Origin of the sequence: Allobosea sp. Tri-44 (assembly GCF_004123845.1) — a bacterium.
Taxonomy (GTDB): Bacteria; Pseudomonadota; Alphaproteobacteria; order Rhizobiales; family Beijerinckiaceae; genus Allobosea.
Genome location: NZ_NBDP01000003.1, coordinates 504789 through 733738 on the forward strand (window position 1 = coordinate 504789; position 228950 = coordinate 733738).

The 228950-nt window shown below is 66.0% G+C and carries 203 protein-coding genes and 5 pseudogenes (1 of these 208 only partly in view); 115 read left to right on the forward strand and 93 right to left on the reverse strand.

All coding sequences use genetic code 11. From position 1 onward, the window contains the following. Window positions 1-196 precede the first annotated feature (196 nt). Window positions 197-3193, forward strand: a complete 2997-nt coding sequence (locus tag B6S44_RS02555; protein WP_129155181.1) for a thiol-disulfide oxidoreductase DCC family protein — start codon at window positions 197-199, stop codon at window positions 3191-3193. 449 nt (window positions 3194-3642) lie between these two features. On the opposite strand, the gene rpmG is transcribed toward B6S44_RS02555, so the two are convergent. The 4 genes from rpmG to rnr all read right to left on the reverse strand — a co-directional run bounded on the left by rpmG (window position 3643) and on the right by rnr (window position 7519). Continuing rightward, a complete protein-coding gene (rpmG, locus tag B6S44_RS02560) occupies window positions 3643-3810 on the reverse strand; it encodes a 50S ribosomal protein L33 (protein WP_091828458.1) in 168 nt (55 codons plus the stop codon). A gap of 157 nt (window positions 3811-3967) precedes the next feature. Then, a complete protein-coding gene (locus B6S44_RS02565) occupies window positions 3968-4702 on the reverse strand; it encodes an NUDIX hydrolase (RefSeq protein ID WP_129155182.1) in 735 nt (244 codons plus the stop codon). Beyond that, on the reverse strand, window positions 4699-5142 hold the full coding sequence (locus B6S44_RS02570; RefSeq protein ID WP_110489348.1) for a DUF983 domain-containing protein: 444 nt from the start codon (window positions 5140-5142) through the stop codon (window positions 4699-4701). The genes B6S44_RS02565 and B6S44_RS02570 overlap by 4 nt, the downstream gene beginning before the upstream one ends. Window positions 5143-5167: 25 nt before the next feature. After that, on the reverse strand, window positions 5168-7519 hold the full coding sequence (rnr, locus tag B6S44_RS02575) for a ribonuclease R (RefSeq protein WP_129155183.1): 2352 nt from the start codon (window positions 7517-7519) through the stop codon (window positions 5168-5170). Window positions 7520-8135: 616 nt separating this feature from the next. On the opposite strand from rnr, the gene urtA reads away from it, so the two are divergent. The 5 genes from urtA (at window position 8136) to urtE (ending at window position 13778) form a co-directional block, all read left to right on the forward strand. After that, a complete protein-coding gene (gene urtA / locus B6S44_RS02580; RefSeq protein ID WP_465246083.1) occupies window positions 8136-9392 on the forward strand; it encodes an urea ABC transporter substrate-binding protein in 1257 nt (418 codons plus the stop codon). A gap of 118 nt (window positions 9393-9510) precedes the next feature. Further along, window positions 9511-11115 (forward strand): urea ABC transporter permease subunit UrtB, encoded by a 1605-nt coding sequence (urtB, locus tag B6S44_RS02585; protein WP_129155185.1) that lies wholly within the window; start codon window positions 9511-9513, stop codon window positions 11113-11115. Next, the gene (gene urtC / locus B6S44_RS02590) at window positions 11112-12251 is read left to right on the forward strand and encodes an urea ABC transporter permease subunit UrtC (RefSeq protein WP_129155186.1); all 1140 of its coding nucleotides are present in this window, start codon (window positions 11112-11114) and stop codon (window positions 12249-12251) included. Before urtB ends, urtC begins: the two co-directional genes overlap by 4 nt. 5 nt (window positions 12252-12256) lie before the next feature. Then, window positions 12257-13021 (forward strand): urea ABC transporter ATP-binding protein UrtD, encoded by a 765-nt coding sequence (urtD, locus tag B6S44_RS02595; RefSeq protein WP_129155187.1) that lies wholly within the window; start codon window positions 12257-12259, stop codon window positions 13019-13021. 61 nt (window positions 13022-13082) lie between these two features. Continuing rightward, window positions 13083-13778 (forward strand): urea ABC transporter ATP-binding subunit UrtE, encoded by a 696-nt coding sequence (gene urtE, locus B6S44_RS02600; RefSeq protein ID WP_110489354.1) that lies wholly within the window; start codon window positions 13083-13085, stop codon window positions 13776-13778. Between the two features lie 165 nt (window positions 13779-13943). On the opposite strand, the gene B6S44_RS02605 is transcribed toward urtE, so the two are convergent. Next, window positions 13944-14408 (reverse strand): Lrp/AsnC family transcriptional regulator, encoded by a 465-nt coding sequence (locus B6S44_RS02605; RefSeq protein WP_129155188.1) that lies wholly within the window; start codon window positions 14406-14408, stop codon window positions 13944-13946. Between the two features lie 156 nt (window positions 14409-14564). Here B6S44_RS02605 and B6S44_RS02610 point away from each other — a divergent pair, with 156 nt between their 5' ends. The 6 genes from B6S44_RS02610 to B6S44_RS02635 all read left to right on the forward strand — a co-directional run bounded on the left by B6S44_RS02610 (window position 14565) and on the right by B6S44_RS02635 (window position 23531). After that, on the forward strand, window positions 14565-15575 hold the full coding sequence (locus B6S44_RS02610) for a 1-aminocyclopropane-1-carboxylate deaminase (RefSeq protein ID WP_129155189.1): 1011 nt from the start codon (window positions 14565-14567) through the stop codon (window positions 15573-15575). A 5-nt stretch (window positions 15576-15580) separates the two neighbouring features. Beyond that, the gene (locus B6S44_RS02615) at window positions 15581-15871 is read left to right on the forward strand and encodes a hypothetical protein (RefSeq protein ID WP_129155190.1); all 291 of its coding nucleotides are present in this window, start codon (window positions 15581-15583) and stop codon (window positions 15869-15871) included. Between the two features lie 104 nt (window positions 15872-15975). Beyond that, on the forward strand, window positions 15976-16962 hold the full coding sequence (gene gnd / locus B6S44_RS02620) for a phosphogluconate dehydrogenase (NAD(+)-dependent, decarboxylating) (RefSeq protein ID WP_129155191.1): 987 nt from the start codon (window positions 15976-15978) through the stop codon (window positions 16960-16962). Window positions 16963-16967: 5 nt separating this feature from the next. Next, window positions 16968-17495, forward strand: coding sequence for a gluconokinase (locus B6S44_RS02625; RefSeq protein WP_248309401.1), 528 nt, complete (start codon window positions 16968-16970; stop codon window positions 17493-17495). Window positions 17496-17605: 110 nt separating this feature from the next. After that, window positions 17606-19135 (forward strand): UxaA family hydrolase, encoded by a 1530-nt coding sequence (locus B6S44_RS02630; RefSeq protein ID WP_129155192.1) that lies wholly within the window; start codon window positions 17606-17608, stop codon window positions 19133-19135. Between the two features lie 598 nt (window positions 19136-19733). After that, a complete protein-coding gene (locus tag B6S44_RS02635) occupies window positions 19734-23531 on the forward strand; it encodes a beta strand repeat-containing protein (RefSeq protein ID WP_129155193.1) in 3798 nt (1265 codons plus the stop codon). Between the two features lie 291 nt (window positions 23532-23822). On the opposite strand, the pseudogene B6S44_RS02640 reads toward B6S44_RS02635, so the two are convergent. After that, window positions 23823-23930: pseudogene (locus tag B6S44_RS02640) on the reverse strand (ClpX C4-type zinc finger protein); the annotation flags it as partial. Window positions 23931-24119: 189 nt separating this feature from the next. Continuing rightward, window positions 24120-24629, reverse strand: a complete 510-nt coding sequence (locus B6S44_RS02645; RefSeq protein ID WP_248309402.1) for a MarR family winged helix-turn-helix transcriptional regulator — start codon at window positions 24627-24629, stop codon at window positions 24120-24122. An 87-nt stretch (window positions 24630-24716) separates the two neighbouring features. Between B6S44_RS02645 and B6S44_RS02650 the strand changes: the two genes are divergently transcribed. Together B6S44_RS02650 and B6S44_RS02655 are read left to right on the forward strand one after the other, a co-directional pair. Beyond that, window positions 24717-25649 carry an alpha/beta fold hydrolase gene (locus tag B6S44_RS02650; RefSeq protein WP_129155196.1) on the forward strand — a complete coding sequence of 311 codons (933 nt, stop codon included), beginning with the start codon at window positions 24717-24719 and terminating at the stop codon, window positions 25647-25649. A gap of 46 nt (window positions 25650-25695) precedes the next feature. Further along, window positions 25696-26898, forward strand: coding sequence for an ABC transporter substrate-binding protein (locus B6S44_RS02655; RefSeq protein WP_129155197.1), 1203 nt, complete (start codon window positions 25696-25698; stop codon window positions 26896-26898). A 169-nt stretch (window positions 26899-27067) separates the two neighbouring features. On the opposite strand, the gene B6S44_RS02660 is transcribed toward B6S44_RS02655, so the two are convergent. Then, the gene (locus tag B6S44_RS02660; RefSeq protein ID WP_129155198.1) at window positions 27068-28252 is read right to left on the reverse strand and encodes an aminotransferase; all 1185 of its coding nucleotides are present in this window, start codon (window positions 28250-28252) and stop codon (window positions 27068-27070) included. A gap of 110 nt (window positions 28253-28362) precedes the next feature. Between B6S44_RS02660 and B6S44_RS02665 the strand changes: the two genes are divergently transcribed. Beyond that, on the forward strand, window positions 28363-29118 hold the full coding sequence (locus tag B6S44_RS02665) for an SIR2 family NAD-dependent protein deacylase (RefSeq protein WP_248309403.1): 756 nt from the start codon (window positions 28363-28365) through the stop codon (window positions 29116-29118). Here the strand turns inward: B6S44_RS02665 and B6S44_RS02670 are convergent, their stop codons facing one another. Together B6S44_RS02670 and B6S44_RS02675 are read right to left on the reverse strand one after the other, a co-directional pair. Further along, a complete protein-coding gene (locus B6S44_RS02670; protein WP_129155199.1) occupies window positions 29119-29751 on the reverse strand; it encodes a LysE family translocator in 633 nt (210 codons plus the stop codon). Window positions 29752-29765: 14 nt separating this feature from the next. Then, the gene (locus B6S44_RS02675) at window positions 29766-30884 is read right to left on the reverse strand and encodes a mandelate racemase/muconate lactonizing enzyme family protein (RefSeq protein ID WP_129155200.1); all 1119 of its coding nucleotides are present in this window, start codon (window positions 30882-30884) and stop codon (window positions 29766-29768) included. 191 nt (window positions 30885-31075) lie between these two features. Here B6S44_RS02675 and B6S44_RS02680 point away from each other — a divergent pair, with 191 nt between their 5' ends. After that, window positions 31076-31687, forward strand: coding sequence for a cold-shock protein (locus tag B6S44_RS02680; RefSeq protein WP_129155201.1), 612 nt, complete (start codon window positions 31076-31078; stop codon window positions 31685-31687). Window positions 31688-31867: 180 nt separating this feature from the next. Then, window positions 31868-32914 (forward strand): HD-GYP domain-containing protein, encoded by a 1047-nt coding sequence (locus tag B6S44_RS02685; RefSeq protein WP_164985694.1) that lies wholly within the window; start codon window positions 31868-31870, stop codon window positions 32912-32914. Between the two features lie 8 nt (window positions 32915-32922). Here the strand turns inward: B6S44_RS02685 and B6S44_RS02690 are convergent, their stop codons facing one another. Next, a complete protein-coding gene (locus B6S44_RS02690) occupies window positions 32923-33273 on the reverse strand; it encodes a HesB/IscA family protein (RefSeq protein WP_248309404.1) in 351 nt (116 codons plus the stop codon). Between the two features lie 86 nt (window positions 33274-33359). On the opposite strand from B6S44_RS02690, the gene B6S44_RS02695 reads away from it, so the two are divergent. From B6S44_RS02695 to B6S44_RS02765, 15 genes are all read left to right on the forward strand, one after another. Beyond that, on the forward strand, window positions 33360-34601 hold the full coding sequence (locus B6S44_RS02695; RefSeq protein ID WP_129155203.1) for a deoxyguanosinetriphosphate triphosphohydrolase: 1242 nt from the start codon (window positions 33360-33362) through the stop codon (window positions 34599-34601). 35 nt (window positions 34602-34636) lie between these two features. Then, a complete protein-coding gene (gene argS, locus B6S44_RS02700) occupies window positions 34637-36403 on the forward strand; it encodes an arginine--tRNA ligase (RefSeq protein WP_129155204.1) in 1767 nt (588 codons plus the stop codon). Between the two features lie 187 nt (window positions 36404-36590). Further along, window positions 36591-38180 carry an SPOR domain-containing protein gene (locus tag B6S44_RS02705; RefSeq protein WP_164985695.1) on the forward strand — a complete coding sequence of 530 codons (1590 nt, stop codon included), beginning with the start codon at window positions 36591-36593 and terminating at the stop codon, window positions 38178-38180. A 180-nt stretch (window positions 38181-38360) separates the two neighbouring features. Further along, the gene (locus B6S44_RS02710; protein ID WP_129155206.1) at window positions 38361-39278 is read left to right on the forward strand and encodes an arginase family protein; all 918 of its coding nucleotides are present in this window, start codon (window positions 38361-38363) and stop codon (window positions 39276-39278) included. A 173-nt stretch (window positions 39279-39451) separates the two neighbouring features. Further along, window positions 39452-40543 (forward strand): TRAP transporter substrate-binding protein, encoded by a 1092-nt coding sequence (locus B6S44_RS02715; RefSeq protein ID WP_129155207.1) that lies wholly within the window; start codon window positions 39452-39454, stop codon window positions 40541-40543. 137 nt (window positions 40544-40680) lie between these two features. Further along, entirely contained in the window at window positions 40681-41694 is a 1014-nt protein-coding gene (gene nagZ, locus B6S44_RS02720; RefSeq protein ID WP_129155208.1) for a beta-N-acetylhexosaminidase, read from the forward strand. Window positions 41695-41762: 68 nt separating this feature from the next. Continuing rightward, complete coding sequence (locus B6S44_RS02725) at window positions 41763-42581, forward strand: segregation and condensation protein A (protein ID WP_129155209.1); 819 nt, start codon at window positions 41763-41765, stop codon at window positions 42579-42581. A 7-nt stretch (window positions 42582-42588) separates the two neighbouring features. Continuing rightward, window positions 42589-43275, forward strand: a complete 687-nt coding sequence (scpB, locus tag B6S44_RS02730; protein WP_129155210.1) for an SMC-Scp complex subunit ScpB — start codon at window positions 42589-42591, stop codon at window positions 43273-43275. A 65-nt stretch (window positions 43276-43340) separates the two neighbouring features. Continuing rightward, window positions 43341-44432 carry an ABC transporter ATP-binding protein gene (locus B6S44_RS02735; protein ID WP_206735076.1) on the forward strand — a complete coding sequence of 364 codons (1092 nt, stop codon included), beginning with the start codon at window positions 43341-43343 and terminating at the stop codon, window positions 44430-44432. 68 nt (window positions 44433-44500) lie between these two features. Continuing rightward, window positions 44501-44743, forward strand: coding sequence for a twin-arginine translocase TatA/TatE family subunit (locus tag B6S44_RS02740; protein ID WP_129155211.1), 243 nt, complete (start codon window positions 44501-44503; stop codon window positions 44741-44743). A 50-nt stretch (window positions 44744-44793) separates the two neighbouring features. Then, window positions 44794-45339, forward strand: coding sequence for a Sec-independent protein translocase protein TatB (gene tatB, locus B6S44_RS02745; RefSeq protein WP_129155212.1), 546 nt, complete (start codon window positions 44794-44796; stop codon window positions 45337-45339). Next, window positions 45336-46157: a twin-arginine translocase subunit TatC gene (gene tatC / locus B6S44_RS02750; protein ID WP_129155213.1), complete on the forward strand. Its 822-nt coding sequence runs from the start codon at window positions 45336-45338 to the stop codon at window positions 46155-46157. The genes tatB and tatC overlap by 4 nt, the downstream gene beginning before the upstream one ends. A gap of 149 nt (window positions 46158-46306) precedes the next feature. Next, complete coding sequence (locus B6S44_RS02755) at window positions 46307-46591, forward strand: GIY-YIG nuclease family protein (protein WP_465246077.1); 285 nt, start codon at window positions 46307-46309, stop codon at window positions 46589-46591. A gap of 313 nt (window positions 46592-46904) precedes the next feature. Beyond that, complete coding sequence (locus tag B6S44_RS02760) at window positions 46905-48089, forward strand: OpgC family protein (RefSeq protein ID WP_129155215.1); 1185 nt, start codon at window positions 46905-46907, stop codon at window positions 48087-48089. After that, complete coding sequence (locus tag B6S44_RS02765; RefSeq protein WP_164985696.1) at window positions 48026-48856, forward strand: SGNH/GDSL hydrolase family protein; 831 nt, start codon at window positions 48026-48028, stop codon at window positions 48854-48856. The genes B6S44_RS02760 and B6S44_RS02765 overlap by 64 nt, the downstream gene beginning before the upstream one ends. A 186-nt stretch (window positions 48857-49042) precedes the next feature. Here B6S44_RS02765 and B6S44_RS02770 read toward each other — a convergent pair whose 3' ends face one another. Next, the gene (locus tag B6S44_RS02770) at window positions 49043-49936 is read right to left on the reverse strand and encodes a hypothetical protein (protein ID WP_465246084.1); all 894 of its coding nucleotides are present in this window, start codon (window positions 49934-49936) and stop codon (window positions 49043-49045) included. 150 nt (window positions 49937-50086) lie between these two features. Between B6S44_RS02770 and B6S44_RS02775 the strand changes: the two genes are divergently transcribed. The 3 genes from B6S44_RS02775 to B6S44_RS02785 are packed head-to-tail and all read left to right on the forward strand — an operon-like array spanning window position 50087 to window position 51462. After that, complete coding sequence (locus tag B6S44_RS02775; RefSeq protein WP_129155218.1) at window positions 50087-50656, forward strand: nitroreductase family protein; 570 nt, start codon at window positions 50087-50089, stop codon at window positions 50654-50656. Between the two features lie 5 nt (window positions 50657-50661). Next, window positions 50662-51270: a flavin reductase family protein gene (locus B6S44_RS02780; RefSeq protein ID WP_129155219.1), complete on the forward strand. Its 609-nt coding sequence runs from the start codon at window positions 50662-50664 to the stop codon at window positions 51268-51270. A gap of 6 nt (window positions 51271-51276) precedes the next feature. Next, entirely contained in the window at window positions 51277-51462 is a 186-nt protein-coding gene (locus tag B6S44_RS02785; RefSeq protein ID WP_129155220.1) for a hypothetical protein, read from the forward strand. Between the two features lie 180 nt (window positions 51463-51642). Here B6S44_RS02785 and B6S44_RS02790 read toward each other — a convergent pair whose 3' ends face one another. Both B6S44_RS02790 and B6S44_RS02795 read right to left on the reverse strand, forming a co-directional pair. Beyond that, window positions 51643-52521 carry an HpcH/HpaI aldolase/citrate lyase family protein gene (locus B6S44_RS02790; RefSeq protein ID WP_129155221.1) on the reverse strand — a complete coding sequence of 293 codons (879 nt, stop codon included), beginning with the start codon at window positions 52519-52521 and terminating at the stop codon, window positions 51643-51645. Next, entirely contained in the window at window positions 52521-53012 is a 492-nt protein-coding gene (locus tag B6S44_RS02795; RefSeq protein WP_129155222.1) for a MaoC family dehydratase, read from the reverse strand. Before B6S44_RS02795 ends, B6S44_RS02790 begins: the two co-directional genes overlap by 1 nt. Before the next feature lie 137 nt (window positions 53013-53149). Between B6S44_RS02795 and B6S44_RS02800 the strand changes: the two genes are divergently transcribed. The 3 genes from B6S44_RS02800 (at window position 53150) to B6S44_RS02810 (ending at window position 57317) form a co-directional block, all read left to right on the forward strand. Further along, window positions 53150-54286 (forward strand): lytic transglycosylase domain-containing protein, encoded by a 1137-nt coding sequence (locus B6S44_RS02800; protein WP_206735063.1) that lies wholly within the window; start codon window positions 53150-53152, stop codon window positions 54284-54286. Then, the gene (locus tag B6S44_RS02805) at window positions 54283-55494 is read left to right on the forward strand and encodes a DUF2336 domain-containing protein (protein WP_129155223.1); all 1212 of its coding nucleotides are present in this window, start codon (window positions 54283-54285) and stop codon (window positions 55492-55494) included. Before B6S44_RS02800 ends, B6S44_RS02805 begins: the two co-directional genes overlap by 4 nt. Window positions 55495-55730: 236 nt before the next feature. Continuing rightward, window positions 55731-57317 (forward strand): ABC transporter substrate-binding protein, encoded by a 1587-nt coding sequence (locus tag B6S44_RS02810; RefSeq protein WP_129155224.1) that lies wholly within the window; start codon window positions 55731-55733, stop codon window positions 57315-57317. On the opposite strand, the gene B6S44_RS02815 is transcribed toward B6S44_RS02810, so the two are convergent. Next, window positions 57304-57567, reverse strand: coding sequence for a hypothetical protein (locus B6S44_RS02815; RefSeq protein ID WP_129155225.1), 264 nt, complete (start codon window positions 57565-57567; stop codon window positions 57304-57306). The two genes, B6S44_RS02810 and B6S44_RS02815, sit on opposite strands and share 14 nt — an antisense overlap. Before the next feature lie 182 nt (window positions 57568-57749). Between B6S44_RS02815 and B6S44_RS02820 the strand changes: the two genes are divergently transcribed. The 3 genes from B6S44_RS02820 (at window position 57750) to B6S44_RS02830 (ending at window position 60704) form a co-directional block, all read left to right on the forward strand. After that, on the forward strand, window positions 57750-58865 hold the full coding sequence (locus tag B6S44_RS02820; protein WP_129155226.1) for a M20 family metallopeptidase: 1116 nt from the start codon (window positions 57750-57752) through the stop codon (window positions 58863-58865). Between the two features lie 203 nt (window positions 58866-59068). Next, window positions 59069-60247 (forward strand): E22 family MetX-like putative esterase, encoded by a 1179-nt coding sequence (locus B6S44_RS02825; RefSeq protein WP_129155227.1) that lies wholly within the window; start codon window positions 59069-59071, stop codon window positions 60245-60247. A gap of 16 nt (window positions 60248-60263) precedes the next feature. Then, window positions 60264-60704 (forward strand): GNAT family N-acetyltransferase, encoded by a 441-nt coding sequence (locus tag B6S44_RS02830; protein ID WP_248309436.1) that lies wholly within the window; start codon window positions 60264-60266, stop codon window positions 60702-60704. 14 nt (window positions 60705-60718) lie between these two features. On the opposite strand, the gene B6S44_RS02835 is transcribed toward B6S44_RS02830, so the two are convergent. After that, window positions 60719-61681, reverse strand: coding sequence for a GlxA family transcriptional regulator (locus B6S44_RS02835; protein WP_129155229.1), 963 nt, complete (start codon window positions 61679-61681; stop codon window positions 60719-60721). Between the two features lie 74 nt (window positions 61682-61755). On the opposite strand from B6S44_RS02835, the gene B6S44_RS02840 reads away from it, so the two are divergent. The 4 genes from B6S44_RS02840 (at window position 61756) to B6S44_RS02855 (ending at window position 64840) form a co-directional block, all read left to right on the forward strand. Further along, the gene (locus B6S44_RS02840; RefSeq protein ID WP_129155230.1) at window positions 61756-62421 is read left to right on the forward strand and encodes a DJ-1/PfpI family protein; all 666 of its coding nucleotides are present in this window, start codon (window positions 61756-61758) and stop codon (window positions 62419-62421) included. A gap of 23 nt (window positions 62422-62444) precedes the next feature. Then, window positions 62445-62792: a gamma-glutamylcyclotransferase family protein gene (locus tag B6S44_RS02845; protein WP_129155231.1), complete on the forward strand. Its 348-nt coding sequence runs from the start codon at window positions 62445-62447 to the stop codon at window positions 62790-62792. Window positions 62793-62964: 172 nt separating this feature from the next. Further along, window positions 62965-63354: a hypothetical protein gene (locus B6S44_RS02850; protein ID WP_129155232.1), complete on the forward strand. Its 390-nt coding sequence runs from the start codon at window positions 62965-62967 to the stop codon at window positions 63352-63354. Between the two features lie 100 nt (window positions 63355-63454). After that, a complete protein-coding gene (locus B6S44_RS02855; protein ID WP_129155233.1) occupies window positions 63455-64840 on the forward strand; it encodes a PepSY-associated TM helix domain-containing protein in 1386 nt (461 codons plus the stop codon). Window positions 64841-64863: 23 nt separating this feature from the next. On the opposite strand, the gene B6S44_RS02860 is transcribed toward B6S44_RS02855, so the two are convergent. Then, window positions 64864-65496, reverse strand: a complete 633-nt coding sequence (locus B6S44_RS02860; protein ID WP_129155234.1) for a MarC family protein — start codon at window positions 65494-65496, stop codon at window positions 64864-64866. A 41-nt stretch (window positions 65497-65537) separates the two neighbouring features. Between B6S44_RS02860 and B6S44_RS02865 the strand changes: the two genes are divergently transcribed. Together B6S44_RS02865 and gyrA are read left to right on the forward strand one after the other, a co-directional pair. Continuing rightward, entirely contained in the window at window positions 65538-66050 is a 513-nt protein-coding gene (locus tag B6S44_RS02865; RefSeq protein ID WP_129155235.1) for a hypothetical protein, read from the forward strand. Window positions 66051-66273: 223 nt separating this feature from the next. Then, window positions 66274-69078 carry a DNA gyrase subunit A gene (gene gyrA, locus B6S44_RS02870; protein ID WP_282568163.1) on the forward strand — a complete coding sequence of 935 codons (2805 nt, stop codon included), beginning with the start codon at window positions 66274-66276 and terminating at the stop codon, window positions 69076-69078. Between the two features lie 142 nt (window positions 69079-69220). Here gyrA and B6S44_RS02875 read toward each other — a convergent pair whose 3' ends face one another. From B6S44_RS02875 to B6S44_RS02885, 3 genes are all read right to left on the reverse strand, one after another. Further along, window positions 69221-71023, reverse strand: coding sequence for an AsmA family protein (locus B6S44_RS02875; protein ID WP_129155236.1), 1803 nt, complete (start codon window positions 71021-71023; stop codon window positions 69221-69223). Between the two features lie 125 nt (window positions 71024-71148). Then, window positions 71149-72846, reverse strand: a complete 1698-nt coding sequence (locus B6S44_RS02880; protein WP_248309405.1) for an ABC transporter permease — start codon at window positions 72844-72846, stop codon at window positions 71149-71151. After that, entirely contained in the window at window positions 72843-73856 is a 1014-nt protein-coding gene (locus B6S44_RS02885) for an extracellular solute-binding protein (RefSeq protein WP_129155237.1), read from the reverse strand. The genes B6S44_RS02880 and B6S44_RS02885 overlap by 4 nt, the downstream gene beginning before the upstream one ends. A gap of 670 nt (window positions 73857-74526) precedes the next feature. Between B6S44_RS02885 and ilvD the strand changes: the two genes are divergently transcribed. From ilvD to B6S44_RS02900, 3 genes are all read left to right on the forward strand, one after another. Next, window positions 74527-76257 (forward strand): dihydroxy-acid dehydratase, encoded by a 1731-nt coding sequence (ilvD, locus tag B6S44_RS02890; protein WP_129155238.1) that lies wholly within the window; start codon window positions 74527-74529, stop codon window positions 76255-76257. Then, window positions 76244-77197 carry a tetratricopeptide repeat protein gene (locus B6S44_RS02895; protein ID WP_248309406.1) on the forward strand — a complete coding sequence of 318 codons (954 nt, stop codon included), beginning with the start codon at window positions 76244-76246 and terminating at the stop codon, window positions 77195-77197. The genes ilvD and B6S44_RS02895 overlap by 14 nt, the downstream gene beginning before the upstream one ends. A gap of 163 nt (window positions 77198-77360) precedes the next feature. Next, a complete protein-coding gene (locus B6S44_RS02900) occupies window positions 77361-77726 on the forward strand; it encodes a hypothetical protein (protein WP_129155239.1) in 366 nt (121 codons plus the stop codon). 28 nt (window positions 77727-77754) lie between these two features. Here the strand turns inward: B6S44_RS02900 and B6S44_RS02905 are convergent, their stop codons facing one another. The 3 genes from B6S44_RS02905 to B6S44_RS02915 form a co-directional block, all read right to left on the reverse strand. Next, window positions 77755-78045: a putative quinol monooxygenase gene (locus tag B6S44_RS02905; protein ID WP_129155240.1), complete on the reverse strand. Its 291-nt coding sequence runs from the start codon at window positions 78043-78045 to the stop codon at window positions 77755-77757. 2 nt (window positions 78046-78047) lie between these two features. Beyond that, entirely contained in the window at window positions 78048-78827 is a 780-nt protein-coding gene (xth, locus tag B6S44_RS02910; protein ID WP_129155241.1) for an exodeoxyribonuclease III, read from the reverse strand. Window positions 78828-78961: 134 nt separating this feature from the next. Further along, a complete protein-coding gene (locus tag B6S44_RS02915; RefSeq protein ID WP_129155242.1) occupies window positions 78962-79432 on the reverse strand; it encodes a BA14K family protein in 471 nt (156 codons plus the stop codon). Window positions 79433-79645: 213 nt separating this feature from the next. On the opposite strand from B6S44_RS02915, the gene B6S44_RS02920 reads away from it, so the two are divergent. Further along, window positions 79646-80215 carry a TIGR00645 family protein gene (locus B6S44_RS02920; RefSeq protein WP_129155243.1) on the forward strand — a complete coding sequence of 190 codons (570 nt, stop codon included), beginning with the start codon at window positions 79646-79648 and terminating at the stop codon, window positions 80213-80215. A 158-nt stretch (window positions 80216-80373) separates the two neighbouring features. Here B6S44_RS02920 and B6S44_RS02925 read toward each other — a convergent pair whose 3' ends face one another. The 4 genes from B6S44_RS02925 to B6S44_RS02940 form a co-directional block, all read right to left on the reverse strand. Then, the gene (locus B6S44_RS02925) at window positions 80374-81879 is read right to left on the reverse strand and encodes a helicase HerA domain-containing protein (RefSeq protein WP_129155244.1); all 1506 of its coding nucleotides are present in this window, start codon (window positions 81877-81879) and stop codon (window positions 80374-80376) included. A gap of 145 nt (window positions 81880-82024) precedes the next feature. Then, window positions 82025-82387, reverse strand: a complete 363-nt coding sequence (locus tag B6S44_RS02930; protein ID WP_164985697.1) for an Atu4866 domain-containing protein — start codon at window positions 82385-82387, stop codon at window positions 82025-82027. 11 nt (window positions 82388-82398) lie between these two features. Continuing rightward, window positions 82399-82800: a carboxymuconolactone decarboxylase family protein gene (locus B6S44_RS02935; protein WP_248309437.1), complete on the reverse strand. Its 402-nt coding sequence runs from the start codon at window positions 82798-82800 to the stop codon at window positions 82399-82401. 70 nt (window positions 82801-82870) lie between these two features. Continuing rightward, the gene (locus tag B6S44_RS02940) at window positions 82871-83596 is read right to left on the reverse strand and encodes an SDR family oxidoreductase (RefSeq protein ID WP_129155246.1); all 726 of its coding nucleotides are present in this window, start codon (window positions 83594-83596) and stop codon (window positions 82871-82873) included. 120 nt (window positions 83597-83716) lie between these two features. Between B6S44_RS02940 and B6S44_RS02945 the strand changes: the two genes are divergently transcribed. Both B6S44_RS02945 and B6S44_RS02950 read left to right on the forward strand, forming a co-directional pair. Next, window positions 83717-84652 (forward strand): LysR family transcriptional regulator, encoded by a 936-nt coding sequence (locus B6S44_RS02945; protein WP_129155247.1) that lies wholly within the window; start codon window positions 83717-83719, stop codon window positions 84650-84652. Between the two features lie 138 nt (window positions 84653-84790). Continuing rightward, on the forward strand, window positions 84791-85504 hold the full coding sequence (locus B6S44_RS02950) for a DNA helicase (protein WP_129155248.1): 714 nt from the start codon (window positions 84791-84793) through the stop codon (window positions 85502-85504). 137 nt (window positions 85505-85641) lie between these two features. Here the strand turns inward: B6S44_RS02950 and B6S44_RS02955 are convergent, their stop codons facing one another. Next, complete coding sequence (locus tag B6S44_RS02955; protein WP_129155249.1) at window positions 85642-85923, reverse strand: YARHG domain-containing protein; 282 nt, start codon at window positions 85921-85923, stop codon at window positions 85642-85644. 367 nt (window positions 85924-86290) lie between these two features. On the opposite strand from B6S44_RS02955, the gene B6S44_RS02960 reads away from it, so the two are divergent. From B6S44_RS02960 to B6S44_RS02985, 6 genes are all read left to right on the forward strand, one after another. Continuing rightward, window positions 86291-87073, forward strand: coding sequence for a DsbA family protein (locus tag B6S44_RS02960; RefSeq protein WP_129155250.1), 783 nt, complete (start codon window positions 86291-86293; stop codon window positions 87071-87073). A gap of 288 nt (window positions 87074-87361) precedes the next feature. After that, on the forward strand, window positions 87362-87826 hold the full coding sequence (accB, locus tag B6S44_RS02965; protein WP_129155251.1) for an acetyl-CoA carboxylase biotin carboxyl carrier protein: 465 nt from the start codon (window positions 87362-87364) through the stop codon (window positions 87824-87826). 29 nt (window positions 87827-87855) lie between these two features. Continuing rightward, window positions 87856-89220 carry an acetyl-CoA carboxylase biotin carboxylase subunit gene (gene accC, locus B6S44_RS02970; RefSeq protein ID WP_129155252.1) on the forward strand — a complete coding sequence of 455 codons (1365 nt, stop codon included), beginning with the start codon at window positions 87856-87858 and terminating at the stop codon, window positions 89218-89220. 162 nt (window positions 89221-89382) lie between these two features. Then, entirely contained in the window at window positions 89383-90060 is a 678-nt protein-coding gene (aat, locus tag B6S44_RS02975) for a leucyl/phenylalanyl-tRNA--protein transferase (RefSeq protein ID WP_129155253.1), read from the forward strand. Between the two features lie 53 nt (window positions 90061-90113). After that, window positions 90114-90608: an Rrf2 family transcriptional regulator gene (locus B6S44_RS02980; protein ID WP_129155254.1), complete on the forward strand. Its 495-nt coding sequence runs from the start codon at window positions 90114-90116 to the stop codon at window positions 90606-90608. A 75-nt stretch (window positions 90609-90683) separates the two neighbouring features. Further along, window positions 90684-91295, forward strand: coding sequence for a class I SAM-dependent methyltransferase (locus tag B6S44_RS02985; RefSeq protein ID WP_248309407.1), 612 nt, complete (start codon window positions 90684-90686; stop codon window positions 91293-91295). Window positions 91296-91313: 18 nt separating this feature from the next. Here the strand turns inward: B6S44_RS02985 and B6S44_RS02990 are convergent. Continuing rightward, window positions 91314-91689, reverse strand: a pseudogene (locus B6S44_RS02990) (VOC family protein). Window positions 91690-91691: 2 nt separating this feature from the next. Continuing rightward, the gene (locus tag B6S44_RS02995; protein ID WP_129155255.1) at window positions 91692-92303 is read right to left on the reverse strand and encodes a DUF2155 domain-containing protein; all 612 of its coding nucleotides are present in this window, start codon (window positions 92301-92303) and stop codon (window positions 91692-91694) included. A 238-nt stretch (window positions 92304-92541) separates the two neighbouring features. On the opposite strand from B6S44_RS02995, the gene B6S44_RS03000 reads away from it, so the two are divergent. Continuing rightward, a complete protein-coding gene (locus B6S44_RS03000; protein WP_129155256.1) occupies window positions 92542-93888 on the forward strand; it encodes an Nramp family divalent metal transporter in 1347 nt (448 codons plus the stop codon). Window positions 93889-93974: 86 nt separating this feature from the next. On the opposite strand, the gene B6S44_RS03005 is transcribed toward B6S44_RS03000, so the two are convergent. Then, window positions 93975-94385 carry an NADH:ubiquinone oxidoreductase subunit NDUFA12 gene (locus tag B6S44_RS03005; protein WP_129155257.1) on the reverse strand — a complete coding sequence of 137 codons (411 nt, stop codon included), beginning with the start codon at window positions 94383-94385 and terminating at the stop codon, window positions 93975-93977. A 73-nt stretch (window positions 94386-94458) separates the two neighbouring features. After that, complete coding sequence (locus B6S44_RS03010) at window positions 94459-95154, reverse strand: NIPSNAP family protein (protein WP_129155258.1); 696 nt, start codon at window positions 95152-95154, stop codon at window positions 94459-94461. Between the two features lie 704 nt (window positions 95155-95858). On the opposite strand from B6S44_RS03010, the gene B6S44_RS03015 reads away from it, so the two are divergent. Then, window positions 95859-99590, forward strand: coding sequence for a vitamin B12-dependent ribonucleotide reductase (locus tag B6S44_RS03015; protein WP_129155259.1), 3732 nt, complete (start codon window positions 95859-95861; stop codon window positions 99588-99590). Window positions 99591-99672: 82 nt separating this feature from the next. Here the strand turns inward: B6S44_RS03015 and B6S44_RS03020 are convergent, their stop codons facing one another. Both B6S44_RS03020 and B6S44_RS03025 read right to left on the reverse strand, forming a co-directional pair. Beyond that, entirely contained in the window at window positions 99673-99984 is a 312-nt protein-coding gene (locus B6S44_RS03020; RefSeq protein WP_164985698.1) for a CcdB family protein, read from the reverse strand. A 4-nt stretch (window positions 99985-99988) separates the two neighbouring features. Beyond that, complete coding sequence (locus tag B6S44_RS03025; protein WP_206735065.1) at window positions 99989-100219, reverse strand: type II toxin-antitoxin system CcdA family antitoxin; 231 nt, start codon at window positions 100217-100219, stop codon at window positions 99989-99991. Window positions 100220-100320: 101 nt separating this feature from the next. Between B6S44_RS03025 and B6S44_RS29235 the strand changes: the two genes are divergently transcribed. Next, window positions 100321-100497, forward strand: a complete 177-nt coding sequence (locus tag B6S44_RS29235) for a RidA family protein (protein WP_164985699.1) — start codon at window positions 100321-100323, stop codon at window positions 100495-100497. 204 nt (window positions 100498-100701) lie between these two features. Here the strand turns inward: B6S44_RS29235 and B6S44_RS03030 are convergent, their stop codons facing one another. Together B6S44_RS03030 and B6S44_RS03035 are read right to left on the reverse strand one after the other, a co-directional pair. Next, window positions 100702-103809, reverse strand: coding sequence for an efflux RND transporter permease subunit (locus B6S44_RS03030; protein WP_129155262.1), 3108 nt, complete (start codon window positions 103807-103809; stop codon window positions 100702-100704). Continuing rightward, window positions 103806-104927 (reverse strand): efflux RND transporter periplasmic adaptor subunit, encoded by a 1122-nt coding sequence (locus B6S44_RS03035; RefSeq protein ID WP_248309408.1) that lies wholly within the window; start codon window positions 104925-104927, stop codon window positions 103806-103808. Before B6S44_RS03035 ends, B6S44_RS03030 begins: the two co-directional genes overlap by 4 nt. 77 nt (window positions 104928-105004) lie before the next feature. Here B6S44_RS03035 and B6S44_RS03040 point away from each other — a divergent pair, with 77 nt between their 5' ends. Continuing rightward, entirely contained in the window at window positions 105005-105610 is a 606-nt protein-coding gene (locus B6S44_RS03040; protein ID WP_129155263.1) for a TetR/AcrR family transcriptional regulator, read from the forward strand. A 163-nt stretch (window positions 105611-105773) separates the two neighbouring features. Then, on the forward strand, window positions 105774-105968 hold the full coding sequence (locus tag B6S44_RS03045) for a hypothetical protein (RefSeq protein ID WP_129155264.1): 195 nt from the start codon (window positions 105774-105776) through the stop codon (window positions 105966-105968). A 54-nt stretch (window positions 105969-106022) separates the two neighbouring features. Here the strand turns inward: B6S44_RS03045 and B6S44_RS03050 are convergent, their stop codons facing one another. Genes B6S44_RS03050 through B6S44_RS03080 form a run of 7 tightly spaced genes read right to left on the reverse strand, consistent with a single transcriptional unit; the run spans window position 106023 to window position 114713 of the window. Continuing rightward, complete coding sequence (locus tag B6S44_RS03050; RefSeq protein ID WP_248309409.1) at window positions 106023-107159, reverse strand: M24 family metallopeptidase; 1137 nt, start codon at window positions 107157-107159, stop codon at window positions 106023-106025. Further along, window positions 107156-108376, reverse strand: a complete 1221-nt coding sequence (locus B6S44_RS03055; protein WP_129155265.1) for a M20 family metallopeptidase — start codon at window positions 108374-108376, stop codon at window positions 107156-107158. The genes B6S44_RS03050 and B6S44_RS03055 overlap by 4 nt, the downstream gene beginning before the upstream one ends. Window positions 108377-108395: 19 nt before the next feature. Then, window positions 108396-110024: a dipeptide ABC transporter ATP-binding protein gene (locus B6S44_RS03060; RefSeq protein ID WP_164985700.1), complete on the reverse strand. Its 1629-nt coding sequence runs from the start codon at window positions 110022-110024 to the stop codon at window positions 108396-108398. A 5-nt stretch (window positions 110025-110029) separates the two neighbouring features. Further along, the gene (locus B6S44_RS03065; protein ID WP_129155266.1) at window positions 110030-110854 is read right to left on the reverse strand and encodes an ABC transporter permease; all 825 of its coding nucleotides are present in this window, start codon (window positions 110852-110854) and stop codon (window positions 110030-110032) included. Further along, complete coding sequence (locus B6S44_RS03070) at window positions 110847-111794, reverse strand: ABC transporter permease (protein WP_129155267.1); 948 nt, start codon at window positions 111792-111794, stop codon at window positions 110847-110849. Before B6S44_RS03070 ends, B6S44_RS03065 begins: the two co-directional genes overlap by 8 nt. 25 nt (window positions 111795-111819) lie before the next feature. Next, window positions 111820-113373, reverse strand: a complete 1554-nt coding sequence (locus tag B6S44_RS03075) for an ABC transporter substrate-binding protein (protein ID WP_129155268.1) — start codon at window positions 113371-113373, stop codon at window positions 111820-111822. An 11-nt stretch (window positions 113374-113384) separates the two neighbouring features. Continuing rightward, on the reverse strand, window positions 113385-114713 hold the full coding sequence (locus B6S44_RS03080) for a M20 family metallopeptidase (RefSeq protein WP_465246078.1): 1329 nt from the start codon (window positions 114711-114713) through the stop codon (window positions 113385-113387). 128 nt (window positions 114714-114841) lie between these two features. Here B6S44_RS03080 and B6S44_RS03085 point away from each other — a divergent pair, with 128 nt between their 5' ends. Continuing rightward, window positions 114842-115651, forward strand: coding sequence for a GntR family transcriptional regulator (locus B6S44_RS03085; protein WP_129155269.1), 810 nt, complete (start codon window positions 114842-114844; stop codon window positions 115649-115651). 389 nt (window positions 115652-116040) lie between these two features. Here the strand turns inward: B6S44_RS03085 and B6S44_RS03090 are convergent, their stop codons facing one another. The 3 genes from B6S44_RS03090 to B6S44_RS03100 form a co-directional block, all read right to left on the reverse strand. Continuing rightward, window positions 116041-117711 carry a tannase/feruloyl esterase family alpha/beta hydrolase gene (locus tag B6S44_RS03090; RefSeq protein ID WP_164985701.1) on the reverse strand — a complete coding sequence of 557 codons (1671 nt, stop codon included), beginning with the start codon at window positions 117709-117711 and terminating at the stop codon, window positions 116041-116043. A gap of 138 nt (window positions 117712-117849) precedes the next feature. Next, on the reverse strand, window positions 117850-118797 hold the full coding sequence (locus tag B6S44_RS03095) for a Bug family tripartite tricarboxylate transporter substrate binding protein (RefSeq protein ID WP_164985702.1): 948 nt from the start codon (window positions 118795-118797) through the stop codon (window positions 117850-117852). 72 nt (window positions 118798-118869) lie between these two features. Beyond that, window positions 118870-120012, reverse strand: a complete 1143-nt coding sequence (locus B6S44_RS03100; protein ID WP_129155272.1) for a mandelate racemase/muconate lactonizing enzyme family protein — start codon at window positions 120010-120012, stop codon at window positions 118870-118872. Window positions 120013-120110: 98 nt separating this feature from the next. On the opposite strand from B6S44_RS03100, the gene B6S44_RS03105 reads away from it, so the two are divergent. Together B6S44_RS03105 and B6S44_RS03110 are read left to right on the forward strand one after the other, a co-directional pair. After that, entirely contained in the window at window positions 120111-121046 is a 936-nt protein-coding gene (locus tag B6S44_RS03105; protein ID WP_129155273.1) for a LysR family transcriptional regulator, read from the forward strand. 541 nt (window positions 121047-121587) lie between these two features. Then, window positions 121588-121920 carry a hypothetical protein gene (locus B6S44_RS03110; RefSeq protein WP_129155274.1) on the forward strand — a complete coding sequence of 111 codons (333 nt, stop codon included), beginning with the start codon at window positions 121588-121590 and terminating at the stop codon, window positions 121918-121920. Window positions 121921-122223: 303 nt separating this feature from the next. Here the strand turns inward: B6S44_RS03110 and B6S44_RS03115 are convergent, their stop codons facing one another. Next, the gene (locus B6S44_RS03115; RefSeq protein ID WP_129155275.1) at window positions 122224-123240 is read right to left on the reverse strand and encodes a SphA family protein; all 1017 of its coding nucleotides are present in this window, start codon (window positions 123238-123240) and stop codon (window positions 122224-122226) included. A 580-nt stretch (window positions 123241-123820) separates the two neighbouring features. Between B6S44_RS03115 and B6S44_RS03120 the strand changes: the two genes are divergently transcribed. The 18 genes and pseudogenes from B6S44_RS03120 (at window position 123821) to B6S44_RS03205 (ending at window position 141689) form a co-directional block, all read left to right on the forward strand. Further along, window positions 123821-124252, forward strand: a complete 432-nt coding sequence (locus B6S44_RS03120; protein WP_129155276.1) for a hypothetical protein — start codon at window positions 123821-123823, stop codon at window positions 124250-124252. Window positions 124253-124445: 193 nt separating this feature from the next. After that, complete coding sequence (locus B6S44_RS03125; RefSeq protein ID WP_129155277.1) at window positions 124446-124706, forward strand: DUF3302 domain-containing protein; 261 nt, start codon at window positions 124446-124448, stop codon at window positions 124704-124706. Then, on the forward strand, window positions 124703-125635 hold the full coding sequence (locus tag B6S44_RS03130; RefSeq protein WP_129155278.1) for an HlyD family secretion protein: 933 nt from the start codon (window positions 124703-124705) through the stop codon (window positions 125633-125635). The genes B6S44_RS03125 and B6S44_RS03130 overlap by 4 nt, the downstream gene beginning before the upstream one ends. Before the next feature lie 375 nt (window positions 125636-126010). Beyond that, window positions 126011-127600, forward strand: coding sequence for an arylsulfatase (locus B6S44_RS03135; RefSeq protein ID WP_129155279.1), 1590 nt, complete (start codon window positions 126011-126013; stop codon window positions 127598-127600). 85 nt (window positions 127601-127685) lie between these two features. Continuing rightward, a complete protein-coding gene (locus tag B6S44_RS03140; protein ID WP_129155280.1) occupies window positions 127686-129128 on the forward strand; it encodes a DUF1254 domain-containing protein in 1443 nt (480 codons plus the stop codon). 17 nt (window positions 129129-129145) lie between these two features. Beyond that, window positions 129146-130177: a DUF1254 domain-containing protein gene (locus tag B6S44_RS03145; RefSeq protein ID WP_129155281.1), complete on the forward strand. Its 1032-nt coding sequence runs from the start codon at window positions 129146-129148 to the stop codon at window positions 130175-130177. Window positions 130178-130262: 85 nt separating this feature from the next. Then, window positions 130263-131216 (forward strand): HAD family hydrolase, encoded by a 954-nt coding sequence (locus B6S44_RS03150; RefSeq protein WP_248309439.1) that lies wholly within the window; start codon window positions 130263-130265, stop codon window positions 131214-131216. A 42-nt stretch (window positions 131217-131258) separates the two neighbouring features. Then, on the forward strand, window positions 131259-132215 hold the full coding sequence (locus B6S44_RS03155) for a formylglycine-generating enzyme family protein (protein WP_248309410.1): 957 nt from the start codon (window positions 131259-131261) through the stop codon (window positions 132213-132215). Between the two features lie 109 nt (window positions 132216-132324). Continuing rightward, window positions 132325-133302: an AAA family ATPase gene (locus B6S44_RS03160; protein WP_129155283.1), complete on the forward strand. Its 978-nt coding sequence runs from the start codon at window positions 132325-132327 to the stop codon at window positions 133300-133302. 12 nt (window positions 133303-133314) lie between these two features. After that, window positions 133315-134319: a DUF58 domain-containing protein gene (locus B6S44_RS03165; RefSeq protein WP_206735066.1), complete on the forward strand. Its 1005-nt coding sequence runs from the start codon at window positions 133315-133317 to the stop codon at window positions 134317-134319. After that, entirely contained in the window at window positions 134316-134807 is a 492-nt protein-coding gene (locus B6S44_RS03170; protein ID WP_129155284.1) for a DUF4381 domain-containing protein, read from the forward strand. Before B6S44_RS03165 ends, B6S44_RS03170 begins: the two co-directional genes overlap by 4 nt. A 2-nt stretch (window positions 134808-134809) precedes the next feature. Next, window positions 134810-135826 (forward strand): VWA domain-containing protein, encoded by a 1017-nt coding sequence (locus B6S44_RS03175; protein WP_129155285.1) that lies wholly within the window; start codon window positions 134810-134812, stop codon window positions 135824-135826. Further along, window positions 135823-136740 (forward strand): VWA domain-containing protein, encoded by a 918-nt coding sequence (locus B6S44_RS03180; RefSeq protein ID WP_248309411.1) that lies wholly within the window; start codon window positions 135823-135825, stop codon window positions 136738-136740. The genes B6S44_RS03175 and B6S44_RS03180 overlap by 4 nt, the downstream gene beginning before the upstream one ends. After that, a complete protein-coding gene (locus tag B6S44_RS03185; RefSeq protein WP_248309412.1) occupies window positions 136737-137378 on the forward strand; it encodes a tetratricopeptide repeat protein in 642 nt (213 codons plus the stop codon). The genes B6S44_RS03180 and B6S44_RS03185 overlap by 4 nt, the downstream gene beginning before the upstream one ends. Then, on the forward strand, window positions 137375-138652 hold the full coding sequence (locus tag B6S44_RS03190) for a BatD family protein (RefSeq protein WP_129155287.1): 1278 nt from the start codon (window positions 137375-137377) through the stop codon (window positions 138650-138652). Before B6S44_RS03185 ends, B6S44_RS03190 begins: the two co-directional genes overlap by 4 nt. Before the next feature lie 108 nt (window positions 138653-138760). Then, the gene (locus B6S44_RS03195; RefSeq protein WP_206735067.1) at window positions 138761-139102 is read left to right on the forward strand and encodes a Rid family hydrolase; all 342 of its coding nucleotides are present in this window, start codon (window positions 138761-138763) and stop codon (window positions 139100-139102) included. Between the two features lie 170 nt (window positions 139103-139272). Then, window positions 139273-140763, forward strand: a pseudogene (locus B6S44_RS03200) (amidohydrolase family protein); the annotation flags it as partial. Then, a complete protein-coding gene (locus B6S44_RS03205; RefSeq protein WP_129155290.1) occupies window positions 140763-141689 on the forward strand; it encodes a CobW family GTP-binding protein in 927 nt (308 codons plus the stop codon). The pseudogene B6S44_RS03200 and the gene B6S44_RS03205, both read left to right, overlap by 1 nt. Window positions 141690-141711: 22 nt before the next feature. Here B6S44_RS03205 and B6S44_RS03210 read toward each other — a convergent pair whose 3' ends face one another. Beyond that, window positions 141712-142650, reverse strand: coding sequence for a GlxA family transcriptional regulator (locus B6S44_RS03210; RefSeq protein ID WP_129155291.1), 939 nt, complete (start codon window positions 142648-142650; stop codon window positions 141712-141714). Between the two features lie 92 nt (window positions 142651-142742). Here B6S44_RS03210 and B6S44_RS03215 point away from each other — a divergent pair, with 92 nt between their 5' ends. The 3 genes and pseudogenes from B6S44_RS03215 to B6S44_RS03225 all read left to right on the forward strand — a co-directional run. Beyond that, the gene (locus B6S44_RS03215; protein ID WP_129155292.1) at window positions 142743-143429 is read left to right on the forward strand and encodes a DJ-1/PfpI family protein; all 687 of its coding nucleotides are present in this window, start codon (window positions 142743-142745) and stop codon (window positions 143427-143429) included. Window positions 143430-143678: 249 nt separating this feature from the next. Further along, window positions 143679-144917 (forward strand): ABC transporter substrate-binding protein, encoded by a 1239-nt coding sequence (locus tag B6S44_RS03220; protein ID WP_129155293.1) that lies wholly within the window; start codon window positions 143679-143681, stop codon window positions 144915-144917. Window positions 144918-145062: 145 nt separating this feature from the next. Continuing rightward, window positions 145063-145305, forward strand: a pseudogene (locus B6S44_RS03225) (sulfite exporter TauE/SafE family protein); the annotation flags it as partial. Between the two features lie 86 nt (window positions 145306-145391). Here the strand turns inward: B6S44_RS03225 and B6S44_RS03230 are convergent. The 14 genes from B6S44_RS03230 to psrA all read right to left on the reverse strand — a co-directional run bounded on the left by B6S44_RS03230 (window position 145392) and on the right by psrA (window position 158156). Next, window positions 145392-146624 (reverse strand): MFS transporter, encoded by a 1233-nt coding sequence (locus tag B6S44_RS03230; RefSeq protein ID WP_164985703.1) that lies wholly within the window; start codon window positions 146622-146624, stop codon window positions 145392-145394. Beyond that, window positions 146621-148021 (reverse strand): FAD-dependent oxidoreductase, encoded by a 1401-nt coding sequence (locus B6S44_RS03235; protein WP_129155295.1) that lies wholly within the window; start codon window positions 148019-148021, stop codon window positions 146621-146623. The genes B6S44_RS03230 and B6S44_RS03235 overlap by 4 nt, the downstream gene beginning before the upstream one ends. Before the next feature lie 53 nt (window positions 148022-148074). After that, complete coding sequence (locus B6S44_RS03240) at window positions 148075-148392, reverse strand: ArsR/SmtB family transcription factor (protein WP_129155296.1); 318 nt, start codon at window positions 148390-148392, stop codon at window positions 148075-148077. Between the two features lie 58 nt (window positions 148393-148450). Next, window positions 148451-149503, reverse strand: a complete 1053-nt coding sequence (arsB, locus tag B6S44_RS03245) for an ACR3 family arsenite efflux transporter (protein WP_129155297.1) — start codon at window positions 149501-149503, stop codon at window positions 148451-148453. Between the two features lie 7 nt (window positions 149504-149510). Further along, complete coding sequence (arsC, locus tag B6S44_RS03250; RefSeq protein ID WP_129155298.1) at window positions 149511-149936, reverse strand: arsenate reductase (glutaredoxin); 426 nt, start codon at window positions 149934-149936, stop codon at window positions 149511-149513. Then, window positions 149936-150463 (reverse strand): arsenate reductase ArsC, encoded by a 528-nt coding sequence (locus tag B6S44_RS03255; protein ID WP_129155299.1) that lies wholly within the window; start codon window positions 150461-150463, stop codon window positions 149936-149938. Before B6S44_RS03255 ends, arsC begins: the two co-directional genes overlap by 1 nt. After that, window positions 150456-150812 carry an ArsR/SmtB family transcription factor gene (locus B6S44_RS03260; RefSeq protein ID WP_129155587.1) on the reverse strand — a complete coding sequence of 119 codons (357 nt, stop codon included), beginning with the start codon at window positions 150810-150812 and terminating at the stop codon, window positions 150456-150458. The genes B6S44_RS03255 and B6S44_RS03260 overlap by 8 nt, the downstream gene beginning before the upstream one ends. A 46-nt stretch (window positions 150813-150858) precedes the next feature. Beyond that, on the reverse strand, window positions 150859-151599 hold the full coding sequence (locus B6S44_RS03265) for a metallophosphoesterase family protein (protein WP_129155300.1): 741 nt from the start codon (window positions 151597-151599) through the stop codon (window positions 150859-150861). 123 nt (window positions 151600-151722) lie between these two features. After that, window positions 151723-153174: a phosphonoacetaldehyde dehydrogenase gene (gene phnY, locus B6S44_RS03270; protein ID WP_129155301.1), complete on the reverse strand. Its 1452-nt coding sequence runs from the start codon at window positions 153172-153174 to the stop codon at window positions 151723-151725. A 2-nt stretch (window positions 153175-153176) separates the two neighbouring features. Then, window positions 153177-154430, reverse strand: coding sequence for a phosphonoacetate hydrolase (phnA, locus tag B6S44_RS03275; protein ID WP_164985704.1), 1254 nt, complete (start codon window positions 154428-154430; stop codon window positions 153177-153179). A gap of 25 nt (window positions 154431-154455) precedes the next feature. Further along, window positions 154456-155259 (reverse strand): phosphonate ABC transporter, permease protein PhnE, encoded by an 804-nt coding sequence (phnE, locus tag B6S44_RS03280; protein ID WP_129155302.1) that lies wholly within the window; start codon window positions 155257-155259, stop codon window positions 154456-154458. 15 nt (window positions 155260-155274) lie between these two features. After that, entirely contained in the window at window positions 155275-156084 is an 810-nt protein-coding gene (phnC, locus tag B6S44_RS03285) for a phosphonate ABC transporter ATP-binding protein (protein WP_129155303.1), read from the reverse strand. Between the two features lie 29 nt (window positions 156085-156113). Then, window positions 156114-156989 carry a phosphonate ABC transporter substrate-binding protein gene (phnD, locus tag B6S44_RS03290; protein ID WP_129155304.1) on the reverse strand — a complete coding sequence of 292 codons (876 nt, stop codon included), beginning with the start codon at window positions 156987-156989 and terminating at the stop codon, window positions 156114-156116. Window positions 156990-157067: 78 nt separating this feature from the next. Next, window positions 157068-158156, reverse strand: coding sequence for an iron-containing alcohol dehydrogenase PsrA (psrA, locus tag B6S44_RS03295; protein ID WP_129155305.1), 1089 nt, complete (start codon window positions 158154-158156; stop codon window positions 157068-157070). 107 nt (window positions 158157-158263) lie between these two features. Between psrA and B6S44_RS03300 the strand changes: the two genes are divergently transcribed. Then, window positions 158264-159157 carry a LysR substrate-binding domain-containing protein gene (locus B6S44_RS03300; RefSeq protein ID WP_129155306.1) on the forward strand — a complete coding sequence of 298 codons (894 nt, stop codon included), beginning with the start codon at window positions 158264-158266 and terminating at the stop codon, window positions 159155-159157. Between the two features lie 106 nt (window positions 159158-159263). Here B6S44_RS03300 and B6S44_RS03305 read toward each other — a convergent pair whose 3' ends face one another. After that, the gene (locus B6S44_RS03305; RefSeq protein ID WP_129155307.1) at window positions 159264-160706 is read right to left on the reverse strand and encodes a short-chain fatty acid transporter; all 1443 of its coding nucleotides are present in this window, start codon (window positions 160704-160706) and stop codon (window positions 159264-159266) included. 39 nt (window positions 160707-160745) lie between these two features. Further along, window positions 160746-164156: a molybdopterin-dependent oxidoreductase gene (locus tag B6S44_RS03310; RefSeq protein WP_129155308.1), complete on the reverse strand. Its 3411-nt coding sequence runs from the start codon at window positions 164154-164156 to the stop codon at window positions 160746-160748. An 86-nt stretch (window positions 164157-164242) separates the two neighbouring features. On the opposite strand from B6S44_RS03310, the gene B6S44_RS03315 reads away from it, so the two are divergent. The 3 genes and pseudogenes from B6S44_RS03315 to B6S44_RS29775 all read left to right on the forward strand — a co-directional run bounded on the left by B6S44_RS03315 (window position 164243) and on the right by B6S44_RS29775 (window position 165474). Continuing rightward, complete coding sequence (locus B6S44_RS03315) at window positions 164243-164935, forward strand: GntR family transcriptional regulator (RefSeq protein ID WP_248309414.1); 693 nt, start codon at window positions 164243-164245, stop codon at window positions 164933-164935. A 227-nt stretch (window positions 164936-165162) separates the two neighbouring features. After that, window positions 165163-165225, forward strand: a pseudogene (locus tag B6S44_RS30165) (hypothetical protein); the annotation flags it as partial. 51 nt (window positions 165226-165276) lie between these two features. Next, window positions 165277-165474 (forward strand): hypothetical protein, encoded by a 198-nt coding sequence (locus tag B6S44_RS29775; protein WP_248309415.1) that lies wholly within the window; start codon window positions 165277-165279, stop codon window positions 165472-165474. A 100-nt stretch (window positions 165475-165574) separates the two neighbouring features. Here B6S44_RS29775 and B6S44_RS03325 read toward each other — a convergent pair whose 3' ends face one another. The 21 genes from B6S44_RS03325 to B6S44_RS03425 form a co-directional block, all read right to left on the reverse strand. Then, a complete protein-coding gene (locus B6S44_RS03325) occupies window positions 165575-167188 on the reverse strand; it encodes an isochorismatase family protein (RefSeq protein ID WP_129155310.1) in 1614 nt (537 codons plus the stop codon). A 14-nt stretch (window positions 167189-167202) separates the two neighbouring features. After that, window positions 167203-168051 carry an N-acyl homoserine lactonase family protein gene (locus B6S44_RS03330; RefSeq protein ID WP_129155311.1) on the reverse strand — a complete coding sequence of 283 codons (849 nt, stop codon included), beginning with the start codon at window positions 168049-168051 and terminating at the stop codon, window positions 167203-167205. Window positions 168052-168069: 18 nt separating this feature from the next. After that, window positions 168070-168951 carry an amidohydrolase family protein gene (locus B6S44_RS03335; RefSeq protein ID WP_129155312.1) on the reverse strand — a complete coding sequence of 294 codons (882 nt, stop codon included), beginning with the start codon at window positions 168949-168951 and terminating at the stop codon, window positions 168070-168072. After that, on the reverse strand, window positions 168948-170063 hold the full coding sequence (locus B6S44_RS03340) for a vWA domain-containing protein (protein WP_129155313.1): 1116 nt from the start codon (window positions 170061-170063) through the stop codon (window positions 168948-168950). The genes B6S44_RS03335 and B6S44_RS03340 overlap by 4 nt, the downstream gene beginning before the upstream one ends. Next, window positions 170060-170944, reverse strand: a complete 885-nt coding sequence (locus tag B6S44_RS03345) for an AAA family ATPase (RefSeq protein WP_129155314.1) — start codon at window positions 170942-170944, stop codon at window positions 170060-170062. Before B6S44_RS03345 ends, B6S44_RS03340 begins: the two co-directional genes overlap by 4 nt. Before the next feature lie 4 nt (window positions 170945-170948). Further along, a complete protein-coding gene (locus tag B6S44_RS03350) occupies window positions 170949-171992 on the reverse strand; it encodes a xanthine dehydrogenase family protein molybdopterin-binding subunit (RefSeq protein WP_129155315.1) in 1044 nt (347 codons plus the stop codon). A 1-nt stretch (window position 171993) separates the two neighbouring features. Next, window positions 171994-173757, reverse strand: coding sequence for a xanthine dehydrogenase family protein molybdopterin-binding subunit (locus B6S44_RS03355; protein WP_129155316.1), 1764 nt, complete (start codon window positions 173755-173757; stop codon window positions 171994-171996). Window positions 173758-173771: 14 nt separating this feature from the next. Then, window positions 173772-174254, reverse strand: coding sequence for a (2Fe-2S)-binding protein (locus B6S44_RS03360; RefSeq protein ID WP_129155317.1), 483 nt, complete (start codon window positions 174252-174254; stop codon window positions 173772-173774). 11 nt (window positions 174255-174265) lie between these two features. Beyond that, window positions 174266-175087, reverse strand: coding sequence for an FAD binding domain-containing protein (locus tag B6S44_RS03365; RefSeq protein WP_129155318.1), 822 nt, complete (start codon window positions 175085-175087; stop codon window positions 174266-174268). Window position 175088: 1 nt separating this feature from the next. After that, window positions 175089-175541 carry an SRPBCC family protein gene (locus B6S44_RS03370; RefSeq protein ID WP_057191440.1) on the reverse strand — a complete coding sequence of 151 codons (453 nt, stop codon included), beginning with the start codon at window positions 175539-175541 and terminating at the stop codon, window positions 175089-175091. A 2-nt stretch (window positions 175542-175543) separates the two neighbouring features. Further along, window positions 175544-175981: an SRPBCC family protein gene (locus B6S44_RS03375; RefSeq protein ID WP_129155319.1), complete on the reverse strand. Its 438-nt coding sequence runs from the start codon at window positions 175979-175981 to the stop codon at window positions 175544-175546. An 11-nt stretch (window positions 175982-175992) separates the two neighbouring features. Next, complete coding sequence (locus B6S44_RS03380; RefSeq protein ID WP_129155320.1) at window positions 175993-178755, reverse strand: flotillin family protein; 2763 nt, start codon at window positions 178753-178755, stop codon at window positions 175993-175995. A 27-nt stretch (window positions 178756-178782) separates the two neighbouring features. Beyond that, on the reverse strand, window positions 178783-179658 hold the full coding sequence (locus tag B6S44_RS03385; RefSeq protein ID WP_129155321.1) for a phosphoenolpyruvate hydrolase family protein: 876 nt from the start codon (window positions 179656-179658) through the stop codon (window positions 178783-178785). A gap of 205 nt (window positions 179659-179863) precedes the next feature. Further along, on the reverse strand, window positions 179864-182107 hold the full coding sequence (locus B6S44_RS03390) for an ABC transporter permease (protein WP_129155322.1): 2244 nt from the start codon (window positions 182105-182107) through the stop codon (window positions 179864-179866). Further along, on the reverse strand, window positions 182100-182888 hold the full coding sequence (locus B6S44_RS03395; RefSeq protein ID WP_129155323.1) for an ABC transporter ATP-binding protein: 789 nt from the start codon (window positions 182886-182888) through the stop codon (window positions 182100-182102). Before B6S44_RS03395 ends, B6S44_RS03390 begins: the two co-directional genes overlap by 8 nt. Continuing rightward, the gene (locus B6S44_RS03400) at window positions 182885-183973 is read right to left on the reverse strand and encodes a branched-chain amino acid ABC transporter permease (RefSeq protein ID WP_129155324.1); all 1089 of its coding nucleotides are present in this window, start codon (window positions 183971-183973) and stop codon (window positions 182885-182887) included. Before B6S44_RS03400 ends, B6S44_RS03395 begins: the two co-directional genes overlap by 4 nt. A 1-nt stretch (window position 183974) precedes the next feature. Continuing rightward, window positions 183975-184988: a branched-chain amino acid ABC transporter permease gene (locus B6S44_RS03405; RefSeq protein ID WP_129155325.1), complete on the reverse strand. Its 1014-nt coding sequence runs from the start codon at window positions 184986-184988 to the stop codon at window positions 183975-183977. Beyond that, entirely contained in the window at window positions 184981-185835 is an 855-nt protein-coding gene (locus B6S44_RS03410; RefSeq protein ID WP_129155326.1) for a helix-turn-helix transcriptional regulator, read from the reverse strand. The genes B6S44_RS03405 and B6S44_RS03410 overlap by 8 nt, the downstream gene beginning before the upstream one ends. 166 nt (window positions 185836-186001) lie before the next feature. Further along, window positions 186002-187237 (reverse strand): ABC transporter substrate-binding protein, encoded by a 1236-nt coding sequence (locus B6S44_RS03415; protein ID WP_248309416.1) that lies wholly within the window; start codon window positions 187235-187237, stop codon window positions 186002-186004. Window positions 187238-187486: 249 nt separating this feature from the next. Next, window positions 187487-188659 (reverse strand): MFS transporter, encoded by a 1173-nt coding sequence (locus B6S44_RS03420; RefSeq protein ID WP_282568166.1) that lies wholly within the window; start codon window positions 188657-188659, stop codon window positions 187487-187489. Between the two features lie 279 nt (window positions 188660-188938). After that, complete coding sequence (locus tag B6S44_RS03425; RefSeq protein ID WP_206735068.1) at window positions 188939-189616, reverse strand: TenA family protein; 678 nt, start codon at window positions 189614-189616, stop codon at window positions 188939-188941. A 161-nt stretch (window positions 189617-189777) separates the two neighbouring features. On the opposite strand from B6S44_RS03425, the gene B6S44_RS03430 reads away from it, so the two are divergent. The 7 genes from B6S44_RS03430 to B6S44_RS03460 all read left to right on the forward strand — a co-directional run bounded on the left by B6S44_RS03430 (window position 189778) and on the right by B6S44_RS03460 (window position 197498). Next, a complete protein-coding gene (locus tag B6S44_RS03430; RefSeq protein ID WP_129155330.1) occupies window positions 189778-190167 on the forward strand; it encodes a DUF6152 family protein in 390 nt (129 codons plus the stop codon). Window positions 190168-190172: 5 nt separating this feature from the next. Further along, window positions 190173-190640 carry a DUF2214 domain-containing protein gene (locus tag B6S44_RS03435; RefSeq protein ID WP_129155331.1) on the forward strand — a complete coding sequence of 156 codons (468 nt, stop codon included), beginning with the start codon at window positions 190173-190175 and terminating at the stop codon, window positions 190638-190640. 372 nt (window positions 190641-191012) lie between these two features. Then, a complete protein-coding gene (locus tag B6S44_RS03440) occupies window positions 191013-192104 on the forward strand; it encodes a GGDEF domain-containing protein (RefSeq protein ID WP_129155332.1) in 1092 nt (363 codons plus the stop codon). A gap of 172 nt (window positions 192105-192276) precedes the next feature. After that, window positions 192277-193245, forward strand: coding sequence for a Gfo/Idh/MocA family protein (locus tag B6S44_RS03445; protein ID WP_248309417.1), 969 nt, complete (start codon window positions 192277-192279; stop codon window positions 193243-193245). 120 nt (window positions 193246-193365) lie between these two features. Next, window positions 193366-193932: an ImmA/IrrE family metallo-endopeptidase gene (locus B6S44_RS03450; RefSeq protein WP_129155333.1), complete on the forward strand. Its 567-nt coding sequence runs from the start codon at window positions 193366-193368 to the stop codon at window positions 193930-193932. A gap of 63 nt (window positions 193933-193995) precedes the next feature. Further along, the gene (locus B6S44_RS03455; RefSeq protein ID WP_129155334.1) at window positions 193996-195186 is read left to right on the forward strand and encodes a pyridoxal phosphate-dependent aminotransferase; all 1191 of its coding nucleotides are present in this window, start codon (window positions 193996-193998) and stop codon (window positions 195184-195186) included. Window positions 195187-195254: 68 nt separating this feature from the next. Further along, window positions 195255-197498 carry a mechanosensitive ion channel family protein gene (locus B6S44_RS03460; protein ID WP_164985706.1) on the forward strand — a complete coding sequence of 748 codons (2244 nt, stop codon included), beginning with the start codon at window positions 195255-195257 and terminating at the stop codon, window positions 197496-197498. A 19-nt stretch (window positions 197499-197517) separates the two neighbouring features. On the opposite strand, the gene B6S44_RS03465 is transcribed toward B6S44_RS03460, so the two are convergent. Beyond that, a complete protein-coding gene (locus tag B6S44_RS03465) occupies window positions 197518-197892 on the reverse strand; it encodes a hypothetical protein (protein ID WP_129155336.1) in 375 nt (124 codons plus the stop codon). 55 nt (window positions 197893-197947) lie between these two features. Further along, window positions 197948-200734, reverse strand: coding sequence for an Rne/Rng family ribonuclease (locus B6S44_RS03470; protein WP_129155337.1), 2787 nt, complete (start codon window positions 200732-200734; stop codon window positions 197948-197950). Between the two features lie 710 nt (window positions 200735-201444). Here B6S44_RS03470 and B6S44_RS03475 point away from each other — a divergent pair. The 5 genes from B6S44_RS03475 to B6S44_RS03495 all read left to right on the forward strand — a co-directional run bounded on the left by B6S44_RS03475 (window position 201445) and on the right by B6S44_RS03495 (window position 207838). Next, entirely contained in the window at window positions 201445-202641 is a 1197-nt protein-coding gene (locus tag B6S44_RS03475) for an N-acetylmuramoyl-L-alanine amidase (protein WP_248309418.1), read from the forward strand. 156 nt (window positions 202642-202797) lie between these two features. Continuing rightward, the gene (locus tag B6S44_RS03480) at window positions 202798-205245 is read left to right on the forward strand and encodes a penicillin-binding protein 1A (protein ID WP_129155339.1); all 2448 of its coding nucleotides are present in this window, start codon (window positions 202798-202800) and stop codon (window positions 205243-205245) included. 41 nt (window positions 205246-205286) lie between these two features. Beyond that, window positions 205287-205508: a hypothetical protein gene (locus B6S44_RS03485; RefSeq protein WP_206735069.1), complete on the forward strand. Its 222-nt coding sequence runs from the start codon at window positions 205287-205289 to the stop codon at window positions 205506-205508. A 95-nt stretch (window positions 205509-205603) separates the two neighbouring features. After that, window positions 205604-206732 (forward strand): peptide chain release factor 2 gene (gene prfB, locus B6S44_RS03490; protein WP_129155341.1). Its coding sequence is split into 2 segments (ribosomal slippage): window positions 205604-205672 and window positions 205674-206732, totalling 1128 coding nucleotides; the frame shifts between segments, so codons are not numbered across the junction. Beyond that, complete coding sequence (locus B6S44_RS03495; protein ID WP_129155342.1) at window positions 206729-207838, forward strand: SGNH/GDSL hydrolase family protein; 1110 nt, start codon at window positions 206729-206731, stop codon at window positions 207836-207838. The genes prfB and B6S44_RS03495 overlap by 4 nt, the downstream gene beginning before the upstream one ends. Window positions 207839-207932: 94 nt before the next feature. Here B6S44_RS03495 and B6S44_RS03500 read toward each other — a convergent pair whose 3' ends face one another. Continuing rightward, on the reverse strand, window positions 207933-209210 hold the full coding sequence (locus B6S44_RS03500) for a M23 family metallopeptidase (RefSeq protein ID WP_164985707.1): 1278 nt from the start codon (window positions 209208-209210) through the stop codon (window positions 207933-207935). 149 nt (window positions 209211-209359) lie between these two features. Further along, window positions 209360-209824: a peroxiredoxin gene (locus tag B6S44_RS03505; protein WP_129155344.1), complete on the reverse strand. Its 465-nt coding sequence runs from the start codon at window positions 209822-209824 to the stop codon at window positions 209360-209362. A 224-nt stretch (window positions 209825-210048) separates the two neighbouring features. Between B6S44_RS03505 and B6S44_RS03510 the strand changes: the two genes are divergently transcribed. Continuing rightward, entirely contained in the window at window positions 210049-213525 is a 3477-nt protein-coding gene (locus tag B6S44_RS03510) for a hypothetical protein (protein ID WP_129155345.1), read from the forward strand. Window positions 213526-213595: 70 nt separating this feature from the next. On the opposite strand, the gene tyrS is transcribed toward B6S44_RS03510, so the two are convergent. After that, complete coding sequence (gene tyrS / locus B6S44_RS03515) at window positions 213596-214846, reverse strand: tyrosine--tRNA ligase (protein ID WP_129155346.1); 1251 nt, start codon at window positions 214844-214846, stop codon at window positions 213596-213598. Window positions 214847-214941: 95 nt separating this feature from the next. After that, a complete protein-coding gene (locus B6S44_RS30170) occupies window positions 214942-215400 on the reverse strand; it encodes a DUF1127 domain-containing protein (protein ID WP_465246079.1) in 459 nt (152 codons plus the stop codon). On the opposite strand from B6S44_RS30170, the gene gcvA reads away from it, so the two are divergent. Continuing rightward, window positions 215291-216241 (forward strand): transcriptional regulator GcvA, encoded by a 951-nt coding sequence (gene gcvA, locus B6S44_RS03525; protein ID WP_129155348.1) that lies wholly within the window; start codon window positions 215291-215293, stop codon window positions 216239-216241. The genes B6S44_RS30170 and gcvA overlap by 110 nt on opposite strands. Window positions 216242-216249: 8 nt before the next feature. Here gcvA and B6S44_RS03530 read toward each other — a convergent pair whose 3' ends face one another. Beyond that, on the reverse strand, window positions 216250-216921 hold the full coding sequence (locus B6S44_RS03530; protein ID WP_110489485.1) for an alpha/beta hydrolase: 672 nt from the start codon (window positions 216919-216921) through the stop codon (window positions 216250-216252). A 290-nt stretch (window positions 216922-217211) separates the two neighbouring features. Between B6S44_RS03530 and B6S44_RS03535 the strand changes: the two genes are divergently transcribed. From B6S44_RS03535 to B6S44_RS03565, 7 genes are all read left to right on the forward strand, one after another. Beyond that, window positions 217212-218417, forward strand: coding sequence for a cysteine desulfurase family protein (locus B6S44_RS03535; protein ID WP_129155349.1), 1206 nt, complete (start codon window positions 217212-217214; stop codon window positions 218415-218417). 61 nt (window positions 218418-218478) lie between these two features. Next, a complete protein-coding gene (gene sufB / locus B6S44_RS03540) occupies window positions 218479-219951 on the forward strand; it encodes a Fe-S cluster assembly protein SufB (protein ID WP_129155350.1) in 1473 nt (490 codons plus the stop codon). 114 nt (window positions 219952-220065) lie between these two features. After that, a complete protein-coding gene (gene sufC, locus B6S44_RS03545) occupies window positions 220066-220818 on the forward strand; it encodes a Fe-S cluster assembly ATPase SufC (RefSeq protein WP_129155351.1) in 753 nt (250 codons plus the stop codon). Continuing rightward, window positions 220818-222167, forward strand: coding sequence for a SufB/SufD family protein (locus B6S44_RS03550; RefSeq protein ID WP_129155352.1), 1350 nt, complete (start codon window positions 220818-220820; stop codon window positions 222165-222167). Before sufC ends, B6S44_RS03550 begins: the two co-directional genes overlap by 1 nt. After that, window positions 222167-222376, forward strand: a complete 210-nt coding sequence (locus B6S44_RS03555) for a tautomerase family protein (RefSeq protein WP_129155353.1) — start codon at window positions 222167-222169, stop codon at window positions 222374-222376. The genes B6S44_RS03550 and B6S44_RS03555 overlap by 1 nt, the downstream gene beginning before the upstream one ends. A 1-nt stretch (window position 222377) precedes the next feature. Continuing rightward, a complete protein-coding gene (locus B6S44_RS03560) occupies window positions 222378-223616 on the forward strand; it encodes a cysteine desulfurase (RefSeq protein WP_129155354.1) in 1239 nt (412 codons plus the stop codon). A gap of 77 nt (window positions 223617-223693) precedes the next feature. Continuing rightward, entirely contained in the window at window positions 223694-224032 is a 339-nt protein-coding gene (locus tag B6S44_RS03565; RefSeq protein WP_248309441.1) for an SUF system Fe-S cluster assembly protein, read from the forward strand. 77 nt (window positions 224033-224109) lie between these two features. On the opposite strand, the gene B6S44_RS03570 is transcribed toward B6S44_RS03565, so the two are convergent. Then, the gene (locus B6S44_RS03570) at window positions 224110-226275 is read right to left on the reverse strand and encodes a caspase family protein (RefSeq protein ID WP_164985708.1); all 2166 of its coding nucleotides are present in this window, start codon (window positions 226273-226275) and stop codon (window positions 224110-224112) included. A gap of 473 nt (window positions 226276-226748) precedes the next feature. Here B6S44_RS03570 and B6S44_RS03575 point away from each other — a divergent pair, with 473 nt between their 5' ends. Then, window positions 226749-228257, forward strand: coding sequence for a caspase family protein (locus tag B6S44_RS03575; RefSeq protein WP_129155357.1), 1509 nt, complete (start codon window positions 226749-226751; stop codon window positions 228255-228257). 146 nt (window positions 228258-228403) lie between these two features. Then, on the forward strand, window positions 228404-228950 hold the 5' portion of the coding sequence (locus tag B6S44_RS03580) for a methyltransferase domain-containing protein (RefSeq protein WP_164985709.1). Its footprint extends 995 nt past the window's final position; 547 of the gene's 1542 nt are visible here — the first part of the coding sequence; it begins with the start codon at window positions 228404-228406; its stop codon lies off the right edge, out of view.

The following is a 228950-nucleotide window of genomic DNA, read 5'->3' on the forward strand; positions in this document are numbered from 1 at the left end:
AGCGCCGGTTCTGCCGAAAACAGCGCTCCACGGGGCTCAGTTGGCCGATCCTGCACTGCTGCCTGGCGCGCCTCCAAACGCGCTGGCGAAATTTGAGGGCTGTAGACTGGTCGGCAATCAGCATGATTTATGGACCAGTCAACTTGGTATAGCTAGATATCGTTAAGCTGGTGCTGGCCGACAGGATGGCTGTGTTTTGAGCTACGCATTCTCAGATGGTAACCCGGTTCAAGAGCTGATCGTATTCCTAGCGGTGGTTATGCTGGGTATCTGCTTTATCAAACTTCTGCGCCGAAGTGGTGCGCCTGACGTGCGCCCGCTGATGGCTCTTGCCAGCTTTCTGCGAAGAAAGCGGGCGTTCCCAGAGCATGATTTTACTTCAGATTTTGCGATGGTGGATCTCGCTCGAATCGCGGTCGGGCTCTTGGCTACGATACGGTATGGCGAAATCTTCATCAGCGGCTGGATGGTTGGGAGCGCTTCAACCTTGGCGCTGGCCGGCATGATGGTGCTGATGGCGCTATGGGTGCTGTTCGGGTTCATGACGCCGCTTGCAGTCTTCCTGCTCATGTCGACGTCAAACATTCTCGTCGATAACCTGCTCGGTGCATCCACGCTCGGCACGATGGTCATGTCGATTGTCTTGCTCCTACTCCTGCTTGCACCGGCTGGACGGCGTATATCCGCGGATAGCTTACTCGTAACGAGGTACGGATTGCTTGCCAAGACTATCTCATTGCAATGGCGGATTACGGGTGATCCAAGCAATGAGCGTCTCCTCATTACAAAATTTGCTTCTCTTTTTGCGTATTACTGTGTGTGCATCTATTCGGTCACATGGCACCTGCACGACGAAGCCTGGCTCTCAGGCATGGTCATTGCCTGGGTTATGCTCTCCCCCTTTTCAAACCCGGATCTCTACGAGCAAGTATGGAGCCTGTATCAATTCAGCCCGTGGCTTGTCGTCAGCCTGAGCCGAATTTCGATCTATGGCATGTTTGCGTGGTACATCTTGGTCCTGCCGGGTTTGTTGATGGGCAGGCTGTTCCGCGCATTCGTGATCGGGTGGGGGCTCGCCTTTTTTCTGATCAGCACATTCGTGCTGCCGCTCAGATTCTTGGGCTGGTATGAGCTCGTTTTCTGGTTTGTGCTCTTCTTCCCTGCTCGATGGCTTGTCGGACGCAAACCGCTTTCGCTGGCTATTCTGTTCGACGACCGGTGTAATCTCTGCGACCGCACGGTGCGCTTCCTTGCGTGGATCGATATTTTTGGGCAATGCGAGTTTCGTCCCATCAGGCGCAATACGTCCTTTGCGGCTGAACACGGCGTGACTCTCGCCGAGGGTTTGACCGACCTTGTCGGCATCGATCTTCACAACGGCCGCCGCTACGACGGGTACGAACTTTATCTCACGCTGGTTTGGCGCCTGCCGCTGTTGTGGCCGGCCCTGATCCCATTTGAGCTTGGTCGGCGGCTGTGGATCGGTCCGTGGCTCTATCGCCTTGTTGCTGATCGCCGCATTGCCATGTTTGGCGTTTGCACCACATCGACAATCCCTGACCGCTTCACCGTTGCTCGCCAGTCACTTTCGACAGCTGATCAAGCCCGAACATGGCCCATTATGGTGTCGAGCATGCTGCTGGCATTGGCAGTGCTGTCGCTTGCTTTTCTTGTGCGGCTTCCGTTGACCGGGGCCGACGACAATCCGAGCTCTTTGTCGCGGCTCGCCCGAATGGCGATCGGTTCGGCCCCGTTGGGGTTTGGTGTCGGGAAGATTAACGTCTTCAACGAGGGTGATTTACGCCTGTTTCGTACAAGCATGTCGTTTCAATTCACAGATTCTGACAATCGAACTATCGATGTTCCAGACGATATAACCTCGATACACGCCTGGACTGACAGAGAATACTATCAGTCGGTCGCGTATTTGAGGGCGATGTCGAGAACAAATATCGGTTGTGATGCTTCGTATATTGCCAAATTGGGCGCCATATACAAAGAAACTGTATTTGCTGACGTAGCCGGATTCAACGCCGAGTTCGCGATTGTGTCGTTCACGCTCGATTCGTGGCCCAGTAAAGATGACCTTGCCAATTATAGGCCTGTAGCTGCTGACAAGAAATTGTTGTGCCGAAGCGTGTTAGAACTGCCGGAAGGTAACCTGCTGTCTCTCGAATTCGCTCAAGCGGGTTTGGACGAGGCATTGAAGAGGGCCAATCTACCGCGTGTCTTTTCCGCCTCCGGGATGCCGTTGGCGTTATCCTATCCGTGCCGGGCTGATACCGCCTGGATCAATACGGTGGTCGAGACGGATCGGCGCTTCGTTAGAAATCGGGCGCTGGTGGCTGCGGCGCTTGATCTCATACCGGAACGCTATGGCGAGTTCGAACTCGCTTGTGCTGCGCGCGTCCATGCCGTGGTGGAACGCGAGCCGCGCCTTGCTGACCTCACCGCATTACGTGGCAACCCTGCGAGCTGCAAAGCTGGTCTTGCGCTCCTGCGGGAGTTCCAACGCATCGATGCTGGACTGGGCAGTCTTAAGCCCGAGATCGACGCAACCCTCACTGCAGCGGAGGGAGCAGAGGCCGCAGGGAATTGGGCAACCTGCGTTGCGGCTGCCGCCACCGGACGCGCGCGCATGTGGGCAGCGATGCTGACCACGCAATTACCGACGGGTAATCTGTCACCTCCCGAAATGGCTCGGGCGGATTTAGACGAAGCATTGAAGAGGGCCAATCTCCCTCGTGTCTTTTCCGCTTCCGGGATGTCGTTGGCGTTATCCTATCCGTGCCGGGCTGATACCGCCTGGATCAACACAGTGGTCGAGACGGATCAGCGTTTCGTTACAAATCAGGCGCTGGTGGCTGCGGCGCTTGATCTCATACCGGAACGCTATGGCGAGTTCGAACTCGCTTGTGCTGCACGCGTCCTTGCCGTGGCGGAACGTGAGCCGCGGCTGACCGACCCAGCCGTATTGCTTGGCAACCCTGCGAGCTGCAAAGCTGGCCTTGCACTCCTGCGGGAGTTCCAAAGCATCGATGCTGGATTAGGCAAGCTTAAGCCTGAGATCGATGCAACCCTCACTGCAGCGGAGGGCGCCGAGGCCGCAGGAAACTGGTCGACATGCGTCGGAGCTGCCGCCACCGGACGCGCGCGCATGTGGGCAGCGATGCTGACCACACATTCGAACTGAACTCAGTTCTTGATCATACGCAACTTCGGCTGAACGCCAGGAGCTGCGTAGCGGGTCAACGCCGAGCCTGCGTAACGCCTGATCCGTTACATTGGCGCGCGAGCCTGCTGACCGGCTGCTCCTTCAAATGCTCAAGTATCGCCCGGCGCTTACGGCTACGAAAATCGCTCGGGTAGCCGTCTCTTTCGGGAGGGCGTGAAAGGGGGACAAGCGAATCGTCTCTATCTTGGCGGAAGCCAAGTGGGCGCCCGTCAGCGTGCGCCGCCCTGTCGGAGGAATTCGGGGACGCAATGGTGGCGCTTGTTACCGCTCATCCCAGGTGCCTCGCAAGGGGGCTATGTTTTGGCGATCGTCGCCAGACAGCCTTTATTCCCGGTGTGGCCCAAACGAAAAGGCCGCCCAGAGGGCGGCCTTTCGTCAACAAAGATCGAAAGTGAGGGGCGGAGCCCTTACTTGATCTTGGTTTCCTTGAACTCGACGTGCTTGCGCGCGACCGGGTCGTACTTCTTCTTCGACATCTTCTCGGTCATGGTGCGCGAGTTCTTCTTGGTCACGTAGAAGTACCCGGTGTCCGCGGTCGAGATGAGCTTGATCTTGATGGTCACGGCCTTGGCCATGGCGGAGCCCTCGATACAGATGGGGCCGCCGTCGGCCCGCGCAAAAAACAAAATGGCCGGGCGAGCCCGGCAATCCGATGGGCGGGGAATGCCGTATCGGCGGTGGCAAGTCAAGGAATATCGGGCGGGGGACCAGTTTTTCCGCCGCCCGGTGGTGTCAGAGCAACTCGCGTACGAAGCTGCCACGCTTCTCCCAATAGAACGGAACCGGCAGATGCTGGCCGAAACCAGCCTTCAGCCGCTCCTCGACCTCGGCGATGATCACCTTGGTGATGGTCGGCAGGTCGAGTTCGCGGGCTTCGTCGAAGGTGACGGAGACGAGGTCGACCAGCTCCGAATCGGGGCCGATCACGCCCTCGACCTTGCCGGCGACGGCGCGGGCATCGACGGCGAAGAAGCGGGTGTCGAAGCGCTTGGGCCGGCGCGGCGGGGTGATGGCGCGGGCGACGAAGGTGATGGCGCCGAGATCGGGGAAGACGCCCCTGGCGGCGAAGTCGGCCCAGACGCCGTCGGGTGGGTTCTCGGGTGCGCCGTAATCGGCGCTGCCGAAGAGCAGGCCGGTCTCCTCGAAGGTCTCGCGGATCGCAGCCAGAGCCAGCGCGCGGCCGCGTTGGACGCTCGGGCGCACGCAGCGGGCGAGCAGACGCTGCTCGCAGGGGCCGGCGAGGGCGCCGCTTGCGGCCATGCGGCGGTCGCCCGCCTCGATGCGCCCGCCCGGGAAGACGTATTTGCCCGGCATGAACTTGTGGCCGGCATGGCGCTTGCCCATCAGCACCCTGGGCTTTTTCCCCGAATGGTCGAGGATCAGCATGGTCGCGGCATCGCGCGGGCGCAGGTTGACTGCGGTGCGGGCCCGCTCGGCCTGGGTCAGGGTGATGGTGTGGTCGCTCATCGGCCGCCCACGGCCTTCATCGCCGGCTGGCGCTCGGGCTTGGGCATGGCGCCGCCGAAGCCGTGCATGCGCATCGCCCATTGCAGGCCGATGACCGCGCCTTTCGCCGGCTGCATCAGCGCCAGGCTGAGCAGCACGGTCAGCGGCAGCCAGACCCAGAGATGCAGCGCGATCGACCAGTTGCTGTACTTTTCAGCGAGCAGGATGCCGCCGACGACGACATGGCCGACGATGGTGATGACGATATAGGGCGGCAAATCGTCAGCACGCTGGTGGTGCAGGGTCTCGCCGCAGGCCTCGCAGGAATCGACCGGCTTCAGGAAGGCGCGGAAGAGCCGGCCCTCGCCGCAGTGCGGGCAGCGACCGAAGAGGCCGCGACGCATAGCCTGACGCCAGTCGCGAGCCTGGACCGGCTTGGGTTGGTGACAATGTATGGACATGGGATGTCTTCGTTAATGCAGGGCGTCAGCGCTTGCGGCCCGATCGTTTGGGCGGGGGGCGGCCCTGCTTTCGCCCCATAGGTAAAGGAGGCCGGGACTTTTTGCCAGAGCGGTCGGATGTCGCGGGTCTGCCCTCTGTGAGCAACTCGAATCGAAGCGCCCCTGCGACCGGCGCCGCCTCGACCAGTTTGACATGGACGCGGTCGCCGAGACGCCAGCTTTCGCCGGTGCGATCGCCGACCAGCGCATGGGCGCGCTCGTCATGGCGGTAATAGTCGGCGCCGAGCGTGGAGGCCGGGATGAAGCCGTCGGCGCCGGTGCCATCGAGCTTGACGAAGAGGCCGGCGCGGTTGAGGCCGGCGATGCGGCCGTCGAAGCTCGAGCCGATCTGATCGGCGAGGAAATGCGCGATCAAGCGATCGGTGGTCTCGCGCTCGGCCGCCATGGCGCGCCGCTCCGCTGCCGAGATCCGGGTCGCGACCTCGCGCAGCTCGCTAAGCGTCGTTGCTTTCGGCAGGCCGTCATTGCCGAGCTTGAGGGCTGCGACCAAGGCGCGATGCACGATCAGATCGGCGTAGCGGCGGATCGGCGAGGTGAAATGGGCATAGCGGCGCAGGTTCAGGCCGAAATGCCCGTAATTCTCGGCGACGTATTCGGCCTGTGCCTGGGTGCGCAGCACGACCTCGTTGAGCAGCAGCTCGTTCTCCGAGCCCTTGATCATGGCGAGGATGCGGTTGAACAGCACTGGCCGCAGCGCCGCGTCCTTCGGCAGCTTGATGCCGATCGAGGCCAGGACCTCGCCGAGCGCCCGCATCTTCTCGAGCGAGGGCTCGTCATGGCAGCGATAGATCAGATGGCTGCCCGCTTTCTCCAGCGTCTCGGCGGCGGCGACGTTGGCGAGGATCATGAACTCCTCGATCAGCCGATGCGCGGCCAGCCGCTCGGGCACGATCACGCGGGTGACCTTGCCATTGGCGTCGAGGACGAGCTTGCGCTCGGGCAGATCGAGATCGAGCGGCTGGCGGGCGTCGCGGGCGCGGGCGGCCGAGCCATAGGCGGCCCAGAGCGGCATCAGGATGCTGTCGCGGATCGGGGCGGCGGCGTCGTCCGGCTTGCCGTCGATCGCGGCTTGCGCCTGCTGGTAGGAAAGCTTGGCCGCCGAGCGCATCATGATGCGGTGGAAGCTGTGGCTCTTCTTAGAACCGTCGGCCTTGAGGATCAGGCGGACGGCAAGGGCAGGGCGGTCTTCGCCGCCGCGCAATGAGCAGAGATCGTTCGAGATGCGTTCGGGCAGCATCGGCACGACGCGATCGGGGAAATAGACCGAGTTGCCACGCTCCAGCGCCTCGCGATCGAGTGCCGAGCCGGGGCGCACGTAAGAGGCGACGTCGGCGATGGCGACGGTGACGATGTGGCCGCGGGGATTGTCGGGATCGTCGTCCGGCGCGGCATGGACCGCGTCGTCATGGTCCTTGGCGTCAGCCGGATCGATGGTGATCAGCGGCAAGGCGCGCCAGTCCTCGCGGCCGGCGAGGGTAGCTGGCTTGGCGGCTTCCGCCTCGGCGATCGTCGCCGGCTGGAATTCGTTCGGGATGCCGTGGGCGTGGATCGAGATCAGCGAGACCGCGCGCTCGGATTTCAGCGAGCCGAGCCGCTCGCGCACCCTGGCCTGCGGCGGGCCGAAACGGCTCTCCCGAGCGAAGGAGACCGAGACGAGATCGCCGTCCTCGGCGTTGCCGGTCTGGCCCTTCGGAATAATCGCCTCGCGCCCCTGCGCCTTCTTGTCGACGGGGATGAGCCGGCCGGAGCCATCGGGGAGGGCGCGGAAGATGCCGAGCACCTGCGCCTTGGCCTTGCCCATCACCTTGAGGGTGCGGCCGGACCATTGATAGCCCTCGACACCGCGCAGCTTCGTCAGCTTGAGCAGGACATGATCGCCCACGCCCGGGGCAGCCGCGGTCGCAGTCTTCGGCTGGCGGCGGGTGTCGCGCTGGCGTTCGAGCAGGATCTTCGGTGCCTCGCCCTGGTCGGCCTCGTTCCATTCGAGCGGAACGGCGATGAGATCGCCCTCGCGGTCGCGCGTCTTGATCTCGCAGAGCAGCACGGCGGGCAGGGCCGCATGCGGTTTGACCGGGCCGGCTCCGCCGTTCTCCTCCAGCTCGAGATCGCGCAGCAGGCGCTTCAGCCAGATCTTGCCGCCACCATCGAGCTGGAAGGCCTTGGCGATGTCGCGTCGGCCGGGCTCGCGGCCGGCGGAGCGTTCCTCCTCGATGAAGGCGAGGATGGCGTCGCGGGAGAGGTCGGAGTCAGGACGGGGCAAAGGCTCAGGCCTCGTCAGCAGCGGCTGGGCGCGAAGGACATCCACGAGTTCTGCCATGCCGCGACCGGGCGCGCCAGAACGGCCTGTGCAGAACTTCCGTCCGAAACGGAGAAGGGCCGCCCTTTCGGGCAGCCCTTCCATTGCCGAACCGCAGCCCCGGTAACAGGGCTAGGCGTCACGGAAACTCACGCGCAACCGAACCCCTCATGGGACGAGTCCAGGCCACGCGCCCCCCGCGACAGCGGTTGATGACAATGAGACACTGGATCACCTCCTTTCAGTTGTTACCGACAAGGAGGAGGCTAAGGTGATTCCAAGCATTGCGTAAACGGCAAAGATTCAGCTGCTCACAGGCCGCGTCACTGCAACAAAATCAGGCGCTAGGCTGGCTTCGGATGCGGTTGCCTATTTTGTAGGCGACCGATCTGCCCATTGGCTGGTCACTAATTGCCGCGACGCATGATCCTTGCGTGAGATCGGCCCCTCCCGGCAGGAAATCGCTCGCGAAACTGCCCTGAACACGCCTTGTTGCGGTGCCCCGATGGCTTTGAGCCAGGGTTGGCACGTCGCTTGCGAACTTCCCTGCCAGCTGGAACGGCAGCTGGCGCCGGCAACGGCGCGGTCAACAGGGACCTCAGGGGATATCGCAGTGAAACTCACTCGTCGCACGGTCATCGGCGCCGCCTTCGCAGGCGCCACGGTTCTCTCCTCGCTGCTGCCGGCGGCGGCGCAAGAGACCATCAAGGTCGGCATCCTGCACTCGCTCTCCGGCACGATGGCGATCTCGGAGACGACGTTGAAAGACGTCATGCTCATGCTCATCGAGGAGCAGAACAAGAAGGGCGGCGTGCTCGGCAAGAAGCTCGAGGCGGTCGTGGTCGATCCGGCTTCGAACTGGCCGCTCTTCGCCGAGAAGGCGCGCGAGCTGATCGTCAAGGACAAGGTCTCGGCCGTGTTCGGCTGCTGGACCTCGGTCTCGCGCAAGTCGGTGCTCCCGGTGTTCAAGGAGCTGAACTCGATCCTGTTCTACCCCGTCCAGTACGAGGGCGAGGAGAGCGAGCGCAACGTGTTCTATACCGGCGCCGCGCCGAACCAGCAGGCGATTCCCGCTGTCGACTACCTCGCCAAGGAGGAGAAGGTCGAGCGCTGGGTCCTGGCCGGCACCGACTACGTCTATCCGCGCACGACCAACAAGATCCTGGAGGCCTATCTTCTCGCCAAGGGCGTGAAGAAGGAGGACATCCTGATCAACTACACGCCGTTCGGCCATTCCGACTGGCAGACCATCGTTTCCGACATCAAGAAGTTCGGCACGGCCGGCAAGAAGACCGCCGTGGTCTCGACCATCAACGGCGACGCCAACGTGCCGTTCTACAAGGAGCTCGGCAACCAGGGCATCAAGGCGACCGACATCCCGGTCGTCGCCTTCTCGGTCGGCGAAGAAGAGCTCGCAGGCATCGACACCAAGCCGCTGCTCGGCCACCTCGCTGCCTGGAACTACTTCCAGTCGGTCAAGACGCCGGAGAACGAGGCCTTCATCAAGCAGTGGAAGGCCTACAAGAAGAACGAAAAGGCCGTCACCAATGACCCGATGGAAGCCCATGTCATCGGCTTCGCCATGTGGGTGAAGGCGGTCGAGAAGGCCAAGAGCTTCGATCCCGACAAGGTCATCGACGCGCTGCCCGGCATCGAGGCGCCGAACCTGACCGGCGGGGTCTCGAAGATGCTGCCGAACCACCATATCACCAAGCCGGTGCTGATCGGCGAGATCAAGGCCGATGGCCAGTTCGACGTCGTGTCGAAGACCGGCCTCGTCGCCGGCGACGCCTGGTCGAAGGAGCTCGACGGCTCCAAGGACCTGGTCGGCGACTGGGTCGAGAAGAAGTGCGGCAACTTCAACGTCAAGACCGGCAAGTGCGGCGGCGCCTGAGTTAAGAGGGGGAAGGGCGGCACGGTCGGAAAGCCCGGCCGCCCTTCGAATTGCCTGAGCATGCCGCCGGATCAGCCGGCGGCATGCAGGATTGCCGACCAGCCAATCGAAGCGAGCCATGCGGATCCTCTCCAGCCTCTTGCGCACGCTTGCGCTCGCGATGACGCTTGCGCTCATGCCGGCTCTCGCTTTTGCGCAGCAAGCCGCCGAAGACGCCTTCGCGCGCCTCAGCGCCGACAGCTTCTCGGACACGGCACGCGCCATCGACATCCTCGTCCAGAGCGCGCATCCGAACGCTGCGGTGATCATCGAGGCGCTCGCCGATGGCCGGCTGCTCGCCGGCGGCGGCGCGGTCGCGGTGAAGACGAAGGAAGGCGGCTTCCTTGACGCGCGGACCGGGCAGGCGCTTGCCGCCCAGCCGGCGGGCGCGAGCCCGGTCAGACTCAACAACAATGTGCGGCGCGTGATCCAGGGTGCGCTCGGCGGGCTCGGACTGATCAATCCCGATCCCGGCAAGCGCGTCGCGGCCGCCGAGGCGGTGTTCCGGGCGCGCGACGTCTCGGTGCTGCCGGTCCTGGAGGCCGCCATCGCCAAGGAAACCAATGACCGGGCGCGGCGCGCCCTGCGCGAGGCGCAGGCCGCCATCCTGATCGCCAAGACTGATGCCCCGCCCTTCGACCGGATCGCCGCCGTCGACGTACTGCGCGAGCGCGGCGACCAGGATGCGCTGGCGACGCTGCGCGCCTTGCCGGGCGACGCCTCGCCGGGTTTGAGAGAGGCCCAGGCGCGCGCCATTTCCGAGATCGAGGGCAAGCTCGCTCTGTGGCGGGCCGGCCAAAACCTCTGGTACGGGCTCTCGCTCGGCTCGGTGCTGCTGCTGGCCGCGATCGGTCTCGCCATCACCTTCGGCGTGATGGGCGTGATCAACATGGCCCATGGCGAGATGGTCATGCTCGGCGCCTACACCACCTTCATCGTCCAGGAGGTGATCCGGTCGCGCTTCCCCGGGCTGTTCGACTGGTCGCTGGCGATCGCGATTCCGGCCGCCTTCATCGTCGCCGGCGCGGTCGGCATCGCGATCGAGCGCGGCGTCATCCGCTTCCTCTATGGCCGGCCGCTGGAGACGCTGCTGGCCACCTGGGGCATCAGCCTGATCCTGCAACAGGCGGTGCGCACCGCGTTTGGCCCCACCAATCGCGAGGTCGGCGCGCCAGCCTTCATGTCCGGCGCCTTCGAGCTCGGCGGTCTCGCCATCACCTGGAACCGGCTCTGGATCATCGTCTTCGCGGCCCTCGTCTTCGCGGCGCTGCTGGCGATCCTCAAGCTGACGCCGATGGGCCTGCAGATGCGGGCCGTCACCCAGAACCGGCGCATGGCTTCGGCGATGGGCATCCGCACCGGCCGGATCGACGCGCTGACCTTCGGGCTCGGCTCGGGCGTCGCGGGGCTTGCCGGTGTCGCGCTCTCGCAGATCGACAATGTCAGCCCCAATCTCGGCCAGAGCTACATCATCGATAGCTTCATGGTCGTGGTCTTCGGCGGCGTCGGCAATCTCTGGGGCACGCTGATCAGCGCGATGAGCCTCGGCGTCGCTAACAAGCTGCTCGAACCCTATGCCGGCGCCGTGCTCGGCAAGATCGCGCTGCTGGTCTTCATCATCCTGTTCATCCAGAAGCGCCCGCGCGGACTGTTCGCGCTGAAGGGCCGGGCGGTGGAAGCATGATCACCCGCTTCCTGCTCTCGAACATGGACCGGCGCGGCTTCGTCTTCCTCGCGCTCATCGCCGCGATCGGCCTTTTGGTGCCGCTGGCGAACCTCTTGCTGCCGGCCGGCTCGCCCTTCCACGTCTCGACCGCGACCATGTCGCTCTGGGGCAAGTATCTTTGCTACGCGCTGCTCGCGATCTCGCTCGACCTGGTCTGGGGCTATTGCGGCATCCTCTCGCTCGGCCACGGCGCCTTCTTTGCGCTCGGCGGCTATGCGATGGGCATGTACCTGATGCGCCAGATCGGCTCGCGCGGCGTCTACGGCAATCCGGTGCTGCCCGATTTCATGGTCTTCCTGAACTGGGGGGAATTGCCCTGGTACTGGTACGGCTTCTCGTCGTTTCCGTTCGCGATGCTGATGGTGCTGGTGGTCCCTGGCCTGCTCGCCTTCGTCTTCGGCTGGTTCGCCTTCCGCTCGCGCGTCACCGGCGTCTATCTCTCGATCATCACCCAGGCGCTGACCTATGCGCTGCTGCTCGCCTTCTTCCGCAACGATATGGGTTTCGGCGGCAATAACGGCCTGACCGACTTCAAGGACATTCTCGGCTTCAATGTGCAGGCGCAGGGCACGCGCGCCGCGCTGTTCGCCATGACCTGCGTGATGCTGATCTCCGGCTTCCTGATCGCCCGCGGCATCGTCTCGTCGAAGCTCGGCAAGGTGGTGATCGCCATCCGTGACGCTGAATCGCGCACGCGCTTCCTCGGCTACCGGGTCGACCGCTTCAAGCTCTTCGTCTTCACCGTCTCGGCCTGCATGGCGGGCGTTGCCGGCGCGCTCTATGTGCCGCAGGTCGGCATCATCAATCCCAGCGAATTTGCCCCGGCGAACTCGATCGAGACCGTGATCTGGGTCGCGGTTGGCGGGCGCGGCTCGCTGGTCGGCGCGGCGCTCGGCGCCGTCGTGGTCAACTGGGCCAAGACGGTGTTCACCTCCGGCTTCATGGCGCCGTACTGGCTGTTCGCGCTCGGTGCGCTCTTCGTCTTCGTCACCCTGTTCATGCCCAAGGGCATTTTGGGCACTGCGCAGGGCTGGTGGGAGAGCCGCAAGCGGCCCGCGCCCGTGCCGGCGCCCGAACCGGCTCCGGCGGAGTAACTGATATGAATGCTCCTACACCCGGCGCGCTGACCTCCTCTCTCCTCTATCTCGACGGCGTCAGTGTTTCCTTCGACGGCTTCAAGGCGATCCGCGGCCTGTCGCTGACCATCGAGCCCGGCGAGATGCGCGCCATCATCGGCCCCAACGGCGCCGGCAAGACGACGATGATGGACATCATCACCGGCAAAACCCGGCCGGATGAGGGCACGGTGATGTTCGGCGGCTCGGTCGACCTGACGCGGCTCGACGAGGCGGCGATCGCCAATCTCGGCATCGGCCGCAAGTTCCAGAAGCCGACCGTGTTCGACTTCCACACGATCGAGGACAACATCCTGCTGGCGCTGAAATCGAAGCGGAGCGTGCTGAAGACGCTGTTCTGGCAGACCGAAAGCCAGCAGCAGAAGCGCATCGACGAGATCCTCGGCATCATCAAGCTCGCCGACAAGCGCGAGCGGCTCGCCGGCTCGCTCTCGCATGGCCAGAAGCAATGGCTCGAGATCGGCATGCTGCTGGCGCAGGATCCCAAGCTTCTCCTCGTCGACGAGCCGGCGGCCGGCATGACCGACGGCGAGACGGCGCAGACGGCGGTGCTGCTCAAGGAGATCGCAAGGGATCATTCCGTGATCGTTGTCGAGCACGACATGGGCTTCATCCGCGAACTCGGCGTGAAGGTGACGGTACTCCACGAGGGCTCGGTATTGGCCGAGGGGCCCCTCGATCAGGTTAGTGCCAATGAGCGAGTCGTCGAAGTCTATCTGGGGCGCTAAGCATGATGCGGAAACGTAAAAGCCGGTTTTCCGATCAGATCATGCGGCGGGACAACTGCTCATGCTGACTGTGGACGCCATCGATCTGCATTACGGCGCGGCGCAGGCACTGCGCCGTGTCTCGGTCAGCGCCGAGATCGGCAAGGTCACCTGTGTCATGGGCCGCAACGGCGTCGGCAAGACCTCGCTGATGCGCGCCATCGTCGGCCAGCAGCCGATCAGCGGCGGCAGAATCAGTTTTGGCGGGCAGGACATCTCTACCTTGCGCACCGAGGACAGGGCGCGCGCCGGCATCGGCTTCGTGCCGCAGGGCCGCGAGGTCTTCCCGCTGCTCAGCGTCAAGGAGAACCTGGAGACCGGCTTCGCGCCTTTGCCGCGCAAGGAGCGCTACATCCAGGACGAGCTCTTCAACCTATTCCCCGTGCTGAAGTCCATGCTGGGCCGGCGCGGCGGAGACCTCTCGGGCGGTCAGCAACAGCAACTCGCCATAGCGCGAGCGCTGGTCACCCGACCCAAATTGCTGGTTCTCGACGAGCCGACCGAGGGCATCCAGCCCTCGATCATCAAGGATATCGGCCGCGCCATCGACTATCTGCGCCAGCGCGGCGACATGGCGATCGTGCTGGTCGAGCAGTATTTCGACTTCGCCCGCGATCTCGCCGACACGATGTTCGTGATGGACCGCGGCGAGGTGGTACTGGCCGGGCCGATGGCGGAGCTCGACGGGGCGCAGGTTCAGAGGTTGATTCAGGTGTGAGAGCAGCTGCGCCGTCATGCTCGGGCTTGACCCGAGCATCTCAGGCCAGAGGGGACGCCTGATGGCGCCTTCTGGTCCTGAGATTCTCGGGTCTGCGCTTCGCTTCGCCCGAGAATGACGGTGCTGGCCCCGTTGATTAAGAGTCAGCTGCTCGCCAACTCCCCCTCAAAACTCCAGCGGCGCGTTGTCGATGACCTCCTTCATCACGAAGAAGGTGCGGGTCTGGCGCACGCCGGGCAGCGCCAGCAGCGTCTTGGCGTGCAGCTTGTTGAAGTCGGCGAGGTCGCGCACGCGGATCTTGAGGAAATAGTCGAAATCGCCGGCGACGATGTGGCAGTCGAGCACCACGGGCAACTGCTTCACCGCCTCCTCGAAGGTGCCGAAGCTCTCCGGCGTCGAGCGGTCGAGCACCACGCCGACAATGGCGAGCGTACCCTTCTCGACCTTGTGCGGATCGATCTGCGCCCGCACGCCGGTGACATAGCCCTCGGCGAACAGGCGCTGGATGCGGCGATGGCAGGTGGCGGCACTGGTGTTCACCCGCTTGGCGATCTCGGCATTGCCCATGCGCCCATCGGCCTGCAGCAAACGCAGGATTCTGAGGTCGGTTTTGTCAAGCTCGGCCTCCATGAAGGATTCTTCCGTTTTTTGTGCATCTGATGTCGCTCAAAGCTAGCAGATCGCGAGTTATGTGGAAGCGGAAGAAAAAACCAAGTCGAAATTCGGGAGCACCTTTCAACGGCATTTTGCTAGCGTTTGCGGGTCATTTCGTGAGGAAAATCCGCCATGCTCGCCAAGTTCGAACGCTATCCGCTGACCTTCGGGCCGTCGCCGATCGAGAAGCTGCCGCGCCTCTCGGCGCATCTCGGCGGCGCTGTTGAGCTCTATGCCAAGCGCGAGGACTGCAATTCCGGCCTCGCCTTCGGCGGCAACAAGCTGCGCAAGCTCGAATACATCGTCCCGGACGCGATCGCGTCGGGCGCCGACACGCTGGTCTCGATCGGCGGCGTGCAGTCGAACCACACCCGCATGGTCGCGGCGACCGCCGCCAAGATCGGCATGAAGTGCCGCCTCGTGCAGGAAAGCTGGGTGCCGCATGAGGACGCGGTCTATGACCGGGTCGGCAATATCCTGATGTCGCGGGTGATGGGCGCCCATGTCGAACTGGTCGACGAGGGGTTCGACATCGGCATCCGGGCGAGCTGGGAAAACGCGCTGGCGGACGTCAAGGCCAAGGGCGGCAAGCCCTATGCGATCCCGGCCGGCGCCTCCGTGCACAAATTCGGCGGGCTCGGCTATGTCGGCTTCGCCGAGGAGGTGAGGGCGCAGGAGGAAGAGCTCGGCTTCACGTTCGACTACATCGTCGTCTGCACCGTCACCGGCTCGACCCATGCCGGCATGGTCGTCGGCTTCGCCAAGGACGGCCGCCAGCGCAACGTCATCGGCATCGACGCCTCGTTCACCCCGGCGCAGACCAGGGCGCAGGTGCTGGACATCGCCCAAAAGACCTCCGAGCTCGTCGGCGGCAAGCAGATCACGGCCGATGATATCGTGCTGAACGAGGACTACGCCTATCCGGTCTATGGCGTGCCTTCCAAGGAGACGATCGAGGCGATCCGCCTGTCGGCCCGGCTCGAGGGCATGATGACCGACCCCGTCTATGAGGGGAAATCGATGCAAGGCATGATCGACCTGGTGAAGAAGGGCTTCTTCCCGGCCGGGTCGAAGGTGCTCTACGCCCATCTTGGCGGCGTGCCGGCGATCAACGGCTACAGCTACACCTTCCGCAACGGTTGAGCGCCATGGAGGCGCTCGTCCTTTGTGAGATCGCGGCGGGCCGCGACGATCTGCGCGAGGCCCTGCTCGCGCGCATCGGCCGGCTCGGCTTTGGCGGGCGAGCGAAGCTGAGCTTCGTCGCCCGCGACCGGAATGCGCCCGGCAACACGCTCCTGGCTGCCGGCTTTCCGACCTGGTCCGGAGCCGAGCGCTTCGCCGCCGATGCCGTCGGCGACGGGCTTGCACCGGCCGCCGTCAGGCTGCTCGCGCTCGACGCCACCTGGCAGGCCGAACCGCTGCCGCTGATGTTCCCGTGATAGGGCATGGCCGCGCCGACATCGGCGCGGCTTGCCCCTTGGGCTCCAGCGGGGCATGTAGCGTCGCCAAAGCCGGCTTCCCGCCGGCCGGCAGGAGCGTTGCGATGCAGCTTGGAGTGGTCGGCCTCGGCCGCATGGGAGCCAATATCGTCCGCCGGCTGCACCGCGCCGGGCACCAATGCGTGGTCTATGACCGCGACCCGAAGCCGGGCGAGGCATTGGCCAAGGACGGCGCCGTCAATGTCGGCGATCTCAAGGAGATGGTGGCGAAGCTTCAGGCGCCGCGCGCGATCTGGATCATGCTGCCGGCCGGCGAGATCACCGAGACAACGCTCGCCGATCTCGCGGCGATGATGAGCCCTGGCGACACGCTGATCGATGGCGGCAACGCCTTCTGGAAGGACGATGTCCGGCGCGGGCGCGAGCTTGAGGCCAAGGGCCTGCATTATCTCGACATCGGCACCTCCGGCGGCGTGCACGGGCTGGAGCGTGGTTATTGCCTGATGATCGGCGGCGACAAGGGCGTGTTCGATCGCCTGGAGCCGATCTTCCGGGCGCTGGCGCCGGGCAAGGGCGGGATCGAGCCGACCAAGCATCGCGACGGCCGCAATCCGACGGCCGAGCAGGGCTATCTGCATTGCGGCCCGGCCGGCGCCGGCCATTTCGTCAAGATGATCCATAACGGCATCGAATACGGGATGATGCAGGCCTTCGCCGAAGGTTTCGACCTCTTGCGCAACGCCTCAGCCAAGGACGGTCTGCCGGAGGAATACGGTTTCGACTTCGACGTCGCCGAGATCGCCGAGGTCTGGCGGCGTGGCTCGGTCGTGACCTCCTGGCTGCTCGACCTCACCGCCGAGGCGCTGGCCGCCGACGAGGAGCTCGGCGCCTATTCCGGCCATGTCTCGGATTCGGGCGAAGGGCGCTGGACGGTGCAGGCCGCGATCGAGACCGCGACGCCGGCCGAGGTTCTGACCTCCTCGCTCTACACCCGCTTCCGCTCGCGCAAGGACCACACCTTCGCCGAAAAGATCCTCTCCGCCATGCGCGCCGGCTTCGGCGGCCATGTCGAGCCGAAGAAGCAGGGCTGACGCGGATGGTTTTCGCCAAGGACGCCGGGAAACCGGCGGTGATCGTCGTCATGGGCGTGGCAAGCTCGGGCAAGACCTCGCTCGGCGAGCGGCTGGCGGAGCGGCTCGGCTGGCCGTTCCGTGATGCCGACTCGTTCCATCCGCCTGCGAACGTCGCGAAGATGTCTGGCGGCATTCCGCTGACCGACGAGGACCGCAAGCCCTGGCTGGCGGCGATCGCGGCCTGGGTCGACGAGCTGCGCACCACCGGTGGCAATGGCATCGTCACCTGCTCGGCGCTGAAGAAGGCGTATCGCGATGTGATCGTCGGGACCCGGCCCGATGTCGCACTCGTCTATCTCAAGGGCTCGCGCGAACTGATCGGCCAGCGCATGGCGGCGCGCCAGCACCATTTCATGCCGCCGGCGCTGCTCGACAGCCAGTTCGCAACGCTGGAGGAGCCGGGCGCGGACGAGAACCCGCTCGTCGTCCAGGTCGAGGCGAGCAAGGAGGCGATCGTCGAGCAGGTGGTCAAGGAACTGCGGCTCGGCTAGCCGCCCGGCGCCGGCTGCAAGCCCGCTCCTAGTTTCAACCGATTGAAAAAAGGCCGCAATCGGAGCATTGCTTAGGGGAGGCGGGGGAGCCGCCGTTCCAAGGTATCATCATGCTCGACAAAGCCGCCCCACCGCGCACGCTGAAGCTCAATGCCGCCGACAATGTCGCGGTCGCGGTCGATCCGATCGATGTCGGTGTCAGCGCTGCCGGGGTCACCGCGCTGAAGCGGATTCCGCGCGGCCACAAGATCGCGCTGACCCGGATCGCCAAGGACGAGCCGATCCGCAAATTCGGACAGATCATCGGTTTCGCTACGCTCGACATCCCGCCGGGCGAATGGGTGCACGAGCACAATACCGGCTTCCACGCCTTCGAGCGCGACTATGCCTATGCCGCCGAGGCCAAGACGGAGTTCGTGCTGCCGGTCGAGCAGCAGGCGACCTTCGAGGGCTTTCGCCGCAAGAGCGGCAATGCCGGCACGCGCAACTATGTCGGCATCCTCACCTCGGTGAACTGCTCGGCCTCGGCCGCGCGCTTCATGGCCGAGGAGGTCAAGCGCTCCGGGCTGCTCGCCGACTACCCCAATGTCGACGGCGTGATCGCGCTGACGCACGGCACCGGCTGCGGCATCGACTACAATGGCGAGAGCTTCGAGGTGCTGAAGCGCACGACCTGGGGCTATGCCTGCAACCCGAACATGGCGGCGGTGCTGGTCGTCGGTCTCGGCTGCGAGGGCTTCCAGATCAAGCGGATGAAGGAAGCCTATGGCGTCGAGGAAAGCGACGTCTTCCGCACGCTGACGATCCAGGAAACCGGCGGCACCAGGAAGGCCGTCGCGGCCGGGATCGAGGCGCTGAAGGTGATGCTGCCGATCGCCAACCAGGCCAAGCGCGAGACCGTGCCGGCGTCCGAGCTGATGCTCGCTTTGCAGTGCGGCGGCTCGGACGGCTATTCCGGCATCACCGCCAATCCGGCGCTGGGCAAGGCAGTCGACCTGCTGGTCGAGCATGGCGGCACCGCGATCCTCTCCGAGACGCCGGAGATCTACGGCGCCGAACACCTGCTCACCCGTCGCGCCGCCACCCGCGAGGTCGGCGAGAAGCTCGTCGGCATCATCAAATGGTGGGAGGACTATACGGCGCGCGCCCGGATGGACATGAACAACAACCCGTCGCCCGGCAACAAGGCCGGCGGGCTGACGACCATCCTGGAGAAGTCGCTCGGCGCCGCCGCCAAGGGCGGCACCAAGACGCTGGCCGCGGTCTACCACTATGCCGAGCCGGTCCGAAGCAAGGGCTTCGTCTACATGGACACGCCCGGCTACGACCCGGTTTCGGCGACGGGGCAGGTCGCCGGCGGCGCCAACATCCTCGCCTTCACGACGGGACGCGGCTCGGCCTATGGCTGCAAGCCGACGCCCTCGGTCAAGCTCGCGACCAACACGCCGATGTATCTGAAGCAGACCGACGACATGGACCTCAATTGCGGCGATGTCCTCGACGGCGTGACGCTGGAGGAGAAGGGCAAGGAGATCTTCGACTATCTGCTGAAGATCGCCTCGGGCGAGAAGTCGAAGTCCGAGGAAATGGGCTATGGCGACGCCGAATTCGTGCCCTGGCAGATCGGCGCGACGATGTGAGAGCGCGATGGTCGTCATAGACCGGATGTGCCGGGGTTACCCCGTCGGATTTAAGGTGTTTGATGAGCATTTAGAGCCGGGTTCAGATTTCGGATTGAGACGCAGAGCGTTTCCATCCGAGCATGATCTTGCCAGAAAGCCGGTTCCTACTATCCGCTAGCACGAAACTTCGGTTCGGAACCATGCTCTGGCCTATAGAGCCATCCGCCAGCAGCGAGCTCAAGTGTAGTCCATTCAAATGACCCTGGATGCATGCGGGCAGAATATAGGTATAATCGCCTACATTTCTCGCGAATACTTCAGTTTTTAGTTCGCGTCGGCTGGCTGAATTCAAAGCGGGGGGAATGGGCGGTGGTGACCAAGCGAAGCCAGGCCAGGTAGCTTGCTTTTCATAGTAGCCGGCTTGGCCAATTCGAAATTCCGCTTGCAGATCCTGTATAAGCAATATCGCTTGACGCCCAGAGCGTGATGCTCTCCTTATGATATTGGTTAAATTTCCCTAAAGGAATGAACAGGGGGCGATGACTGCGGTCATCTTTCCGCTGCATGTCTAACTGTCTGATGCCGCGATTCATTTCATGCGTGAAAGGGACATTCGATGCCTGTCTTCAATGGCACTGCAGGAGACGATACGCTAACCGGCAGCGGCAGCGACGACACCCTAAATGGGCTGGCGGGCAACGATCTTCTGATTGGCGGGGGCGGCGCGGATATACTTGACGGCGGATCTGGTTTCGATACCGCGAGCTATCAGAATGCCGTAGCCGGGGTTGTCGTGGATCTGACCACCCCGGGCAACAACACCGGCGAAGCCGCGGGCGACACCTATATCTCGATTGAGAACGTACGGGGCAGCGCCTTCAGCGACACGTTGACGGGCAATGCCGGCGACAACGTGCTGCGCGGCGGCCTCGGGGCCGACTTGCTGAATGGCGGCGGCGGTTTCGATTTTGCCGATTATCGCAATTCCACGACGGGCATAACGGCCAGTCTGACCAATCCGGCTTCCAACACCGGCGAAGCTGCCGGGGATTTTTACGCCTCGATTGAAGGTCTGCGCGGTGGCGACTTCAATGACCTTCTGATTGGCGACGCAGGCGACAACTTTCTCCGTGGCGGACTTGGCGCCGATGCCTTGAACGGTGGCGACGGCTTTGATTTTGCCGACTATTCGGGCGCGACGGCCGGTGTCACCGTTAGTCTGACCAATCCCGCAATCAATACCGGTGAAGCTGCGGGCGACACCTATTTTTCGATCGAAGGCGTGCGCGGGAGCGATTTCAATGACACGCTGATCGGCGATGCGAACTTGAATTTTCTGCGTGGTGGCCTCGGGGCGGATACGCTCAACGGCGCTGGCGGCTTCGACTACGCCGACTATCGCTACGCCAGCACAGGCATAACGGCCAGCCTGGCCAATGCCGCGATCAATACCGGCGAAGCTGCCGGCGACATCTTCATCTCGATCGAAGGTCTGCGCGGCAGCGATTTCGGCGACACTCTGATAGGTGACGGCAATGACAACTTCCTGCGCGGCGGTCTCGGGGCGGACGCACTGAACGGCGGTGGCGGCTCCGATTATGCCGACTATTTCAATGCCACCACAGGCATAACGGCCAGCCTTGCCAACCCCAATGCCAATACCGGCGAGGCCGCGGGCGATACCTATGTCTCGATCGAAAACCTGGACGGCAGCGTTTTCAATGACACGCTGATTGGCGATGCCGGCGACAACGTCCTGCGCGGCGGTCTCGGAGCGGATTCGCTGGCTGGTGGCGACGGCGACGACTCTGCCGACTACTCCAATGCCGCGACAGGCATAACGGTCAGCCTTGCCAACCCCAATGCCAATACCGGCGAGGCCGCTGGCGATACCTACAGTTCGATTGAAAATCTGCGCGGGAGCGATTTCAATGACACGCTGACGGGCGACGCCGGTGACAACGCTCTCAGGGGCGGTCTCGGATCGGATGCGCTGAACGGCGGCGACGGCTTCGATTTCGCCGACTATCGCAACGCCGCAGCGGGCGTAACGGTCAGCCTGACCAATCCTGCGATCAATACCGGCGAGGCCGCCGGCGATACCTATGTTTCGATCGAAGGCCTGCGCGGCAGCCAGTTCAACGACATTCTGATCGGCGATGCCGGCGACAATTTTCTCCGTGGCCGAAATGGCGCCGACGTGCTGAATGGCGCCGGCGGCTTTGACTACGCCGACTATTCGGGCGCGACGGCCGGTGTCGTAGCGAGCCTGACCAATCCTGCGCTCAATACCGGTGAGGCTGCGGGCGACACCTATATCTCAATCGAAGGCCTGCGCGGCTCCGACTTCAACGACACGCTGATCGGCGATGCGGGCGACAATTATCTGCGCGGTCGTCTGGGCGCGGATTTACTGAACGGTGCGGACGGCTTCGACTACGCCGATTATCGCAACGCGGCGACAGGCGTATTGGCCAGCCTGACCAATCCAGCTTCCAACACCGGCGATGCTGCCGGCGATACCTATATCTCAATCGAAGGCCTGCGCGGCACCGACTTCAACGACATTCTGATCGGCGATGCCAACGACAATTTTCTTCGGGGCCGAATTGGCGCTGACGTGTTGGATGGCGCTGGCGGCTTTGACTACGCCGACTACGTGAATTCGGCGACTGCTGTCGTAGCGAGCCTCGCCAATCCCGGCATCAATACCGGCGATGCTGCCGGCGACACTTATGTCTCGATAGAAGGCCTGCGCGGCGGAGACTTCAACGACACGTTGATTGGCGACGCAGGCGCCAACGTCTTACGCGGCGGTCTCGGTGCGGATGCGCTGAATGGTGGCGACGGCATCGACTATGCCGACTATCGCAACGCCTCCGCAGGCGTAACCGTTAGTCTCGTCAACCCGGGCGCGAATACCGGCGAGGCCGCGGGCGACACTTATGTTTCGATTGAAGGCCTGCGCGGTGGCGACTTCAATGACATTTTGACGGGCGACGCCGGTGACAATTTCCTGCGTGGCGGCCAGGGCGCGGACGTGCTCGACGGCGGCGGCGGGTTCGATCTTGCCGAATACAGCAACGCTACGGCCGGCGTAACCGTCAGCCTGCTGACGCCTGCCGGCAACAGCGGGGAAGCCGCCGGCGACACTTTCACGTCTATCGAGGGCGTTCGCGGCTCGGGCTTCGCCGACATGCTCTTGGGCGACGGCGCCTTCAATCAGCTTTTCGGGCTGAACGGCAACGACACGCTGTATGGTTTTGGCGGAAATGACATGATCGACGCAGGCGCTGGCGTCGACATGCTCACCGGCGGCGCTGGCGGAGATCTGCTGGTCGGCGGCCTGGATTTCGACTTCGCCCGCTACGATGAGAGCGCCGCAGGAGTGACGGTGCGGCTCGATCTCGTCGGGACGGGAGTGGGCGGAGATGCGCAGGGCGATCAACTCGTCGGGATCGAGGCGCTCATAGGCTCGGCCTTCAGTGATCTTCTGATTGGCGATGCCGGCGGCAATGCGCTGCTCGGACTTGGTGGAAACGACACGCTCTATGGTTTTGCCGGCAACGACGAACTTTACGGCTTCGATGGCAGCGATATGTTGAGCGGAGGTGCGGCGGGCGACCGGCTGGATGGCGGCGAAGGCTACGATTTCGTGCGCTACGACGATGCCGCGGCAGCCGTGAGTGCAAACCTCGCCAATACCACGCTCAATGCGGGCGATGCGGCGGGGGACAGTTACTTCGCCATCGAGGCTCTCATAGGTTCGGCATTTGGCGATACGCTGACTGGCGACGCCAATGCGAACGCCTTGCTCGGCCTTGCCGGCGATGACGCTCTGGTCGGTTTGGCCGGGAATGATGAGATTTATGGGTTCGCGGGCAACGACGACCTCTATGGCGGCGCTGGAGCGGATCGACTCGACGGCGGTGACGACTTCGACGCGGCGCGGTACGACGATGCCGCCAGTGGCGTAACGGCACGGCTGTCCAATGCCGCCGCCAATGCAGGCGAGGCCGCGGGCGATAGCTATTTCTCGATCGAGGGTCTGGCCGGCTCGCGTTTCGCCGATATCCTGATTGGCGATGCGTTCAACAACACGCTCTTCGGCAATGGCGGCGATGACGTCCTGTCCGGCTTTGGCGGTGCGGATGGACTAGTCGGAGGCCAGGGCAACGACACATTCGTCTTTCGGTTGCAGGATCTGTCTTCCGGCACTTATGCGGTCATCGCCGACTTCAATGAGGTTCTGGGCGATTTCGATACGTTGTTCCTGGAAGGTTTCAGCAACGTCATCACGGCACAAGACGGCGCGGACGTGCTGGTCTCGACCTCGGAACTCGGTTTTGCCGGGGGCATCCGCATCAGCAACTTCACCGTTGGCCAGCTTTCGGACCAGTTTCTCATCGGCTGAATGGGACATGTCACAAGCGCGCGGGCCCGCTCAGGCGATGCGCTACGAGAAACGATCCCAGGCCGCCTGGCGGGAAATCCCGAGCGCTTCGCCGATCGCGGCCCAGGAAATCTTGCGTTTGCGCAGGACGTCGACCTTCCTGCCCAGCCCGACGGCGGTGTGCTCGTAAAGGGCAGCCGCGACCTTGAGCCAGTGCAGGAGGCGCTCGGTCGGGAACGTCTCGAGCTGCTGGATGCTCCTTATCTCCGTGTCCGGCTACGGCGCATCGATCGGCAGCGCCATGAATGCGTTACATTTGGCGACGCACTCATTGCAGATGAAGACCGCCGGCCCGGCGACGAGGTTCTCGACGTCGTGCTGGCTCTTGCCGCAGAACGAACAGTGCAGGAGCGTTTTCAAGGCCTTGCTTAGACGCTTTCCCCATCTGCGGGAGCAGCCTCGCCTGGAGCCTGATCCGAAGTCGTCATGGCCATCTTCTGTCAAGGTGAGCTTGACAGAAGATTTTCGCGCTCATCGCGCCTTGTCAAGCTCGACTTGACAACCGCAAGGCGGCCGAGGCCAAGGCCGCCGCGCTGACGCTTCGGGGCCTCAAAGCTCGGAGGCGAAGCCCCATTGCGGGACATGGGCGGCGAGCTTGTCGAGCAGCCGCCCGAGCTGGGTCCGCTCCTCGCCGGAAAGGCAATCGAGCATCGCCGCCTCCCTGGCTTTGAGTGCCGGGATGTAGCGTTCGTAGAGCGCGCGGCCCTCCATCGTCAGGAAGAGGAGCTGGCGGCGGCTGTCGGCCTTGTCGGGCTCGCGGCGGATCAGCTTCTTCTTTTCGAGCAGGATCACGGCGCGGCTGACGCTGGCCTTGAGGTGGCCGGAGAATTCGCAGAACTCGCTGGCGCTGGCGCCGTCGCGCACGGTCAGGAAGATCAGGATGACGATCTCCGGCCGGGTCAGCCCGAATTCCATCTCGATCGCCCGGAAGGAGGGCTCGCGATAGAAGTTCAGGATGTAGCCGATCTTGTAGGCGGTCGGGATCGCGGTGCCGTCGAGGATGGCGCGCCGCTGCCCGGCATCGAGCTCGCCGGCCCCGTCCTGCGGAATTAGTCTCACATTAGACTTTTTTGTTGCGCGCGCCATGAGCCGGTCCTAGCATCCCGGACAAGGAATGGCACGGTTTTGCCGTGCCGGGAGGAGGCGATGGATCAGGCTGGTGCCACAAGGTGGCAGGCGCTTTCGCGCGCGCCGGAGTGCTTCTATTCGGGCGCCGACGCCCATCCGATCTATGTCGACCGGCTCGGAGCGTCCCTGCCGGGGCGGTTGCCGATCGTCCTCGTCCATGGCGGCGGCCATACCGGCGCCTGCTATCTGACGACTCCCGACGGCCGGCCGGGCTGGGCTGCAGCCTTCGCGGCGTCTGGCCGCGAGGTCTTCGTGCCCGACTGGCCGGGCCATGGCCGCTCGCCGATGCGGCCGGATTTCGCGACCCTGTCGAGCATCGAGATCGCGACCAGTCTGCAGCGTTTGCTGGAGGAGATAGGGCCGGCGGTACTCTTGGTGCACTCCGCGAGCGGGCCGATGGCCTGGTGGATCGCCGAGCAGAGCCCGCAGGCCGTCGCCGCCATCGTCGGCATCGCGCCGGGCGGGCCGGCGAACCTGCTGCCGGTGCTGCCCGACGATGCCGAGGCGGTGGCGAAGCTCAAGGACGATGAGAGCCTGGGCTGCCCGGTCCGGGTCGAGGAAGACAGACCGCTCTTCATCTCACCCGAGTTCATGCGGGCCTATTGGGCCAATTCCGGGCGCTTCCCGCAGCAGGCCTTCGAGGCTTATCGGCGCTCGATCGTGCCCGAGAGCGCGCGCCTGATGAACGAGCGCTTCAACATCGGCGGCAAGGGTCTGCGCATCGCCGACCCGGCGAACCTTGCCGCGCTGCCGATCCTGATCGTCACCGGCGACAGCGACCCGCGCCATCCGCGCGCGGTCGATGAGGCGACGGCGCGCTATCTCGGCGCCGACTTCGTCTGGCTGCCGGAGCGCGGCATCAGCGGCAACGGCCATATGCCGATGTGCGAGGACAACAGCGACGAGATCGCGGCCCTGATCGTCGCCTGGCTGGAAGCCAAGGGCCTTTGAGATCGAACCGGCGGCACTGCCGGACGATAGCTCGGGAGGGAATCTGATGCGGTCGCTTCTAGCAGGCGGCGCCCTGATGGCGCTCGCCAGCCTGCCGGCGCTGGCCCAGGTCAGCGACGATGTCGTCAAGATCGGCGTTCTGACCGATATGAGCGGCGTCACCGCCGATATCGGCGGCAAGGGCTCGGTGATCGCGGCCGAGCTGGCGGTGAAGGAATTTGGCGCGAGCGTGCTCGGCAAGCCGATCCAGATCGTCGCCGCCGATCACCAGCACAAGGCCGATGTCGGCACCTCTGTGGCCCGGCAATGGTTCGACATCGACAAGGTCGACGCCGTGGTCGACGTGCCGAATTCCGCGGTGGCGCTGGCGCTGCAGTCGCTCGCCCGCGAGAAGAAGCGCATCGTGATGTATTCCGGCGCCGGCACCACGGCGCTAACCAACGAGCAGTGCTCGCCCTATGGCTTCCACTGGACCTACGACACCTATGGCGTCGCCCGCGGCACCGCTTCGGCGGTGGTCAAGGCCGGCGGCACTTCCTGGTTCATGCTGGCCTCCGACTACGCCTTCGGCCATCAGTTGCAGAAGGACGCGACCGATGTGGTCGAGGCCAATGGCGGCAAGGTCGTCGGCGCGGTGCGCCATCCGCTGAACAATGCCGACTTCTCCTCCTTCCTGCTCAGGGCACAGTCGTCCGGCGCCAAGGTGATCGGCATCGCCAATGCCGGCAACGACACGGTCAACGCGATCAAGCAGGCCGGCGAGTTCGGGCTGGCCGAGCAGGGGCAGAACCTGGCGGCGCTGATCTTCTTCCTGCAGGACGTGCACAGCCTCGGCCTCAAGGCGACGCAAGGCACTTACCTGACCACCGCGTCCTATTGGGATCTCGACGAGCCCTCGCGCGCCTGGTCGAAGCAATTCCTGGAGAAGGCCGGGATGATGCCCTCCATGCTGCATGCCGGCGTCTATGGCTCGGTGCTGCATTATCTCAAGGCGGTGAAGCAGGCCGGCACCGACGATCCCGACAAGGTCGCCGCGGCGATGCGCGCCATGCCGATCAACGACGCCTTCACCAAGGATGCCAAAATCCGGGCCGATGGCAGGGTGCTGCGCGAGATGTATCTCGCGCGGGTCAAGAAACCGGCGGATTCGAAGGGGCCGTGGGATTATTTCGAGATCGTGCGCAAGATCGCGCCCGAGGAAACGGTCTGGCCGCTGTCGGAGAGCAAGTGCCCGGCGGCGAAGGGTTGAGCCGCGCCCGCTTCAACACGCGCGTGTCGTCCCGGGCGTAGCGAAGCGAAGACCCGGGACCCATTCCGGAACCTTCATCGGATTGGCTCAGGAATGGATCCCGGATCGGCGCCGCTACGCGGCTTGTCCGGGATGACAGCGTGGTGGTGTCGAAGCCTAGCTTCCGTGCTTAGAGCGCAAAACCCTGCAGTCGCTCGCCGAGCGCGGCGATGCGTTCGGCCGCGACATTGGCGATGGCGATGCGCAGATGCTGCTCCTGGCCGGGGCCGAAATAGGGGCCGGGCAGAGCGAGCACGCCGCGCTCCTGCACCAGCCGGCGAACCACTTCGGCGGCCGGGACGCCCTCGAAGGGATGGGCGACATAGGCGAAGTAGGCGCCCGCCGCGAGCACCTGCCAGCCGTTCAGCGGCGCTATCGCCTGGCGGAAGAGCGCGGCGCGGGCGTTCATCTCGGCGCGGTTGGCTTGCCGCCAGGCGCGGATGCCGTCGATGCCCCAGGCGACGGCGCTCTGGCCGGCACGGACCGGGCTGATCTGGACGCAGTCGAGCACCTTGCCGATCTGGGCGAGCGCTGCCTCACCGGCGGTGATGGCGCCCAAGCGCCAGCCGGGAACGGCATAGGCCTTGGAGAAGCTGTAGAGGCCGATCAGCGAATCCTGCCAATCGCTTGCGGCGAAGAGCTCATGCGGGCGGTCGGCGCCCTCGGGCAGGAAGTCGCGATAAGTTTCGTCGAGTACCAGCCAGATCCTGCGCCGACGGCAGAGCTCGGCGAAGGCGGCGATGGTGGCGGGCGGATAGACCGCGCCGGTCGGGTTGTTCGGCGTCACCAGCACGATGGCGCGGGTGCGGTCGTCGATCAGCGTCTCGGCCATCGCCGCATCAGGGACGAAGGCTTGTGCCGGATTGCAAGGGAGCGGGCGCGGCTCGACGCCGAGCATGTTCAGCGTCATCTCGTGGTTGAAGTACCAGGGCGTCGGCAGCAGCACATTGTCGCCGGCGCGGGCCAGCGCCATCATCACCGTGACATAGGCCTGGTTGCAGCCGGCGGTGATCGCGACCTCCTGCGGCCGGATCGCCGCGCCATAGAAGGCGCTGCTCTCCGCAGCATAGGCCTCGCGCAGAATGTCGTCGCCGGCGATCGGTCCGTAGCGCGTGCTCTCGGGCAGCGCCGCAGCCTCGGCGAGGCGTTCGAGCAGGGCGGCCGGCGGCGGGGCGCCCGGCACAGCCTGCGACAGGTCGATCAGCGGGCCACTGCCACCGGCATAGCCGCGCGCCCAGGCCTTGGCCTCGGGGATCGGCGGGGTCGCGGTGTCGATGAGGTCGGGATTGAGTGGGGCGGGAGAGGGCGCAGGCATGGCTGAGCTTTGCGGCGCGTTTCTTTCGGCGTCAACGGCTTCGCCGGTAGGGCTGGAGCGCGGCGCCAGCAAGTCCCATATTCGAACCGGAGCAATGCGAGGCTGACGGAATGGACGAGGCGACGCAGGACGCGATCGAGGAATTGCACGCCATGCTCGATCGTGCCCGGGTGATCGTGCCGTTCACCGGGGCGGGGATCTCGACCGAATCGGGCGTGCCGGATTTCCGTTCGCCCGGCTCGCCCTGGATGCAGAACAAGCCGATCCCCTTCGACGCCTTCCTCGCCAGCCGCGAGGCGCGGATCGAAGCCTGGCGGCGCAAATTCGCGATGGACGACCATTATCGCGACGCCAGGCCCAATCGCGGCCATCGGGCGCTGGCGACATTGGTGGCGGAAGGGCGCTCGCCCGGCGTGATCACCCAGAATATCGACGGTCTGCATCAGGCCTCGGGCATCGCCGAGGATGGCGTGATCGAGCTGCACGGCAACGGTACCTACGCGACCTGCCTGACCTGCGGCTGGCGCCATGAGCTTTCGGCGATCCGGGCCGCGTTCGAGGCGAGTGGCGAGCCGGCCGCCTGCACGATGTGCGCCGGCGTGGTGAAGACGGCGACGATCTCCTTCGGCCAGCAAATGCCGCAGCAGCCGATGCTGCGGGCGCATGAGCTGACGATGTCGGCCGACCTCTATCTCGTCGCCGGCTCCTCGCTTGTCGTCTTCCCGGCCGCGACCTTTCCGGTGATCGCCAAACGCAACGGGGCGAAGCTCGTCATTCTCAATCGCGAGCCGACCGATCTCGACCCGATCGCCGATCTTGTCGTGCGCAGCGAGATCGGCCCGGTGCTGTCGCGATTGGCGAACTGATCAGTCGCGCGAGGCGAAGGCGAGGCGCAGCGCCAGCCCGCCGAAGACGACGCCGAGGATGCGCTGGGGCCAGAGCGCGAGGTGCGGGCGGCTCGCAATGGCGCGGCCGAGCCGGCTCGCGGTCATGACGACGATGCCGTTGGCGATCAGACCCATCAGGTTGAGGATCGAGGCCAGCACCACGACCTGGAGCAGGAGCGAGCCGGCCTCGGGCTTCAGGAACTGCGGCAGCAGCGCCAGCATGAACAGCGCCATCTTCGGGTTGAGCAGGTTGGTCAGCAGGCCCTGCAGGAAGATCTGGCGCAGCGGGAAACGCGCCGCATCCGCCGTCGGCGCGAACAGCGTCGCGGGCGATCTGAAGGTCTTCCAGGCGAGCCAGGCCAGATAGGCCGCGCCGGCCCAGCGCAGCGCGTCATAAGCCGCCGGCACCAGCAGGAAGAGCTGCGACAAGCCGTAGGCGGCTGCGAGTGCCTGGAGGTAGCTGCCGGTGGCGATGCCGGCATAGGTCGTGAAGCCGGCGGCGCGGCCCTGGCTCATGCTGCGCGAGGCGATCAGCAGCATGTCGGGACCGGGCGTCGCGGTCAGCACGGCGCAAGCGGCGGTGAACACGGCGAGCGTGGTGAAATCGAGCATGCGGGTTCCCCTGATCAGGACAAAGGCTTGGCGAAGCGCACGAAAGCATCCTTCGTCGGCGTGGTGCCGGCGCCCGGCTGCTGCGGGCGCAGGAAGCAGCCATCGGCGACATTGGCCGGTTCCACGAAGGCATCCTTGATCCAGGGGATGTATTCGAGGACTGGTGTCGCCGGATGCCAGTAGGCGAGGTGGACATGGACCTGGCTCATCTCGCCGGCATGGGGCGCGACCGGCAGGCGATGAGCCAGCGCCAGCTCCGCCACCTGGATGTATTCGGTGATGCCGCCGAGGCGGGTGACGTCGGGCTGGACATAGTGGATCGCGCCGGCCTGCACGAAGGCACGGAAGGCATCAAGCGTGTAGAGCTGCTCGCCAAGTGCGACCGGGATCGCGGTCGAGTGTGCCAGCTCGGCATGCGACCCGATATCGTCGTACCAGAGCGGCTCCTCGAACCAGAAGATGTCGAGCGCCTCGGCGCGGGCGCAGAAGCGCTTGCAAGTCGGCAGGTCCCATTTGCCGTTGCCGTCGATCGCCATGGTGACATGGTCGCCGATGGCGCGGCGTACCGCTTCGAGCCGGCCGATATCGGTCATCGGATCGGCATGGCCGACCTTGATCTTGATGCGATGGAAGCCGTCGCGCTCGACCGCCATGCGTGCGCCCTCGACGAGTTCGTCCTTGGGGATTGAGAGCCAGCCGATATCGGTGTTGTAGGCTTCGAGCTTGGTCTTGCTGGCGCCGCCGAGCAGATGCCAGAGCGGCATACCGGCCTTCTTCGCCTTGAGATCCCAGAGCGCGACGTCGACGGCGGCGAGCGCGAGCTGGGTGATGCCGGCGCGGCCGACCCATTGCAGCGCCGGATGACGGGCGAGCTTCAGCCAGAGCCGCGAATGCTCGGAGGCGTCCTCGCCGGCGAGCAGCGGGGCATAGCAGTCGCGGATGCAGGAGGTGATCAGCCGGTCGGACGCAAGGTCGGCATGGGTGCCGGTGAAGCCGTAGCCGACGAGGCCGTCCTCGGTGGTGATCGTCGTGCCGACCACGCCCCAATGGCTGATCTTGTGGGTCGAATCGGCGATCGAGCCGCCGGTCACCGGGATGTGCAGGATGAAGGGCTCGATGCGGACGATGCGCATGACTGGTCTCCGAAGCGCTCTCCGAACATCATCGGCGCGATGCATGAAAGCGACAAGGCGCAGCTTTTGCGACCTCTCAGGCGCTTTACGCATGCTGATGATGTGGATGAGCCGGAAGCGACTGTTTCGCGACTCCGCCGGGGTGCTATCGTCACGTCACGAATCACGTTCGCGGCGGAGATGAGCGGGACATGTCCGACGAATACGGCGACGGAGGCAGGCCACCGGTCGGCCCGCTGCAATCGCTCAACCGGATCGTGCGGCTGGACGGGCCTGACGACGTTGGCGAGCAGACGGTCGAGATCACCGGTCATGTCAAATGGTTCGACGTCAGCAAGGGCTATGGCTTCGTCGTGCCACAGGATGGCGGCAGCGACGTCCTGGTCCATGTCACCACTCTGAAACGCGACGGCTTCCACGCCATCGCCGAAGGCGCGCGCATCGTCCTTGAGGCGGTCGCCAAGGCCCGTGGCCGCCAGGCTGTCCGCGTGCTCTCGATCGACACTTCTGCCGCGCGCCACCCGGCCGAGATGCCGATGCCGCGGACCAATGCGACGATCACGCCGACCAGCGGGCTGGAGCGCATGGTGGTGAAGTGGTTCAACCGGCTGCGTGGCTTCGGCTTCGTCTCCGCCGGCGAAGGCGCGCCCGACATCTTTGTCCATATGGAGACGTTGCGCCGCTACGGCATCGTCGAGCTGATCCCCGGGCAGACCGTGCTGGTGCGCTACGGGCCTGGGCCGAAGGGGCTGATGGCGGCCGAGATCCGGATGGAGCAGGGCGGGGCTCTAAGCTCGCACTGAGAAAAGCTTTCTCCAAAAGGGCGCCTCCGGGCGCTTTTTTTGGTGTGCGCTCCCCGCGATGGTCAGCGCCCCGATATCGGCGAGGTTTTCGTCGTTTCTGAACGGAAACGGCGAATTTGAACGATTCAGTTTCACGGGACCTCAATGGACCCGCGGCTAGGGTATCCTCGTTATGAGGACATGCCGATCGCCGTGCTGCTGATCACCGACCGCCCGGAACAGAGCGTCAAGCTCGAGCGGCTCCTGTCGCTTTGGGGACCTTGCGACGTCATCGACGTGCATCGCCCGACGCAGGGCGGGATGGCGCCGAAGCGCCTGCTCGTCAGCGATGTCGATCTGTCGAAGCGCGCGGCGGTCGAAGCTGTGCGCAACCAGCTCGCGGAGCGCAGGCGGAACGGAATACCCTATCTCTGCCTGCTGCGCGAGCGGTCGCCGCGCCTGACCACCCAGGCCAACGCGATCGGCGCCAGCGCGATCCTGCCGGCCGACATGCCCGCGAAGACCCTGCTCGACGAGATCGGCCGCATCCTCAATCCGGATGGGCAGGCGCCGATTCAGCGGCACTTCCTCGCCGCGTCCGCCGCCATGGCCGATATCCTCGCGGCTGCCACCGACGGCGCGGCGCTGCCGGTTGCCGCCATCGAGGGCGGCGTCGAGGCGATCAACCGCGCCGCCGACGACCGTGATATCGGCGCCTGGCTCGACATGGTCTGGAACCACGACGACGCGACCTATCAGCACTGCCTGCTGGTCGCCGGGCTCGCCGCCGCGTTTGCCCGCGAACTCGGCTTTCCCGAGGCGGCGCGCAAGCTGGTGACCAGCGCCGCCGTGCTGCACGACATCGGCAAGGCGCGCGTTCCTCTCGCGATCCTGCATAAGCCCGGCAAGCTGACGGTGGAGGAGTTCGCGATTGTGCGCGAGCATCCGCAGATCGGCTACGAGATGCTGATGCGGCAGGGCGCCTTCGCCCGCGAGGTCGTCGAGGCGACGCGCAGCCATCATGAATATCTCGATGGTTCGGGCTATCCGCAGGGGCTGAAGGCCAACGAGATCTCCGACGTGGTCCGGATGATCACGATCTGCGACATCTACGCCGCCCTGATCGAGCGGCGTTCCTACAAGGAGCCAATGGCGCCCGAAGAAGCTTATTCCGTGCTGGTCGGGATGGGCGCCAAGCTCGACGCCGACCTGCTCCGCGCCTTCAGGCCGATGGTGCTGCCGGGCTGACGCGGTTTTTAGAGCGCGAAGGAGGTGCCGCAGCCGCAGGAACTCGTCGCGTTCGGGTTGATGATCTTGAAGGACTGACCGACAAGGTCGTCGACGAAGTCGATGGTCGAACCTCCGAGAAGCTCGACCGAGGTCTCGTCGATCAGCACGGTCGCACCATCGCGCTCCAGCACGAGGTCCCCCTCGGCCTTCTCGCGGTCGATGTCGAAGACATACTGGAATCCCGAGCAGCCGCCACCGGCGACGCTGACACGCAGCATCGCGCCGGGAGCTTCGCTTGCCATCACCGCGACGATGCGGCTCGCCGCCTTGTCGGTCAGCGAGATCGCGTGCGGATTGGCCTCGATCGCCATGGTCATGCGCAGAACATCCTTGCTCCTGCCTCGATTGCAAAGGTAATGGCGCAGGCGCATCGCTTCAAGCCGCGCCTCCTGACGGGGCTGCCATGCCGCACGCACACGAGAACGCCACCGCCCAGACGCGCGAGCCCGGCGATCGCTGGCGTGCGGTCTACGCCTGCCGCACGGCAACGAGCCGCGGCCGGCTGGTCGAGGAGCCGGGCTCGGCGACGCGCAATCCGTTCCAGCGCGACCGCGACCGCATCATCCATTCCACCGCCTTCCGCCGGCTGAAGCACAAGACCCAGGTCTTCGTCTCGCATGAGGGCGACCATTTCCGCACACGCCTGACCCATACGATCGAGGTGGCGCAGATCGCGCGTGCCCTGGCACGTGCGCTCGGGCTCGACGAGGATCTGGCCGAGGCACTGGCGCTGGCGCATGACCTCGGTCACACGCCCTTCGGCCATACCGGCGAGGACGCGCTCGACGAATGCATGGTGGGCTTCGGCGGCTTCGACCACAATGCACAGACGCTTCGGATCGTCACCCGGCTGGAGCGGCGCTATGCCGATTTCGACGGGCTCAACCTGACCTGGGAGACACTGGAGGGGCTCGTCAAGCACAACGGGCCGCTGCTGACCGCGGACGGGAAGCCGACCGAGCGCTACGCCAAGACCGGCATTCCGGTCGCGATCCTCGAATATCAGGAGAAGCAGGACCTCTGGCTGGACAGCCATGCCTCGGCCGAGGCGCAGGTCGCCGCGCTCGCCGACGACATCGCCTATAACGCCCATGACATTGATGACGGCCTGCGCGCCGGGCTGTTCGATCTTCCGGAGCTGCGCGTCGTGCCGTTCCTCGCCGGGCTTCTGGACGAGATCGATCGCCTGCACCCCGGCCTGGAGCGGTCGCGTGCCACCAACGAGCTGGTGCGCCGGGTGATCACCCGCTTCGTCGAGGACGTGATCGCTGAATCCGAGGCGCGGATCGCGGCGCTGGCGCCTACTGATGCCGACGCGATCAGACGGGCCGGCGCCCCGGTCGTCGCGTTCTCGCCGGCGATCGTCGAAGCCGACAAGGCGATCAAGGGCTTTCTCTATCCGAACATGTACCGCCACCCGCGCATCGGCGTGATCCGCAAGGAGGCGGCCGACATCGTCCGCGACCTGTTCGTGCGCTTCAAGGCGCAGCCGCAGGCCATGTCCTCGGAGTGGGCGGCAGGGTGCGAGAAGCTCGACGAAGCGCGCCTTTCGCGCCGAATCGCCGACTACATCGCCGGCATGACCGATTCCTACGCACTCGACGAGCACCGGCGCCTGTTTGACGCCACCCCGTCGCTACGATAGGCGCTGGCCCGCTTCCCGATGCATCTTTGGTCGCCATGAACATTTTCGAGACTTTCTCCGCACGCCTCGCCGCCGTCCTGTCCGGGCTGGCCGAGGCCGGCCGTATGCCGGCCGGCCTGTCGCTGGTGCGCGTCGTGGTCGAGCCGACGAAGGACCCGGCGCATGGCGATCTTGCGATCAACGCCGCGATGGTGCTGGCCAAGGAGGCCGGCATGGCGCCGCGCGCGCTCGCCGAGCTGATCGTCGCCGAACTGGCCAAGGACAGCGATGTCCTCAAGGCCGAGATCGCCGGCCCCGGTTTCATCAACCTGACACTGCAACCTGCTGTATTCACTCAGATTCTGAAAACGGCTGTGCTGGCCGGCACGGAGCATGGCCGCGGCGCGCCCAAGCCTGCGCCGAAGGTCAATGTCGAATACGTCTCGGCCAATCCGACCGGGCCGATGCATGTCGGCCATGGTCGTGGCGCGGTCTTTGGCGACGCGCTGGCAAGCCTGCTCGCCTTCGCCGGGCACGATGTCACCCGCGAATACTACATCAACGATGCCGGCGCTCAGGTCGACGTGCTCGCCCGTTCCGCCTTCTTGCGCTATCGCGAGGCGCTGGGCGAGGAGATCGGCGCAATCCCGGAAGGGCTCTATCCCGGCGATTATCTCGTTTCGGTCGGCGAGACGCTGGCGCGCGAGCATGGGCCGGCGCTGCGCGACAAGGCCGAATGGGACTGGCTGCCTCTGGTGCGCCAGGTCGCGATCGAGGGGATGATGGCGATGATCCGCGACGATCTCGCCGCGCTCGGCGTGGTCCACCAGGTCTTCTTCTCGGAGCGCTCGTTGCAGGGCAGGGACGGGAATTCCAATGCGGTGCACCAGACGATCGAGGATCTGCGCGCGCGTGATCTGATCTATGAGGGCCGCCTGCCGCCGCCCAAGGGCCAGAAGGACGAGGACTGGGAGGATCGCGAGCAGACGCTGTTCCGCGCCACGCAGTTCGGCGACGACGTCGACCGGCCGCTGCTGAAATCGGATGGCAGCTACACCTATTTCGCCAACGACATCGCCTATCACCGCTCGAAGTTCACGCGCGGCTTCGCCGAGATGATCGACGTCTGGGGCGCCGACCATGGCGGCTACGTCAAGCGCATGCAGGCCGCCGTGAAGGCGGTGACGAACGGGCAGGGCGCGCTCGACGTCAAGCTCTGCCAGCTGGTGCGACTGCTGCGCAATGGCGAGCAGGTCCGGATGTCGAAGCGCTCGGGCGATTTCGTCACCCTGCGCGAGGTCATCGACGAGGTCGGCCGTGATGCCGTCCGCTTCATGATGATCTTCCGCAAGAACGATGCGACGCTCGACTTCGATCTTGCCAAGGTGGTCGAGCAGTCGAAGGACAATCCCGTCTTCTACGTCCAGTACGCGCATGCGCGCTGCGCCTCGATCTTCCGCCAGGCAGCCGAGGTCTTCCCGGATCTCGACCTGTCACCGCAGTCGCTGGCGCAGGCCGACCTCGGCCTGCTGACCGACGAGTCGGAGATCGGCATCGTCAAGATGATTGCCGCTTATCCGAGGATGATCGACGCCGCGTCTGCGTCACACGAGCCCCATCGTGTCGCCTTCTTCGTGCACGAATTGGCGAGTGCCTTCCACTCGCTGTGGAACAAGGGCAAAGACTCGCCGCAATTACGGTTCGTTAATCAAACTGATCGAAAGTCGACATCGGCAAGATTGGCGTTCGTGCATGCCGTGCGCAGCGTCCTTGCTTCCGGTCTGGCGGTCGTTGGGGTGACGGCGCCGGAGGAGATGCGCTGACGGGATCCATCCCGGCGCATCGGACGCTTTGCGGATCAGGATGATCCGGTCGGCGTCCGCCGGGTCCGACACGGAAGTGGTGTTGGCCGATCTGCCGAAAGGCGATCGGCTAAGGCTTTCGTCAGATTGACCGCGCTGTGGCGACGTCCTTTGATGGGTGACGGCACGCGCTGGAATGGATCAAGTCATGAGCGAGCCAGCTAGAAACCGTTTCGCCCTCGATCTCGACGATCTCGAGCGCCAGCTGCGCGGAGCGGCCCAGCCTCAGAAGCCGGGCGCCGCGAGCGACCCGCTGATGGAGCTGACGCGCCTCGTCGGCCAGGACGATCCGTTGAAGGAACTCTTCGCCGGTCGCCCCGAGCCGGTGCGCCCAGCTGCGCCGCAGCCCGCCTCCTGGGCTCGGACCGAGCCGAGCTTCCAGCCGACATTGGTCACGCCGCCGCAGGCGCCGTCGGCTTCGCCGCCGCCGGATGTGCGCGGCACGCTCGACGAATTCGAGGCGCTGCTGCGCCGGACCGAGCCCGTGCGGGCCGCGCCGGCTCAGCCGGTCGCGAAGGCGCCCGTCGCACCGGCATACGACTACGACCAGCCGGACCCGCTGCCGGTACCGTCACAGGCACAGCCCTATGCGATGCAGCATGACGCGCATCACGCCTATGTCCCCGAGCAGCCGCGCGATCTCGATGACGCTGCCGGCCAGCCGCAGGCGCAAGCCCAAGCTTACGATCACGACTATCATGCCGCCCCAAACTATGACGCCCAGTCGCAGATCGCCGAGGACGAGTCTCGCGACTTCCAGCGGCCACGCTCGCGCAAGGGGCTGCTGACGGCCGCCGCCTTGGCCGTCGTCGCGATCGGCGGTGTCGGTGCCGCCATGGTCTTTCGCGACACGCGCCCAGCGGGCGTCAACGGCCAACCGCCGGTGATCACGGCCGATACCGGCCCGTCCAAGGTCGCGCCGGTCAATCCGGGCGGCGCCGAGATCCCGAACCAGAACAAGCAGATCTACGAGCGTAGCGGCGACGCCTCGACCGACAAGACCAAGGTCGTCAGTCGCGAGGAACAGCCGGTCGATGTCCAGCAGGCGGCGCGCTCGATGGCGGCGCAGCGCCCGACGCAGACGTCGAATGGCAGCATCACGCCGACCGATACGGCGGCTGCCGCTCTGGCTCCGACCGAACCCGGCCTGATCCCGATCCCGGCCGTGCCCGGCCTTGGTGAGCCGCGCAAGGTGCGCACCGTCGCGATCCGTCCGGACGGTACCCCGGCGACCAGCAATGCAGCCGCCACGAACGGAGCAGGGCAGGGCATTGTGACCGGCTCGGCGCCGTCGAACCGCCCGGCTGCGACGCCTTCGGCGACGCCCACCCCGGCTGCACAAGCGCCCAAATCGCAGGAACGCGCGGCTGCTCCGGCGACCCCGCCGGCCTCGCAGACGCCGCCCGCCAACACGACCCGGACCGCGGCGCTGGCGCCGCAGCCGGTGCAGCCTGCTGCGCCCGCAGCGACGGCGCCGCGCACCGACCCGGCAGGCGGCTTCGTCGTGCAGCTCGGCGCGCCGGGCAGCGAGGCCGAGGCGCGCGCCACTTTCGCGGCGCTGCAGCGCAAATATTCCGATCAGCTCGGCGGCCAGAACCCGATCGTGCGCAAGACCGAGCTCGCCGGCGGCAAGACGGTCTATCGCCTGCGCGTCGGCCCGTATTCCCGCGAGGATGCGAGCTCGATGTGCTCGGCGCTGCAGGCCGCCGGCGGCCAGTGCTTCATCGCGAAGAACTGACGCACAGCCGACTTTCTCATAGACACCTGACACCGGCCGCGATCGTCGCGGCCGGTGTTTTCGTTTGGCGTAAGCACGCCTGTCGCTAGGCGATATCTCGGGCTTATCGAGGCGCTCGGTGGTAGGCAGGCTGGAGAACTCATTCATCAGCCGCGTTCACTCGATATGCCTCTCGACCCGATGTCCCGCGCCAGCGAGACCTTCCTCGGCTGCGACGCCGTCGCCTTCGACGCAGTGCCGCGCGGCGCGGTCGCCGTGATCGGCATTCCCGGCGCGACACGCTATCCGTCAGGCAGTCTGCATAGCGCCTCCGCACCGGCCGCCATTCGCCGTATGAGTGCGAAACAGGCCACGCGGCGCGGGCACTATGATTTCGATCTCGGCCGGGCGTCGGTCTGGTCGGACCAGAACCTGGTGGATTGCGGCGATATCGCTTTCGATCCGGGCGACTTCGCCGGTAATCGCGCGCGGATCGAGGCCATTTATGCGGCGTTACTGGCGCGCGGTGCTGCGCCCTTGCTGCTCGGCGGCGATGACAGCGTGCAGATTCCGGCCCTGAGAGCCTTCGCTGCACACAGCGAGATCAGCATCCTGCAGATCGATGCGCATATCGACTGGCGCGAGGAGGTCGAGGGCGAGCGCTTCGGGCTGTCCAGCACAATGCGGCGCGCCTCCGAATTCGCCGGCGTCAAGGCGATGGTGCAGGTCGGCGCCCGCGGTATCGGCAGCGCGCGCGAAAGCGATGTGAGCGAGGCGCGCGCCGCCGGGGCGCAACTCATCGATATGCGCACGCTCAGGGAGAAGGGGACCGGCTATGCGGTCCAATGCTTGCCGGCGGGCCGGCCGGTCGTGGTCTGCCTGGATGTCGACGGCCTCGATCCGTCGGTGGTGCCGGGCGTGCTCGGCCGGGCGCCCGGCGGCCTCGGCTATGGTGATCTCGTCGACCTCCTGAACGGCGTCGCGGCGCGCGCGCCGATCATCGGCTTCAACATCGTCGAGTTCGTCCCCGAGGAGGACCTCGGCGGCCTCGGTGCGCGGACGGTCTGCCGACTGGCCATGCTCGGGGCCGGCCTGCTTGCTGGCGGCGCAGGCGGCTGAACCGCATCCTCCTGCCGCTGTGCAGGAATCCCGGATTGCTCCCGCTATCCGGACATGCACGCGTTGCGGGGCCGTGACTGGAGCCCGGTCAGCGCGTGGTTTAGCTTCGCCCCCGAGTCAGCGGCCTAGTCCCGTCAAAAAAAGCCGAAGGCCTGCACATGAGAGGAAACACCATGGACCGCCGCAAGCTTCTCAAGACCTCGGCCGTCGGAGCCGCTGCCGCGACCATCGCCGCGCCGGCGATCGCGCAGACCAATCCGAAGATCAATTGGCGCCTGACCTCGAGCTATCCGAAGAGCCTGGACACGCTGTTCGGCATCTCGACCCAGGTCGCCAAGCGCGTGGCCGAGGCGACCGACGGCCAGTTCCAGATCCAGACCTTCGCCGCCGGCGAGATCGTGCCGGCGCTGCAGGCGCTCGATGCGGTGCAGAACGGCACGGTCGAATGCAGCCACACGCTGTCGAGCTTCTATATCGGCAAGGACACCGCCTTTGCCTTCGAGACCTCGCTGCCCTTCGGCCTCAACACGCGCCAGCAGAACGCCTGGCTCTATCAGGGGGGCGGCCTCGAGCTCTGCCGCGACCTGATGAAGAAGTTCGGCGTGCACACGATTCCCTCGGGCAACACTGGCGCCCAGATGGGCGGCTGGTTCCGGAAGGAAATCAAGAGCGTCGCCGACCTCCAGGGCCTGAAATTCCGCATCGCGGGCCTCGGCGGCCAGATCATGGCCAAGCTCGGCGTGGTGCCGCAGACGCTCGGCGGCGGCGACATTTACCCGGCGCTGGAGCGTGGCACGATCGACGCGGCCGAGTTCTCCGGCCCCTATGATGACGAGAAGCTCGGCTTCGTGAAGGTGGCGAAGTACTATTACTACCCCGGCTTCTGGGAAGGCTGCGCCAATGTCAGCTTCATCGCCAACAGCGAGAAGTGGGCCGGCCTGCCGGCGCATTACCGCGCCATTGTCGAGGCGGCCTGCGCCGAGGCGAACGCGCTTTGCATGGCGAAATACGACCATGGCAATCCCGATGCGCTGCTGCGCCTGATCGCCGGTGGCGCGGAGCTGCGCGCCTTCCCGCAGGACGTGATGCAGGCGGCATTCAAGGAAGCCTTCGCTCTCTACGCCGACCAGGCGGCGAAGAACCCGGCCTTCAAGACGCTGTGGGATTCCTTCCTGCCATACTGGAAGAAGGAACAGCTCTGGTTCCGCGTCGCCGAATTGCCCTTCGACGCCTTCAACGCGCAGGCGTCGCAGTCGCTGCGATAGGCTTTCCCGTCATTGCGAGCGAAGCGAAGCAATCCAGATCGTAGAGCTCTGCGGCCCCTGGATTGCTTCGTCGGCTTCGCCTCCTCGCAGTGACGGGAAACAATGCTCATCATCGCCGAATCGGCGATAACCGCTCCATGATCTCGCGCGCCTTCATCGCCGGCTGCCTCGGCACGAGCCTTACTGCCGACGAGCGGGCGTTCTTCCGCGACGCCCGGCCCTGGGGCTTCATCCTGTTCAAGCGCAATACGCAGGACCCGGCGCAAGTGGCTGCGCTGACAGCTCAGATGCATGACTGCGTCGGCTGGCAGGCGCCGATCCTGATCGACCAGGAAGGCGGCCGGGTCCAGCGCATGGGGCCGCCGCATTGGCCGCCCTATCCGCCGGCGCTGGCCTTCCTCGCGATCAACGACCCCATCCAGCAGCGCGAGATCGTCAGGCTCTCGGCGCGCTTGATGGCGCATGACCTGAAGAGCGTCGGCATCGATGTCGACTGCCTGCCGGTGCTCGACGTGCCGATCGCCGGCAGCCACGACGTGATCGGCAACCGCGCCTATGCACGGGATCCGGCCATGGTGGCGACGCTTGGCCGGGCCGCCGCGGAGGGGCTTCTGGCCGGCGGCGTGCTGCCGGTGATCAAGCACATGCCTGGCCATGGCCGGGCCAAGGCGGACAGTCATCACGACTTGCCGGTGGTCGAGGCTGGTATCGACGAGTTGCGCGCCCATGATTTCCGGCCGTTCCGCCATCTCGCCGACATGCCGCTGGCGATGACGGCCCACGTCGTCTTCACCGCGCTCGATAAGCGTCGTCCGGCGACGGTCTCGCGCAAGATCGTGCGCGAGATCATGCGTGGCGAGCTCGGCTATGACGGGTTGATCATGACCGACGACATCTCGATGAAGGCGCTCTCCGGCTCGTTCGAGGACAAGGCGAGGGCGGCGATCCGGGCCGGCGTCGATGTGGTACTGCACTGCCATGGCATCATGGAGGAGATGGTCGCGGTCGCTGGCGCCGTCCCGGAGATGAACGGCCAGCGGGCGCGCCGCGCCGCGATGGCGCTGGCGCGCATAAGGCACGAGCCCGAGCCGCTCGACATCGAGGCTACGCGGGCACAACTCGCGAGCGCTCTTGCCATGGGCGGCAGATAAGCTGATTCTATCCTCGGGGTTGCGGCCTCGCCAAAAGGGCGGGGCAGGACATGGGGATAAGGCCATCGATGGCCGCTGAGCTGCCATTCCAGGAGGACGGCACGTCGGAGCGCGCGAGCGGGGAACCGGCGTTCGTGATCGATGTCGACGGCTATGAAGGGCCGCTCGACCTGCTCCTCGATCTCGCCCGCCGTCAGAAGGTCGATCTCGCCCGCATCTCGATCCTGGCGCTGGCGGAGCAATATCTCGTCTTCGTCGAGAAGGCGCGGGAGCTGCGGCTCGAACTCGCCGCCGACTATCTCGTCATGGCGGCCTGGCTCGCCTATCTGAAGTCGCGCCTGCTGCTGCCCGAACCGCCCAAGGGCGAGGAGCCGAGCGCGGCCGATCTCGCCACCGCGCTGGCGCTGCGCCTGAAGCGGCTGGAGACGATCCGCGCCGCGGCGCAGCGGCTCGCCACCCGCGAGCGGCTCGGCCGCGATGTTTTCGCCCGCGGCGCGCCGGAGGTGATCGCCTTCGAGGGGCGGCCGGTCTGGGAGGCCGAGCTCTACGACCTGCTGGCTGCTTATGCGCAGCAGCGCCAGAAGCGCATCCGCCAGCCGATGAGCGTCGGCCAGCGCCAGGTTCTTTCGTTGGCCGAGGCGCGCGAGGCACTGGCGCGGCTGGTCGGCGAAGCCGGCGAATGGACCGCGATCGACGGCTATCTCACCCGCTATATGAGCAGCCACGGGCTACCGACAGAGACGATGGCGGCGACGGTGAGGGCGTCATCGCTCTCGGCCATGCTGGAAATGGTGCGCGAGGGCGTGCTCGATTTGCGTCAGGATGGCGCTTTCGCGCCGCTCTACGTCCGCCGCCGCTCGGCGCGGCCGCCGACGCTCGACCTGTGAGGCGCTGATGGCCGTGGCCGAAGCCGAGCGCGAGGACGAGGAAGCATGGGATGCTGACGAGGCGCTGGCGCGCGCCTGCCGCATCGTCGAGGCGCTGTTGTTCGCCTCGGTGCAGCCACTCTCGGCCGAAGATCTGGCGAAATCGCTGCCGGCGAACGTGCCGATCGAGCGGGTGATCGCCGAGCTGGAGCAGAGCTACGCCATGCGCGGCGTCACGCTGCATCGCGTCGCCGGCGGCTATGCCTTCCGCACTGCGCCCGATCTCGCCTATCTGCTGGCACCCGAAGCCGAGCCGCCGCGCAAGCTCTCGCGCGCCGCATTGGAGACGCTCGCCATCATCGCCTACCACCAACCGGTGACGCGGGCCGAGATCGAGGAGATCCGCGGCGTCGCCACCGCCAAGGGCACGCTCGACATCCTGCTCGAAGCAGGCTGGGTGCGCCTGCGCGGCCGCAGGCGCTCGCCGGGGCGACCGGTGACCTTCGGCACGACGCCGGCCTTCCTCGACCATTTCGGACTCGACCGGATCGACGACCTACCGGGGCTGGAGGAATTGAAGGGCGCCGGCTTCATCGAAGGGCGCCTGGCCAAGGACCTCACCGTGCCGGTGCCGGACGACGATCCCAGCCTGCATGACGACGAGGACCCGCTCGGCGACCTGTTCACGCCGCTTGACGATGGCGACGCCAGCTAGCACAGCGCAGGCGATCGAGCCCGTCGGGCCGGCAGGAGAACGACTTGGCTCGAACCGAAAGCAAGATGCGTTGGCTGGGATGGGGACGGCGCGGCACGGCCGGCGCCGCCATCCCGATGGCGCTCGGCTTCGACGGCGTCACGCAGCGATTCGGCGCGGTGACGGCGCTGGACGAGGTCTCGCTCAGTGTCGCGCCCGGCGAAATCGTCGCGCTGCTCGGCCATTCCGGCTGCGGCAAGACGACGCTGCTGCGGCTCGCCGCCGGGGTCGAGCGGCCGAGTTCGGGCCGTGTCTTGCTCGAAGGGCGAGACGTGTCCTCGCCTGGCAGCTTCGTCGAGCCGGAGGCGAGGGGGGTCGGCTTGGTCTTCCAGGACTACGCGCTCTTCCCGCATCTTTCGGTGCGCGAGAACGTCCGCTTCGGCCTGCGTGGCTATGGCAATGCCGAGGCCGACGCGACGGCCCTGCGTGCCATCGCCCGCGTCGGCCTCGCCGACCTCGCCGAAGCCTATCCGCACATGCTCTCCGGCGGCGAGCAGCAGCGCGTCGCCCTGGCAAGGGCGGTGGCGCCGCGCCCCGGCGTGCTCCTGATGGACGAGCCCTTTTCCAATCTCGACCGACGCCTGCGCGATGCGGTGCGGGACGAGACGATGGCGCTGCTCCAGGAGATCGGCGCGACCTCGATCATCGTGACGCACGATCCCGAGGATGCGATGCGTGTCGCCGACCGGATCGTGCTGATGCAGCAGGGCCGCATCGTCCAGTCCGGCACGGGCGAGGAGCTCTACCGCCGCCCCGCCAGCCTCTTTGCCGCCCGATTTTTCTGCGATCTTACCGAAATCGAGGCGATCGTCCGCAACGGCGCCGTCGACACGCCGCTGGGGCGCTTTCCCGCGCCAGGGCTCGCCGACGGGGCGGCTGCGGTGCTCGCGATCCGGCCGCAGGCGATCAGGCTGGTGCCGAAGGGGTTCTGCCTGCCTGCGCGGGTGGTGACGCGGCGCTTCCTCGGCGAGATCGACCATCTCGAACTGGCGGTCGAAGGCTTGGACAAGCCCTTGATGGCACGTCTGGCCTTGCGCGGCGCGGTCGTCGAGGGCGAGGACATCGGTATCGATATTACGATGGACGAAGTCCTTGTGTTCCCTGTAGGGGACACCTAGTTTCCGGCACAAGCATCTGGCCCTTCGGGACAAGTCGGGCCGCGCGTTCAATTCGGAGGAGTACCGCCATGGGTGGCGTCAGTATCTGGCACTGGATCGTCGTCGGCGTCATCGTCATGCTGCTGTTCGGCCGTGGCAAGGTGTCCGAACTGATGGGCGACGTCGCCAAGGGCATCAAGTCGTTCAAGAAGGGCATGGCCGAGGACGAGACCCCGCCGGCGGCCGCGCAGCAGCCGGCCGATCCCAAGGTGATCGACCAGACGGCCCAGACTGCGAGCCCGCAGCCGGCCAAGGCCGAGACCAAGGCCTGAGTCCGCGCCGCTCTGGCGGCGCATGAGGTTTCCTGAAGGACCGGCCGTCGATGTTCGACATCGCCTGGAGCGAAATGCTGCTGATCGGGGGCGTTGCGCTCGTCGTTATCGGCCCCAAGGATCTGCCTGGGGCGCTGCGCGCCGCCGGGCAGGCGATCGGCAAGATTCGGCGCATGGCCGCCGAATTCCAGGGGCAGTTCAACGACGCGATGCGCGAGGCCGAGCTGACAGACCTGAAGAAGCAGGTCGAGGATATCGGCAATTCGGTGCAGGCTTCGACCAATTTCGATCCGATCGAGCCGATGAAGGACTTCGGCGCCGCCGACGCCTCGAAGCCGGCGGCGGCCGACGACAAGGCCGTGAAGGACGCCGAGGCGATGCTGGCCGCGCTGCCTGCGCCCGATCTGCCGGGCCCTGTCAGCATCGAGCCGGCGCCCGTTGCCGAGCCCGAACCGGAGGAAAAGCCGAAGCGCCGACGCAAGGCTGCCACGACCGAAGAGCCGGCTGAGGTGGCTGTGGTCGAGGAAGCCCCGGTCAAGCCCGTCCGCAAACGCAAGGCCAAGGCGGCCGAGGTCGAGGGCGGAGAGACGGCATGAGCGTCGTCGAGGCCAATACCGATCCGAAGCGTGCGGGCGAGGATGAGATCGAGGCGTCGCGCGCGCCGCTGATCGACCATCTGATCGAGTTGCGCTCGCGGCTGATCAAATCGCTGATCGCCTTCCTGATCATGTTCTTCATCTGCTTCGCCTTCGCGACGCAGATCTATAACATCCTCGTCCAGCCCTATATCTGGGCGGCGGGGCCGGGCGCGAACGTGCAGCTGATCTACACCGCGCCGCTCGAATATCTTTTCACCCAGATCAAGATCGCGGCTTTCGGCGCCGGCTTCTTCGCCTTCCCGGTGATCGCGACGCAGATCTACAAATTCGTGGCGCCTGGGCTCTACAAGAACGAGCGTCAAGCCTTCGCGCCCTATCTGGCGGCGACGCCGATCTTCTTCCTGCTCGGCGCGGCGATGGTGTTCTTCTTCGCCATGCCGGTGCTGATGAAGTTCTCGATCGGCATGCAACAGGCGGCGACCGACGGGCAGGCCGGCATCGCGCTGCTGCCCAAGGTCAGCGAGTACCTCTCGCTGATCATGACGCTGATCTTCGCCTTCGGCATCTCCTTCCAGCTGCCGGTCGTGCTGACCCTGCTCGGCCAGGCGGGAATCATCGACGCGCAGTTCCTGAAGGACAAGCGCCGCTACGCCATCGTCTTCGTCTTCGTCATCGCCGCGGTGCTGACCCCGCCTGACGTGATCTCGCAGCTGATGCTCGCGATCCCGATGCTGCTGCTCTACGAGCTCTCGGTGTTCTCGGTGCGCCATGTCGAGAAGAAGCGCGATGCGGCGAAGGCGGCCGAAGAGGCCTGAGCTTTGGGCGCTGTCAGCTAAATCTGCGCCGTCATTCCGGCCGAAGCGAAGCGGAGCGCCGGAATCCATCGTAGGGCCTAGCTGCTCTATGATGGATTCAGGAGCTGCGCTGCTCCGCAGCTTGTCCGGAATGACGGTGGAGAGGCTTGGTGTGGATCTACATCATGGCCAGCGGTTGGAATGGGACGCTCTATGTCGGCGTGACGAACAGCCTGTCTCGTCGTGTCGCCGAACACCGCGAGGGGCGAGGTTCCGGATTCGCGCGAAAGTATGGGGTGACGCATCTGGTCTATGCCGAGCGTTTTGAACGCGCGGACGAGGTGATCGCGCAGGAAAAGCGCATGAAGAAATGGGCTCGCGAACGGAAGATCGCCTTGATCGAGGCCGCCAATCCAACGTGGCGCGACCTCCACGACACGATCCATCTGGATTGAGCCGCATCCTCCTGCCCGTCATTCCGGATGAAAGCGGCGAAGATGCAGGCGCCTAGCGCAGCTCCGCCGCTCGCTCAGCTCATGCCATCACTCGTTCAATAGCGATGCAATCCGTCACAGGCCGTTGAAGCCAATGACGGATCGCCGGGTCGCGCACGCAACGGCGTCGGCGAACCGCAGCCTCTCCATACGGCAGTGCACAGGCTTGTGATCCGCATCTGCGGAGCCTTGCTGGCAACACAATGTTAAGATGAACCGCAGATGAACAAATGTGCAGCTACCTCTTCCGGGCTGCGCATGAGGAGCGGTTCGAGTGAGCGGATTCTGGCGCCTGGTGCTGTTCGGAAAAGGGCCCCGCGACGCGGCCTCGCCCGGCCGCGACCTGCGCATCGACGTGATCCGCGGCCTGATCCTGCTCGTCATCTTCGTCAATCACATGCCGGGCAACATCGTCTCCTCGGCGATGCCGCATAATTACGGCTTCTCCGACGCGGCCGACGTCTTCGTGCTGCTCGCCGGCGTCTCTGCCGCTTTCGCCTATGGCAGGCTGATCGACCAGCGCGGGCTCCTCGTCGGCTCGCTCAAGGTGGGGGCGCGGATCTGGACGCTCTACATCGCGCATCTGGCGCTGTTCGTGCTGGTCTGCGGCATCGTCGCGACGGCGGTGGTGCGCACCCAGAACGCGCTCTATGTCGAGGCGATCAACATCCAACCCTTCTTCAGCGACACGCAGGCGGCAATCGTCAACGCGCTCGGCCTCGTCTACCAGCCCTACTATCTCGACATCCTGCCGCTTTATATCGTGCTGCTGGCGCTGTTTCCGCTGATCTACATCGCAGCCCGCACCAGCCCGCTCGCGACGCTGCTCGTCTCCTTCGCAATCTGGCAAGGCGCTACCCATGCCGGGCTTAACCTGCCGAACCATCCGGGCGAGGGCGGCTGGTTCTTCAACCCGTTCGCCTGGCAGATGCTCTTCACGCTCGGTGTGGTGATCGGCCGCCTCGGCATCGTCGGCGCCGCCCTGCCGAAGCTGGTCCTCGTCGATCTTGCGGCTGCGGCCGTCATCCTTTTCGCGGTGGTGGTGAAGCTGTCCTCCGGCAACCCGTTCGGCATCGCGCTCTTGAACGACTGGATCGAGAGCCTGCAGATCGGCACCGACAAGACCAATCTCGCCTGGCCCCGCGTCGCGCATCTGGCTGCGCTGGCCTGGCTCGTGCTGCGCTTCCTAAAGCCCGATGCGAGCCTGCTCAAGGGGATGGTTGGCAGGAGACTGGCCTCGCTCGGGCGGCATTCGCTCGAGGTCTTCTGCGCCGGAATCGTTCTGGCGATCATCGGCCAGATCATCCTTGCGGAGACGTCTTTCGCTCTTTTGATGCAATTGATCGTGAACCTGAGCGGGATTACCATCCTGATCGGGCTAGGAACATTTCTCTCGTGGTACAAGTCGCTTACGGCACGCGCCGCCAGCGCCCCTCGCGAGCAGGCCGCTACGGCCTGAGCGCCTTTCTTCTGATCCTGGCGTCGGCCCTGCCGGCATTTGCCGGGCCCAAGCCGCTTGCCCAAGCAGTGGATGGGCGCTGTCGGGCCGGCGCAGCCCAGCATCCTTTCAAGCCGTCGCTATCGGCGGCGAAGCGCGCCCTTACCGAAACCAATAGGCTCACCATCGTCGCGCTCGGCTCGTCCAGCACCGCCGGGACGGGTGCGAGCGATGCCGATCGCAGCTACCCTGCCGTGCTGGAGGCCGAGTTGCGCCGGCGCCTGCCGGGGCGCGAGATCAAGGTCGTGAACCTCGGCGTCGGCGGCCAGTCGGCCTATGAGATGTACCTGCGACTCGAAGGCGAGGTCATTCCCGAGAAGCCGGCGCTGGTGATCTGGCAGACGGCGGTGAACGACGCCATTCGCGATATCGGCGAGGAGAAGCTGGCGAAGATCCTGCGCAAGGGCGCCCACAGGCTGCAGGAGGCCGGGATCGACCTCGTGCTGATGGACATGCCCTGGCTCCTGCGCGAGGGCCGCTATCCCAAATATGACGACTACCGGGCCGTGCTGGCGAAGACGGCGAGCGAGAGCGGCGTTTCGGTCTTTCCGCGCTATGCCATGATGAAGAGCTGGTCGGGCTCGAAGCAGTTCAGCGAGGAGGAGATCGTCGGCATGGACGGGCTCCAGGTGGTCGAGGCCGGTTATCGCTGCTTCGGAATTCGTCTGGCCGACGGCATCGTCAGTGAGCTCACCGGCGGGCGCGAGCCCGGCAAGCCGATAAATTGAGCTGTGGTGAGGTAAACCCTGTCATTCCGGGGCAAGCCGAAGGCCTGAGCCCGGAACCCATGAACACGACGATGCCGGACGAAACGCCGTCGCCGAATAAATGAACTCTTCCGGAAACGACGGGGCGCGTCGTGATCATGGATTCTGGGCTCGCTGCTGCGCAGCGCCCCGGAGAGACGGTATTGCTCAGCGTGCGATCACCTCGATATCGCGATCGCGTCCGGCCTCGACCTTGAAGTCGCGCGAGAAGACCTGGCCTTCCTGCCGGGCGATCAGCACATAGTCGCCCTCGGACAGGATCACCTGCGGGAAAGCGCCGATCGCCTCGCGGATGACGTCGCCGCCGGGCGTGAGCACGCTGAAGGCGGTGCCGGCGAAGGCCTCGCCACCGGGGCCGGCGACCAGCTTGAGCGTCACCTGCGCCGCGCGGTGGTGCAGCGTCGCCTGGGTGACCTGGCCGGATTCGACCCGGACATCGGAGCGCTGGATGGCGTTCGAGTCACCATAGGTCGAGACGATGTGATAGGTGCCCTCCGGCAGGCGGATCAGCTCGCCGGACTTGACGTTGGAAGCGACGAGGCGGCCCTCGGAGTTGCCCTGCAGCGGCACGAACACCGAGAAATTGAGCTGGGCCGGCGCGATTGGGGTCTCACCGATCGAGCCGGCGAGCGAGAGCGCTCCGGCGCTGATGCTGAGCTTGTCGCTCAGCCCCTGCGCGCCGAGCGTGATGCGCTTTGTGGCGCTGGCAAAACCATAGGCGGCGTGCAGCAGATAGATGCCGGGATCGAGCGCGAAGCTGGGCTCGGCCTCGTTCGAACGGGCGACGATCCGCGGCGGCGAGCCGTCGAAGGACTCCGACAGCACGCGCCAGACCAGGCCCGAGCGGATCGGCTTGCGGTTTCCGGCGAACTGGGCGCTGAGGGCAAGCATCGCCTGGCCGGCGCGTGGGCCGAGGGCGGGGGGCGGCGGCGAGCCTGGCGTGGTGGCGGATGTCGCGGCGCCCGGCGTCTGGGCAAGGGCGGGCGACGCGGCGAGCACGGCGGCGAGCAGCGTGATGCTGACCTTGGCCATGGTCATCATCTGAATTTGAAACTTGTCGTGTTGAAACATGCGCTGTGCCGTCATCGTCCCTGCGCCAGGGAAGGAGCAGGTTCGCTTGTCCTCATCATGGCGAAACCTTAACTGGGAGACCATCACCCGCCGCCGCTGCGCCAGCTCTTCGGAATGTTCATGACCGACACGCTCTCCCTGCTCAAGCTCCGCCGCTCGGTGCCGCCGCAATTTCTCACCAGCCCCGGGCCGGATGACGCTCAGCTGAGCGAGATCCTGACGGTGGCGGCGCGCGTGCCGGATCATGGCAAGCTCGCGCCCTGGCGCTTCATCGTCTTCGCCGGCGCCGCCAAGGAGAAAGCGGCGGAGGTCGTCGCCAGCGTCTTCAAGGAGCGCAATCCGCAGGCCGACGAGGACAAGGTGGCGTTCGAGCGCAAGCGCCTGCTCCATGCCCCGGTCGTCATCGCCGTCGTCTCGCGGGCCCGCAAGCACGAAAAGATCCCGGAATGGGAGCAGGAGCTCTCGGCCGGCGCGGTCTGCATGAACATGCTGATCGCCGGCGAGGCGCTCGGCTTCAACGGCTCCTGGCTGACCAACTGGTTCGCCTTCGACCGCAAGGTGCTGGATGCCTTCGGGCTCGAAGCGGACGAGCGCATCGCCGGCTTCGTTCATCTCGGCAAGGCCGACGGCCGCCCGGCCGATCGCGAGCGGCCTGACCTTGCCGCGATCGTCAGCCGGTTCGGAGCGTGAACGCCATGTATTATACCGATGGCGGTCGCGACCTCGACTTCAAGCACGACCCGTTCAAGGCGATCGTGGCGCCGCGGCCGATCGGCTGGATCAGCGCGGTCAACGCGAAGGGCGAGGTCAATCTCTCGCCCTACAGCTTCTTCAACGCGGTCTCAGCGCGGCCGAACATCGTGATGTTCTCCTCCGAGAACAAGAAGGATGCGGTCGCCTTCATCGAGGAGACCGGCGAGTTCACCTGCAGCCTGGTCACCAGGGCGCTTGACCAGCAGATGAACCTGACCTCGGCGCCGTTGCCGCGCGGGGAAAGCGAATACGGCCATGCCGGTCTCGAGATGGCACCATCGCGCGTCGTCAGGCCGCCACGGGTCGCGGCGAGCCCGGCCGCGCTCGAATGCAAGCTCCTGTCGATCCAGCAGGTCAGGGACATAGAAGGCAATGACGTGCCGCACTGGATCGTGTTCGGCCAGGTCGTCGCGGGTTATATCGACAGGGCCTTCATCCGCGACGGGCGCTTCGATACGGCCGGCGCCAACCCGATCGCTCGATGTGGTTACAGCGACTATGCCGAGGTCAGCGAGCTGTTCTCGATCATTCGGCCGCCGGGGGGCGGCTAACCTGGCATGGCAACGCCGCCGGACGACGAGCCGGACGAACAATGGCGGATGACCGTGAACCTGCTGGCCGTCATCGCCGTGCTGGTGATGATCGGCGCCGGCTTCTGGCTCCTGCGCGAACTCAACGCCGCCAAGAAAGCGCAGGAGTGCCTCGCCACCGCGGCGCGGCATCAATGCCGGCAGCTCAAATAGCTGGGGCCGCTTCCCCGTCATGGTCGGGCTTGTCCCGACCATTCACGTCTTCGCTTCGCCGATCGTCTGCGGTGGTCGAGACGTGGATGCTCGCCACAAGGGCGAGCATGACGAGCTGGAAGAACGTCGCGGTCGGGGCGGTGTCAAAAAACCCGAATCAGCCGAATCGCTTGCGTCCAATCATTGACGCAATCTGTCAGCCCTCGCTTTCAGCCGGCGGGCGCGCATCAGATGCGGCCGGTCGAGCATCTCGCCGTCGAGCCCGATGACGCCGAGATTGGGATTGGCGTCGAACAGCTTGATGATCGCCTCGGCCCGGGCCAGCGCTTCGGGCGAAGGCGAGAAGACCTCGTTGATCACCGGCACCTGTGCCGGGTGGATCGCCATCTTGCCTGTGAAGCCATCGCGCCGTCCTGCGATACATTCGGCACGCAGGGCCGCTTCGTCGCGAAAGGCGGTGAAGACGGTGTCGATCGCGTCGACCTGCGCTGCCGCGGCAGCAAAGAGCAGGAGTGAGCGGGCCATACGATAGGGATCGGCATAGGAACCGTCCTCGAGCCGATTGGTTTCGGCGGCGAGATCGGCCGATAGATCTTCCGCACCCCAGGTCAGGCCGGAGAGTCGGTGGCTGGCGCCGGCATAGCTGCCGAGGCCGAAGATGCCCTTTCCGGTCTCGGTCGCAATCGCGATGATCTTGGTCGCACCGTCGGGCAGATCGTACTCGGCCTCGCGCACGGCGATATGCGCGGCGAGATGGCTGAGATCGGAGCCGCCCTCGGATTTGGGCAGCATGATCGCGTCGGGCCCGCTTTGCATGACGACGTCGAGGTCAGCCGCGGTCATGCCCGTGATCAGCGCGTTGACGCGGACGATCAGGCGTGGGCGCCGCGGCAAGGCCGCGACCTCCTTCAGGAAATCACGGGCGAGTTCGCGCGCTGCCGGCTTGGCGTCGAGCGAGACGGAATCCTCTAGATCGAGGATCAGCGCGTCGGCGCCGCTTTCGAGACCCTTTTGCAACTTCTTCTGGTTGTCGGCGGGGACGAAGAGAAGCGAGCGCATCAGGCCTGTCCTCCGGTCGGGCGCTTTTTCATGAAGGCCTGGCGGCGGCACTGGGCCACCAGCGTGCCGTCCTGCTTATAGGCGCGGTGGTGGAAGTCGACGATGCCGGCATCCGGCCGGGACTTCGATTCGCGCTTGGCGACGATCTCGGTGACGCAGTTCACCGTGTCGCCCTCGAAAAGCGGGGCCGGGAAGGTGACGTCGGTCATGCCGAGATTGCCGATGGTGGTGCCGACGGTGGTGTCGTTGACCGAGATGCCGATCATCAGGCCGAGCGTGAACAGCGAGTTCATCAGCGGCTTGCCCCATTCGGTCTCGGTCGCGCAGAAATGCGCGTCGATGTGCAGTGGCTGCGGATTCAGCGTCATGTTGGAGAACAGCATGTTGTCCATCTGCGTGACCGTGCGGGTCAGCCGATGCTCGATCGAGGCGCCGATCTCGAAATCCTCGAAATAGAGCCCGCCTCGCTTATGCCGCATCGCTTCCGCCATCGTCTTGCTCCTGTGGCACTTTTTCGGTTCCGAGCCGGGTCCGGCGAGCACCCGTTTTAACGGTTCGCTTACCATAACCGGTCCAGTCTCTTCAGGTGCTCCGGTCCGCTTGGAACGGCAGCGGCCCGAGTGACCTCATGTTCCTTTTCAGCACGCCGACCGCCCGCGAGACAACGCCTGCCAATCCGGTCGTCAATGCGATCAAGGAAGGCGCCGACAAGACCGGCGTCGGCTTCGACTATCTCCTCAAGACGGCGCAACGGGAATCGGCGCTCGCCCCGGATGCGAAGGCGCGCACCTCGAGCGCGACCGGCCTGTTCCAGTTCATCGAGCAGACCTGGCTGTCGATGATGCGCCAGGAAGGTCCGAAGCAGGGAATGGCCAACTATGCCGGTGCGATCAGCGAGGATGGCAGCGGCCGCCTGACGGTCGCCGACCCGGCTTTGCGCGAGAAGATCCTGCAATTGCGTACCGATCCGCATGTCGCGACCGTGATGGCCGGCGCGCTGACGCAGAAGAATGCCGAGCAGCTCGGCCAGGCGCTCGGGCGCCAGCCGCAGGCGGGCGAGCTCTACATGGCCCATGTGCTGGGTGCGCGCGGCGCCGCCGACCTGATCCGAACCGTCGGGAGCGATCCGACGCGCGCCGCGTCCCGCGACTTCCCGGACGCAGCGGCGGCGAATCGCTCGATCTTCTTCGACAAGGGCGGCAGGGCGCGTAGCGCACAAGAAGTCTACGGCCTGCTCGCCGCGAGCCACGCCAATACCCAGGTCGCGGCCACCACCGGCGCGATGCTGGCGCAGGCCCGGCCGACCGGCGCGGCCACGACGGCAACAGCCTATGCTGCGGAGCCCCCGGTCGCGCCGATCGCCGCCGCTCTCGCGCCGGGCCGGGCAAAAGGGCTGATCGGCCTGTTCTCGACCGAGGGGCCGCGCACGCCTGTCTCGAAGGCTGTCGCCAATCTCTGGACCACGCCACGTAGCGGCAACACGTCCCGCACCACCGATGACGATCCGGCGACCCGCTATTTCCCGCGCGTTAGCTCGGCGGCGAGCGAGGGCAGTCCCTCATCCGCCGGTAAGGTCGCCAAAGTGGAGAGCACAGTCAGTTCGACCGCTCCGGCCAGCGCCATGTCTCCGTTGCCACCATCGCGACCGCGTGATCTTGCCGTGGCGGATACGCAGACCGCTTCTAGCGAAGCGCTCACGCCCCGCAAACCACGGCGCGGCCCGCTCGATCTCAGCCAGTTCATGCTCCATGGGAGGCGCGGATGATCGTCCGCCGCTTCCTGCTCTGGGCCCGCACCGCTCCGGCCGAGGCGCGAGCGAAAGGCGCTGCCGCTCTGGCCGGTGCCTATCTGCGCTCGGCAATGTCGGCCGAGGACAGGCGCGAGGCCGAGACGGCGCTGATTTCGCTTGTCGACGATCCTTCGCCGCTGGTGCGACGCGCACTCGCCGAGGAACTCGCGGCCGCGCCGCAGGCGCCGCGCAATGTGGTGCTCGGCCTGATCGCCGAGCAGAGCGATATCGCCGCTCTGCTGCTGGCGCAGTCGCCGGTGCTGACCGAGGCCGACCTGGTCGATGCCGCCGCGATCGGCAACGGGCTGGCGCAGCGCGCGATCGCGCAGCGGCCGTGGTTGTCGGCCGGCATCTGTGCTGCGCTCGGCGAGGTTGGGGTCGAGGAAGCGCTGGTCGCGCTGCTCGCCAATCCGACGGCCGAGATCCCGGATTTCTCGCTGGAACGCATCTTCGAGCGCGCAGGCGAGGTTGGCGCCGTGCGCGAGGCCATGCTGGCGCGCGACGATCTTCCGGCAGGCCTACGTCAGGCGATCGCGGCCAAGGTCTCCGATGCACTTGCCGCCTTCGTCTCCGGCTGCGGTTGGCTCACCGAGGAACGCAGCGCGCGCCTCGCCCGCGAATCGACCGAGCGTGTTGCCGTCGCACTCGCTGCCGGCGGCGAGGCGAGCGACGCCCCGGCTATCGTCGATTGCCTGCGCGAGAATGGCCGGCTGACTGCCGGCGTGATCCTGCGCTCGCTTCTGAGCAATGAACCGGCTTTGGCAGAAGCTGCCTTCGCCGCGCTCTCCGGCCTGCCGCTCAACCGCGTCCGCGCGCTGCTCTGGGACCGGCGCGGGGCCGGCCTCAAGGCGCTCTATCGCAAGGCGGCAATGCCGGAGGCCCTGCTGCCGGCCTTTGCCGCCACCGTGGATGCACTCAAGCAGGCTGGTCCAGGCCAGCGGGGCGCGGGCGGTATCGATCGCGATCTGCTGGTGCACGTCCTGATCGCCTGCGAGGGCCTGGAAGGCCCGCAGGCCAATGCGCTGATGGCGCTGCTGCGCCGGCTCGATGCGGAAGCCGCGCGCGACGAAGCGCGGATGCTGGCCGATTCGCTCGCCGACGACGCGGCGCTGGCGCTGCTGATCGAGGCTGATCCGGACTTTCTGGTCGAACTCGACCTGGACGACTTGCGCGACGCGGCCTGAACGAGCCGCAGGTTCGTGCGCGGCCGGCTTGACCGGCCGCTGGCATGCTGATTGCCTGAGCGCTGCCGTATCGCCAGGGCTTCACCATCCCGGATCGACGCCCTGTTGCCAGAGCCGGATCCGATCAGGTTGTTCCAACCTGATCGGTGAATCCGTCTCTTCCTTTTGGTTTGGAGACCGTTTTGCCGATCGGCTTGCGGTGCAAGCTGATCGGAACGGGCTCCAGGGAGCCTGAAATGCCGACACGTCGCGCTTTCATCGCAGGCACGGCTGCCGCCTTTGCGGTCAGCAAACCCAATATCGGCCGTGGCGCCGACAAGAACGTGATCAAGTTCGTGCCGCAGGGCGATCTTGCCGTGGTTGACCCGATCTGGACGACGGCGACCGTCACCCGCAACCACGCCTTCCTCGCCTATGACACGCTGTTCGGCCAGGACGAGAGCTACAAGGCCCAGCCGCAAATGGCGGAGGGTGCGCTTGCCGAGGCCGACGGCAAGACGTGGACGATCAAGCTGCGCGAGGGCCTGACATTTCATGACGGCACGCCGGTTCTGGCGAAGGATTGCGTCGCCAGCCTGAGCCGCTGGGGCAAGCGCGATTCCTTCGGCCAGACGCTGATGGCGCAGACCGACGAGCTCGTCGCTGTCGACGACAAGACCCTGCGCTTCCGGCTGAAGAAGTCGTTCCCGCTGCTGCCGGATGCGCTCGCCAAGATGACAGCCTCGGTGCCGGTGATCATGCCGGAGCGCCTGGCCAGGACCGAGGCGACGACGCAGGTCACCGAGGTGATCGGCAGCGGGCCGTTCCGCTTCATCGCGAGCGAGCGGCAGTCGGGCAGCCGGGCGGTCTACGAGAAATTCGCCGGTTACGTGCCGCGGAGCGACGGCAGACCCGGCCGCACCGCCGGGCCGAAGATCGTCCATGTCGAGCGGATCGAGTGGCACACGCTGCCGGACCCGGCGACAGCGGCGGCGGCGCTGCAGAGCGGCGAGATCGATTGGGTCGAACAGCCCTTGCCCGACATCCTGCCGCTGCTGGCGAAGGATCCCAGGCTGGAGGTCGCGATCAAGGAGACGACCGGTTCGATCGCGATCATGCGGATGAACCATCTGCATCCGCCCTTCGACAATCCGGCGATCCGCCGCGCCGTGCTGATGGCGATCGACCAGGCCGAGTTCATGGAGGCGGTCGGTGGCCCCGACAAGGAGCTCTGGCGCACCGGCGTCGGCCTGTTCCCGCCCGGCACTCCGATGGCGAACGATGCCGGCATGGAGGTGCTGAACGGCCCGCGCGACATCGGCAAGGTCAAGCAGGCGCTGGCGGCGGCCGGCTACAAGGGCGAGAAGGTCGTGCTGCTCGGCGTCACCGATCTCGCCAATCTCAAGGCCGAATGCGAAGTCGGCGCCGAGATGCTGAAGCGCATCGGCATGAACGTCGACTACCAGGTGATGGACTGGGGCGCGGTGGTGACGCGTCGGGCCAACAAGGAGCCGCCGGGCAATGGCGGCTGGAATTGCTTCTTCACCGGCTGGAACGGCATCGACATCCTTGATCCGGTCGGCCACATCTCGCTGCGTGGCAATGGCGCCGCGGCCTGGCCGGGCTGGCCGGTGGCGCCTAAGATCGAGGCGCTGCGCGAGGCCTGGATGGAGGCTGCCGACCTTCCGGCCAAGCAAAAGATTGCCGCCGAGCTGCAGAAGCAGGCCTTCGAGGACGTGCCTTACGCCCCGCTCGGCCAGTATTTCCAGCCGACGGCCTTCAGCCGCAAGCTCACGGGCGTGCTGCCGAGCTTCCCGACCTTCTGGAACGTCAAACGCGTCTAGCGACGGCGGCCCTCGCGAGGAGGGCGCCGAGCAGCAGGCAGCCCGCCCGCAGCCAGGCCGCCAGGGCCTGGCGGCCGAGTTCCGGCATGGGCTGGGCCGCCGGAGGCGGCAGGCCGAGCGAACGCAGGAGCTGGTCGGCGAGGAGCGCGAGCACGAGGACCGCGGCGAAGCCGGCGAACGCCGCCACGAGGCTGCGCAGCCAATACAGGGCCGGCAGTATGGCAATGGCGGGGGCGGCGGGCGGGCGCATCGTCTGGTCCTCGGCGGGTTCGCTTCGAGGACGGACGAGGATCGGCGCTGCCGACAGCAGGCTGAAACTTTTTTAAGGCGCCGGGCCTGCAGGGCAGCTAGGCGCCTTTCGACATGGACAAAGCCGGCGAATTGACCAATGTCCTGTTATCGCCACGCTTTCCTGCGAAAACCCTCCCCATCATGACCATTCACGATCCTGCCGTCCCCGCGCTCTCCGTCTGGGTTGCGCTGGAGAGCCCCACCCATCACGTGCCCGGCGTCAACGGCATGATGGACCTCGTCGCCCGGGAGGTCGAAGGCCTGCCGATTGCTGTCGAGCGCGTTCCCGGCCGCGATGGGCTCGGCGACAATCTGATCCTGCGCGCCGGCGTCCGGAACGGCGAGAAGGCACTGGCACTGATGTCGCATCTCGACACGGTCCACCCGGTCGGCACCAGCGCCAGGGATTTGCCGGTGCGGGTCGAGGGCGACCGGCTCTATGGTCCCGGCGTCTACGACATGAAGGGCGGTGCCTGGCTGGCACTGCAGGCCTTCAAGGATGCCGCCAAGTCCGGCACAGTGCAGCGGCCGCTGGTCTTCCTGTTCACGCCGGACGAGGAGATCGGCTCGCCGACCTCGCGCGCCCTGATCGAGGATATCGGCCGCGAAGCGATGGCGGTGCTGGTGACCGAGCCGGCGCGCGAGGGTGGCAAGATCGTCACCGCGCGCAAGGGCGTCGGCCGCTTCGAGGTCAAGCTCGAGGGGCGGCCGGCACATTCCGGCTCGCGCCATGCCGATGGGCGCAACGCCATCCGCGAGGCGGCGCACCAGATCCTCGCCATCGAGGGCATGACCGACTATTCGCGCGGCATCACCACCACGGTCGCGCTGGTCGGCGGCGGCACGGCCGCCAATGTCATCCCGCAGCACGCCTGGTTCAGCGTCGACTGCCGCGTCACCTCGGTGGCCGACGGCGTCGCCATGCAAGAGCGCATCCTCGGTCTGAAGGCCCATGATCCGGATGTGAAGCTCAGCATCACCGGCGGGATGAACCGGCCGCCCTACGAGAAATCGCCGGAGGTCGCGGCACTCTATGAGCAGGCGCGGGCTGTGGCGGCCGGGCTCGGCTTCGATCTGCAGGACTGTCCGATGACCGGCGGCGGCTCGGACGGCAACTTCACCGCGGCGCTCGGCATTCCGACGCTGGACGGGCTCGGCATCGACGGCGACGGCGCCCACACCTTGCAGGAATATGCGCTGATCTCCTCGATCGCGCCGCGCCGGGCGCTGATCAAGGGGTTGTTGGAGACGCTGTGAGAAAAACTTGGCGTCATGCTCGGGCTTGACCCACGCATCTCAGGCCGGGTGAGGCTCCAACCGGTGCTTCCTCGTCATGAGGTTCTCGGGTCTGCGCTCCGCTCCGCCCGAGAATGACGGCAAGCTGCCTCTTCCGTTAGCCGGACAAATCCGCTCTGATCCGTTCCCAAGGCCGTGCGACGGCCGGAGCGGAGGAGTGCGGCATGAAGGCTTGGATCGCGGGAGTGCTCGGTGTCGTTGGCGTGATGGTGACGGGAATGGCGCAGGCGCAGGATCTGATCGTCGAGAAGAAGGTCTTCGACCTGCCGAGTTACACCACGCAAAGCGGGCGGACGCTGAAGAACGTCAAGGTCGGCTGGGAGAGCTACGGCACGCTCAATGCCGACAAATCCAATGCGATCCTGATCTGTCATTTCTTCTCGGGCAATTCGCACGCCGCCGGCAAATACGCGGTTGCCGATGCCGCGCCGGGCTATTGGGATGCGATCATCGGCCCCGGCAAGGCGATCGACACCAACAAGTATTTCGTCATCGCCTCCGACACGCTGGTCAATCTCAACACCGGCGACCCGAAGACCACCACGACCGGCCCGGCCTCAATCGATCCCGATACCAGCAAGCCGTATGCCCTCGATTTCCCGGTCGTAACAATCGGCGATTTCGTCAATGTCCAGAAGGCCTTGGTCGAGAGTCTTGGAATCAAGAAGCTGGTCATGGTCGCCGGCCCCTCGATGGGGGCGCTGCAGACCTATGAATGGGCAGCGAGCCATCCCGAGATGGTCGGCAAGGCGATGGCGGTGATCGGCGCGGCGGAAGCGGACGCGCAGCTCATCGCCTGGCTCGACGTCTGGGCAGCGCCGATCCTGGTCGATCCGAACTGGAACAAGGGCGATTATTACGGCAAGACGCCGCCCAATGCCGGTCTCGCCAAGGCGCTGACGGTGGTGACGCTGCAGGCCAACCATGGCGACTGGACCAACGGCACCTTCGGTCGCCGCCCGGCCAAGGAGGGTGAGGAGCCGGCCAAGGCGCTCGGCAACAAGTTCCAGGTCCAGAGCATTTTGGACAATGCCGGCGAGGCGCGCGCCAAGGTCTCGGATGCCAATCACTTCCTCTATCTGGTCAAGGCGAACCAGCTCTACGCCGCCGGCGGCAAGTCGCTCGCCGATGCGATGAGCCGGATCAAGGCGCCGCTGTTGATCGTCAATCAGCCCAAGGACCTGGTCTTCCCGGACGAGATGATCCAGCGCACCGTCGCCGAGGCGAAGAAGGCGGGCCGCGATGTGACCCATGTCACGATCCAGGGCACGCGCGGCCATCTCGACGGGGTGATCTCGATGAAGCAGGCCGAAGGGGCGGTGAAGGCGTTCGTGGAGAAGTGAGGAGCATCGCTTGAGCGTGCCGGTCGTCTCGCTGCGGGAGATCACAGCCGAGACCGTGCGCGCGATTTGCGAGCTCGAGCCGCATCGGGCGCAAGACGGCTTCGTCGCGCCCAATGCGGTCTCGATCGCGCAGGCTCATTTCAACTCGGCAGCTGTGTTTCGGGCGGTTTATGCCGACGAGGCGCCGGTCGGCTTCATCATGTGGCGGCCCGGGGACGACGGCGCGAGCTGCTTCCTCTGGCGCTTCATGATCGACAAGCATCACCAGGGCAAAGGCTATGGGCGAGAGACAATCGCGCTCTGGTTGAAAAGCCTTCCGTCGCAAGGGTACGAGCTCGCGCGGCTAAGTTATCTGCCCGGTGATGGCGGGCCGCACGGCTTCTATCTGGCGCAGGGTTTCCGCGATACGGGCGAGACCCGCGCCAATGGCGAAAGGCTGATGGAACTGGCGCTGTAGAAGGTGGACCGCCGCTACCCCGCAAAGCGTTCTCGATAGGCTTGCGGGTTGGCTCCGAGCCGACGCAGGAAGGCGCGGCGCAGTGTCTCCTCGGAACCGAAGCCGCAGCGGCGGCCGGCCTGGGCGACCGAGAGACCCTGTTCGAGCAGGCGCCGCGCCGTCTCGATCCGGATTTCCTCTACGGCGCGGGCGGGCGTGCGGCCCGTCGCCTGGCGATAATGCCGGGCAAAGCTGCGCAGACTCATATTGGCCTGCCCGGCGAGGGTTTCCAGCGAGAGATTGCCGCGCAGGTTCTCGACGATCCAGCCATGCAGGCGGTCGAAGCGCTCGTCCTTTTCCTGCAGCGTCAGTGCGGCGCTGAACTGGGCCTGCCCGCCGGGACGCTTCAGGAACACGACGAGCTGGCGGGCGATGGCGAGCGCCGGCTCGCGGCCGAGATCGACCTCGACCAGCGCCAGAGCTAGGTCGATCCCGGCGGTGACGCCGGCCGAGGTCCAGACATCACCGTCGCGGATATAGATCGGGTCGGGATCGAGCCGAACTGACGGGAACATCGCCGCAAATTCGGCGCAGCGGCCCCAATGCGTCACGGCGCGGCGGCCGTCGAGCAATCCGGCTGCGGCCAGCAGGAAGGCGCCGCTGCAGACCGAGGCGACGCGCTGCGCCGCCGCGGCACGCTGCCGGACCCAGGCGACCAGAGATGCATCGCGGCAGGCGGCGTTGACGCCATAGCCGCCGGCGACGACCAGCGTGTGCAGCGGTGCAGTTGGCTCAGGCAGCGGGGCTGCGCCGAGTTCGAGTTTCGAGCTGGTGACGACGCGGCCCTCAGCCGCGACGACCGCGGTTTCATAGGGCAGGGGCCGGCCGGCGAGGTGTGCCAGATCGTTGGCGGTGGCGAAGACCTGCAGAGGTCCGGCGACGTCGAGCAATTGCCCGCCGGGGAAAGTCAGGATTTCGATGCGGCACTGGTTTGGCATGAAGCGAGGGATGCTTGGCAGTTCGGCCAGAGCTTCGCCCGCTAGACTGCGTCAGTCAACCAGGAGCTCGCACCATGCCTCTCAGCTTCGGCATCCTCGCCTTCCCGCAAGTCCAGCAGCTCGACCTGACCGGCCCTTATGAGGTTTTCGCCTCGGCACGGGGTGCAGAGGTGCACCTGATCTGGAAGGATACGGCGCCGCTCAAGGCCGCGACCGGGCTCGTGCTGACGCCGACCACGACCTTCGCCGACTGCCCGCCGCTCGACGTGCTCTGCGTGCCGGGCGGGAGCGGGGTCAATGCCTTGCTGCAGGACGAGACCGTTCTCGCCTTCCTGCGCGAGCGGGCCGGGCAGGTGCGCTATCTCACCTCGGTCTGCACGGGATCGCTGGTGCTGGGGATGGCCGGTTTGCTGAAGGGCAAGCGCGCGACCAGCCACTGGAACGCCCATGACCTGCTGGCGCGGTTCGGCGCGACCCCCACAGAGGGGCGCGTGGTGCGCGACGGCAATCTGATCACCGCCGGCGGCGTCACCTCCGGCATCGATTTCGGGCTGACGGTGATCGCCGAACTGCTCGGCGAGGAGGAAGCGCAATTGATCCAGCTCTCGCTCGAATATGCGCCGCAGCCGCCCTTCCGAGCGGGTACGCCGCAGGAGGCGCCGGCCGCGATCCTGGCTGCGGCAAGGCAGCGCCTTGCCGGCTCGCGCGCGGCGCGCGAAAAGCTGCTGGCGGCGCTCTAGCCGTATGAGGCAGGAGCCGCAGCATGGCCGACGAGCGCAGCATCCTTCTGTTCTCCTATGGCACGCTGCAGCAGGAGAATGTCCAGCTTGCCTCCTTCGGCCGCCGGCTCGACGGCCATGACGACGCCATGCCGGGCTTTGCCCAGACCATGCTGGAGATCACCGATCCCGAGGTGATCCGCACCAGTGGCAAGCGCTTCCATCCGGTGGTCGCACCGAGCGCCGACCCGACCGACAGCGTGCTGGGCAAGGTCTTCAGCATCAGCGCGGAGGAACTCGCGGCGGCCGATCGCTACGAGGTCGCCGACTACAAGCGCGTCAGCGTCCGGCTGACCTCGGGCAAGGAGGCGTTCGTCTACATCAAGGCGTAGCTGTGCCGGACCGATCCCAGCAGCGCCGCTCTCGCAGGCGCTGCACATCGGTTTGCTCCGCCAAGCCGGCTGAACGGAAAAATTCTTCACGCGGGATCAGTAACTTGAGCATGTTCTCGCGCTGCGAAAATGATACCTGTTTCTGCAGGGCATGCTCAAAGGGGCCGCGGTCTTGATCGCAAGCAGGAACAGCCGGGCGAGACACTGGGTCGCGATCATCGCGGCCTATGTGCTCGTGCTGCAGGGGCTGTTCGGCGCCGCGGTTTCAGGGCAGAGCCTCGCGCGGGCGCTGCTCGACCGAACCATCCACCTCACCTTGTGCGCACCGGGCGCCGAAAGCGTTCCGTTGCCGGGCGAGGAGCCGGCGCCGCATCTGCCGGCGTGTTGCCTGCTCGGTTGCGCCTGGCTCGGCGCGGCCTATGCGCCGCCAGACCGGACGGCTTCCTTCGAGGAATCGGCGCTTCGCACCACGCTCGTCCGCTTCGACGATCTGACGACGCTGCCATTGCCGGGACGAGAGCGGCTGGCAGCCCGTCCCAGAGGACCACCTTTCCAGACCTGACGCCGCAGCGGCCTTCGGGCCGCTTTCCATTGCAGCGACCGAATGCCCGCCGGCCCCGAGCGGCGGCGGCATCCCGGCAGGTCTATCGAGGAACCCAACCATGACCGCTCACGCGGATGCCCAGACGCGCGCCGATGCCGGCCGCGGCTTCGCAATATCGTCCGAATTCAAGGCCTTTATCGCGAGGCTCCATTTCTATGCCGGGCTGTTCGTCGGCCCGTTCATCCTGATCGCGGCGCTGACCGGCACGCTCTATGTGCTGACGCCGCAGGTCGAGAATTTTCTCTATCGCGAGCAGCTGACCGCGACGACGGCGGGCGAGCCCGCTTCGCTCGCCGCGCAGACCGAGGCCGCGCGCAAGCATATCGGCGAGGGGCCGCGCTTCTTCGCCATCCGCCCCGCGCCCAGACCGGGGGAGACGACGCGCGTGATGTTCGCGCACCCCGGCCTCGGCGATTCCGAAAGCCGGGCGATCTTCGTCGATCCGGTCTCGCTGGCGATCAAGGGTGATCTCACCGTCTACGGCACCAGCGGCATCCTGCCGTTCCGGACCCAGCTCGACTATCTCCATCGCAATCTGCTGCTCGGCGAGTTCGGGCGTCATTACAGCGAGCTGGCGGCGTCCTGGCTCTGGGCCGTGGTGCTGGGCGGCGTCGCGATGTGGTTCTGGCGGCGCCATCCCAAGGCGGCGGAGCGCGCGAGGGCGAATCCGGCGCTGCGCGACCGGCGCTGGCATGGGCTGATCGGGCTGACGCTCTCGCTCGGCCTCGTCTTCCTGTCGGTGACCGGACTGACCTGGTCGAAATACGCCGGCGACCGGATCGACGCGCTGCGGGCCAATCTCGGCTGGGTGACACCCTCGGTCTCGCTCAAGCTCGGCGCCACGCCCACTGTCGACGCGCATGCCCATCATGGCGACCATGGCCCGGCTGTTGGTGGAGCCGCACCCGGCAGCATCGCGCAGCTCGACGCCGTATTCACCGCGGCGAAGGCGGCCGGCATCGATTCCCCGCATGTCGAGATGCGGCCGCCGCGCGGCGAGGGCCAGGCCTGGCTGGTGCGGGAGTATGACCGGAGCTGGCCGACGCAGGTCGACACGATGGCGCTCGATCCGCGCGATCTCTCGGTGGTCAGCCGGGCCGACTTCGAGACCTTCCCGCTGATCGCCAAGCTGATCCGCTGGGGGATCGACGCCCATATGGGCATCCTGTTCGGCTTGCCGAACCAGCTCTTGATGGCGGGGCTCGGCATCGCGCTGATGCTGACGACGCTGCTCGGCTACCGGATCTGGTGGCGCCAGCGGCCGGCGCCAGGCTCGCTGCCGCGCACGCTGGTGCAGGCCTGGCTGCGGCTCGGCCGGCCGGGTAGGGCGCTGGCGGTTCTCGTCGCCGCGGGATTGGGCTGGGCGCTGCCGCTGGTCGGCGTCAGCCTCGCGCTGGTCGTGCTGGTCGACATCGCCCGCTGGCAGCTTGCCAGAGCCGCCTGAGCCGGCGCTCGATCCGGGGCGGCTCAGCCGCTCCGGATCACGGCGCGCACGCCGTCGATAACGAACTGCACCGCCAGCGCGGCGAGGATCACGCCGAGCAGGCGGGTCAGCACGACATTCCCGGTGACGCCGAGCAGGCGCGCGATGGGCACCGCCAGGAAGAAGACGACGAGGCAGGACAGGATCACCAGCCCGCAGATCACGGCGAGTGAGGACAGCATGGCGATGTCGCCATTGGCGCGGCCGGCGAGCAGCATCATCGCGGTCAGGGCGCCGGGGCCCGCCATCAGCGGGATCGCCAGCGGGAAGGCTGCGACGTTGCGAATATGGTCCTGGGTGATCGCGGTCTCGGCCGTCTGCTGCTTGCGCTCGTTGCGACGCTCGAACACCATCTCGAACGAAATCCAGAACAGCAGGAAGCCGCCGGCGATGCGGAAGGCCGGCAGCGAGACGCCGAGCGCCTTAAGCACGACGTCGCCGGCCAGGCCGAAGAAGGCCATGATGCAGAAGGCGATGATGCAGGCGCGGACCGCGACCTGCCGCCGCTCGCTTTCCGACATGCCACGCGTCAGCGACAGGAAGATCGGCGCCAGCCCGGGCGGATCGAGCGTGACCAGCAGGGTGACGAGCGCGGAGGAGAGATATTCGGCGAACATTCCGCGACGATATGCTAGCTTGCCGCAGCGAACCAGACGACGTGAGCGTCTTCGACGTGCAGGCCGAGACCAATGCGCCGAACCGCATCGAGTTTCACGGCAATGAGAGCCGCTGGGAAGCGCTTTTCTATCTTGGCTTCGGCGGATTTCTGGTGGCCCTTCTCGTGTCAAAAGGGGGATGGACCGCCATCATAGGTGGAACGATTTTCGGCTCCCTGTTCCTGCTTCTCGCCTTTGGAAAGGCATTCGGCGATCTCGATCACTCGGTCCATTTGGCTTTCGACGAGGAAGGGCTGACGGCACCCTACGCCTTCGCGAAAAAGGTGCCGTGGGACGCAGTGCAAAGTTATTCCTTCGATACTGCTGGGGATGCCCCGGCTGTCCTGATTCATCTGGTCGAGCCTGCGCGGTTCGAGCCTAAGGTCTCCAATCCTCTGAAGACGTGGCTTGTCACCTGGTACGGCTGCAACCTCCCGCTCCAGGGGGTTGCCTGCAGCTACGAGGCGATCGAAGACGCCTTTCGGCGCTTCGCCCCGCAGGTTCGGAAGGTCTAGCTCGCACCTTCGCGGATGGCGGATCTCGCAATTTCCATATGCGACCATGGCCAAACATGGCGAGATTGCGGAAGGCACGCGAAAGCGAATCAAGAATCACCCGCAACTTGCTGCGATCAAACGGTTTTATTTTCTCTGAATAGATTCGCGTTTTGCTGGCTTCGTGCGCCGGAATCGGCTAGCCAGAGCATTGAAAAAACAGCGGTAAACGGGACTTTTTCCCTTGAGCGAAGACAACGACGACAAGCGCGACGACGGCCCGCAGTTCGGCGGCGACATCAAGCCGATCGCGATCACCGACGAGATGAAGAAGAGCTATCTCGATTACGCCATGAGCGTGATCGTGAGCCGCGCTCTTCCCGACGTCCGCGACGGCCTGAAGCCCGTGCACCGGCGCATCCTGTTCTCGATGCACGAGAACAAGAACCTGCCCGACCGGCCCTATACCAAGTGCGCCCGCATCGTCGGCGACACGATGGGTAAGTACCATCCGCACGGTAATCTCGCGGTCTATGACGCGCTGGTGCGCATGGCGCAGGACTTCTCGCTGCGCCTGCCTTTGATCGACGGCCAGGGCAATTTCGGCTCGATGGACGGCGACAGCCCGGCGGCCGATCGCTACACCGAGGCTCGCCTCGACAAGGCGGCGATGCCGCTGCTGGAAGACCTCGACCTCGACACGGTCGAGTTCCAGCCCAACTATGACGGCAAGGAGCACGAGCCGAAGGTCCTGCCGGCGCGCTACCCGAACCTGCTCGTCAACGGCGCCGGCGGCATCGCGGTCGGCATGGCGACCAATATCCCGCCGCATAATCTCGGCGAGGTCATCGACGCCTGCATCGCGCTGATCGAGAATCCGGAGATCACGATCGACGAGCTGATCGAGATCGTTCCCGGCCCCGACTTCCCGACCGGCGCCCAGATCATGGGCCGCAGCGGCATCCATTCGGCCTATCACACCGGGCGCGGCTCGATCGTGATGCGCTCGAAGACGCATATCGAGGAACTGCGCAAGGAACGCGAGGCGATCATCGTCACCGAGGTGCCCTACCAGGTGAACAAGGCGACGATGGTCGAGAAGATCGCCGACCTCGTCCGCGAGAAGCGGATCGAGGGCATCTCCGACCTGCGCGATGAATCGAACCGCGAGGGCGTGCGCGTCGTCATCGAGATCAAGCGCGACGCCGTCGCCGATGTGGTGCTGAACCAGCTCTACCGCTTCACGCCGCTGCAGACCTCCTTCGGCGCCAACATGGTGGCGCTGACCGGCGGCCGGCCCGAGATCCTGAATCTCAAGGACTTCATCTCCGCCTTCGTCGAGTTCCGTGAGGAAGTCGTTTCGCGGCGCACCCGCTATCTGCTCAACAAGGCGCGCGAGCGGGCCCATGTGCTGTGTGGCCTGGCCACCGCCGTCGCGAATATCGACGAGGTCATCCGCCTGATCCGCACGGCGCCGACACCGGCCGCAGCGCATGAATCCTTGATGGCGCGAGATTGGCCGGCCGAGGATATCGCGCCGCTGATCGCGCTGGTCGACGATCCGCGCCACCCGATGAATGCCGACGGCACTTACCGGCTCTCGGACGCGCAGGCCAAGGCGATCCTCGAATTGCGCCTGGCACGCCTGACCGCTCTCGGCCGCGACGAGATCGGCGACGAGCTGGAGAAGCTCGCCAAGGAGATCGCCAATTATCTCGATATCCTGCGTTCGCGGGTGCGCATCCAGGAGATCATCAAGACCGAGCTTGCCGAGGTGAAGGCCGCCTTCGCCACGCCGCGCCGCACCGTGATCCAGGATTGGGGTTCCGATCTCGACGACGAAGACCTGATCGCCCGCGAGGACATGGTCGTCACCGTCTCCCATGCCGGCTACATCAAGCGCGTGCCGCTCTCGACCTATCGGGCGCAGAAGCGCGGCGGCAAGGGTCGCTCCGGCATGTCGACGCGCGAGGAGGATTTCGTCACCCGCCTCTTCGTCGCCGACACGCACACGCCGATCATCTTCTTCTCCTCGCTGGGCCAGGCCTACAAGGAGAAGGTCTGGCGGCTGCCGCTTTCGGCGCCCAATGCGCGCGGCAAATTCCTCAACAACATGCTGCCGCTGGACAAGGACGAGCGCATCACCACGGTGATGCCGCTGCCGGAGGATGAGGAGAGCTGGGAGCGGCTCGACGTGATGTTCGCGACGAGGACGGGCAATGTCCGGCGCAACAAGCTGTCCGACTTCGTCCAGGTCAACCGCAACGGCAAGATCGCGATGAAGCTCGACGAGGGCGATGCCATCGTCGACGTGCAGATCTGCTCCGAGCATGACGACGTGCTGTTGACGACTGCCGAGGGCCAGAGCATTCGCTTTGCCGTGCCGGAGGTGCGCGTCTTCAAGGGCCGCGACTCGACCGGCGTGCGCGGCATCAACCTCGCCAAGGGCGACGAGGTGATCTCGCTCGCGATCCTGCACCATCTCGATGCGACGCCGGACGAGCGCGCTGCTTACCTGAAGCTCGCCTCGGCGGCGCGGCGCGCCGTGACCGGCGACGGCGACGAGGCGGCCGCGCCGGTCGCCGACGCGGAAGAGGCCGCTGGTGACATCGAACTCGGCCAGGACAAATACGCCGAGATGGGCGCGTCCGAGCAGTTCATCCTGACGGTGTCGGAAAAGGGCTATGGCAAGCGCACCTCGTCGTTCGAGTACCGGGTCACCGGGCGGGGTGGCAAGGGCATCACCGCCATGGTCGTCAACGAGCGCAACGGCAAGCTGATCGCCTCGTTCCCGGTGACCGATACCGACCAGATCATGCTGGTCACCGATGGCGGCCAGGTCATCCGTATCCCGGTGGAGGGCCCCAAGCCGATCCGCATCGCCGGACGTTCGACGCAAGGCGTCACCATCTTCGACACGGCCGAGGGCGAGAAGGTCGTCTCGGTCGAGCGGATCGGCGAGGAAGCCGACGAAGAGGGTGAGACCGGCGAGGCCGAGAACGGCGGCGGCGAGAACGGTGGGGGCGAGGAGCCGGCCGGGGAGGCGTGAGCCTCCTTCCCGGGGACAACCGGATTGGCGTCATTCTCGGGCGGAGCGAAGCGTAGACCCGAGAATTTCAGGATGAGAAGACGCCGACCGGAACCTCATCCGGCCTGAGATGCTCGGGTCAAGCCCGAGCATGACGGAGTTGTCAGCGCAGCAGCGGGATCGCCGGTCCCAGCGTCCGTAAGGCCGCATCGATCTCGGGGGTGAAGGCGGCGCCGAAGAAGGGGCCGCGGACCTCGAACGGCACGCGCGTCGAGGTCGTGGTCGAGCTCAGGGCACCATTGAGATCGAGCCAGCGCCGACTGAGATCGGCAGTGCCGTTGAGGACGACGCCATAGCCCGAGCCGGATAGCTGGGTGTCGGTGAGGTAGACCACGCCGAGATTGGCGAGCGCGGAAAGCTGCAGGGTTTCGAAGGCGCTCTTGCCCTGGCGCCAGTCGCGCGCGGAGGCCGGAGGCTTCTCGGCCTTGCGCAGCAAATCGGGGAAGGCGATGCCGCGGAACTCGCCCTGCCGGATCGTCAGATTGGCCCGGCCGGTCAGCGAACTCACCACCTGGTCCAGGCTGCTTCCGACGCCGTCGAAGGCGAGCTGGCCGGTGGCCGTGCCGCTGAGGCGGGCGAGTTCCGGCAGGTCGTCGGCCACCAGCGCCAGGTTCACCTTGTCCAGCCCGAGCTGCAGCTTGACGTCCGAGCCGGCTGCAACCGGTGTGGCGAGGATGCGGGCGCGGGCCGAGCCGCCATAGGCCGCGGCGCGCAGGAGCGAGGCTTCGAACCGGCCTCTGCGGATCAGCAGCTGCGCCGCGAGGTCGCGGACATGGGCGCTGCCGATCCGGGCGGAATCGAGCGACAGGCGCAGGTCGATATCATTGGTGGTCCAGCCGTCGAATTCGAGCGGTACGCTACCGGCATCATTACCTCCGGGAGGTGCCGGCAGCCCGGCCTGCTGGAGCAGCCGGCCGAGATCGAACTCGGCTCCGGCGAGCGTCCCGGAGAGCGCCCAGTTCGGCATCGAGCCGTCGAGCTTGAGCGCGCCTTCGAGCTGGTCGCCATCGACCATGGCGACGACGGAGTCGAGCGAGGCGCTGTCCTGATTGAGCTGGGCCTGCGCGGTCAGCTCGACCTGCCGAACCAGAGAGGCGATGCGCGGGCGCGGGCCGACCCAGGCCAGGGCGTCCGAGAGCGATTTCGTGCTGAACTCGATCTGGCCGTTGGTGACGCCCTGCGCTGCCGAACGCGTGCCGTTGAACCGCAGGCTCATCAGCCGCGAGCCGAGGGAGAAGGCTGTGCGCGCCCGCTCCCCCGCCACCGGCCAGAGCAGATCGACCTTGGTGGCTTCGCCGCGCCAGGTGAACGAGCCGGCGAGGGTGACCGGCGCCTGGGCAGTCCGCTCGTCGATCATCACATTGACGTCGCGCAGCGTGGTCAGGACCGTCTCACCAGCACGGACCATGACGCTACCGGAGGTCAGGACGAGCCGGGTCTGGCTCTCGAGACGGGTAAGATATCCAAGGGCTCGGTTCTGCCACTCGGCATAGCTGCCGCCGGTGTCCGCGACAGCAAGATCGAGCTCGGGGGCGACGAGGTCGATGCGGTCGAAATCGAGCTGGCCGCCGATCAGCGAGAGCAGCCGGGCGCGGGCTCGCAGGCGCGCCGCCTTGCCGGACAGCACGCCCTGCGGATCGACGAAACTCACATCCGACAGGCTGATCCGGGGCAGGGGCAGGAAGGCGATCTCGGCGCGGCGCAGCGCCGTCACCTTGAGGCCGGTCCGGGCCTCGATGCCGGCGACGACGGAACGCTCGACATGCGACAACGCCAGATTCCACGGCCGCAGCCCGAGGACGAGCAGCAGCGCAGCGGCGGCGAGGCCGAGGAAGAGTGTGCGTCGTGACATGGCCTGGCGTTTGGCCTTCATCGGCCCGACGGCGGAGGTGTCGTCGTCAGGCAACCTGATATCGCGGCCGAATCGGCTTGAGGCGGCCGATATATGTCGCGCGGCAAGGGTTTAGCCCCCCGGTTTACGAATGTCGAGTTCAGCGCCCCGGGAGAAGGTCGCAAAGCCGGGGAAACAGTTCAATTTTCCCGCGAGACTGGCAGCTGTTCGCCGGCGCGGGCGAGCCTGAGCGCCGGATAGATGCCGATCGCGACGATCAGCAGGGCTGCCAGTGCACCATCCTCGAACACGCCGCGAGCGGCATGTCCGTAAACCAGCGTGGCGAGCGTATCGAAGTTGAGCGGCCGCAGCAGCAGTGTCGCCGGCAGCTCCTTCATGCAGTCGACGAAGACGAGCAGGGCGGCAGCTGCGATGGCGGGGCGCATGAGTGGCCAATGCAGCCGGTGCAGGAGCTCGTGCCTGTTCGCGCCGAGCGAGCGCGCCGCGTCGTCGATGCGCGGCGAGATGCGGGCATAGCCGCTTTCGACGCCGTTCACCGCGATGGTCAGGAAGCGCACCAGATAGGCGATGACCAGCGCCGCGCCGGAACCGAGCAGCAGCAGGCCAGGGCTCGCGCCAAAAAGTGCGCGGCTCGCATCGGCGACGAGGTTGTCGAAGGCTGCGAGCGGCACCAGCAGTCCGAGGGCCAGCACTGTCCCCGGCAATGCGTAGCCGAGCGAGGCGATGCGGGCGAGGGCCGGCAGGGCGCGCTCGCGCCCGAGCCGCAGCGCTGCGGCGATGCCGAGCCCGATGGCGACGATCAGCACGGCCGAGAGCGCCGAGATCGAGACGGTGTTGGCGAGCGCGCGCCAGAGCGCCGCATCGGCCTGGGCGAAGAGGTCGCGGCGCCACAATTCGCCGAGCAGATAGGTGAGCGGCAGCACCGCGCCGAACAGTGCGGGCAGGAAGCAGGCGACTGCCGCCGCCCAGGCAGGGGCGCCCGAAAGCCGGATGCGCCCGACCGGCCGCGGCCGCTTCACCGGCAAAGTGAAGCGCCGCGCCCCGCGCGTGCGCGCCTCGGTGACCATCAGCCCGACCACGACGAGCAGCATCACGCAGGCGATCTGGGTTGCGCCCGCCAGCGAGCCGCGGTTGATCCAGGTTGTGTAGACCGAGATGGTCAGCGAGCGGACGCCGAGATACTCGCTGGCGCCGATGTCGTTCAGCGTCTCGAGCAAGGCCAGCGTCAGCCCGGCGGCGAGGGCGGGGCGGGCCATCGGCAGGCCGATGCGCCAGAACAGCGGCCAGCGCCTGGTTCCGAGCGTGCGGGCGGATTCGATCAGCGCGGCGCTCTGCATCGCAAAGAGCGCGCGCACGCTGAGATAGACGTAAGGGTAGAGCACGAGCCCGAGGATCAGGATCGCGCCCGGCAGGTTGCGCGGATCGGGGAACCAGTAGTCGCGTAGCGAGCGCCAGCCGGTGAGTGCCCTGAGCGCGCTCTGGAACGGCCCCTGGAAGCCGAGGATTTCGACGTAGACGTAAGCCGTGATGTAGGTCGGCAGCGCCAGCGGCAGCACGAGCAGCCATTCCAGGCTGCGGCGGCCGGGGAATTCGTACTGCGTCACCAGCCAGGCAGCGCCGGTTCCGACGGCGCCGCAGAACAGGGCGATGCCGGCGAGCAGCAGGGCCGTGTTCCAGAGCGCGATCGGCAAGACGTTGGCGGTCAGATGCGGCCAGACCGTCAGCGCCTCGCGCGACAAAGCGGTGAAGGCCAGCGCCAGCACCGGCAGCGCGACCAGGCCCGCGGCTGCCACCGCGACGTAGAGCAGACGCGTCGACGGCCGCCAGCGGGTTGCCGGCGGCCGTTCTGCAGGTGTCGCGGATGCGTTCAGGCTCAATTGTCGAAGCCGACCTTGTCGACGAGCTCGGAAGCGGCCTTGCGGTTCTTGGCGACGTCGCCGAGCGGGGTCGTGTCGGGCGTCAGCGCGCCGAGTAGCTTGACCGCCTCGGCTTCCTTGACGTCGGCATTGACCGGGTACTCGAAATTGCCGTCGGCGTAGAGGTGCTGCGCCTTCTCACCGAGCATGTACTCGATCAGCTTGACGGCGTTGTCCTTGTTCGGCGCGTTCTTGGCGATCGCCGCGGCCGAGATGTTCACATGGGTGCCGCCGCCGGTGAAGGTGGTCTTCAGCGGCTTGATCGCGTCGTACCAGCCCTTCTGCTCGTTGGTCGCCTTGCTCATCAGCCCGATATAGTAGGTGTTGATGATGGCGATGTCGCATTGGCCCGAGAGGATGTCGCGGGCGACGTCGCGGTCGCCGCCGCCGGGCTTGCGGGCAGTGTTGGCCTTGATCGCCTTCAGGAAGGTCTCGGTCTTCTCAGCGCCGTTGCGGGCGAGATAGGCGGCGAAGAAGGCATTGTTGTAGGGGTGCTGGCCGGCGCGGATGCAGAACTTGCCCTTCCACTTCGGGTCGGCGAGCTCGTCATAGCTGATCGCGTCCTGCTTCACCCGGTCCTTGGAGACGACAACGATCCGGGCGCGCTGGGTCAGCGAAACCCAGTTGTTGCCGGCGCCACGCAAAGCGGCGGGAACCGTCTTGTCGACGAGCGCCGACTGCACGGGCTGCGTAATCCCCGCGTCGGCGACAGCCTGGATCTCGCCGACGTCGACCACCAGCATCACGTCCGCCGGGCTGTTGGCGCCCTCGGCCTGGACGCGCTGCTGCAGGCCGTCCTTCAGGAAGACCGCATTGACCTTGATGCCGGTGTCCTTGGTGAAGGCTTCGATGACCGGATTGAGCAAAGCCGGCTCGCGCGTCGTGTAGAGGTTGACGCTCTGCGCAAGGGCAGGGGCGGCCAGCAGACAGGAGGCCAGGGCTGTCGCGGCAAGCGCGGTCTTGATGGTCATGTTTCGCTCCTTCGTGCGGGGGCTATGAAATCGGCCATGTCGGACGGAGCGGTAGAGCGGCATGTAAGGACGGTCAAGAAATTTTCCCTTTTGTTTCAATGAGTTATAGGAATTCTAAACTATATCTTGATTATACAAATTCTAAACTAATGAATACCGAGCGCGTCGCGCGACTGCTGGGAGCCACCAGCCGGGCGCTTCAAAAGTCGTAAGACTCCAAAGAGTTGGAAGAGACCGTGCGCTGCCCGCGGTGAGCTGAGACGAGCGCTCAGCCTGGGCGAGACAAACCTGTCCATTCCGAATGCTCCGTCGGGTATCTCTATGGTGCCGGGATCGTGAACCAAAGGCGCCCTGCCCAATGCGCGCCGGGGTTGCGGCAAGCGGTGGCACATCTCGCGCTGCGATCCCTAAAATTCGTGACATTTCTACAACATCGGCAGCTATTGCAGTGCTGGCCCGGCGAGCCGCCACGATTGCCGCGAAGCCGCCACAAAGCGGCCCCAGCTGCAAACTTCAGTAACTATCTGAGATACGGAAGAATTAAGCCCCGTCGGGCAGGGTGCGGAGCAGAAAAATGCTTCGCATACCGCCTCGGGGCAGATGATTGCACCGGCGGGCAACGGCGTGCACATCTGGCGCCCGCCAGGTGGGGTGGCGGGACAGAGTTTGAATGGACGCGCGCGTTTTCGATAAGTCGAAGTTGCCCAGCCGGCATGTCAGCGTCGGGCCGGCTCGCGCGCCGCATCGGTCCTACTATTATGCGATGGGCATGACCGCGAAGCAGATCGCGCAGCCCTTTGTCGGCGTCGCTTCCTGCTGGAACGAAGCCGCCCCCTGCAACATCTCGTTGATGCGCCAGGCCCAGGCCGTGAAAAAGGGCGTCGCCTCGGCCGCCGGCACGCCGCGCGAGTTCTGCACGATCACTGTCACCGACGGCATCGCCATGGGCCACCAGGGCATGAAGTCGTCGCTGGCTTCGCGCGAGGTCATCGCCGACTCGGTCGAGCTCACCATGCGCGGCCATTGCTATGATGCGCTGGTCGGCCTCGCCGGCTGCGATAAGTCGCTGCCCGGCATGATGATGGCGATGGTGCGCCTCAACGTGCCGTCGATCTTCATCTATGGCGGCTCGATCCTGCCCGGCACCTTCAAGGGCAAGCCGGTCACGGTCCAGGACGTGTTCGAGGCGGTCGGCAAGCATTCGGTCGGCGCGATGTCGGACGAGGACCTGAAGGAGCTCGAGGAGGCGGCCTGCCCGTCCGCGGGCTCCTGCGGCGCCCAGTTCACCGCCAACACCATGGCGACGGTCGCCGAGGCGATCGGCCTGGCCTTGCCCTATAGCTGCGGCGCGCCGGCGCCCTACGATGTCCGCGACGCCTTCTGCTACACCGCCGGCGAGATGGTGATGGAGCTGATCGCCCGGAACATCCGGCCGCGCGACATCGTCACCCGCAAGGCGCTGGAGAATGCCGCCATGGTCGTCGCCGCTTCCGGCGGCTCGACCAATGGCGCGCTGCACCTGCCGGCGATCGCGCATGAATGCGGCATCGACTTCGACCTCTTCGCCGTCGCCGAGATCTTCAAGAAGACGCCCTATATCGCCGATCTGAAGCCAGGCGGGAAATACGTCGCCAAGGACATGTTCGAGGTCGGCGGCATTCCGCTGCTGATGAAGACCCTGCTCGACCACGGCTTCCTGCACGGCGACTGCATGACGGTCACCGGCCGCACCATCGCCGAGAACCTCGCCTCGGTGAAATGGAACGACGAGCAGGACGTGATCCGTCCGGCGAACAAGCCGCTCTCCGACAATGGCGGCGTCGTCGGCCTCGTCGGCAATCTGGCGCCCGAGGGCGCGATTGTGAAGATCGCCGGGATGACGCCCGAGCAACTGGTCTTCACCGGGCCGGCGCGCTGCTTCGATTGCGAGGAAGACGCCTTCGCCTGCGTCAGCAAACGCGAATACGAGGTCGGCGACGTCCTGGTCATCCGCTATGAGGGACCGAAGGGCGGCCCCGGCATGCGCGAGATGCTGTCGACCACGGCGGCGCTCTATGGCCAGGGCATGGGCGACAAGGTGGCGCTCATCACCGATGGCCGCTTCTCGGGCGCGACGCGCGGCTTCTGCGTCGGCCATGTCGGTCCCGAGGCCGCCGTTGGAGGGCCGATCGGCCTGATCCGCGACGGCGACATCATCGAGCTCGACGCGATCACAGGAAAGCTCGCAGTCCGCCTTTCTGATGCCGAACTTCAGGAGCGTCTTAAGGCCTGGACGCCGCGCAAGACGGATTACACGTCGGGCGCACTCTGGAAATACGCGCAGACGGTCGGTTCCGCCAAGGGCGGCGCCGTCACCCATCCGGGAGGCGCAGCCGAGATACAGTGCTATGCGGATATCTGACGCCATCATTGCAGGAGCGTTGCTCGCTCTGGGCTGCCAGCAGGCAGTCTGGGCGCAGGACGCATCCGCTGGGCGCATGCCGGTGCCGCCGCGCCCGATTCCGGGTATCGCCCTGCCGGAGCCGGAGTCGCAGGATCTCGCTGCGCCGATACCGCTCGCTCCCGGTCGTGGCGCGATCGCACCCGCTCCGAGCGGTCCTGCTGCACATACTGCACTGCCGATCGCCCCGTTCAGCAGCGCCCGCGACGCGCTGAAGGCCTGGATGCGCGATTCGACGGCCGGCGATCAGGCCGGCGCGGTCAAGGCGCTCGAATATGCTGCCGCCCAGGGCCATCTGGCGGCGCAGTTCAAGCTCGGCCGGGTCTATGCCAGCGGCGATGGCGTACCCACCAATGATCTCAAGGCTTTCGAGTATTTCTCGAAGATCGCGGACGAGAATGCCGACGAGGTGCCCGGCACCTCTGACGGGCGCATCGTCGCGGCCGCCTTCGTCGCGCTCGGCGGCTATTTCCTCGACGGGATCAAGGGCACCTATGTGAAGCCCAATCCCGATCGCGCCTTCGACATGTTCCACTACGCCGCCTCCTATTTCGGCGACCCCGACGGCCAGTACAATCTCGCCCGGCTCTATCTCAACGGCACCGGCGTCTCGCGCGATCCGCGCCAGGCGGCGCGCTGGATGAAGCTCGCGGCCGAGAAGGGCCATGCTCCGGCGCGTGCCGTCTTCGGCGACATGTTGCTGCGCGGGGGAGACGGGGTGCCGCGGCACCCGATCATCGGGCTGATGTGGCTGGCGCTCGCTCGCGAGGGCGCCGACGCCACGCGTGAGACCTGGATCGTCGAGCGCTACGATGCCGCCTTCGCCAGCGCGAGCGCAAACGACAGGACGGCTGCACTGGCACTGGTCGAGCGCCAGCAAGGCCGCGCCGAGCGGCGCTAGATCATCGCGCGCCCGAATGGGCGCGATCACGATGATCTATCACATCGTTTTAGCATCGGATTCTTCCGAAAAGTGGATTCCACTTTTCGGTCCGATGCGTGCGCGACTGCATCCAAGTTCTGCAGGGCGACGTAGCCGAGGTATCGGACCTCGGAGCTTTGCCATGCGCGACGCCGCATTCTTCAGCTTCATCGCAGCCTGCGCTGCGCTCGCCATCCATGGCGCGGCCGCGCAGGAGCGCTTTGACGACTGGCCCCCGCTGACGAATCCGTTCCCGAGCACAGGTGGCGGCGGCATCATGATCCACGACTACGACCCGGTGGTCGCCGACGGCAAATGCACGACGAAGTTCCGCGCCGTCGAGCCGAACGGCACGACCTATCACAACCTGATCGCATTCGAGGCGACGCAGACTCAGGGCGGCGTGCTCTGCAGCAATGGCCAGTGGCGCTCGGCCGATGGCAGTGCCAGCGGCACGACGCCATTCCGCGTGTTCATCAAGGACGGAATCAAGCGCGGCTCGCCGTAATAGCGCGGCGCCCGAAGCCAGCCTTTGCCTAGCCCTTGAATACATCCATCAGCGTGACGATGCAGTCCTGCCTCTGGTGCTGGTTGATCAGCGGTACCAGCCGCCTGAAGTGCTCGCTCCTGCAATGGGCATCCAGTGCCGCCTGGTCCGGCCATTGCTCGACGAAGACGAAGTGGCCGGGATCCTTCTGGTCGATGAAGAGATCATAGGCGAGGCAGAGCGGCTCAGCCCGCGTCTTCTCGACCAGTTCCCGGTAGAGTGGCTTCACCAGCTCGACGCTCTCGAGCTCGATGAAGTCCTGGGCGATGACCTTCAGCATGCTCAGTTCAGCTCGATCAGCACCGGTACATGGTCCGACGCCTTGTCCCAGCCGCGGACATGCTTGGCGATCGAGACGGCGCCGAGCTTGTCGGCGGCCTGCGGCGAGAGCAGGAGATGGTCGATGCGGATGCCGTTGTTCCGCTGCCAGGCGCCGGCCTGATAGTCCCAGAAGGTGTAAAGCCCGGGCGCGTCGGTGGTGGCGCGCAGCGCCTCGGTGAAACCGAGGCTCTGCAGCTTGCGGAAGGCGGTGCGGGTCGGCGGCAGGAACAGCGCATCGCCGGCCCAGGCTGCAGGATCGCGGGCGTCGCGCGGCTCGGGAATGACGTTGTAGTCGCCAGCGAGCACCAGCGGCTCCTCATGCGCCAGCAGGCCCTTGGCGTGCACCGCGAGCCGCTCCATCCAGGCGAGCTTGTAAGGGTATTTCTCGGTGTTCGGCGGATTGCCGTTCGGCAGATAGATCGAGGCCAGCCGCACCACGCCGCCGCCATGCGGCAGCACGCCTTCGAGATAGCGCGCCTGCTCGTCGCCGTCGTCACCGGGGAGGCCGCGGCGGACATCCTCGAGCTTGCTGCGCGAGATGATGGCGACGCCGTTGAAGCCCTTCTGGCCGTGGATTGCGACCTGCCAGCCGGCTTCCTCGATTTCCGCACGCGGGAAATCGGCATCGACGCATTTTAGCTCCTGCAGGCAGAGCGCGTCGGGCTCGGCTTCCTTGAGAAAAGCGAGGACATGGGTCAGCCGCTGGCGGATCGAATTGACGTTCCAGGTGGCGATGCGCACGGGCCGGCTCCGATTCAGACGAGCGGAGACTAAGAGACGGCGGGGCCGTCAATGCAAGTCAGCAGCGGCCACAAAAAAACCTCCCGGCCAGGGCCGGGAGGTTCGAAGAATTCAGCCTGCGACAGTGCCCGGGATTACGGGCAGGCGCGGACCACGCCGCCCGAGCCGATATAGGTGCCGGTCTCGGGGTCGTAGGTGCGGAAGCGGCGCGAGCAATAGGCGATGGCGTCTCCATCCGGTGCGGCATAGACCGGGGCCGGCGCTGCGTAGACGGGCGGCGGCGCGGCATAGACCGGGCCGGGCGCCAGCAGGGCGCCGGCGGCGAGAGCGCCGAGCGCACCGGCCGCGATGCCGGCGCCGACGGCCGCGCCGCGGTTATAGCGATAGCCGCCGCGGTAGCCGTAGCCGCCGCGATAGGCATAGCCGCCGCGGTAACCGTAGCCGCCACGATAGCCGTAGCGGCGGTACTGCACCTGCTCGACGAGATTGGTCGTGCCGGCGGTGGCAACTGCGGCCGCAGCGGGCGCAAGCGGCGCGGCGGCCGCCGGCGTGGCGAGGGCGAAACCACCCGCAAGCGCGGCGGCGATCATCGTCGTCCTGATCATCTCGAACTCCTTTTCCCTCCCGGATGGGAGGATTTGCCGGGCGCGCTCACCAATAACGCCCGAAGCTGTGACCTCAGCGTCGGAAGTAGACGCAAAACACGGCGAAATTTCAACAAATTCCTCGGGCAGGAGGCGCGAACCTAGTTGCATGGCGCCGGTTTCGGTCCCATCTGGCTAACCCTCGACGCACGTACCAACCCGACTGGGAGCCCTATGGCCGCCGCTGATCCATCCGACCTTCCCGCCAACGCGCCGCTGCGACCGCTGCCGATGGTGATCTTCGCCTCGCGCTGGCTGCAGGTGCCGCTCTATCTCGGCCTGATCGTGGCGCAGTGCGTCTACGTCTTCCTGTTCCTCAAGGAGCTCTGGCACCTCGTCACCCACGCCTTCAATTTCAGCGAGCAGCAGATCATGCTGGTCGTGCTCGGCCTGATCGACGTGGTGATGATCTCGAACCTGCTGATCATGGTGATCGTCGGCGGCTACGAGACCTTCGTCTCGCGCCTTCGGCTGCAGAACCATCCCGACCAGCCGGAATGGCTCAGCCACGTCAACGCCTCGGTGCTCAAGATCAAGCTCGCCATGGCGATCATCGGCATCTCGTCGATTCACCTGCTGCGGACCTTCATCGAGGCCGGCAATATCGGCGGGCCGACGGCGACGAACTACACAACCACGGGCGTGCTGCTGCAGACGCTGATCCACACCATCTTCATCGTCTCGGCGCTCGGCATCGCCTGGGTCGACAAGATGACCCTCAGCGGCACCAGCAAGGGGCATTGAGTCTTGCCGTCATTCCGGGGCGCCGCGTAAGCGGCGAGCCCGGAACCCATGAACACTGAGCCTCAAGAAGACGCTCTGGACTGTACCCCTCTGTCGCGACCTGCGGATATGGGTTCCGGGCTCGGCCTTTCAGGCCGCCCCGGAAAGACGGCTGAGTTTCACCCCCGCGCGCGCCGAGGCGGCAGGCCCTTGACCAATGGCGAGGCAAGGCCGGGAGCGGTCTCGACGCCGAGTGTGGGCAAAGCCAGCGTGCGCTGGCCGCGGAAATCGACATGGCAGACGAGGAGGCCGCGCTCCTCGATATAGCCGATCAGGCGGCGCGCCCGGCTCGGCGAATGGCTGCCATAGGCCTCGGCCAGCTCGGCGTCGGACGGGCAGGGCGCCCCCTCGATCGCGCTGCGGGCGATGAACAGGAAGAGCCCGTGCAGGTCTTCCGGCAAGGTCTCGGCCGCCGTCAGCGCCTTTTCCCAGGCCTCAGACGACAACACCGCTTCGCTCGCTCCGGCGCGGGCGACGGCGAGGCGCTTGCGGAAAGCGTCCAGCCCGGTCTCCGGACCGCTGACGCGGCGCATCCGGCAGCGCACGGTGAAGTCCTGGTAGAGCACGGCGACCGGCCGGTCGCGCGCCTCGGGATCGTCGAGCAGTTCGTTCAGGATCTCGACCAGCGCCGCCGCGCGCTCGGCCGGGTCCATCTCGATCTCGGGCTCGGGCGGCAGCACCGGCTGGTGCGTCTCGATACGGCGGATGATCTCGGGCGCCACCGCCGGACGCGGGCGCGGCTGACGCGGCCAGGGCGCGGGCGCGACCTCGTCTTCGCCGGCGGTGAAGATCAGCTTGCTGGCATCTTCCGGCGCCTGGTCGGGCAGTGGCAGCAGGCTCGGCGCGCCGCCGCGATCGACCGAGGCGACCGGGCCGATGCGCACCGGCAGCGGCTTCTTCGACAGGGCAGGGCCGAGCGCGACGAACTGGCCCCGTTCGAGATCGCGGAACATCTCGGCCTGACGCCGGTCCATGCCGAGCAGATCGGCGGCGCGCTGCATGTCGATGTCGAGGAAGGTGCGGCCCATCAGGAAGTTCGAGGCTTCGGCCGCGACGTTCTTGGCGAGCTTGGCGAGGCGCTGCGTCGCGATCACGCCAGCGAGCCCGCGCTTGCGGCCACGGCACATCAGATTGGTCATCGCCCCGAGCGATTGGCGCCGCGCTTCGTCCGAGGCCTCGCCCGCCATCACCGGCGCGAAGAGCTGGGCTTCGTCGACCACGACCAGCATCGGGTACCAGTGGGCGCGGTCGATATCGAAGAGCCCGCCGAGGAAGGCGGCAGTGGCGCGCAATTGCTCGTCGGCGTCGAGCTCCTCGAGGTTGAGCACCACCGAGACGCGGTGCTGGCGCACGCGCAGGGCGATCTTCTGCAATTCGACCGGGCTCGCGGTACCGTCGACCACGACATGGCCGAACTGGTCTGCGAGCGAGACGAAGTCGCCTTCGGGGTCGATGATGGCCTGCTGGACCAGCGGCGCGCTCTGCTCCAGCAGGCGGCGCAGCAGATGCGACTTGCCCGAGCCGGAATTGCCCTGCACCAGCAGCCGCGTCGCCAGCAGTTCGGCGAGGTCGAGCTCGGCGGGCTCGCCGCCACGCGTCGACCCCATATCGATGCCAGTCTTCATGCCTGCCAGCGTGTCGCCTTCGTCCGCGCTCGCTCGACCCGGAGCAGGGCGAGCGAGCGGGGTGGTCTAGCATGCGGGCGCGAGAGCGCAGGTGCTGCCGGTTGCCGCATCCACAGCAAATGCGCGATGGCTCTGACACCTCGCGTCAGGGGCGGCGGCGCAGGATCATGCCGCCATGATGCAGCGTATCGGCATCGACGAAGGTGCCATCGGCAGTGAAGCCGGTGTCGTCCCAGTACTCGATATAATTGCCGGTGACCTCGTAGCGGCCGCGATAGGCGCTCTCGCGATTGCCGCGTGCCTCATCATAGCGGTCGTTCGGCAGGAGGTTGTGCCGGACATGGTTGTCGGCTGTGACCCACATGCCGACATAGGGGTGGCTCTCGGCAGCGGCTGCCTTGGCAATCATCATGCGGGTCGGTCCTTCAGGTTCGTTCGGGATGGTCGTGGTGGCAAGGCCGACGCCGGCGGCCAGCACCAGCAGGGCGTTCACGAGCAAGGGGGTCATGATCGTTACCTTCACTGCCTGCGCCGCTCGGCGAAGAGTTCCGACAGCGCCTGCGAGGCCGCGATCGCCCGCGAGATCCCGGCCGGTACGGTGATCAGGTAGACGATCTCCTTCAGCTCTCCCTCGGACACGCCGATATTGAGGGCGTAGCCGGCATGGAGTTTCATGAAGGCGGTCTGGCCGGTGGCCGCGAAGGCCGCCACCGCAGCGAGCTGGCGCGTCCGGCTGTCGAGGCCGGGCCGCGACCAGACATCGCCGAGCGCGTAGGCCTCGGTCGCCTCGGCGAGGAAGGGGAACTCCTGCCGCATGCGTTCCAGCGCCTGCTGCGGCGCGCCGTTGTTCAGGCTCCGGACGACGGCCTCGCCGCGCTTGCGGCGCTCCTCGCTCGACTCGGCGATGGCAGGCGCGGGCATCACCGCGATGGCGAAGGCTGCGGCGGCGGCGCGCAGCGGGGATTGCATCGACATGGTCATGGCTTTCTCCTCAGCGGGTGGCGGTGGGGCGGATGACGATCTCGTTGACGTCGACATCACCCGGCTGCTCGATCGCGAAACGCACCGCGCGGCCGATCGCATCGGGCTTGAGCGCGATGGCGCGATAGCTGCGCATCAGCTCGGCCGCAGCCGGATCGGTGATGGTGCCGGCGAGCTCGCTCTCGACCACGCCGGGATGGATGCAGGTGACGCGCAGGTCGCTGTGCTCCTGCCGCAACCCATCAGAGATCGCGCGCACGGCATACTTAGTTGCGCAGTAGACGGCCGCTGTCGGCGAAACGCTGAGCGCGCCGATAGAGGCGATGTTGATGACATGGCCGGAGCCGCGCGCCAGCATCTGCGGCAGCACGGCGGCGATGCCGTAGAGCACGCCCTTGATGTTGACGTCGATCATCCGGTCCCATTCGTCGACCTTGAGGGAGGCCATCGGCGAGAGCGGCATGACGCCGGCATTGTTGACGATGACATCGACGCGGCCGAAGGCGTCGCGCGCTGCGTCGGCGAAGCCCGCGACATCGGCGCGATCGGTGACGTCGAGCCGGCGGATGCGGACCTCGCCGCCTGTCGCCGCGATCTCTTTGGCGAGCGCATCCAGCCGATCGGTGCGCCGTGCGCCGAGCATCAGCTTGGCTCCGGCGGCCGCGAGCTCGCGGGCGATGCCGGCGCCGATCCCGCTGGAGGCGCCGGTGATGAGGACGACCTTGTCGAGGGGCATGTCGATCTCCGTCTGGATGTTCCGTGGAACCGCGTCGTTGCGGTTGCCCGAAAGCTAGGAGCAGGCCATTGTCGCGATAAGCCGCCCATTCCTTTCCAGTCTGGAGAGTTCTGCTAACCAATGGAGATGGACCTCAACGCGCTCGCCGTGTTCGCGCTCGTGGCCGAGGAGCGGAGCTTTCGCGGCGCGGCCGATCGTGCCGGCGTCACGCGCTCGGCCGTGAGCCAGACGATCAGAAAGCTGGAGGAGCGGCTCGGCATCGCGCTCGTGCAGCGCACGACGCGTAGCGTCAGCCTGACCGAGGCGGGCGAGCGTCTTCTTGCCGATCTTGGTCCGGCGCTGTCCGACGTACGCGCTGCCGTCGAGGCGACGCGGGACCTGCGCATCGGTGCGCGCGGGCGCTTGCGCCTCGCGGTATCGTCGATCGCGGAGCGCTTTCTATCAGGACCATTCCTCGCAGGCTTCGCTGCGGCCAATCCGGAGGTCGAGCTCGACATCACCGTGACCGACGAGGAGTTCGACATCGTCGCCGCGGGTTACGATGCCGGGGTCAGGCTCGGCGAGGTCATCGAGCAGGACATGATCGCCGTCGTGATCGGCGGCGAGGAGCGCCAGCTAGCCGTCTGCTCCCCCAGCTATCGCCGGCGCTTCGGTGTGCCCGCCCATCCGCGCGAGCTGGCGGCGCATCGCTGCGTCGGCTGGCGGCCGGGGCCGAAGCTGCCGCCCTATCGCTGGGAGTTCGCCGAGGATGGCAAGGAGTTCAGCGTCGCCGTCGCGCCAGAGATCACCACCAGCGACATGGCGTTGATGATCAGGCTCGCGGTCGCGGGTGCCGGGATCACCTTCGGCATGGAAGAGAGCTTCCGCCCGGCGATCGCGCGCGGCGAGCTCGTGCCGTTGCTGCAGGAGTTCTGCCCGTATTTCGCGGGCTTCTACCTCTATTATCCGAGCCGGCGCGCCGCCGCGCCGAAGCTGCGCGCCCTGGTCGACCATCTGCGCAGATTCAATTGGGATCGGCACGAGGCGACGGCGCGGGCAGCATCGGTTATGATCTGATTCTAGGCGCTGCCCGCGCCTCCTCCCTCCAACCGGGAAGCACGCTGCCGTGCAGGGCCTATCCGATCGTCGAACCGACTGTTCGAGCGCTGCGCATAAGGAGGGGTTGCGGAAACGGCTCGCATCAGGAGGTCATCGATGAAGCTCACCGCACCTGTCTATCGACTGAAGCGCCAGGCCAGGGTTCTGGCGCGCAAGGAAAGCATCCCGCTCCATCTCGCGCTCGACCGCGTCGCCATCGGCGAAGGTTTTGGAGCCTGGAGCCTGCTCGCGGCCAGATCGGCCGATTTTCTTTCGGCCGAAGAGCTGTTCGCTCGTCTGGTGCCCGGAGACCTGCTGCTCATCGGCGCGCGGCCGGGGCACGGCAAGACGCTGCTCAGTCTCCAGCTCGCCATGGAAGCGATGAAGTCCGGCCGCCGGGCGGTGTTCTTCACATTGGAGTACACGACCAGGGACGTGCTGGATCGCTTCCGGGCTCTCGGTGCCGACCCGGCGCAGTTCGAGGCGTTGTTCGGCTTCGACGATTCGGATGCGATCAGCGCCGATCACATCATGCGTTCGCTGGCCGAGGCACCGCGGGGCACGCTGGCGATCGTCGACTACCTGCAACTGCTCGACCAGAAGCGCGGCAATCCCGAGCTGATGGTCCAGATCCGTGATCTGAAGGTGTTCGCGCAGGAGAGGGGCGTGATCCTGGCCTTCATCTCGCAGATCGACCGGTCCTATGATCCGGCGATCAAGCCCTGCCCGGACCTCCGCGACATCCGCCTGCCGAATCCGCTGGATCTGTCGCTGTTCAGCAAGACCTGCTTCCTGAACGAGGGCGAGGTGCGGTTTCAGGCGGCGGGGTAGCGGCCTCGAAACACTCCGTCATTCCGGACAAGCCGCGACAGCGGCGCAGATCCGGAATCCATCGTAAGGCTCTGAGCTCTACGATGGATTCCGGCACTCCGCTTCGCTACGGCCGGAATGACGAGGGGGGATGACGATCAGCGCGGGCAGCGGCTCGTGCGTTCCGCGCGCTGGATGTCGGCGACGACGCGGCGCTGGGTCGCCGAGAGCGGGACGTCCTCGACATTGTCGTACTGGCAGCCGGCATTGCCGAAGGCGCTGATGCCGCGCTGGGTGCGGAAGCAGTAACCCTGCGCCTTGTAGATCTCGTTGCGCTGATACCAGAGGTCCTCGCAGCTCTGGGCCGCCGCGGGGGTCGCGGTCGCAAAGAGCGGCAGGGCTAGCCCGAGGGCGAGGACAGGGATCAGCAGCTTCGACATGGCAGCCTCTTGCAGTTGCGCGTTATCTGTTGCCCTGCCTTGCGGGCGCGACAAGCCTTTTCGCGCTTTGCCATGGCAGGATCACGATCCTGTTGCAGGAACGCCGGGTCATTGCTGGCAAAGCTGTGAATTGACGCTGCTGCGCCCGCGGAGGAGAAGCGCTAGGTCATGCAAGCCCTTTCGTCTTCAACACCTACGCTTTGCCAAGGACTACTGGATCATCGCCATACGCAAGCGAGCCGAGCCTTTGCCAAATTGCCGCAGGGGTTACCTGGGGCACTGCGCGCTCGCGGCATCGTCGCGTATGTTCCATCCGACAAACAACAACGATAGTGCGCTCGAATCGCGCCCTGAAAGGACTGTCGCCATGATCTTCTCTTCGCTGCGCCGCCTGGCTCTCGCCGGCATCGCCGCCTGTGCGCTCGGTGCCGCCGCCGTGCCGGCGCAGGCCCAGGCGCTGTCGCCCGACCAGCGCAAGGCGGTGGTCGAGCTGATCCGCGAGACCCTGCTGAAGAATCCCGAGCTGATCCAGGAAGCGATGGTCGAGCTCGAGAAGCGCAATCAGGTCGCGCAGGTCGAGGCGCAGCGCAATGCGCTCGCGGCCGAGAAGGCCAGCCTGACCGATCCCGCCACCTCGGTGATCGCCGGCAATCCGCAGGGCGACGTCACCCTCGTCGAGTTCATGGATTACAATTGCGGCTTCTGCAAAAGGGCGATGGAAGACGTCCGCGTGCTCGCCAAGGACGATCCCAAGCTCAAGGTCGTGGTCAAGGACTTCCCGATCCTCGGACCGGACTCGGTCGAGGCGAGCCGGGTCGCTATCGCGGTCAAGAACCAGCTCCAGGGCCAGAAGTACTGGGACTTCCATCTCAAGCTGATGGCGACGAAGGGCCGGATCAACGGCGCCAAGGCGCTGGAGATCGCCAAGGACGCCGGTGCCGACATCGAGCGCGTCAAGAAGGAGATGGACGCTCCGGCGACGCGCGCCGTGATCGAGCAGACGGTCGCTCTCGGCGACCGGCTCGGCCTGACCGGCACCCCGGCCTTCATCATCGGCGACGAGGTGGTGTTCGGCGCTGTCGGCGCCCCGGCGCTGAAGCAGAAGATCGACGCCGTCCGCAAATGCGGCAAGACGAACTGCAGTGGCTGAGTGGATCGGAGCGGGTCCATCTCGACGATGGCGCTGCGGCCGCTAGAGCCTCTGGAGACATGCTTCGCCACGTCGTTCCTGTGGATCAGCTTCTGGAATGGCGGCGATTTGCATAGGCAAGGCGCCCGCCCGGCGCCTTCGCCCTTTTCCTGACCCACCAATCCGGGTAAAGACGCGCGACATCGCGAGGCCGTCGGCTTGATCCGGCGCCGTTCCTTCGCATATGCGCATTTCCTTTGGGACCCTGCCGTCCCGCCCATCGAGCTCACGAAGACGGTGAAATCCGCCATGGCGACCAAGAGCCCCATCGATCCCGAACTCGTGCGCGAGATGGCGCAACTGATCAACGAGACCGATCTGACCGAGATCGAGGTGCAGAAGGGCGATCTGCGCATCCGCGTGGCCCGTACCATCACCGCGACGGTGATGGCGCCGGTCGCGGCCGCACCGGCCTTCGCCGCGGCGCCGGTGGCGGCTCCGGTCGCCGCCCCGCTCGAAGCCAAGGCCGCTGCCGCCCATCCCGGCACGGTCAACTCGCCGATGGTCGGTACCGCCTATCGCCGGCCGTCGCCCGAGGCCAAGCCCTTCATCGAGATCGGCCAGGAGGTGAAGGCGGGCGAGCGCGTGCTTCTCGTCGAGGCGATGAAAACCTTCAACGACATCGTCGCGCCACGCGCCGGCAAGGTCGTCGCGATCTTCGTCGAGGACGGCCAGCCGGTCGAATACGGCGAGCCCCTGCTGGTGATCGAGTGAGGATCCATCCGGGCGGGAGCGGGCTGAAGATGTTCGACAAGATCCTGATCGCCAATCGCGGCGAGATCGCCTTGCGGGTTTTGCGCGCCGCCAAGGAGCTCGGTATCGCGACCGTCGCGGTCCACTCCACCGCCGACGCCAACGCCATGCATGTGCGCCTCGCCGACGAGAGCGTCTGCATCGGCCCGCCGCCGGCGCGCGAGAGCTATCTCAACATCCCGGCCCTGATCGCGGCCTGCGAGATTACCGGGGCCGATGCGGTCCATCCCGGCTACGGCTTCCTCTCCGAGAATGCCCGCTTCGCCGAGATCCTCGAGCGGCACAACATCGCCTTCATCGGCCCCAAGGCCGAGCATATCCGCAGCATGGGCGACAAGATCGAGGCCAAGCGCACCGCCAAGCGCCTTGGCATCCCGTGCGTGCCGGGCTCCGAAGGCGGCGTTGCCGATGACGAGGAGGCGCTGCGTATCATTCGCGAGATCGGCCTGCCCGTCATCATCAAGGCGGCCTCCGGCGGCGGCGGCAAGGGCATGAAGGTGGTCCGCAGCGAGGACGAGGTCTCCGTCGCGCTCTCCACGGCCCGCACCGAGGCCAAGGCCAATTTCGGCGACGACGCCGTCTACATCGAGAAGTACCTGGAGAAGCCGCGCCATATCGAGATCCAGGTGCTCGGCGACGGCAAGGGCCGGGCGATTCATCTCGGCGAGCGCGACTGCTCGCTGCAGCGCCGCCACCAGAAGGTTTGGGAGGAGGGGCCATCCCCGGCTCTCAATGCCGGCGAGCGCGACCGGATCGGCAATGTCTGCGCCAAGGCGATGGCCGATATGGGCTATCTCGGCGCTGGCACGATCGAGTTCCTCTACGAGGATGGCGAGTTCTATTTCATCGAGATGAACACCCGCATCCAGGTCGAGCATCCGGTCACCGAGATGATCACCGGGATCGACCTGGTCAACGAGCAGATCAGGATCGCTGCCGGCGCGCCGCTCTCGATCAGCCAGAAGGACGTCGTCATCGAGGGCCATGCCATCGAATGCCGCGTCAATGCCGAGCATCACGCGACCTTCCGGCCCTCGCCTGGCAAGATCGCCTCGTTCCATACGCCGGGCGGGCTCGGGGTGCGCGTCGATTCGGCCGCCTATCAGGGCTATGTCATCCCGCCGCACTACGACTCGCTGGTCGGCAAGCTGATCGTCCATGGCCGCAACCGGGACGAATGCCTGATGCGTCTGCGTCGTTCGCTCGACGAATTCGTCGTCGACGGCGTCGACACCACGCTGCCGCTGTTCCGCACGCTGGTACGCAACCAGGACATCCTGAACGGCGACTACAACATCCATTGGCTGGAGAAATTCCTCGCCAATGGCGGCATGGAAGAGCCGGGCGAGGGGTGAGGGTCGCACGCCGTCATGCTCGGGCTTGACCCGAGCATCTCCGGCAGGATGAGGCTCTGATCGACATCTTCTCGTAACGAGATTCTCGGGTCTGCGCTTTGCTTCGCCCGAGAATGACGGAAGCTGTTTGACACGCCCGCCGACCCGCGCTCCCATAATCTCATGAAGGCCCGCTCCACACCTGCGCGCGCGCCGGCGATCACGCCGGAAATCCTGCTGCGCGCCTATGCGGCCGGCGTCTTCCCGATGGCGGAGAGCGCCGACGATCCCGCCCTGTTCTGGGTCGAGCCTGAAATTCGCGGCATCATTCCGCTCGACGGCTTTCATCTACCGGGCCGGCTGGCGCGCACCGTCTGCTCCGATCGGTTCGAAATCCGGGTCGATCATGATTTTGCGGGGGTTATCGCAGCCTGCGCCGAAAGCCGGCCGGATCGGGCCGAGACCTGGATCAACGGCCGCATCCGGGGGCTCTACGGCGAACTCTTCCATCTCGGCTATGTTCACACCGTCGAATGCTGGCGTGACGGCAGGCTCGCCGGAGGGCTCTACGGCTTGTCGCTCGGCGGCGCCTTCTTCGGCGAGAGCATGTTCCACCGCGAGACCGACGCCTCGAAGGTGGCGCTGGTGCATCTCGTCGCCCGGCTGCGGCGCGGCCGCTATCGCCTGCTCGACACCCAGTTCCAGACGGCGCATCTCGCCCAGTTCGGCACGCGCGAAATCCCGCGCGAGGCCTATCGCAACCTGCTCGACGCGGCGGTGGCGGCCGAGGGAGACTGGTGGAGCTGGCCCCGGGAGCGGTCTGTCGGCGGCCGGGAGGCACTGGCAGAGCTGACGGGCTAGCCTTCCATCGCATTCCGCTTGACCCGCGACCTTCATGTAACATATGAAGTTTCATGAATAGAGATAGCCGATTGTCCGGCGTGCTGCACGTCCTGCTGCACATGGCGGAGCAGGATCGTCCGGTCACCTCCGAGGTTCTCGCCAGAGCTATGGCGACCAATCCGGTGGTGATCCGGCGGACGATGGCCGGCCTGCGGAAGCAGGGCTATCTCCGCTCGGAGAAGGGGCATGGCGGCGGCTGGACCCTGGCCTGCGACCTGTCCCGGGTGACGCTGCGCGACATCTACGACGCGCTCGGCAGCCCTGCGCTTCTCGCCATCGGCAACCGCACGGAAGCGCCCGGATGCCTCGTGGAGCAGGCGGTGAATGCCGCGCTCAACCAGGCGTTCCGGGATGCCGAGACGCTGTTGCTGGAGCGTTTCGGCAAGGTGACACTCGCCATGCTGAGCGCCGATTTCAACCAGCGCCTCGCCATCCGCGGCGGCCTTTACGACCTGGAGTCGGCGCATGCCTCACAAGAGGACCATTCAGTCTCGCGGCGGAGCTGAGCAGACCGGGCCCAGCGCCGTGAGCGCGCTCTTGGTGCCCTTCTCCGATCCCGCTGCCGTGGCCCGCCGCGCTTCGTGCCCGGCTTCGCCGATCTGCACCGCATGGCCGCAATCCTGCATGGGGAGCATGCGCCGGCCAAGGCCCGGCTGCTTGTTCTCGGCGCCGGCGGAGGGCTGGAACTGAAGGCCTTCGCCGAAGCAAATCCGGGCTGGATCTTCGACGGCGTCGACCCTGCGCCCGAAATGCTGAAGCTCGCGGAGCGTACGCTCGGACGGCACGTCGCGCGCGTGCGGCTGCATGAAGGCTATATCGACGATGCGCCGGACGGGCCGTTCGACGGGGCCGCATGCCTGTTGACCCTGCACTTTCTGGCGCCCGACGAGCGGGCGCGCACCGTGGCTGCGATCCAGCGCCGGCTCAAACCCGGCGCGCCCTTCGTGGTCGCCCATTCCAGCTTTCCGCAGGGCGAGGCGGAGCGTCCGCTCCGGCTGTGGCGCTACTCGGCCTTCGCGGTGGCATCGGGAGCCGATCCCGCCAAGGCCGAGGCCGGCCGCGTGGCGGTTCAGACCCATCTCAGCCTGCTCAGCCCGGAGGAGGACGAAGCTGTCCTGCGTGATGCCGGGTTCTCGGATGTCAGCCGGTTCTATACCGACTTCACTTTTCGCGGCTGGGTCGCCTATGCCTGAGCGCTTTTCCGTCGCCACTCAGGCTGCAGGAAAAGCCTGCGGTGAGGGCTGCCGGAGCTCGATCGGGTTACCTTCCGGATCGTGGATGCGGCGGAAGTGGCCGACTCCCTAATCCCATTCGGGTCGGGTCTCGACGGCGATGCCAGCGGCCTTGAGCGCCGCCATCCTCGCGTCGAGGTGATCGACGCGGAAATTGACCATCCACTGCTGCTCAGGACGGCCGAAATAGTCGGTCGTCGCGGCGAAGGGGCCAAAAAAAATCGTCGGCTCGGCGTCCTGGCCCAGACGACCTTGGCGACGCCGCCGATGCCGAGATGGCGCTCATACCAGGCGGCCAGGGCTTGCGGATCGCGGCCGCGGAAGACAATCCGCCGATGCCGGTGACCCGCGCCATGCTCAGTTGCCGCCGGTGGGATCGCGGCCCGGGGCGGGGTTGGTCGGGAAGAAGCGCTGTGTGGGCGCACGTGGCTGCACCGGAACACCCTGCGGTGGGGCGACGTCGACGCGCTGGCCGCCGGGGAGCGGCGGCGGCGTCTGCTGTGCCGGCCGGGCAGGACGTTCGGGGCGCTGGCCTGCATTCGGAGGCGGCGCCTCCGGCTCCTTCGGATCGACCACCAGCTCGGTACCGCCTTTGCAGTCGGTCAGCCAGACATCGTAGATCGCGTGCTCGACGCCGTGCAGGCCGGGGCTGGAAGCATACATCCAGCCGGTGAAGATGCGGCGGTACTCGTTGTTGAAGGTGACCTCGTCGACCTCGGTGAAGGAGGTCGTCTGCGGCGCCTCGGTCGGCGGGCGCGTCCAGCAGATGCGCGGCGTGATCTGCAGCGCGCCGAACTGCACCGTCTCGTCGATCGCCACCTCGAAGGAGATGATCCGGCCGGTGATCTTGTCGAGGCCGGCAAAGACCGCGGTGGGATTGCGGATGCGATCGGCCTGGGCGGGGGCGGCCAGCGCGAGCACTGCGCCGGAGACGGCGGCGAGGGCGAGGATCCTGCGGAGCGAAGGCATGCTGGCTTGTGATTCTCTTCGAGCGGAGCCGAGGCGCGACGGGGCGCAGTAGCACGGCAATCGCAGCGGAAAAAGGGCGGGTGGTGAGGTTCGACGCGCGCAGGCTGTGACCGAAGTGCCAGCTGCGCCCCGCCTGTGTGCATACCAGGCATGCCCGCGCCAGTGGATCATGCAGTTGCAATCCATTTGCAAATCCATACCCTGCCAATGCCTTGCAAGTGCAAAATCGAGGGTTCGCATGGAAGCGCGCGTCGACGGGACGCCATCCGGCTGGCGGAATGATCGCGGCGAGGCTTCGCTGGCCGATGTCCATCGCTCGATCGCGGTGCGCAATTCCGGGCCCGGCTGGCGCCGCGCCGCCGCCTTCGCCGGCCCGGGCTATCTCGTTGCCGTCGGCTACATGGATCCCGGCAACTGGGCGACCTCGATCGCCGGCGGCTCGAAATTCGGCTACACGCTGCTCGTCGTCGCGCTCGTCTCCAACATCATGGCGATCGTGCTGCAGTCGCTGTGCGCGCGCCTTGCCATCGCCTCGGGGCGCGACCTTGCCCAGGCCTGTCGCGACGCCTTTCCACTGCCGGTTGCCTATGGTCTCTGGCTGCTGGCCGAGATCGCGATCATCGCCACCGATATTGCCGAGGTGATCGGCACCGCGATCGGCCTCAACCTGATCTTCGGCATCCCGCTCGAACTCGGCGTCGTCATCACCGCTCTCGACGTGTTCCTGATCCTCTATTTGCAGCGGCTCGGCTTCCGCTGGGTCGAGGCGCTGATCATCACCCTGCTCGGCGTGATCGCGATCTGCTTTGCCATCCAGATCGCGCTCGCCGATCCGGACTGGGGGCAGGTCATCCGCGGCTTTGCGCCGACGACGCAGATCATCACCAATCCCGAGATGCTCTATCTCGCGCTCGGCATCCTCGGCGCGACAGTGATGCCGCATAACCTCTATCTGCACTCCGGCATCGTGCAGACGCGCGCCTATGGCGAGACCCTGCCGGAGAAGCGCCAGGCGCTGACCTACGCCACGATCGATTCGACGGTGGCGCTGATGTTCGCGCTGCTGATCAACGCTTCGATCCTGATCCTGGCGGCCGCGACCTTCCACAAGACCGGCCAGACGGGAATCGCGGAGCTCGGCGAGGCACACAAGCTGCTCGGCCCGCTGCTCGGGCTTGCGATCGCGCCGACGCTGTTCGGCATCGCGCTGCTCTGCTGCGGCATCAATTCGACGGTGACGGCGACGCTGGCCGGCCAGATCGTGATGGAGGGCTTCCTCAAGATCAAACTGCCGCCCTGGCTGCGCCGGCTGATCACCCGCGGCATCGCCATCATCCCGGCGGCGGCGGTGACGATCTGGTATGGCGATGCCGGCACGGCGAAACTGCTGATCCTGACCCAGGTCGTGCTCTCGCTGCAGCTCTCCTTCGCCGTCTTCCCGCTGGTGATGTTCACTGCCGACAAGACGAAGATGGGCGAACTCGTCGCGCCGCGCTGGCTCGTCGCCTTCGCCTGTCTGATCGCGGTGGTGATCGCGGCGCTCAACGTCAAGCTGCTGGTCGACTTTGTCGGCGGAGCGAGCTGATTTTTCGAGCCGGCTCCGAGATCAAAAAAAACGCGGCCCTTTCGGCCGCGTTTTCGTCATAGCTCAACTTGGCCGATCGGATTGGTTCAGCGCCCCGGCGTCCAGGCCTGGTAATCGCCGGTTGCGGCCGGAGTCTCATTGTCGCCAAGCGTCGAGCCCTTCGGGCGGTAGGCCAGCGCCGTGCCGGTATGGTTCGGCTGGTGCGGCTTCTGCCATTCGCGGGCGACGTATTTTTCCTCGGACGGGGCGATGTCGACGGTGTGATGCAGCCAGCCGTTCCAGCCGGGCGGGATCATCGAGGCTTCGGCGGGGCCGTTATAGACGACCCAGCGGCGCTGGATGCCGAGCGCCTTGTCCTTCTTGCCGCCCTTGGTGCGGTAGTAGACGTTGCCGAACTCGTCCTCGCCGACCTTCTCGCCGAAGCGCCAGGTGTGGAAGCGCGTGCCCATGGTCTGGCCGTTCCACCAGGTGAAGATCTGGAGCAGGGTCTGGTTCATCGCTTCGCGTCCGCGCAGGCCTCAGGCCGTCGCGCGACTTATGAAGATGCGGGCCGGCGATGTCCAGTGTGGCTCAGCGCAGCAGCGAGCGTGCGGTCGGGACGAGGCGGGCGATATCGGGAGCGCGGTCGGCTCCGATCTGTACTGCGCGCAAGACCGCCTCGAGCGCCGGTATCGCCTGCGCTACCGCAGGCCGGACGAGCGTGACGGCGACGCGCTCGCCCTCGCGCACGGGCAGGCGCACGAAGCCGTTCTCGCTGCGATCGCTGATCAGGCTGGCGATCACAGCGCCGCCAGTCGAGCGTACCGCATCGATGATCGCCTTGGCCGCAAGCGCGGCCTCCTCGTCGGCCGCCTCCGGCGAGAGATGATGGATGGCGACGATATGATTGCGCCCGTCTTCGAGATCGCTCGTTCCCGGCGGCAGTCGCTCGAGACCCTGCGTATCGAAGCCCGAGTTGGGCGCCGCCGGCTTCAGCATCAGCACGTCGTGCCAGGCGAGCATGGTCTCGTTCGCGGCCGGACCATGCTCTGCCCAGACCGGGCCGCCATAGAAGGCGGGGAGGGCGCGGGTCCGCGCCTCCTGGTCGGCGAAGCCGCGGAACCAGACGAACTGGTCGGGCGCTGCAGGATCGCGGAACTGGCAGACCACGTTCATGCCCACCGCCTCCTGCGTCTCGACGAGATGGGTGTCGAAGACGCGGATCAGGGCTTCGCGCGTACCAGGCTTCAAGGTGTAGCGGCGCAGTTCGAAGACGGTGTCGGTCATGGCGGCTCTCCAACTGGCTTTGCAGCTAGGGGGCGGGAGCGCCCAAACCCGTCAGCAGCGTCATGTGGAGCCTCGCCACGATTCGGTCATGATTCGAGATGCGCCGCGACCCGTCCCGAGATCGCGTCAGCCTGCCAAGCATCGCGCGGATTCAAGCACTTGTGGCTACTGGCGCAGAGAGCGCTTTCGCTGGTAGGTCGCGACAGTCCTGTTGACGCCCGGTTAACCATGGTCCAGCGGATTTTAGTGGTTTCACAAGGGCAAGGATCGTTGCAAGCTGGCAACGCCGCTGCGATTCCCCATGCGATTCCTTGGGCTTAGCCGGTGCCTTGAAACTTATCCCCATGATCCACATCTTCCTACAAGATGTCGTATCCACACCTATCGATGCGCACTAATCCTTGACGTCGCGGCCCATTCGGGACTAAATTTTGACGGTCGCGTGACGGTTGGCGGAGACGCCTTTTTCGACCCGCGAAACGAGTTCCCAGATGGGTCGGGCGATCACCGCGGCGCGCCAGCAATGGCGACGGCGAACGGCGACGTATGCTCCGCCTGGTCGCAACCGGACGCTCGACGGCGGGATCACACCGCCGCGGGATCCAGGGGCATCAAACCGAGTTGGATTGACATCAGGAGCCGGTGAGCAACCGGCCGCGCGGGGCGCCAGGATGCGTCCGCGGCAAGCATTGGGGACGAAGCTTATGCGCATCGAGCGCCGCCATACCACCGCCGGCCAGTCGCCTTACTCGGCGATCCCCTTCCGCTCGGCTGTGAGCGAAATCCGCAATCCCGATGGTTCGATCGTCTTCCGGCTCGAGGGCATCGAGGTGCCGGAGGCCTGGTCGCAGGTCGCGAGCGACGTGCTCGCCCAGAAGTATTTCCGCAAGGCCGGCGTTCCCGCCGCCATGAAGAAGGTGGAAGAGAACGACGTTCCCTCCTTCCTCTGGCGTTCGGTTCCCGACGAGGCTGCACTCGCCAAGCTGCCTGAGGCTGAGCGCTACGGCTCCGAGATCTCGTCCAAGCAGGTCTTCGACCGGCTCGCCGGCTGCTGGACCTATTGGGGCTGGAAGGGCGGCTATTTCTCCTCGGAGGAGGATGCTCACGCCTTCCATGACGAATTGCGCTTCATGCTGGCGTCCCAGATGGTCGCGCCGAACTCGCCGCAATGGTTCAACACCGGCCTGCACTGGGCCTATGGCATCGATGGGCCGAGCCAGGGCCATTTCTACGTCGACTTCAAGACCGGCAAGCTGGTGAAGTCGAAGTCGAGCTACGAGCATCCGCAGCCGCATGCCTGCTTCATCCAGGGCGTGCAGGACGACCTCGTCAACGAGGGCGGCATCATGGATCTGTGGGTGCGCGAGGCGCGCCTGTTCAAGTACGGCTCGGGCACCGGCTCGAACTTCTCGATGCTGCGCGGCGAGGGCGAAAAGCTCGCCGGCGGCGGCCGCTCCTCCGGCCTGATGTCCTTCCTCAAGATCGGCGACCGCGCTGCCGGCGCGATCAAGTCGGGCGGCACCACCCGCCGCGCCGCCAAGATGGTCGTGGTCGACGTCGATCATCCCGACATCGAGACCTATATCGACTGGAAGGTGAAGGAGGAGCAGAAGGTCGCGGCTTTGGTCGCCGGCTCCAAGATCGTCCAGAAGGCGATGAAGGCGGTGATGAAGGCCTGCGTGAACTGCGAGGCTGCCGACGATGCCTGCTTCGATCCCGAGAAGAACCCGGCGCTGAAGCGCGAGATCAAGCTCGCCCGCAAGGCACTGGTCCCGGACAACTACATCAAGCGGGTCATCCAGTTCGCCAAGCAGGGCTATACCGAGATCCAGTTCGACACCTACGACACCGACTGGGATTCGGAAGCCTATCTCACCGTTTCCGGCCAGAACTCGAACAACTCGGTCTCGCTGACCGACGACTTCCTGCGCGCCGTGGAAACCGACGGCGACTGGAACCTGATCGGCCGCACCACCGGCAAGGTCACCAAGACCCTGAAGGCGCGCGACCTCTGGGAGAAGATCGGCTACGCCGCCTGGGCCTCGGCCGATCCCGGCCTGCACTTCAACACCACGATGAACGACTGGCACACCAGCCCGGCCTCGGGACGCATCCGCGCCTCGAACCCGTGCTCGGAGTACATGTTCCTCGACGACACCGCCTGCAACCTGGCCTCGGCCAACCTGCTGCAGTTCTATGATCGCGAGATCAAGGCCTTCGACGTCGCCGGTTACGAGCATCTCTGCCGGCTCTGGACCATCGTGCTCGAGATTTCGGTGACGATGGCGCAGTTCCCCTCGAAGGAAATCGCTGAACTCTCCTATGAGTACCGCACGCTCGGCCTCGGCTACGCCAATATCGGCGGCCTGCTGATGACCATGGGCCTCGGCTACGACTCGGACGAGGGCAGGGCGCTTGCCGGCGGCCTGACCGCGATCATGACCGGCGTCGCCTATGCGACCTCGGCCGAGATGGCGGGCGAGCTCGGCCCGTTCCCGGGCTACAAGAAGAACGCCCGGCACATGCTGCGCGTCATCCGCAACCACCGCGTCGCGGCCCATGGCCAGGATGCCGGCTATGAGTCCTTACAGGTCACGCCGGTGCCGCTCGACCATGCCACGCTGGAGCGCCTCGGCGGCTCCTCGGTGACGCTGTCGGAGCGGGCCAAGGCGAGCTGGGACGAGGCGCTGGCGCTCGGCGAGAAGCACGGCTACCGCAACGCCCAGTCGACCGTGATCGCGCCGACCGGCACGATCGGCCTGGTCATGGACTGCGACACCACCGGCATCGAGCCCGATTTCGCGCTGGTGAAGTTCAAGAAGCTCGCCGGCGGCGGCTATTTCAAGATCATCAACGGCGCGGTTCCGGACGCGCTGCGGGCGCTCGGCTATCGCGAGGCCGATATCGCCGAGATCGAGGCCTATGCCGTCGGCCATGGCTCGATGAAGCAGGCGCCTGCCGTCAATCCCGGCTCGCTGCGGGCCAAGGGCTTCAGCGACGAGAAGATCGAGGCGGTCGAGAAGGGGCTGAAGAGCGCCTTCGACATCAAGTTCGTCTTCAACAAGTGGACGCTGGGCGAGGACTTCCTCACCGGTACGCTGGGCGTCCCGGCCGAGAAGCTCAACGACATGTCGTTCGAGCTCCTGCCCTTCCTCGGCTTCAGCAAGGCCGAGATCGAGGCCGCCAACGTCCATGTCTGCGGGGCGATGACGCTGGAAGGCGCGCCGCACCTGAAGAAGGAACACTACAACGTCTTCGATTGCGCCAATCCCTGCGGGCGCATCGGCAAGCGCTATCTCTCGGTCGAGAGCCATATCCGCATGATGGCGGCGGCGCAGCCCTTCATCTCGGGCGCGATCTCCAAGACCATCAACATGCCGAACGACGCCACCGTCGAGGACTGCAAGAGCGCTTATCTGCTCTCCTGGAAGCTGGCGCTGAAGGCCAACGCGCTCTACCGCGACGGCTCCAAGCTGTCGCAGCCGCTGAACTCGGCCCTGATCGCCGACGAGGACGACGACGCCGACGATGCGACCGAGGCGCTCTACCAGCAGCCGCTGGCGGCGCGCGCCACGCAGATCGCCGAGAAGATCGTCGAGCGCATCGTCGAGCGGGTCGAGCGGGTGCGCGACCGCGAGAAGATGCCGTCGCGCCGCACCGGCTACATCCAGAAGGCCGTGGTCGGCGGCCACAAGGTCTATGTCCACACCGGCGAGTATTCCGACGGGCGCCTCGGCGAGATCTTCATCGACATGCACAAGGAGGGCGCGGCCTTCCGGGCGATGATGAACAACTTCGCCATCGCGGTCTCGCTCGGCCTGCAATACGGCGTGCCGCTGGAGGAGTATGTCGAGGCCTTCACCTTCACCCGCTTCGAGCCCTCGGGCTTCGTGCAGGGCAACCAGTCGATCAAGAACGCGACCTCGATCCTCGACTACGTCTTCCGCGAGCTGGCGATCTCCTATCTCGGCCGGCACGACCTCGCCCATGTCGATCCCAGCGAGATCGGCCATGACGTGATGGGCAGCGGTGTGGAGCAGGGCAAGGCGCCGGATGCGGCCGGGCCGATCACCTCGACCCCGCTGGCTTCCTCGGGCTTCCGCCGCGGCAAGCCGATCAACCTGCTCGCCATCCAGGGCGGCCAGGGTGGTGCTGCCAACGACGCGGTCGCCCGTGGTGGCGCCCACCTCACCGGCCTCTCGACCGTCGGCGCGACCGCGCTGAAGGAAGAGCCGGAGGCTTATGGCGAAGCCGAGATGAGCAAGCTCGGCTTCGCCGCGCCGGCCGCCCAGCCGAGCGCCTCCGAGCGCCGGGCCGAGGCGATCATGAAGGGCTATGTCGGCGACAGCTGCGGCGAATGCGGCAACTTCACGCTGGTGCGGAACGGCACGTGTTTGAAGTGCAACACGTGTGGCTCGACGACTGGGTGTTCTTGAACTCAGTTTAAGCTGAAAGATACAGTGACGGCCGGAGCTTGCTCCGGCCGTTCTTGTTTGGATGATCGGCTCGTTCGCCGGATCAAATCCCGGCCAGCATCAGATCGAGCGCCGCGGTGATGGCGAAGTGCTCCTTCGCCAATGATGCGATCGGCGGCCCCAGCAGGCTGCGGCGGATCGCAACGATCTCCGTCGGCACCAACACGACGCCGATGCCATTGATGGTGAAGCCGGGGTTCAGTCGCCTGATCGTCGGTACCAGCTCCGCCCGGCGCAGCGGCGCGATCACGCGGGTGTCGAGCGAGGAGAGCAGGTCAGCCTGAAGGTCGATGACGAACGGGTATTCGGCGCGAAGGCGCTCGCCGGGGTGTTCATAGACGTCGTATTGCGCCACGCTTTCACCAGCCTCGGAACTCGTCCGAGAACAGGCCGTGCTCGGCCGTCCAAGCATTCTGGGCGGCGATGGCGGTGGCGTTCTCCTCGAGCCAGCGCCGGGCATTCTCCTGCGCGATCCGCACTCGCAGAGCATCTTCGGTGATCGCCGAGAGATTGAGGCCGTGAGCGCGAGCGGCCTCGACCAGGCTGGCGTCGAGCGAGAGGTTGATCGGTCTCTTGGCAGTACGATTCATGCGCATGATTTATGCACATTAGAAGGGTGCTGTCACGCGGGGCGGTCTTGCGCAACGAGACTCGCGGCCTTCTGCTTGTCGTCAGCTTTCTAGAGACGCCCATGCCCAAACGCGCCGTCACCCCGTCCGAGTTCCGCGCTGCCGCTGAGCAACTCAGGATGTCGCCGGCGATCCTGTCCGGCGGGTTCGCCTTCCTGACCGGCGTCACCGGCGGCGATGCGCAGGGACAGATCCCGGAGGAGGCATGCCCGACCAGGGCGCGGCCTTCCGGGCGATGATGAACAACTTCGCCATCGCGGTCTGCCTCGGCCAGCAATACGGCGTGCCGCTCGAGGAGTATGTCGAGGCCTTCACCTTTTGCGCTCGGAACGCTTTCCCCAGCGCACCGAGCGACAATTCAAAGCGAACGGTCGGGCAAAGCAGACCCATCGTGGGAAGGAGGTCGCAGCTACTCGACAGCCTGGGAGATCCTGAGGCAGCCGCTACTCGGCAGCCCTTGCTGGTCGCAGATCTGACGCCGTCGGAATCTCAGGAATTTGATCAGCAGTCGGCTTGATCCGGAACCATGCCGTATAGAGCGCGGGAAGGAACAGCAGGATCAATACGGTTCCGACTGCCGTGCCTCCGATCAGCGTGTACGCCATCGATCCCCAGAAAACAGAGTGCGTCAGGGGAATGAAGGCGAGCACCGCGGCGAATGCCGTCAGCATCACGGGCCTCGTGCGCTGCACCGTCGCTTCGATGACGGCGTGATAGTCGTCGAGGCCAGCAGCGCGGTTTTCCTCGATCTGCTCGGTGAGGATCAAAGTGTTGCGCATCAGGATGCCGGCGAGCCCGATCAGGCCGAGAATGGCGTTGAAGCCAAACGGCTGGTTGAAGATGAGCAATGTCGGGACGACGCCGATCACGCCCAGCGGCGCGGTGAGCAGCACCATCGCCATCATCGAGAACGACCGCACCTGGAGCATGATGACGATGAGTGTGGCAGCAATCATCACCGGGAAGACCTTGCCCAAGGCGGCGTTGGCCTTCGTAGCTTCCTCGATCGATCCCCCCATCTCGATGCGATAGCCGGCCGGAAGGGATGCGATCAGCGGCTGCAGTGCCGTCATGATCTGCTTGGATACCTCCGGGGGCTGGGTGGCCTCGTTGATATCTGCGCGGATCGTGATGACGGGCGTGCGGTCGCGGCGCTTCAGGATCGGCTCCTCCAGGCGGATCTCGGAATGGCCGATCTGGTCGAGTGGAATCTGGCGGCCGTCGCGGCTCATCAGCGAGAAATCCGCAAGACGGGCCGGATCCAGCCTTTCGCCGCCGGCGCTGCGCGCCACCACGGGCACATTACGGATATCCTCGCGAACCTGCGTGACGGCGACGCCGGTCAGCAGGAATTGAAGCTGCTGACCAACTGCAGCCGGCGACAGCCCGATGAGGTTCAATCGGTCCTGGTCTGGGACGAAGCGGAGCACAGGCGTGCGATTGCCCCAGTCCCGATTGGCCTGCCGGACGTCTGCGACGCCCCGCATCACCTCCAGAGCTTGTCCGGAGATCGCATATAATTGCGCCGGATCTGGACCCATCACCCGAAACTCGACGGGAAACGGTGTGTACGGCCCGAACACGAGCTGCGTGACGCGCACGAACGCTTCGGGCGCAAGGCCCTCTGCAATGGCGTCTCGAAGCCGATGCTTCAGAACTTCGCGCTTCTCCGCGTCGGGCGTCAGCACGACGATCTTGGCGAAGGCGGGATCGGGCAGTTCCGGCGCCATAGCGAAGAAGAAGCGGGGCGCGCCCTGGCCGACATAGCTCGTGACGATCTTGGCCTCGGGCTGGCCGTCCAGCCAGCGTTCGAGCTTATCGACCGCGGCGGTCGTCGTTTCGATGCTGGTGCCCTCCGGCAGGCGCACCTCGACCAGCACTTCGGGCCGGTCCGATGTCGGAAAGAACTGCTGTTTAACGCCGGCCATGCCGATGCCCGACAGCGCGAACGCGATGACGACGATGCCGCATGTCATGAATTTGTGGCGCACGGCGAAGGTGATGATCCCGCGCAGGCGCCGATAATTCGGCGTGTCGTAGATTGCGTGCGTACCGCCGGGGATCGGCTTGATGTCGGGCAGCATCTTGACGCCGAGATAGGGTGTGAAGACGACCGCGACGATCCAGGAGACGATCAGCGCGAAGCCGACGACCCAGAAGATGTTCCCGGCATATTCGCCGGCTGTAGAACGAGCAAAGCCGACAGGCAGGAACCCGGCGATCGTCACGAGCGTGCCCGACAACATCGGCGCCGCGGTGTGGCTCCACGCATACGCGGCCGCCTTGATGCGGTCCATGCCCTCTTCCATCTTCACCACCATCACCTCGATGGCGATGATGGCGTCGTCCACCAGAAGGCCGAGCGCCAGGATGAGGGCGCCGAGCGTGATGCGGTCGAAGAACCGACCGGTTTCCAACATGATGAGGAAGACGACGGCGAGCGTCAGGGGGACAGCCGCCGCCACCACGATGCCGACGCGCCAGCCCAGGCTGAGCAGGCTCACCAGCAGCACGACGCCGAGCGCCATTGCGAACTTCATCATGAATTCGTCGACAGCCGAAGCGATGTTGACGGCCTGGTCGGTCACCTTGTCGAGCGTCATGCCGAGCGGCAGCGTCTGCGCGATGCCCGCCGTCCTCTGCTCCAGCGCCTTGCCGAGCGCGAGGCCATCCCAGCCCTCCTGCATGACGGCCGCAACCAGAATCGTGGCCTCTCCCTGACGCCGGATCAGGTATGTCGGAGGATCCTGATAGCCGCGGCGGACATCGGCGATGTCGGAGAGCTTGAGCGTGCGCCCCGCGGCAACGATCGGCGTGTCGGCGATCGTCTTCGAGCCCGCATAGGCGCCGTCGATTCGGATGAACATCTGCGGCCCGCTCGTGTCGATCGAGCCGGCCGGGGTGACGGTGTTTTGGCGCTGAAGGGCCGTGATGATGTCCTGTGGCGATACGCCCAAGGTCGCGAGCCTGGCATAGGAGAACTCGACGAAGATCTGCTCGGGCCGCTCGCCGAGGATGTTGATCTTCTTGACGCCGGGGACGTGCAGGAGATCCTGACGGATGACCTCGGCCTGCCTGGCCAGTTCACGCATCGGCATGCCCTTGGCCTTCAGCGCATAGAGGGCAAAACTCACATCCGAATATTCGTCGTTGACGAAGGGGCCGAGAACGCCGGGCGGCAGGTTGCGGGCCTCATCCCCGAGCTTCTTGCGGGCCTGGTAGAACTCTTCCTGCACGGCAGCGGGCGGCGTGCTGTCCTTGAGCGTCACCGTCAGATAGGCGTAGCCCGGTCGGGTCGTCGTCTCGACGCGGTCGTACCAGGTCAGTTCCTGGATCCGCTTCTCCAGAGGTTCGGCGACGAGATCCTGCATCTCGCGCGCGGTCGCGCCCGGCCATACGGTCGTGACCGTCAGCGTCTTGATGGTGAAGCTCGGGTCCTCCGCACGTCCCAGCATGAAGAAGGCATAGGCGCCGGCGGCGACGAGCAGGATGATCGAGAACAGGGTGACGGCCCGTTCGCGAACGGCGATGGCCGAGAGATTGAGGCTCATTTGCTACCCCTGCTTTGGGGATCAATCCGGACGCGAACGCCGTCTTGCAGAAGATGCGCTCCGAGCGCGACAACCGGCTGGCCGACGCTCAGTCCGGAGATCACGGCCGTCTCGCTCGTGACCCGCACAAGCTTGATAGGGCGAAATTGAACCGTCGAGGTCGCTCCATTCAGGAGCCAGACACCCGTTTTTTGACCATCGTCCAGCACTGCACCGAGCGGCACCTCCATTTCCGGCTGGCTTGCCTGGTTCGCCAACCTGATGGTGACGGTCGCTCCGAGCGGGGCTGTCGCGGCCTCTCCTGCGAGAACGTAGCGCGCTTCATAGGTGCGGGTCTGGGAATCCGCAGAATCGGAGAGCTGCCGGAGGGTGGCTCCATAGCGGCGCAGGTCTGTGCCGTAGAGGCTCGCTTCGGCGTTCGAGCCGATCGTCGGCCTGATTGTCTCGGGGAGCGAAACGACCGCTTCACGGGGGCCGGCCTGGGCTAGCCGAATAACCGTCTGGCCGGCGGAGACAACCTGTCCCGGCTCGCCCAGCGTTTCGACGACAATGCCATCGGCGTCGGCGACCAGAAGGGAATAGCCTGACCCGTTTTCAGCGACCTTCTCGTCCGCTTCTGCGGCGGCGAGCTGGGCCACGGCGGTATCCAGCGCAGCCTTTGCCTGCTCGTAGCGCTGCGGGCTCGCAGCAAAACCGTCCTTGACCAGAACGGCATAGCGCTTCTCGTCAGCTCGCGCCTGAACCAGAACGGCGCGAGCCGCCGCTGTAGCGTTGCGCTTTGCGGTGAGCGCGAGCTGGAGATCAGTCTCGTCGATCCGCATGAGCGCCTGACCGGCTGAAACGGCCTGCCCGACATTCACACGCCGTTCGACGATCTTGCCGGCAACGCGGAAGCCCAGATTGCTTTGGACACGGGCTGCGATGACACCCGTGAAGCGGCGTTCGGCGTCGACGACCGGCGCGGGAGTCGCCAACCTGACGATCGGAGCATTCTGCCTCGGGTCGCTCACGGCAGAAGCCTTCTGCGAGCGCGCCGAGAGCATGACGAACGCCGCGACCGCGGACGCTGCGAACACAACGCTCCCTGCGACGATTACCGATCTCATTTTCTTGCCCATCGCCTCGAACCAATTAGATTGCGTATGACATCTATAAGTTATATAGATTACAAACGCAATCTAATTTGGAGATCCCCATGCGTGTGACGCGGCAGCAGGCCGAGGAAAATCGGCAAACGGTCATTGACGTGGCCAGCCGTCTGTTCCGGCAGCACGGCTTCGACGGCATTGGCCTGAAGGATCTGATGGCCGGTGCCGGGTTGACGCAGGGCGCCTTCTACAAGCAGTTCGAATCCAAGGATGACCTGGCCGCGCAGGCCTCAAGGCGCGCCCTGGAGAGCGCCTCGGGCCGGTGGTCGGCTGCGGCCCGGTCCAATCCCGAAGACCCGCTGTCGGCCGTGGTCGATTTCTATCTCAGCATGGGTCACTGCGCCGAGAAATCGGATGGCTGCCCCATCGTTGCGCTGGGTTCGGATGCCGCCAGGCAAGGTCCGGACGTGAAGGCGGCGTTCCAGGCCGGGATCGAAGACCATCTCGAGATGCTGGGTGGCTGGGTCGGCAACGCCGAAGACGCCGCGGCTGATGGCCGGGCTATGGCCGTCCTCTCGACGATGGTTGGCGCAGTGCTCCTTTCACGCGCCGTCAACGACGAGCATATGTCGAAACGGCTCCTGCAGGCGGCCGCCGAGAGCGTGCTGGCACAGTTGCCTGCGGGCGAGGCACGGTCGGGACCGCGCCAATGACGAAGTTCGGGGCTGCACCTCTTCCCGCCGACATGGCCTCGCGCCCGTTCGACACGGCCCGCGACGGCTTCGTCATGGGCGAGATCGCCGCGGTCAAGACGCTGTTCGGCTCTGAGGGCGGGATGAGCCCCACCACGGCTCAGCGATCAACGGGGACCATGCAATGCTGGACAAGCTTTACGCGCGCATCGCCGCGAAGGTGGGGTCGATCTCCAAGAGCATCGTTCGAAATATTGCTTTCTTCGAGAACGACACCGGAGACGCGATCGAAGCGCGGCTGCAAAAGATCGAACGCGAGATCATCGGGATCAATGCGCAAATTGACGCTCAACCAACGGACAGAAAGTCCCGGCCGTAAGCTGGACGGGATACATAAAGAAGGAGGGCCGTGGGCTGTGCGGGAGCGTAAGCTTCAATGGACAGTGGTTGAGAGCAGTTTCCGAGGCAGCGAGCTCAAGCGCCTGCAGCCTTCGGTTTCGAGCACGATCGTTTCGCTGAACCCCAAGCCACCTGCTGTCGTATACATGTGAAATACCATGCTCTCTTCAAGTCTCCAGCGGGCGTTCGGCAGGAACACGCGAGAGAAGTCGCTCGGGCGCGGCGTGCGGCCATAGAGGCCGAGCGTGTATCCGGTGACGTTGTCATATACTGGGCGCAAGCCCTCGCGAAGTACGGCTTCGCGCAGCACAGCATCGACGTCGCATGCTAAGGCGCCAGGCCGCATCGCTGCGAACTGGCGATCCTGGAGCGCGACGAGACGCTCGGCGAGTGGCAAAAGCTCCCGCTGGTCCCCGCCAATCAAGACCGGACGCATCAGTCGTGCGCCGTAATTGCGCACTTTCGGGATCAGTTCGACATGCAGCACACCGCCTTCAGCCAGAGGCTGATCGGTCATGACGCCATGCAGGAATTCATGGCCGCCGATACCCGGCACGATCGGCCCGGTTTCACCTGTATCAGCGCCGTTCTCCAGGAAGCAGGCGGCGGCGATCGCGGCAGCGGCGCGCGGCGAAATCCCGGGCCGCGCCAGCGCGGCGATGGCCATCATCGCCTTGTCGGCGATGCCGGCGGCGCGGGCGATCAGATCCACCTCGGCCGGCGACTTTACCGCACGCAGCAGGTCGCTCGCTTGCGGCAGGTCGACGAAGCGCGTGCCCGGCAGCAACGCTGCGAGCCGGTCGCGCGTTGCGGCGGTGAAGCCGTAAGAGGCGTGATCGGAGCCGATCGTGCAGCTGGCGAAGCCGCGGCGCCGAAGTTCCTCCGCCATCACCACATGCGGCTCATCGGTATCGGCGAAGCCTACGATGTCGGTAAACCAGCAGGCGTCGCGGCACGGCGCGGCGTCGAGTTCGCGCAACACGAACCAGGGCTCGCCCTCGCGCGGCAGGAAGGCGGCGCGGTACATCGTCTCCGAGACCGTGTAGCCGGTCAGCCAGGCGAGGAACTCCGCGTGGTCGACCAGCAAAAGGTCGGCGCCGGCCTCGGCCATCGCCGAGCGGGTTCTTGCGACCCGCGCCGCGAACTCCTCGCGCGGAAAAGGAGCGCTCACGCCACCTCGCAGATGTCCAGGATCGTCAGCATGTAAATGCGGACCATGTCGAGGAAGTCGCGGATCTCGACGCGCTCGTCGGGCATGGTGTTGTAGCGCCCCCCCGGACCGCAGACGACGCCCTCCATGCCGGGCTGGGCGTAGAGATGGCCGGCATCGGTGCCGAAAAAGCCCGGCGGCCTGATCGCGCCTGTCGGCTGTTTCTCGCCGCGCACGACCTCATAGGCGGCGTTGATCGCCTTGACGATGCGGGCGTCCTTGGCGACCTCGAAGGCCGGCATGGAACGGTGCCCTTCCTTCTTCTCAATCCGGATCGAGGTTTTCAGGCCGGGAAAGCGCTGCTCGAGCGCTGTCAGCTCGCGCTGCATATCTGCAAGCGCGCCGTCCTGCGTCTGTCCCGGCGCGAAACGACCCGAGCCCTTCAGCTTGCAGTAGTCGGCGACCTGTGGCGCCCGCCATTCGTGCAGCTCCTTGCCGAGCGCGCCATGCATCACACCGACATGGACGCGGTTGATCGATTCGTGCTCGGGGGAGGGGGCGCCGGAAAAGGTCATGGCGTTGAGGCGCGGGACGAGATCGCAGGCTGCCATGATGGCGTCGACGGCATGCTCGCGCTTGGAGAGATGGCGCGTATTGCCGACGAGCTCGATGACGAAGGAAAAGGCGCAGGCGTGCATGGTCACGGCCTGCACGTCGGTCGGCTCGCTGTTGACGAAGTAGTCGGCGCGGATGCCGCTCTCGATCGCCGCGACCGTGCCGACACCGCCCTGCAACTCGCCGACGACATAGGTCAGGATCACGTCGCCCTTCAGCTTCACATCGGCGCCGAGCAGCGTCTTCACGGCGCAATAGGAGGCTGCATCGCCCGCCTTCATGTTCGAGACGCCGATGCCGTAGATGAACTCCTCGTCCACGACGCCGCCCCAAGGATCGACCGTCCAGCCTTCGGTGGCGGGATTGGTGTCGAGATGGCCGTTGAAGAGAAGGCTCTTGCCGCCGCCCGTACCCTTCCACAGGCCGATGGCGTTGGCGCGGCGGCCCTCGTCGAAGCTTTGCATGTGCGCCTCGATGCCCATCGCCTGCATCTGACCGACGACATGATGGACGAGCGCCTTCTCGCCCTCGGTTTCCGAGTAGCTCTTGTGCTTCACCCAATCGGAGAGCAGCGCGAGGCAGGCGTTCTCGTCGAGCGAATGGATCAGGTCACGATAGGTCATGGTCGGCTGTCCTGAAGCTTCAAGCGGCAGCTGAGGCCGGCGCGGGCACGGCTTCGAGCAGGGAGCGGGTATAGGGATGCAAGGTGCCGCCCGAGAGGGCGGCGACATCGACCAGATCGACGAGGTCGCCGCGATGCATCACGGCGATACGGTGGGCGATCTGACGCACGAGGTTGAGGTCGTGCGTGATGAAGAGGTAGGCCGTGCCAAAGCGCTTCTGCAGGTCGACAAGGAGCTCGACCACGGAAGCCTGCACCGAGACGTCAAGCGCCGAGGTGATCTCGTCGCAGATCACGAGCTTTGGCTTGGAGGCGAAGGCGCGGGCAATGGCGACGCGCTGCTTCTCGCCGCCGGACAACTGGTGCGGATAGCGCTCGGCATAGGATGCAGGCAGTCGCACCTGCTCCAGCAGTTCGCCGATCAGCCTGGCGTCCCGGCGCACGCCCGGCTCGCCATAGAGCGCGAGCGGTCGCGACAAGATCTCACGGATGCGATGGCGCGGATTAAGCGAAGAATCCGGGTGCTGGAAGATGATCTGGACATCGCGACGATAGGCGCGGTTCATGTCGGAAAGGCCTCCGATCCGGCGGCCGTCGAAGCGGATTTCGCCCTCGAACGGGTTCAGGCCGGTCATCGCCTTGGCGAGCGTCGATTTGCCCGAGCCGGATTCGCCGACGATGCCGAGGATCTCCCCGGGCATGATCGAGAGGCTGACTTCGCGATTACCCGTGAACTGCGTGTTGGTGCGTCCAAGCAGTCCGGCGAGGAAGGGCTTGCGACCGTAGTGGACACTGACTTTCTCGACCTCGACCAGCGGCTTCGCTCCGGACTCGGGCTCCGTGCGGGGTTCGACCAGCCGGTTATCCGGCCGCGGCACGGCCGCGAGAAGCTTCTGCGTATAGGCGTCGCGCGGGTGGGCGAAGACGTCGCGGACCGGGCCCTGCTCGACGATCTTCCCGCGATGGATCACCGCGACTTTCGTGGCGATCTGCGAGACCAGCGCGAGATCGTGCGAAATGTAGAGCGAGGCGACGCCGGTATCTTCCTGCAGCGATTTGAACAGGTCGAGGATCTGTCGGGCGGTGATCACATCGAGTGCCGTGGTCGGCTCGTCGAAGATGATGCATTCCGGCTGGCAGGCGAAGGCGGTCGCGATGACGACGCGTTGTTTCTCGCCGCCGGACGCCTCGTGCGGATAGCGCCGCATCATCTCCTTGGGCAGCTTGAGGCCGACATGGGCGAGACGTTGCTCGCCTTCCGCCCAGGCCTGTTTGGGCGTCAGACTGCGATGGCGCACCAGTACCTCTGCGAGCTGCTCGCCAAGCGGCAGCGTCGGGTTGAGCGAGGTGCTGGGATCCTGGAAGACCATGCCGATGCGTCGGCCGCGGATGGCGCCGATCTCGGCCTCCGTCGCCTTCAGCAGGTCCTGCCCGGCAAAGCCGATGCGCCCGGTCTCGCGCGCCGTCTCCGGCAGATAGCGCATGATCGCCCAGGCGAGCGAGGTCTTGCCGGAGCCGGATTCGCCGACAAGGCCAAGCACCTCGCCTTTCGCGACAGACAGCGTGACGTCGTCCAGGGCGCGCATAAAGCCGCCGGGCGTAGCGTAGTCGAGGCCGTAGCCGGCGATCTCGAGGATCGGTGCGCTCATCTCCCTCAGGTCCTCGGGTTCAGCGCATCGCGCAGCCCGTCGCCGAGCAGGTTGAAGCCAATCGCTACCAGCGCGATGGCGAGGCTCGGCCACAAGATCATCCAGGGACTCAGATGCATGAAGCGGCGTGCCTCCGAGACCATGAGCCCCCATTCGGATGCCGGCGGCTGCGCGCCGAGGCCCAGGAAGGAGAGAGTGGCGAACAGCATCACCGCGAAGGCGACGCGGATCGTCATCTCGACGACGATGGGCGCGATCACGTTGGGCAGCATCTCCCGCCCGACGATGAAGGCGGCGCTCTCGCCGCGTGCGACGGCGGCGTTGACATAGTCCTGCTTGCGGACGGCGAGCGCGACCGAGCGCGTGATCCGCGCCATGCCGGGTGTGAAGGCGAGGCCGATCGCGAGCAGCGCGTTGACGCTGCTCTTGCCAAGCAGGTTCACGATCAGCAGCGCCAGCAGCAGGCTGGGGATCGACATGATGGCATCTACGGTGCGCATGATCGCCTCGTCGCTGCGCCCACCGAGGAAGGCGGAGACGGTGCCGACCACCGCGCCGACCAGCGTGCCGAGCGCCGTGGCGAGCAGGGCCATGACCACGGTCGCGCGGGCGCCATGCAGGAGGCGGCTGAGGATGTCACGTCCGTACTGATCGGTACCGAGCCAGAACTGCGCGCTCGGCGGCTTGTAGCGCTGCAGCGGCGCCATCGTCTCGGGATTGTAGGGCGCGAACCAGGGCCCAACGACGACGACCAGCAGGATCAGCCCGACGATCAGCAGGCCGAGCAGCCCCTGTGGCGAGCGCAGCATGCGCTTGAGGATCTCAATCATACTGGATCCTCCGGTCGAGCCAGGCGTAACAGACGTCAGCAAGGAAGTTCACGACGGCATAGGTCGTCGCCATGATCAGCGCGCCCGCCTGGATCGACGGGAGGTCACGGGCCTGGATCGCGACGATGAGCTGGCGGCCGATGCCGGGCAGGGCGAAGATTTCCTCGACGACGATAACGCCACCGAGCAGGTATCCGACATCGAGCGCGACGATGGTGATCGTCGGCAGCAGCGCGTTGCGTAAGCCATGCTTGAACAGCACCTGCCACTTTGACAGGCCCTTGAGCCGCGCGGCACGGATATAGTCAGAATGCATGACGTCGATCAGCTCGGAGCGCACCATGCGGGAGACATGCGCGATCAGGATCAGCGACACGGTCAGCACAGGCAGGACGAGATGCCTGATGCCGCGCAGCGGATCTTCCGTGAGCGGCACATATCCGGTCGCCGGCAGCCATTGCAGCCAGTCGGCGAACACGAGGACGACGAGCGTGGCAGTGACGAATTCCGGCAGCGAGACGCCAACATAGGAAACGACGCTGACGCCGAGATCGGCTGCGCGTCCCCGCCGCACCGCCGCCAGGATGCCGAGCGGGATCGCCAGCACCAGCATCAGGACGATCGAGAACAAGGCGAGCAGCAGCGAGCGGCCGAGCGCTTCGATCATCGCCGGCGCGACCGGCTGGCCGGTGCGCATCGAGACGCCAAAATCGCCCCGCACGACGCCGCCGAGCCAGTGCAGATACTGCATCCAGATCGGGTCGTTCAGCCCCATCTTGACGCGCAGTGCCGCCAGCGCATCAGGCGTCGCGTTCTCGCCCAGCACCATGACGGCGGCGTCCGCCGGCAGGATCTGGGTGATCGCGAAGACGATCAGTGACACGACGAGGAGCGTGTAGCCGATCAGCAGGATGCGTTTGAGGATGTAGGCCGGCGACACTGCGCTTCTGCCCTCGCTAGTCCGCTCAGCCGCGCTTCGGCGCGTTGGCGCCGAGCGAGACCTGGTCGAGCCGGAAGACGGCGCCGCGCGGATGCAGCTCGTAGCCCTGCACCCATTCGCGCTGCGCGCCGAGCAGGTCGAAGAAGGCCGGGATGATCGAGGGCACCTCGGCATTCATCAGCTTCTGCGCATCGGCATAGAGCGCGCGGCGCTTGGCCTCCTCGACGGTGGCGCGGGCCTCGAAGATGAGCTTGTCGAAGGCCGTGTTGTTCCAGCGCGTCTCGTTCCATGCGGCGTTCGAGGTGTAGAGCAGCGAGAAGATGGCGTCGGCGGTCGCCTGCATGTTGTAGAAGCCGACATAGAACGAGCCCTTCTTCCAGACCTGATCGAGATAGGTCGCGTGCGGCATCGTCTCGACCTTGATGTCGAAGCCCGCGGGCTTGGCCATCTCGCGCAGGGCAACGGCGAGTTGCGTGCGCAGACCCGGCCGGTCGGAGGCGATCAGCGTCGCTTCCAGGCCCTTGGGATAGCCGGCTTCCGCCAGCAGGGACTTGGCCTTGGCGATGTCGGCCTGCTTCAGCGGCTGCTCGGCATAGAAGCGATAGGCCGGGTTGAGGGGCGCGTCGTTGCCGACCGAGCCGAAGCCCTCGGTGACGAAATCGACCATCGTCTTGCGGTCGACCGTCAGCGCTAGCGCCTGGCGCACGCGGATATCGTTGAAGGGCTTCTGGTCGCAGCCGAAATTGACGTTGCAGAACTGGCCCGAGGGCACGCGCAGTGCCTTGACGCCCGAGGCCTTCTGGAGCCGGGCGAACTCGGTCGGCGGGGTAGTGGTGATGAGATCGGTGTCGCCGGAGATCAGGGCGGAGGCCTCCGCACTGACGTCGGGATAGACCACGACCTCGATGCGATCGAGATAGGGGCGCGCCTTGTCGTAGAATGCATCGTTGCGGGCGACGACGATCAAGCGCTCCGGCTCGAAGGAGACGAGCTTGAACGGGCCGGTCCCGATCGCCTGGCGGTCGAGCTTCTCCAGACCGCCCTTGGTGACGGCGGCGGGGACGATCTTGGCGTTGGTGTAGGCGAGCGTGACGGGCAGGTCGGCGAAGGGCGCCGAAAGCGTGAAGACGACGGTGGTGTCGTCCTTCGCCGCGACCTTGGAGACGGGGCCGACATTCTGACGCGCGGGCGAGGCGGTCTTGGCATCGAGGATCGCCTCGAAGGTCGCGACCACGTCGGCGGCGGTGCAGGGCGAACCGTCATGGAAGCTCAGGCCCTTGCGCAGGCTGAAAGTCCATTCGGTCAGGTCGACGGAGTTGGTCCAGGATTCGGCGAGGTCGGGCTCGGCGCTCATATCGGGCTTGAGGCGCGTCAGGCCGGAATAGAGCAGTTCGGCGACCAGATATTCCGGGTTCACGCGGGTGACGAGCGGGTTCAGCTTGGCGACGGCCTGGTCAACGCTGACCCGCAGCGTGCCGCCCCGCCGCGGCGTCTGCGCGAAGGCCGGCAGGCCGGACATGGCGAGGCCGCTCAGAGCGGCGGAAGCGGCGAGGAAATCGCGACGATGGATGCTCGGCATGGGACGCTCCTTCAGCTCTGGGATATCGTGATGTCGGGGTTGAGATCGGGCCGGAAATCGGCAGCGAGATAGGAAAGTACCGCCCGCGCCAGCGAGACGATGTCGGAGACGGTGGTGTATTCGCCCGGCGCGTGGATGTTGCGGTCGGGCCTGCCCAGTCCGCCGAGCAGCACCTCCCGGACGCCGGTGGCGCGCTGGACCCATCCGAAATCGGAGCAACTCGCGGCTCCCCAGCGGCGGAACTCTTCCGGCGCATAGCCGAAGCCCGCGCCGACGGCAGCCTGCCAGCGCGGCCAGTGCGGGCCGGCCGGATCACTGGTCGGAGCAAGATGACCGGTCAGCACCGTCTCGACGGTCAGGCCGGGTACGGAGGCGACAGCGCGGCGGATCGTATCCTCGATCTCCGCGAGCGCTCCGTCGAAAGCCTCCTCTGGCATGTACCGACGGTTCAACGTGAGCTCGAGCAGGGCCGGCACCTGTCCGCCAGCGGTACCGCCGTCGATCGTCGCAATGTTGAGCTGCGCGGCAAGCGCAGGCTTGCCGGGCGGTGGCGGCAGCGCAGATATCCGGCTTGCAATGCGCGCTTTCAGCGCTGCAAGTGCATTGAGCAATGGCAATGCCCCTTCGATTGCGTTGAGGCCGCTTCCCTGTCGGTTGCCCTCGCCGGCATGGACTGCCTGTCCGTGCACGCGCACGAGCAGGTTGAACAAGCCGAAGCAGCCGGCCCAGATCCGCGCCTCGGCGCTGCCGTTGAAATTGACGATATGGCCGCGGAGCCGACCCTGCTCGGCTAGATAGCGGATGCCAGGATAGAGGCCGCCCTCCTCATCGGTGCAGAACAGCAGCATCGGATCGTAGGCGAGTTCGATGCTGCAGGCTTCGGCGGCCTGCAGCGCCAGCAGTACGGCGGCGATGCAGCCTTTCATGTCGGCTGCGCCAAGCCCGATGAGGCGCTCGCCGTCGCGGGCCATGGCCTGCGGATCGGTTCTCCAACCCGGCGCGGCAGGAACGGTGTCGACATGAAAGTACAACCCGCAGACCGGCTTGCCGCTCCCGCGGGTTGCAACGAGGTTTGTCCTGGCGCCGATGGCCGGTCCGCTTGGCATCCGCCAGAGTTCCTCCGGCACGTCGATGTGCTCGGATTCGAAGCCGAGCGGGCGCGTCATCGTCTCCATCAGCATCGCGAAGTCGCCATAGCCTCGGCCCGGCGGGAATGAGGTATCGATCGCGATCATCCGGCCGAGATCAACCACCGCATCCTCGACCGCGCCGGCGACCCAGCTATGTCCGCGCGCCAGGGCCGGGGTCTCTCGATCAGCCCTGCCGGCAGCCATCGTCATCGCATCGCCTCGCCCGGCTGGGCTGTCGGGACGCGATCTGCCATGGAGATGGCGAAGGTGGCGGCTTGCTTGTCCATTGGCCGGCTGAGTGCTTTCATATAAACTATATAGAAATAGGACTCATTCGTATGCCGCCTGTCAACGTCAAAAAAACGACCGCGCCTGCCGCGGGATTGATCAATGGCGGCGATGTAGCTTCGACGTTGCCGAACCTCGTCTCACTCGATTCCGCGCCGCTCTACGAACGGGTGAAGCGGCACATGTCGGAAGCGATCCTTGTTGGCGAATGGCAGCCTGGCATGGTGTTGCCCAGCGAAACGGCGTTGGCGCAGGGGTTTGGGATCGCCGTCGGCACCGTACGCCGGGCGATGAGCGATCTGGTCGCCGAGGGTTTACTGTCACGCCGGCGCAAGACGGGTACCGTCGTCACCGGCCGCGCGCCGCATCATTCGCTGCGCTTCTTCTTCCAATATTTCCGCCTTCACCGCGCAGATGGCAGCCTGGTGAAGTCGACCAGCCGATTTTTAAGCATCGAGGGGCGAGCCGCTACGGGCGAAGAGGCAGAGCGTCTTCAGATTTCGTCCGGCGGCGTCATCGCCATCCACCGCATCAGGCATGCTGATGGTCGCCCTGTCATGCACGACAAGCTGCTATTCGCCGAGGAGCGCGTTCCCGGTCTTCCGCGAGAGATCGAGGCGCTACCCTCCCTTCTCTATCTGCATCTTCTGGAGCGGTACGGGATTCGCGTCTCCGCCGTCCGCGAGCAGATCACGGCCGATCTGGCGAGCGACGAGGACATGGCCCTGCTCGGCCTCGATCAGCGCGAAGCCGTCCTCACCATCGATGAGGTCGCTTATGATCAGGCAGGTTTGCCCACGATTCTCGGCGTTCACCGTGCCTGCACGCGCAATCACGTTTACATAAACGAGGTTCGGTAGGTGCCATTGTGAGTGATTACGAGATTGCCCAAAATCTGGACCTGGCCGATCAGCCGGTCCATCTCTCGTCCGACTTGGGCAGAGCGTCGATTTGATGCCTGTTTGTTGGGTGGATCGCTCCCGGGAAGAATTACACCGCTGGAATCGGCCTCAGTTAACTGATGGCCGGCGGCGGCGCTGGCGAGGTGATGGCGTCGCGCCATCCGCGCTGAGCAGGGGCGGTATCGCCTTGACCGGCTGCTGATGGGCAACGAGAGCAAGCCGGGCGGAGAACGCCTGACGCTGATCCGCATCTTCGAGGAACTGCGGAGCCGCGGTGACCAGGGCAGCTATGATGCCGTTCGCGGATAGGCGCGGAGTCGGCACCGCGGACAGTCCGCGGTCACTCGTCACCTCGCGCAAGTGAAGCTTGTAGCTTGGTCGGGGTCGCCACCTTGATATCTGGGGTAGCTCGGGTATTCGCAGAGCGGGCGGGCACGGCCTGGCTTGAAGTGCGTATCAGTAATGACTGGAGCCGTCGGCGCGGCGCCGCCGGCGACCCACGCATCCAGTGCACCGAGAACGTCCCAGCTCGGATTGAAGGAGACTCCGAAGCCGCTGTGGGCAGTGCCGGGGAGCTCGTAGAACCTCAGAAACCGGGAGACCGCCTCACGGCCCATGGTGGCGACGAGGCGGTCGTAATAATCGACCGACGCTTGAGGCGGAATGATCTGGTCGGCGAGACCATGCATCAGCAGGATCTTGCCACCGCGTTTTTGGAAGCTGGAGAGATTTGTGCCGCTCATGTCGAGCAATCCGGCGAGCATGCTTAAGCGGTCCTGCCACTCGCCTGGCTTCTCGGGGTCGATATTCTGCCAGCTTCCCTGCGGATTTCTCGTCACGAAAAAACGCGCGTATTGGTCGGCAAAAACATGAAGGAAGGGCATGCCGGGAGCAGCGGGGTAGGCTGAGGCAACCTTGCCGAGCCCCTGCGTCAGCACGCCCTTGGAAAGGTCGTCCGTCTCGCGCGACCCCAGGTCCACGCCCCAGACGTAGAACCCCGGATAGCCCTTTTCCCCGCTCGCAAGCGGCGCATCGAGTTTGAGGGGGGAACCCATGACTTTGAGGGCACTGATCTGGACATCCGACAGGCAACTGTCGCGGTCGACGGCACCGTCCAGACAGCGCAACGGTCGGCCGTTGACGGTGGCCTTGTCGGGGTCGAAGGTCTGCTGGCATGCGCGGGCATTCGAGATCACACCATCGCGGATGCCATCAAGTCCGTCGCAAGCCTCCAACGCAGCGTCCAGGACGACCTTGCGCTGGGACATCGACAGATAGGCGCCGGGTGCAGCGAAGGCGCGCGCGATGCGGGCAAACTGGAGATGGGCCGTGCCAGCATGCGTCGCGGGCCAGAACACCATGGCGCCGTCGAGGTCGTCAGGATACCGCTGGATGAGACCCAGCGCCTCCTTGCCTCCGGTTGAGCTGCCGTGGAAGTAGAGCTTCTCGTGCGTTCGCCCGTAACGGAGCTTGATCACGTGCGCGGCAACATCTCGCGTCTTCTTGAGGGCGTCGAAAGCGTAATTTTTAAGGGACTCCTCGTTGAGGGCAAAATCGCCGCGGCTCGCGCCCTGGTGGCCGGAGTCCCCGCCGAAGGTGACAAAGCCACGCGCGAGCGGGATTGGGACGTCGGGCGGCTGCAAGCGCAGGGTTCCGCCGGTGCTGAGAATCACGCCGTTGTAGCCACCCCCGCCATACATCAGCGCCTTGCCGTTCCAACGCTCCGGAAGATTGACCTCGACTTTGATCGGCGGCGCCGTCGGATCGACGGCGACAATGTCGACCAGTACGCGGCAGAATGCGCCGACCGCCTTGGCGCCTGTGCCGGAAGCCGGCTGCGCCGCCACAGACGTGACCTTGGCACCGCTCGTTGCCAGCGGCGTGACACTCGCCGGGATGGAAAGCCCGGCGAATTCGTCACAGGCTATCGGCTTCGTGTCGGCTGCAAGCGTCGGCGCGACCTGAGCGATCGAAGGCGATCCGGCTATCGACGCCACGAAGACGGCAGCGTGAGGCATCAGTCTATGATATCGCAACATGGCATACCTCTTCCGTGCTAGCGGTGTGTGGCCGGATGCCAATCCGACCGATGGTATCAGGCGCTCACGTCACTCCATTTCAGCCGGATCGCGTACCTCACGACCCGTGCTGTTGGCTCACTCGATCGATATCCCGTTCTCTTTCACCACCGCGGCCCATTTGGTGATCTCCCGCCCAATGAACTGCGCGTAATCCTCCGGGCTCCCGCCGCCGGCCACATAGCCGCCTGCCGCAAAGCGCTGCTTGATTTTGTCCTCCTTGAGGACCTCGTTGGCGAGCTTGTTCAACGCTTCGACGATCGAGCGTGGTGTCTTGGCGGGCGCCGACAAGCCGAACCAGCCTTGCGCTTCAAACCCCGGGAAACCACTCTCGGCAACGGTCGGGACATCGGGGTAGAGGGGGCTGCGGCTGGAACTCGTCACGGCAAGCGCACGGATTTTTCCGCCCTGGATATGTGGAAGCGGGATATCAGCGTTGACGATGCCTACCGAAACGTGCCCGCCCAGTACGTCGGTGACGAGCGGAGCTGCACCGCGATAGGGGACATGCCGCGCTTTAATTTTCGCTGCGCCCTCAAGCATCGCCAAAGAGAGGTGCCCTGATGACCCGGCCCCCGGGCTTGCGAAGGAGAGATCGCCACCAGATCGGCGAGCTCCGGCGATGAGTTCCTCCAGCGTCCGTATCGGCGAATTTGCCGGGACGATGATGACGTTTGGTGTCAGGGCCAGCAGGCAGATATGTTCGAAATCCTTGGTCGAGTCGTAGGGCATCCGGGCATAGAGCGAGTGGTTCATGGCGTTCTGGCCGTTGCCGGACACAAGGATGGTGTAGCCATCGGGCTCTGCCTTCGCGACCGCCGCGGCGGCGATGTTGCCGTTCGCGCCAGGCCGGTTCTCGACCACGAAGCTCTGGCGCAGGCGCTCGGCAAAGCGTTCAGCGAATAGTCGCGCCACAACGTCGGTGCTGCCGCCCGCCGGGAACGGCACGACGAAAGTCGATGCGCGTTCAGGCCACTCCGCGGCGCTTGCCCCTCCTGTCGCGGCGACGGCGACAAGGGAAAGCACGAAGGTCCGCCTCCTCATAAGCATTCTCTCCTCCCATTGCTCTTCTTCTTGATGCAGCGGCCGCCGCAGTCGTCAGCGGCAGACCCATGTTTCGCGTCGCCAGGGCTCCAGTCGTGCCGCATCGAGGTCGAGCCCTGTTCCCGGGAGATCGGGAATTTCGAGCGTGCCGGTTGCCGTGAGCCTGACCGCGCCCTGGAGTGCGAGAAGCGGATTGCTGGAGATATCGACTTCGACATAGGGATACGGCGCGGGACCTCCACCGCGCCGAGCCGGAAGCAGGCTGGCGACCTGCAGTGCCGCCTGGTGATTGACGATCGTGCCGAAGACATGGGGCATGACCGGTAGATCGAAGGCCGCCGCCAATGCGGCGATCCGCAGGAAGCCGGTATAGCCGCCACAGACCGTGAGATCGGGCTGGAGAATGGACATCGCGCCCGCCACCAGGAAATCGCGGAATGCCCCGGCGCTGGCGAGTGCTTCGCCCCCGGCCACGGCCGTCGAGACCGCCCCGGCGACCGCGGCGTATCCGGTGATGTCTTCCGGCTCCACCGGCTCCTCGATCCAGAGCAAATCAGAAGCTTCCATCCGGCGAGCTGACGCGATGGCAGCACGTGCCGTGTAGGCCTGGTTGATGTCGACCATTAGCCCGATCTCCGGGCCAACCAGCTTGCGCACTTGCGCCAGCATCGCACCGTCGGCTCGCGGGGACACACCCGCGCGCGGCTTCAACGCGCGATAGCCTTCCTTTAGAGCGCGTTCGATCACGTCCGCGTAGTGCCCGTAGGGGTCGTTCCCTTCCGTGATGAACGGACCGCTGCCGTAGGCGAAGACGTCGCTGCGAAGCGCGCCGCCCAACATGAGGGCGACGCTGACGCCGCGTTCTTGCGCAGCGAGGTCGCACAGCGCCATATCGAGCGCAGAGATCGCCATCATGGCAGGCCCTCGGCGATCATAGCCGAGATTGGCGACCATGCGTTCCCAAAGCGCCCGGTAGCGCGCCGGTGTTTCTCCGATGACGACCTGCGCATAGCGCGAGCGAATGATAGCGGCGGCCGCGTCCGGAGAGGAAAAAACCTCACCCCAACCTCTTTTGCCAGTATCCGTGACAACTTCCAGCATCAGGAAATCGCGGCGGGGTATCATGGTCCGGGCGTTGCCGATCGCCGGCGTTGGAACGAACCCGACATGGTGGCCGCGAATCTCGGTGACTCTCATAAGCTTCCCACTCGGAGGCGAAGGATCGGCAGCGATCTTGACGCGGAAGGACTCATGCAGGCCAATACAAAGATCGCCTGACTTAATGTCCGTGGATTATGAAATTCGATTCTCGCGAACTCTCGGTGCTTCGTGCCGTGATCGAGCAAGGCAGCGTGACGGCGGCGGCTGCGGCGCTGAATGTGTCGCAGCCGGCTGTGAGTCGGACGCTTCAACAGATCGAGGAGCGTGTCGGCATCGTCCTGTTCCGGCGCGAAAAGCAACGACTGCATCCGACGCGGGAAACGGAGCTGCTATATCCAGATGTCGTGCAGGCGGTCGCTTCCATCGAGGCCGTTGCGCGGCGCGCCCGCGATCTCAGGGAAGGCCGAACAGGCGCACTTCGGATTGCGACGATTGCTGCGTTCGCGAACTCCATCCTGCCTTATGCCATTTCGCGGCTCCGAAGCAGGAAACCCGGCGTCGAGTTCGTCGTTGAAATCCTGACGGCGCGTGATGTCGCCCAACGTGTGGCGAGCTTCAAGAGCGAGCTCGGACTGCTGATCGACGCGGCTGCGGTCTCGGGGATCCTCCTGGAGGATCTGTGCACGTCGCACTTTGGCTGCGTCCTGCCGAGCGACCACGCCCTGGCGCAGAATCCGCACCTCACGATCGACGATCTGTCTCGTCAGCCCATCATCTGCCTCGACCGGATGTTGCCGCTCGGGGCGCTTGCGCATCGAATCTTCGAGCGAGCTGACCTCCAACTGCGGCCCGCCGTCGAGGTATCGCAATCGAACATCGCATGCGTGCTCGTTGAGGCCGGCGCAGGCATCGCGCTGATCGACAAGCTTGGCGTCCTTGGGCGATCCGGCTCGGACAGGCTGACTTTCGTCCCGTTTTTCCCCACGGAGACGATTGTCGGACGGCTCGCGCTTCCCGTCGGAACGGCGCAGACCGCGTCATCGCGAGAGTTCTGCGCAGCGCTTCGGGAGGTCGTGGCGGAGCTGGCCGCGACAGACAGCGGCTTCTCGACGCGAGCGCTGCTGACCTGAGACCATGACGAGTGAGCAGCGTTCAAACGATGGCGGGCGCGTTGTAGAGGCTGTCGAGGGGGAATCCGCGGCCGCCCGGCCGAGGAACGTCGCGCCGCCCGGCAGGCCAAGAGCTGTCCCATCGTTGTGGCGCTGCAGCCGTGGTCGACAGGTCGCTCTCGGGCGCTCCTGTCGCGCTTCGCACGGATTGCTGCGACGCGTGACGGAGCCGCTACCTGAGGCGACGCCAGCCAAGCTTTGCGCGGGTGCAGCGGGGGAGCGTCTCTTTCGGCCGCGGATGAATGTCCTGCCCGAAGGTTGTTTGTACTGAATGGACCAAGGTCCATCTTGGCTCCTACGCATACTGGTCTCAGAATGGATTGTAGCATAAGGTATTTTTGAGCCAGCCAAACTCATAAGAACATTTTCAGTTAAATCTTACGAATACCCGGCATCAGCGAAATAACGGGTGTCTATTATGAGAGGTTTTGGGAATAGATTTGCCGCCGACGCGGCCTTTTGCGAATCTACCAGGGCCGGCTGCCAGGCGGAATTGGCCCGATTGCTATCCGATCCGGACTTTCAATGTTCGGATCGCAACAAGCGCTTTCTGCAATACGTATCGGAAGAGCTGTTCCACGGGCGCGAAGCGTCGGTCAAGGCATATACGATCGCCGTTGATGTCTTTGGTCGGCCTTCGAGCTTCGATCCCGCCATCGATCCGATCGTTCGCATAGAAGCGACAAGACTGCGCGCCGCTTTGATTAGCTACTACGACCTCCATGGCGCCGGTCGTATCCAGATCGACCTGCCGAAGGGGCGCTATATCCCGAACTTCATCAGGCTCGACATGCAAGGACTCCCGCCCGGGAGATCGAGCCGGACATCGTCCTGAGCCCAGCAGCTCTTCATTCCCGCAAATTCTGCGAACTGAGAGAGCGTATCGGCCGGCTCGAACAGCTTATCGGAGAAAAGGCCGTGGAGATCGAAATTCTGCGCGAGGTGCTCGAGCTGGCGCGAGAGATCGAGCGGAGCAGCGATGAGGCCGGTTGAGCCCATTCTGCTCAAGTATTTAAGCGGATCTGCCGAATAGCCGATCCCGGCGGCCCAGTCGGTGCTTTCGGTCGAGATGTGGGACCAGGCACCGAACCTCTGTTGATCGGTTAACCGCCTTGGCCCGCTGAAGGCCGGTTTTGCATCAGTGCTTGATCACGCGCTGTGTCGGTTCCGCGGTCGCTGGAGCGGATGGGACATGGCCGATCGGGAAAGCGAGGCTGACGAGGGCGATCGTTCCTTGCGGCCGGTTTTCGACGCTCACCTCACGCAGGACCTTCAGGCGTGCGCTGACCGGCGTGCTGCCGACAGTGAAGGAATAGCTGATCGTGCCGCCAACCGCAGTCACCCGGCCCTTGTAGGCGCCGAGCGAGGCGCCTGACCCGCTATCGCTACTGATCTGCTGGTAATGCGAAAACAGGGCGCCGATCGAGAATTCCTTGCTGAGATATTGGCTGATGGACAGGTCGGCGTGGACGGCGTTGCCGCTCTTGTAGTCGGTATCGTTGTTCTTGCCGTTGATCTCGAAGCCGACGGCACCGGAGATGTCGAGGCCGATCCTGGGGTCGAGCCAGGTCGCGGCGAGATAGACGTCGCCGATGAAGCGATTGAATGACAGGTTAGACAGCCGGTCGGGGTCGTAGGTGCCCGATGGGATGTTGACCGAGCCGCCGACCTGCCAGTGGAAGTTGCCAGCATGCCAGCCGACGAAGCTGGATAAGACCGGGTCGCCCAGAAAGAAGCCGGAATCCCGCATCTTGACCCCGAAGGTGCGGCCGAGGCGCGGTGCAGCGATGAGCGCGCCGGCACTGACGCGCGGATTGCCCACCGGCAGGGTCACGGCGAAGCCGAGATTGCCGCCGAATATCTCCAAGGGCGTGACCCAGGTCGGCGTGAGGAAATCGGCGCGCGCCTGGACCTTGACATTGGCGAGGACAGCACCGCCGATCTGGGTCCGGGTCGCAGCCGAAAGCCGGCCCGAATAGCTGTAGAAATCGTTCTCGAAATAGAACCCCGGCGGAGGAACGATGCCGGCTCCAGGGCCGTGCAGGCCGGGCAAATAGAGGCTCGCGCCGCTTTCCGTCGCTTGAACCGGGCCGATCATGGCGCCCGCTCCGGCACAGGCTAGTGTTGCCAGCAAAGCGGCTCGCAAACGCTTCATGTCCTGCTTCCTAGAAGAATCGCCGCCCACGCTGGAACGCTTCGGAAGGACCGTCAAGCATAGCACCCTGATATCGACGAGCGTAACTGTTACAGCCTTTTCCAAGCTGATCGGTTCAAGAGAAGCTGCCTGCTTTCGTGAGCCGTCCCAGGTTGTGATGGAACAAGCAGAGAAGCGAGGGCTATCGCGTCTGCTTCTGCGCTGGCCCGAGCGCCGCGCGGCGTTGCGGAGTTCCTTGGAACGCGATCCGCATCTGGCCGAGCTCTGCGAGGCCTACGAAACGGCGTGCGCTGCATCCGAATATTGGTCGAGGTCAAATTCCGCGCTAGCTCAGCAGAGGGTGGCCGAGTATCGCAGCATCATAGCGGCCCTTGAGCAAGATATAATCAAGAGTTTGGCCTGATCCCGCCCGGAGCCGAAAATTAAACTATCCATTATGGAATTAAAGGCAGCGATACCCGGTTAATACTCAGCTATTCACCTATCAGGCTAACAAAATTGCCTACCAGAGTGTTGCCTCGCGAACTTGGAGCATCCGTCATCTCCGGCAGTTGCCCACCAGAACGGAGTGAGAGCATTCATGCGAAACAGCATTCGTATCGTGACGGTCATTCTGACGGCCGCCCTCATCCAGCAGCCCGCGCTGGCGGTGCCTTTCGGCAATCGTGCTTCGGCCTTGAAAGAACAGAGCGACTTGATCGAGCCGGTCGTCTTCGTCCAGCGCGGCTTCGTCGCGCGGGGGCCGCGAGGCGGCGTCGTGGCTGGCCGCGCTGCCGTGGCGCGATCGCCTTACGTCCGACCGGTTCGCCCGGTCGTGCCGGTCCGACCAGCCTGGGTCCGGCCGCCCGGTTATTACTGGCACCCTGGGATGGCTGTCGCGGCCGGTGTCGCGATCGGCGCCGTCTCCGCTGCCGCGGCACGAGCCTGGGCAGGTCCGCCGCCGGCACCGGGCTATTGCTGGTACTATACGGATCAAAGCAAGCGCCAGGGCTTCTGGGATGTGTGCCCCTAGGCATTCCCGGCTGGGGAAAGCGGCGATGCACCTAGCGGCCTGATCGTGCTCTTTCGCCAGGGCTCGTCAGGCACCCTTGGGTCGCGCTCGATATGGTACCGGTCCGTCGTGAGGAGTGAGAGCGCATGAAGACGCACCGCCTTGGTATTCCGGTCGCAGCATCGCTCGCGACCTCCCTCAGGGAGGCGGCCCGATGAGCGGTTTAGACATCTTCGCCTGGATCGTGCTGATCGTCCTGGTCGCGAGCACGGTGGTCGTCCTCGTCGCCATGGCGATACTTCCCGGCATGGTTGCAAGGCGTCGCAATCATCCCTGGGCCGAAGCGGTCGCTGTCGGCGGCTGGGTCACGCTCTTTCTCGGCTTCGTGCTCTGGCCGGTCGTGCTGATCTGGGCCTATGTCGATGCGCCGGCGCCCGCGGCGCGGCGCGCGAACGGCGCGGAGACGACGCGATGATCGTCGTCCTCCTCAACACCTATCTCGCTCTGCTCTTCATCCTGGTGAAGCTCCGGGTCATTCCGTTCAACCTGTTCTGGAAGGTCTCGCCGGCCATCGTCTTCGTGCTCCTGATGGTCGGCCTGTTCATCCCGATGAACTGGGGCGCGCCGCAAGGCCCCGTGCTCGTGGTGCGCAATTCGGTGGCCGTGATCCCCGACGTCGCCGGCGAGGTGACCGACGTCCCGGCCAAGGCCAATCAGCCGCTCAAGGCGGGGGATGTCCTGTTCAAGATCGACCCGGTTCCGTTCCAGGCGCAAGTGGATACGATCGCGGCGCAGCTCGCGTTCCAGGAGACCCGCCTCGCCGAGATGTCGCAACTGCAGGCGCGCGGCACCGGCCGGACCTTCGACGTCGAGGAGCGGCAGGCCTCGGTCGACCAGCTCAAGGCGCAGCTCGTCAGCGCGAAATGGAACCTGGAGAAGACGATCGTTCGTGCACCCGCCGACGGCTATGTGACCAACCTCGCTTTGCGTAAGGGGGCCCGGGTCGCGACCTCGCCGGTGATGGCCTTTATCGACACCTCCGACACGATCATCGGCGCCGAGATCAATCAGATCGACGCCCGCTACATCGCTCCGGGCCAGGCGGTCGAGGCGACCTTCAAATACGCCCCCGGCCAGGTCTTCACCGGCAAGGTCGAGAGCATCCTGCAGGCGATCGCGACGGGGCAGACGCAGGTCTCCGGTGCGGCGGTCACGCCAGTCTCGATCCAGTCGTCGCCCTTCGTCGTCCGCGTCCGGCTCGACGATCAGGCCATCGCCGCCTCCCTGCCTGCCGGTGCCGCCGGTGACGCCGCGATCTTCACCGATCGCGTCAAGGCGGCGCACATGATCCGCCGGGTCCTGCTGCGGCAGATCGCGATCACGAACTACGTCAATCCGTTCTGAGATCTGCCCGTTTTCGACTCGTATGTTCCCGAAGCCAATGGGCGCCCTTCTGCTGAAGGCAAGCCGGTCTCGCCGACATTTCTGACCCATGCTCCGAAGGAGTCGGTCAAGAAATGCGAATGGACGCCGCCGGCTGTTACAAAGGTGGTTTGAGAATTGCCATAAATGTGCAGGAGCAGCACCCGTGCATGGTGCTGCTCGAACGCGAGCGTGTTGCCTGGCGGCAGCGCGAACACTGAAGCCATCCCGGCTCTGTAACAGTTACAGCCTTAAGCTGAGCGGGCTCTTGTGCGAGCCTGCTGGTTGCGCACTGCGGTCGGGGCTTCCTTGCTCGATCCGATCGCTTGGATGACGTTACGGCATCGGGAGTGTTTCATGAAACGCCAAAAATTCCTGGCTGCGGCGGCGATGGCTGCCCTGATAGGCTTCGGGAGCAGCGCCGCCAAGGCCCAGCAGCCGGCACCGGCGCCGAGCCGGCCGAACATCCTCGTCATCTTCGGCGACGACGTCGGCCAGTCGAACATCAGCGCCTATTCGCACGGGCTCGTCGGCTACAAGACGCCGAACATCGACCGGATCGCCAAGGAAGGCATGATGTTCACCGATTATTACGCGGAGAACAGCTGCACGGCCGGGCGCTCGACCTTCATCACCGGCCAGGTCTGCCTGCGCACCGGTCTGTGCAAGGTGGGCATTCCCGGCGCGACAGTCGGGCTTCAGGATCGTGACGTGACGATCGCGGAGGCGCTCAAGCCGCTGGGCTATGCCACGGGCCAGTTCGGCAAGAACCATCTCGGTGATCGCGACGAATACCTGCCGACGCGGCACGGCTTCGACGAGTTCTTTGGCAATCTCTACCACCTCAATGCCGAAGAGGAGCCCGAGAGGCCTTATTTCCCGAAGAACGACACAGCCTATGTGAAGGCCAATTCACCGCGCGGCGTGCTCAAATCATCAGCCGACGGCAAGATCGAGGACACCGGGCCGCTGACCCGCAAGCGCATGGAAACGATCGATGACGAGACCACGGCCGGCGCGATCGACTTCATGCAGCGCCAGGTGAGGGCCAACAAGCCGTTCTTCACCTGGATGAACACCACGCGCATGCATGCCTTCACCCATGTACGCGAGTCGATGAAGGGAAAGAGCGGCATGCCCGGCAACGACTATGCCGACGGCATGATCGAACATGACGGCGATGTCGGAAAGCTGCTCAAGGCGATCGATGATCTCGGCATCGCCAACAACACCATCGTCGTCTACACCACCGACAACGGCCCGAACCAATGGTCCTGGCCCGACGCCGCGACGACGCAGTTCCGTTCCGAGAAGGACACCAACTGGGAAGGCGCCTTCCGCGTGCCGGCGATGATCCGTTGGCCTGGCCGGATCAAGGCTGGCGAGGTCTCGAACGAGATGATCTCGGGCCTCGACTGGTTCCCGACGCTGGTCGCGGCGGCAGGCGATGGCGAGGTCAAGGACAAGCTTGCCAAGGGGACGTCGCTCGGTAGCAAGCAGGCCAAGGTCCATCTCGACGGCTACAACCAGCTGCCCTATCTCACCGGCCAGCAACCGAAATCGGCCCGCAACGAGTTCTTCTACTTCAACGATGACGGCGAGTTGGTTTCCTACCGCTTCAACGACTGGAAGATCGTGTTCTGCGAGCAGCGCGCACCAGGCGGGTTCACTGTCTGGTCCAATCCGTTCACCTGCCTGCGCGCGCCGAAGGTCTTCAACCTGCGCATGGACCCGATGGAGCGGGCCGATATCGTTTCGGACCAGTATTATGACTGGCTCGCCAAGAACGCCTATCTGATCCAGTACGGCGTCTGGAAGGTCGCGCCCTTCCTGCAGACATTCAAGGACTTCCCACCGAGCCAGCGTCCGGCGAGCTTCAGCGTCGACCAGATGGTCGAGGCGTTGATGAAGAACCTGGATCAGGCCGCGAGCAAGGCTGCAAAGTAAGCGCCCGCAGCTGAGCGAACCGGCCAATGGCCGGTTCGCTCCTAACGTGACGACCGAGTCACTTACGGGGAAAATGGGTATGGGCATGGAGGGCGCATCGTCGCCGATCGCAGATGCAGGTTTGAGCCGGCGGGAGATCGTGCTCGGTGCGGCAAGCTTACTAGCGGGCAGTACCATTGCGCTTCCCGCCAGCGCGCAGGCGCTCTCGGCAAGCGAGGCCCGCGCCATCGCCAGGGAAGCCACGATCTACGGCTTCCCCATGGTCGACAGCTACCGCATCCAGCATTCGTACTTCGTCGACCGCGGTAGCCCGGAATACAAGGCGCCCTGGAACACGCTGGTCAACAATGCCCGGGTCTATACGCCCGACGACAAGGCGATCCAGACGCCGAACTCCGACACGCCCTATTCCTATGTCGGCGCCGATCTGCGGGCCGAACCGCTGGTCTTCACCGTGCCGGCGGTCGAGAAGGAGCGCTATTACTCGCTGCAGTTCATCGACCTCTACACCTTCGATTTCGCCTATGTCGGCAGCCGCGCCACCGGCAACGGCGCCGGCAGCCACCTCCTCGCCGGGCCAAACTGGAAAGGCAGCAAGCCCAAGGGCATCAAGTCGGTGATCCGCTGCGAGACCGATTTCGCCTTCGTGCTCTATCGGACGCAGCTTTTCGATCCGGCCGACATCGAGAAGGTCAAGGCGGTCCAGGCCGGCTACAAGGTCCAGCCGCTGTCGCAATTCCTGGGCGCCCCCGCGCCCGCGCCAGCCCCGACCGTCGCGTTCGCAAAGCCGCTGACGTCGGAACAGGAGCGCAATTCGCTCGAATTCTTCGGGCTGCTGAACTTCCTGCTCCAGTTCTGTCCGCCCCATCCTTCCGAACGGGCGCTGCTGGCGCGCTTCGCCAGGATCGGCATCGGAGCCGGCAAGAGCTTCGACGCTGCTTCACTTTCCCCGGAGATCCGCCAGGCCCTGCAAGACGGCATGGCCGATGGCTGGAAGGCCTTTGCGCAATACAAGGAGACCCAGCTCGACACCGGCAAGCGAACCAGCGCAGAAGGCTTCGGCACACGCGCCTTTCTCAAGAACGATTACATGGCGCGCATGTCAGCCGCCGTACTCGGAATCTACGGGAACTCGAAGGACGAGGCGATCTATCCAGTTTATTTCGTCGATTCCGCTGGGCAGAAGCTGGAAGGCGGCAATCGCTACGTCCTGCGCTTCGCCCCGGGGCAATTGCCGCCAGTCAACGCCTTCTGGTCGCTGACCATGTACGAATTGCCGGCGAGCCTGCTCTACGCCAACCCCCTCAACCGATACCTGATCAACTCGCCGATGCTGCCGAAGCTGAAGCGCGATGCCGATGGCGGCATCACGATCCATGTCCAGAACGAGTCGCCGGGGACAGATCGGGAGGCCAACTGGCTGCCTGCGCCGAAGGGCGCGTTCTTTGCGGTGATGCGTCTGTATTGGCCCAAACCGTCCGCATCGAACGGAAAATGGAAAGCGCCGCCGCTGGCGCGCGCGGTCTGACGAAAAGGAGACGCATCATGCTCGCCAAGCACGCTATCCATATCCTTGCGATGACGATCGTCGCGGCCAGCGCCGCCCGCGCCCAGTCGTCCGGAGTGTCTGCGACCCCGGTCGGCGTCGACAACTTCGTCCGCGCCGAAACCGACCTGTACATGAGCAACATGGCCAGGGATGGCAGCTTCGGTAAGTTCCTGCATCGCCGCGAACCGGCCTCGATCGACAACCAGACGGTCATCCGGCTCAACCGCGACACGCTCTATTCGGCGGCGGTGTTCGATCTCGACGCCGGGCCAGTGACGATCACGCTGCCGGATGCGGGCAAGCGCTTCATGTCGCTGCAGGTGATCAGCGAGGATCACTATGTGCCGATGGTGGCCTATGGCGCCGGCAGCTACACCATCGACAGGAAGAAGGTCGGCACGCGCTATGTCGCGACCGCCGTCCGCACGCTCGTCGACCCCTCCGACCCCAAGGACATCCAGCAGGTCCATGCCCTGCAGGACGCGATCAAGGTCAGCCAGAAGAGCCCCGGCAAGTTCGAGGTGGCGAATTGGGACCAGGCCAGCCAGAAGAAGGTCCGCGACGCGCTGATCGTGCTCGGCTCGACCATTCCGGACTTCAAGAAGGCGTTCGGAACCAGGCAACAGGTCGATCCGGTCCGACACCTGATCGGCTCCGCTTCGGCCTGGGGTGGCAATCCCGACAAGGACGCGACCTATCTCAACATCACGCCGAGCGGGAACGACGGCAAGACCGTTTACAAGCTCGCCGTCAAGGATGTGCCGGTCAACGGCTTCTGGTCGGTCAGCCTCTACAATGCCGAGGGCTACTACCAGAAGAACCCCTACGACGCGTACAGCCTCAACAACCTGACCGCGAAAAAGAGCCCCGATGGCTCGATCGCGATCCAGTTCGGCGGCTGCGACGGCAAGATCCCCAACTGCCTGCCGACCATGCCGGGCTGGAACTACACCGTGCGGCTCTATCGCCCACGCGCCGAGATCCTGAACGGCAAATGGAAGTTCCCGCAACCGCAGCCGGTCTCGTAACACCGGGCGAAAGACAAGAGAGACAGAGGAGGTTCGCATGCTGAACCGCCGTGCTTTAGGCGTCGCGCTGCTGTCGGCGGGGCTGATGGGCTGGAGCTTCGGCGCCCAGGCGCAGACCGACCCGCTGCCGTCCTGGAACGACAGCAAGGCCAAGCAAGCGATCCTCGACTTCGTCGCCAAGGTGACGCGCGAGGGCGGCCCGGACTTCGTCAGGCCGGCCGAGCGCATCGCCACATTCGACAATGACGGCACGCTCTGGGCCGAGCAGCCGGTCTATTTCCAGCTCCAGTTCGCGCTGGACGAGATCAAGCGCCAGGCCAGGGACAAGCCGGAGCTCGCCGCCACGGAGCCGTATCGCTCGGTCGTCGCCGGCAACCTCAAGGGGCTGATGGCGAATGGCGGTAAGGGGCTGCAGCAGGCGCTCGCGGCCAGCCATACCGGCATGACCACCGATCAGTTCGCGACGCTGGTGCGCAACTGGCTCGATACGGCAAGCCATCCGACAAAGCAGCGACGCTATGACGAGATGGTCTACCAGCCGCAGCTTGAGCTGCTGGCCTATCTGCGCGCCAATGGCTTCAAGACCTTCATCGTCTCGGGCGGTGGCGTCGAGTTCATGCGGGTCTTCGCCGAGAAGGCCTACGGCATCCCGCCGGAGCAGGTGGTCGGCTCCTCGGGCTTGGTGAAGTTCCGCCTCGATCCGGCCGGCAAGCCCGAGCTGTTCAAGGAGCCCAAGGTCGAGTTCGTCGATGACGGGCCGGGCAAGCCCGTCGGCATCAACCGCTTCATCGGCCGCCGCCCGATCCTGGCCTTCGGCAACTCCGACGGCGACCTGCAGATGCTCCAGTACACTGCGGCAGGGCCCGGCCCGCGGCTCACCCTGATCGTCCGCCACACCGACGCCGAGCGCGAATGGGCCTACGACCGGACATCGGCGATTGGCAAGCTGGACAAGGCGCTCGACGAGGCCGCGGCCAAGGGCTGGACGGTCGTCGACATGAAGGCCGACTGGAAGAAGGTCTTTCCGAACGGGCCGTGACGATGCAAACGCGAGGGATTCCAGCTTGAGAGACGCCAGACCATGACGGATGCCGCAGTGCAAGCGGTGCGCTCGAACACCGAAGGCATGGTCCACGTCCCGAGCGGCACATTCCGGATGGGCTCGGACAAGCATTATGCCGAGGAGGCTCCGAGCCATCGTGTCAGCGTCGACGCCTTCTGGATCGATACGGCGCCGGTGACGAACCGGCAGTTCCGCGCTTTCGTGGAGGCGACGGGCTATGTCACCTTCGCCGAGATCGCGCCAGATCCGGCGGATTATCCCGGGGCCTTGCCGCATATGCTGCGGGCCGGCTCGCTGATGTTCAACCCGCCGACGCATCCCGTCGACCTGCGCGACTGGTCGCAATGGTGGTCCTTCAAGTTCGGTGCGACCTGGCGCAAGCCCTACGGCTCCGGCTCGTCGCTCAAGGGGCTCGATGACCATCCGGTCATCCATGTCGCCTATCGCGATGCGCAGGCCTATGCCGCCTGGGTCGGCAAGTCGCTGCCGACGGAGGCGGAATGGGAGTTCGCCGCCTGGGGCGGGCGCGAAGGCGCCGAATTTGCCTGGGGCGACGAGCTCATGCCGGAAGGCCGCCACATGGCGAACATCTGGCAGGGCAATTTTCCGAACGAGAACACCAGGGAGGACGGTTGGGCCCGCACCTCGCCGGTCAGGGCCTTTCCGCCGAACGGCTACGGGCTCTACGACATGATCGGCAATGTCTGGGAATGGACGACCGATTTCTGGTCGGTCAGGCATCAAGCGGATGCGCCCAAGGCGTGCTGCGTGCCGCAGAATCCCCGCGGCGGCCCCGAGGCCGAGAGCTACGATCAGCGCCAGCCGGCGATCCGCATTCCCCGCAAGGTCCTGAAGGGCGGCTCGCATCTTTGCGCGCCGAGCTATTGCCGACGTTATCGGCCGGCGGCCCGCCATACGGAGCCGGTCGATACCTCGACCAGCCATGTCGGCTTTCGCTGCGTCGTACGCGCGTGACTGGGGCCGCACTCGCGCGGCTGTAACTGTAACAAGGCTGACTTCGCGCGAGCCTCTCGCGCAAATCGTCTGGTCACCGCGCCGATCGGCGCCCTGTCGGAGCCGAGCGATGGATCGAGCCGGATCGAGTGCACGCGATGCTGTCCGGGAGCTCCAGAGCCGGATCAACCAGGACATCATCGGCCAGCAGCGGGTCGTCGAGCGCATCGTCGTGGCGCTTCTCGCCAACGGCAATATCCTGCTCGAGGGACTTCCCGGCCTTGCCAAGACGCGGGCGATCAAGAGCCTGTCGAAGAATCTCGAATCCGATTTCAGCCGGATCCAGTTCACGCCCGATCTGCTACCCTCCGATGTGACCGGCGGCGAGATCCTGCGGCAGGACGGGCAGTTCGAGTTCCGCAAGGGGCCGGTGTTCGGCAACCTCGTCCTCGCCGACGAGATCAACCGGGCCCCGCCCAAGGTGCAGTCGGCATTGCTCGAGGCGATGGAGGAGCGCCATGTCACCGTGGCCGGCAAGCGCTACGACCTGCCGCCGCTCTTCATGGTGCTCGCGACCCAGAATCCGATCGAGCAGGAGGGAACCTATCCGCTGCCGGAAGCGCAGATGGACCGTTTCCTCATGCATGTCCGCATCGACTATCCGTCCGATGCCGACGAGGTGAAGGTGATGCGGCTGGTGCGCGCGGAAAGCGCCGCGACGTCCGCCGCGGCTGCGCCGGCTAAGATTCCCCAAAAGGTCATCCTCGATGCAAGGGCCGAGATCGACCGCGTCACGACGAAGGACGTCGTCGAAACCTACATGGTCGCGCTCGTCGCCGCCACGCGCCGGCCGGCCGAATTCGGCGACCGGCTCAAGAACTGGATCGCGGTCGGGGCCAGCCCGCGCGGCTCGTTGGCGCTCGACAAATGCGCGCGGACCTATGCTTGGCTGCAGGGGCGCGACTACGTCACCCCGGCGGATGTCCAGGCGATCGCGCATGACTGCCTCAGGCACCGGCTCTCGCTCAGCTACGAGGCCGGCGCCGACGGCATGGGCGCCGATGCGGTGCTGGACGAGGTCGTGAAGCAGGTTGCCGTCGCGGCATAGCGGAGACCGGCCATGGCGATGATGCGGGAAAGGCTTCGAACCGGCGGCGGCGACGCGGCGAGCGTTGGAGCGCATGCTTTCGTCACGCTCGACGAACTCCTGCGCCTCAAGCACCGGGCGCGCGGCTTCAGCTTCCAGCCGCGCCAGCCCGTGCACAGCCTGCTCGCCGGGCGCCACGCCTCCCGCCTGCGCGGCCGCGGGCTGAACTTCGAGGAACTGCGCCATTATGTCGAAGGCGACGACACGCGCACGATCGATTGGCTGGCGACGGCCCGGCTCGGCGCGCCGCATGTTCGGGTCTATTCCGAGGAGCGCGATCGGCCGGTCCTGCTGCTGGTCGACCAGCGCAGCACGATGTTCTTCGGCAGCCGACGGGCGATGAAATCGGTTGCGGCGGCCGAAGTCGCCGCCCTTGCTGCCTGGCGCGTCACCTCCCTGGGCGATCGCGTCGGCGCCGTGGTCTTCGGCGATGACGGGATCGCCACGATCGAGCCGCGAGCACGGGATCAAGGCGCCGTCCGCGTGCTCACGGAGGTCGCCCGCCGGAATGCGGCACTGGCGCGGCCGTCCGCAGCCGCACCGGGAGGTGCCCGGCTCAACGAGGCCTTGGCGGCGGCGGCGCGCATGACGACGCATGACGGGCTGGTCTGCCTGATCAGCGATGCCGCGGGCGAGAACGAGGAGACCCAGCGTCTGGTCACCGGGCTCTGCGCCCATAACGATGTGCTCGCCGTCTTCGTCCACGATCCGATCGAGCAGGATCTGCCGGATGTCGGGCTCGCGACCTTCGGCTCGGGAGACGCGCAGATCGAGGTGGATTCCTCGCTCGCCTCCTTGCGCACGCGTTTCAGCGAGGAGCGCACGGCATGGCGGAGCCGGCTGGCGGGCCTGTCGCGCAGCCGCTCCATTCCCGTCCTGCCGATCTCGACCGAGTGCGATGTCGCCGAACAACTGCGCGAGCTGATCGGCCGGCGCAGCGCGCGTCGGCAAGCCGGCATAGGCGGAGGCGCGCGATGAGCGCCGATCCCGCCGACCTGTCAAACCTGGCTGATCTGGCGCTGCCTGCGCCCGTACCGTTCTGGCCGCCGGCAGCCGGCGTCTGGATCGTCGCCGGGATGGCCGGAGCAATGCTGGCCGTGGCCGGCTGGCGGGCGCTGCGGCGCTTCTGGGCCGATGCCTATCTGCGGAGTGCGGCGGCGGAGCTCGACGCATTGGCGGCCTCGGGAAAGCCGGACACTGCGGCGGCGGTCTCGGCGATCCTGAAGCGCGCGGCGCTGGTCGCCTATGGCCGCGAGCAGGTGGCGTCGCTGACGGGCGGGGCCTGGGCCGCGTTCCTCGTCCGGACGGCGCCTGCCGGCACGCCGACGGATGCGTTTCCCGTGGAGTTGGGGCATGTCTTCTCCGGACAGGACAGGGCACAGACGGGCGGGCAGACGGACCTCGTCGCCGAGGCCAAGGCTTGGCTTCGCGGCCAGCGCGGCCGTGCCGTCGCCAGGAGTGGCTGACCGTGCTTTCCCTAGCCTATCCCTGGGTTAGCCTGCTCGCTCCGATGCCCTTGCTGGTCTGGTTCGGCCTGCCGCCCCATGTCGAGCACCGCATCGGCTTGCGGGTGCCGTTCTTCGACAAACTGACCCGTCTCAGCGGGCGAGCCGCCTTTTCGGGCGGCGTCGTGGTACATCGCCATGCCGGGCGCCTGCTGCTCCTCATGCTCGTCTGGGTGCTGAGCCTGGCCGCGCTCGCACGCCCGCAATGGATTGAGCCGCCGCTGCACCGCGAGGTCCCGACCCGCGACCTGCTCGTGCTCGTCGATCTCTCCGGCTCGATGGACACCAAGGATTTCGTTGACGCTTCCGGCCGGACCGTCGACCGCCTGACGGCGGTGAAGCAGGTCCTCGACGATTTCCTGTCACGCCGGAAGGGGGATCGCGTCGGGATCGTCGTCTTCGGCGACGCCCCCTTCGCGCTCGTGCCCTTCACCACCGATCTCGATCTCTGCCGTGTCATGCTGCGCGATACCGCTGTCGGCATGGCCGGACCGCGCACCGCCTTCGGCGATGCGATCGGCCTGGGGATAGGGCTGTTCGCGCGCAGCACGGTCAAGGCCAAGACGATCATCGCGCTGACCGACGGCAACGACACGCTGAGCAAGGTCGCGCCGGCCGAGGCGGCGCGCGTGGCGAAGGACAAGGGCATCGTCATCCACACCGTCGCCGTCGGGGATCCGCAGGCGGCAGGCGAGGACAAGCTCGACGAGGCCGCGCTGAAGGAGGTGGCGGACACGACCGGGGGCGGCTTTTTCCGCGCGCTCGACCGTGCAGAGCTCGCCGATATCTATCGCCGCCTCGACGAGATCGAGACGCGCCGCATCGACACCGTCAGCGTCCGGCCGCGGCGGGATGTCTATTGGATGCCGTTGGCGGCTGCGCTGGTGCTCACTCTGCTTGTGCAGGCAGCGACGCTCGCCAGACGGCAGCGTCGGCCGCTGCGGCTCGTCTCTGCTCCGGCGACCGGAGCGGAGCGATGATCGAGACACTCTCCGCCTTCCATTTCGAGCGGCCGCTCTGGCTGCTGGCGCTGTTGCCGGCTGTCGCCCTCTGGCTGGCCGAGCGGCGCCATGCCGACCCTGTGCTGCAATGGCAGCGCGTCATCGACGCGCAGCTGCTCCCCCATCTGCTTGTCGGGACGGGGCGGCAGGCGCGCATCGGGCCTGTCGACGGGCTGCTATTGGCATGGCTGCTCGCGACCATCGCGGTCGCCGGGCCGGCCTGGCAGCGCGAACCGTCCCCCTTCGCGGCCGCCAAGCCGGCAGTCGCCGTCGTCCTGAAGCTCTCGCCCTCGATGCTGACGGAGGATCTGGCCCCGACGCGGCTCGACCGCGCCCGGCAGAAGCTGGCCGATATCCTGGCCGCGCGGGAGGGAGCCGCGACGGCACTGGTCGCCTATTCGGGCTCGGCCCATCTCGTCCTGCCGCCGACGCCCGACAGCTCGGTGGTCCTCGACCTGGCGAAGGCGCTGTCACCGCGGATCATGCCGAAGGAGGGCGACGATCTCGCCGGTGCGCTCGCTCTGGCCAACCGGGCACTGGCGAGCAGCGCCGATGGCGGCTCGATCCTCCTTATGGCGGATACGATCTCGCCCGAGGCTGTCGCCGGATTGGCGGGCGTGAAAAGCGCGCCCGTGACACTGCTCGCCCTTGTCCCGCCCGGCACGGACACGGGCGGTCTCGACGATGGCGCGCGGGCCATCGCGGCTGCCGTGGTTCCGACGACGGCAGACCAAAACGATGTCGCGGCTGCCGTCCGTCGCCTCGATGCCGGGGGCAGGGCGGCCCATGCGACAGGCGAGGGCGAGCGCTGGCGCGAGGCCGGCTATTGGCTCACGCCGGTCTTGGCCCTGCTGGCGCTGCTCTGGTTCCGGCGCGGATGGGTGCTGTCGTGAAATGGGTCCGCCGGATCGCGTCCTCGCCCTATGCGGCTATCGCGCTCGCTGCGGCGCTGGTGCTGCTGGTCGCAGGCTCCCGTCTCGGCTGGCGCGACCTCTGGCTGAAGCCCGATCAGCGCGGCCGCTTGTTGATGGCCGAGAACCGTCCCGCCGAGGCCGCACAGGCCTTTCGCGATCCGCTCTGGCGGGGCATCGCGCTCTTTCGCGCCGGGGATTTCAAAGGGGCTCAGCAGGCCTTCGCGGCACGGGATACGGCCGAGGCAGCCTTCGATCGCGGCAATGCCCTGGTCATGCTCGGCCAGTACGACGAGGCTCTGAAGAGCTACGACCGCGCCCTGGCGCTGCGTTCGAACTGGCGCGAAGCGCTGACGAACCGCGAGATCGCGCGCATCCGCGGCGAGAGAACGAAAGCCGAGGGCGGCGAGACGGGGCAGACGGATTCGCGCCCAGACGAGGTCGTCTTCGACAAGACGAAGCGGGGCGGCGAAGACACGACGGTCGAAACATCGGCACCGATGTCCGACGAAGCCGTGCGGGCGCTCTGGCTGAAGCGCGTTCAGACGAAGCCGGCCGATTTTCTCAGGGCCAAGTTTGCCTATCAGCTGAATGCGCAGCAGGCAGGAGCGGGTCCATGAGCGCTCTGGCCATTCTGGCGTTCCTGATCATGTCCGTCCTCGGAGGGAGTCCGGCGCGTGCCCAGATTCCCATCGATGCCCCGTTCGTGCGCACGACGCTCGATCCTGCCAGCGGCGTCGTCGTCGGCCAGCCGGTGAAGCTGCATGTCGAAGTGTTGTTCCCTGGCGAGATGCCCCATCCGCCGCTCGTCAGGGTTCCGGAAGCGGCGGGCGCGCAGATCCTGCGCTTCGAGACACAGGCGGTCACGATCCGGGACCGGATCGCCGATCGGGATTATGTCGGGCAGAGCTTCGAATTCGTGCTCTTCCCGCGCCGCGGCGGAGAGATCGCCATTCCGCCGGCAAACATCACCGTGCTCGACCGCGCCGGCGATCCGGCCGGGTCGGCCAAAGGTGAGGCGACGCGGATCAGCGTCACCGTGCCGCCCGGGATCGACGCCGCGGGCCCGGTCCTGGTCACGGACGTGGTCGAAATTACGCAAGACTGGTCGCCGGACCCTGCTGCGGCGACGATCAGGGCGGGCGGCGCCCTCGTGCGCACGATCCACCGCAAGGCCAGCGGCGTGCCGGCGCTCGGCATGGCCGAGTTCCGTTTCGCGGCGCCGGAGGGGGTGCGCGTCTATCCCGATACGCCCACGGTCGATGATCGCACCAATCGCGGCGAGGTGGAGGGGCTCCGCACCGATCAGGTCACTTATGTCTTCGAGACGGCGGGAACCTATACGCTGCCGGCGCTCTCGCAGCCCTGGTGGAGCCTCGCCGACAGGCAGGCGAGGACGCAGACCCTGCCGGGCGTGACCGTCACGGTCGCCATCGGCACCGCCCAGCCCGGCACGCGACCGGCCTGGGCGTCGATCTGGCTGATCGCAACGCTTGCCGTCAGCGCAGGGCTGATTGCTTGCATATCGATGAGGAGAATGTTGGGAGAAGCTTGGCGCGCCTGGAAGACGCAGCACCAATCATCCGAGGCCTTTGCGCGCAAGCAGTTGCGAAAAGCCGCGAAGACAGGGCAGGCCGCGCCGACTTACCGGGCGTTCTCGACCTGGCTGCTGCATCAGCCGACGAAGGAGGCCGAGCAGCTCCGGGACGATGCCCGGATCGGCCCGATGATTGGGACTCTGGAAAATAGCCTTTTCGGTACCGGAGAAGATTGGAACCGAGGACGCGGCGCCGTCTTCGCCGAGGCCGTTCGAACATGGAGCGCGCGTCGAGACAATGCGTCGAACCGCTCCAATGTACTTCCTCCGCTCAACCCTTTGTCGAGTTCCGCCTGAGCGGCTCAATCGACTTGCCTGCAAAGACGTGCAGGGTCGCTAGATTCGCCCATGCCCAAATGCGCCATCACACCTCCAGAATTCCGCGCCGCTGCCGAGCAGCTCAGAATGTCGCCGGCGATCCTGTCGGGTGGGTTTGCCTTCCCGACCGGCGTCACCGGCGGCGATGCCGAGGGGCGGATGCCGGAGGAGGCGGAGGCTCAAGTTCGCAATGTCTTCCGCAAGATCGGGCTCGTGCTCGCCGAGGCCGGCCTCGATTCCGGCGCGGTCGTCGAGATGACGAGCTATCATGTCGGCCTGCGTCAGCATTTTGCCCTGTTCGACCGGATTCGGCTGGAGCACATGAGCAAGCCTTTTGCCGCCTGGACCGCAGTCGAAGTCGCCGGCCTCCGGCGCGAGGGCGCACGCGTCGAGGTGCGGGTGATCGCGGCGGTCGATGCGCAGATGTGACGGCTCTTTCTCGTCGCTCTCGATATGACCAGCGTGGCGACAAGGGCGCGGGGAAGGCGCTCGATGCTCTGTGTTTCGCCGGCGGATTGCGGACCTGCTTGATCGAACGATCGCCAGAAGGGCTTTGAACTGGTCGCGCTTGTTGTAACTGTCGGCGCGAAACAGAAGGATTCCGAATGTTCGATCTCATTATCCGAGGTGGGCGCGTTATCGATCCGCAGACCGCGTTCGACGAGATGGCTGATGTCGCCGTCAAGGACGGGGCGATCGTCGCGATCGGAAGCCTTTCCCAACCGGCCGGGCGAACGCTCGACGCCGACGGCCTGATCGTCACGGCCGGGTTCGTCGACCTGCATGGACATGGCCAGTCGATCCCGGCCGACCGGATGCAAGCTTTCGACGGTGTCACGACCTCGCTGGAGCTGGAGATCGGCGTCCTGCCGGTGGCACGATGGTACGACGAGCAGGCCCATGCCGGCCGGGTCCTGAATTATGGCGCCTCTGCGGGCTGGATCTTTGGCCGGATCGCCACGCTGACCTCGCAGCAGACGCAATCGACGATCGAAGGCATGGGCCTCGCCATGCGCGACAAGCGCTGGGTCACCGATGCTGCCGATCCGGCCGAGACGGCGGACATTGTCGAGCGCGTCCGGACCGGCCTCGAGCAAGGCGGGCTCGGGATCGGCTTTCCCAATGCCTACGCGCCCGGAACCGGCATCAAGGAGATTTCCGAGCTCTGCAGCCTGGCCGCCAGCTTCGCCACGCCGACATTCACCCACATAGCCTTCATGTCGAACGTCGATCCGCTGAGCTCGATCGAGGGATATACGCGCCTGATCGGGCTGGCGGGCTCCACCGGCGCTCACATGCATATCTGCCACTTCAACAGCACGAGCCTGCTTGACGTGGAGAGGGCGGCGGAACTCGTGCGCAACGCCCAGGCTCAAGGCCTCAAGGTCACGGTGGAGGCGTATCCCTACGGCACCGGCTCGACGGTGGTCAGCGCTGATTTCTTCAGCGACCCGGCGTTTCCGACACGCTTTGGCACGGACTACAGCGCCATCCAGGTCGTTGCGTCGCGGCATCGGTTTCGCGACCGCGACGAGCTCCTGCGCGCCCAGCAGGAGAATGCGGGGGCGCTGGTCCTCATCCATTTCCTCGACGTGGCCGCCAACGACCGGCACAGAAAGCTGCTGGACGTCTCGGTCATGTTTCCAGGCGGCATAATCGCGTCCGACGCGATGCCCTGGACGTTGCCGAATGGCTCGACCTACACCGGCGATGCCTGGCCGCTCCCCGATGACGCGGTATCGCATCCCCGGTCTTCGGGGACGTTCACGAAGTTCCTGAAAGAATGGGTCCGGGAGCGACAGGCCATCAGCCTGCTCGATGGCCTCAGCAAATGCTCGCTCATCCCGGCGCAGCTGCTCGAGGGCTGCACGCCGGGCATGCACAAGAAGGGCCGCGTCCAGATCGGCTGCGATGCCGATATCGTCGCATTCGACTACGAGGCACTGACGGATCGAGCGGACTTCACCCGCATGAACGCGCCCTCCGAGGGCGTGCGGCATCTGCTGGTCGGCGGAGAGGCGGTGATCGCGGACGGAGATCTCGTCAGGGATGCTCGCCCAGGCCGCCCCATCCGGCGCCCGACGCTGTGATGGCGACGCCGATCCTGCTGATCGGGGGCTATCTGGGTGCCGGGAAGACGACGCTCATCAACCGGTTGCTTCAGGAGGCGCACGGAAAGCGCATCGCTGCGATCGTCAACGATTTCGGGGCCATCGATATTGATGCCGCACTGCTGGAATCATCCAGCGAAGGGCTCGTCAGCCTGAAGAACGGCTGCATATGCTGTTCGCTGCAGGGGGACCTTTTGCGGACGCTCGCTTCGGTGGTGAAACGCGACCCCGCCCCGGACGCCATCGTGATCGAGACCAGCGGCATCTCGGACCCGGCGGAGATCATCCGCAGCCTTCTCGATCCCGTGATCTTCAAGGCTGCGGCGCTGGAAACGGTGCTGACACTGGTGGACGGCTTGCGAGTCTCCGAAGACGCCGAGCTATGGGACGATCCGCTCTGGCTCTCCCAGGTGAGGTCGGCCGATGTGCTGCTCGTCACGAAAGCGGATCTGGCCGGCAGCCAGGCGGCCGAGCAACTGGTCTCTCAGCTCGAGCGCCGTTTCTTCCCAAAGCCGGTGTTTGCGCTTCAGGACGAGCTGCCGATGGAGCTGATGTTCGGCCATGGCCCGGGCGACCAGCGAGCGCTGGCACCGCTCCGCCCGACATCGCCTGCGACCTTCGAAACCGTGAGCTGGACTGCGCCCCGACCGCTGTCACTGGCCAAATTCCAGACCGCTCTCAATCTGATGTCGCAGAAGCTTCTGCGCGCCAAGGGCGTCGTGCGTTTTGCAGAGCAGCAATCCCAACCGCTGCTCTTTCAGCTCGTCGGCTCGCGCGCCACGCTGATACCTTCGCCCATCCCGCTCGGCGACGGTCTGGCGGCGGCGATTGTGCTGATCGGCCGAAAGGAGGTCGCCGACCTTGGCGATATCACCGCGCTTTTGAACGAGGCGGTGCTGCCATAAGGGTGCAACTGACGAGGCTTCATCAGTTGTCCCGGGACGCGCGGCGAATCGATTGCGGTGGCTGACCGAAGGCTCGGACGAAGGCACGCCGCATTCTCTCCGGATCGCGGAAGCCCGTCGTCTCGGCAACTCGCTCGATCGGCTCGCCCGACGACTTCACATGTTCGCGCGCCACCTCCAGCCGAAGCCTCTCGATCGCCTTGGATGGCGTGGAACCGGTTTCCACGGTGAAGATGCGGGCGAAATGGCGAGGACTGAGCCCGGCGCGATCGGCCAGGATCTCGACATTGAGAGGCTGATCGAGATGCTCGCGGACCCATGCGAGCAACGGAGCGAAGCGCCCGTTCGGCGTCTTGAATTCCAGCAGCGACGAGAACTGGGACTGGCCGCCGCTGCGGCGATGATAAAGGACGAGCTGGCAGGCAATGTCCTTGGCGACCGCCTCGCCGTGATCTTCCGCGGCGATCGCGAGCGCGAGGTCGATGCCTGCCGTGATGCCGGCTGAGGTCCAGACATTGCCGTCGCGGAGAAAGATCCGATCGGGATCGAGCTTCACCCGAGGATATCGCGAGACGAAATCCTGGGTGCGGCACCAATGCGTCGTCGCCTTGCGGCCGTCCAGCAAGCCCGCCGCCGCCAGAACATAGGCCCCGGAGCACACGCTCGCGACGCGTGTTCCGTCCTTCGCAAGCCGCTTCACGAAGGCGAGGGTATCCCGGCAATCGGTGGCCGCCTCGACGCCGAGACCTCCCGCGATGACCAGCGTGCTGATCGTCTTTGCCGAGCGCAGGCTGGCGGCCACCACCTCGACCCCGCTTGAACTGCGCACGGGCCCGGCCTGGGCGGCGACCATCTGGATCTCTGGGGCGTTCGGGACGAAGCGCCTGGCAATCTCGAACACCGAGGCAGGCCCTGAGGCGTCGAGCAACTGGAAGTCAGGGAAGATCAGTATCCCGATCATCGGCGTGTCCGTAAACGAGGGAACTGCGTCATTTCGACATAAATGCCATCATGGCAGGCTGCCATCGTCAAGTTAGCTTCGAGGTTCAAGTCATGTCCCAGTCATTCAAGTTCGGACTGCTGGTCTTTCCGCGCATCACGCAGCTCGACATGACTGGACCTCTCCAGGTTTTCTCCAGCTTGCCAGGGGCAGAAGTCCATTTGATCTGGAAGCGTATCGAGCCCGTACCGAGCGACACTGTCCTGGCCATCATGCCGACGACCACCGTGGTCGACTGTCCGCAGCTCGATGTCATTTGCGTCCCCGGCGGATACGGGACCGACGACCTGCTCAGCGACGATGAGATCCTTGGGTTCCTGCGCCGCCAGGCAGAGAAAGCGCGCTTCGTCACATCGGTCTGCACGGGTTCGATCGTCCTGGCCGCGGCGGGGCTGCTCAAGGATTACAGGGCGGCGACGCATTGGAGTGCGGTCGATGCGCTCCCCATGCTCGGCGCGACGATTTCGCGCGAACGAGTCTGCATCGACCGGAATCGGATCACGGGGGGAGGCGTCACCGCAGGCATTGATCTCGGCCTGACGGTCGTCTCCGAACTGGTGGATCGCCGCGCCGCCGAAGCGATCCAGCTGCGGCTGGAATACAACCCGGCGCCGCCATTTAATGCGGGATCTCCGGAGACGGCGCCGCCGGAGGTCGTGGACCTGCTGTTGAACAGGATGAAAGTACCGCGTCAGCATCGATTGGCGCTTGTCGGCGAGGCCGCCGCGAGACTGCGCTGAGTCCGGCGGAGGCGACTGCGTTCTCGGCGGCATGACGTCAGGTCGATGCTTGTCGCCGGAGATCTTCGAGAGGGGCTTTCAATGGCTGAAATCGAGGGAAATAGGCCGTTGTAGTCCTTTCCTGCCGGGCGCTAGCCTCGGCGACAGATCGGCATGGCCCCGCGAAGCGCCTTCGCTTTCCGGCCCAACCGAAGGAAAAGCCGCGAGAGTCGGCTCATCAGGGGAACAACAATGAGATCGGATCGCAGCATGCCGCTCCGGGGCGGCCTCGTTCGTGCTTTGCTCAAGGCCATCGTCGGCGTATGGGCCGCATTGGCGCTGATGACGGGCTCTTCCACCGCCCAGATCTCCGATGGCGTCGTCAAGATCGGCGTGATCAACGATCAGTCTGGACCGCTTGCCGATCTGGCCGGGCCAGGCTCGATCATCGCCGCGAAGCTGGCCGTTGAAGATTTCCAGAAGCTGGCCCCGTCGATCAAGGTCGAGATCGTCACGGCAGACCATCAGAACAAACCGGATATCGGGGCACAGATCGTGCGCCGCTGGTACGGCGTGGACGGCGTGGACATGGTGGTGGATGTCGGCAACTCGGCGGTCGCCCTTGCGGTGCAAGCGCTTGCTCGCGAACGGAACAAGCTGGTGATCTATTCGGCGGTCGGCACGGCCGAGATCACAGGCAAGCAATGCGCGCCCACCGGCCTGGCCTGGCTGCACGACAACTACAATCTGGTCGCCGGCCCCATTCGCAAGCTGAAGTCACAGGGGCTCGACACCTGGTTCTTCATCGCCGCCGACTATGCCTTTGGTCGGAACATGGTGGCAGAATCGCAAGGCATGCTCGCTTCCATTGGCGGGAAGAGCCAAGGCTCGGTCTTCCATCCTCTGGGGAATGCGGACTACGCCTCGTTTCTCATGCAGGCGCAGACCTCCGGCGCGAAGGTCGTGGCGTTTGCGAATGCTGGCGAACAGCTGGTTTCCGCGATGAAGCAGTGGAACGAGTTCGGCATGGGCCAGGGATCGCAGAAGGCGGTGGCGCTGCTAATGTTCCTGACCGATGTCCACAGCATGGGCCTCGAGATCGCCAAAGGACTGACCACCATTACGGCCTGGTATTGGGACCTGGATGATGAAACCAGGGCATTCGCAAAACGCTTCTTTACGGCGCATCGCGCCATGCCGACCGCTCCTCAGGCCGCGGTCTATTCATCGGTTCTGCATTATCTGAAGGCCGTTGCCGCAGCGGGGTCGGATGACACCGATCGCGTTCTTGAAAAGATGCGCGCCACCGCTGTCGATGATTTTTATGCCCGCGGGGCCATGCTGCGAGCCGACAACAAGCTCTATCACGACTTCTACCTCGTCCAGGCCAAGGAGCCCAAGGAACTGGACAAGCCGTGGGCGTACTACAAGATCGTGGAGAAGATCGCCGCCAAGGACGCGTATCGCCCGTTGAACGAAAGCGAGTGCCCGCTCGCCTCGGGCAAATGACGGCGACACTTTGCTTGGACGTTGTCGCCCCTGGTCACGCTGGCCGCACTTCGTTCATTCCGTCGAGTCGAAGTCGTCTTCTCCGGCGCTCAGGAGTGCCGCCAGCGTGCTGAGGCCGATGTCGAGCTGCTCCATGGTCGGTGTCGCCATGTTCTTCACCGTCGGCAACCTGCTCAAGGCGGCGCCGTGGCTGCTGCTGGTGCAGCCGAGCGGCCAGATCTGGGCGCTGATGGCGATTTGTCTGCCCGCCATCCCGGCCGGCATCTGGCTCGGCTGGCGGCTGCATGGCGCGCTGGACCAGCGCCAGGTTTATCGCGCCTGCTACGGGCTGCTGGTCGTGACCGCGCTGAAGCTGCTCTGGGACGGCGCCTCCGGCTTCCTGAGTTGATCCTCTCGTCCAAGCCGGGTGCACGTTCTAGGGCAGCACCCGCGCATTGCGCCGGATCGCCTGGCGTCGCTCGAACGGTCGATTTCTCAGCTTCTTGCCCGGCCAACGTCACGCGCCAGCATGAGCAATGCCAGCGCCGCTGCGGCCGATAACGCGACCAGGACCACCGTACTCGCCGCGAGCCCGGCTCGTTCGAGCATCACGGCAAAGGCAAGCGGCGCTGCGGCGCGGATGGCGAGGCCCGGCGCGGACAATTTGCCGAGCATCGCACCGTAGCCGGCGGGACCGAAGAGCTGGAGCGGAACCGTACCGCGCACGATCGAACTCAGGCCCATGCTGATGCCATAGGCGATCGCAAACAGCCCAGCGAGTGCGGCCGTACCGCTGGCGAAAGCGAGCAGAATGAACCCGAGCGGCATGAGCGCTCCCGAGACCCACGCCGTCGTCACCGGAGGAACATTGGTGCCGAAAAGCATCTCGATCAGCCGCCCGGTCACCTGTGACGGGCCGACCATGGCGCCGAAGGTGACCGCCAGCGCTGCGCTGAACCCGAGGCCCTGCAGCAGTGTCAGCATGTGAACCGACATGGTTGAAATGACGAAGCCCTGGAGAGAAAACGCGATCGCCAGCAGGACGAAGGCGCGTTGGCGGGCCGGACCGGCAAGGTAGCCATCAGGCTTTGACGTCTCGGACGGCCGAGCTGGCTTTGCAAGGGATGCTGCCCCACTTCGGGGCAGGAGGAACGCATGCAACGGCAGCGCCAGGACCAGGTAGCCCAGCGCATAAATCTGGTAGATCGTGCGCCAATCCGCCTGCACCAGCAGCGCAGTGGTGAGCGGCCAGAATAAGGTCGAGGCGAAGCCACCGATCAGCGTCAGCTTGCTGATCGCGCGCCGGGCTCCCGCGCCATGCGCCTGGGTGAGGGCCGTGAACGCGGCATCATAAAGGACCAGCGTCGATACGACCTCGAGGGCGATCATCGCCGCGTAGTAGCTCACCAATCCTTCAGCCCTGGACAGGGCAAAGAGAGACAGGCTTGCGAGCACGCTGCCGATGCTCATCATCCGACGCGTGCCGTATCGGTCGATCAGGCGCCCGGCGAAGGGCGCAGCCAGGCCTCCAGCGAGCAGTCCGAGAGCAAAGCCGCCATAGGTCCATTCGGGCGCCCAGCCCAGGCTCTTGGTCATGCCAGGCGCGAGCACCGCGAACGCGTAATAGAGCGCGCCGTAGCCGGCGACCTGAGTGACGCCCAGAGCGAGAATGAGCCCGATTCCGGCAGCCGGAGCCGGGCTCGTGTCGGAGGTGGCAAGCGTCGTCATTGCGCTTGCACGGCCTCGCTCGCCTTTGCGGAGCTGCTGCAGCCGCACCCAGCCTTGCCCTGCGTCTTGGCGGAGGCGTCGGCGGCGCAGCAGGCGTCCAGTTCGGTCGGAGCCGGGCCGCCGCAGCAACCGCCTGCGCTTTCGGGCGCGGTCGTGCATACTCCGGTTTCAGGCAGGACAAGCTGGACATCGTCGGCTGCCACCATATCGCCAGCAATTGCCGCGACCACCGAACGGGCCTGCTCATACCCGGTGAGCATCAGGAATGTCGGCGCGCGGCCATAGCTCTTGATCCCCGCGGTGTAAAAACCCGGTTCCGGGTGGGAGAGTTCGCGATGCCCGTGTGGTGGCACCGATCCGCAGGAGTGCAGGTTGGGATCGATCATCGGGCCGAGCGCCTTGGCGCTCTCCAGCCAGGGGTCGAGCTCGATACGCAATTCCCGGGTCAAGGTGAGGTCAGGACGCTGGCCCGTGCAGACCACGATCCGGTCGATGGACCCGATCGCGCGAGGGCCATCGGGTGTCTCGCCATCGAGGGCGAGTTGGCCGCTCGCCTCGCGCACCGTGGTCACCGCGAAGCCGGCGACGAGCTCGATGCGGCCGGCTTCGACGAGCTGCCGCAGCCTCTGTCCCAAATCCCCGCGTGCTGCGAGCTGATCGTCGGCACCGCCGCCATAGACACGGGACAGGTTGCTGCCGCGCGTCAGCCAGATCGCCTTGGTAGCGGGTTCCTGGGTCGCGAGCTCGGCCAGGTCGAGCAGCGCGTTCGCGGCGGAGTGGCCGGCACCGACAACCACCGTCGTGCGCCCGGCATAGCTGGCACGGTCGCCGCCGAGCACATCCGGAATGCTGTAGGCGATCCGATCGGCGAACTTTTCCTCGCCTTCGGCAGCTACGCCGCCTGCGCCGAGCGGATTCGGTGACGCCCAGGTTCCTGAGGCATCGATCACCGCCCGCGCGAGCTCGCGGCGGACGCGCCCGTCGCTGTCGACAATGGTCAATTGGAAGGGGTGCAGCTCGCGGGCGCGACTGACGACCTTGTCGATGCCGCGCCGCCCGATCGTCCTGACGCGCGCTCCGTACTCGATGACCGGCGCCAGGGCAGGGGATTGCGCAAGGGGCGCAAGATACTCCCGGACAAAGTCGGCGCCGGTCGGATAAACCGCCTCGTCTGGCGCCCGCCAGCCGGCCTTTTCCAGCAGCGAGCGGGCCGCTTGATCGACATTGTAGGCCCATGGCGAGAACAGCCGAACATGGCCCCAGTCGCTGATGTTCGCGCCGGCCGCAATGCCGGCTTCGTAGACCTTCACGGCAAGGCCGCGCGCAACGAGGTTAGCCGCGGCGGCAAGTCCGACAGGACCGGCGCCGATGACGGCCACAGGAAGTTCCATCATCATAAGCTCTCCTGTTATCCTAGAAGGATCGAATTAACCGGCAAATAAAAAGCTACTCAAGCAGCCTGATCGGACTTCGCTGCGCAGGTTTCGTCAGCGCAGCATTCATCCGCGAGGAAGCCGAGCAAGGCGGCCATCGCAGGATATTGGGCTCTACAGATCAGGGTCGTGGCCTGCCGCTCCTGCGAGACCAGCCCGTTCTGCACTAGGCGCTGAAGGTGGTGCGAGAGGGTCGAGGCCGGGATGCCCAGACGCTCCTGCACCTGGTTGACCGGCAGCCCGCCGTGGCCGGCGCGGACCAGGACCCGGTAGAGCTCAAGACGGGTCGGATTGCCGAGCGCCTCAAGCTGCTTTGCAGCTTCTTCGATTTTCATGGAAATATGTTATGCTGTCCGCGAAAAGCCGTCAATCAATATTTCGACGATTGTCGAATTATTCGGCGGCCTGCACTTTGCGGACGCTGCCGCCGCGCTCGTACCAGCCCTTCGACCCGTTCACGATCCAGACCACGGTGAGCATGACGGGAACCTCGATCAACACGCCGACGACGGTGGCGAGCGCCGCTCCGGAGTTGAAGCCGAACAGGCTGATGGCGGCAGCGACGGCCAGCTCGAAGAAGTTCGAGGCGCCGATCAGTGCAGACGGACCGGCCACGCAGTGCTGTTCGCCGGCAATCCGGTTCAGCAGGTAGGCGAGACCGGCATTGAAGTAGACCTGGATCAGGATCGGCACCGCAAGCAGCGCGATCACCATCGGTTGCGCCAGGATCTGTTCGCCCTGGAAGCCGAAGAGCAGGACGAGCGTCGCAAGCAACGCCAGGAGCGAGGCCGGGCCAAGCCGGCCGAGCAGGCGATCCAGCGCCGCCTGCCCGCCGTTCGCGAGGACACGGTTGCGGACGAGCTGAGCGACGATCACCGGGAGGACGATGTAGAGCACGACTGACAGGACAAGCGTTCCCCAAGGCACCGTGATCGCCGACAGGCCGAGCAGCAGGCCCACGATCGGTGCGAAGGCGACAACCATGATCACGTCGTTCAAAGCGACCTGGCTCAGCGTGAAATGCGGCTCGCCCTTCGTCAGGTTCGACCAGACGAAGACCATGGCGGTGCAGGGAGCTGCTGCCAGGATGATGAGCCCGGCGATATAGCTGTTGATCTGATCGGCCGGCAGCCAGGGCCGGAACAGCCAGGCGATGAAGAACCAACCCAGCGCCGCCATCGAGAACGGTTTCACCGCCCAGTTGATGAACAGCGTGACGCCGATTCCGCGCCAATGCCTGCCGACCTGGCCGAGCGCGGCAAAGTCGATCTTCAGCAGCATGGGTATGACCATCAGCCAGATCAGCACGGCAACCGGCAGGTTGACCCTGGCGATCTCGGCCGCGCCGATGGCTTGGAACACGCCGGGCATGACATGGCCGAGCGCGATGCCGACGACGATGCACAGTGCAACCCACAGCGTGAGATAGCGTTCGAAAGTGGACATGGGGACCTCAGGCGAGAGCGACGGGGCGGCCGGCGGCGTCGACGACGAGCTCGCCGTCTTCCTTGCGGAATTCGCCCAATTGCGGTGGCAGCAGAGACAAGACTGCCTCGGACGGGCGACACAGCCGCACCCCCTTCGGCGACACGACGAGCGGCCGGTTGATCAGGACCGGATTGGCCTCGATCGCGTCGAGCAAGGCATCGTCGGAGAGGTTCGGATCATCGAGCCCGAGCTCGGCGAAGGGCGTACCCTTCTCCCGAAGAATCTCGCGGACTGTCAGCCCTGCGCGGGCCAGGAGCTGCTGCAGCAACGCCCTGGTCGGCGGCGTCTTAAGGTACTCGATCACATGCGGTTCGACGCCGGCATTGCGGATCAGGCCAAGCGTGTTCCGCGACGTCCCGCAGGCCGAGTTGTGGTAGATGACGACTTCCATCACCCCACCTCCGGACGGGAGCCAGTCGTTCCTTCGAGGCCACCGATCTGCCGGACGCGCTGCGCCAGCGCCATCTCGTCCAGGCTGGCGACAGGGAGCGAAAGCAGGACGTTGATGCGATTCCTGAGGTAGCGCAGCGCCGTCACGAAGGCCCGCTCGCGCTCGATCTCGGTGCCTTCGACATTCGAGGGGTCTTCGATTCCCCAATGCGCCGTGATCGGCTGGCCGGGCCAGAATGGGCAGGCTTCGCCGGCCGCCTGATCACAGACGGTGATGACCATATCCATGACGGGCGCGCCGGGTGCCGCAAACACGTCCCAGGTCTTAGACGACAACCCCGCGGTCGGAATGCCCTCGGCCTCGAGTACCTTGAGCGCCATGGGCTTTGGGCCGGGGCCGCCTTCGCTGCCGGCGGAGAAAGCGTGAAAGCGTCCCTCGCCGAGGTGGTTGAGCATTGCCTCGGCCATGATGGAGCGGGCGGAGTTATGCGTGCAGAGGAACAGCACGTTGTGGATGCGATCAGGCATCGGTCGTGACCTTCGGAGGACAGCAGGGGCTGAGTTCGGCCAGCAGCGGCGCGCAGATCTCCGCACGACCACCGCAGCAATCCTTGAGCAAGAAAGCGATGACGGCCCGCAGCGCTTCCAGGTCGGCGCGATAGACGATCGAGCGGCTGAAGCGCTCCGACCGCACGAGGCCTGCGCGGCTCAGGATGCCGAGATGCGACGACATCGTGTTGTGTGGGACTTCGAGGTGCCGGGCGATCTCTCCGGCCGGCAAGCCGTCGGGCTCCGCGGCGACCAGCAAGCGGAAGACGTCGAGCCGGGTGGTCTGCGCCATTGCGGCGAGGGAGAGGATGACCTGCTCATTTTCCATATGTCGAGACTTATCGACATATTGGCGCTGCCGCAAGTGGGGAGGGCTATGTTGATGCTAGGACCAACCCGCCGCGCAAAGCGTGGGCCCAGTCGGCCCGGCCGTTGGCTTCGGCGCGGCGTGCTGCATGCTCCCAGTCATAAGCGATGGCGTGATGCTCCACCGCTGCCGCATCAGCCATCGTCACCACCGCGAAACGGGCATGCGGTGCGCCGCTTTCCGAGACATGAAGGCTCGGATGCGTGGCCTGGTAGGCCGGATTGCCGACGCTGCCGGGATTGACGACAACGGTGCCGTTGCCGAGCCGCAGCAGGCGCGGCTGATGGCTGTGCCCGCACAGGACCACGGCAGAACCGGCCGCACCGATGAGAGCCTCGACCGCCTCCGGATGGGCCGCGACCAGGCGCCCGCTTTCGATCTCGTCGAGGAGATAGGTTTCGTCGTCCTGCGGGCTGGCATGAAAGCAGCGCGCCTTGCCGATCTCGATCTCGAACGGAAGAGCCGCCAGCCAGTTGCGCGCCTCCGCGTCGAGGTCCCGCCAGGCGAAAGCGTCGGACGCGCCGAGCCCATCCGGAGATAGCGCTCCGAGCGCCCGGTCATGATTGCCACGGACATGGCTCATCGTGCTGGCGCGTAAGAGCCGCACGGTCTCCGCCGGCCAGAGCGGGCCCGAGGCGCAGTCGCCGAGATTGACGACAGCGTCGATGGCCAGCCCGGCGAGCCTGGAGAGCACGGCTTCGAGAGCCGGCAAATTACCGTGCACATCGGCGATGACGCCTAGCCGCATGTCGCAAATCCTAAATCCAGAGCCGGCTCAGTGCCAGCCAGCCCTTGATGGCCCGTCTCGGGGCTCGCGCCAAGACCGCGGACGTCGTCGTTATTGGTTTCCGGGTCAGTTTGACCGTGCAACTCAAGCCGCCCAGGGCAGCGACCAGGTCTTGACGTTGGTGAAGCTCTTCATGGCTTCGACGACGCCCTCCTTGTAGCCGAGGCCTGAGTCCTTGATACCGCCGAAGGGGGACATCTCGATGCGGTATCCCGGGACCTCCCAGAGGTTGACGGTGCCGACCTCGAGCTCGGCGACAAAGCGCTGGATGTAGTCGAAGCGGTTGGTGCAGATGCCGGAGGAGAGGCCGTAGGCGGTCGAGTTCGAGATGCGGATCACCTCGGCGATGTCGTCGGGCACGCGGATGATCGGGATGACCGGGCCGAAGGTCTCCTCGTGCACGAGCTCGCAGGTATAGGGGATGTGGTCGACCACGGTCGGATGGAACAGCGCCCCTTCCGCCCGCCTGCCGTGGAGGACGTGCGCGCCCTTGGCTACGGCGTCGTCGACGCGGGCCTGGAAGAGCGCGGCCGAGCGGGCGTTGATGACCGTGCCGACATCGGTCGTCGGGTCCATCGGATCGCCGCATTTCAGTTTCTTCGCCTTCTCGACGATCAGCTTGGCAAAGGCGTCGGCGACGCTCTCGACCACCAGGATGCGCTTGACCGCGGTGCAGCGCTGGCCGGAGTTCTTGGTCGCGCCGGTGACCGCGAGCTCGGCCGCCTTGTCGAGATCGGCATCCTCCATGACGATCAGCGGGTCGTTGCCGCCGAGCTCGAGCACGATGCGCTTGTAGCCGGCGGTCGCGGCGATGTGCTTGCCGACCCGGACCGAGCCGGTGAAGGTCACCAGATCCGCGTCGGGATCGGTGATCATCGCATCGCCCATGGTCGAGGGATTGCCGGTGACGACCGAGAGCATCTCCGGCGGCAGGCCGGCCTCGTAGAGCACGTCGGCCAAGGCGAGGGCGGTCAGCGGCGTCAGCTCGGTCGGCTTGAGGACGAGGCGGTTATTGGTCGCGATCGCCGGCGCCAGCTTGTGGCTGACCATGTTGAGCGGGTGATTGAACGGGGTGATCGCCGAGATCACCCCGAGCAGCGGCTGGCGCGTGGTGAAGATCTTGCGGGCCTTGCCGTTCGGCGAGATGTCGCAGGAGAACATCTCGCCATCGTCCTTGATGGTGAGCTGGGCCGCGAAGGACCAGACGTCGTAGGCGCGGCTGGCCTCGTAGAGCGAATCCTTCCAGCACAAACCGGCCTCGGCGGTGATGAGGCGAGCGAACTCCTCCCTGCGCGCGAACAGGAGCTCGGCGGTCTTCTGCAGGATCTTCTGGCGCTCATAGCGGGTCAGCACCGGCTTGAAGGCCCTGGCCCTGGCAAAGGCCTCGCGGACATGCTCGGGGCGAGCGGCCGGGATGAGGCCGACGAGGCTGTCGTCATAGGGGTTCCTGACTTCGACCATGTCGTCGGTCGAGATCAGCTTGCCGGCGATGCGCATCGCCTCGCGCCGCACCGGCGGCTTCACGGTCGCGTTCATCGTCACTGCACCAGGTTGAGGGCGACGTCGAAGACGTCGAAGTTGCGCAGGATCCGCCCGTCCGGGACGGTGATCGGCCGGTTGGCGATCATCGGCACGCGCTGCTCGGTGATGCCGCCATGCGAGCGCAGCGGCTCGGTCAGGCCGGAAAGGTCGTGCCTGTCGGGCGAGGTGCCGAGCACTTTCTGCCGGGTCGAGATCACCACGACGTCGCCGATCCGGTCGGCCGGCAGCTCGAAGCGCTCGCAGGCCTCGGCCGCGGTGACCGCCAGCGCGATGCCCTCGAGGCCGGAGATGCGGGCGGCGACCTCTTCCTGGCTGGCGCCGTCGGGCAAATAGACCGTGGCGAAGGAGCCGAGCGCGCCGTGATGGACGACGTAAGGGTCGGTGATCGGCAGGATCACTCGCATCGTCCCCTTGCCGTACCAGTCGTCCATCAGGCTCTGCAGGTAGACGACGTCGGGCTCGCCATGGGGCAGGTGCTTGTCGTTCATGCCGTGGTCGGCGGTGATCACCAGCGTGCAGCCGAGGCGGTCGAGCTTGCCGACATACCCATCGAACATGGCGTAGAAGCTGTCGGCCATCTCCGAGCCCGGTGCCGCCTTGTGCTGCACATAATCGGTGGTCGAGAGGTACATCAGGTCCGGCTTGAAGCTCTTGAGCAGCTTGACGCCGGCGGCGAAGACGAACTCCGAGAGATCGGCCGAGTAAACTGACGGGACCGGCATGCCGATGAAGCCGAGCACGTCGTCGATGCCGTTCTCAGGCAAGTTGGCCTTGTCGGCCTTCTCCGAGGAGAAGGCGATCGCGGTGCCTGTGCTAAAGTCGAGGCCCTTGCCGAGCAGGGTCCTGAGCTTGTCCTTGGCGGTGACCATCGCGACCTTGAGGCCGGCCTTCTGGAACTCGGCGAGGATGGTCGGGGCGCGCAGGAAGCGGGCATCGTTCATCATCACCTCCTCCTTGGCCTCGCGGTCGTAGAAGAAGTTGCCGGCGATGCCGTGCACCGAAGGCGGGCGGCCGGTGATAATCGAGAGGTTGTTCGGGTTGGTGAAGCTCGGGATCACCGAATAGGCGTGGGTGCTGGCGCCGCTCCGCATGATCCGGTCGAGGTTCGGCGTCAGCCCCTTGGCGCTCGCCGCCTCGACATAGGACGGCTCCGAACCGTCCATGCAGATCACCACCGTCGGGCGAACCGGGCGAGCATAGCTACGGCCATTGGCGACGACGTCCGCGCCAAGCTTCGAATACATGTTCATCACGAACTCCTTGGGTCGGCGCCGATCAGCGGATCAGCGCTCTGACGCGGGACGAAATCAGGTCTGCCACGAGCACCATGGCGAGGATCACGAGGATGCAGGTCGCGGTGTCCTGGTACTTGAAGAGCTTCATCGAGGAGACGAGCTCGAAGCCGATGCCGCCGGCGCCGACCATGCCGAGCACGGTCGACTGGCGGACATTGGTCTCCAGTCGGTAGAAGATCGTCCCGAGCCAGGTCGGCAGCACCTGCGGCAGCACGCCGAAGAAGAAGGTCTTGAACGGGCCGACCCCGGCCGAGCGGAAGGCTTCCAGCGGCCCCTCGTCGATGTCCTCCATCGCCTCGGCGAAGAATTTTCCGAGCATGCCGGCGCCATGGATGGCGAGGGCGAGCACGCCGGCGAAGGGGCCAAGCCCGATGGCGGCGACGAAGATCAGCGCCAGGATGATCTCGTTGATGCCGCGCATGCAGTTCAGCGCCTGGCGCGTGGCGTGATAGATGACCGGGCTCGGGCTGAGATTGCGCGCCGCGAAGAAGCAGACGGGCAGGGCGATGACGACGCCGAGCAGCGTGCCCCAGACCGCGACCTGCAGGCTTTCCAGCGCCGGCTGCCAGAGCCGTTCGAGGAACTCCGGGTTGGGCGGCATCATCCGGACAAGGAAGTCCACCATATAGGGGATACCGTTCCAGAGATTGCTGGCGTTGATCTGGGAACCGACCGCGGCCCACCACAGGAAGACGAGGGTGGCGAGCGCGATGAAACCGACGCCCCACCAGCCGAAGCGACCCTGTGGCGGACGGATGACGAGTTGCAGAGTTCCGAGCGACATTGGTTTCTCCCCTCGTCAGGCGGTTGCGGTGGCGATCATCGGCGCCAGCACGGGCAGGCTGGCCGGACGCGGCTTGAGGACGCGGCTGATGCCGGGGTCTTCGAGGCCGGGATAGATCTGGTGGACGATCTCGGAGGTGAGGTTGTCCGGCGTGTCGTCGAAGATCACCCGGCCGCCGCTGAGGCCGACGATGCGCTCGCCGAACTCGACGGCATAGTCGACCTGGTGGAGGTTGCAGATCACTGCGATCCCTTCCTCCTTGCAGATCGCCTTGAGGTAACCGAGCACGATGCGCGAGGTCTTGGGATCGAGGCTCGCCACCGGCTCGTCGCAGAGGATCACCGCCGGCTGCTGGGCCAGCGCCCGGGCGATGCCGACCCGCTGCTGCTCGCCGCCGGAGAGCTGGTCGCCGCGCGAGTTCGCCTTCTGGGCGAGCTCGACCCGCGCCAGGCAGTCCAGCGCGATCGCGACATCCTGCCTCGGGAAGAGCTGCAGCATGCTGAGGAAGGACGACAGCCCGGCCATGCGGCCGACGAGGACGTTCTTCAGCACCGACAGGCGCTTCACCAAATTGTGGTGCTGGAAGATCATCGCCACCGGCCGCTTGCCGGCGGCGCCACGCTTCAGGTCGAGCACCTTGCCGTCGATGATGGTCCGCCCTGCATCCGGCTCTGCCAGCCCGTTGATGCAACGCAGCAGCGTCGACTTGCCGGCGCCGCTCGGGCCGAGCACGACGAGGAACTCGCCGGCTTTGACGCTGAGGTCGATGCCCTGCAGGACCGGTCGGCCCGCATAGGACTTCTTCAGCCCTTCGATCTTGATCATGTCGCTTCCTCCGCCGGTCGCGTTCGCGACTACTTCATCCTGGTCAGGTCGAGCTTCAGCACTTTCGCCGTCTCCCGAATGATGTCGTAGGCTTGGTCGTTGGTCTCGACGAAGCGGTTGAGCTTGCCCTGGTCGGCCCAGGTGATGTCCCGGATGTTCAGGAAGGCGGTCTTGATCTGCGCCTTCAGATCCTCGGGCAGGTTCTTGCGCCAGCAGGTCGGCGATTCCGGGATCGGGTCCGACTCCCAGACGACGTGGATGTCGGCGCGGTCGACGAGCTTCTTCTGCACGGCAGCATCGAGGATACGGTCGGCGATCGTCGCGGCGTCGACGCGCTTGTTGGCGACGGCGAGCGCATTCGCGTCATGCGAGCCGGTGAAAAGCACACGGCCGAAATCCTTCTCGGGATCGAAGCCGAGCTTCATCAGTCCGGCCTTGGGAAAAAGATGGCCCGAGGTCGAGGACGGATCGACGAAGGCGAAGGTGCGCCCTTTCAGGCCCTTCCAGTCGCTGATGCCGCTATCCTTCCGCGCGATGATCTGGCTGCGATAATAGCTGCGGCTCGACTTGGCCGTCTCCGCCGTAGCGAAGGCCTCGATGGCCGCGACCGTGGTGCCGAGCACATAGGAGAACGGGCCGAGATAGGCGACGTCGACATGGTTCGAGCGCATCGCCTCGATCACGCCGTTATAATCCGAGGCGACGAAGCCCTGGACCTTGATGCCGAGGTTCCGCTCGAGCGCGGCGAGAAGCTGCGCGCTCGATTCCAGCATCGCCCGCGAATCCTCGGACGGGATCAACCCGACCCGGATCAGCTTGGTCTGGGCCTGGACCAGGGCCGGCGCCGCCAGCATCGCTCCCGTGGCCAGTGAACTCTTCAGAATCGTCCGGCGTGAAATGGTCATGTCATCCTCCCAAGATGATCCGGCGATCTTTTCGAACTGCCGGTGAACCGTTGCGGGTGTCGTTGCCCGGTGTTGAGCTCAGGCGGCCATGGCCGCCTGCCGTCCGATGAAGTTGCGCCCGCGCTCGCCTTCGAGCGCCTTGCCGACGAGGCGATTCCATTCACCTGCGGTGACGCCATAGGCGGAAGGATCGGTCGCGACGCCGAGATCCCTGAGGAAGGCGCCGAGCCGCTCGGCCCCGGCGTCGAGGTCGGGTCCGAAAACCCGGCGCAGCGCCGCGTCGCATTGCGGCTGCGCGCCCATCGCCCAGCGCATCACCATCGGCAGCGAGAAGGAGCAGGCGATGCCGTGGATCGTGCCGCTCTTCAGCGTGATGTCGTAGGAGATGTTGTGCGCGAGCGCCGTCTTGGTGTTGGAGAAGGCGAGGCCCGCCAGCAGGCTGGCGCGCATCTGCCGGGTCCGCAGCTCGACATCGTCGAGGCGTTCCAGCAGGCGCGGCAGCGTGTCGATGATCTCGCGGGCCGCCTCGACCGCATAGTTCGCGGACACGGGATTGCCGTTGACGTTCCAGATGCTTTCGAGCGCATGGGACAGGGCGTCGAGCCCGGTCGCCAGGGTGAGACCGCGCGGCGCACCAACCGTCAGGGCGGGGTCGAGCACCGCCGTCTCCGGATAGAGCCGGGGATGGGCGAGTGAGTATTTGCTGCCATTGGCCGAGTCCCAGACCGTCGCCCAGGAGGTGACCTCGCTGCCGGTGCCGGCCGTGGTCGGCACGGCGATGATCGGGATGATCGTGGTCGCGTCGAGCGGCGTCTTCTCGACCAGATGCCGACGCACGGTCTCGAAGTCGCCGCCGCTGGCCGCCAGCACCTTCGCCGCATCGATCATCGAGCCGCCACCGAGTGCGACGATGACCTCGGCCGGCTCGGCCGCGCCGAACTGACGGCAGGACTCGGCGAGGTCGGCGCAGTCCGGATTGGTCTCGATGTTGGTGATCGACACGACCGGTGCGCCGGCGACTGCCGTCAGCCGGACGGAGAGCTCGCGGAAGAGCGGCTGGTCATAGGTGACGAGGGCCCAGCGGCGGTTGCCGATCAGGCCGGAGACCTCGTCGAGCAGGCCAGACCCGAAACGGATCTTCACGGGGTTCCAGTACGCCCAGTTCATGCGTTCCATCCTCAAAATGCGCCTTGCCGGCTTTGTTGCGAGGATGTTCACAGAGCTCGTTTCCTATAACAAATTGATTTTTTAATCCAAATAGATAGAAATTATCTATGCGCTACACTCAACTCAGATCCTTCCATAACGTCGCGAACGCTGGTGGATTCAACGCCGCGGCCGACGCCTTCAACATCAGCCAGCCGACCTTGACGGCGCAGGTCGGCGCGCTGGAGGAGGAGTTCGGTGTCGAGCTCTTCGTCAAGCGTGGCCGGCGGCGCGAACTGAGCGACACCGGGCGCCAGCTTCTCGCGATCACCACCCGCTTGTTCGCCGAGGAGGCCGAAGCGCTCGCCTTCCTGACGGAGTCACGCGAGCTCAGGACCGGCCGGCTCTCGATCGGTGCCGTCGGGCCGTTCCATGTCACCGAGATGCTCGCCGCCTTCAACCAGGCCTATCCGGGGATCGAGCTGGCGGTGAAAATCGGCAACTCCGCCGAGGTGCTTGGCGATCTCGTCGCCTACAGATGCGACGTTGCAGTCCTCGCCTATATCGATAAGGACGACAGGCTCCTGACCATTCCCTATCGCCGCCATCCCGTGGCGATCTTCGTGCGACGCGATCATCGCTTTGCCGGGCGCCGCAGCATCCGGCTCGCGGAGCTGGAAGGCGAAGCGATGATCGTGCGCGAACAGGGCTCGACGACGCGGCGCGCCTTGGAGGGAGCGCTGGCCCAGACGGGTACCAGGCCCAGGTTGGTCATGGAGATCGGCAGCCGCGAAGCCGTCCGCGAGGCCGTGATCCGCGGGCTCGGGATCAGCTATGTTTCAGAGGCCGAATTCGTCCCGGACGAGAACCTGACGCTGATCCCGATCGACGGGGCCGAGGTCTATACCTACGCGCATGTCGTGGTGATGAAGCAGCGCGAGAACGGCCGGATCATCAAGGCCTTTATCGATGTGGTTCACCGCACGCGCGAGGCTTTTGATGCCGACATGCGCAGATCATGATGTGGGGGATCTCCGCGATTGAGGCATTTCAGGCAGGAGCGTCCTCAGCGAAATTGCCCTGCCGCCGCACACGGGCGCCGGCAGGGCACTGACGAGTTCCCGTTGCTCAGGGGATGACCGGAGCGCGATAGGTGAAGGTGTGCATCAGGGCCACCGCGAGCAGCATCACCACCGGGAAGTGGATGAAGAACTGCATCGAGGTGTAGCCGATCAGGTCCTTCGACTTCAGCTTGAGCACGCCGAGCAGCGGCAGCATCCAGAACGGGTTGATGAAGTTCGGCAGGGTCTCGGCGATGTTGTAGACCATCACGGTCCAGCCGAGATGTGCACCGATCTCGTTGGCGGCCTTCATGATGTAGGGCGCCTCGATGATCCATTTGCCGCCGGCTGACGGGATGAAGAAGCCGAGTACCGCCGAATAAATCCCGACGATGAAGGAGAACACGCTGGTGTCGCTGGCGAGGCTGACGAACCAGTGCGCGATCGTGTCGGAGAGCGAGGCGCCCTCGGTCTTCACCCGCGTCAGCATATAGGCGATGCCGCCATAGAACGGAAACTGCAGCAGCACGCCGGCAACGCTCGGCATCGCCTGCGAGAAGCTGACCAGGAAGCTGCGCGGCCGCCAGTGCAGCAGCGCGCCGACGAGCAGGAAGACGAAATTATAGGTGTTGAGGCCCGACATGGTGATCAGCGGGTTGCCCGACTTGAAAGTCTCGTAGAACCAGCCGGCTGCCAGCACGACGATCAGGATCGTCAGGAGTGGGCTGAATTCGAGATAGTCGCCCGGCCGGGTCGGCTTCTGCTCGACCTTGGCGTCGACGAGATCGACACCGAGGTCTGCTGCGGTCTTGGCCGCGGCATCGGACGGGGTCGTGTAGTAGCAGATCGCCGCCGAAAGCAGCGTGCCGACCACGATCACCAGGAGGTTCTGCCAGGTCAGGATCGTCTCGTAGAAGCTGATCACGCCGGTGATCGGCATCAGCGAGGGCGGGATGCTTGCCGGGTTCGCCTGCAGTTGTGCCGCCGAGGAGCTGATGCCGAGGGTGAAGCCGAAGCCGAGCCCGAGGTAACCGGCCGCGCCCGCCGCACGATAGTCGAGGCGGATGTCCTTGCGCCGCGCGATCTCGCGCACGAGCAGGCCCGAGAAGATCAGGCTGACGCCCCAGTTCACCAGCGAGAGCAGGATGCTGACCACGCCGACGAAGACGACGGCGCCGCGGCCGCTGGTCGGCAGCGCGGCAGCCCGCCGCATCAGCGCCGCGACTGGCGGCGAGAGCGCGACGATGTAGCCGCCGATGGCGACGAGGGCCATCTGCATGGTGAAGGGGATGATGCTCCAGAAGCCTTCGCCGAAGGCGGCGCTGACGGCAACGGGCGAGCTGCCATGCACGATCGCGGCGAGCGCCACCGCGACCGTCGCCAGCAGCACGAAGATATAGGCGTCCGGAAACCAGCGCTCGGAAAAAGCCACCATGGTCTGCGACAGGCGCACGAGCACGCCTTCGCGCGACGGCTCCGCCGCCCGGTCATTCAAGGTCGTATCTGTCATTATCCCCTCACAGTGGCGGTTTTCCGCCGTTGGCTTGCATCAGGCATCGAGAACGAGGTCGCTGAGCGGCACCGCGCAACAGGTCAGGCAGCTGTCGGGGGCGCCGTCATAGGGCGAGAGATGGCTGGCCGAGCCAGAGACGACGCGCAGGCAGCAGCTCTCGCATTGGCCGCTGCGGCAGCCGCTGGGCAGCGACAGTCCGGCCGCCTCCGCCGCGTCGAGCAGGCTGCCCGCTTGCACCGACCAGTCGAAGGAGCGGCCGCTGCGCTCCAGGACGATGCGGCGCGGCGCCAGATTGGCCGGAATCTCAAGCTGCGAGACGAAGACCTCGCTGAAGACATCGAAGCCGGGCAGGCCGGTGCCGACCAGGGCAGCTTTGGTCTCGGCGACGAAGCTGTCGGGGCCGCAGAGATAGGCAAGGGGCCGGTGGATGCCGGAGGCGAGGCCGAGCGCCGTGACATCGGGCCGGCCGGCATGGTCGTAGTCGCGGCCCGTCCGATCTGCGGCCTGCGGCTGGGTGAAGGCCCGAACGACCCTCAGCTCCGGGATTTTGCCGGCGATCCTGCCCAGCCAGTCGCCGAAGGGCTGCTCGGCCCCGTTGCGGCAGATGTAGACTAGCTCGACCAAGGGCGGGCGCTGCTCCGGCAGGGTCCGCGCCAAGGCGTCGAGATAGCCGACGAACGGCGTGATGCCGACACCCGCGGCGATCAGGATCACTGGACGGTTGCCGGTCAGCGGCGGCGTGAACACGCCTGCCGGAGGCTGCAGCGTGACGATGCTTCCCGGCGCGAGGTCATGCAGCCGCGTCGACATCCGGCCCGGCGGCGCGCCCTCACCACCGGGGCCGATCCGGCGCACCGCGATCTCGAATTCGGTCGGATTGTCGTTGGCGCCGGTCAGCGAGTAGCTACGCGAGAGCTTCGTCTCCGGCTCCGTCACCTGGACATGCTGGCCAGGCAGAAAGCCGGGCAGGGGCCCGCCATCCACCGGAGCAAGGCCGAAGGCGAGGACATCGCTCGCTTCGTGCCGGCGCGCGCTCACCTGGAAGGTACGCTCCCCCGTCCACCAGCCGCGCGAGGCGGCCTCGTCGCGGACGACCTCACAGGCTACCGCCCGCAGCGGCACCGAGCCGCTGATCGGGTCGCGGTCGCGATCGGAGAGGGCCGCATTGATGTTGTTCGTCCTCGGGCCCGCTACGGCGGCGGCGGGGCGTCCGAGCGGCGTGCAGGCCTGCCACCAGCCGAATTCGGCGATCACGGTGCCTTTCGGTAGCGTCGGCTCCAGCCGGGCCCGCAATCTCGCCTCGCCGTCGCGCGTGCGCACGATCACCCAGTCGCCGGCGACGATGCCGCGCGCTTCCGCATCAGCCAGGCTGAGCTCGACGGAGGGGTCTGGCGCCTTGCGCCGGAGCGAGGCGACATGGCGGTGCGACGAGTGGACGAACCAGCCGGATTTTGCGGTCGAGAGCAGCAGCGGCAGTGCCGCCGGACGGCCCGCGGCGCTCGCCGGCTCGACATGGCGGGGCAGGGCAGGGTGCCCGAGCGAGAGCAACTGCTCGGAATAGATCTCGATCCGGCGGCTCGCCGTCGGGAAGCCGGCGACGCCGCCCTCCGCCCGGGGGACGGCGAATTTGCGCTCGGGGTTCGGCTGCGGCAGGCGGATGCCGCCCGGCGCGGCCCGCAATTGCGCGACGCTGAGCCCGAGCGGTTCGAGCTGATGTTTCCAGCCGGCCTCGATCGAGCCGCCGAAGAAGGCATCGGCATGGCCGAGCCGGCAAGCGAGATCGAAGGCGATGTCGTAATCGGCGCGGACGTCGCCGCGCGGCGCCACCATGGCCTGGCGCAGTTGGATATGCTCGACCGCTTCCTGCGTGATCTCGAAGCCGAGTCTCAGCGCCTCGCGCTCCCAGGGCATGCTGGCCGGCAGGACGATGTCGGCCTGCTCGGCGGTCGGGTTCATGAACATGTCGACATGGACATGGAAGTCGAGGGCCTGCAGCGCCGCCTGGTTGCGTGCTGAATCGCCCTGCGACACCACGAAATTGGTGCCGAAACTTATCAGCGCGCGAACGCGATAAGGCTCGCCTTCGAGAACCGACCGGCAGAAGTCCCGGGCGGTGATCCAGCCCTTGGACGGCGGACCCAACGGCAGGTCGGTGAGGCCGAGCGCCTTGCGGCGCTGCGCTTCCGGCAGCAGGGCATAATCGTTCACGGCGCGGGCAGGGGGTGCGCTCGTCCAGATGTTGCCGCCGACGCGATCGCTTGCACCGGTCAGCGCATAGAGCGTGCCGATGGCACGCTCTATCATCGTCGCGTTGGAATGCTGGCCGACGCCGGTCCAGGAATGATAGGCGAGCCGGGGCGAGCCCTCGAACAGCGCGTAGAAGCGCGCGAGATCGGCTGTCGCCAACCCCGTGATCCCCGCGACATGGTCTGGCGTAAAGGCGGCGGCCTCGCGTGCCAGCAGACGCATCACCGTGGCGCAGGCGATCGTCCGGCCATCCGCGCCGTGCAGCTCAGCCTCGCCGTCGAGGACGATGTCCTGCGGTCGTTCCAGCGCTTCGCGCGTGTCATAGGCCTGCGCCGAACCATCCGGCCGCAGCAGCACGAAGACCTCAGTCGCGCCGTCCAGCCAGAGGTCTCGCGCCCGGAGCAGGCGCCCGGTCGCCAGATCGACCAGCATCGGTGCATTCGTCCATTGCCGGACGAAGGCGTCGTCATAGCTGCGGTTTTCCAGGAGATGGCGGATGGCGCCCATGGCGAGCGCCCCGTCCGCACCGGGGCGGATGCCGAGCCAGAGATCGGCGCTCTCGCCGGCGCCGCCGCGCTTGGGATCGATCACCGCGACGGTTGCGCCGCGCTTGCGGGCCTCGGCGATGCGGGTCGCCTGCGCCAGCCAGGTCCGCGTCGGATTGTGGCCCCAGAGCACAATGGCGTCTGCGTTGTCGTAGTCGGCGGCGCCGATGCCGCGGCCATAGGTCAGGGCCTGGGCGAAATCCTTGTGCCAGCCGCAGATCTCGACCGCATAGATCAGGTTGGGACTGCCGAAGCAGCGGATGAAGCGCTCGACCCATTCGAAGCTGTCGACCATCGGCGTGCCGCTCGGCGTCGTCACGGCGAAGGCGACCGTCTCGGCCCCGGTTTCGCGCCGGATCGCGCCGAGCCGATCGGCGATCATGTCGAGCGCCTCCGACCATTCGATCTCGACCCATTCCGGCGAATCGGCGGCGCGCAAAGTGGTGCGCTTCAGCGGTTTGGTCAGCCGCAGCGGGCTTTCGACCAGCTCGGGCGCCGCCCGCCCCTTGGCACAGAGCGCTGCTCCGGTGGGATGGGCCGGATTGGGCGAAACCGCCACCAAACGCCCGTCCCGCACGTGATTCAGCGAGCCGCAACGGGAGCGGCACAGGGTGCAATACCCTTCCTTGATCTCGACTGAATGCGTATCGATCATGCAGTAACGTATAGCGCGTGACGCGCTACTACAAGCCTGAGATGCGAGTCGCTATATCCGGTGGAATCTGGGAGAGAGCGCGGGACATGCAGACGCAGGGTGGGGAACGGATGCAGCTGGTCTCGGCAGACGCCAACCTTCGCGAAAAGGTCGTCCATCAGCTGCGGATCGAGATCGTCTCGGGCGAGATGCCGCCCGGCACGGTCTGCTCGGTGCCGTCCCTGGCGCGCACGCTCGGCATCTCGACGACGCCGATCCGCGAGGCTTTGCTCCAGCTCACCTCGGACGGGCTGCTCCAGCCGATGCGCAATCGCGGCTTCCGGGTCGTCGATCCCTCGCTTGATGAATTGCGCGGAATCTTCGAGGTGCGCACCCAGCTCGAGGCCTCGGCCTTCCGCAAGCTGGTCAGGGCGGGAGCCGACGACCTCTCGGAGCTCCAGGTACTGGCCGATGCCATTGCCCAGTCGGTCGATACCGGGGACGTGCCGCGATATCTCGCCGCCGACCGGGCGTTCCACGCAGAATTATTGGCGCTCGCCGGCAACGAGGTGCTGACTGATATCGTCCTGCGCCTGCGCGACAGGATGCGGCTTTACGGAATCCGCTCGCCGCACGGCCTCGCCCGGCAGAAATCGTCAGTGCCGGAGCATTATCGCATCATCGACGTCATCAAACAGGGTCTCGAAGACGAGGCCGAAGCGTTGATGACCGGCCATATCATGGCCTGGGAGCCGATCTTCACTGAGGCCATTGCTCTGAGAAGTGCCCGGCCCGCCTAGCTCGCGCCAGTCTCTCGGCGGCTCAAGACTACCCGGTCGACGAAGACCGGGCAGGGTGCAGGCAAACGGGCCAAACACCACCGCCAGGCTGCGGGCCTGGTTCGCCGGCGTTACGCCGAGCGCCGTCGGCGACTATTCGCTCGCGGTCGTTTCCAGCATGCGGATTAGCGCCAAAGCCCCGCCTGCTGCTGATCCCGGCCTGGATCCTCTATCCCGGCATCCTCGCTCTGTCCTATGCCGGCGTCTATGCCGTCTCCAATTCGGCCTTCGAGCTCATCAGTACCACCGCAATCGGCATACTGGCCTATGGCCTGCGCAAGGTCGGCATTCCGCTGATCCCGGTGCTCCTGGCCTTCGTGCTCGCCCGCCTGCTCGAGGACAATTTTCGCCGCGCCCTGTCGCTTTCGGATGGCGGGTACGAGATCCTGTTCTCGACCCTGACCAGCATCATCCTCTGTGTTCTGGCGCTCCTCGCCATAGCTTGGCCGCTCATCGGGCAATTGCAGCGAAGCCGCCCTCCGGCTCAGAGCGAAATCTGAGCGCCATCCTCGCGGTTCACGTCCAACCTGACGTCGCTGAGGCTGCAAACCTTGGGAAGACAGGCGAGAGTCGCCACCCCGTCATGTCGGGGGGAGGCGCTCAGGCGGTCGCGGCGATCACGGCCTCCACATCCGTCACCACGCAGACATTCTGCATGGCGTAGTTGACCGAGGCCGTGTGCCATTCGGCGTTCATCGTCGAGCAGGCATCCTCCGGCACCACCATGAAATAGCCCTTGTCGGCGCCGGTGCGGGCGGTGTGCTCGATCGACATGTTGGTCCAGGCGCCGGTGACGATGACGATGTCGCGGCCGAGCGCCTTGAGCACGGTCTCCAGCCGCGTGCCCTCCCAGGCGCTCATACGCTGCTTCTCGACGATGTGGTCGCCGCCCTGCGCCTCGAGGCCCGGCACGGGCGCTGCGCCCCAGCTGCCGCGCACCAGTGCCTTGGCGTCGGCGAGACCTTCAAACAGCGGCGCGTTCATGGTGACGCCGGGCGTGCCGGCCTCGACGATGAACCAGACATGGATCACTGGAATGCCGCGCGCTCGCGCCGCCTGCGCCAGGCGGGTGCCATTGGCGATCGCGTTCTGCTGCTTGCAATGGCCGGGCGATCCCGATTCGGCGAAGGCGCCGCCATCCATGACGACGTCGTTCTGCATGTCCTGGATGATCAGGGCGCAGCGCGACGGATCGAGCCGGTAGCCGGAAGCGGCCTTCTTCGTGCCGTTTGCCGAGACGGAGGCAGCGGGGCTGGCGTCGCCGAGCGGCCGCTCCGCCGTGGCGCTGCGGCCCGGTTGCTGGGCGGCCGCCTTCATATAGGGCTCGAGGCGCGGCCCGATCTTGGTCTCGACCGCGTAGAGCGAATGGCTCGCGGTGAGGAAAAGCGTGCGCCAGTCCGGCCCGCCCCAGGTGAGATTGCCGACGAGTTCCGGCACACGCAGCTTGCCGATCAGTTCGCCCTTGATCGAATAGACGAAGACGCCGCCGGGGCCAGCGACCCAGATATTGCCCTGAGCATCGCATTTCATCCCGTCGGGGACGCCGGGCTCGGGCCCAACGATGCCCGAGGCGAATATGCGGCCGGGGCCGAGCCGGCCATCCGGCTTGATCTCGAAGACGCGGATATTGTGCTGGACGGTGTCGTTGACGAAGAGCCGGTCCTCGCTCGGGCAGAAGCAGAGCCCGTTCGGCTGGTCGAAGAGATAGCGGTCGACCAGGAGCTGTGGCGCTCCTCCGTCCGGGGGAATGCGGTAGACCCCTTGAAAACCGAGCTGGCGCGGCCGCTCGACGCCGAAGACCGGCATGCGGCCATACCAGGGGTCGGAGAAATAGATCGCCCCATCCGACTTCACGACCACGTCGTTCGGACTGTTGAGTTCCATGCCCTCGAAATGCGAGGCGATGACCTCGCGCTGTCCATCCGGCCGCTCGCGCACCAGCGACGAGGTCGCGTGCTCGCAGACGATCAGATTGAGCGCGGCATCATAGGTCATGCCGTTGCATTTGTTCGCCGGTCGCCTGACCTCGCGCACGCCGTTCCTGTCCCAGCGGCGGCGCACATCGCCCGGCATGTCCGAGAACAGCAGATGCTGCTCGCTAGGGTGCCAGATCGGGCCCTCGCAGAACTCGAAGCCGGTGCCGAGCTGGCGCACCGGCGCCCAGAGGTCGATCAGATCGGCGAAACCGGGCTGGACGGCGAGATGCGTGGTCATAGTGCTGGCCCCCTTCAGGCCGCGAACCAGTTGCGCGCCGGCAGCGACTGCACCACCGGCCCCGGCACCGCCATGTCCATCCGGCCGACGACCTGGCCATGGGCGATCTTGGCCGGCTTGTCGTGCACCGGCAGCAGGAACGCACCGGCCGAGAGCAGCTTCTTGATCGCCGCCTTCTCCTCGCGCTTGGAGACGCCGTGATTGCCGGTGGTGCGCGGCTCGTTGGCGTGCAACTCGTGGAAGGGCGCGACGATCTGGTCGTTGAAGTCGTAGATCACGTCGCCGCAGATGATGGCGCGGCCTTCGTTCGTATCGACATGGACGTTCATCGAGCCTTCGGTATGGGCGCCAGCGGCTTCGAGATAGCAGCCGGGGAAGAGCTCGATCATTCCCGACAGTTCGAGATCCTCGAAGCGCAGCGCATCGCGCGTGTGCAGCCGGTCGATCAGGTGCTTGATGTCGGGCGCCGGATATTGCGGGTGCATCAGCCCGGAGACGGAGTATTCGAGCTCGCGCCGATTGACGAGCACCGTGGTGTTCATCGGGAAGAGCTCGTCCTTCCCGGCATGGTCGATATGGAGATGGGTGTGCATGACATAGCGCACATCGCCCATCCGCACGCCGTGCCGGGCGAGCTGGTTCTCGATCATGTTCTCGTGGAACTGGAGGCCGCGCATGCCGAGGCTCTCCATGATCTGGTTGTGGCGGTAGCCGGTATCGACCACCACCGGCCAGGGACCGCCGAGGATCAGGAAGCCATAGGTCGGCACGCGGCGGGTGCGGCCGCAATCGCGGCCGAGCACGAGGAAGCTCGATTCCAGCTCGATATCGCCATAGTCGAGGATCTTGATTTCGAGCGCCATGGACATGCCTCCCCTTGATTATTGGCCGAGGCGGTAGATCCGCCTCGCGGTCTCGTTGAACACCGCCGCCTGTGCAGCCTCGGGCACGGCAGCTCGATGCGCTGCGATCAGCTCGGCATAGCTCGTCCAGAGCTTCTCGATCGGAAAGTTCGAGCCGAACAGGCAGCGCTCAGGACCGAACAGGCCAAGCGTCTCGCCGATGATGAAGGCGATCGTCTCGGGATCGTTCTGGCGCAGGAAGGTGCCGAGGCCTGAGAGCTTGCTGACGATGTTGGGCTGGGCTGCCAAAAGCGTCATGCCCGCGCGCCAGGCGGCGATACCCTCCGGCGAAACATCCTCCAGCATGCCGGCGTGCTGGAGCACGAAAGTCACGCCCGGGCAGGCGGCGGCGAGCTCGGCTGCGCCCGCCATTTGGCCGGCGAAGACCTGGAGATCGAAGCTAAAGCGGTAATCGGCGAGCCGGCCGACATTGGCGATCAATCGCGGATCGCGTGCGAGATCCGGCCCGCTGGCAAAGCGGTAGAGCGCGTTCTCGTGCCAGTGCAATTGCATGCGCACGCCGCGCACCCGGGCGTTGCGCGCAAACTGGTCAAGCTGCGGGCGGACATCGCCGGCGAGCATGTCGGCATAGGCGACGATGGCGATCGGGAAACCTGATTCCTCCGAGGCCTGCGAGACGTAGGCGACCTCATCGAGATAACGGTCCGTGGCCCAGTTGGCCTGGACATAGACGGCTTCAGTCACGCCCGCCGGGCGGCAATCGCCGAGATATTCCGTAACCGGATAATCGCGCCGGATCGGCTCATAGGGCCCGAAGATGCGCGGCTGCATCGGCCCGAGCAGCCAGGGCAGGTCGGCCTGCCGCCAGATGTGGAAATGGGAGTCGACGATGCCGGTCATGCCGCTTGCGTGCCTCCGAGCGAAAGGATGTGCCGGCAGATCCGCGCCGTGCTGCCGCCATCCGAAAGGCTGGCGAGGCGCGGCGCGATCAGCCTGAGCGCCTCGGTCTCGGGCCGGTAGCCGGGATCGGCCGCCAATGGTGTCAGCCAGTCGATCCGATGGGCGCGCTGGGCGAGCCGGGCGACGGCACTGACCAGGGCCGATGGATCGCCGCGTTCGAGACCGTCCGAAAGCACGATGACGATGGCGCCGCGGGCGTAGGAGGCGAAGCGGGGTACAGAGAGGAAGGCCTGCAGCGCGTCGCCGATGCGCGTGCCGCCGTCCCAGTCGGCGACGAGCCCGGAGGCTTCGGCCAGCGCCTGCTCGCGCCGCTTGCGCCGCAGCGCCCGCGTGACGCGGGTCAGCCTTGTGCCGAAGGTGAAGACCTCGACCCGCTGCGTCGCCTGCACGATGGTGTGCGCGAGCGCGAGATTGGCGTCGCTGCGCTGCTTCATCGAGCCGGAGACGTCGATCATGAGCAGGATCGGCCGGGGCCGCGTCACGCGCCGGAGCCGCTTGAGACTCATCACCTCGCCGTCGTGGCGGATCGCATCCTTGAGGCTGCGGGCGAGATCGACGACGGGGCCGCGTCGCGCGGTCCGATGACGATAGCCACGGCGGCGGGGCAGCGCGGCCGGCAATGCCCGGCTGAAACGGCGCAAGGTCTCGCTCTCGTCGAGGGTCGCTAGTCGGCGCACCGACAAGGCCTCGGCGCCGGTCGCAACCTGGCCCGTCTCGTTGGCCTCGTCGGCGATCAGGATTTCGCGCGAGCCGGAATCCTCCTGGACCGAAATGTCCTCGTCCGGCGCGAAGTCGTCATCGCCGGGCTCGGCGAGGGCGCCGCCGAGGAAATGCATGTCGAACAGCGCATCGAAGCGTTCGCGCTGCTCGGGATGGGGTGCGAGCGTGGCGGTGGCAGCCTTATGGATATCAGCGATGCTGCGCGGGCCGAGCAGTTCGATCGCCATCAGGAAGCTGGTGGTCTGCTCGGGCGCGGCAGCGATACCGTGCTCGCGCAGCAGCGCAGGGAAGGCGACGAAGAGCCGGGCAGCGGCGGGCAGGGGCGCAATCATGCCGCCAGCCCCGGAATGAATAGCGGCAGGCGCGGCCGCAAATGGGCGAGGTCTTCCTCGTCCTTGATAGCGGCGCCGAGCGAACGGCGGAAGGCCTCCGGCCAGGGCGCGCCGGTCTGCGCCAGCGCCGTCGCGGCCTCGGCCCAGTCGACCGCCTCGGCGACGCCCGGCGGCTTGGCGAGCGGCTCCTGCCGCAGCAGTCCCACAGCCTGGACGACCGCGCGTGCCGTGCTCTCGGCAACGGCGGAGGAGCGCAGCATGATGATCTGCGCCTCCCGCTCGGCTTCCGGATAGGCGATGTAGTGGTAGACGCAGCGGCGCCTGAGCGCTTCGTGCAGCTCGCGGGTGCGGTTCGAGGTCAGGATCACGACCGGTCGTTCGGCGGCGCGCAGCGTGCCACGCTCGGGGATCGAGATCGAAAAATCCGAGAGGAATTCGAGCAGGAAGGCTTCGAATTCATGGTCGGAGCGGTCGATCTCGTCGATCAGCAGCACGGTCGACTCCGGCCGCCGCAGCGTCGCCAGCATCGGCCGTTCGATCAGGAAATCGTCGCGATAGATGTCGAGCTGCTCGCCTTCCCTCGCCTGACGGATGGCGAGCATCTGGCGCGGATAGTTCCACTCGTAGAGTGCGGCGGCGGCGTCGATGCCTTCGAAGCATTGCAGGCGGATGAGCTGGCGGCCGAGAATGCCCGCGAGGGCCTTGGCGGCCTCGGTCTTGCCGACGCCGGGCGCGCCTTCGAGCAGCAGCGGCTTGCCGAGCGCAAGCGAGAGGTAGCCGGCCGTCGCGATGCCGTCATCGGCGAGATACATCGCCGCCTGGAGGGCCTCGGCGAGGTCCTCGGGGCTGGAGATGCCGGCGACGGTCGTCCTCAGGGCCATGCCATCACCGCCAGTTCACCGGGCCGCCACGCCGTGGGCCCGGTTTGACGCCGCCATTGGCCTTGATGCCGCGCAGGATCTTCTCCGGCGTGATCGGGAGTTCATCGACCCGCACGCCGATGGCGTTGTAGACGGCGTTGGCCACCGCCGGCAGCACCGGGTTGGCGCACATCTCGCCCGGGCCCTTGCCGCCGAACGGCCCGTCCGGCGCCGGCCGCTCCAGCACGGTGACGTGATAGGGCGCGATGTCGCCCGGTCCCGGCATCAGGTACTCGTTGAAGTCGCGCGGGCCGTGCTCTGGGCTGGGGTAGTATGGTTCCGGCGTTTCGTAGAGGGCGTGGCTGATCCCCATCCAGGCCCCGCCGACGAGTTGCTGCTCGACCATGCGCGGATTGATGACGCGGCCGAGCTCATAGGCGCTGGTCATCCTGAGCACCTCGACCTCGCCGGTCTCGTCGTCGACGCTGACATCGGCGACGAGGCAGGCATGGGCGAAAGCCGTGTTCGGATTCATCTCGCCGGTCTCGGTATCGACGGCCGAGAGCGGGATCAGGAAGATGCCGCGGCCGGCGATGGTCTTGCCCTGCTTGAACTGCGCCGCCTGAGCCGTCGCCTTGACCGTGATGCTGCGCGAGGGCGCGCCGCGGACATGGATGTTGCCGCGCCCATCGGTGACGAGGTCGGCGGCGTTGACCTCGAGCTCCTCGGCCGCGGCCTCGAGCAATACGCCGCGCGCCTCGCGGGCGGCGACGATGATGGCGTTGCCCATGCGGTGCGTGCCGCGCGAGGCGAAGGAGCCCATGTCATGCGGGCCGGTGTCGCTGTCGGCGGTGTCGACATAGACGTCCTCGACGGGAACGCCGAGCGTTTCGGCCGCAATCTGGCGCGAGACCTGTTTCATGCCCTGGCCGAGATCGATCGCCGAGAGCGCGACGGTGAACTTGCCGTCCGGGTTGGAATGGATCAGCGCCTGGCTCGGATCGCCGCCGAGATTCATGCCGATCGGATAGTTGACCGAGGCCATGCCGCGGCCTTCGTAACGGGCCATCTCAGCGCCTCCTCGTGCCGAAGACCGAAGAGAACCGTACCGCGCCATGCTGTGTCTGCGCCGGTGCAGCCGGCGGCGGGGCAGGGGGAGCGGGCGGCGGCTGGTAGGCGGGCGGGGCCGGATGCGAACCAGCCGGCTGATAGGATGGCGGCGGCGCTGGCTGATAGGCGTGAGGTGGTATCGCGGTCGCCGGCCGCGGCGGCTCGTAGCGCGGCACCTGCGTCGGCGCTGCGCGTCCGTCGCGCGCGCCCTCCATCACCGGCTGCTTGCTTGGCGCGATCCGGGTCGTGCCGGCGGGCAGTACCTGGGTCGCCGGCCCGCTGCGCGTATCGGGCCGGCCGATCTGGCCGCGGGCATCGAGCTGCGTCGCCGGGATCTGCGAGCGCTCGCCGGCGCCGCCGCCGACCAGCGAAGACGCCCGCTTCGCCTGCTCGGATAGCGGCCAGTTCGCCTTCTCGGCCGCGACCTGCACGCATTCGACCAGCGCCGTGTTCTTGGCGGCGCGTCGATGCGGTTTCATGTCGCCGTCGCGATAGGCGTTGAGGATGCGCAGCTCCATCGGGTCCATGTTCGCGGCTTCGGCGAGGCGGTCCATCTGGACCTCGAGCGCGAAGTCGACGGCAGTGACGCCGAAGCCGCGCATGGCGGTGGACGGGCAGCGATTGGTGTAGGCGACGTAGATGTCGGAGGCGACGTTGGGGATCCAGTACGGCCCCGGCACATGCGCCGTGCATTTGATCGCCGCATAGCTCGACAGCCGCGTATAGGCGCCAGCGTCGAAATAGCTGCGGATATGGCGGGCGACGATCCGCCCGTCGCGCATCAGCCCATCCTTGATGTAGATGCGCTCGGCCCCGCGCGGCGAGCCGTAGAGCATCTCCTCCTCGCGATCGAGCACGAAGCGCACCGGCCGGCCGGTCAGCATGGCGCCGAGCACGGCGAGCGGCTCGGTCAGCGAGTCGACCTTGCCGCCGAAGCCGCCACCAACGGTGCCGCCGATGAAATGCAGCTGGTTCGACTCGACATTGACGATCTTGGCGGTGGTGCCCAGCGCGAAGAACAGGCCCTGGGCGCAGGAGTGCACGACGAAGCGGCCGTTCTGCTCGGGTGCTGCGATCGAGCCATTGGTCTCCGTCGGCGCATGCTCGATCGGAGACATCTGGTAGCGATGCTCCATCACGATGTCGGCGCCGGAAAAACCGCGCTCGACATCGCCGAAGCGCAGCTTCTGATGGTCGAAGCGCTCGTGATATTCGAAGTAGTTGCCAGGATAGGTCTCGTTGACCACCGGCGCGCCGGCTTTCAGCGTCTCCTCGACGTCGAACACCGCCGGCAGCGGATCATAGTCGATCCGGACCAGCTTGCAGGCGGCCTGCGCCTGCGCCTCGCTGTCGGCGAGGATCGCCACGACGGGCTCGCCCTTGTAGCAGACCTTGCTCACCGCCAGCGACGGCTCGTCGTCCTTGCCGAAATTGATCAGGCTGAGCAGCGTGTTCTTGTTCACCGGGACATCGGCGCCGCGCAGCACGCGCTTGACGCCGGGCGCGCGCTCGGCGGCCGAGGTATCGATCGCGCGGATGCGGGCATGGTGATGCGGGCTGCGCACCACTTTCAGATGCAGCATGCCGTCGAAGGCGTGGTCGTCGAAGAAGCGGGTGCGCGCCGTGACATGGCCCGGCATGTCCTGGCGCTGTATGCCCTTGCCGACGACGTTCAGATTGTCGTCGCGCTCGTCGGCGAACAGGTCCTTGCGCATCTCGAGCATGGCGGGTTCCTTCTTCAGGCCCGGCGCGCGCCGGGCGCGTCCGCTGCGGCGAGAATGGCGGCGATGATCGGCTCGTAACCGGTGCAGCGGCAGATATTGCCGCTGATCGCCTCGACGACCTCTTCGCGGCTCGGCTGCGGGTTCTTCGCCAGCAGCGCCCGCGCCGCGGTCAGCATGCCCGGCGTGCAGAAGCCGCATTGGGCGGCGAAATGATCCATGAAGGCGTCCTGCAGCGGGTGGAGCTCCGGCCCGTTCGCCATCCCCGAGGTGGTCTCGATCTGGCGGCCCTCGCAGGAGACCGCGAGCGTCAGGCAGGCGAGCTGCGGCTCTCCGTCGACCAGCACGGTGCAGACGCCGCAGGTGCCCTGGCCGCAGCCATATTTCGGGCCGAAATCGCCGAGCCCGCGCCGGAGCGTGTCGAGCAGGTTGCTCGCCGGATCGACGAAGGTGGCACGATCACTGCCATTGAGGCGGAACTGGACCGGGAGCTTGGCCATGGCGCGCCTCCTCAGCGCGGCTCGCCGGCCAGAAGCCGGCCGAGATGGACGGGGAGGATCTCGCGCCGGTACCACTCGCTGGCGATCGCGTCGGTGGCAGGGCGGCAGCCTTCGAGTGCTGCCTGCTTTGCCGCCTGGGTCGCCGCCTGGTCGAGCGGCTTGCCGTCGAGCGCCCGCTCGACGCCGCGGGCGCGGATCGGTGTCGGCGCCATCGCGCCATAGGCCACCCGCGCCTGCGCGACGCGGCCGCCCGAGAGCGGCAGGTATGCCGCGATCGAGAGCACCGAGATGCCCTTCGGCTTGACCCGGCTGATCTTGCGGAAATGGAATTCGGCCGGGTTCTGCGGTCTTGCGAACTGAACCGCGGTGACCAGGCCCTGGCCGCCGCGCTCGCGAGCGCTCAGGAAATCCTCCAGCGATACCGCCCGGCCCGAGCCATAGCCGGATTGCAGCACGACCTGCGCATCGAGCGCCAGCAGCGCCACGGTGAAGTCGCCATAAGGCGTGCCGGCGAAGAGGTTGCCGCCGATCGTCGCCATCGTCCGGACCGCCGGCCCGCCGATGCCGCGTGCAGGCGCATGGAGATAGGCAAGGTCGCGGTTGGCCAGCACCATCGCCATGGTCACGCCGGCGCCGAGCTCGACGCGGGCGCCGCCGGCGCTCATCTGCCGCAAGACCGGATCGGTGACGCGCACCAGCGTGCCCTCGGTCAGCCGGCCCTCATTGACCTCGCGCATCACCAGCGTGCCGCCGCCGATCAGCAGCGCCTGGCGATCGCCGGAGAGGATGCCGGCGGCTTCCGACAGGCTCGCGCAGGTTCTCAGATCGAGCATGTCAAACCTCCTCGCCGACGATCACCGGCAGGCGGCGAACCGCCTCGATGCCGTTGGTGTAGACCTCGTCGCCGACGAGTCTGGCGAGTTCCGCCTCCCGCCCGGGCGGCGTGGTGAAGCGGCTTTCCCAGTGCCAGAAACTGCGATTGCCGTCGGTCACCGGCAGCAGACGGACATGGGCGACATAGTTGAACAGCGGGATCGGCGTATCGAGCAGGCAGTAGCTGAAGGTCATTTCGAGATCGGAGAGCGTCAGCAGCTGCTCGCGCAGCTCGCTGCCGTCGCGCAGAACGAAGCGTCTGATGCAGCCGACGCGGTCGGACGGGTAGGCGCGCTCGATCTCGCTCCGCGCTACGATGGGATGCCACTTGTCGTGCCCGTTGAAGTCGCGCAGGACCGACCAGAGCCGGTCGGCCGGCGTATCGATGATCGTGCTGCGGACGACATGGGGCATGGCTATCCCCCGAATGCGCGCTTGAGGGCGTCGAACCCGCCCTGGAAGACGTTGGTGCCGATGCCGGCGACGAGCTCGGCTTCCTTCTCCGGCGCGCAGTCGAAATCGGCCGACCACTCGATGAAGGTCCGCTCCTGGTCGGTGACCGGTGTCAGCCGGAGTGTCGCGACGTAGTTGGTCAGCGGCATCGGCGAGTCGAGGATCGAATAGGTGCAGAACATGTCGTAGTCGGAGAGGCCGAGGAGCTGCTCGCGCAGCCGGTCGCCGCTGCGCAGCGAGAAGGCGCGAATGCAGCCGACCTTGTCGGCCGGCTCGCCGTTCTCGATCCGGCTCTCGGCGATACGGGGGTGCCAGTTCGGCAGGCCGTTGAAGTCGCGCACCCGGGCCCAGACCTTGACGGCGGGAGCGGCGATGACGCTGGAAACGTAGACGCGGGCCATCGGTCAGCGCCTCACGACTTCTTGCCGGAGCCGGGGCGGCCGCCGCCTTCGGGGGCAGGTTCACCGCCACCGTCCTTCGGCTTGGCCGGCTGCGCTTCCTTGGCGACGCGCTGCATGTCCGAGGCCTCGCGCATCAGCCCGCCCATCTTGGCGAGATTGCCGCCCTCGATGCCGATCTCCTTCAGCACCTGGTCGATCATCGGCGCCTGGACGCGGTAGCGCAGCGCCGACTCGATGACCTCGTCGGTGGGCGAGCGCGCCGTTCCGCCGGCGCCGCTGCCGCTGGCCGCGCCGGCGAGCCCGTCGACATGGAGGATGCGGATACCCTCGATCTTCTCCAACGGCTTGACGCTCTCGCGCACGATGCCCTCGATCTTGTCGAGCAGGCGGCGCCGGAACAGCCCGTAGCGGGCGCCATCGCTGAGCACGTTCTCGGCCTCGTAGAGCAGCTTCTGCGCCTCGGCATCGACCGCGCGGCGCACCTTCTCGGCCTCGGACGCGATGCGGGATTCTTCGGCGGCCTTCTCGGCGAGCAGGATCTCGACGGTCTTGCGCCGCTGCGCGCTCTCGCTTTCGCGGACGGTCTTGACCTTCTCCTCGGCTTCGACCGCCTTGGCGCGGGCGATCTCGGCACTGACCTGCGCCGCCGATTCCTCCAGCGACTTGGCGTAGAGCGCGATCGCCTTGTCCATGGCGGCCGCCTCGACCTCGCGTTCGCGCCCGATCTCGAGCTTGCGCAGCTCGCGCTGGCGGCCGATACGGGCCTCGTCGAGACCGCGATCGGAGGAGATGCGCGCGCGCTCGACCTCCTCGTTCGAGACGATCTGAGCCTCCTGCAGCGCCTGGTTGCGCGCGATCTCCAGCTGCTCCAGCGCGCGGCGGCGCTCGATCCGCACAGCTTCCAGCGCCTGCTCGCGGGCGATGTCGACGGTCTCGACCTGCTGGCGCGCGGTGATCTCGGCCTGGCGCAGCGTCTTGTCGGCGTCGGCGCGCTCGACCTTCTTGTTGGCGAGCACGATCGCGCGCTCTTCCTCGGCGACCTCGACCGCCTTCTTCTGGGCGATCTGCAGCATCTCGCGGGTCTTGCTCGAATTGATCCGCTCTTCGTCGAGACCGAGCTCGGTTGCGATCCGCTGGCGTTCGACCGCGTCGCGGCGCTTCAGCTCGGCGGTGTCGAGCTCGGCATTGCGCTTGATCTCGAGCCCCTTGGTCGCGAGCTCGGCGGCGATGCGCCCGGCCGCGACGGCCTTCTCCTGGCCGATGCGGGCGGCTTCGGTCGCTTCGCGGGCAGAGATTTCGGCGGTATCGATCGCTTCGGTGCGCCCGATCTCGAGCAGGCTCTTGCGCTGGTCGAGGGCGATCCGGTCGGCCGTGATCGCGTCCTCCTGGGCAATTCTTGCCTTCTCGACCGCTTCCCGCGCGCTGATCTCAGCCTCGTCCAGCGCTCGGTTGCGGGCGATCTGGAGGGCGCGCACGCGTTCCTCCTGGCCGATGCGGGAGGTTTCGACAGCCTCGCGCGCCGCGATGTCTTCCTGGTCGAGCGTGCGGGTGCGCTCGATCTCGCGGTTGCGGATCTCCTGCTCGCGGATGATGCGCTCGGCACTCACCGCGGTTTCCTGCAGGATGCGCGCCTTCTCGGTCGACTCGCGCGCTTCGATCTCGGCTGCTTCCAGCACCCTGGTGCGCTCGATCTCCTGCTGCCTGATCTCGCGTTCGGAGGCGATGCGGGCGGCGTTGATCGTCTGCTCGTTGGCGATGCGCGCCTTCTCGACATGCTCGCGCGCGGCGATCTCGGCCTCCTCGACGGCTTGCGTCCGGGCGATCTCCTGCTGGCGGATATCCCTTTCCGAAGCGATGCGCGCTTCGCTGATCCCGCGCTCATTGGCGATGCGTGATTTCTCGATCTCTTCGCGCGAGGTGATCTGGGCCTGTTCGGCCTCGGTATCGCGGATGGCGCGCTCGCGGGCGACCTCGGTGCGCTGCATGGCGCGCTTGATCTCGATCTCGCGCTGCTGATCGAGACGCGCCGTCTCGCTCTCGCGCTCAATGTCGAGTGCCTGGCGCTCGGCTTCGAGATTGCGGGTGCGGATGCGGATCATCGAGTCCTGCTCGATATCGTTGCGCAGCTTCCGCTTGTCCTCGATCTCCTCGATGATCCGCGTCAGACCGGCTGCGTCGAAGCGGTTGGACGGGTTGAAATACTGCAGGTCGGTCTGGTCGAGGTCGGTGAGCGCGACCGATTCCAGCACGAGCCCGTTCTGGTCGAGCGCCTCGGCGGCGGCATCCTTGACGCGCTGGACGTAAGTGCCGCGCTGCTCGTGCATCTCCTCCATCGTCATCTCGGAGGCGACGGTGCGCAGCGCCGAGATGAACTTGCCGGAGAGCAGCGCATGGAGCTGGTCCGGCTGCAGGGTGCGTCGGCCGAGCGTCGCGGCGGCGACGGAGACCGATTCCCGCTCCGGCTTCACCCGGACATAGAACTCGGCGTCGATGTCGACGCGCATCCGGTCGCGGGTGATCAGCGCATCGTTGCTCGCCCGCGTCACCGCGAGCTGCAGCACGTTCATGTTGACCGGCGTGACGTCGTGGATGATCGGCAGCACGAAGGCGCCGCCATTGATGACGACCTTTTCGCCGAACAGGCCGGTGCGGACGAAGGAGACCTCCTTCGAGGACCGGCGGTAGAGCCAGTTCACCAGATAGACGACGATGGCGATGATGATCACCGCCACGATCAGCCAGAGGATCAGCGATCCGATCAGCTGCCCCGTCATGTCATCATCCTCCCGCCCGAATCCGGGTCATTTCGTCTTGCCGGGCTTGCGTGCCGGCTTGCTGGTTTTGGCTGCGCGGCCGATCTGCTTGAAGGCGCGGGTCTGGTCGCGGATCGCGACCTCGACCGGCAGGCGCTCCATCGAGGACGCGCCGTAGAAGCCATGGCAGTTGACCGTGTTCTTCATGATGAAGTCGGCATCGGCCGGCTCCGCGACCGGCCCGCCATGGACGAGGATGATCGCATCCTTCTTGACGGCGAGCGCAGCCTTCGCCCAGCGCTCGACCAGCGCCGGGCAATCCTTGAGCTTGAGCGCCGTTTCGGCGCCGATCGAGCCGCCGGTGGTGAGGCCGAGATGGCAGACGATGATGTCGGCGCCGGCCTTCGCCATCGCCCGGGCATCGTCCTCGCAGAAGACGTAAGGTGTGGTCAGCAGGCCCTTGGCATTGGCGAGGGCGATCATTTCGACCTCCAGCCCATAGCCCATGCCGGTCTCTTCGAGATTGGCGCGGAAGGTGCCGTCGATCAGCCCGACGGTCGGGAAGTTCTGCACGCCGGCAAAGCCGATGCGCTGGACCTCGTCGAGGAAGGTGTCCATGCGCCGGAACGGATCGGTGCCGCAGACGCCGGCGATCACCGGCGTCGTCTTCACGACCGGCAGCACCTCGGCCGCCATTTCCATCACGATGGCGTTGGCGTCGCCATAGGGCATCAGCCCGGAGAGCGAGCCGCGGCCGGCCATGCGGTAGCGGCCGGAATTGTAGATCACGATCAGATCGATGCCGCCCAGCTCTTCGCACTTGGCGGACAGGCCCGTGCCGGCGCCGCCGCCGACGATCGGCTCTCCCCTGGCGATCATCGCCCGGAAGCGCTTGAGCAGGGCCTTCTTGTCGAAGCTCGTCATGACCGCCCCGTACGAACTGGCGACGGAACCGCACCGTCTTTCCGGGGCATCGCGCAGCGATGAGCCCGGAACCCATCAACACCGATCATTCCAAGTTGGGCTCGCGGCATCGTCCGGCCCTTTCCTGCGAAACCTGCGGATATGGGTTCCGGGCTCAGGCCTGCGGCCTGCCCCGGAATGACGGCTGAGGTTCCGAAGGGAACTGTCATGACCTGCCTCCGCCGGCCCGCTCGCGCCGCCGGCCGGCGTGCAGCGCGCGGAACTGCTGCACCAAAGCGGCGGCGAAGGCGGGATCGTTGATGTGGAGCGGCAGGCGGATCAGCTGCCGGCCGGGGCCGGTGCGCACCGTCTGCTCCAGCGCCTGGAACAGCGCCGCATCGGCTGCCGGGTCGTGGAAGGCCTGTCCGGGCGCATCCAAAGCGGAGACGCCGAGCTCGGGGAGCAGGAAGCGGACCGGCCCTTCCATCTGGTTCAATCGCTCGCCGATCCAGCGGCCCAAGCGGGCATTCTCCTCCGCAGTGGTCCGCATCAGGGTGATCTGCGGGTTGTGCGGGTAGAGCAGGCGGCCGCGATAGCGCTCGGGCACGCTCTCGGGCGCGGCGAAGTTCACCATGTCGAGCGCGCCGACCGAGCCGACATAGGGAATGCGGGTGCGGATGATGGCGCCGAAGCGATCCTCCGTCGCCGGCAAAATGCCGCCCATCAGCATATCGCAGACCTCGGTGGTCGAGACGTCGATCACCGCGCCGACGAGCTCGGAATCGACCAGTTTTTCCATGGAACGGCCGCCGGTGCCGGTGGCGTGGAAGACGAGCGGCTCCCATTCGTCGGCGAGCAGTTTCGCGACCTGCTGCACGCAGGGCGTGGTGACGCCGAACATGGTGAGACCGACCAGTGGCTTCTCGGGCTCGCGGCGGCGCGGCGCCTCGGGCTTCAGTTCGGCGAGGCGGGCCTTCGCCATGGCGGCGATGGCATGCGCGCCATTGCCGAGCACGAGGCGCGAGACGCGGTTGACGCCCTGCACATCGGTGACGGCGTGCAGCATCGCGATATCGGTCGCGCCGACATAGGCGCGGACGTCGCCGGAGGCCATGGTCGAGATCATCAGCTTGGGCAGGCCGACCGGCAGTGCCTGCATCGCCGGCGTTACCATCGCGGTCGCACCCGAGCCGCCTGCCGAGATGATGCCGAGCAGGCCCCGCTGGCGCGGCAACCAGGCCTTGAATGCCTCGGTCATCGCAGCCACCGCCGTGCCGCGATCGCCCGAGGAGATGCCGGCCGAGCCCTTCGGCGAGGCGAGGGCTATCTCCTGCGGGGTGACATCGCCGCCGGCGCTGCGGCCGGATGTCGACAGGTCGACGAGGCGGGTGCGCAGGCCCTCGGACCGGATCACGTCGCGGATGAAGCGCAGTTCCTCGCCCTTGGTGTCGAGCGTGCCGGCGATGACGACGTAAGGCTCGCTGCTCGCCGCAGCCGCGAGCGGCCGGACCCCACCGATCGGTTGGCCATCGCGCGTCGCCAGCGTCGGGCGCGAGATGGTGCGGGCCTGAGCCTCGATCCGGGCGGCCGGCACGGCTTGCGACCAGCGGTTCGGGATGACCGGGTTCGAGACATAGACGCGGATCGGCCCGGTCGGGGCGGGGGAGGCGGCCTGTCCGGCCGCGCCGGGACCTGCTATCTCCGGCACCGCATCGGTCTCGTCATGGCCATGGCGGCCGACGCCGAGCAGGCGCTGCTGCAATTCGCGGTCACCGGCCAGCGTGGCCGAGGCGATGATGCGGTTGATCCGGCCGTTGACCATGATTGCGACGGGATCGGACATCTGCGTGGCAACGCCGATGTTCTGCTCGATCACCAGGATTGCGACATCGCCCTGATCGGCGAGCCGGACCAGCATCTCCTCGACATGGGCGACGATGACCGGGGCGAGCCCCTCGGTCGGCTCGTCCATGACCAGCAGGCGCGGATTGAGCAGCAGCGCCCGGCTGATCGCCAGCATCTGCTGCTCGCCACCGGAGAGCTGGGCGCCGCCATTGTTGCGGCGCTCGGCGAGGCGCGGAAAGACTTCGTAGATGCGCTCCGGCGTCCAGGACCCGCGCTTGCCGCGCTGCATCAGCCGCAAATGCTCGTCGACCGTCAGCGAGCGCCAGAGCCGGCGGCCTTGCGGCACATAGCCGATGCCGAGCCGCGCCACCTCGGCCGGCGAGCGCCCGGCGATCTCCTCGCCGAAGAAGCGGATCGAGCCGGACGCGATCGGCACCAGCCCCATGATCGCCTTGCACATGGTCGTCTTGCCCATGCCGTTGCGACCGACGACTGAGAGGACGCCGTGCTGCAGCGTGAGATCGACGCCCTGGACGGCATGCGAGCGGCCATAGAAGACGTTGAGGCCCGCGATCTGCAGGACCGGAACGCCGGCGGCGGGCGGGGCTTTCAGGCGCTCAGCCATGACCGCCCCCGAGATAGAGTTCCTGCACCTCGGGATCGGATTCGATCTCGCCCGGCCGTCCCTCTTTGAAGATGCGACCGTTGTGCATCATCGTCACGCTCTCGACGACGCGCAGCGCCACGTCCATGTCGTGCTCGATGATGATGTAGCCGATATGGGCCGGCAACGAGGTCAGGATCTGGACGAGATCCTGTCGCTCGGTTGGCGACAGCCCAGCCGCCGGCTCGTCGAACAGGATGAAGCGCGGCGCGCCCGAGAGCGCGAGCGCAATCTCGAGCTGGCGCTGCTGGCCATAGGCGAGCTCGCCGACCAGCCGGTCCTTGACGGCGGTGAGATGGACGGCATCGACTAGGCTTTCGGCTGCATGCTGCAGCGTGTCGTCGCGGCGCGGCCGCCTCAGCGAGAAGCGGTTCCGCGAGACACCGCGACAGGCGAGGTAGACATTGTCGACCACCGTCAGCCCGGCGAAGAGCGACGAGATCTGATAGGTGCGCCTGAGGCCGCGGCGGATGCGCTCATGCGGCGGGAAGGTCGTCACGTCCTCGCCGAAGAAGCGGATGACGCCGGAGCTCGGCGAAAAATCGCCGGTGACGCAGTTGAACAGCGTGGTCTTGCCGGCGCCGTTCGAGCCGAGCACGGCTCGCCGCTCGCCGGGGCGAACCGACAGCGTGACATCGGACAGCGCCGCGAGCGCCCCGAACAGGCGCGAGACACCGCGCAGTTCGAGCGCATTGCCCGAGCTGGCAGTATTCAGACGTTCCAGGCTCGGCACGGCGCTCATGGCGAGCCTCCACCGACCCGCATCTGCGCTGCCTGCGTCTCGCGGCTCTTGCGATAGCGGTCGCGCAGGCGCTGCCAGATGCCGATCAGCCCATCCGGCGAGAACAGCACGATGACGAGGAAGCCGAGGCCAATGAGCAGCTGATAGCGCTTGCCCTCGAACCCGACCCAATCGAGCAAATCGAGCGAGAAGGTCCGCAGCAGCACGTAGACGAGCGCACCGATGAACGGGCCGATCGGGCGGCTTAATCCGCCGACCACGGCGATGATCAGCATGTCGACCACCGGTCCGACGCCGCCTGTCCCAGGCGAGACCTGGCGCTGGTACCAGACCAGTAGCACCCCGGCGAAGGCGGCGATCACCGCAGCGAAGGCATAGGCTGCGATGCGATGGGCGACGACATCGAAGCCGAGCGCCGCCATGCGCCTGGGATTGTCGCGCGTGCCCTGCAAGGCAAGGCCGAAGGGCGCGCGCGAGACATAGACGACGACCGCATAGGCGAGGGCGGCGCAGCCGAGCGTGAGGTAATAGAACGGCACGGTGCTGCCCCAGTCGATCCCGAGGAAGGCCGGAGGAAGAACCCCGTTGAAGCCGCTGAAGCCGTTGAAGATCGTGTAGTTCTGCAGCGTCAGGTAATAGAAGGCCGAGCCGATCGCGAGCGTGATCATGATCGTGTAGATGCCCTCGGTCCGGACCGAGAGCGCGCCGCCCAGCGTACCGAAGACGGTGGCCAGCAGGATCGCGACCGGTACCGCCGTCCACCACGGCCATTTCAGGCTGATCTGCGTGATGGCGCTGTCGCCGAAGATGGCGACGAGATAGGCGGCGAAGGCCGCAACCGTCATCTGGATCAGGCTGACGATACCGCCATAGCCGGCGAGGAACATCAGGCTGAGCGCGATCATGCCGAGGATCATCGCGTAGGCGAGGATCTGGACGAGCCAGAACGGGTTGGCGAGCAGCGGCATCACCAGCAGCAGCGCGGCGACGATCCAGAACGCCGTGCCCTGCCGGGCAATCACCTCGCTGAGCCCTTCGCGGGGCCGCGGAGTCGCGATCGCGAGGCGGGGTTCTGCAAGCGCCATCTCAGCGCCTCACCGCCGCCAGGCCCTGCGGCCGGATCGCCAGCACCACGACCATGATGACGAAGGTCAGCATCACCGCGTAGGTCGGCATGTAGACCGAGCCGAACTGCTCGGCGAGGCCGACGATGAGCGCCCCCATCGCCGCGCCGGGGATCGAGCCCATGCCGCCGACGATGACGACGACGAGCGAGGACAACAGGATCTTGGTGTCCTCGCCCGGCTGGAGCGACTGGAAGGTGCCGCCGACGACGCCAGCGAGCCCGGCGAGCCCGGCACCGAAGGCAAAGACCATGATGAAGACGAGCTGCACGCGCACGCCCGTCGCCGAGAGCATGTCGCGGTCGTCGACGCCGGCGCGCACCAGCATGCCGATGCGGGTGCGGTTGAGCACGAGCCACATCGCGATGCCCAGGATGATCGCGCCGATCAGGATGGCGATGCGGACCAGCGGGTACATCATCATCACCGCCTCGCCATTGCTGCGCAGCGCGACGACGAAAGGCAGCTCGATCGGGCCGGAGAGCCAGTCTGGGGTGGTCACCTGGAAGGTATCGCCGCCATAGCTCCAGAGCAGGAGGTCGGCGACGATGATCGAGAGGCCGATCGTGACCAGCGTCTGGCGCAGGTCCTGGCCCTCCATCCAGCGGAAGAGCAGCACCTGCATTAGCATGCCGGCCAGGGCGACGATGACGAAGGCGGCGATCAGCGCGGCGAACCAGGAGCCGGTCAGATTGCCGATGCTGTAGCCGACATAGCCGCCGAACAGGTAGAGCGAGCCATGCGCCAGGTTGACGTTGCGCATCAGGCCGAAGATCAGCGTGAAGCCGCTGGCGACCAGGAAATAGAGCCCGCCGAGCGTGATGCCGTTGAACAGTGCGCTCAGGAAGACGCGCTTCCGGCCGAAGGTCAGCTCCATCCACGGCGTCCAGACCGCGAAGATCAGAAAGGCAAGGAGGGCGATCGCGATCAGGATCAACAGCGACCAGATCGGGCGGCGGCCGATGAAATCAGACATGGCTCGCCTGCGATTGCGGCAGGCCGACTGTGCGCAGCACCCGCCGGTAGTCGCGGGGCGCCATGCCCATATGGGCCGTGAAGAAGCGGGTGAATACGCTCTGGCCGGAGAAGCCGAGGCTGTGACTGATGCTGGTCACCGGATCGCTCGACAGAACGATCCGGTCGAGCGCCGCGTCGAGCCGGACCGTATTGGCGAAGACCGTCGGCGTGACGCCGACCTGTTCGCGGAAGAGCTTGAAGAAATGGGCGCGCGACAGCCCGGCTTCGCGCGCGACACGGGCGAGCGCGCCTTCGCAGGACGGGCGCTGTTCCAACAATCGGCAGGCGCGCAGCACGCGCCGGTCGACCGCGCCTTCCGCGGAGAGATGCAGCAGCGAGGAGGCGAGTTCGGGCCCGATCGGTTCGCTGGAAGCCTGCGCCAGCGCCATGAGCACCGGGGCAAGGTTGAGCTCGCGATGCTGCGACAGCAGCATTTCGACGGCCTGATCGCGCCAGGCGGCGAGCTCGCGGGTCACCACGAGCTCGGAGGAGGGGAAGACCAGCGAGCCGGCGGACGGCATCGCCTGCGCCGCCAGCCATTCCGGCTTGAGATAGACGACGAGGAAGAGCCCGAAGGCCCCCGGTTGCTCCGGCTGGAAGTTGTGCGGTTCCCAGGGATTGATCGCGACGCCCATGAACGGATCGACCCGAACCGTGCAGTCGTTGACGGTCACGAGCCCCCGCGAGCCGTCGAGGAAGAAGATCAGATGAGCTTCCCGGTGGGCATGCACCACCAGTGGGCGGTCGAGATCGTAGATCGACACCCGTCCGAATGGACCGTGACAGACCGCGACTGCGCGACTCATGGCTCCTCGCGTAGCAATGCCCGGTGGGGTGAGGCCGCCTCATCAGGTGAGCCTTCACCCGATGGCGCACGCGGATCGCGCGCGACATCGTCGACCGGAACGGGACGGCAGGCGGGAAAGGGCGCGATTCCTGTCGCGTCCTTTCCCGGGAGTCAGGCGCTGGCGACTACGGCTTGCATTCCGGATTGGTCCGTGATGGTAGCCCCACCGCCTTGAAGGCTTCGGCAGACAGTCCCATCGTCTTCGAGACATTCGGGACGGTGCGGACGAATTTATTGGTGAGCTCGCCGTTCGGTGTCTCGACGACCTCGGTGATGAAGGTTGTCGCGATCGCCTGCCGGTCGTCGTCGAGCTTGATCGGGCCGTTCGGGGCATCGAGCTCGACCTTGGCGAGCTCGGCCCGAAGCTTGGCGCCGCCGTCGGAGAGGTCGGCATTGACCTTTTCCAGACCCGTCGCCATCCCGGTGAAGGCATTGTAGTAATTGGTTGCGAACAGCGACGGGCTCGCGAAGCGCTTGTCCGCCGGGAAGGCGTCCTGGTAGGCCTTGACCCACGCCTTCCACTTCGGATCGTCCCAGGCATCCGCGACGCCGCCCGAGGAGGGCGTGCCGACGAGCAGGCGCTTGGCATTGCCGCGCGAGGACAGCACGGTCTGGTCGACCATGATCGAGCCGCCGACGAACTTCGCCTTGCCGCCAGTCTGGCCATACTGGTTGAGGAAGTTCACGGAGTCGCCGCCACCGAGCGCCAGGAAGACGGCGTCGACGTCATCGGGGATGTTGGCGATGACCGAGCCGAAATCCTTGGTTCCGAGCGGCACCCATTGGCGCTGCACGATCTGGCCGCCGGCCTTGCAGTAGCCGAGCGCGAAGCCGAAGACCTGTGTGTAGGGGAAGGAGTAGTCTTCGCCGATCACGGCGAGCTTCTTGTAGCCCTTGTCCTTGAAGACGTAGTCGCCGAGACCGGCCATCCACATCGCGCCGTTGCTGTTGAAGCGGAAATAGTTCGGCGACGGGTTGACGTAGGTGGTCTCGAGCGCGCCGGACGACGCATCGACCACAGTGACGTTGGGCACCGTCTTCGAGTAGTCGCGCATCGCAATGCCCTCGGAGCCCGAGAGCGGGCCGAGGATGAGCTGAACCTTGTCCTGCTCGACGAGCTTGCGCGCTGCCCGCAGTGCCGAGTCCGGGCTGGCGTCGGTCGCCGCGATGATGAACTCGACCTCGCGGCCGGCGATCTTGCCGCCACGTTGCTTCAGCGCGATCTGCGCGCCGCGGACGCCGTCTTCGCCGCCCGAGGTCAGCGCGCCCGAAAGCGTCGCCATCACGCCGATCTTGAGTTTTTCTTGAGCCTGGCCGGTGCCCCCGGCCGCTATCAAAGCGCAGACCGCAACGGCGGCCATTAATGCCTTCCGCATTGCATTTACCTCCCTGCGTGGCCGGCCGCGCCGAAGGTGTCCAACGGCGGAGCCGATGGCGGACTTTTTATCCCGCTCTAAATCTAGGCTAGCACAGGCCGGTCTACTGCCAAGGTCGTAGATATTGCCGAGGGTCTGCTTTTCGCTGCCGAAAGGTCCCGGGTGGGAGGTGTCGAACGTCAGCTATCGGTATCGAGCGGCCGGCCCTGGGGCTACTGGGGCGCACTGCGCCTCTCATCTACGCGATTGGTAGACGAACCGTTCGATGGCAAGGGCGAACGCCCCGAAGGCGATCAACTGACCGGCGACGAGAACGAAGGGCCAGGTGAAGCTTCCGGTCTTGCTGGCGAGCATGGCGAACACCAACGGTCCGCAGATCGAGCCGATGAAGCCGAACATGCTGGCGCTCGACGTCACATCACCAATGCTCGCGAGCGGTGAAACCCTGGCGAGCTCGGCCATATGGACCCCGTTCCATCCCATCGATGTCGCCCCGACAAGCGCCATGCAGCCATAGACCAGCCAGGGGCTTGCTGTGGCGGACCACACCAGCAGCAGGATTGCGCCGCCAGCGGCCAGCGCCAGAACGGACAGAAGCAGAAGGCCCGATCCCAACCGGTCTGCCAGCCATCCGAAGACGATGCGCGCGACCGTGCTCGTCGCAAGCAGCACCGACATGTAGAGCCCGGCCTGGGCCAGGCTCGCGCCATGTTGGATGACCATGTAGGTCGCGGTGAAGGCCGTAATGCAGGCCTGTGTGATCGAGAACGAAACGCCGATAGCGGTGAGCATCGGCAGGCCCGGATGGGCGTTGATGATGCGGGCCGCTCTCGTCAGCGATGAAGGCGACAGGAACAGGCGGGGCCAGCCCTTGTTCCGCGGGCCCCGTTCCGCATCGAGCCGCGGCTGAAGGGCTTGGACCAGCACGGTGCAGGCAAGCACGATGGCGATGACGGCCGAAACCGCGCCGGTGAAGCCGAATGCCAGGACCAAGGGCGCGACTGTAGTGCCGGCAATCGCCCCGCCGAGCGGCACGCCCGCCTGCTTGATCGAGAAGATCAGCGTACGATGTCCGGTCGGCGCGGTGCGCATCAGGACCTGACTGCCGGCGGGCGTATTGGGCGCCAGCCCCAGACCCACGAGCAGCGCTCCGGCGAGCCCGAGCGAAATGGCCGGCTGCGACAGGAGCGCCAGGCCTGCGGCGACAAAGATCAGACCAAGCTGCAAAGTGCGAATGGGGCCGTGATGATCGAGCATCGGGCCGCCGCATGCCAGAAACCAGCAGATACCGACCGAGACGACGGCCGAGACATAGCCGATGTTTTCAGGCGCCAGACCCCAGCGCAGCGTCAGGATCGGCCCAAGCAGCGGGATCGCGGCCGCGGCGAACGAGCTCACGACTTGCACGAGGAGAGTCGCGCTCAGGGCGCTCCCCCACAATGGCAGCTTCAAACCAGGTCCCCCGGCCTCATCGATGCGGGCTTATCTCCTCCGGCATCCGAACAGGCGCGCCGGAGGGTTGCGGCGTTGGATTGGTCTTCCGGCAATGCAGGAGACCAGTCGAGGCCGGTGATGGGCGGACGGGCCTGCACCAGATGCATGCGGCGGCTGATACCGCTGCCGTACGATCCTGTTTGGACCGACTTCGAGCGGCGGGCTGCGCCGTAAGCCCCGACCCCTTCGCCGCTACTTTGCGGCCCGCGCCGTCGCCTCCAGTCCCATCTGCCAGAAATCGGCTTCCAGCCTTGAGGCCTGGCCGAACAGGGCCGCGAGCTCGCTGAAGCGCGCTTCGGTCATGGCGCGGGCGGCGAGGGCGTCGAGATGGTGGCGGGCGTCGCGGGCGACCTGCTGATAAGGCTCGCCGGCATATTCGCCGATCCAGTCGCGATAGGGGTGGGGCGCGAGCGCTGGCCCCAGCCCGGCGGCGAGGCGGGCACCGATCTCGGCATAGCCGATGACGCAAGGCGCGAGCGCCACGTGAAGATCGAGCAGGTCGCCGGCCTGCCCGCAATCGAGCACGAAGCGGGTATAGGCGACCGTCGCCTGGTGCTCGGGCGCGGCTTCCAGATCAGCGGGTGACAGGCCCCAGCGCTCGCAGAGCCGGACATGCAAATCCATTTCGAGGTCGAGGATCGCCGAGAGCCCGGCCTTGGCGGCACGCATGTCGGCGAGGTTGCGGCTCTTATAGGTCGCCAGCGCATAGGCGCGGGCGAACTGGATCAGGAAGAGATAGTCCTGGACGAGGTAGGTCTGGAACGCGGCCTCCGGCAGCGAGCCGTCGCCCATCTGCCGGACGAAGTCGTGCTCGACATAGGATGTCCAGTCGGCCGTGGCAGCGGTTTTCAATCTGTCGAAGATGTCCACGACCTGGGTTTCCTTGGGGACGGGATTCGCGCGGCAGTCATAGCGCAACCGGCGGCGGGCCGCGCGCGACAACTGACGCAGGTTTGATCCGTCATGACGGCGACAGGCGGCCGGCATCGGGTTAACCTTGCCCTTGTTCAGACAGCCAGGAGGGTTTGGCGATGGTCAATTCCGTGATCGGCCGACGCAGCTTCATCTGCAGTGTGTTGGCTTCCGGGTTCGCTGCGCCTGCGTTGGCGCATCATGGCTGGGGCTGGGCGGTCGACGAGCAGAGCGAGCTCAAGGGCACGATCCGCTCGATCTCAATGGCGCCGCCGCATCCGACGCTGCAGGTCGCCGCGGCGGACGGTGTCGTCTGGCAGATCGATCTCGGTAATCCGAACCAGACGGCGCGGGCCAATTTCACCGCCGAGACGGCCAAGCCGGGCGACGCCATCACCGTGCTTGGTAACCGCCATCAGGATGCCAGCAAGAAGCAGATGAAGGCTGTGCGCATCACCATCGGCGGCAAGAACTACGATATGTATCCGGAGCGGATCAAAACGAACTGAGCGCCGTGTCTGCGCTTCTCGACTGGCTCGGCAACTGGCCGGGCGCGGTGCTGCTGCAGCGCTCCGGCACGGCCTATCTCTTCGTCAACGCCGCGCACATTCTCGGCATCGGCCTGCTGCTCGGGGCGATCCTGCCGCTCGACCTCAGGCTGGCCGGGGTGCTGCGTGCCTCTGCGCTGCCGCTAATCGGGCCGGTCCTGATCAGGACGGCCGCCTGCGGGTTCGTGCTCGCGCTCACGACCGGCCTCTGGCTGTTCACGGTGAAGCCGGGCGAGTATCTGGGGAACACTGCCTTTCTCATCAAGCTCGGCCTGCTCGCCCTGGCGCTAGGCAATATCGCGCTCCAGCATCGCGGTTTGAAGCCGGCGCTGGCGGGCGGCGGGATCGGCCTGAAGGTGCGCCTGCTCGCCGCCCTGTCGGCCGCGCTCTGGCTTTGCGTGCTGGTCGCCGGGCGCTGGATCGGGTTTCTGTGACGGCTTTCAGACCACGAGCGCCGTCATCGCGTCGTTGATCCACCACCATTGTAGCGCTGGCCGGTCATGGCAGCGTCGTAGCGTTTCCGTCTGGTGGAGGGTCAAGCGCCTCAGCCGGCGGATTCGCTCAAATGAGCCGAATAGCGAAAAGGGACGCGAAACCCTGTGCGGTGAAAGCTGTGCGTCGCCGGTGATGCGTCAAAGCGAAATTAGTGTGTCGCGGCCATCTTCCTGCGCGTGCACGCCCCACGCCACGATCCGATCTCCAGGCACGCCGAACCGGCGAGCGAAGCGTCGAGCGGCGCGGCGCCGGCGCGTGGTTTCGATGGCCTTGGTTTCGAACCTACGCTGGAACGCGAGTATCGGCAGCACATGCGCACCGGACAGCGCAGCAGCACGCTCGTCTGCCTGATCACGGCGCTTGGCATCTGGTTGACCTTCATCGGGCTCGACCTGACGCGGCTCGACAACATCACCATGATCGCAACCGGCGATGGTTTGGTCGAGCTTGCCATCGCGCTTCGGCTGGGGACGCTCGCCGTGATCCTGCGGCTGGTCTGGATCGTGCGCCGCAACCGGCACGCACGCTCCTATCACCACCTCACCATGCTGGCGCTGACGTTGATCGGTGTGACCTGCGCCTTCATCGCCAACATGTACAAATTGCGTGGCCTGCCGCAGGCGGACATCGCCCAGCTCGTGATCATCGCCGCCGTGTTCCTTCCAGTCGGGCTGACCTTCTTCCAAAGCCTTGGCGTCGCCTTGCTGATCGCCGTATTCACCACCGCGCTCGGCTTCGTCATGCTCGAGCCGGCGCAGTTGGCCGAACATGGCCGGCTGTCGATCCTGCTGTTCTTCGCCGTCTTCGTCAGCGCGGTCGGCGCCTGGCTGCGAGAACGGGCCGAGCGCGACCAGTTCCTGCTGCGCCGCATGCTGCACAGCCGGGCGATGTCGGATGCTCTGACCGGAATCGCCAACCGTCGCGGCTTCGAGGAGCATGTCGCCATGGTGCTCCTGCAGGCGCGGCGCGACCGCGTACCGGTCGTCTTCGCTGTGCTCGATGTCGACCATTTCAAGCGCTACAACGACCGTTACGGCCATCAGGCCGGCGACATCGCGCTGGCGCTGATCGCCCGCGCCGTCGATGGCACGCTGCGCCGACCGATGGATATGGTCGGCCGGCTGGGCGGCGAGGAATTCGGCCTATTCCTCTACGACACCACGCCGGAGAAGGCGCAGGAGCGGCTGGAGCAGGTGGCGCAGGCGATCGCCGACCTCAGGATCGAGCACGCGGCCTCGCCGACTGCGCAATACATCACCGTCAGCATGGGGGCCGTCGGCTTCGACGGGAAGGAGACGGCCGTCGATCTCTATCGGCGTGCCGACGCGGCGCTCTATGCCGGGAAGGCCTCGGGCCGGAACCGGGTCGAGTTGGGAGAGAGCGGCGAGCGCCTGGCGGGCTAGAGCCCGTTCCGATCAGCTTGCACAGCAAGCTGATCGGAAAAACGGTCTCTATCCAAAAAGTGAGAGACGGATTCACCGATCAGGCTGGTTCAGCCTGATCGGATCCGGCTCTAGCCGCGCCCATCGCCGAGCTGCTATGCGGCGTTCCTCCTGCCGCGATGAGAGAATTCCCATGTCCGAACCCGTTTCCATCGGCCTGATCGGCGCCGGCATCATGGGCGAACGCATGCTGCGCGCGATCCTGGCGCAGGCGCCCGAGCTCGTGCGTGCCGCCGGGATCTGGGACCCGTCGGCCGAGGCGATGGCCCGGATCGCACAGGAGCTGCCGCAGGTCGCGCGCCTGGCCGATGCGGCATCGGCGATAGCGGCGAGCGATTGCGTCTACATCGCCTCGCCGCCGGCCTCCCATCTCGGCCATGCGCGCGCCGCGCTCGCGGCCGGCAGAACCGTATTCTGTGAAAAGCCGCTCGCAATCGACGTCGCCGATTCCCGCGCTTTCATCGCCGAAGCGGGAGCGCGGGGCGCGGTCAACTTCCCCTTCGCTTCGTCGCCTGCGATTGCGCAACTGCAGGACTGGATCGAGGCCGGAGCTGTCGGCGGCAACAGGCGGATCTCGATCGAGGTCGCCTTCGCGACCTGGCCACGCTCCTGGCAGGCCGATGCGGCCGGCTGGCTCGACCGGCGCGAGCAGGGCGGCTTCACCCGCGAGGTCGTCTCGCATTTCCTCTTCCTGAGCCGCCGGCTCGGCGGGGCGCTGCATGGGCTTAAGGCGAGCGCGTCCTTCCCGGAAGCAGGCAAGTCGGAGCGCCGGATCGAGGCGCGATTGATGGCCGGCGACATCCCCGTGGCCCTCATCGGCAGTGTCGGCACGACCCAGAAGGACGATCACAACATCTGGACGCTGGAAGGCGAGGGTGGTGCCGTCAGGCTCTGCGACTGGTCGCTGGCTGAGCAGCGCCAGCCGGACGGGTCCTGGCAGCGCGCTCCGGGTGCGTTGACGCAGCTCGAGGCACGGCCGGTCGCGTTGAAGCGGCAGCTTGAAGGCGTGGCGAAGCTGGCGCGTGGAGAGGTGCATCAGCTGGCGACGCTGGAAGAGGCGCTCAACGTGCAGGAGATCGTCGAGGGGGTCCTGACGAGCTGACATCTCCTGAGTGGCGCGGCTCCTTGTCGTTCAACCAATCCGTCTGAACGCAAGGCGCGCTGCCTTCATTGAGGCGACATGCCAGGAGGGCTATGATCGGCGGGCTCAGGAGGCCTGCCGATGCGCCATGCCTTCCTCACCGACACCCAGATCGACGCCCGCGCCTTGGCGCATCGGCGCGGACTCGGCTTTGCCGACGATCAGGCCGTCGATGCCATGACGCTGCTGGCCAGGCTCAAGGCGCGCTACCCGGAGTTTTCCTATGAGCAGGTGCCCGATGGTTCGCTCGGCGAGGCCGAGGCGCAGTGGGATTCGCAAGCCAAGCGCTTGTTGATTCCGGAAAGCGTGTTCCAGGCGGCAAATCGCGGCGAGGGCAGGGCGCTGATGACGGTGGCGCACGAGGTCGGCCACGCGCTGCTCGGCCATGACGGCAATCTCAACCGCGCGCCGGCCGGTGGGCGGGCCGAGCGGGTCTCGGCGAAGCTGCGGTCGATGGAATACCAGGCGCGGCGCTATGCGGCCGCGTTCCTGATTCCGGATACGCCGGCCGTGCGCCAGCTCGATGCGACCGCGCTGAGCGAACGTTATCGGGTCAGCATGAGCGCGGCGATCGTGCGTCATAGCGAGTTGCGCTCCGGCGAGAGTGCGCGGGCCCTGCCTTTGCGACAGGCCAGCCTCGATCTCTAGCCGCTTGCGGTCGGCGCGCTCGCGGGGCATGGCTCGGGCAACGTGACGATCATCGAGGCTGCCATGACCATCGCCGTTCCGGGCCTGCCGCCGACACCGAAGCCCGCCGCCCGGGCACAAGGCGTCTCGCCTTTCATCGTCATGGACGTGATGAATGCGGCCGAGGCGATCGAGCGGCGCGGCGGCTCTGTCGTGCATATGGAGGTCGGGCAGCCTTCGGCGGCGACGCCGGCCAGTATCCGGGCGGCCGCGGCCCGCGCTTTGTACGATGGCCGCATTGGCTATACCCAGGCGCTCGGCATCGGCTCGCTCAGGGCCCGGATCGCTCGGCACTATCGCGACACTTACGGCGTCGAGGTCCCGGCCGAGCGCGTCGTCGTCACGACCGGCTCATCCGGCGGCTTCATCCTGAGCTTTCTCGCCTGTTTCGAGCCGGGCGCGCGCATCGCCATCACGGCGCCGGGCTATCCGGCCTATCGCAACATCCTGATCGCGCTTGGGCTCGAGCCGGTCGCGATCCCGGTCGGGCCGGAGACGCGCTACGCGTTGACGCCTGAGCTGATCGCCCGGGCCCATGCCGAGAAGCCGCTCGCCGGCGTGCTGACGATGAGCCCGGCCAATCCGACAGGCGTGGTGATGGCGCCCGAAGCGATCGCCGCGGTCGCGGCCGAGTGCCGGCGGCTCGGGCTCTGGTACATCTCCGACGAGATCTATCACGGCCTGACCTATGAGCGGCCAGCGACGACGGCGCTCGCCGCCGATCCGGACGCGATCATCGTCAACTCCTTCTCGAAGTACTACTGCATGACGGGCTGGCGGGTCGGCTGGCTGGTGGTGCCGGAGCGGCTGGTGCGCACGATCGAGCGGCTGCAGCAGAATTTCTCGATCTCGGTGCCGATGCTCAGTCAGGTCGCCGGCGAGGCCGCCTTCGACGCGACCATGGAATGCGAGGCGATCAAGACCGGCTACGCCGAGAACCGTGCCTATCTTCTGAAGGCGCTGCCGGAGATCGGGCTCGGCGATTTCCTCCCCGTAGACGGGGCCTTCTACATCTATCTCGACATCGGGCGATATTCGAACGATTCCATGAGCTTCTGCCGGGATGCTCTCGAAAACGCCGGCGTCGCGATCACGCCCGGGCTCGATTTCGACGAGGGGCGCGGCGCGCGGACCGTGAGGCTTTCCTTCGCCGGGTCGTTGGCCGAATGTGAAGAGGCGGTCGCCCGCATGGGGCGCTGGCTGAAGACGCGCTAAAGCGGGTGCTTGCCAAGGTGACGCGGCGGACTCAATCTGATCCGGCTTGGGGGCAGGACATGGTCGCGATGCGGAATTGGCTGAAGACCATGGCGTTGTGCGGGGCGGCGCTGCTGGCTGGCGCTGTCGCAGTCCCGCTGCCGGCCGTGGCGCAGCACGCCAAGACGGACTCGTCGACCGTGCTGACCCTGCGCGGCGATGAGACACCCGAGACGGTGCGCAAGCTTGTCGATGCCCTGTCAGTCGGTGGGCGCAAGGTCGAGATCAGGATCGCCGGCAAGGGCGAAGCAGCTGCCGCTCCTGCGGCACCGGCACCGGCATCGGCAGGTGCGGCGATGCCGGCATCGTCGAGCAACGCTCCGGCAGAGGATGAAACCCCAGCCGAGGCGTTCTGGGATCATTTCGTCGATGGCGTGTCGCAAGGCCTCGCCGCCATACCGCGCCTTGCCCAGATACCGGATGCCTGGCGTAGCGCCTGGGCGCAGAACCGCAATGGTTCGGCCGGCTGGTGGCTTGCAGTAGGTCTCGTACTCGCGTTCACCGTGGCCGGGCTGTTCCGACTCGCGACCAAAAGTTGGTTCACACGCCGGCTGCAGCCGCAAGGGCCGGAGTTCACGCCGCGCCTGATCGCTTCCTCCTGGGGCCTGCTGCAGGATCTGGTGACGCTCGGGCTCTGGCTCGTAGTGCTGCATGCGGTGCGTAGATTCTGGCTGCCGGAGCCCGACCTCGCCCACATGGTGCTGCGCACGATCGCCAACGGCCTCACCATCGGTGCCGGATATCTGATCCTCGGACGCTTCCTGCTCGCTCCCGGTGCCCCGGAACGTCGGGTCATGCCGCTGCCGCGGGCCGAGCGGGCTTTCAAATTCCTGATCTTCTTCGGCATTCTCACGCCCATCCTGCTGACGGCGACGGTGTCGATCCAGCATGCCACCGGCCCCGGAGCCGTCGTCGGGCTGTTCGCTCTGGTCGGCATTGTCTCGACCTTGTTCAAAGTCTGGTGGTTCATCGATGCGCGGCACGATCTTGCGGCGCTCATCCTCGGTTCAGCGCATGAGCCCGGGCCGGCGCGCCGCGTGATCGCCCTGACGACGGGTTGGCTCTATGCCGCACTCGCCGTGCTGATCTGGATGGTCGGTAATGCATCCTCGATGATGGAGGGTGGGGCGCGCTGGGCGGAAGCCGCCGCACTGACGCAGTTCATCATCGTGCTGGCGCCGATCCTGGCCGTCGGCATCACCAGCCTGATGGCCTGCCGGCAGGCGCATGCGGCGGCGATGGGCGAGACGGCGCCGCTTTCGCTCGCGACCGGCCACGCCCTGCGCGCTGCGGCCGGTGGCGCGATCTGGGCCGGCGGCTTCTATCTGCTGGCAAGGCTCTGGGCGGGTTTCCTGTTCGGCGTCAGCTCCGACCAGTTCGCCGTACTGATGCGCCAGGCCGGTGGCGTCGCCGTCCTCGCCTTCGGCGGCTGGGTGACGATCGTCTTTCTGCGCAGCTTCTTCGACGCCTATACGCCCAAGCCGACCGCCAGCCTGCCGGGCGACGAAGACGCCGTATCGCACGACCATGTGCCGTCGCGGCTGGCGACGGTGCTGCCTGTCCTGCGCGGCGTCGTGCTCGCCGCCGTGATCGGGCTGACCGCATTGGTGCTCCTGTCGCGGCTCGGCGTCGATATCGGGCCGCTGCTCGCCGGCTTCGGCATTCTCGGCCTCGCCATTTCCTTCGGCTCGCAGGCGCTGGTGCGCGACATCGTCTCCGGCTTCTTCTTCATGCTGGAAGATGCCTTCCGCGTCGGCGAATATGTCGATACCGGCCGGCTCAAGGGCACGGTCGAGAAGATCTCGCTGCGTTCGATGCAGTTGCGCCACCAGAGCGGACAGATTCACACCGTCCCGTTCGGCCAGGTGCAGTCGCTGACCAACGCCAGCCGCGACTGGGCGACGGTGAAGTTCAACGTCAGGCTCGACCACTCCGCTGATATCGAGAAGGCGCGCAAGACGATCAAGAAGGTCGGGCTGGCCTTGCTGGAGGACCCGGAATACGGGCCGCATTTCATCGCCCAGCTCAAGATGCAGGGCGTCGCCGACATCACCGATGCGGCCATCGTGATCAGGCTGAAGTTCACCGGCAAGCCGAACCAGGCCTCGATGCTGCAGCGCGAGGCGCTGAAGCGGGTCTATCGTGGGTTGAACGAGGCCGAGGTGCCGTTCGCCTCCAATGCGGTCACGGTGAAGGAGGGGGGCGGCAAGAGCGCCGCCGCGGCGATTGCGGCAGTGCCACCGCCGACGCCGCTGGTGCCGGCAGCTGAATGACCCGGGAGCGCAGTTGGCCTCAACCGGATGACTGCCCGAACTCCAGCATGAGGAAGAAGCCGAAGCCGATCAGCGCCAGCAAGGCACCGATGCCGGCGGCGAGACGGGCGGCGGAGAGCTGGCCCACCCATTCATGGCGCTGGCCGGCCCGCTCGGCCTCGTGCTCGCGGCCGTGCTTGTGGAACTGGCTGGCATAGAGGTCAGGCGTCATCTGCGGACCGACCGGCAGGTTGCCCTCCAGCTCGTAACGGACCGCGACGAAGAGGGTGAACAGGCCGAGCAGGCCGACACCGAGCCAGCCGATAATCTGCTGGGCGAGCCAGGCAAGACCGAGCAGACCGGCGCAGGCGACCGCCCTCACCACCAGGCCCTCACGGCTTCGCGGCGGCCGCATTCCTTCCTCCCGCAATGAAAAAGGCCGCCGCGAGTGCTCGCGACGGCCCTGATTTCTACTTGCGACCGGCCAGCTTGTTCCACCAGCCGCCGCGCTTGGGTCGATCCGGATCGGGCGGGGTCAGCACGACCGCGACCGGCTCCTCGATCACGCGAGGGGCGGGCGGCGCCTCGACGACTGGCTCCGGTGCAACCGCGACCACGGGCGCAGCCGGTTCGGGCGCAGGCGCCACCTCGGCAGGGGCAGCGGCGACACCATCCTCGGTGATCGGCACGACCTTCTTGCGCGAGCGGCTGCGCTTCGGCTTCTCGGCCGGTTCGGCGACGCTCTCGTCCGCGCTCTCCACTGCCTTGGCAGCTTCCTTTACAGCTTCCTTTACAGCTTCCTTTGCAGCTTCCTTGGGGGCTTCGACGGTTTCAGCCTCCGCTTCGGCCTTCTTGGCGCGGCCGCGGCGTGCGCGCTTCGGCTTGGCGTCGGCCTCAGGTTCCGGAGCAGGCGCTTCGGTCACGGCCGAAGCGTCCTCGGCGGCAACGGCGACGGGAGCCGGAGCAGCGTTCTCGTCCTCGCCGGAGTCGTCTTCATCGCCTTCGGCCTGGTCGTCGCCCTCGGCAGCGCCCTGCTGGTCCTGCCCGTCACGCTCGCCACCCCGCCGGCGACGCCGACGCCGACGCCGACGCCGACCGTCGCGGCTCTCCTGGCTTTCGCCGTCGGCAGCGGCGCGCGGCTCAGCCGCGGTCTCGCCGTCGGCCTCGCTCGCAATCTCGACCTCGACCTCGACCTCGGCTTCTTCCTCGACGACATCGTCGTCCTCCGGCTCGTCGATGATCGCCTCGGCGCGCATGCTCGACACCGGCACGACGCGGTTCTCGTTGCCGACGAACTCGCCGCGCTCGACCTCGAAATAGCGGGTGCCGAGCAGGGCGGCATCGGCCGAGACGATGATGGCGATGTTGAAGCGTTCTTCCAGGTCGCGCAGATGAGCGCGCTTCTGGTTGAGCACATAGAGCGCGACCTCCGGCCGGGTGCGGACCTCGAGGTTATGCGAAGCGCTCTTGATCAGCGCTTCCTCGAGCGCGCGCAGGATCTGCAGCGCGATCGACGGCGTCGAGCGGACGAGGCCGGCGCCGGCGCAGTGCGGGCAGGGCACCGAGGAGCTCTCGAGCACGCCGGTGCGGATGCGCTGGCGCGACATCTCGAGCAGGCCGAAGGCCGAGATGCGACCGACCTGGATGCGGGCCCGATCGTTCTTCAGGCACTCCTTCAGCTTCTTCTCGACCGCGCGGTTGTTGCGGTTCTCCTCCATGTCGATGAAGTCGATCACGATGAGACCGGCGAGGTCGCGCAGGCGCAGCTGGCGGGAGATCTCCTCTGCCGCTTCGAGATTGGTCTTGAGGGCGGTGTCCTCGATATTGTGCTCGCGGGTCGAACGCCCGGAGTTGATGTCGATCGCGACCAGCGCCTCGGTCTGGTTGATGACGATGTAGCCGCCCGACTTCAGCGTGACGGTGTTCGAGAACATCGCGTCGAGCTGGCTCTCGACACCGAAGGCGGCAAAGAGCGGGGTCTGTTCGCGATAGGGCTTCACGCTCTTGGCATGGCTCGGCATGAGCATGCGCATGAAGTCCTTCGCCTCGCGATAGGCGTTCTCGCCGGCGACGTGAACCTCGTCGATGTCCTTGTTGTAGAGGTCGCGGATCGAGCGCTTGACGAGGTTGCCCTCCTCATAGACCAGCGCCGGGGCGACCGAGCCGAGCGTCAGCTCGCGCACGCTCTCCCACATCCGCATCAGATATTCGTAGTCGCGCCTGATCTCCGGCTTGGTGCGGGAGGCGCCGGCGGTGCGCAGGATGATGCCCATCCCCTCCGGCACCTCCAGCTCCTGGGCGATCTCCTTCAGGCGCTTGCGGTCCTCGGCATTGGTGATCTTGCGCGAGATGCCGCCGCCCTTGCCGGTGTTCGGCATCAGCACGGAATAGCGGCCGGCGAGCGAGAGATAGGTGGTGAGGGCCGCGCCCTTGTTGCCGCGCTCTTCCTTGACGACCTGGACCAGGATGATCTGGCGGCGCTTGATCACCTCCTGGATCTTGTACTGACGGCGCGAATGGCGATGCGGTCGCTCGGCGATATCGTCGAGGGCGTCGCCGCCACCGAGCTGCTCGGGCTCTTCCTGCGCCTCTTCGCCGCCATTCTCGTCATCGCCGTTCTCGTCGTCCTGAGACGGCCGGCGCGCCTGCGTCTCCTCGCCAGCATCTTCCGAAGCGGCGACCTCAACGGTCTCGAAGGTCAGCGGAGCGGCGTTCTCGACGACGTCCTCGCTGTTAGATTCGGCGACGGCCGGGGCGAACGAATCGCCGAAAGCCGGCGCACCCTCGTTGACCATCGCGGCTTCCTTGCCGTCGGTCTCGACATGACCATTGCCGGCCTCGACCTCGGCGCTGACGGTCTCGCCGCTCTCGGCGGTGCGCTTGGCGCGGTTGTCGCGGCCGTCACGATCGCGGCGGCCACGACGGCCACGGCGCTCGCGCTTTTCCTCGTCGCGCTCTTCCTCGCGCTCGGCGCGGGCATCCTCGGCGAGGAGGGCCTGCCGGTCGGCGATCGGGATCTGATAGTAGTCAGGGTGGATTTCGGAGAAGGCGAGGAAGCCGTGGCGATTGCCGCCATATTCGACGAATGCCGCCTGGAGCGACGGCTCCACCCGCGTCACCTTCGCCAGATAGATATTGCCGCGGAGCGGCTTGCGACTGGCAGATTCGAAATCAAACTCTTCGATACGCGAGCCGCGGGACACCACGACCCGGGTCTCTTCCGGGTGGGTGGCATCGATAAGCATCTTGTTGGCCATGGGACAAATCCATTGGCGCGGCGGCCTTGGCAATCCGCCGGGCTGCGGATGCGAATCCGCGGCCGCGGGCAGGGGCACCGCGCGTCAGCCGGCTCAGGCCGGCATGTTGCAGGGGAAGGAATTCGATCAAGAGACGACGACGGGAGCGAGCGGCAGGGCGGGCAAAAAGCCCGTCGCCACCTGAAAGGTCTCGACGAAACACCGAAAGGGAAAGCGGCGTCGTTTGCCCCGACATCTGACCTTTGACCTACAGTATGTCTCTGGAACGAGGCACACCGCGTTGACACGCTCGCAGACAGAAGACCGGCGCCGATTGCTGCCTGGCGCAGACCCGTCCGCGGACGATTCCGTTGTTGGCTGCCTCCGCGCCGGCGCGGATCGGTTTGACCGACCCGGTCGTTCGGCTGGTTCGCAGGGCGCTGGCGGGCTTGGATGGCCCAGCTTGTGCGCTGCGGTAGCCTTCGCGTTGCAACCATCTCCATTACAGACAGGCGATGCATTTTTGCAAGCGCGTTAACAGTGGCCAAGTTTTGGCGGGCGGTTCCCGGCGCTACGGCCGCATGGTAACGGGTTGTCAACGAATGGCGGCGCTATGGTTAACCTTCGTTAAGCGTCGAGCCAGCGAATCGAGGAGCTTTCTCCTGCTGCACGGGCTTCGCCTTTCTGTGGCGTGCATCGGCCGAATCGCCCTGCTGGCGCGGCGTTTCGTCGTGGCTGTTGCGCTGGGCTGCCTGCTCGCGACCGCTGCGGCAGCGAACACCGGCCGAGGCGCCGGCGACTCTCCCGTCGCCACCGATGCGCGGCTCGAAGCCCAGGGCGATACGGTCCGGTTGACGTTGACATTGTCGCGACCGGTGACCGCGACTGCGACCGTGATGGCGGGGCCGGATCGCGTCATCGTCGACCTCCCGTCTATCAACTTCCAGATCGAGCCGAAGCAGGGTCGCAAGTCGGCCGGTTTCGTCTCCGGTTTCCGTTACGGCCTGTTCATGGCCGACCGGGCCCGCATCATCCTCGACCTGGGGCAGCCGGCCGTGGTGGCGAGCGTCTCGGTCAAGCCGCAGCGTGGCGGCTTCGGCGAGCTCACGGTCGAATTGAAGCGGACGAGCCGCGAGGAATTTGCCGCTCTCGCCCGGGAAGAAGCCGCCAAGACGCAGCTGCCGAGCATTCCGGTCGAACGCAAGGCGGAGGGCGATTCGCGGCGCATCGTGGTGATCGATCCTGGGCATGGCGGCATCGACCCTGGCACCCAGGTCGCCGCGATTGCCGAGAAGGCGGTCGTGCTTGCCTTCGGGCTGAAGCTGAAGGAGCAGCTCGAGGCGCAGGGGCGCTACCGGGTGATCATGACCCGCTCCGACGACACCTTCATCTCGCTGGGCGACCGTGTCCGTATCGCGCGCGGAGTCGAGGCCAGCCTGTTCATCTCGATACATGCCGATTCGCTGGCACAGGCGCAGGATGTGCGTGGCGCCACCATCTATACCGGCTCGGAGCGTGCGAGCGACGCCGAGGCGGCACGACTGGCAGCGAAGGAAAATCAGGCCGATGCCGTCGCTGGCCTCGATTCGAGCGAGGACGTGCATGATGTCGCCGGCATCCTGATGGATCTCGCCAGGCGCGAGACCCGCAGCTTCTCGACGATCTTCGCGCGAAATCTGGTCGAGCGGCTCGGCGGCTCGGTCAAAATGCACAAGGTTCCGTTGCGTTCCGCAGGTTTTCGCGTATTGACGGCTCCCGATGTGCCGTCGGTTCTGATCGAACTCGGCTACATGTCGAGCCCCAAGGACGCCGAGCTGTTGAATTCCGAGGGCTGGCGCAACCAGGCGGCCTCGGCCGTTCAACAGGCGATCGACCAGTATTTCGAACGCCTGCAAGCACCGGGCAAGGCTGCACAAAGCAAGCCTTGACGGCGGAGTGGTCGAAGATGGCGATTTGTGGTCGTAAAGCCACGGTTCCGCCATGTCCGCCATGATATAGAGACGAGTTCAAGATCAGCCGGGCAGGTCGCGACGCCGTAAGGGGGAGGGCGACGATACTGCCGCTAGCCGAGGTCAAAATTCTCGATGCGGTTCATATTGCGCCTTTTCGGATGGGCGTTCGCCGCCGGTACGATCCTGTTCGTCATCGGCGTCGCAGGCGCTGCCGGCGTGATCTGGCACTACTCCAAGGACCTGCCCGATTCGGCGCAGCTGCGGAATTACGAGCCGCCGGTGATGAGCCGTGTCCATGCCGGCGACGGCAGCCTGATCGCCGAGTTCGCGCGTGAACGCCGGCTTTATCTGCCGATCCAGGCAGTGCCGAAGCTGATCATCGACGCCTTCCTCTCGGCCGAGGACAAGAACTTCTACAAGCATTTCGGCGTCGACCCCGAGGGCCTCGCCCGCGCCGCGATCTCGAACTTCCGCAATCGTGCTTCTGGCCGCCGCCCGCAAGGCGCTTCGACCATCACCCAGCAGGTGGCAAAGAACTTCCTGGTCGGTTCGGAACAGAGCATCGAGCGCAAGATTCGCGAAGCGCTGATCGCGCTGCGCATCGAGTCGACCTATTCCAAGGACAAGATCCTCGAGCTTTATCTCAATGAGATCTATCTTGGAGCGCCGGCGCCGGGGCAGGGCAGCTACGGCGTCGCCGCAGCCGCGCTGAACTATTTCGGCAAGTCGGTGCACGAGTTGAACGCGCAGGAGGCGGCTTATCTTGCGGCGCTGCCGAAGGCGCCGACCGACCTGCACCCGTTCCGCAATCGCGAGCGCGCGATCGAGCGGCGCAACTATGTGCTCGACCGCATGGCCGAGAACGGCTTCCTCAAGCGGCCCGATGCCGAGGCTGCCAAGAAGCAGCCGCTGGGCGTCAACCCGCGCACGGTCTCGCCGAACCAGATCGCCGCCGGCTATTTCGCCGAGGAGATCCGGCGCGAGCTGCAGGATCGCTATGGCGAGAAGAAGCTGCTCGAAGGCGGGCTCTCGGTGCGAGCCACCGTCGATCCCAAGATGCAGCTGATGGCGCGCAAGGCGCTGGTCGACGGTCTCGTACGCTTCGACGAGGCGCGCGGCTGGCGTGGCGCGATCCAGAAGATCGATGCGTCGAGCCGCGAATGGGGTCTCGCCATCGCCGAATTGCCGGTGCTCGGCGACGTCAAGCCCTGGCGCCTCGCCGTCGTGCTCGACGTCGCTGGTGACAGCGCCCGCCTCGGCCTGCAGCCAGTGCGTGAGACGTCGGGCCAGCTCCGGCCGGAGCGCGAGACGGTGACGCTCGGCCCGGACGGCATCCGCTGGACGCGGCGCACCCGCGTCTCGCAGGCCGTCTCGGCGGGCGATGTCGTCTATGTCGAGCCACTCGACGGCAAGCCCGGCCAGGTCCGTCTGCGCCAGATGCCCGAGGTCAATGGCGCGATCACCGTGATGGACCCGTTCTCGGGCCGCGTGCTCGCCATGGTCGGCGGTTTCTCGCATGACCAGTCGGAGTTCAACCGGTCGACGCAGGCGCTGCGCCAGCCGGGCTCGTCGTTCAAGCCCTTCGTCTATGCGACGGCGCTCGACAATGGCTACACCCCGTCCAGCATCGTGCTCGACGCGCCGATCGAGGTCGACCAGGGCGGTGGCCTCGGCATGTGGACGCCGAGCAACTATGACGGCAAGTTCACCGGACCGCGGACGCTGCGTTACGGCATCCAATTCTCGAAGAACCTGATGACGGTGCGCCTCGCCAAGGATGTCGGCATGCCGCTGATCGCGGAATATGCCCGCCGCTTCGGCATTTATGACGACATGCTGCCGGTTCTCTCGATGTCGCTCGGCGCCGGCGAGACCACGGTGATGCGGATGACCGCGGCCTATTCGATGCTGGCCAATGGCGGCAAGCGCATCCGGCCGACCCTGATCGACCGCATCCAGGATCGTTGGGGCGCGACGATCTACAAGCATGACCAGCGTACCTGCGAGGGCTGCGAGGCCGATAAATGGGCCAACCAGCGTGAGCCGCGCCTGGTCGACAATCGCGAGCAGGTGCTCGACCCGCTGACCGCCTACCAGATGGTTTCGATGCTGGAAGGCGTCGTCAACGCCGGCACCGCGACGGTGGTGAAGTCGGTCGGCAAGCCGCTCGCCGGCAAGACCGGCACCACCAACGACGCCAAGGACGTCTGGTTCGTCGGCTTCTCGCCGGACCTCGCCGTCGGCGTTTATATGGGCTTCGACAAGCCGAAATCGCTCGGCAACTCGGCGACCGCCGGCCAGTATGCCGCGCCGATCTTCCGCGATTTCATGACCGTCGCGCTGAAGGACAAGCCGGCGACGCCATTCCGCGTGCCGCCCGGCATCAAGCTGATCCGGGTCGATCCGCGCACCGGCATGCGCGCCGGTGGCGAGGGCGGTATCCTGGAAGCGTTCAAGCCGGGTACGGCGCCGCCGGACAGCTATTCGGTGATCGGCGCGTCCGACGGCACGGGCGGGGCGATGAGCGTCGCTCCGGCGGGCGGTCGCTCGGTCGGCTCCGGCACGGGCGGGCTCTACTGAGCCCTCCCATTCCCGCCAAGGCAACGGCGCTCGCCGCGCCTTTGCGGGATATCCTGCGGGCGGAACTGGCACGCGGCAACCGGATCGCGGAGATCGCCGACTGGCCTCCGCATTGCGAGCTGCTGGTGATCCTCGAACGGCCCTTTCGCAAGCGCTATACGCTGACGGCGGGGCTCGACTACGCGGATATCGACGACCCGCATTGCTGGAAAGCCGAATACCGCCATGACGGCGGGCGCCATTGCCTCGCCTGCGGCTTCTGAGCGCCAGCCAGACAAGGCCAGGCATTTACAGCGCGGCACATCCTTTCTATGCCAACGCCCGAACAGCCCTCTGCACAGGACTTCGATCCAGGATCATGCGCCCAGAGATTCAAACGCAACTCGACAACGCCAAGCAGTCGATCGGACTGCTGAGGAGGCATCTTTGACTGGGATGTCGCTCAACGACGCCTGGCGGAGCTGAACGCGCTCTCCGAAGGCCCGGATTTCTGGAACGACGCCGAGACCGCGCAGAAGCTGATGCGCGAGCGGACTTCGCTCGAAGACCAGATCAACGGCATCATCAAGCTGGAGCGCGAGCTCGACGATGCGCTGACGCTGATCGAGCTCGGCGAGATGGAAGAGGACGCAGCCACCGTCTCCGAGGGCGAGGCGGCGATCAAGGCCGTCGAGGTCGAGGCGGCGCGCCGCCAGGTCGAAACGCTGCTTTCGGGCGAAGCCGACATGCTCGACACCTATGTCGAGATCCATCCCGGCGCCGGCGGCACCGAGAGCCAGGACTGGGCCGAGATGCTGCTGCGCATGTATCGGCGCTGGGGCGAGCGGCGGAAGTTCAAGGTCGACATGCTCGACTACCAGGACGGCGACCAGGCCGGCATCAAATCGGCCACGCTGCAGTTCAAGGGTCACAACGCCTATGGCTGGCTGAAGACGGAATCGGGTGTGCACCGGCTGGTGCGCATCTCGCCGTTCGACTCCAATGCGCGCAGGCAGACCTCCTTTGCATCGGTCTGGGTCTATCCGGTGGTCGACGACCGGATCGTCATCGAGGTCAACGAATCGGACTGCCGCATCGACACCTATCGCGCGCAGGGAGCGGGCGGCCAGCACATCAACACCACCGATTCGGCGGTGCGCATCACCCATATCCCGACCGGGATCGCCGTGACCTGCCAGCAGGAACGCTCGCAGCACAAGAACCGAGCCAAGGCCTGGGATATGCTGCGTGCTCGCCTCTACGAGGTCGAGCTGAAGAAGCGTGAGGACAAGGCGAATGCCGAGCAGGCCTCCAAGACCGATATCGGCTGGGGCCACCAGATCCGCTCCTATGTGCTGCAGCCCTACCAGCTGGTGAAGGATCTGCGCACGGGCGTCAGCTCGACAGCGCCGTCCGATGTACTCGACGGTGATCTCGACCCGTTCATGGAGGCCTCGCTGGCGCAGCGCGTCTATGGCACCGAGGTCGAAGTCGAGGACATCGATTGAGCCCGAAAAAGCGCTCCCGCGGCCGCGAGATCCTGATCAATCTCGCGGTTTCGGCCGGCAGCGTCATCGTCTTCCTGCTGTTCTGCGAGCTGGTGCTGTTCCGTTTCGTGCTGCCGGCGAGCGACGTGCCGCGCAATGCCTTCGTCAACGAGGTGGTGCGCTACCAACTGGGGCAGAGCGGCGTCTGGCGCGTGCGTGACGAGATCGCCGCGCCGTTCAAGATCAATGCGCAGGGCTGGAACTCGCCGCTGGCGGACTATCCGGTCGAACGCAAGCCGGGGACCAGTCGCATCGCCTTTGTCGGCGACAGTTTCGTCGAGGCGTTGCAGGTGCCGTTCGACAGGGGCTTTGCCGAAGCGATTGGCGCCAAGCTGGCTGCCAAGGGGCCGGTCGAGGTCCAGCGCTTCGGCGTCGCAGGCGCGCCGCTCAGCCAATATCTGCAGATGATCGATCGGGAGGTCGTGCAGCGTCGTCCCGACCGGATCGTCGTGAATCTGGTCCATAACGATTTCGACGAGAGCTTCGCCTTCAAGCCAGGGCGCTACACGTCGAGCTTCCTCAAGCTGAAGATCGAAGGCGGTAAGGTCGTCGGCGAGGTCGCGCCCGAGCCGTGGCGGGCAGGCAGGCTTGAACTCGTCCGTCAGAGCGCGACGGCCCGCTTCCTGCTCTATCGCTGGCAGGTCAGGCCGCAGGCGCTGCTCGATGCGATCCTCGGCCCTGCCAAAGCCGCGGGCGAGGGCGGTTATGCCGCTAATATCGATGTGGCGAGCGTGTTGGCGCAGGAGGCCGATATTCGCGTCGCGACCGATTACCTGTTCGGCCGGCTGAAGGCGCGTGCCGATGCGATCGGGGCGAAGCTCCAGCTCGTCATGGATGGCGATCGCGCAGCGATCTATGCCGGCAGGGCCGACAGCCCAGCGCTGAAGCTCAACCGGATCGCCGCCGAGATGGCCGGCAAGCACGGTATCGCTTTCCTCGACCTGCATCCGGTCTTCGCCGCCGAATGGGCCAGAGCCGGCAAGCGCTTCGAATTCCAGGCCGACGCGCATTGGAACGAGTACGGCCATCAGGTCGCGGCCGCCGCTATCGCCGAAGCCTTGCACTGACTTGATTCGCGAATAAAAACAGATCGCTGCATGTGAATGCTGCAGCGATCTGTGAAGTCATTGGGATCCGGCCGGAGCGCCCTGAAGCGATGATTCAGACCCGCCCGGCGAGCTTGTTGCCGGCGCGCAGGAAGCGGTTTGGATCGACCGGATCGCCGTCGAGGCGGGTTTCGTAGTGCAGATGCGGGCCGGTCGAGCGGCCGGTCGAGCCGACGCGGCCGACAAGACTCCCGCTGGTCACGCTCTGGCCTACGCTGACCAGGATCGCCGACATGTGAGCGTAGCGCGTGGTGAGTCCGTTCGCGTGCTCGATCTCGACCATGTTGCCGTAGCCACCCGAATACTCGGCGGTCACGACCTTTCCCGGGCCAGTGGCGCGCACCGGCGCTCCGTGCTCGGCGCGCAGGTCCATGCCTGTGTGCAAGGCGGCTCCGCGGGTAAAGGGATCAGCGCGGTAGCCATAATTGGAGCTCAGCTCGAGCTCCCCATCGAGCGGCCTGTTCAGCGGCAACCGCTCGGCGAGGCCGCGCAGGCTGAATACCGTCGCTATGCGCGGCTGCAACGAGCTCAGCGTCGCCTCGAAGGGGCCGGCCGCAGGGTCGATGTTGAGCGGGACGAGCGGTCCGCCGACGCCCTTTGCAACAGTACTCGCAGCTGCGAGCTTGTCGGTGTCGAGTCGGGTCTCTGCGAGCGCGCCACGCAGCGTCTTCTGTGTCTCGCCGAGGGTTCGGTCGATGTCGCGCAGGGCGGCGAGCTGGGCTGCCGAGCTGCGCTCGATCGATTGATCGAGCTGGATCAGCGCTCCGGCGACACGCTTGGCCGGCGGTATCGGCTCCTCGGCCTCGCCCGATTGCCAGGGGGCCGGACGGTCGTCGGCGCCGCGCAGCGGCAAGGTCTCGGGAGCGGGTGTCGGCTTGCCGGACGTGAAAGGCGCGAAGCTGGTGACGCCGGAGGCACGGATCGGCTCCTCGGGCTTGATCATGCGCTGGCGGAGCGGGTTCTTCGCCGCTTGCGATACACCGATACCGGCCGATTGCAGGCTCTCGGTGACGGCGTTGACCAGGGACTGCCGCGATTCAAGCTCGGCCTGACGCGTGGCGATCTCGCCGACGCGGGCCTCGACCCCGTCCTGATCGAGCAACGCACGACTGGCGAGCCGGTCGACATCGGCGCGCAGCGCCGCGATGCGATCCTCATAGGCGTATTGGCGCGAGGTCTCGCGGCTGATCAGCCGCGCGGCGAGATCGTCCTTGCGCAGGATGTACCAGCTCGTCGCGCCACTCCAGGCGGTGGTCAGCGCCAGCAGGCTCAGCCCGAGCAGCGCGGTCGAGCGGCTGATCGTAAAGCTACGGCGAGACAGGATGCCGGTCACGGGGAGTGCGGGGCCGGCAGCGTGGGCACGAGAATCCGAGGGAATCATACGCAAAACCGAGTTGACGCTGCGATGGTTCGATTAGACCCTGTTAGGGTTAATCAATCGCAAACCAAGGTCGGTTTCGCCCGCTTTCAGCCTCGCAGGCGTCAGAGTTCCCGGGTTGCTGCGAGCACGTCCTCGGCATGGCCCTTGACCCTGACCTTGGCCCAGACGCGAACGATCTTGCCCGCCGCATCGATCAGGAAGGTGCTGCGTTCGACGCCCATGTAGTGGCGTCCGTACATCTGCTTCTCGACCCAGAGGCCATAGGCATCGATCGCCTTGCGCTCCTCGTCCGAAACCAGAGTGAGCCGCAAGCCGTACTTCTGCTTGAACTTGTCGTGGCGCTTCACCGAATCGGGCGAGATGCCGATCACTATTGCGCCGGCCGCGGCGAAGTCCTCGCGCAGTGCGTCGAAGGAGAGCGCCTCGTTGGTACAGCTTTGCGTGTCGTCCTGCGGATAGGCGTAGAGCACGACCTTGCCGCCGCGCAGGCTGGAGAGCGTGAGCGAGCCGCCGCCATCCGTCGGCAAGGTGAAGTCCGGGGCCGCAATGCCTTCGTTCAACGCCATCTTTGCCTTCCTTTGGTCTCGATCACGTGCAAGGGCCGGGCGAGCCGCCTGCGACAAGCCGGCTCAGACCACAGACCAGAACCGCCCGGAACGAATCAGCTAGCTTGCGTGTTGCTGTACCGCTCCCGGGATCAGGCGCATCATGCGGACAGCAAGGCGGCCCGCCGCCGGAGCCGTTACATCGATCCGCACGATTCGAGCAGCAAGACAAGAAGCGTTTCCGTTTGACCGAGAACAGCAAGATCAGCGTTACCTCCGCATCTGGCGCGACTTCCGCGGCGGAATGCCAGGAGGTCGCCGCCGTAGCGAAGCGCGCCTGGCGCGGTATCGTCACCATTACAGTGGCCGTTTGTGTTGCGGTGGTGACCCTCGGTTTTGTCGGAGCCGCCTTGCTGGTCAGCGGCTTCATTCCCCTGTCAGGGCTCGAGGGTCGGATCTCCACGGCCATCGAGGAGCGGCTCGGGCCGAACTGGAAGGTCACGGCCGAGCAGGCCGAGCTCGATCGTGTCGACGGCCGTTCGCGCCTGCGGGTTCGCGAGGTCTCGTTTCGGCACGCCAGCGGGGCGTCGTTCCGGGCGCCGGAGGCTGTCCTCGGCTACGACGCGATGTCGTTGTTGCGCGGGAATATCCGCCTGGTCTCGCTCGACCTGCGCGGCGTCAATATCCGGCTCGGCGTCAGGCAGGACGGGTCGCTGCTGCTGGAGCAGGATGTCCAGCCGGAGCAGGTATCGAAGACGCCCGTGGCCGGTGATCCGGTCGATTGGGACGCTTTCGCCGGTGCCATGAATGCGATCGGCGCATTGGTCTCGAACGAGGGCCTGCTCGGTTCGCTCGAGGTCGCCGGCATTGGCGGGGCTCGTGTCACGTTGATCGATCCGGCCGGGCGGCAACGATCCGGCCTTGAAGATGTCGATGTCAGATTGGAGCGGTTCGGCGGTGGGCAGGCCCGCCTGTCGATGAAGGGACGGATCGGCCCGCGCTGGAAGGAACTGGCCATCGATCTGTCGAATGCTCCCGACGGTACGCGTACCGCCACAGTCGACATCCAGCGCTTCGAGCCGGCCGAGGCTGTTGCTCTCGCCTTCGGCAACGCCATGGTCGCGCTGGATGGCATGGCGCTCAGCGGCAAGATTTCGCTGACCCAGGCAGGTAGTGGCGAGCGCAAGCTCGCGGCGCGGCTGACCGTCGCGCCGGGCGTCGTCCGTGTCCACAATTCCGGGCTCGACCCGATCGAGGTGCAAGGGGCGAAGCTCGATTTCAGCAGCGAGGACGGGTTCAAGACGATCAAAGTCGCGGCGATCGAACTCCAGGCCGGGGAAACCAAACTCGCCGGCAGCGGGCAGGCGCGGAACGAAGGCGGCATCTGGCGGCTGGTACTCGATGGTGGCGGCCAGGTCGCGGGCATCGGCAAAGATGCGGCCGTCGTGATCTCGGCCCTGAGAACGCAGATCGATGTCGATCCCGGCGCTGGTGAGGTGCGAATGGGCCAGCTCTCGTTCAAGGGGCCGCTGATCAACGCCGAAGGCTCAGGCATGGCGCGTCGGCGCGACGACCAGAATTCGCACCAGTTCCAGATCAGGGCGGTCGATACCGATATGCGGGCAGCGCTTGCGGTCTGGCCGGCCGTGACCTCGCCCGGGCTGCATGGAGCTCTGACGGAGATGGTCAAGAGCGGGCGGGTCGAGGAGATCGACGTCAAGGTGACGATGTCGCCGGAGGCGAATGCGAGGCTGGCGAATGGCAAGGGCATGGACGACGACGCCGTTGCCGTGGCGTTGAAGGCCTCGCAGGTCAGCTTCCTGCCCAATCCCGGCCTGCCGCTCCTCACCGATGCGCGCGTCGTAGGTTCGACGACTGGCCGCACTGTCGATCTCGTGATTCCGCAAGCCACGGCCGAGCTCGGCGACGGGCGAAAACTGACACTGAGCGAAGGTACCTTCGCCATGTCCGACACCTGGGCGGATCGGCCGCAGGCGCGGATGAGCTTCAAGTCGACAGGTTCCGCCGATGCTCTCGTCGCTCTCCTCAACTTCCCGTCCCTGCGTGAATTCTCGCCGCTCAAGATCGAGCCAGGCGCACTGCGCGGCGCGGTCGATTTGACCAGCCAGCTCTCCTTGCCGCTCGTCAACGACCTGCAGTTCGCCGATGTCGTGATCCGCAGCAGCGGCGCCCTGTCGAATGTCGCTTCCGACAACCTGCTAGGCGGTGAGAAGCTCGAAGGTGCCAATCTGGCCCTGACCTATGATCGCGGCCAGCTTTCAATCAAGGGGGAGGGCAAGGTCGGCGGCGACAAGGCGCCGATCGAGCTCAAGCAGAACGCCAAGGGCCAGGGCGAGGCGAGTGTCTCGCTCGCCCTCGACAATGCCGCGCTCAAGCGGCGTGGCTTCGGCCCGGAGACCGGCATCAGCGGGCCGGTGCAGATCAAGGTGGTCAAGCCGTTGGGCAAGACGCCGGAGGCGCCACCGCGGGTCGAGGTCGACCTGACCAAGGCCGCGATCGATTCAGGCGTACCGGGGGTGAGCAAGCCCGCCGGCCGGGCCGGCAAGGCGGCCTTCACCTATGTCGTCGATGACGACGGCCCGGACCTTGAAGACCTGACGATCGAGAGCGCGCCGCTGCTGGCCAAAGGCCGCATCTCGCTGACGAAGCAGAACGCCTTCGAGAGCGCCAGCTTCTCGCAATTGCGCCTGTCGCCCGGCGACAATCTGACCAAGGTCGAGATCGGGCGCGACGGCGGCGTGACCAAGCTCTCGGTGCGCGGGCCGGTGCTCGATGCGCGGCCCTTCATCCGCGATCTGTTCGATGCGCCAGCAGCTCCGACGCGCGGCGCGCGGGGTGGCCAGAGCGCTGCATCAGGCCCGGATTTCGATCTCGACCTCGACGTGCCGATCCTGACCGGCTTCAACAATGAGGCGCTCGGCAATTCGCAGCTCAAGCTCTCGCGTCGGAACGGGGCCCTGCGCTCGGTCGCTTATCAGGGCCGCATCGGCAAGGCCGACCTTTCGATCAAGCAGGCCAGGCAGGGCGAGGGCGCCGGCCAACTGGTCATGCAGTCGGAGAATGGCGGCGCCACCTTGCGATTCCTCGACCTCTATCGCCGCGCCTATGGCGGCGACCTGATCCTGCAGCTCGGGGCCGGCGAGGGGCGCCAACCGGGCGAGTTGCTCCTGCGCAATTTCACGGTGCGGGACGAGCCGGCCTTGCGCCGCGTCGTCGGCCCGCCGGGCTCCCAGTCGCCGAACGCGCTCGACAGCACCGGCGCGCCGGTCCCGCGCATTGATGCGAGCGATGTCGCCTTCACCAAGCTAAGGGCCGAATTCGTGCGCAGCGCCAGCCGGATCGATGTCAGCGACGCGGTGCTGTGGGGCCAGCAGGTCGGCTTCACCATCCAGGGCAGCGTCGACTATGGCCGCGACCGCGTCGACATCGGCGGCACCTTCGTACCGGGCTATGCCTTCAACAACGCCTTTGCGCAGGTGCCGGTGGTCGGCATGATCCTCGGTGGTGGACAATATGGCGGGCTGTTCGCGGTGAATTTCCGCGTTTCTGGTTCAGCCAGCCAGCCGACGATGACGGTGAACCCGCTCTCGGCGATCGCACCCGGCATCCTGCGCCGCTTCGTCGATCCGCTTGGCGGCGGGCCGCTTGAGCAGACGCGCCCCGGCGCCAGATTGCCCGCGCCGGGTGCCGCGGAGCGCTAGATACAGGAGCGCTCAGCTCGCGGTGCGCAAGCTGGGCGCTCAAACCATCTCTGCTTGGCGATGGCGTCCGTCAGACCGGCCGCAGCAGGATGTGCTTCTTCTTGCCGAAGGAGAGCTTGATCGCGCCGTCGACGAGATCGCCCGGCGACAGTGTCGCGCGCTCGTCGCTGACCTGAACGTCGTTGATGCGCAAGCCGCCCGCCTTGATCTGGCGGCGTGCCTCGCCGGTCGAAGGCACGAGGCCGGCGGTGACGAAGGCGTTGAGCACGCCGACCCCGGCCTTGAGCTCGGCTGACGGCACTTCGATACTGGGCAGGTCGTGGGCGGCCCCGCCTTCCTCGAAGGTCTTGCGGGCGGTCTCGGCCGCGGCCTCGGCCGCCTCGCGGCCGTGCAGCAGCGCCGTCGCCTCGGTCGCCAGCACCTTCTTGGCCTCGTTGACCTCCGAGCCGCCGAGCGCCGCGAGCCTGGCGATCTCGGCCAGCGGCAGGCGGGTGAACACCTTGAGGAAGCGGCCGACATCGGCATCCTCGGTGTTTCGGAAATACTGCCAGAACTCATAGGGGCTGAAGAGGTCGCCATTGAGCCAGACGGCGCCGCTGGCGGTCTTGCCCATCTTGGCACCGGAGGAGGTGGTCAGCAGCGGCGTCGTCAGCGCGAAGAGCTGCTTGCCGTCCATGCGGTGCGCGAGATCGACGCCGTTGATGATGTTGCCCCACTGATCGGAGCCGCCCATCTGCAGGCGGCAACCATAGCGGCGGTTGAGCTCGACGAAGTCGTAGCCCTGCATGATCATGTAGTTGAACTCGAGGAAGGACAGCGATTGCTCGCGATCGAGCCGCAGCTTCACCGAGTCGAAGGACAGCATGCGGTTGACCGAGAAGTGCCGGCCGACCTCGCGCAGGAACTCGACATAGTTGAGCTTGAGCAGCCAGTCGGCGTTGTTCACCATCAGCGCATCGGTCGGGCCGTCGCCATAGCGCAGGATGCGCGAATAGACCTTCTTGATGCTCTCGATATTGGCGTTGATCTCCTCGATCGACAGCAGCTTGCGCTGGTCGTCGCGGAAGGACGGGTCGCCGACCATCGAGGTGCCGCCGCCCATCAGCGTGATCGGCCGATGCCCGGTCTCCTGGAACCAGTAGAGCATGGTGACCGAGATCAGGTTGCCGATATGCAGGCTGGTCGCGGTCGCATCATAGCCGACATAGGCGGTCTGCGGCCCCTGGCGGCAGAGGGCGTCGAGCTCCTCCGGGTTCGAGACCTGGTGGATGAGGCCGCGCTCGTCGAGCGCACGCAGGAAATCGGATTTGAAGGCGGTCATGGCGGTTTGCGATCTGATCTTTGTCGTTCCGCCGTCGTCTAGAGCATGTTCCGCCAAAGTGGAAACCGCTTTTGCGGCGAAAGCGCCCCGGGGCGTTATCCGGGAATGCGATCGAGCCATAGCCTGGCGGGGTCGCTGCGGTGCGGCGGCTCCAGGGCGTCCCGTGTGAGCCCCAGGTCACGGAGCGCTCGATCGTCCAGCGTCGCGAGAGGGTACCGTGTGCGAGCGGCGCTCGCGCGGCGCTGCCAGAGCGCCAGCAGGCCGTGCAGGAGGGAAGCGCCGCCGCGCGGGGCGAGCGGCGCCGTATGCGAAAGGCAGGTCATGATCGGATCCTCGGGAGAGCAGGCGGTCATGCCCGCTGATGTGAGGTGAATCTGGGCCAGACGGGGCAGGGCGACAAAGCGGAAGATTGTCACCTGCCATAAAGAGAGCTTATGCTTCTGTATGCCTGCGCAACCGCCGCCGCCGAAGCTTCCGCCCCTCGCCGCGGTCCGAGTCTTCGAGGCTGCCGCGCGCCACCAGAATTTCACCCGCGCGGCCGAGGAACTCGGCATGACGCAGGCTGCCGTGAGCTATCAGATCCGGCTGCTGGAGGATCGCGTCGGAGCAGCGCTGTTCGTGCGCCAGCCACGCCAGGTCGCGCTGACGGCGATCGGCCAGCGGCTCGCCGGGCCGGTGGGCAAGGCGCTCACCGATATCGGGACAGTGTTCCGCGATATCTGCGAGGCAAACCAGACGGTTTTGACGATCTCGTCGCTACAGACGATGGCGATCACCTGGCTGTCGCCGCGATTGGCCCAGTTCCAGATCGAGAACCCGCAATTCGCCGTGCGCGTCCGGACTTCGCAGCATCTCGTCGACTTCGCCACCGAGGCTGTTGATCTTGCCGTGCGCTATGGGCCGGGCTCATGGCCAGGCGTCGCGGCGGAGAAGCTCTTCGCTTGCCATTATGCGCCGCTCTGTTCGCCCGAACTGCGCGAACGGCTGCAATTGCGCGAGGCGGCCGATCTGTTGCGCGCTCCGTTGCTCAGTCCCGACGAGACGTCCTGGAAGGTCTGGTTCGCCGATCTCGGCCTCGACCAGCCGCAGCAAGGCGCCCGGGCGATGTCGCTGGAGATGCAGGCGATGAATGTTCAGGCCGCGATGCGCGGGCACGGCGTCGCGATGGCCGTGCCCGAGCTTTTCGCCTATGATATCGCGGCCGGGCGGCTCGTCTTCGCAGTGGAGCACGCCATACGCGACCAATGGGCCTACTGGGTCGTCTATCCGGTGGAACGCCAGCGCGATCGCAAGATCAGGCTGTTCCGGGACTGGATATTGGCGGAGGCGCGGGCAGCGGAGATGACGCTGCCCTTCATGGCCTCGAGCTTGGGCTTGATCCACTCATCGGCGTGAGCCGGGGCTCAGGCCTTTTCCTGCTCGCTCTTGATGATCTCGGGGCCGACCTTGCGGTCGAGATAGGCGCTGACCTGCTCCATCAGCTGGTCGACGCGGCCGTCGAAGAAGTGGTTGGCGCCCTCGACCACGGCGTGCTCGATCTGGATGCCCTTTTGGGTCTTCACCTTCTCGATCACCGCCATCACTTCCTTGACCGGAGCGACGCGGTCCTCCGAGCCATGCACGAACAGGCCGGAGGACGGGCAGGGCGCGAGGAAGGAGAAGTCGTAGCGATTGGCCATCGCCGCGATCGAGAGGAAGCCCTCGATTTCCGGGCGCCGCATCAGCAGCTGCATGCCGATCCAGGCGCCGAAGGAAACGCCGGAGATCCAGCAGCTCTTGGCCTCGGGGTTCAGCGCCTGCATCCAGTCGAGCGCGGCGGCGGCATCGGAGAGCTCACCGGCGCCGTGGTCGAACTGGCCCTGGCTGCGGCCGACGCCGCGGAAATTGAAGCGCAGCGCCGAGAAGCCGCGGTTAACATAGGTGTAGAACAGGTTGTAGACGATCTGGTTGTTCATCGTCCCGCCGAATTGCGGGTGCGGGTGCAGGATGATCGCCAGCGGCGCGCCGCGCTTCTTGGCGGGCTGGTACCGGCCCTCGATCCGGCCGGCCGGACCGTTGAAAATCACCTCTGGCATCGCATCTCGCCTTTTGTCGGGCGAGGCACGCGGGCGACCGGCTGAAAAGCGGCGTTGCTGCCGCTGAAAAGCCTGCTCACCCTTGACGGCCCCGCCGCTCGCGCCCTACATGGAGCGCTTAGAATGGTTCTAACAGCCGTGAACAGAACTGGAACGCGCGAGCGAAGGCTGCTTGCGGTTCCGGTCCATCGCGGCTCGGACGGGCGGCTATAGCACGGCGCGGGGGTGCGATTTCAAGCATTTCGTGCCGCGTCTTCGGGCAAGCCCTCCGGAGCGGAGCAAAAGCGCAGGTGTTTGCGACGACCCGCAGCTATCTCGACCACAACGCCACGACGCCGGTGCGGCCGGCCGTGGCGGAGGCGATGCTGCGGGCTTTGCAGATGCCGGGCAATCCATCCTCCGTCCATAATGAGGGCCGCGCGGCCCGTGGCGCGATCGAGCAGGCCCGCGAGCAGGTCGCGGCGCTCATCGGCGCGAAGGCGAGCAATGTCGTCTTCACCAGCGGCGGCACCGAGGCCAATGCGACGATCCTGTCGCCCGGCCTCAGCGATTGCAGCGGCGCGCGTGACTGCGTGCGGGCGCCGGTGACGCTCTTGCTGCACAGCGCCAGCGAGCACCCTTGCGTGCGCGACGGCCATCGCTTCCCCGCGGATCAGGCTGAGGCGATCCCGGTCGATAGTGAGGGGCTGGTCGATCTCGGCTGGCTCGATCAACGGCTCGCGCGCCTCGCGGCGGAGCAGCCGGATGAGCGCGCGCTGGTCTCGGTCCATCTCGCCAATAACGAGACGGGCGTGGTCCAGCCAATTGCGGAGATCGCCGGCATCGCCAGGCGCCATGGCGCGCTCGTGCATTCGGACGCCGTCCAGGCCGCCGGCAAGATCGCGATTGATATCAATGCCTTGGGCGTCGATGCTCTGACATTGTCCGCCCACAAGATCGGCGGGCCGAAGGGTGTCGGCGCGATCATCTTCCGGACCGGGGCGCTCGAACTTGCCGACAAGCCTCTGCGCGGTGGCGGCCAGGAGCGCGGCTGGCGCGCCGGCACCGAGAACCTGCCGGGCATCGTCGGCTTCGGCGTCGCCGCAGAAGAAGCGGGCAAGGCGCTCGCAGGTGAGACGACCCGTCTGGCTGCTCTGCGTGACCGGCTTGAAACCCAGCTCGTGGCGCTGGCGCCCGATACGGTGGTGTTCGGTGGCAAGGCTTCGCGCCTACCCAATACCTCCGCCTTCGCGACGCCGGGCATCAAGGCCGAGACGGCGCTGATCATGCTCGATCTAGCCGGAGTGGCCCTGTCATCAGGCTCGGCCTGCTCGTCCGGCAAGGTCAGGCGCTCGCATGTGCTAACAGCCATGGGCGTCGACCCTGTCATGAGCGAAGGGGCCTTGCGCGCCTCGCTCGGATGGACCACCTGCGAGGCGGACATCGACCAATTCATCGCGGCCTATGCGAAGGCCTTGGCCGCGAACCCGAACCGGCGGACGCAGGCGGCGGCCTGAGCGTTCTCCGCAAGAGCAAGACCGAACCGGCGGGCCTTGAACCCGCGACAGGAGTGTAGAGATGGCAGCGGTCCAGGAGACCATCGATCAGGTCAAGTCGATCGACGTGACCGAGTACAAATACGGTTTCGTCACCGAGATCGAGATGGACAAGCCCGCCAAGGGCCTGACCGAAGATACGGTGCGCTACATCTCGGCGCGCAAGAACGAGCCGGAATGGATGCTGGAATGGCGGCTCGACGCCTTCCGGCGCTGGAAGACCATGACCGAGCCGACCTGGTCGCGTGTCAACTACCCGCCGATCAACTACCAGGACATCTATTATTACGCGGCGCCCAAGAGCGGTGCCTCGCCGCAATCGCTCGACGAGGTCGATCCGGCGATCCTGGAGACCTACAAGAAGCTCGGCATCCCCTTGCGCGAGCAGGAGATTCTGGCCGGCGTCGCGCCGGAGAACCGCGTCGCGGTCGATGCGGTGTTCGACTCGGTCTCGGTCGTCACCACCTTCAAGAAGGAGCTGGCCCAGGCCGGCGTGATCTTCTGCTCGATCTCGGACGCGATCCAGGAGCATCCCGAGCTGGTGAAGAAGTACCTCGCCACCGTCGTGCCGGTGACCGACAACTACTTCGCCACGCTGAACTGCGCCGTCTTCACTGACGGCTCCTTCGTCTACATCCCCAAGGGCGTGCGCTGCCCGATGGAGCTGTCGACCTATTTCCGCATCAACGAGCAGAATACCGGCCAGTTCGAGCGCACGCTGATCATCGCCGACGAGGGCTCCTATGTCAGCTATCTCGAAGGCTGCACCGCGCCCAAGCGCGACGAGAACCAGCTGCATGCGGCGGTGGTCGAGCTGATCGCGCTCGATGATGCCGAGATCAAGTACTCGACCGTGCAGAACTGGTATCCGGGCGATGCCGAGGGCAAGGGCGGCATCTACAACTTCGTGACAAAGCGCGGCGATTGCCGTGGCAAGAACTCGAAGATCTCGTGGACGCAGGTCGAGACCGGCTCGGCGATCACCTGGAAATACCCGTCCTGCATCCTGCGCGGCGACGGCTCGCGCGGCGAGTTCTACTCGATCGCGGTGTCGAACGGGGCGCAGCAGGTCGATAGCGGCACCAAGATGCTGCATCTCGGCGAGAACACGACGTCGAAGATCATCGCCAAGGGCATCGCAGCCGGAAAGTCGGACTCGACCTATCGCGGCATGGTCTCGGCCCACCGCAAGGCGACGAACGCGCGCAACTTCACCAATTGCGACTCGCTGCTGATCGGCGACCAGTGCGGCGCCCACACCATCCCCTATATCGAGGCCAAGACCGCGACGGCCGTGTTCGAGCACGAGGCGACCACGTCGAAGATCGGCGAGGACCAGATGTTCTACTGCCAGCAACGCGGCCTCTCCGAGGAAGAGGCGGTGGCGCTGATCGTCAACGGCTTCGTCAAGGAGGTGCTGCAGCAGCTCCCGATGGAGTTCGCCGTCGAGGCGCAGAAGCTGATCACGATCTCGCTCGAGGGGAGCGTGGGGTGACGCCCCGTCATGGTCGGGCTTGTCCCGACCATCCACGTCTTTCTTTCAAACGCTCAAGTCGTGGATGCTCGGCACAGGGCCGAGCATGACGCGGCAGGAACTTGGAACCGAACAATGCTCGAAATTCGTAATCTGGTCGTCAAGATCGCCGACGAGGACAAGCAAATCCTCAACGGCCTCAACCTCACCGTGAACGCCGGCGAGGTCGCTGCGATCATGGGGCCGAACGGCTCCGGCAAGTCGACGCTGAGCTATGTCATCGCCGGCAAGGAGGACTATGAGGTCCTCGACGGCGAGATCCTGCTCAATGGCGAAAACCTGCTGGAGATGGAGGCCGATGCCCGCGCCGCCGCCGGCATCTTCCTCGCCTTCCAGTATCCGCTGGAGATCCCCGGCGTCGCCACCATGACCTTCCTCAAGGCGGCGATGAACGCGCAGCGCAAAGCACGCGGCGAGGCCGAGCTGCTGACCCCGGACTTCATCCGCCAAGTCAACGGCGCCGCCGACAAGCTCGGCATCGACCGCGAGATGCTGCGCCGGCCGCTCAATGTCGGTTTTTCCGGCGGCGAGAAGAAGCGCATGGAAATCCTGCAGATGGCGCTGCTGTCGCCGTCGATGTGCATTCTCGACGAGACCGATTCCGGCCTCGACATCGACGCGCTGCGCATCGTCGCCGACGGCGTCAACGCTCTGCGTGCCCAGAACCGCGGCTTCCTGGTGATCACCCATTATCAGCGCCTGCTCGATCATATCGTGCCCGACACCGTGCATGTGATGTCGAAGGGCAAGATCGTCAGGACCGGCGGCAAGGAGCTGGCGCTCGAGCTCGAAAAGAGCGGCTATGCCTCCTATGGCGAGGCTGCGTGATGGCGCTCATCACCCCGCTCAAGACCGCGGCCGAGCAGCAGCTCGCCGAGCAGTTCGCCAACATCAAGGCCGAGCTGCCGGGCGCCGGCGCGATGCGCAAGCTGCGCGAGGATGCCTTCGCCGGCTTCGAAACCAAGGGCCTGCCGCATCGTCGGCTCGAATCCTGGCGCTATACCGACCTGCGCAACCTGGTGCGCGAGGCGATGCCGCTGGCGCGTCGTCCGGCACGCCCGCAGGCGATCACCGACCGGCTGGCGCTGCAGACCATCGCCGGCCGGCGCTTCGTCACCATCGACGGTATCTTCAGCGCGGCTGATTCCGATCTACAGGGCCTGCCTGCCGGCATCACGGCACGCAGTCTCGCCGAGGCGCTGACCGAGGCACCGGATGAGATCGCGGCCGCCTTCGCCGTGCCGGAGGTGGCGCGCGACGACGGCGCGCTGATGCTCAATGCCGCCTTCGCCCAGGACGGTGTCGTGATCGAGATCGCGCCCGGGACGGAACTCGACCAGCCACTCGTGCTGCTCGCGCTAGGCTCCGGCGAAAGCGAGGCGGCAATCGTCTCGCGCTCGCTGGTCAAGGTCGGCGCCGGCGCCAAGGTCACGATCGTCGAGCTGCAGGAGAGCGTCGGTCCGGCGCCAGTGCAGGTCAATCACGCCACCGCCTTCGTCATCGGCGACGGCGCCGAGGTTGAGCATGTCCGCATGGTCACTCGCCAGCGCGCCGAGACCGTGCAGGTGCAGTCGCTGCTCGCCGAGCTCGGCGCGCATGTCTCGTTCGACTCGATCGCAGTCGCCGTGAATTGCGGCGTGCTGCGCCAGCAGAGCTTCCTGCGCTATGGCGGCGAGCACAGCCGTGCGGCGCTGCGCGGCATCAACCTCTTGCGCAAGCAGGAGCATTCCGACGTCACGCTGGTGATGGACCACGCAGCCGCCCATGGCGAGAGCCGTGAGCTGTTCAAGACCATCATCGAGGGCGAGGGCACCGGCGTTTTCCAGGGCAAGGTCATCGTCCGTCAGCATTCGCAAAAGGTCGACGGCAGCATGAAGAGCCACGCGTTGCTGCTGAACGATGGCGCGACCATGTTCAACAAGCCGGAGCTCGAAATCTTCGCCGACGACGTGGTCTGTGGCCACGGCGCGACCGTGGCGCAGATGGACAGCGATCAGCTCTTCTACCTGATGGCGCGCGGCCTGCCGCGGCCGCAGGCCGAGGCGCTGGTGCTCGCCGCTTTCGTCGGCGAGGTCTCGGACATGGTTGGCGATGAGGGCGTTCGCGAGATCGTCGGCCGCGAGATCGACTGCTGGCTCGGCCAGCGCGATGGCGCACCCAAGCTCGGAGCCGCCTGATGCCTTACGTCAACCTGCAGATCACCAAGGGCGCGACACGCGAGCAGAAGGCCGAGATCGTCAAGGAGTTCACGCAGACGCTCGTCCGCGTGCTCGGCAAGAACCCGCAGAGCACCCATATCGTGATCCAGGAGATCGAGCGCGAGGATTGGGGGCATGCCGGCACGCTTGTCGCCGACCGGCCCGCCACGCCTGCCGGAAAGGCCTGAGATGAACGCGATCGCGAAGCCCTACGACGTCGCGGCGATCCGCAAGGACTTCGCGATCCTCTCGCGCGAGGTCTACGGCAAGCCGCTGGTCTATCTCGATAACGCCGCCTCGGCGCAGAAGCCCGAAGCGGTGATCGAGGCGATGACGCGGCTGATGCGCGAGGATTACGCCAATGTCCATCGCGGCCTGCACTACCTCGCCAACGCCTCGACCGAGGCCTATGAGGCGGCTCGCGAGAGCGCCCGGCGCTTCCTCAACGCCGCCCATATCGAGGAGGTGCTGTTCACCCGCTCTTCGACCGGGGCGCTGAACACGGTCGCCTCCTCGCTCGGGCAATATCTCAAGATCCAGGATGGCGACGAGATCATCCTCTCGATCCTGGAGCACCACTCCAACATCGTGCCCTGGCACTATTGGCGCGAGCGCCACGGCGCCGTGATCAAATGGGCACCGGTCGACGAGGACGGCAATTTCCTCATCGAGGAATTCGAGAAGCTGATCACGCCGCGCACCAAGGTGGTGTCGCTAACCCATATGTCGAACGCGATCGGCACCATCGTCCCGATCGCCGAGGTCGCGAAGATCTGTCAGGCCTATCGCATCCCGCTGGTCGTCGATGGCTCGCAGAGCGCGGTGCATCTGCCGGTCGATGTGCAGGCGCTCGGCTGCGACTTCTACGCCTTCACCGGTCACAAGACCTATGGGCCGACCGGTTCCGGCATCCTCTGGGGCAAGCGCGAATGGCTCGAGAAGCTGCCGCCTTACGAAGGCGGCGGCGAGATGATCGCGACCGTCAGCGAGGATGCGATCACCTATAACGACCCGCCGCACCGGTTCGAGGCGGGCACGCCGGCGATCGTCGAGGCCGTGGGCCTGGGCGCCGCGCTCGACTACATGATGGCGCTGGGACGCGAGAACATCGCGGCGCACGAAGCGAGGCTCAATGCCTACGCCATGCAGCGCCTCGGCGAGATGAACTCGATCCGCATCTTCGGCAAGGCGAAGGAGAAGGGCGCTATCATCGCCTTCGAACTCGCCGGCGCCCATGCCCATGACGTTGCGACCGTGATCGACCGCGCCGGCGTTGCCGTCCGGGCCGGAACTCACTGCGCCATGCCGCTGCTTGCCCGCTATGGCGTGACCTCGACCTGCCGTGCGTCCTTCGGCCTCTACAACACGCTGGAGGAAGTCGATATATTGGTGGAAGCCCTGCGCAAGGCGGAAGAGCTGTTCTCATGACGCTCCGCCTCGTGCCGACCGGAAGTTTAGCGATGACCGAGACCGCTGTTGAAGACTTCAAGCCGAATGCGCCGACCATGGGCGCCGGTTCCGGCCTGCCGCCGGAGGAGATCGACCGGCTGACCGATGACATCATCGCGGCGCTCAAGACCGTCTACGACCCGGAGATCCCGTCCGACATCTACGAGCTCGGCCTGATCTATCGCGTCGACATCGCCGACGACCGGCAGGTCGCGATCGACATGACGCTGACCGCGCCGGGCTGCCCGGTCGCGGGCGAGATGCCGGGCTGGGTCGAGAACGCGGTCGGCGCCGTGCCGGGCGTCTCGGGCGTGACCGTCAACATGACCTTCGATCCGCCCTGGGACCAGTCGCGCATGTCGGACGAGGCCAGGGTCGCGCTCGACATGTGGTGAGCGTGGAAGCTTCACCATCCTCGCAAACAGGAAAGGCCGCTGCGACGCAGCGGCCTTTTTCGTTGTCGTGATGCCGGTCAGAAGCCGAAGTTGAAGCCGGCCTTGACGATGTCGCCTGCGGTGCGGGTCCGCATGGTTGCGTATTGGCCGGGCGCCAGCCCGGTGAAGTCCTGCAGCAGCATCCGCTTCTGGCCGAGCTCGTAATGCGTGTAGTCGAGCCGGACCGTCATGCCCGGCGCCATCGCATATTCGACGCCGCCGCCCAGCGCCCAGCCGTGGAAGATGCCCGAGCGCGAGCCGCTGGCTGCCGAGGTGGTCTGCAGATTGTCGGGCAGGATCGAGCCCTTCTGCTCGACCAGCCCATAGGCGTAGCCGCCGGTGCCATAAATCAGGAAGTCGCCGAGCACGACGCCGGCGCGCACCCGAACCGTGCCCAGCATCGAGAGCTCGTTGCTGGAGCGGGTGGTGAACTGCGTGCCGGGATTGGCGGAGACGCTCTTGGCACCGCCGAGGCGTGTGGCCGAGAGATCGGTTTCGGCGCCGATCACGACCGCGCCGATCTGGTAGTTGAAGCCGAACTGGGCGCCGCCGACCGCGCCTGTTCCATCCGGCGTCAGGCTGCGCGGGACTGCCGACGTATTGATCGCCCAGGGGGCGAGCGTCGGCGTGCCGGGGATGGTCACGCTCGACGAGTTGGTCGACGTGCTGGTGGTCGTGGTGGTCGTGTTGGTCGTTGCGGTCACGGTCGTCGTGACCGGGATGGAATCGTTGGTGGTCGTGAACGTGCTCGTCGACGTGGTCGTGGTGTTCGCGACATTGGTCGTCGTGGTGGTCGAGGCGTTGGTCGTCGTGGTCGTCGGAGACACCGTCGGACTGCCATAGGGGCCTCCGATCGTCGTGCGACCGCTTTGCTGCCCGCTGCCGAGCGAGCCGCCGACATAGAAGCCGCTCCAGCGCGGCCGATTGGGCAGGATGACCGGCAGGGCCGGGGCATAGATCGGCGGCGGAGGAGGCGGCGCAGTCTGCGGTTGGCGCGGCACGCCGGGGCGGCCGGGCGAGGGCGTACGCGGCGTGTAGTCGGCGCGGCGGACCCGCTGCTGCTGCAGCGCCGGGCAAACCGGGCAGGTCTGGGCGACCTGGACGCGGTTGCGACTGGGTGCGGTGGCGGCCAGCCGCAGCGCCTCGTTCTCATGCTGCGAACCGGGATAGAGGCGGGCGAAGAGCTTCAGGGACTCGGCGTCGCCGGCGAGCACGGTCTCGGCCCAGGCGGTCTCCTCGGTGCGTTGGGACAGGATGCGGTGCAATCTCAATGCGTTCTGGTCATCGGGATTGATGTCGAGCGCGGTGCGATAGATGTCGCGTCGGTCCCACGCGATGGCGGTGCGAGAGGCGTCGGCGGGCGACATGGCGCGCAGCGCCGTTGCGGTTGGGCGGGTTGCGAGCGGGACGGCGCCGGCGATCGCAGGCTGCGCCGGAGGCGTGCCGGCCGGGCGCGGGAAGAAGCTGACATCGGTGATCAGCGAGGAGGTATCCCAGGGGATCTGGATGCCGTTGGTGGTGTCGTAGACGGCGAGGCGGATGCGCCGAAAGACTTGCTCGATCGGCAAGCCGGGCTCGCGCGCCTCGCGCAGGAAGGCGGTGGTGAAGGGGCTGTTGGGGCCGGTGCCGTCGGCAGCGGTCGAGCCGGGGGAGGTCGCGAAGGCGACGAAGGTGCCACTATTGGAATCGATGCGAGCGAGACCGGCTTCGCTGCGGACCCCCTCGTTTGCACCGTCGACCATCTGCAAGGCCAAGCCGCGGGAGAGTTCGCGTGCGGCGAACGGGTTGTTGCGGCAGGCGTCGAGGATCGCGATCTTCGATCTGGCGCCGGCTGCGTCGAGCTTGCGCAGGATCTCCGTCAGCGAGAGCGACTGGTTCGGAATGTTCGCCGAGGTTTCCGGCCGCACATCCGTCGGCAGGATGTAGTTCGCGCCATCGAGCTGGACGGCGTGGCCGGCATAGTAGACCAGCGCGGTCGAACCGGTGCCGCCCTGCTTCACCTTCTCGACGAAGACGTCGAGGGCGCTGCGCAGGCCGGCGAGCGAGAGATCGGTCGCGGCGGTGACGTCGAAGCCGGCCTCCTGGAGCATGGCACGCGTCGCATTGGCGTCGTTCAAGGCGTTCGGCAGCTTCGCAATGTTCTGGTAGGCGCCGTTGCCCATGACGAAGGCGAAGCGTCTCTGTTGCGCCGCTGCAGGCGACACTGTGAGAGCTATAGCGCCGATGATGGCGCTGAGTGCTAAGAAAACACAGATGGGTAGCCGCAGGCCTGTCCGCATGGCGCCTCCTCGGCGACCCCGATCGGGACCGGAGCCGCAGCCGATTCGAACCCTTCGCTGCATCAGATTAGCGATGGCTGCGCCGCCTTGCGAACAAGATTAGGCTGCGAAACTGACGCGCGGCGAACACTGTTGCGGTTCGCTAAGCTCTACCAACCGATCTGACTATTTGCATGCATGACCGAGCCGCTGAGTCGCCATTGCGAGAGGCGTTTGCCAGGGATCATGGCGAGAACGGCTGTAACCGTCACAAGATCCGGTCGACGCCCTCCGGAGGTGCTCCGTGACCGCAAGGCTGGTAGCGGATCGAAGGAGGCGAGCAGTCCGCCTGTCGCTATCGGCGGATAAAACTGGATTTTCGGGGTCACTTTCCTTAGGGTGACGCAGGGAATGGTGCCATGACCGCAGTCGTCAGATTTTGCGCACTGATCGCTCTTCTTGCGCATTTTGTCGCACTGCCGGCGCTTGCCCAGACCCAGGAGCGCCGCGTCGCACTGGTGATCGGCAACTCCGCCTACAAGAACGCGCCCGCCCTGCCCAATACGCCGAATGATGCGCGCGACACCGCCGAGGCGCTGCGCAAGGTCGGTTTCGAGGTGGTCGACGGCATCGATCTCGACAAGCGCGGCATGGACGCCGCCGTGTCACGCTTCGCGCGCCTCGCCCAGGATGCCGATGCGGTGATGTTCTACTATGCCGGCCACGGCTTCCAGTTCAACGGCGAGAACTTCCTCGTGCCGGTCGAGGCCAAGATCGATGACGAGGTCTCGGTCCAGTACGAGACGGTCAAGCTCAGCGAGGTGACGACTGCGCTCAGCTTCGCCAAGGGCGTCAAGATCATGGTGCTCGACGCCTGCCGCAACAATCCCTTCCTCGCCCAGCTCTCGAAGAAGACGACGACCCGCAGCATGTCGGTCGGCGCCGGCCTCGCGCCGATCGTCAAGGCGCAGGGCATGGTCACCGCCTATGCCACCCAGGCGAACGATGTCGCCGCCGACGGCGCCGGCCGCAACAGTCCGTTCACCGCGGCGCTGGTGCAGGAGATCAAGCAGCCCGGCCTCGAGATCGCGACCATGTTCCGCCGCGTCCAGAAGGCGGTCTACGATTCCACCGGCGGCAAGCAGACGCCGGAGCTTTCGCTCTCCCTGCTCGGCGATTTCTACCTCAATCGCGAAGAGACCGACGCCGACATCTGGAAGCAGTTGCGCAGCAGCGACAACGCCGCCGAAATCAAGGCCTTTATCCAGCGTTTCCCGACGAGCTTCTTCGTGGTCGATGCCAAGACGCGGCTCGACCTGATCGAGCGGCGCAGCGCCTCGCCTGATCGCGAGAAGCGGGAGCAGGAGTTCGCGGCGCGCGAGAAGGAGCTGCTCGACCGCCTCCAGAAGGCCGAGAAGGATCGGCAGCAGGCTGCGGTCGATCTTGCTGGCCGCGACGCCGGCAAGGGCGATGGCGAGCGGTCCGTGCCGAAGCCGGGCGAGGCCCCCGCGGCGAAGTCTTCCGATGCGAGCGAACGCGACCGTCTGGCCAAGGAACTCGCCAAGCGCGAGCAGGAACTGGCTGCGCTCGAAGCCGAGAAGGCGAAGCTGATTCAGGAGCGCCAGGACCGCGAAAAGGCGGTGGCGACGCGCAATGACGCGAGTGGCGCAACCGAACTGCCGGCGCCGCAGAAGCCGCTGCTGCCCAGCACGAGCGCGCGCCCGCAACGTCAGGAGCCGCGTGAGCTCAAGCCGCAGCAACGCGTTGTGGTCGATCGCAAGTCGACCGGCATCCTGACCGGTGGCGTCGAGCCGGAGCCGGAGCCGCGCAATGCTCGCGGTCGCCGGCCGAGCAAGCCCGCCGCCGCAGACGATTGCGCCGACGCCCTGCGGGCCCAGATAGGCGGCAGCGCAAGCAACTGCCGCTGAGGGCGATATCGCTGCTTTGCACCAACAGCGGCGAGGCAGGGGTTGGCGAGCGCGAGCTGACGATCGTGTGCTTGCTCAGGCCGTCTCAAGAATGACCGAAATTGCAGTCCAACGCATGCGATAGGCGGATTTTCCCGATGAACGACATGGCGACGAATCCCTACGACGCGGTCGCCTATCCAGGGCATGCCTTCGCTCAGACCCATCCTGCGCATCTGGCGACGATCGCGCATGTGCACGGCATGACCCCGGCCCCGACGACGGCGATGCGCGTCCTTGAACTCGGTTGCGGCCGCGGCGGCAACCTGATCCCGATGGCGCTGCAATGCCTGGGTGCGGAACTGGTCGGCATCGACCTGAGCGGGCGGGCGATCGCGCACGCCAGGACGGATGCCGCCGAACTCGGCGCCACCAATGTCAGCTTCCACCATCTTGACATCATGGCCGCCTCGGCCGCGCTCGGCCGCTTCGACTACATCCTCGTGCACGGGGTCTATTCCTGGGTGCCGCAGCCGGTGCGCGAGCGGATCCTGGCGCTTTTCGGCGAATTGCTGACGCCGCAGGGGATCGCCTATGTCAGCTACAACGCCCTGCCGGGCTGCCGGCTGCGCGATCTCGCCCGCGACGTGATGCTGTTCGAGACGCGCGACATCGACGACCCCATCGAGAAGGTCCGGGCCGCGCGCGCGGCGA

Excerpts from the sequence above, each read along its gene's own strand:
- urtE (WP_110489354.1), top strand. The coding sequence starts at position 13,083 with ATGCTGACTGTGGACGCCATCGATCTGCATTACGGCGCGGCGCAGGCA.
- B6S44_RS03220 (WP_129155293.1), top strand. The coding sequence starts at position 143,679 with ATGCCGCTCCGGGGCGGCCTCGTTCGTGCTTTGCTCAAGGCCATCGTC.
- B6S44_RS03005 (WP_129155257.1), bottom strand. The coding sequence starts at position 94,385 with ATGAACCAGACCCTGCTCCAGATCTTCACCTGGTGGAACGGCCAGACC.
- B6S44_RS03060 (WP_164985700.1), bottom strand. The coding sequence starts at position 110,024 with ATGAGCGCACCGATCCTCGAGATCGCCGGCTACGGCCTCGACTACGCT.
- B6S44_RS03260 (WP_129155587.1), bottom strand. The coding sequence starts at position 150,812 with ATGGAAAATGAGCAGGTCATCCTCTCCCTCGCCGCAATGGCGCAGACC.
- B6S44_RS03375 (WP_129155319.1), bottom strand. The coding sequence starts at position 175,981 with ATGGCCCGCGTCTACGTTTCCAGCGTCATCGCCGCTCCCGCCGTCAAG.
- psrA (WP_129155305.1), bottom strand. The coding sequence starts at position 158,156 with ATGAACTGGGCGTACTGGAACCCCGTGAAGATCCGTTTCGGGTCTGGC.
- B6S44_RS03205 (WP_129155290.1), top strand. The coding sequence starts at position 140,763 with ATGGCGACGCCGATCCTGCTGATCGGGGGCTATCTGGGTGCCGGGAAG.
- B6S44_RS03330 (WP_129155311.1), bottom strand. The coding sequence starts at position 168,051 with ATGGCGCTCGAAATCAAGATCCTCGACTATGGCGATATCGAGCTGGAA.
- B6S44_RS03115 (WP_129155275.1), bottom strand. The coding sequence starts at position 123,240 with ATGAAGCGTTTGCGAGCCGCTTTGCTGGCAACACTAGCCTGTGCCGGA.
- B6S44_RS02615 (WP_129155190.1), top strand. The coding sequence starts at position 15,581 with ATGGAGGCGCTCGTCCTTTGTGAGATCGCGGCGGGCCGCGACGATCTG.
- B6S44_RS03055 (WP_129155265.1), bottom strand. The coding sequence starts at position 108,376 with ATGACCTATCGTGACCTGATCCATTCGCTCGACGAGAACGCCTGCCTC.
- B6S44_RS02685 (WP_164985694.1), top strand. The coding sequence starts at position 31,868 with ATGCCGATCGCCGTGCTGCTGATCACCGACCGCCCGGAACAGAGCGTC.
- B6S44_RS03130 (WP_129155278.1), top strand. The coding sequence starts at position 124,703 with ATGATCGTCGTCCTCCTCAACACCTATCTCGCTCTGCTCTTCATCCTG.
- B6S44_RS03350 (WP_129155315.1), bottom strand. The coding sequence starts at position 171,992 with ATGGCCCGTTACGAAGGCCGCGGCATGGCCTCGGTCAACTATCCGATC.
- B6S44_RS03390 (WP_129155322.1), bottom strand. The coding sequence starts at position 182,107 with ATGGCTGAGCGCCTGAAAGCCCCGCCCGCCGCCGGCGTTCCGGTCCTG.
- B6S44_RS03315 (WP_248309414.1), top strand. The coding sequence starts at position 164,243 with ATGCAGACGCAGGGTGGGGAACGGATGCAGCTGGTCTCGGCAGACGCC.
- B6S44_RS03300 (WP_129155306.1), top strand. The coding sequence starts at position 158,264 with ATGCGCTACACTCAACTCAGATCCTTCCATAACGTCGCGAACGCTGGT.
- phnE (WP_129155302.1), bottom strand. The coding sequence starts at position 155,259 with ATGTCGCTCGGAACTCTGCAACTCGTCATCCGTCCGCCACAGGGTCGC.
- gcvA (WP_129155348.1), top strand. The coding sequence starts at position 215,291 with ATGCCTGCGCAACCGCCGCCGCCGAAGCTTCCGCCCCTCGCCGCGGTC.
- B6S44_RS03395 (WP_129155323.1), bottom strand. The coding sequence starts at position 182,888 with ATGAGCGCCGTGCCGAGCCTGGAACGTCTGAATACTGCCAGCTCGGGC.
- argS (WP_129155204.1), top strand. The coding sequence starts at position 34,637 with ATGAACATTTTCGAGACTTTCTCCGCACGCCTCGCCGCCGTCCTGTCC.
- B6S44_RS03335 (WP_129155312.1), bottom strand. The coding sequence starts at position 168,951 with ATGACCGGCATCGTCGACTCCCATTTCCACATCTGGCGGCAGGCCGAC.
- B6S44_RS03010 (WP_129155258.1), bottom strand. The coding sequence starts at position 95,154 with ATGACCGACACCGTCTTCGAACTGCGCCGCTACACCTTGAAGCCTGGT.
- B6S44_RS03080 (WP_465246078.1), bottom strand. The coding sequence starts at position 114,713 with ATGACGATGGCTGCCGGCAGGGCTGATCGAGAGACCCCGGCCCTGGCG.
- phnC (WP_129155303.1), bottom strand. The coding sequence starts at position 156,084 with ATGATCAAGATCGAAGGGCTGAAGAAGTCCTATGCGGGCCGACCGGTC.
- urtB (WP_129155185.1), top strand. The coding sequence starts at position 9,511 with ATGCGGATCCTCTCCAGCCTCTTGCGCACGCTTGCGCTCGCGATGACG.
- B6S44_RS03480 (WP_129155339.1), top strand. The coding sequence starts at position 202,798 with ATGCGGTTCATATTGCGCCTTTTCGGATGGGCGTTCGCCGCCGGTACG.
- B6S44_RS02705 (WP_164985695.1), top strand. The coding sequence starts at position 36,591 with ATGAGCGAGCCAGCTAGAAACCGTTTCGCCCTCGATCTCGACGATCTC.
- B6S44_RS03215 (WP_129155292.1), top strand. The coding sequence starts at position 142,743 with ATGTCCCAGTCATTCAAGTTCGGACTGCTGGTCTTTCCGCGCATCACG.
- B6S44_RS02825 (WP_129155227.1), top strand. The coding sequence starts at position 59,069 with ATGAAGGCTTGGATCGCGGGAGTGCTCGGTGTCGTTGGCGTGATGGTG.
- B6S44_RS03000 (WP_129155256.1), top strand. The coding sequence starts at position 92,542 with ATGGAAGCGCGCGTCGACGGGACGCCATCCGGCTGGCGGAATGATCGC.
- B6S44_RS03155 (WP_248309410.1), top strand. The coding sequence starts at position 131,259 with ATGACGGATGCCGCAGTGCAAGCGGTGCGCTCGAACACCGAAGGCATG.
- nagZ (WP_129155208.1), top strand. The coding sequence starts at position 40,681 with ATGATCTCGCGCGCCTTCATCGCCGGCTGCCTCGGCACGAGCCTTACT.
- B6S44_RS03015 (WP_129155259.1), top strand. The coding sequence starts at position 95,859 with ATGCGCATCGAGCGCCGCCATACCACCGCCGGCCAGTCGCCTTACTCG.
- B6S44_RS02605 (WP_129155188.1), bottom strand. The coding sequence starts at position 14,408 with ATGGAGGCCGAGCTTGACAAAACCGACCTCAGAATCCTGCGTTTGCTG.
- B6S44_RS03460 (WP_164985706.1), top strand. The coding sequence starts at position 195,255 with ATGCGGAATTGGCTGAAGACCATGGCGTTGTGCGGGGCGGCGCTGCTG.
- B6S44_RS03235 (WP_129155295.1), bottom strand. The coding sequence starts at position 148,021 with ATGATGATGGAACTTCCTGTGGCCGTCATCGGCGCCGGTCCTGTCGGA.
- B6S44_RS02665 (WP_248309403.1), top strand. The coding sequence starts at position 28,363 with ATGGACGAGGCGACGCAGGACGCGATCGAGGAATTGCACGCCATGCTC.
- B6S44_RS03470 (WP_129155337.1), bottom strand. The coding sequence starts at position 200,734 with ATGGCCAACAAGATGCTTATCGATGCCACCCACCCGGAAGAGACCCGG.
- B6S44_RS03380 (WP_129155320.1), bottom strand. The coding sequence starts at position 178,755 with ATGACGGGGCAGCTGATCGGATCGCTGATCCTCTGGCTGATCGTGGCG.
- B6S44_RS02925 (WP_129155244.1), bottom strand. The coding sequence starts at position 81,879 with ATGAAGACTGGCATCGATATGGGGTCGACGCGTGGCGGCGAGCCCGCC.
- B6S44_RS02775 (WP_129155218.1), top strand. The coding sequence starts at position 50,087 with ATGACCGACACGCTCTCCCTGCTCAAGCTCCGCCGCTCGGTGCCGCCG.
- B6S44_RS03045 (WP_129155264.1), top strand. The coding sequence starts at position 105,774 with ATGCTGGACAAGCTTTACGCGCGCATCGCCGCGAAGGTGGGGTCGATC.
- B6S44_RS03400 (WP_129155324.1), bottom strand. The coding sequence starts at position 183,973 with ATGGCGCTTGCAGAACCCCGCCTCGCGATCGCGACTCCGCGGCCCCGC.
- B6S44_RS02630 (WP_129155192.1), top strand. The coding sequence starts at position 17,606 with ATGCTCGACAAAGCCGCCCCACCGCGCACGCTGAAGCTCAATGCCGCC.
- B6S44_RS02610 (WP_129155189.1), top strand. The coding sequence starts at position 14,565 with ATGCTCGCCAAGTTCGAACGCTATCCGCTGACCTTCGGGCCGTCGCCG.
- B6S44_RS03210 (WP_129155291.1), bottom strand. The coding sequence starts at position 142,650 with ATGATCGGGATACTGATCTTCCCTGACTTCCAGTTGCTCGACGCCTCA.
- B6S44_RS02675 (WP_129155200.1), bottom strand. The coding sequence starts at position 30,884 with ATGCGCATCGTCCGCATCGAGCCCTTCATCCTGCACATCCCGGTGACC.
- B6S44_RS03025 (WP_206735065.1), bottom strand. The coding sequence starts at position 100,219 with ATGAATCGTACTGCCAAGAGACCGATCAACCTCTCGCTCGACGCCAGC.
- B6S44_RS03465 (WP_129155336.1), bottom strand. The coding sequence starts at position 197,892 with ATGCGGCCGCCGCGAAGCCGTGAGGGCCTGGTGGTGAGGGCGGTCGCC.
- B6S44_RS02820 (WP_129155226.1), top strand. The coding sequence starts at position 57,750 with ATGACCATTCACGATCCTGCCGTCCCCGCGCTCTCCGTCTGGGTTGCG.
- B6S44_RS03310 (WP_129155308.1), bottom strand. The coding sequence starts at position 164,156 with ATGATCGATACGCATTCAGTCGAGATCAAGGAAGGGTATTGCACCCTG.
- B6S44_RS03085 (WP_129155269.1), top strand. The coding sequence starts at position 114,842 with ATGCCGCCTGTCAACGTCAAAAAAACGACCGCGCCTGCCGCGGGATTG.
- B6S44_RS03150 (WP_248309439.1), top strand. The coding sequence starts at position 130,263 with ATGGGCTGGAGCTTCGGCGCCCAGGCGCAGACCGACCCGCTGCCGTCC.
- B6S44_RS02690 (WP_248309404.1), bottom strand. The coding sequence starts at position 33,273 with ATGACCATGGCGATCGAGGCCAATCCGCACGCGATCTCGCTGACCGAC.
- B6S44_RS03430 (WP_129155330.1), top strand. The coding sequence starts at position 189,778 with ATGGTCAATTCCGTGATCGGCCGACGCAGCTTCATCTGCAGTGTGTTG.
- B6S44_RS02635 (WP_129155193.1), top strand. The coding sequence starts at position 19,734 with ATGCCTGTCTTCAATGGCACTGCAGGAGACGATACGCTAACCGGCAGC.
- B6S44_RS02840 (WP_129155230.1), top strand. The coding sequence starts at position 61,756 with ATGCCTCTCAGCTTCGGCATCCTCGCCTTCCCGCAAGTCCAGCAGCTC.
- B6S44_RS02670 (WP_129155199.1), bottom strand. The coding sequence starts at position 29,751 with ATGCTCGATTTCACCACGCTCGCCGTGTTCACCGCCGCTTGCGCCGTG.
- B6S44_RS02770 (WP_465246084.1), bottom strand. The coding sequence starts at position 49,936 with ATGATGACCATGGCCAAGGTCAGCATCACGCTGCTCGCCGCCGTGCTC.
- B6S44_RS02660 (WP_129155198.1), bottom strand. The coding sequence starts at position 28,252 with ATGCCTGCGCCCTCTCCCGCCCCACTCAATCCCGACCTCATCGACACC.
- B6S44_RS03140 (WP_129155280.1), top strand. The coding sequence starts at position 127,686 with ATGGAGGGCGCATCGTCGCCGATCGCAGATGCAGGTTTGAGCCGGCGG.
- B6S44_RS03440 (WP_129155332.1), top strand. The coding sequence starts at position 191,013 with ATGCGCACCGGACAGCGCAGCAGCACGCTCGTCTGCCTGATCACGGCG.
- B6S44_RS03340 (WP_129155313.1), bottom strand. The coding sequence starts at position 170,063 with ATGATTGCGCCCCTGCCCGCCGCTGCCCGGCTCTTCGTCGCCTTCCCT.
- B6S44_RS03345 (WP_129155314.1), bottom strand. The coding sequence starts at position 170,944 with ATGGCCCTGAGGACGACCGTCGCCGGCATCTCCAGCCCCGAGGACCTC.
- B6S44_RS03120 (WP_129155276.1), top strand. The coding sequence starts at position 123,821 with ATGCGAAACAGCATTCGTATCGTGACGGTCATTCTGACGGCCGCCCTC.
- B6S44_RS02915 (WP_129155242.1), bottom strand. The coding sequence starts at position 79,432 with ATGATCAGGACGACGATGATCGCCGCCGCGCTTGCGGGTGGTTTCGCC.
- B6S44_RS02715 (WP_129155207.1), top strand. The coding sequence starts at position 39,452 with ATGGACCGCCGCAAGCTTCTCAAGACCTCGGCCGTCGGAGCCGCTGCC.
- B6S44_RS02810 (WP_129155224.1), top strand. The coding sequence starts at position 55,731 with ATGCCGACACGTCGCGCTTTCATCGCAGGCACGGCTGCCGCCTTTGCG.
- B6S44_RS02565 (WP_129155182.1), bottom strand. The coding sequence starts at position 4,702 with ATGAGCGACCACACCATCACCCTGACCCAGGCCGAGCGGGCCCGCACC.
- B6S44_RS03230 (WP_164985703.1), bottom strand. The coding sequence starts at position 146,624 with ATGACGACGCTTGCCACCTCCGACACGAGCCCGGCTCCGGCTGCCGGA.
- phnA (WP_164985704.1), bottom strand. The coding sequence starts at position 154,430 with ATGAACATGTATTCGAAGCTTGGCGCGGACGTCGTCGCCAATGGCCGT.
- B6S44_RS03160 (WP_129155283.1), top strand. The coding sequence starts at position 132,325 with ATGGATCGAGCCGGATCGAGTGCACGCGATGCTGTCCGGGAGCTCCAG.
- B6S44_RS03555 (WP_129155353.1), top strand. The coding sequence starts at position 222,167 with ATGCCTTACGTCAACCTGCAGATCACCAAGGGCGCGACACGCGAGCAG.
- B6S44_RS02980 (WP_129155254.1), top strand. The coding sequence starts at position 90,114 with ATGAATAGAGATAGCCGATTGTCCGGCGTGCTGCACGTCCTGCTGCAC.
- B6S44_RS03195 (WP_206735067.1), top strand. The coding sequence starts at position 138,761 with ATGTCGCCGGCGATCCTGTCGGGTGGGTTTGCCTTCCCGACCGGCGTC.
- B6S44_RS02735 (WP_206735076.1), top strand. The coding sequence starts at position 43,341 with ATGCGTTGGCTGGGATGGGGACGGCGCGGCACGGCCGGCGCCGCCATC.
- accB (WP_129155251.1), top strand. The coding sequence starts at position 87,362 with ATGGCGACCAAGAGCCCCATCGATCCCGAACTCGTGCGCGAGATGGCG.
- B6S44_RS02935 (WP_248309437.1), bottom strand. The coding sequence starts at position 82,800 with ATGCCCGCGCCTGCCATCGCCGAGTCGAGCGAGGAGCGCCGCAAGCGC.
- B6S44_RS03105 (WP_129155273.1), top strand. The coding sequence starts at position 120,111 with ATGAAATTCGATTCTCGCGAACTCTCGGTGCTTCGTGCCGTGATCGAG.
- B6S44_RS02785 (WP_129155220.1), top strand. The coding sequence starts at position 51,277 with ATGGCAACGCCGCCGGACGACGAGCCGGACGAACAATGGCGGATGACC.
- B6S44_RS02845 (WP_129155231.1), top strand. The coding sequence starts at position 62,445 with ATGGCCGACGAGCGCAGCATCCTTCTGTTCTCCTATGGCACGCTGCAG.
- B6S44_RS03365 (WP_129155318.1), bottom strand. The coding sequence starts at position 175,087 with ATGCTCGATCTGAGAACCTGCGCGAGCCTGTCGGAAGCCGCCGGCATC.
- B6S44_RS02650 (WP_129155196.1), top strand. The coding sequence starts at position 24,717 with ATGGATCAGGCTGGTGCCACAAGGTGGCAGGCGCTTTCGCGCGCGCCG.
- B6S44_RS03565 (WP_248309441.1), top strand. The coding sequence starts at position 223,694 with ATGGGCGCCGGTTCCGGCCTGCCGCCGGAGGAGATCGACCGGCTGACC.
- B6S44_RS02780 (WP_129155219.1), top strand. The coding sequence starts at position 50,662 with ATGTATTATACCGATGGCGGTCGCGACCTCGACTTCAAGCACGACCCG.
- B6S44_RS03325 (WP_129155310.1), bottom strand. The coding sequence starts at position 167,188 with ATGACCACGCATCTCGCCGTCCAGCCCGGTTTCGCCGATCTGATCGAC.
- aat (WP_129155253.1), top strand. The coding sequence starts at position 89,383 with ATGAAGGCCCGCTCCACACCTGCGCGCGCGCCGGCGATCACGCCGGAA.
- sufB (WP_129155350.1), top strand. The coding sequence starts at position 218,479 with ATGGCAGCGGTCCAGGAGACCATCGATCAGGTCAAGTCGATCGACGTG.
- B6S44_RS03035 (WP_248309408.1), bottom strand. The coding sequence starts at position 104,927 with ATGGGCAAGAAAATGAGATCGGTAATCGTCGCAGGGAGCGTTGTGTTC.
- B6S44_RS02710 (WP_129155206.1), top strand. The coding sequence starts at position 38,361 with ATGTCCCGCGCCAGCGAGACCTTCCTCGGCTGCGACGCCGTCGCCTTC.
- B6S44_RS03100 (WP_129155272.1), bottom strand. The coding sequence starts at position 120,012 with ATGAGAGTCACCGAGATTCGCGGCCACCATGTCGGGTTCGTTCCAACG.
- B6S44_RS02655 (WP_129155197.1), top strand. The coding sequence starts at position 25,696 with ATGCGGTCGCTTCTAGCAGGCGGCGCCCTGATGGCGCTCGCCAGCCTG.
- phnD (WP_129155304.1), bottom strand. The coding sequence starts at position 156,989 with ATGACCATTTCACGCCGGACGATTCTGAAGAGTTCACTGGCCACGGGA.
- B6S44_RS03445 (WP_248309417.1), top strand. The coding sequence starts at position 192,277 with ATGTCCGAACCCGTTTCCATCGGCCTGATCGGCGCCGGCATCATGGGC.
- B6S44_RS03385 (WP_129155321.1), bottom strand. The coding sequence starts at position 179,658 with ATGACGAGCTTCGACAAGAAGGCCCTGCTCAAGCGCTTCCGGGCGATG.
- B6S44_RS02835 (WP_129155229.1), bottom strand. The coding sequence starts at position 61,681 with ATGCCAAACCAGTGCCGCATCGAAATCCTGACTTTCCCCGGCGGGCAA.
- B6S44_RS02885 (WP_129155237.1), bottom strand. The coding sequence starts at position 73,856 with ATGACCATCAAGACCGCGCTTGCCGCGACAGCCCTGGCCTCCTGTCTG.
- B6S44_RS03030 (WP_129155262.1), bottom strand. The coding sequence starts at position 103,809 with ATGAGCCTCAATCTCTCGGCCATCGCCGTTCGCGAACGGGCCGTCACC.
- tyrS (WP_129155346.1), bottom strand. The coding sequence starts at position 214,846 with ATGACCGCCTTCAAATCCGATTTCCTGCGTGCGCTCGACGAGCGCGGC.
- B6S44_RS03090 (WP_164985701.1), bottom strand. The coding sequence starts at position 117,711 with ATGCCTCACGCTGCCGTCTTCGTGGCGTCGATAGCCGGATCGCCTTCG.
- B6S44_RS03455 (WP_129155334.1), top strand. The coding sequence starts at position 193,996 with ATGACCATCGCCGTTCCGGGCCTGCCGCCGACACCGAAGCCCGCCGCC.
- B6S44_RS02930 (WP_164985697.1), bottom strand. The coding sequence starts at position 82,387 with ATGACCCCCTTGCTCGTGAACGCCCTGCTGGTGCTGGCCGCCGGCGTC.
- B6S44_RS03040 (WP_129155263.1), top strand. The coding sequence starts at position 105,005 with ATGCGTGTGACGCGGCAGCAGGCCGAGGAAAATCGGCAAACGGTCATT.
- B6S44_RS03075 (WP_129155268.1), bottom strand. The coding sequence starts at position 113,373 with ATGCCGAGCATCCATCGTCGCGATTTCCTCGCCGCTTCCGCCGCTCTG.
- arsB (WP_129155297.1), bottom strand. The coding sequence starts at position 149,503 with ATGTCCACTTTCGAACGCTATCTCACGCTGTGGGTTGCACTGTGCATC.
- B6S44_RS02680 (WP_129155201.1), top strand. The coding sequence starts at position 31,076 with ATGTCCGACGAATACGGCGACGGAGGCAGGCCACCGGTCGGCCCGCTG.
- B6S44_RS03370 (WP_057191440.1), bottom strand. The coding sequence starts at position 175,541 with ATGCCCCATGTCGTCCGCAGCACGATCATCGATACGCCGGCCGACCGG.
- B6S44_RS02815 (WP_129155225.1), bottom strand. The coding sequence starts at position 57,567 with ATGCGCCCGCCCGCCGCCCCCGCCATTGCCATACTGCCGGCCCTGTAT.
- phnY (WP_129155301.1), bottom strand. The coding sequence starts at position 153,174 with ATGAACGCGACCGTGAAGCCGCCGGTGCGGCGCGAGGCGATGCGCATC.
- B6S44_RS03065 (WP_129155266.1), bottom strand. The coding sequence starts at position 110,854 with ATGATTGAGATCCTCAAGCGCATGCTGCGCTCGCCACAGGGGCTGCTC.
- B6S44_RS02855 (WP_129155233.1), top strand. The coding sequence starts at position 63,455 with ATGACCGCTCACGCGGATGCCCAGACGCGCGCCGATGCCGGCCGCGGC.
- B6S44_RS02625 (WP_248309401.1), top strand. The coding sequence starts at position 16,968 with ATGGTTTTCGCCAAGGACGCCGGGAAACCGGCGGTGATCGTCGTCATG.
- B6S44_RS03305 (WP_129155307.1), bottom strand. The coding sequence starts at position 160,706 with ATGACAGATACGACCTTGAATGACCGGGCGGCGGAGCCGTCGCGCGAA.
- B6S44_RS03410 (WP_129155326.1), bottom strand. The coding sequence starts at position 185,835 with ATGAGTCGCGCAGTCGCGGTCTGTCACGGTCCATTCGGACGGGTGTCG.
- B6S44_RS02725 (WP_129155209.1), top strand. The coding sequence starts at position 41,763 with ATGGCCGCTGAGCTGCCATTCCAGGAGGACGGCACGTCGGAGCGCGCG.
- B6S44_RS03255 (WP_129155299.1), bottom strand. The coding sequence starts at position 150,463 with ATGCCTGATCGCATCCACAACGTGCTGTTCCTCTGCACGCATAACTCC.
- B6S44_RS03355 (WP_129155316.1), bottom strand. The coding sequence starts at position 173,757 with ATGCTCGAGATGCGCAAGGACCTGTTCGCCGACGAGCGCGACGACAAT.
- B6S44_RS02570 (WP_110489348.1), bottom strand. The coding sequence starts at position 5,142 with ATGTCCATACATTGTCACCAACCCAAGCCGGTCCAGGCTCGCGACTGG.
- rnr (WP_129155183.1), bottom strand. The coding sequence starts at position 7,519 with ATGGCAGAACTCGTGGATGTCCTTCGCGCCCAGCCGCTGCTGACGAGG.
- B6S44_RS02860 (WP_129155234.1), bottom strand. The coding sequence starts at position 65,496 with ATGTTCGCCGAATATCTCTCCTCCGCGCTCGTCACCCTGCTGGTCACG.
- B6S44_RS03180 (WP_248309411.1), top strand. The coding sequence starts at position 135,823 with ATGATCGAGACACTCTCCGCCTTCCATTTCGAGCGGCCGCTCTGGCTG.
- B6S44_RS02805 (WP_129155223.1), top strand. The coding sequence starts at position 54,283 with ATGATCGTCCGCCGCTTCCTGCTCTGGGCCCGCACCGCTCCGGCCGAG.
- B6S44_RS03170 (WP_129155284.1), top strand. The coding sequence starts at position 134,316 with ATGAGCGCCGATCCCGCCGACCTGTCAAACCTGGCTGATCTGGCGCTG.
- scpB (WP_129155210.1), top strand. The coding sequence starts at position 42,589 with ATGGCCGTGGCCGAAGCCGAGCGCGAGGACGAGGAAGCATGGGATGCT.
- B6S44_RS02960 (WP_129155250.1), top strand. The coding sequence starts at position 86,291 with ATGATCTTCTCTTCGCTGCGCCGCCTGGCTCTCGCCGGCATCGCCGCC.
- tatC (WP_129155213.1), top strand. The coding sequence starts at position 45,336 with ATGAGCGTCGTCGAGGCCAATACCGATCCGAAGCGTGCGGGCGAGGAT.
- B6S44_RS03575 (WP_129155357.1), top strand. The coding sequence starts at position 226,749 with ATGACCGCAGTCGTCAGATTTTGCGCACTGATCGCTCTTCTTGCGCAT.
- B6S44_RS03125 (WP_129155277.1), top strand. The coding sequence starts at position 124,446 with ATGAGCGGTTTAGACATCTTCGCCTGGATCGTGCTGATCGTCCTGGTC.
- B6S44_RS02900 (WP_129155239.1), top strand. The coding sequence starts at position 77,361 with ATGCGCGACGCCGCATTCTTCAGCTTCATCGCAGCCTGCGCTGCGCTC.
- B6S44_RS03560 (WP_129155354.1), top strand. The coding sequence starts at position 222,378 with ATGAACGCGATCGCGAAGCCCTACGACGTCGCGGCGATCCGCAAGGAC.
- B6S44_RS03190 (WP_129155287.1), top strand. The coding sequence starts at position 137,375 with ATGAGCGCTCTGGCCATTCTGGCGTTCCTGATCATGTCCGTCCTCGGA.
- B6S44_RS02920 (WP_129155243.1), top strand. The coding sequence starts at position 79,646 with ATGGCCGCCGCTGATCCATCCGACCTTCCCGCCAACGCGCCGCTGCGA.
- urtD (WP_129155187.1), top strand. The coding sequence starts at position 12,257 with ATGAATGCTCCTACACCCGGCGCGCTGACCTCCTCTCTCCTCTATCTC.
- rpmG (WP_091828458.1), bottom strand. The coding sequence starts at position 3,810 with ATGGCCAAGGCCGTGACCATCAAGATCAAGCTCATCTCGACCGCGGAC.
- B6S44_RS02740 (WP_129155211.1), top strand. The coding sequence starts at position 44,501 with ATGGGTGGCGTCAGTATCTGGCACTGGATCGTCGTCGGCGTCATCGTC.
- B6S44_RS02800 (WP_206735063.1), top strand. The coding sequence starts at position 53,150 with ATGTTCCTTTTCAGCACGCCGACCGCCCGCGAGACAACGCCTGCCAAT.
- sufC (WP_129155351.1), top strand. The coding sequence starts at position 220,066 with ATGCTCGAAATTCGTAATCTGGTCGTCAAGATCGCCGACGAGGACAAG.
- B6S44_RS02895 (WP_248309406.1), top strand. The coding sequence starts at position 76,244 with ATGCGGATATCTGACGCCATCATTGCAGGAGCGTTGCTCGCTCTGGGC.
- ilvD (WP_129155238.1), top strand. The coding sequence starts at position 74,527 with ATGGACGCGCGCGTTTTCGATAAGTCGAAGTTGCCCAGCCGGCATGTC.
- B6S44_RS03405 (WP_129155325.1), bottom strand. The coding sequence starts at position 184,988 with ATGTCTGATTTCATCGGCCGCCGCCCGATCTGGTCGCTGTTGATCCTG.
- B6S44_RS03135 (WP_129155279.1), top strand. The coding sequence starts at position 126,011 with ATGAAACGCCAAAAATTCCTGGCTGCGGCGGCGATGGCTGCCCTGATA.
- gnd (WP_129155191.1), top strand. The coding sequence starts at position 15,976 with ATGCAGCTTGGAGTGGTCGGCCTCGGCCGCATGGGAGCCAATATCGTC.
- B6S44_RS02955 (WP_129155249.1), bottom strand. The coding sequence starts at position 85,923 with ATGTCGAAGCTGCTGATCCCTGTCCTCGCCCTCGGGCTAGCCCTGCCG.
- B6S44_RS03360 (WP_129155317.1), bottom strand. The coding sequence starts at position 174,254 with ATGGCCAAGCTCCCGGTCCAGTTCCGCCTCAATGGCAGTGATCGTGCC.
- B6S44_RS03550 (WP_129155352.1), top strand. The coding sequence starts at position 220,818 with ATGGCGCTCATCACCCCGCTCAAGACCGCGGCCGAGCAGCAGCTCGCC.
- B6S44_RS03145 (WP_129155281.1), top strand. The coding sequence starts at position 129,146 with ATGCTCGCCAAGCACGCTATCCATATCCTTGCGATGACGATCGTCGCG.
- B6S44_RS02795 (WP_129155222.1), bottom strand. The coding sequence starts at position 53,012 with ATGGCGGAAGCGATGCGGCATAAGCGAGGCGGGCTCTATTTCGAGGAT.
- B6S44_RS29235 (WP_164985699.1), top strand. The coding sequence starts at position 100,321 with ATGCCCAAACGCGCCGTCACCCCGTCCGAGTTCCGCGCTGCCGCTGAG.
- B6S44_RS02995 (WP_129155255.1), bottom strand. The coding sequence starts at position 92,303 with ATGCCTTCGCTCCGCAGGATCCTCGCCCTCGCCGCCGTCTCCGGCGCA.
- B6S44_RS03415 (WP_248309416.1), bottom strand. The coding sequence starts at position 187,237 with ATGGCCGCCGTTGCGGTCTGCGCTTTGATAGCGGCCGGGGGCACCGGC.
- B6S44_RS02695 (WP_129155203.1), top strand. The coding sequence starts at position 33,360 with ATGCCGCACGCACACGAGAACGCCACCGCCCAGACGCGCGAGCCCGGC.
- tatB (WP_129155212.1), top strand. The coding sequence starts at position 44,794 with ATGTTCGACATCGCCTGGAGCGAAATGCTGCTGATCGGGGGCGTTGCG.
- B6S44_RS02940 (WP_129155246.1), bottom strand. The coding sequence starts at position 83,596 with ATGCCCCTCGACAAGGTCGTCCTCATCACCGGCGCCTCCAGCGGGATC.
- B6S44_RS03450 (WP_129155333.1), top strand. The coding sequence starts at position 193,366 with ATGCGCCATGCCTTCCTCACCGACACCCAGATCGACGCCCGCGCCTTG.
- B6S44_RS03240 (WP_129155296.1), bottom strand. The coding sequence starts at position 148,392 with ATGAAAATCGAAGAAGCTGCAAAGCAGCTTGAGGCGCTCGGCAATCCG.
- B6S44_RS02950 (WP_129155248.1), top strand. The coding sequence starts at position 84,791 with ATGAAGCTCACCGCACCTGTCTATCGACTGAAGCGCCAGGCCAGGGTT.
- B6S44_RS03505 (WP_129155344.1), bottom strand. The coding sequence starts at position 209,824 with ATGGCGTTGAACGAAGGCATTGCGGCCCCGGACTTCACCTTGCCGACG.
- urtC (WP_129155186.1), top strand. The coding sequence starts at position 11,112 with ATGATCACCCGCTTCCTGCTCTCGAACATGGACCGGCGCGGCTTCGTC.
- B6S44_RS03530 (WP_110489485.1), bottom strand. The coding sequence starts at position 216,921 with ATGCCAGAGGTGATTTTCAACGGTCCGGCCGGCCGGATCGAGGGCCGG.
- B6S44_RS30170 (WP_465246079.1), bottom strand. The coding sequence starts at position 215,400 with ATGCCGAGTTCCTCGGCCGCGCGGGTGAAATTCTGGTGGCGCGCGGCA.
- arsC (WP_129155298.1), bottom strand. The coding sequence starts at position 149,936 with ATGGAAGTCGTCATCTACCACAACTCGGCCTGCGGGACGTCGCGGAAC.
- accC (WP_129155252.1), top strand. The coding sequence starts at position 87,856 with ATGTTCGACAAGATCCTGATCGCCAATCGCGGCGAGATCGCCTTGCGG.
- B6S44_RS02945 (WP_129155247.1), top strand. The coding sequence starts at position 83,717 with ATGGAGATGGACCTCAACGCGCTCGCCGTGTTCGCGCTCGTGGCCGAG.
- B6S44_RS02790 (WP_129155221.1), bottom strand. The coding sequence starts at position 52,521 with ATGCGCTCGCTTCTCTTCGTCCCCGCCGACAACCAGAAGAAGTTGCAA.
- B6S44_RS02905 (WP_129155240.1), bottom strand. The coding sequence starts at position 78,045 with ATGCTGAAGGTCATCGCCCAGGACTTCATCGAGCTCGAGAGCGTCGAG.
- B6S44_RS03165 (WP_206735066.1), top strand. The coding sequence starts at position 133,315 with ATGGCGATGATGCGGGAAAGGCTTCGAACCGGCGGCGGCGACGCGGCG.
- B6S44_RS03265 (WP_129155300.1), bottom strand. The coding sequence starts at position 151,599 with ATGCGGCTAGGCGTCATCGCCGATGTGCACGGTAATTTGCCGGCTCTC.